The sequence below is a fragment of the Enterobacter cloacae complex sp. SYL003 genome (assembly GCF_049236925.1).
In the GTDB taxonomy this organism is placed as follows: domain Bacteria; phylum Pseudomonadota; class Gammaproteobacteria; order Enterobacterales; family Enterobacteriaceae; genus Enterobacter; species Enterobacter intestinihominis.
In genome coordinates, this window is record NZ_JBMKJK010000005.1 from 115,343 (window position 1) to 300,002 (window position 184,660).

Annotated in this window: 174 protein-coding genes, 4 tRNA genes, 2 pseudogenes and 1 other annotated feature (1 of these 181 only partly in view); of the genes and pseudogenes, 79 read left to right on the forward strand and 101 right to left on the reverse strand. The window is 54.7% G+C overall.

Annotated elements, in window-relative coordinates; translation table 11 throughout:
• Nucleotides 1–739: the 5' portion of a co-chaperone DjlA gene (gene djlA / locus ACOT1A_RS08310; protein ID WP_023299305.1), read on the reverse strand. It extends 77 nt beyond the left edge of the window; 739 of the gene's 816 nt are visible here — the first part of the coding sequence; it begins with the start codon at nt 737–739; its stop codon lies beyond the left edge, outside the window.
• 239 nt (nt 740–978) lie between these two features.
• Between djlA and lptD the strand changes: the two genes are divergently transcribed.
• From lptD to apaH, 6 genes are read left to right on the forward strand one after another with little or no spacing between them, the layout of a single operon-like run.
• A complete protein-coding gene (gene lptD, locus ACOT1A_RS08315; RefSeq protein ID WP_058645791.1) occupies nt 979–3,330 on the forward strand; it encodes an LPS assembly protein LptD in 2,352 nt (783 codons plus the stop codon).
• Nucleotides 3,331–3,383: 53 nt separating this feature from the next.
• Nucleotides 3,384–4,670 (forward strand): peptidylprolyl isomerase SurA, encoded by a 1,287-nt coding sequence (gene surA, locus ACOT1A_RS08320; RefSeq protein ID WP_003856417.1) that lies wholly within the window; start codon nt 3,384–3,386, stop codon nt 4,668–4,670.
• Complete coding sequence (gene pdxA / locus ACOT1A_RS08325) at nt 4,670–5,656, forward strand: 4-hydroxythreonine-4-phosphate dehydrogenase PdxA (RefSeq protein WP_022647019.1); 987 nt, start codon at nt 4,670–4,672, stop codon at nt 5,654–5,656. The genes surA and pdxA overlap by 1 nt, the downstream gene beginning before the upstream one ends.
• Nucleotides 5,653–6,474, forward strand: coding sequence for a 16S rRNA (adenine(1518)-N(6)/adenine(1519)-N(6))-dimethyltransferase RsmA (rsmA, locus tag ACOT1A_RS08330; protein WP_003856423.1), 822 nt, complete (start codon nt 5,653–5,655; stop codon nt 6,472–6,474). The genes pdxA and rsmA overlap by 4 nt, the downstream gene beginning before the upstream one ends.
• A gap of 3 nt (nt 6,475–6,477) precedes the next feature.
• Entirely contained in the window at nt 6,478–6,855 is a 378-nt protein-coding gene (gene apaG / locus ACOT1A_RS08335; RefSeq protein WP_276170071.1) for a Co2+/Mg2+ efflux protein ApaG, read from the forward strand.
• 4 nt (nt 6,856–6,859) lie between these two features.
• Nucleotides 6,860–7,708 carry a bis(5'-nucleosyl)-tetraphosphatase (symmetrical) ApaH gene (gene apaH, locus ACOT1A_RS08340; RefSeq protein ID WP_022647017.1) on the forward strand — a complete coding sequence of 283 codons (849 nt, stop codon included), beginning with the start codon at nt 6,860–6,862 and terminating at the stop codon, nt 7,706–7,708.
• A 39-nt stretch (nt 7,709–7,747) separates the two neighbouring features.
• On the opposite strand, the gene folA is transcribed toward apaH, so the two are convergent.
• The 3 genes from folA to kefF form a co-directional block, all read right to left on the reverse strand.
• Complete coding sequence (folA, locus tag ACOT1A_RS08345; RefSeq protein WP_003856431.1) at nt 7,748–8,227, reverse strand: type 3 dihydrofolate reductase; 480 nt, start codon at nt 8,225–8,227, stop codon at nt 7,748–7,750.
• A 114-nt stretch (nt 8,228–8,341) separates the two neighbouring features.
• Entirely contained in the window at nt 8,342–10,207 is a 1,866-nt protein-coding gene (kefC, locus tag ACOT1A_RS08350) for a glutathione-regulated potassium-efflux system protein KefC (RefSeq protein ID WP_022647016.1), read from the reverse strand.
• On the reverse strand, nt 10,200–10,730 hold the full coding sequence (gene kefF, locus ACOT1A_RS08355) for a glutathione-regulated potassium-efflux system oxidoreductase KefF (RefSeq protein ID WP_023305423.1): 531 nt from the start codon (nt 10,728–10,730) through the stop codon (nt 10,200–10,202). The genes kefC and kefF overlap by 8 nt, the downstream gene beginning before the upstream one ends.
• Before the next feature lie 362 nt (nt 10,731–11,092).
• On the opposite strand from kefF, the gene ACOT1A_RS08360 reads away from it, so the two are divergent.
• On the forward strand, nt 11,093–14,098 hold the full coding sequence (locus ACOT1A_RS08360) for an autotransporter outer membrane beta-barrel domain-containing protein (protein ID WP_400183975.1): 3,006 nt from the start codon (nt 11,093–11,095) through the stop codon (nt 14,096–14,098).
• A gap of 50 nt (nt 14,099–14,148) precedes the next feature.
• Here ACOT1A_RS08360 and ACOT1A_RS08365 read toward each other — a convergent pair whose 3' ends face one another.
• The 10 genes and pseudogenes from ACOT1A_RS08365 to ACOT1A_RS08410 all read right to left on the reverse strand — a co-directional run bounded on the left by ACOT1A_RS08365 (nt 14,149) and on the right by ACOT1A_RS08410 (nt 26,469).
• Nucleotides 14,149–14,382 carry a YgdI/YgdR family lipoprotein gene (locus tag ACOT1A_RS08365; RefSeq protein WP_003856439.1) on the reverse strand — a complete coding sequence of 78 codons (234 nt, stop codon included), beginning with the start codon at nt 14,380–14,382 and terminating at the stop codon, nt 14,149–14,151.
• 182 nt (nt 14,383–14,564) lie between these two features.
• Nucleotides 14,565–17,789 (reverse strand): carbamoyl-phosphate synthase large subunit, encoded by a 3,225-nt coding sequence (carB, locus tag ACOT1A_RS08370; RefSeq protein WP_421625513.1) that lies wholly within the window; start codon nt 17,787–17,789, stop codon nt 14,565–14,567.
• A gap of 18 nt (nt 17,790–17,807) precedes the next feature.
• Nucleotides 17,808–18,956 (reverse strand): glutamine-hydrolyzing carbamoyl-phosphate synthase small subunit, encoded by a 1,149-nt coding sequence (carA, locus tag ACOT1A_RS08375; protein ID WP_023299297.1) that lies wholly within the window; start codon nt 18,954–18,956, stop codon nt 17,808–17,810.
• A 454-nt stretch (nt 18,957–19,410) separates the two neighbouring features.
• Entirely contained in the window at nt 19,411–20,232 is an 822-nt protein-coding gene (dapB, locus tag ACOT1A_RS08380; RefSeq protein WP_022647011.1) for a 4-hydroxy-tetrahydrodipicolinate reductase, read from the reverse strand.
• A 205-nt stretch (nt 20,233–20,437) separates the two neighbouring features.
• Nucleotides 20,438–21,388 (reverse strand): 4-hydroxy-3-methylbut-2-enyl diphosphate reductase, encoded by a 951-nt coding sequence (ispH, locus tag ACOT1A_RS08385; RefSeq protein WP_022647010.1) that lies wholly within the window; start codon nt 21,386–21,388, stop codon nt 20,438–20,440.
• Between the two features lies 1 nt (nt 21,389).
• Nucleotides 21,390–21,839 (reverse strand): FKBP-type peptidyl-prolyl cis-trans isomerase, encoded by a 450-nt coding sequence (gene fkpB, locus ACOT1A_RS08390; RefSeq protein WP_022647009.1) that lies wholly within the window; start codon nt 21,837–21,839, stop codon nt 21,390–21,392.
• A 116-nt stretch (nt 21,840–21,955) separates the two neighbouring features.
• Nucleotides 21,956–22,456, reverse strand: coding sequence for a signal peptidase II (gene lspA / locus ACOT1A_RS08395; protein WP_023299295.1), 501 nt, complete (start codon nt 22,454–22,456; stop codon nt 21,956–21,958).
• A complete protein-coding gene (gene ileS / locus ACOT1A_RS08400; protein ID WP_063148248.1) occupies nt 22,456–25,272 on the reverse strand; it encodes an isoleucine--tRNA ligase in 2,817 nt (938 codons plus the stop codon). The genes lspA and ileS overlap by 1 nt, the downstream gene beginning before the upstream one ends.
• Before the next feature lie 45 nt (nt 25,273–25,317).
• A complete protein-coding gene (gene ribF / locus ACOT1A_RS08405; protein WP_023299293.1) occupies nt 25,318–26,244 on the reverse strand; it encodes a bifunctional riboflavin kinase/FAD synthetase in 927 nt (308 codons plus the stop codon).
• Nucleotides 26,245–26,251: 7 nt separating this feature from the next.
• A pseudogene (locus ACOT1A_RS08410) lies at nt 26,252–26,469 on the reverse strand (DUF2575 domain-containing protein).
• Nucleotides 26,470–26,570: 101 nt separating this feature from the next.
• On the opposite strand from ACOT1A_RS08410, the gene rpsT reads away from it, so the two are divergent.
• Nucleotides 26,571–26,834 carry a 30S ribosomal protein S20 gene (rpsT, locus tag ACOT1A_RS08415; RefSeq protein WP_003856458.1) on the forward strand — a complete coding sequence of 88 codons (264 nt, stop codon included), beginning with the start codon at nt 26,571–26,573 and terminating at the stop codon, nt 26,832–26,834.
• 58 nt (nt 26,835–26,892) lie between these two features.
• Here rpsT and nhaR read toward each other — a convergent pair whose 3' ends face one another.
• The 4 genes from nhaR to dnaK form a co-directional block, all read right to left on the reverse strand.
• On the reverse strand, nt 26,893–27,792 hold the full coding sequence (nhaR, locus tag ACOT1A_RS08420) for a transcriptional activator NhaR (protein WP_003856462.1): 900 nt from the start codon (nt 27,790–27,792) through the stop codon (nt 26,893–26,895).
• Between the two features lie 58 nt (nt 27,793–27,850).
• The gene (gene nhaA / locus ACOT1A_RS08425) at nt 27,851–29,026 is read right to left on the reverse strand and encodes a Na+/H+ antiporter NhaA (RefSeq protein WP_032625424.1); all 1,176 of its coding nucleotides are present in this window, start codon (nt 29,024–29,026) and stop codon (nt 27,851–27,853) included.
• A 173-nt stretch (nt 29,027–29,199) separates the two neighbouring features.
• Nucleotides 29,200–30,345, reverse strand: coding sequence for a molecular chaperone DnaJ (gene dnaJ / locus ACOT1A_RS08430; protein ID WP_008502040.1), 1,146 nt, complete (start codon nt 30,343–30,345; stop codon nt 29,200–29,202).
• A gap of 87 nt (nt 30,346–30,432) precedes the next feature.
• Nucleotides 30,433–32,346: a molecular chaperone DnaK gene (gene dnaK, locus ACOT1A_RS08435; protein ID WP_006810169.1), complete on the reverse strand. Its 1,914-nt coding sequence runs from the start codon at nt 32,344–32,346 to the stop codon at nt 30,433–30,435.
• Nucleotides 32,347–32,642: 296 nt separating this feature from the next.
• Between dnaK and satP the strand changes: the two genes are divergently transcribed.
• Entirely contained in the window at nt 32,643–33,209 is a 567-nt protein-coding gene (gene satP, locus ACOT1A_RS08440; RefSeq protein WP_022647004.1) for an acetate uptake transporter, read from the forward strand.
• Here satP and ACOT1A_RS08445 read toward each other — a convergent pair.
• The 3 genes from ACOT1A_RS08445 to tal all read right to left on the reverse strand — a co-directional run bounded on the left by ACOT1A_RS08445 (nt 33,186) and on the right by tal (nt 36,282).
• Nucleotides 33,186–34,508: an MFS transporter gene (locus ACOT1A_RS08445; RefSeq protein WP_023305417.1), complete on the reverse strand. Its 1,323-nt coding sequence runs from the start codon at nt 34,506–34,508 to the stop codon at nt 33,186–33,188. The genes satP and ACOT1A_RS08445 overlap by 24 nt on opposite strands.
• 122 nt (nt 34,509–34,630) lie before the next feature.
• On the reverse strand, nt 34,631–35,218 hold the full coding sequence (mog, locus tag ACOT1A_RS08450) for a molybdopterin adenylyltransferase (protein ID WP_022647002.1): 588 nt from the start codon (nt 35,216–35,218) through the stop codon (nt 34,631–34,633).
• A 110-nt stretch (nt 35,219–35,328) separates the two neighbouring features.
• Nucleotides 35,329–36,282, reverse strand: a complete 954-nt coding sequence (gene tal / locus ACOT1A_RS08455; protein ID WP_003856481.1) for a transaldolase — start codon at nt 36,280–36,282, stop codon at nt 35,329–35,331.
• Between the two features lie 262 nt (nt 36,283–36,544).
• Between tal and ACOT1A_RS08460 the strand changes: the two genes are divergently transcribed.
• Nucleotides 36,545–37,978: an alanine/glycine:cation symporter family protein gene (locus ACOT1A_RS08460; protein WP_023299289.1), complete on the forward strand. Its 1,434-nt coding sequence runs from the start codon at nt 36,545–36,547 to the stop codon at nt 37,976–37,978.
• Nucleotides 37,979–38,044: 66 nt separating this feature from the next.
• On the forward strand, nt 38,045–38,818 hold the full coding sequence (gene yaaA, locus ACOT1A_RS08465) for a peroxide stress protein YaaA (protein WP_022647000.1): 774 nt from the start codon (nt 38,045–38,047) through the stop codon (nt 38,816–38,818).
• 31 nt (nt 38,819–38,849) lie between these two features.
• Here the strand turns inward: yaaA and ACOT1A_RS08470 are convergent, their stop codons facing one another.
• The 7 genes from ACOT1A_RS08470 to yjjY all read right to left on the reverse strand — a co-directional run bounded on the left by ACOT1A_RS08470 (nt 38,850) and on the right by yjjY (nt 45,656).
• A complete protein-coding gene (locus ACOT1A_RS08470; protein WP_022646999.1) occupies nt 38,850–39,137 on the reverse strand; it encodes a DUF2502 domain-containing protein in 288 nt (95 codons plus the stop codon).
• A 248-nt stretch (nt 39,138–39,385) separates the two neighbouring features.
• Complete coding sequence (thrC, locus tag ACOT1A_RS08475) at nt 39,386–40,672, reverse strand: threonine synthase (protein WP_003856490.1); 1,287 nt, start codon at nt 40,670–40,672, stop codon at nt 39,386–39,388.
• A 3-nt stretch (nt 40,673–40,675) separates the two neighbouring features.
• Nucleotides 40,676–41,605 carry a homoserine kinase gene (gene thrB, locus ACOT1A_RS08480; protein WP_023299286.1) on the reverse strand — a complete coding sequence of 310 codons (930 nt, stop codon included), beginning with the start codon at nt 41,603–41,605 and terminating at the stop codon, nt 40,676–40,678.
• 1 nt (nt 41,606) lies between these two features.
• The gene (gene thrA, locus ACOT1A_RS08485; RefSeq protein ID WP_023305415.1) at nt 41,607–44,069 is read right to left on the reverse strand and encodes a bifunctional aspartate kinase/homoserine dehydrogenase I; all 2,463 of its coding nucleotides are present in this window, start codon (nt 44,067–44,069) and stop codon (nt 41,607–41,609) included.
• A gap of 24 nt (nt 44,070–44,093) precedes the next feature.
• Nucleotides 44,094–44,211, reverse strand: a sequence feature (Thr leader region).
• Nucleotides 44,150–44,218: a thr operon leader peptide gene (gene thrL / locus ACOT1A_RS08490; RefSeq protein ID WP_015572623.1), complete on the reverse strand. Its 69-nt coding sequence runs from the start codon at nt 44,216–44,218 to the stop codon at nt 44,150–44,152. It overlaps the preceding feature by 62 nt.
• A 211-nt stretch (nt 44,219–44,429) precedes the next feature.
• The gene (locus ACOT1A_RS08495; RefSeq protein ID WP_276170069.1) at nt 44,430–45,116 is read right to left on the reverse strand and encodes a tRNA/rRNA methyltransferase; all 687 of its coding nucleotides are present in this window, start codon (nt 45,114–45,116) and stop codon (nt 44,430–44,432) included.
• 399 nt (nt 45,117–45,515) lie between these two features.
• Nucleotides 45,516–45,656: a protein YjjY gene (gene yjjY / locus ACOT1A_RS08500; RefSeq protein WP_001541509.1), complete on the reverse strand. Its 141-nt coding sequence runs from the start codon at nt 45,654–45,656 to the stop codon at nt 45,516–45,518.
• A gap of 95 nt (nt 45,657–45,751) precedes the next feature.
• Between yjjY and arcA the strand changes: the two genes are divergently transcribed.
• Nucleotides 45,752–46,468, forward strand: a complete 717-nt coding sequence (gene arcA / locus ACOT1A_RS08505) for a two-component system response regulator ArcA (RefSeq protein WP_003856501.1) — start codon at nt 45,752–45,754, stop codon at nt 46,466–46,468.
• A gap of 48 nt (nt 46,469–46,516) precedes the next feature.
• Here arcA and creA read toward each other — a convergent pair whose 3' ends face one another.
• Nucleotides 46,517–46,987, reverse strand: a complete 471-nt coding sequence (gene creA, locus ACOT1A_RS08510; RefSeq protein ID WP_003856503.1) for a protein CreA — start codon at nt 46,985–46,987, stop codon at nt 46,517–46,519.
• 214 nt (nt 46,988–47,201) lie between these two features.
• On the opposite strand from creA, the gene robA reads away from it, so the two are divergent.
• Nucleotides 47,202–48,071, forward strand: coding sequence for an MDR efflux pump AcrAB transcriptional activator RobA (gene robA / locus ACOT1A_RS08515; RefSeq protein ID WP_022646995.1), 870 nt, complete (start codon nt 47,202–47,204; stop codon nt 48,069–48,071).
• On the opposite strand, the gene gpmB is transcribed toward robA, so the two are convergent.
• On the reverse strand, nt 48,068–48,715 hold the full coding sequence (gene gpmB, locus ACOT1A_RS08520; protein ID WP_006810187.1) for a 2,3-diphosphoglycerate-dependent phosphoglycerate mutase GpmB: 648 nt from the start codon (nt 48,713–48,715) through the stop codon (nt 48,068–48,070). The two genes, robA and gpmB, sit on opposite strands and share 4 nt — an antisense overlap.
• A 48-nt stretch (nt 48,716–48,763) precedes the next feature.
• On the opposite strand from gpmB, the gene yjjX reads away from it, so the two are divergent.
• Complete coding sequence (gene yjjX / locus ACOT1A_RS08525; RefSeq protein ID WP_022646994.1) at nt 48,764–49,279, forward strand: inosine/xanthosine triphosphatase; 516 nt, start codon at nt 48,764–48,766, stop codon at nt 49,277–49,279.
• A gap of 27 nt (nt 49,280–49,306) precedes the next feature.
• Here the strand turns inward: yjjX and trpR are convergent, their stop codons facing one another.
• On the reverse strand, nt 49,307–49,636 hold the full coding sequence (gene trpR / locus ACOT1A_RS08530) for a trp operon repressor (RefSeq protein WP_003856511.1): 330 nt from the start codon (nt 49,634–49,636) through the stop codon (nt 49,307–49,309).
• A 55-nt stretch (nt 49,637–49,691) separates the two neighbouring features.
• On the reverse strand, nt 49,692–51,629 hold the full coding sequence (gene sltY, locus ACOT1A_RS08535; RefSeq protein ID WP_276170068.1) for a murein transglycosylase: 1,938 nt from the start codon (nt 51,627–51,629) through the stop codon (nt 49,692–49,694).
• 226 nt (nt 51,630–51,855) lie between these two features.
• Here sltY and ettA point away from each other — a divergent pair, with 226 nt between their 5' ends.
• Nucleotides 51,856–53,523: an energy-dependent translational throttle protein EttA gene (gene ettA, locus ACOT1A_RS08540; RefSeq protein ID WP_014882470.1), complete on the forward strand. Its 1,668-nt coding sequence runs from the start codon at nt 51,856–51,858 to the stop codon at nt 53,521–53,523.
• A gap of 128 nt (nt 53,524–53,651) precedes the next feature.
• On the opposite strand, the gene ACOT1A_RS08545 is transcribed toward ettA, so the two are convergent.
• Nucleotides 53,652–54,551, reverse strand: coding sequence for a LysR family transcriptional regulator (locus tag ACOT1A_RS08545; RefSeq protein ID WP_022646992.1), 900 nt, complete (start codon nt 54,549–54,551; stop codon nt 53,652–53,654).
• A gap of 107 nt (nt 54,552–54,658) precedes the next feature.
• On the opposite strand from ACOT1A_RS08545, the gene ACOT1A_RS08550 reads away from it, so the two are divergent.
• Nucleotides 54,659–55,660 carry a zinc-binding alcohol dehydrogenase family protein gene (locus tag ACOT1A_RS08550; protein WP_032676682.1) on the forward strand — a complete coding sequence of 334 codons (1,002 nt, stop codon included), beginning with the start codon at nt 54,659–54,661 and terminating at the stop codon, nt 55,658–55,660.
• A gap of 111 nt (nt 55,661–55,771) precedes the next feature.
• Here the strand turns inward: ACOT1A_RS08550 and nadR are convergent, their stop codons facing one another.
• Genes nadR through serB form a run of 3 tightly spaced genes read right to left on the reverse strand, consistent with a single transcriptional unit; the run spans nt 55,772 to nt 59,405 of the window.
• On the reverse strand, nt 55,772–57,004 hold the full coding sequence (nadR, locus tag ACOT1A_RS08555; protein WP_003856522.1) for a multifunctional transcriptional regulator/nicotinamide-nucleotide adenylyltransferase/ribosylnicotinamide kinase NadR: 1,233 nt from the start codon (nt 57,002–57,004) through the stop codon (nt 55,772–55,774).
• A 35-nt stretch (nt 57,005–57,039) separates the two neighbouring features.
• Complete coding sequence (gene radA / locus ACOT1A_RS08560; RefSeq protein ID WP_047052516.1) at nt 57,040–58,425, reverse strand: DNA repair protein RadA; 1,386 nt, start codon at nt 58,423–58,425, stop codon at nt 57,040–57,042.
• A gap of 11 nt (nt 58,426–58,436) precedes the next feature.
• Complete coding sequence (gene serB / locus ACOT1A_RS08565; protein WP_028015444.1) at nt 58,437–59,405, reverse strand: phosphoserine phosphatase; 969 nt, start codon at nt 59,403–59,405, stop codon at nt 58,437–58,439.
• A gap of 117 nt (nt 59,406–59,522) precedes the next feature.
• Here serB and ACOT1A_RS08570 point away from each other — a divergent pair, with 117 nt between their 5' ends.
• Nucleotides 59,523–60,167 carry a YtjB family periplasmic protein gene (locus ACOT1A_RS08570; RefSeq protein WP_015572615.1) on the forward strand — a complete coding sequence of 215 codons (645 nt, stop codon included), beginning with the start codon at nt 59,523–59,525 and terminating at the stop codon, nt 60,165–60,167.
• Nucleotides 60,168–60,206: 39 nt separating this feature from the next.
• Nucleotides 60,207–61,223 carry a lipoate--protein ligase LplA gene (gene lplA, locus ACOT1A_RS08575; protein ID WP_276170067.1) on the forward strand — a complete coding sequence of 339 codons (1,017 nt, stop codon included), beginning with the start codon at nt 60,207–60,209 and terminating at the stop codon, nt 61,221–61,223.
• Between the two features lie 61 nt (nt 61,224–61,284).
• Here lplA and deoD read toward each other — a convergent pair whose 3' ends face one another.
• From deoD to deoC, 4 genes are all read right to left on the reverse strand, one after another.
• Nucleotides 61,285–62,004: a purine-nucleoside phosphorylase gene (deoD, locus tag ACOT1A_RS08580; protein WP_003856538.1), complete on the reverse strand. Its 720-nt coding sequence runs from the start codon at nt 62,002–62,004 to the stop codon at nt 61,285–61,287.
• Nucleotides 62,005–62,129: 125 nt separating this feature from the next.
• Complete coding sequence (gene deoB / locus ACOT1A_RS08585) at nt 62,130–63,353, reverse strand: phosphopentomutase (RefSeq protein WP_276170066.1); 1,224 nt, start codon at nt 63,351–63,353, stop codon at nt 62,130–62,132.
• 53 nt (nt 63,354–63,406) lie between these two features.
• The gene (gene deoA, locus ACOT1A_RS08590) at nt 63,407–64,729 is read right to left on the reverse strand and encodes a thymidine phosphorylase (RefSeq protein WP_206226953.1); all 1,323 of its coding nucleotides are present in this window, start codon (nt 64,727–64,729) and stop codon (nt 63,407–63,409) included.
• Nucleotides 64,730–64,829: 100 nt separating this feature from the next.
• Entirely contained in the window at nt 64,830–65,609 is a 780-nt protein-coding gene (gene deoC, locus ACOT1A_RS08595) for a deoxyribose-phosphate aldolase (RefSeq protein WP_003856543.1), read from the reverse strand.
• Between the two features lie 263 nt (nt 65,610–65,872).
• Here deoC and ACOT1A_RS08600 point away from each other — a divergent pair, with 263 nt between their 5' ends.
• The gene (locus tag ACOT1A_RS08600; protein ID WP_105323003.1) at nt 65,873–67,408 is read left to right on the forward strand and encodes a YjjI family glycine radical enzyme; all 1,536 of its coding nucleotides are present in this window, start codon (nt 65,873–65,875) and stop codon (nt 67,406–67,408) included.
• The gene (locus tag ACOT1A_RS08605) at nt 67,383–68,243 is read left to right on the forward strand and encodes a YjjW family glycine radical enzyme activase (protein WP_046619840.1); all 861 of its coding nucleotides are present in this window, start codon (nt 67,383–67,385) and stop codon (nt 68,241–68,243) included. Before ACOT1A_RS08600 ends, ACOT1A_RS08605 begins: the two co-directional genes overlap by 26 nt.
• Here ACOT1A_RS08605 and ACOT1A_RS08610 read toward each other — a convergent pair.
• The 8 genes from ACOT1A_RS08610 to ACOT1A_RS08645 form a co-directional block, all read right to left on the reverse strand.
• Complete coding sequence (locus ACOT1A_RS08610) at nt 68,238–69,020, reverse strand: TatD family hydrolase (protein ID WP_421625514.1); 783 nt, start codon at nt 69,018–69,020, stop codon at nt 68,238–68,240. The genes ACOT1A_RS08605 and ACOT1A_RS08610 overlap by 6 nt on opposite strands.
• The gene (locus ACOT1A_RS08615; protein WP_023299272.1) at nt 69,017–70,069 is read right to left on the reverse strand and encodes a patatin-like phospholipase family protein; all 1,053 of its coding nucleotides are present in this window, start codon (nt 70,067–70,069) and stop codon (nt 69,017–69,019) included. The genes ACOT1A_RS08610 and ACOT1A_RS08615 overlap by 4 nt, the downstream gene beginning before the upstream one ends.
• Before the next feature lie 122 nt (nt 70,070–70,191).
• Nucleotides 70,192–70,353 carry a DUF1328 domain-containing protein gene (locus tag ACOT1A_RS08620; RefSeq protein WP_003856556.1) on the reverse strand — a complete coding sequence of 54 codons (162 nt, stop codon included), beginning with the start codon at nt 70,351–70,353 and terminating at the stop codon, nt 70,192–70,194.
• A gap of 125 nt (nt 70,354–70,478) precedes the next feature.
• Nucleotides 70,479–71,096, reverse strand: coding sequence for a molecular chaperone OsmY (gene osmY, locus ACOT1A_RS08625; RefSeq protein ID WP_022646982.1), 618 nt, complete (start codon nt 71,094–71,096; stop codon nt 70,479–70,481).
• Nucleotides 71,097–71,400: 304 nt separating this feature from the next.
• Nucleotides 71,401–72,990, reverse strand: a complete 1,590-nt coding sequence (gene prfC, locus ACOT1A_RS08630; protein ID WP_022646981.1) for a peptide chain release factor 3 — start codon at nt 72,988–72,990, stop codon at nt 71,401–71,403.
• A 92-nt stretch (nt 72,991–73,082) separates the two neighbouring features.
• A complete protein-coding gene (gene yjjG / locus ACOT1A_RS08635; protein WP_058645776.1) occupies nt 73,083–73,760 on the reverse strand; it encodes a pyrimidine 5'-nucleotidase in 678 nt (225 codons plus the stop codon).
• A 19-nt stretch (nt 73,761–73,779) separates the two neighbouring features.
• Nucleotides 73,780–74,223, reverse strand: coding sequence for a ribosomal protein S18-alanine N-acetyltransferase (gene rimI, locus ACOT1A_RS08640; RefSeq protein WP_022646979.1), 444 nt, complete (start codon nt 74,221–74,223; stop codon nt 73,780–73,782).
• The gene (locus ACOT1A_RS08645; protein ID WP_022646978.1) at nt 74,192–74,605 is read right to left on the reverse strand and encodes a DNA polymerase III subunit psi; all 414 of its coding nucleotides are present in this window, start codon (nt 74,603–74,605) and stop codon (nt 74,192–74,194) included. Before ACOT1A_RS08645 ends, rimI begins: the two co-directional genes overlap by 32 nt.
• 102 nt (nt 74,606–74,707) lie before the next feature.
• On the opposite strand from ACOT1A_RS08645, the gene rsmC reads away from it, so the two are divergent.
• The 4 genes from rsmC to ACOT1A_RS08665 all read left to right on the forward strand — a co-directional run bounded on the left by rsmC (nt 74,708) and on the right by ACOT1A_RS08665 (nt 76,200).
• Nucleotides 74,708–75,736, forward strand: coding sequence for a 16S rRNA (guanine(1207)-N(2))-methyltransferase RsmC (gene rsmC, locus ACOT1A_RS08650; RefSeq protein ID WP_023299269.1), 1,029 nt, complete (start codon nt 74,708–74,710; stop codon nt 75,734–75,736).
• Between the two features lie 144 nt (nt 75,737–75,880).
• Nucleotides 75,881–75,967 (forward strand) — tRNA-Leu (locus ACOT1A_RS08655).
• 28 nt (nt 75,968–75,995) lie between these two features.
• Nucleotides 75,996–76,081: transfer RNA gene (locus ACOT1A_RS08660), tRNA-Leu, on the forward strand.
• Nucleotides 76,082–76,113: 32 nt separating this feature from the next.
• A tRNA-Leu gene (locus ACOT1A_RS08665) sits at nt 76,114–76,200 on the forward strand.
• A 42-nt stretch (nt 76,201–76,242) separates the two neighbouring features.
• Here ACOT1A_RS08665 and ACOT1A_RS08670 read toward each other — a convergent pair.
• Nucleotides 76,243–76,512: a DUF1435 domain-containing protein gene (locus tag ACOT1A_RS08670; protein ID WP_026080652.1), complete on the reverse strand. Its 270-nt coding sequence runs from the start codon at nt 76,510–76,512 to the stop codon at nt 76,243–76,245.
• 216 nt (nt 76,513–76,728) lie between these two features.
• On the opposite strand from ACOT1A_RS08670, the gene ACOT1A_RS08675 reads away from it, so the two are divergent.
• Nucleotides 76,729–77,793, forward strand: a complete 1,065-nt coding sequence (locus ACOT1A_RS08675; RefSeq protein ID WP_199159480.1) for a GGDEF domain-containing protein — start codon at nt 76,729–76,731, stop codon at nt 77,791–77,793.
• A 95-nt stretch (nt 77,794–77,888) separates the two neighbouring features.
• The gene (gene fhuF, locus ACOT1A_RS08680; RefSeq protein WP_022646974.1) at nt 77,889–78,677 is read left to right on the forward strand and encodes a siderophore-iron reductase FhuF; all 789 of its coding nucleotides are present in this window, start codon (nt 77,889–77,891) and stop codon (nt 78,675–78,677) included.
• Between the two features lie 77 nt (nt 78,678–78,754).
• Here the strand turns inward: fhuF and ACOT1A_RS08685 are convergent, their stop codons facing one another.
• Nucleotides 78,755–80,101: a PTS cellobiose transporter subunit IIC gene (locus ACOT1A_RS08685; RefSeq protein WP_006810218.1), complete on the reverse strand. Its 1,347-nt coding sequence runs from the start codon at nt 80,099–80,101 to the stop codon at nt 78,755–78,757.
• A gap of 328 nt (nt 80,102–80,429) precedes the next feature.
• On the opposite strand from ACOT1A_RS08685, the gene ACOT1A_RS08690 reads away from it, so the two are divergent.
• Nucleotides 80,430–80,888: a YbaK/EbsC family protein gene (locus ACOT1A_RS08690; protein WP_022646971.1), complete on the forward strand. Its 459-nt coding sequence runs from the start codon at nt 80,430–80,432 to the stop codon at nt 80,886–80,888.
• A gap of 37 nt (nt 80,889–80,925) precedes the next feature.
• On the opposite strand, the gene bglJ is transcribed toward ACOT1A_RS08690, so the two are convergent.
• Nucleotides 80,926–81,561 carry a DNA-binding transcriptional activator BglJ gene (gene bglJ / locus ACOT1A_RS08695; RefSeq protein WP_063849736.1) on the reverse strand — a complete coding sequence of 212 codons (636 nt, stop codon included), beginning with the start codon at nt 81,559–81,561 and terminating at the stop codon, nt 80,926–80,928.
• Entirely contained in the window at nt 81,558–82,295 is a 738-nt protein-coding gene (locus ACOT1A_RS08700) for a helix-turn-helix transcriptional regulator (protein WP_022646969.1), read from the reverse strand. Before ACOT1A_RS08700 ends, bglJ begins: the two co-directional genes overlap by 4 nt.
• Before the next feature lie 389 nt (nt 82,296–82,684).
• On the opposite strand from ACOT1A_RS08700, the gene ACOT1A_RS08705 reads away from it, so the two are divergent.
• The 9 genes from ACOT1A_RS08705 (at nt 82,685) to ACOT1A_RS08745 (ending at nt 89,978) form a co-directional block, all read left to right on the forward strand.
• On the forward strand, nt 82,685–83,461 hold the full coding sequence (locus ACOT1A_RS08705) for a threonine/serine ThrE exporter family protein (protein ID WP_032625377.1): 777 nt from the start codon (nt 82,685–82,687) through the stop codon (nt 83,459–83,461).
• Nucleotides 83,452–83,925: a threonine/serine exporter gene (locus tag ACOT1A_RS08710; protein WP_032621429.1), complete on the forward strand. Its 474-nt coding sequence runs from the start codon at nt 83,452–83,454 to the stop codon at nt 83,923–83,925. Before ACOT1A_RS08705 ends, ACOT1A_RS08710 begins: the two co-directional genes overlap by 10 nt.
• Before the next feature lie 44 nt (nt 83,926–83,969).
• The gene (locus ACOT1A_RS08715; protein ID WP_022646966.1) at nt 83,970–84,422 is read left to right on the forward strand and encodes a MarR family winged helix-turn-helix transcriptional regulator; all 453 of its coding nucleotides are present in this window, start codon (nt 83,970–83,972) and stop codon (nt 84,420–84,422) included.
• 84 nt (nt 84,423–84,506) lie between these two features.
• Nucleotides 84,507–84,935, forward strand: a complete 429-nt coding sequence (locus tag ACOT1A_RS08720; RefSeq protein ID WP_003856578.1) for an organic hydroperoxide resistance protein — start codon at nt 84,507–84,509, stop codon at nt 84,933–84,935.
• A 124-nt stretch (nt 84,936–85,059) separates the two neighbouring features.
• Nucleotides 85,060–85,605 (forward strand): primosomal protein DnaT, encoded by a 546-nt coding sequence (gene dnaT, locus ACOT1A_RS08725; RefSeq protein ID WP_063152285.1) that lies wholly within the window; start codon nt 85,060–85,062, stop codon nt 85,603–85,605.
• Complete coding sequence (gene dnaC / locus ACOT1A_RS08730) at nt 85,602–86,339, forward strand: DNA replication protein DnaC (protein ID WP_003856580.1); 738 nt, start codon at nt 85,602–85,604, stop codon at nt 86,337–86,339. The genes dnaT and dnaC overlap by 4 nt, the downstream gene beginning before the upstream one ends.
• Before the next feature lie 84 nt (nt 86,340–86,423).
• Nucleotides 86,424–86,906: a DUF2501 domain-containing protein gene (locus ACOT1A_RS08735; protein ID WP_022646964.1), complete on the forward strand. Its 483-nt coding sequence runs from the start codon at nt 86,424–86,426 to the stop codon at nt 86,904–86,906.
• A gap of 271 nt (nt 86,907–87,177) precedes the next feature.
• On the forward strand, nt 87,178–89,469 hold the full coding sequence (gene opgB, locus ACOT1A_RS08740; protein WP_123906507.1) for a phosphatidylglycerol--membrane-oligosaccharide glycerophosphotransferase: 2,292 nt from the start codon (nt 87,178–87,180) through the stop codon (nt 89,467–89,469).
• Nucleotides 89,469–89,978 (forward strand): GNAT family N-acetyltransferase, encoded by a 510-nt coding sequence (locus ACOT1A_RS08745; protein WP_105322999.1) that lies wholly within the window; start codon nt 89,469–89,471, stop codon nt 89,976–89,978. Before opgB ends, ACOT1A_RS08745 begins: the two co-directional genes overlap by 1 nt.
• 411 nt (nt 89,979–90,389) lie before the next feature.
• Here ACOT1A_RS08745 and tsr read toward each other — a convergent pair whose 3' ends face one another.
• Together tsr and hpaR are read right to left on the reverse strand one after the other, a co-directional pair.
• The gene (gene tsr, locus ACOT1A_RS08750; RefSeq protein WP_022646961.1) at nt 90,390–92,054 is read right to left on the reverse strand and encodes a methyl-accepting chemotaxis protein; all 1,665 of its coding nucleotides are present in this window, start codon (nt 92,052–92,054) and stop codon (nt 90,390–90,392) included.
• An 83-nt stretch (nt 92,055–92,137) separates the two neighbouring features.
• Nucleotides 92,138–92,578: a homoprotocatechuate degradation operon regulator HpaR gene (hpaR, locus tag ACOT1A_RS08755; RefSeq protein ID WP_006810239.1), complete on the reverse strand. Its 441-nt coding sequence runs from the start codon at nt 92,576–92,578 to the stop codon at nt 92,138–92,140.
• 268 nt (nt 92,579–92,846) lie between these two features.
• On the opposite strand from hpaR, the gene hpaG reads away from it, so the two are divergent.
• The 15 genes from hpaG to ACOT1A_RS08830 all read left to right on the forward strand — a co-directional run bounded on the left by hpaG (nt 92,847) and on the right by ACOT1A_RS08830 (nt 109,106).
• Nucleotides 92,847–94,124: a 4-hydroxyphenylacetate degradation bifunctional isomerase/decarboxylase gene (gene hpaG / locus ACOT1A_RS08760; RefSeq protein WP_123906505.1), complete on the forward strand. Its 1,278-nt coding sequence runs from the start codon at nt 92,847–92,849 to the stop codon at nt 94,122–94,124.
• Nucleotides 94,121–95,587 (forward strand): 5-carboxymethyl-2-hydroxymuconate semialdehyde dehydrogenase, encoded by a 1,467-nt coding sequence (hpaE, locus tag ACOT1A_RS08765; protein ID WP_105322997.1) that lies wholly within the window; start codon nt 94,121–94,123, stop codon nt 95,585–95,587. Before hpaG ends, hpaE begins: the two co-directional genes overlap by 4 nt.
• Nucleotides 95,588–95,589: 2 nt before the next feature.
• Nucleotides 95,590–96,441 carry a 3,4-dihydroxyphenylacetate 2,3-dioxygenase gene (gene hpaD, locus ACOT1A_RS08770; protein ID WP_022646958.1) on the forward strand — a complete coding sequence of 284 codons (852 nt, stop codon included), beginning with the start codon at nt 95,590–95,592 and terminating at the stop codon, nt 96,439–96,441.
• 9 nt (nt 96,442–96,450) lie between these two features.
• Nucleotides 96,451–96,831 (forward strand): 5-carboxymethyl-2-hydroxymuconate Delta-isomerase, encoded by a 381-nt coding sequence (locus tag ACOT1A_RS08775; protein WP_023299258.1) that lies wholly within the window; start codon nt 96,451–96,453, stop codon nt 96,829–96,831.
• A gap of 99 nt (nt 96,832–96,930) precedes the next feature.
• Complete coding sequence (gene hpaH, locus ACOT1A_RS08780; RefSeq protein ID WP_023305397.1) at nt 96,931–97,734, forward strand: 2-oxo-hept-4-ene-1,7-dioate hydratase; 804 nt, start codon at nt 96,931–96,933, stop codon at nt 97,732–97,734.
• Between the two features lie 10 nt (nt 97,735–97,744).
• Entirely contained in the window at nt 97,745–98,542 is a 798-nt protein-coding gene (hpaI, locus tag ACOT1A_RS08785; RefSeq protein ID WP_276170411.1) for a 4-hydroxy-2-oxoheptanedioate aldolase, read from the forward strand.
• A gap of 21 nt (nt 98,543–98,563) precedes the next feature.
• Nucleotides 98,564–99,910, forward strand: a complete 1,347-nt coding sequence (gene hpaX / locus ACOT1A_RS08790; protein ID WP_276170412.1) for a 4-hydroxyphenylacetate permease — start codon at nt 98,564–98,566, stop codon at nt 99,908–99,910.
• Nucleotides 99,882–100,772: a 4-hydroxyphenylacetate catabolism regulatory protein HpaA gene (gene hpaA, locus ACOT1A_RS08795; RefSeq protein ID WP_276170413.1), complete on the forward strand. Its 891-nt coding sequence runs from the start codon at nt 99,882–99,884 to the stop codon at nt 100,770–100,772. The genes hpaX and hpaA overlap by 29 nt, the downstream gene beginning before the upstream one ends.
• A gap of 195 nt (nt 100,773–100,967) precedes the next feature.
• On the forward strand, nt 100,968–102,530 hold the full coding sequence (hpaB, locus tag ACOT1A_RS08800; RefSeq protein WP_063146387.1) for a 4-hydroxyphenylacetate 3-monooxygenase, oxygenase component: 1,563 nt from the start codon (nt 100,968–100,970) through the stop codon (nt 102,528–102,530).
• Between the two features lie 17 nt (nt 102,531–102,547).
• Nucleotides 102,548–103,057: a 4-hydroxyphenylacetate 3-monooxygenase reductase subunit gene (locus tag ACOT1A_RS08805; protein ID WP_003856606.1), complete on the forward strand. Its 510-nt coding sequence runs from the start codon at nt 102,548–102,550 to the stop codon at nt 103,055–103,057.
• A 120-nt stretch (nt 103,058–103,177) separates the two neighbouring features.
• Entirely contained in the window at nt 103,178–103,435 is a 258-nt protein-coding gene (locus ACOT1A_RS08810) for an HTH domain-containing protein (RefSeq protein ID WP_022646951.1), read from the forward strand.
• A 219-nt stretch (nt 103,436–103,654) separates the two neighbouring features.
• Complete coding sequence (locus ACOT1A_RS08815; protein ID WP_022646950.1) at nt 103,655–105,808, forward strand: carbon starvation CstA family protein; 2,154 nt, start codon at nt 103,655–103,657, stop codon at nt 105,806–105,808.
• A gap of 96 nt (nt 105,809–105,904) precedes the next feature.
• The gene (locus tag ACOT1A_RS08820) at nt 105,905–106,108 is read left to right on the forward strand and encodes a YbdD/YjiX family protein (RefSeq protein ID WP_003856610.1); all 204 of its coding nucleotides are present in this window, start codon (nt 105,905–105,907) and stop codon (nt 106,106–106,108) included.
• A 10-nt stretch (nt 106,109–106,118) separates the two neighbouring features.
• On the forward strand, nt 106,119–107,072 hold the full coding sequence (gene yjiA / locus ACOT1A_RS08825; RefSeq protein WP_046619797.1) for a GTPase: 954 nt from the start codon (nt 106,119–106,121) through the stop codon (nt 107,070–107,072).
• Between the two features lie 186 nt (nt 107,073–107,258).
• Nucleotides 107,259–109,106: a 3'-5' exonuclease gene (locus ACOT1A_RS08830; protein WP_105322993.1), complete on the forward strand. Its 1,848-nt coding sequence runs from the start codon at nt 107,259–107,261 to the stop codon at nt 109,104–109,106.
• Between the two features lie 84 nt (nt 109,107–109,190).
• Here ACOT1A_RS08830 and ACOT1A_RS08835 read toward each other — a convergent pair whose 3' ends face one another.
• Nucleotides 109,191–110,549 carry an esterase-like activity of phytase family protein gene (locus tag ACOT1A_RS08835; RefSeq protein WP_123906503.1) on the reverse strand — a complete coding sequence of 453 codons (1,359 nt, stop codon included), beginning with the start codon at nt 110,547–110,549 and terminating at the stop codon, nt 109,191–109,193.
• 409 nt (nt 110,550–110,958) lie between these two features.
• Between ACOT1A_RS08835 and ACOT1A_RS08840 the strand changes: the two genes are divergently transcribed.
• Nucleotides 110,959–111,504, forward strand: a complete 546-nt coding sequence (locus tag ACOT1A_RS08840; protein ID WP_023299248.1) for a YfaZ family outer membrane protein — start codon at nt 110,959–110,961, stop codon at nt 111,502–111,504.
• A gap of 178 nt (nt 111,505–111,682) precedes the next feature.
• Here the strand turns inward: ACOT1A_RS08840 and ACOT1A_RS08845 are convergent, their stop codons facing one another.
• Nucleotides 111,683–113,053: an NAD-dependent succinate-semialdehyde dehydrogenase gene (locus ACOT1A_RS08845; protein ID WP_023305391.1), complete on the reverse strand. Its 1,371-nt coding sequence runs from the start codon at nt 113,051–113,053 to the stop codon at nt 111,683–111,685.
• A 150-nt stretch (nt 113,054–113,203) separates the two neighbouring features.
• Here ACOT1A_RS08845 and ACOT1A_RS08850 point away from each other — a divergent pair, with 150 nt between their 5' ends.
• Genes ACOT1A_RS08850 through ACOT1A_RS08860 form a run of 3 tightly spaced genes read left to right on the forward strand, consistent with a single transcriptional unit; the run spans nt 113,204 to nt 115,924 of the window.
• Nucleotides 113,204–113,947: a helix-turn-helix domain-containing protein gene (locus tag ACOT1A_RS08850; RefSeq protein ID WP_046619786.1), complete on the forward strand. Its 744-nt coding sequence runs from the start codon at nt 113,204–113,206 to the stop codon at nt 113,945–113,947.
• Between the two features lie 48 nt (nt 113,948–113,995).
• The gene (locus tag ACOT1A_RS08855) at nt 113,996–114,649 is read left to right on the forward strand and encodes a LysE family translocator (protein ID WP_058645753.1); all 654 of its coding nucleotides are present in this window, start codon (nt 113,996–113,998) and stop codon (nt 114,647–114,649) included.
• A gap of 3 nt (nt 114,650–114,652) precedes the next feature.
• Nucleotides 114,653–115,924 (forward strand): DUF445 domain-containing protein, encoded by a 1,272-nt coding sequence (locus ACOT1A_RS08860; RefSeq protein ID WP_032625349.1) that lies wholly within the window; start codon nt 114,653–114,655, stop codon nt 115,922–115,924.
• Here the strand turns inward: ACOT1A_RS08860 and ACOT1A_RS08865 are convergent.
• From ACOT1A_RS08865 to ACOT1A_RS08895, 7 genes and pseudogenes are all read right to left on the reverse strand, one after another.
• Nucleotides 115,921–116,997: a DUF2955 domain-containing protein gene (locus ACOT1A_RS08865; protein ID WP_058645750.1), complete on the reverse strand. Its 1,077-nt coding sequence runs from the start codon at nt 116,995–116,997 to the stop codon at nt 115,921–115,923. The genes ACOT1A_RS08860 and ACOT1A_RS08865 overlap by 4 nt on opposite strands.
• Entirely contained in the window at nt 116,987–118,054 is a 1,068-nt protein-coding gene (locus ACOT1A_RS08870; RefSeq protein WP_088581776.1) for an HlyD family secretion protein, read from the reverse strand. The genes ACOT1A_RS08865 and ACOT1A_RS08870 overlap by 11 nt, the downstream gene beginning before the upstream one ends.
• Nucleotides 118,051–118,521 carry a MarR family winged helix-turn-helix transcriptional regulator gene (locus ACOT1A_RS08875; RefSeq protein WP_022646938.1) on the reverse strand — a complete coding sequence of 157 codons (471 nt, stop codon included), beginning with the start codon at nt 118,519–118,521 and terminating at the stop codon, nt 118,051–118,053. The genes ACOT1A_RS08870 and ACOT1A_RS08875 overlap by 4 nt, the downstream gene beginning before the upstream one ends.
• Nucleotides 118,522–119,113: 592 nt before the next feature.
• Nucleotides 119,114–119,809, reverse strand: coding sequence for an ArsR/SmtB family transcription factor (locus ACOT1A_RS08880; RefSeq protein ID WP_058647023.1), 696 nt, complete (start codon nt 119,807–119,809; stop codon nt 119,114–119,116).
• Nucleotides 119,784–119,957: pseudogene (locus ACOT1A_RS08885) on the reverse strand (amino acid-binding protein); the annotation flags it as partial. The pseudogene ACOT1A_RS08885 and the gene ACOT1A_RS08880, both read right to left, overlap by 26 nt.
• Before the next feature lie 22 nt (nt 119,958–119,979).
• Nucleotides 119,980–120,303 carry an antibiotic biosynthesis monooxygenase family protein gene (locus ACOT1A_RS08890; RefSeq protein WP_038415232.1) on the reverse strand — a complete coding sequence of 108 codons (324 nt, stop codon included), beginning with the start codon at nt 120,301–120,303 and terminating at the stop codon, nt 119,980–119,982.
• A gap of 243 nt (nt 120,304–120,546) precedes the next feature.
• Nucleotides 120,547–121,026 carry a carboxymuconolactone decarboxylase family protein gene (locus tag ACOT1A_RS08895; protein ID WP_022646934.1) on the reverse strand — a complete coding sequence of 160 codons (480 nt, stop codon included), beginning with the start codon at nt 121,024–121,026 and terminating at the stop codon, nt 120,547–120,549.
• Nucleotides 121,027–121,127: 101 nt separating this feature from the next.
• On the opposite strand from ACOT1A_RS08895, the gene ACOT1A_RS08900 reads away from it, so the two are divergent.
• On the forward strand, nt 121,128–122,516 hold the full coding sequence (locus ACOT1A_RS08900; RefSeq protein WP_105322991.1) for a PLP-dependent aminotransferase family protein: 1,389 nt from the start codon (nt 121,128–121,130) through the stop codon (nt 122,514–122,516).
• Between the two features lie 85 nt (nt 122,517–122,601).
• Here the strand turns inward: ACOT1A_RS08900 and ACOT1A_RS08905 are convergent, their stop codons facing one another.
• Nucleotides 122,602–122,763 (reverse strand): DUF1127 domain-containing protein, encoded by a 162-nt coding sequence (locus ACOT1A_RS08905; RefSeq protein ID WP_003863073.1) that lies wholly within the window; start codon nt 122,761–122,763, stop codon nt 122,602–122,604.
• A 176-nt stretch (nt 122,764–122,939) separates the two neighbouring features.
• Here ACOT1A_RS08905 and ACOT1A_RS08910 point away from each other — a divergent pair, with 176 nt between their 5' ends.
• Nucleotides 122,940–124,355: a PLP-dependent aminotransferase family protein gene (locus ACOT1A_RS08910; RefSeq protein ID WP_022646932.1), complete on the forward strand. Its 1,416-nt coding sequence runs from the start codon at nt 122,940–122,942 to the stop codon at nt 124,353–124,355.
• 102 nt (nt 124,356–124,457) lie between these two features.
• On the opposite strand, the gene foxA is transcribed toward ACOT1A_RS08910, so the two are convergent.
• The 3 genes from foxA to ACOT1A_RS08925 form a co-directional block, all read right to left on the reverse strand.
• Nucleotides 124,458–126,566: a ferrioxamine B receptor FoxA gene (foxA, locus tag ACOT1A_RS08915; protein WP_105322990.1), complete on the reverse strand. Its 2,109-nt coding sequence runs from the start codon at nt 126,564–126,566 to the stop codon at nt 124,458–124,460.
• Between the two features lie 121 nt (nt 126,567–126,687).
• Nucleotides 126,688–127,641, reverse strand: coding sequence for a helix-turn-helix domain-containing protein (locus ACOT1A_RS08920; RefSeq protein ID WP_105322989.1), 954 nt, complete (start codon nt 127,639–127,641; stop codon nt 126,688–126,690).
• A 138-nt stretch (nt 127,642–127,779) separates the two neighbouring features.
• Nucleotides 127,780–128,013: a DUF2171 domain-containing protein gene (locus ACOT1A_RS08925; protein WP_003863067.1), complete on the reverse strand. Its 234-nt coding sequence runs from the start codon at nt 128,011–128,013 to the stop codon at nt 127,780–127,782.
• 219 nt (nt 128,014–128,232) lie between these two features.
• Between ACOT1A_RS08925 and ACOT1A_RS08930 the strand changes: the two genes are divergently transcribed.
• Nucleotides 128,233–128,418 carry a hypothetical protein gene (locus ACOT1A_RS08930; protein ID WP_010427252.1) on the forward strand — a complete coding sequence of 62 codons (186 nt, stop codon included), beginning with the start codon at nt 128,233–128,235 and terminating at the stop codon, nt 128,416–128,418.
• Between the two features lie 38 nt (nt 128,419–128,456).
• Here the strand turns inward: ACOT1A_RS08930 and ACOT1A_RS08935 are convergent, their stop codons facing one another.
• Nucleotides 128,457–129,578, reverse strand: coding sequence for a cupin domain-containing protein (locus tag ACOT1A_RS08935; protein WP_063152455.1), 1,122 nt, complete (start codon nt 129,576–129,578; stop codon nt 128,457–128,459).
• A gap of 134 nt (nt 129,579–129,712) precedes the next feature.
• Nucleotides 129,713–130,318, reverse strand: coding sequence for an ATP-dependent Clp protease proteolytic subunit (locus tag ACOT1A_RS08940; protein ID WP_022646928.1), 606 nt, complete (start codon nt 130,316–130,318; stop codon nt 129,713–129,715).
• A gap of 318 nt (nt 130,319–130,636) precedes the next feature.
• Here ACOT1A_RS08940 and ACOT1A_RS08945 point away from each other — a divergent pair, with 318 nt between their 5' ends.
• Nucleotides 130,637–131,254 carry a response regulator transcription factor gene (locus ACOT1A_RS08945; RefSeq protein WP_022646926.1) on the forward strand — a complete coding sequence of 206 codons (618 nt, stop codon included), beginning with the start codon at nt 130,637–130,639 and terminating at the stop codon, nt 131,252–131,254.
• 3 nt (nt 131,255–131,257) lie between these two features.
• On the opposite strand, the gene ACOT1A_RS08950 is transcribed toward ACOT1A_RS08945, so the two are convergent.
• From ACOT1A_RS08950 to ACOT1A_RS08970, 5 genes are all read right to left on the reverse strand, one after another.
• Nucleotides 131,258–136,843, reverse strand: a complete 5,586-nt coding sequence (locus ACOT1A_RS08950; RefSeq protein ID WP_105322988.1) for a trifunctional serine/threonine-protein kinase/ATP-binding protein/sensor histidine kinase — start codon at nt 136,841–136,843, stop codon at nt 131,258–131,260.
• A gap of 9 nt (nt 136,844–136,852) precedes the next feature.
• Nucleotides 136,853–137,233, reverse strand: a complete 381-nt coding sequence (locus ACOT1A_RS08955) for a response regulator transcription factor (protein WP_022646924.1) — start codon at nt 137,231–137,233, stop codon at nt 136,853–136,855.
• 23 nt (nt 137,234–137,256) lie between these two features.
• A complete protein-coding gene (locus ACOT1A_RS08960) occupies nt 137,257–137,517 on the reverse strand; it encodes a XapX domain-containing protein (RefSeq protein WP_006810276.1) in 261 nt (86 codons plus the stop codon).
• Nucleotides 137,514–137,735: a DUF1427 family protein gene (locus ACOT1A_RS08965; RefSeq protein WP_022646923.1), complete on the reverse strand. Its 222-nt coding sequence runs from the start codon at nt 137,733–137,735 to the stop codon at nt 137,514–137,516. The genes ACOT1A_RS08960 and ACOT1A_RS08965 overlap by 4 nt, the downstream gene beginning before the upstream one ends.
• 61 nt (nt 137,736–137,796) lie before the next feature.
• Nucleotides 137,797–138,483, reverse strand: a complete 687-nt coding sequence (locus ACOT1A_RS08970) for a hydrolase (protein WP_022646922.1) — start codon at nt 138,481–138,483, stop codon at nt 137,797–137,799.
• A gap of 220 nt (nt 138,484–138,703) precedes the next feature.
• Here ACOT1A_RS08970 and ACOT1A_RS08975 point away from each other — a divergent pair, with 220 nt between their 5' ends.
• The 4 genes from ACOT1A_RS08975 to ACOT1A_RS08990 are packed head-to-tail and all read left to right on the forward strand — an operon-like array spanning nt 138,704 to nt 143,450.
• The gene (locus tag ACOT1A_RS08975) at nt 138,704–140,575 is read left to right on the forward strand and encodes an amidohydrolase (RefSeq protein ID WP_023299235.1); all 1,872 of its coding nucleotides are present in this window, start codon (nt 138,704–138,706) and stop codon (nt 140,573–140,575) included.
• Nucleotides 140,575–140,982: a DoxX family protein gene (locus ACOT1A_RS08980; RefSeq protein WP_023299234.1), complete on the forward strand. Its 408-nt coding sequence runs from the start codon at nt 140,575–140,577 to the stop codon at nt 140,980–140,982. The genes ACOT1A_RS08975 and ACOT1A_RS08980 overlap by 1 nt, the downstream gene beginning before the upstream one ends.
• Entirely contained in the window at nt 140,979–142,598 is a 1,620-nt protein-coding gene (locus tag ACOT1A_RS08985; RefSeq protein WP_105322987.1) for an MFS transporter, read from the forward strand. The genes ACOT1A_RS08980 and ACOT1A_RS08985 overlap by 4 nt, the downstream gene beginning before the upstream one ends.
• A 30-nt stretch (nt 142,599–142,628) precedes the next feature.
• Entirely contained in the window at nt 142,629–143,450 is an 822-nt protein-coding gene (locus ACOT1A_RS08990; RefSeq protein ID WP_063146610.1) for an alpha/beta fold hydrolase, read from the forward strand.
• Nucleotides 143,451–143,489: 39 nt separating this feature from the next.
• On the opposite strand, the gene ACOT1A_RS08995 is transcribed toward ACOT1A_RS08990, so the two are convergent.
• Together ACOT1A_RS08995 and ACOT1A_RS09000 are read right to left on the reverse strand one after the other, a co-directional pair.
• Nucleotides 143,490–144,884 carry an MFS transporter gene (locus ACOT1A_RS08995; protein WP_048965575.1) on the reverse strand — a complete coding sequence of 465 codons (1,395 nt, stop codon included), beginning with the start codon at nt 144,882–144,884 and terminating at the stop codon, nt 143,490–143,492.
• A 45-nt stretch (nt 144,885–144,929) separates the two neighbouring features.
• Nucleotides 144,930–146,018: a cellulase family glycosylhydrolase gene (locus tag ACOT1A_RS09000; RefSeq protein ID WP_276170249.1), complete on the reverse strand. Its 1,089-nt coding sequence runs from the start codon at nt 146,016–146,018 to the stop codon at nt 144,930–144,932.
• A gap of 185 nt (nt 146,019–146,203) precedes the next feature.
• Here ACOT1A_RS09000 and ACOT1A_RS09005 point away from each other — a divergent pair, with 185 nt between their 5' ends.
• Nucleotides 146,204–147,211, forward strand: a complete 1,008-nt coding sequence (locus ACOT1A_RS09005; RefSeq protein WP_022646915.1) for a LacI family DNA-binding transcriptional regulator — start codon at nt 146,204–146,206, stop codon at nt 147,209–147,211.
• Here ACOT1A_RS09005 and fosA read toward each other — a convergent pair.
• Nucleotides 147,197–147,622 (reverse strand): FosA/FosA2 family fosfomycin resistance glutathione transferase, encoded by a 426-nt coding sequence (gene fosA, locus ACOT1A_RS09010; RefSeq protein WP_276170250.1) that lies wholly within the window; start codon nt 147,620–147,622, stop codon nt 147,197–147,199. The genes ACOT1A_RS09005 and fosA overlap by 15 nt on opposite strands.
• 199 nt (nt 147,623–147,821) lie before the next feature.
• Here fosA and trpS point away from each other — a divergent pair, with 199 nt between their 5' ends.
• Entirely contained in the window at nt 147,822–148,826 is a 1,005-nt protein-coding gene (trpS, locus tag ACOT1A_RS09015) for a tryptophan--tRNA ligase (RefSeq protein ID WP_276170251.1), read from the forward strand.
• Between the two features lie 75 nt (nt 148,827–148,901).
• Here the strand turns inward: trpS and ACOT1A_RS09020 are convergent, their stop codons facing one another.
• From ACOT1A_RS09020 to ACOT1A_RS09030, 3 genes are all read right to left on the reverse strand, one after another.
• On the reverse strand, nt 148,902–149,165 hold the full coding sequence (locus ACOT1A_RS09020; RefSeq protein WP_023305372.1) for a hypothetical protein: 264 nt from the start codon (nt 149,163–149,165) through the stop codon (nt 148,902–148,904).
• Nucleotides 149,140–149,670, reverse strand: a complete 531-nt coding sequence (locus ACOT1A_RS09025) for a DUF2778 domain-containing protein (protein ID WP_023305371.1) — start codon at nt 149,668–149,670, stop codon at nt 149,140–149,142. The genes ACOT1A_RS09020 and ACOT1A_RS09025 overlap by 26 nt, the downstream gene beginning before the upstream one ends.
• Nucleotides 149,671–149,837: 167 nt before the next feature.
• Nucleotides 149,838–150,305, reverse strand: coding sequence for a SymE family type I addiction module toxin (locus ACOT1A_RS09030; RefSeq protein WP_105322980.1), 468 nt, complete (start codon nt 150,303–150,305; stop codon nt 149,838–149,840).
• Nucleotides 150,306–150,606: 301 nt separating this feature from the next.
• On the opposite strand from ACOT1A_RS09030, the gene ACOT1A_RS09035 reads away from it, so the two are divergent.
• Nucleotides 150,607–151,476, forward strand: coding sequence for a phosphorothioated DNA-binding restriction endonuclease (locus ACOT1A_RS09035; protein WP_105322979.1), 870 nt, complete (start codon nt 150,607–150,609; stop codon nt 151,474–151,476).
• Nucleotides 151,477–151,656: 180 nt separating this feature from the next.
• Here the strand turns inward: ACOT1A_RS09035 and ACOT1A_RS09040 are convergent, their stop codons facing one another.
• The 13 genes from ACOT1A_RS09040 to ACOT1A_RS09100 all read right to left on the reverse strand — a co-directional run bounded on the left by ACOT1A_RS09040 (nt 151,657) and on the right by ACOT1A_RS09100 (nt 161,952).
• On the reverse strand, nt 151,657–152,664 hold the full coding sequence (locus tag ACOT1A_RS09040) for a restriction endonuclease (RefSeq protein WP_274416981.1): 1,008 nt from the start codon (nt 152,662–152,664) through the stop codon (nt 151,657–151,659).
• A gap of 258 nt (nt 152,665–152,922) precedes the next feature.
• Nucleotides 152,923–153,264 carry a TA system toxin CbtA family protein gene (locus ACOT1A_RS09045; protein WP_310864610.1) on the reverse strand — a complete coding sequence of 114 codons (342 nt, stop codon included), beginning with the start codon at nt 153,262–153,264 and terminating at the stop codon, nt 152,923–152,925.
• A gap of 20 nt (nt 153,265–153,284) precedes the next feature.
• Nucleotides 153,285–153,626 carry a type IV toxin-antitoxin system YeeU family antitoxin gene (locus ACOT1A_RS09050; protein ID WP_232926623.1) on the reverse strand — a complete coding sequence of 114 codons (342 nt, stop codon included), beginning with the start codon at nt 153,624–153,626 and terminating at the stop codon, nt 153,285–153,287.
• 10 nt (nt 153,627–153,636) lie between these two features.
• Nucleotides 153,637–154,179 carry a RadC family protein gene (radC, locus tag ACOT1A_RS09055; RefSeq protein ID WP_368958433.1) on the reverse strand — a complete coding sequence of 181 codons (543 nt, stop codon included), beginning with the start codon at nt 154,177–154,179 and terminating at the stop codon, nt 153,637–153,639.
• A 12-nt stretch (nt 154,180–154,191) separates the two neighbouring features.
• Nucleotides 154,192–154,635 (reverse strand): antirestriction protein, encoded by a 444-nt coding sequence (locus tag ACOT1A_RS09060; RefSeq protein ID WP_232926633.1) that lies wholly within the window; start codon nt 154,633–154,635, stop codon nt 154,192–154,194.
• A 30-nt stretch (nt 154,636–154,665) separates the two neighbouring features.
• Nucleotides 154,666–155,487: a DUF932 domain-containing protein gene (locus tag ACOT1A_RS09065; RefSeq protein ID WP_232926635.1), complete on the reverse strand. Its 822-nt coding sequence runs from the start codon at nt 155,485–155,487 to the stop codon at nt 154,666–154,668.
• A gap of 111 nt (nt 155,488–155,598) precedes the next feature.
• Nucleotides 155,599–155,832: a DUF905 family protein gene (locus ACOT1A_RS09070; protein WP_232926637.1), complete on the reverse strand. Its 234-nt coding sequence runs from the start codon at nt 155,830–155,832 to the stop codon at nt 155,599–155,601.
• Nucleotides 155,833–155,964: 132 nt separating this feature from the next.
• Nucleotides 155,965–156,429, reverse strand: a complete 465-nt coding sequence (locus tag ACOT1A_RS09075) for a hypothetical protein (protein WP_232926639.1) — start codon at nt 156,427–156,429, stop codon at nt 155,965–155,967.
• A gap of 64 nt (nt 156,430–156,493) precedes the next feature.
• Nucleotides 156,494–156,898, reverse strand: coding sequence for a hypothetical protein (locus ACOT1A_RS09080; RefSeq protein ID WP_232926641.1), 405 nt, complete (start codon nt 156,896–156,898; stop codon nt 156,494–156,496).
• A 198-nt stretch (nt 156,899–157,096) separates the two neighbouring features.
• On the reverse strand, nt 157,097–157,984 hold the full coding sequence (locus ACOT1A_RS09085; RefSeq protein WP_310864612.1) for a GTPase family protein: 888 nt from the start codon (nt 157,982–157,984) through the stop codon (nt 157,097–157,099).
• Between the two features lie 696 nt (nt 157,985–158,680).
• Entirely contained in the window at nt 158,681–159,643 is a 963-nt protein-coding gene (locus ACOT1A_RS09090; RefSeq protein ID WP_232926645.1) for a PIN domain-containing protein, read from the reverse strand.
• Nucleotides 159,644–159,907: 264 nt separating this feature from the next.
• Nucleotides 159,908–160,627, reverse strand: a complete 720-nt coding sequence (locus ACOT1A_RS09095) for an HNH endonuclease signature motif containing protein (protein WP_232926647.1) — start codon at nt 160,625–160,627, stop codon at nt 159,908–159,910.
• Nucleotides 160,628–160,737: 110 nt separating this feature from the next.
• On the reverse strand, nt 160,738–161,952 hold the full coding sequence (locus tag ACOT1A_RS09100) for a hypothetical protein (RefSeq protein ID WP_310864613.1): 1,215 nt from the start codon (nt 161,950–161,952) through the stop codon (nt 160,738–160,740).
• Between the two features lie 643 nt (nt 161,953–162,595).
• Between ACOT1A_RS09100 and ACOT1A_RS09105 the strand changes: the two genes are divergently transcribed.
• The 11 genes from ACOT1A_RS09105 (at nt 162,596) to ACOT1A_RS09155 (ending at nt 177,159) form a co-directional block, all read left to right on the forward strand.
• Complete coding sequence (locus ACOT1A_RS09105; RefSeq protein ID WP_232926651.1) at nt 162,596–163,183, forward strand: inovirus-type Gp2 protein; 588 nt, start codon at nt 162,596–162,598, stop codon at nt 163,181–163,183.
• Nucleotides 163,184–163,267: 84 nt separating this feature from the next.
• A complete protein-coding gene (locus ACOT1A_RS09110; RefSeq protein WP_048987443.1) occupies nt 163,268–163,474 on the forward strand; it encodes a helix-turn-helix transcriptional regulator in 207 nt (68 codons plus the stop codon).
• 118 nt (nt 163,475–163,592) lie between these two features.
• Nucleotides 163,593–163,979: a putative zinc ribbon protein gene (locus ACOT1A_RS09115; protein WP_069324157.1), complete on the forward strand. Its 387-nt coding sequence runs from the start codon at nt 163,593–163,595 to the stop codon at nt 163,977–163,979.
• A gap of 51 nt (nt 163,980–164,030) precedes the next feature.
• Nucleotides 164,031–164,465 (forward strand): putative zinc ribbon protein, encoded by a 435-nt coding sequence (locus ACOT1A_RS09120; RefSeq protein WP_368958432.1) that lies wholly within the window; start codon nt 164,031–164,033, stop codon nt 164,463–164,465.
• A 510-nt stretch (nt 164,466–164,975) separates the two neighbouring features.
• Nucleotides 164,976–165,914 carry a glycosyltransferase gene (locus ACOT1A_RS09125; RefSeq protein WP_349392717.1) on the forward strand — a complete coding sequence of 313 codons (939 nt, stop codon included), beginning with the start codon at nt 164,976–164,978 and terminating at the stop codon, nt 165,912–165,914.
• A gap of 199 nt (nt 165,915–166,113) precedes the next feature.
• The gene (locus ACOT1A_RS09130) at nt 166,114–168,576 is read left to right on the forward strand and encodes a type I restriction-modification system subunit M (RefSeq protein ID WP_310864615.1); all 2,463 of its coding nucleotides are present in this window, start codon (nt 166,114–166,116) and stop codon (nt 168,574–168,576) included.
• Nucleotides 168,573–169,901 carry a restriction endonuclease subunit S gene (locus tag ACOT1A_RS09135; protein WP_310864616.1) on the forward strand — a complete coding sequence of 443 codons (1,329 nt, stop codon included), beginning with the start codon at nt 168,573–168,575 and terminating at the stop codon, nt 169,899–169,901. The genes ACOT1A_RS09130 and ACOT1A_RS09135 overlap by 4 nt, the downstream gene beginning before the upstream one ends.
• Nucleotides 169,898–171,331, forward strand: coding sequence for a DUF262 domain-containing protein (locus ACOT1A_RS09140; RefSeq protein WP_349392715.1), 1,434 nt, complete (start codon nt 169,898–169,900; stop codon nt 171,329–171,331). The genes ACOT1A_RS09135 and ACOT1A_RS09140 overlap by 4 nt, the downstream gene beginning before the upstream one ends.
• Complete coding sequence (locus ACOT1A_RS09145) at nt 171,324–173,354, forward strand: DUF262 domain-containing protein (protein ID WP_349392714.1); 2,031 nt, start codon at nt 171,324–171,326, stop codon at nt 173,352–173,354. Before ACOT1A_RS09140 ends, ACOT1A_RS09145 begins: the two co-directional genes overlap by 8 nt.
• The gene (locus tag ACOT1A_RS09150) at nt 173,351–176,446 is read left to right on the forward strand and encodes a type I restriction endonuclease subunit R (protein ID WP_368958431.1); all 3,096 of its coding nucleotides are present in this window, start codon (nt 173,351–173,353) and stop codon (nt 176,444–176,446) included. Before ACOT1A_RS09145 ends, ACOT1A_RS09150 begins: the two co-directional genes overlap by 4 nt.
• The gene (locus ACOT1A_RS09155) at nt 176,446–177,159 is read left to right on the forward strand and encodes a M48 family metallopeptidase (RefSeq protein ID WP_310864620.1); all 714 of its coding nucleotides are present in this window, start codon (nt 176,446–176,448) and stop codon (nt 177,157–177,159) included. The genes ACOT1A_RS09150 and ACOT1A_RS09155 overlap by 1 nt, the downstream gene beginning before the upstream one ends.
• Nucleotides 177,160–177,220: 61 nt before the next feature.
• Here ACOT1A_RS09155 and ACOT1A_RS09160 read toward each other — a convergent pair whose 3' ends face one another.
• The 8 genes from ACOT1A_RS09160 to rraB form a co-directional block, all read right to left on the reverse strand.
• The gene (locus ACOT1A_RS09160) at nt 177,221–178,702 is read right to left on the reverse strand and encodes a type I restriction-modification system subunit M (RefSeq protein WP_232926669.1); all 1,482 of its coding nucleotides are present in this window, start codon (nt 178,700–178,702) and stop codon (nt 177,221–177,223) included.
• Nucleotides 178,703–178,704: 2 nt separating this feature from the next.
• Nucleotides 178,705–179,295: a restriction endonuclease subunit S gene (locus ACOT1A_RS09165; RefSeq protein WP_069324784.1), complete on the reverse strand. Its 591-nt coding sequence runs from the start codon at nt 179,293–179,295 to the stop codon at nt 178,705–178,707.
• A gap of 33 nt (nt 179,296–179,328) precedes the next feature.
• Nucleotides 179,329–179,502, reverse strand: coding sequence for a hypothetical protein (locus ACOT1A_RS09170; RefSeq protein WP_158698693.1), 174 nt, complete (start codon nt 179,500–179,502; stop codon nt 179,329–179,331).
• A 232-nt stretch (nt 179,503–179,734) separates the two neighbouring features.
• Nucleotides 179,735–180,985, reverse strand: coding sequence for a tyrosine-type recombinase/integrase (locus tag ACOT1A_RS09175; protein ID WP_232926673.1), 1,251 nt, complete (start codon nt 180,983–180,985; stop codon nt 179,735–179,737).
• A gap of 198 nt (nt 180,986–181,183) precedes the next feature.
• Nucleotides 181,184–181,268 (reverse strand) — tRNA-Leu (locus ACOT1A_RS09180).
• A gap of 106 nt (nt 181,269–181,374) precedes the next feature.
• A complete protein-coding gene (locus ACOT1A_RS09185; protein WP_105322952.1) occupies nt 181,375–182,097 on the reverse strand; it encodes a topoisomerase II in 723 nt (240 codons plus the stop codon).
• 30 nt (nt 182,098–182,127) lie between these two features.
• Nucleotides 182,128–182,886, reverse strand: a complete 759-nt coding sequence (gene miaE, locus ACOT1A_RS09190) for a tRNA isopentenyl-2-thiomethyl-A-37 hydroxylase MiaE (protein ID WP_023324078.1) — start codon at nt 182,884–182,886, stop codon at nt 182,128–182,130.
• A gap of 46 nt (nt 182,887–182,932) precedes the next feature.
• A complete protein-coding gene (gene rraB, locus ACOT1A_RS09195; RefSeq protein WP_017694625.1) occupies nt 182,933–183,358 on the reverse strand; it encodes a ribonuclease E inhibitor RraB in 426 nt (141 codons plus the stop codon).
• A gap of 99 nt (nt 183,359–183,457) precedes the next feature.
• Here rraB and argL point away from each other — a divergent pair, with 99 nt between their 5' ends.
• On the forward strand, nt 183,458–183,553 hold the full coding sequence (gene argL / locus ACOT1A_RS09200; RefSeq protein WP_214604162.1) for a putative translational regulatory protein ArgL: 96 nt from the start codon (nt 183,458–183,460) through the stop codon (nt 183,551–183,553).
• Entirely contained in the window at nt 183,523–184,527 is a 1,005-nt protein-coding gene (argF, locus tag ACOT1A_RS09205) for an ornithine carbamoyltransferase (RefSeq protein WP_105322951.1), read from the forward strand. The genes argL and argF overlap by 31 nt, the downstream gene beginning before the upstream one ends.
• Nucleotides 184,528–184,660 lie beyond the last annotated feature (133 nt).

Sequence of the window (184,660 nt, forward strand, 5' to 3'; positions counted from 1 at the left end):
TCATCTCAGGCGGCAGGCCTTTCGCCACCAGCTTATCCGGATGGTGCTCGCTCATCAGCTTACGATAGGCGCGTTTGATGGTCGTGACATCGTCAGAGGGCTTCACGCCGAGGACATTACAGGCATCTTCAAGCGTAGGGCCACGCTGCGCCTGCTGCCACCCGCCACCGGACGATTGCTGTTGATAACCGCCGCCAAAGTGCGCGCCGCCCTGCATCATGCGCAGGAACTGATCGAACTGCATGCGGGAAATGCCCAGCTCTTCAGCAATCACATACAGGACGTCCCGTTCATTCGGATGCAGAGAGCCATCCGCGAAGGCGGCCTGGATTTGAATTTCCAGAAACATCCGAATTAAATCAAAGCGCCCGAAGCAGATGCTACGGAACTGCCGCATTTTTTCACGCAGCGGGTAGTTATCCGCTTTACCAATCCGGAATGCATTCTGCGCCGCGACGCGGGATTCGCCGTGCAGATTCATGCGATCCATAAAGACGCTGGCAACCTGAATATCGGCTTCCGTTACGCGCCCTTTTGATTTGGTTAAGTGCCCCATCACCTCGAAGGTGGTGGAGAAAAAGAGTGACTGGCGCTCGCGCTGGTTGGCAAACCAGGCCATTTTGCGGCTGCGTGCTTTATCAAACATATGGCCGATAATGAGGCCAAGAACAACACCCCAGAATCCGGCACCCATAATAATTGCGAACGCAACGCCGATTATTTTACCCCAATACTGCATATACTCCCCGAATGGTCATGTTCCTGGCCGACGCAACGCCATCATTACAGTGGTCGCGCCACGGTCAATTGAGGGACATCGCCTATAATTTGCATTATCATACTCGTCATTCGATAGCGAGCCTAACACTCTGGCGCGCAAACGGGCAGGATTAACGCTGGTACTGCGCTGATGAGTAAGATAGTCTCTGAGCGTTTGTAAGCCGTAGCCACTGATGACGGAACAATAAAATACAACGTATGAAAAAACGTATCCCCACCCTTCTGGCCACAATGATTGGCACCGCCCTGTATAGCCAACAGGGGCTCGCAGCCGATCTCGCCTCGCAGTGTATGCTTGGCGTCCCAAGTTACAATCGCCCACTGGTGAAAGGCGATACGAATGACTTACCCGTCACCATTAATGCCGACAGCGCAAAAGGTAATTATCCTGACAATGCAACCTTTACGGGCAATGTCGATATTAACCAGGGTAACAGCCGTCTGCTGGCTGACGAAGTGCAATTGCACCAGAAGCAGCCGGAAGGTGCTCAGGCGCCTGTCCGTACGGTGGATGCGCTGGGTAATGTGCACTATGACGACAATCAGGTCATCCTGAAAGGTCCGAAAGCCTGGTCGAATCTGAATACCAAAGACACCAACGTCTGGGAAGGTGATTATCAGATGGTCGGTCGTCAGGGGCGCGGTACCGCAGACCTGATGAAGCAGCGCGGCGAGAACCGCTACACTATTCTCGAAAACGGCTCGTTTACGTCCTGTTTGCCAGGGTCAAATACCTGGAGCGTTGTGGGCAGCGAAGTGATCCACGACCGTGAAGAACAGGTTGCAGAGATCTGGAACGCCCGTTTTAAACTCGGCCCGGTGCCCATTTTCTATAGTCCTTACCTGCAACTGCCTGTGGGTGACAAACGTCGTTCAGGCTTCCTGATCCCGAACGCCAAGTACAGCACGTCGAACTACTTTGAGTTCTACCTGCCGTACTACTGGAACATTGCGCCCAACATGGACGCCACGATCACGCCGCACTACATCCATAAGCGCGGTAACATCATGTGGGAGAACGAATTCCGCTATCTGACCAAAGCGGGCGCGGGCCTGATGGAGTTTGATTATCTGCCATCAGATAAGGTGTTCCAGGACGAACATCCGAGCGAAGGTGATAAGCACCGCTGGATGTACTACTGGCAGCACGCCGGGGTAATGGATCAGGTTTGGCGCTTCAACATCGACTACACCAAAGTCAGCGATCCGTATTACTTCAACGACTTCGACTCTAAATACGGGTCCAGTACCGACGGTTACGCCACGCAGATATTCAGCGTGGGCTACGCCATTGAAAATTTTGACGCAACGGTGTCGACCAAGCAGTTCCAGGTGTTTGATACGCAAACAAACAGCACCTACGGTGCAGAGCCGCAGCTGGACGTGAACTGGTACCAGAACGATGTGGGTCCTTTCGACACGCACGTTTACGCTCAGGCGGTCCATTTCGTCAACACCAACTCGGATATGCCGGAATCAACGCGTCTGCATATCGAGCCGACGATCAATCTGCCGTGGTCAAACGACTGGGCAAGCCTGAATACCGAAGCCAAGCTGATGGCCACCCACTATCAGCAGAAAAATCTGGACTGGTATAACAAACGCTATGGCACCGATCTTGAAGAGTCGGTAAACCGTACGCTTCCGCAGTTCAAAATGGACGGGAAGCTGATTTTCGAACGTGACATGGCTCTTCTCGCGGATGGATACACCCAGACGCTTGAGCCACGTATGCAGTATCTGTACGTGCCTTATCGCGATCAGAGCAAAATTCAAAACTACGACTCGTCCTTCCTGCAATCAGACTACAGCGGCCTGTTCCGCGATCGTACCTACGGCGGCCTTGACCGTATTGCGTCTGCTAACCAGTTAACGACCGGCGTCACAACGCGCGTTTATGATGATGCTGCCGTTGAACGTTTTAACGTTTCTGTTGGTCAAATCTACTATTTCACCGAGTCTCGTACCGGTGATGACGACATTAACTGGGAGAAAGACAACAAAACGGGCTCACTGGTATGGGCGGGCGACACCTACTGGCGTATGACGGATCGTTGGGGTCTGCGCGGTGGTGTTCAGTACGATACACGACTGGACAATATCGCGACGGGCAGCGCTGCCATCGAATATCGTCGTGATGAAGATCGCATGTTGCAGTTGACGTACCGTTACGCCAGCCCGGAGTATATCCAGGCGACATTGCCAAACTATGCGAATACAGACCAATACAAAGACGGTATTTCACAGGTGGGTACCGCCGCGAGCTGGCCTATCGCCGATCGTTGGTCAGTCGTCGGAGCCTACTACTATGACACGAATACCCAAAAACCTGCTGACCAGATGCTGGGTCTGCAATATAACTCCTGCTGTTACGCAATACGTGTCGGTTACGAACGCAAACTTAACGGCTGGGATACGCAAAACAGTCAGGGCAAATACGATAACGTGATTGGCTTTAATATCGAGTTGCGCGGCCTGAGCTCTAACTACGGTCTGGGCACGCAGCAGATGCTGCGCTCGAACATTCTGCCGTATCGTAGTTCATTGTAATGTGCTTGATTTACAACGTAATCCGCTTTGCGGTTAATTGAAATGGAAAAAGTATGAAGAACTGGAAAACGCTGCTACTCGGTGTCGCTATGGTTGCGAATACCAGCTTCGCGGCCCCACAGGTTGTCGATAAAGTCGCGGCTGTGGTTAACAACGGCGTCGTGCTTGAAAGTGACGTTGACGGTTTGATGAAATCTGTAAAGCTCAACTCGGGCCAGGCAGGTCAACAACTTCCGGATGACGCTACGCTGCGCCACCAGATCCTGGAACGTCTGATCATGGATCAGATTGTCCTGCAAATGGGCCAGAAAATGGGTGTGAAGATCTCTGACGAGCAGCTCGATCAGGCGATCGCTAACATTGCAAAGCAGAACAACATTACCCCGGACCAGATGCGTAGCCGCCTGGCCTATGACGGCATCAGCTATGCCACCTACCGTAATCAGATCCGTAAAGAGATGCTGATTTCAGAAGTGCGTAACAATGAAGTCCGTCGCCGCGTCACCATCCTGCCTCAGGAAGTGGATGCCCTGGCGAAACAGGTGGGTAATCAGAATGATGCCAGCACTGAACTTAACCTGAGCCACATACTGATCCCACTGCCGGAAAACCCAACCTCCGATCAGGCGGCTGAGGCGGAAAGTCAGGCGCGCGCTATCGTTGAGCAGGCGCGTAATGGCGATGACTTCGGCAAACTGGCGATCACCTACTCTGCTGACCAGCAGGCGCTGAAAGGCGGCCAGATGGGCTGGGGCCGTATTCAGGAGCTGCCATCCCTGTTTGCCCAGGCGCTGAGCACGGCGAAGAAAGGCGACATCGTCGGTCCAATCCGTTCCGGTGTGGGCTTCCACATTCTGAAAGTGAACGACCTGCGCGGTCAGAGCCAGAACATTTCGGTTACCGAAGTGCATGCGCGCCATATCCTGCTCAAACCGTCTCCGATCATGACTGACGATCAGGCCCGTGCGAAGCTGGAACAGATCGCCGCAGACATCAAGAGCGGTAAAACCACCTTCGATAAAGCGGCAAAAGAGTTCTCTCAGGATCCTGGCTCTGCAAACCAGGGCGGTGACCTGGGTTGGGCGGCAGCGGATATTTACGATCCAGCTTTCCGCGATGCGTTAATGAAGCTGAATAAGGGTCAGATGAGCGCGCCAGTGCACTCCTCCTTCGGCTGGCATCTGATCCAGCTGATGGACACGCGCAACGTGGATAAAACCGACGCGGCGCAGAAAGATCGTGCGTATCGCATGCTGTTTAACCGTAAGTTCTCTGAAGAAGCCGCAACCTGGATGCAGGAACAACGCGCCAGCGCTTACGTGAAAGTGTTGAGCAACTAATGAAACCGCATCGTGTTGTGATCACTCCCGGCGAACCCGCCGGGATTGGGCCTGACCTTGTGGTTCAGCTCGCCCAGCGCAGCTGGCCGGTAGAGTTGGTTGTTTGCGCAGATGCAACACTGTTACAAGACCGGGCAGCCTTGCTCGGTCTGCCTTTAACGCTCCTCCCTTACGTTGAAGGCCAACAGCCCGCACCGCAGCAGGCTGGTACTCTCACCCTGCTTTCTGTTCCGCTTCGTGCACCTGTTGTCCCCGGTGAGTTACACATCGAAAACGGCCACTACGTTGTCGAGACGCTGGCGCGCGCCTGTGACGGTTGCCTTCAGGGCGAATTTGCAGCCCTGATCACCGGTCCGGTGCATAAAGGCGTAATCAACGACGCGGGCATTCCGTTTACCGGGCATACCGAATTTTTCGAAGAGCGTTCGCACAGCCCGAAAGTGGTGATGATGCTGGCAACCGAAGCAATGCGCGTTGCGCTGGTAACAACGCACCTGCCGATCAAAGCCATTCCGGATGCCATTACGCCTGAACTCCTGCGTGAGATCATTGGCATTTTGCATCACGATCTGCAAACCAAATTCGGTATTCCGCAGCCGCATGTGCTGGTTTGCGGCCTGAATCCGCACGCGGGTGAGGGCGGACATATGGGCACTGAAGAGATCGACACCATCATTCCGGTGCTTGAGGAGATGCGGGCGAAGGGGATGAACCTCAGCGGGCCACTGCCTGCCGACACCCTTTTCCAGCCCAAATACCTGGATAAAGCCGATGCCGTACTCGCGATGTACCACGATCAGGGTCTGCCCGTGCTAAAATACCAGGGATTTGGTCGCGGGGTGAATATCACCCTCGGCTTACCCTTTATTCGAACGTCCGTTGACCACGGTACTGCGCTGGATCTGGCAGGCCAGGGAAAAGCAGATGTCGGCAGTTTTATCACGGCGCTTAATCTCGCCATCAAAATGATTGTTAATACTCAATGACTAATCGAGTCCATCAGGGCCACTTAGCCCGTAAACGCTTCGGGCAAAACTTCCTCAACGATCAGTTTGTGATCGACAGTATCGTTTCTGCCATTAATCCGCAGAAAGGCCAGGCCATGGTCGAAATCGGCCCGGGTCTTGCCGCGCTGACCGAGCCGGTAGGCGAACGCCTTGACGAACTGACCGTTATCGAACTCGACCGCGATCTGGCCGCGCGTCTGCAAACGCACCCTTTCCTCGGGCCGAAGCTGACGATTTATCAGCAGGATGCGATGACCATGAACTTTGGCGAACTGTCAGAAAAAATGGGACAGCCGCTGCGCGTGTTCGGTAACCTGCCGTACAACATCTCCACCCCGCTGATGTTCCATCTGTTTAGCTATACTGATGCCATTGCCGACATGCACTTCATGTTGCAAAAAGAGGTCGTTAACCGTCTGGTTGCAGGGCCGAACAGTAAAGCGTATGGTCGTTTAAGCGTGATGGCGCAATATTACTGCAACGTGATCCCGGTATTAGAAGTGCCGCCTTCCGCGTTCACGCCACCACCAAAAGTGGATTCTGCGGTTGTGCGCCTGGTGCCACATAAAACGATGCCGTATCCGGTCAAAGACCTGCGCGTGCTGAGCCGTATCACGACAGAAGCCTTTAACCAGCGCCGTAAAACGATTCGTAACAGCCTTGGCAATCTGTTTACCGTTGACGTGTTAGCTGAGTTGGGCATCGACCCGGCAATGCGTGCGGAAAATATTTCCGTAGAGCAGTACTGCAAGCTGGCTAATTACATCAGCGACAATGCGCCGCCGAAGGAGAGCTAAGCCATGATTGATTCGCCCCGCGTCTGTGTTCAGGTTCAAAGCGTCTACATTGAGTCCCAATCCACACCGGATGAAGAACGTTTTGTCTTTGCTTATACCGTAACCATTCGCAATCTGGGGCGGATGCCTGTGCAACTGCTCGGGCGCTACTGGCTTATCACCAACGGCAATGGCCGCGAAATTGAAGTCCAGGGTGAAGGTGTGGTCGGTGAACAACCCCATATCGCCCCTGGCGAAGAGTATCAGTACACCAGCGGTGCGGTCATTGAAACGCCACTGGGTACCATGCAAGGCCATTACGAAATGGTCGATGCCAACGGTAATGCTTTCCGCATTGCTATTCCTGTGTTCCGTCTCGCCGTACCTACACTTATTCATTAATCTAATGTCTACATATCTGATTGGCGACGTTCACGGTTGCTACGATGAACTGATCGCATTATTAAAACAGGTCGATTTTACTCCCGGGCAGGACACGCTCTGGCTTACAGGCGATTTAGTGGCGCGCGGCCCTGGCTCCCTTGACGTCCTGCGTTACGTCAAATCTCTGGGCGACAGCGTGCGGCTGGTACTGGGCAACCACGATCTGCATCTGCTGGCCGTATACGCCGGGATCAGCCGTAATAAGCCGAAAGATCGCATTACCCCCCTGCTGGAAGCACCGGATGCCGATGAGTTGCTCAACTGGCTGCGTCGCCAGCCACTGCTACAGATTGACGAAGAGAAAAAGCTGGTGATGGCTCATGCCGGCATCACGCCTCAGTGGGATCTTGAGACGGCAAAAACCTGTGCGCGCGACGCCGAAGCGGTGCTGGCGAGCGACTCCTACCCGTTCTTCCTCGATGCGATGTACGGCGACATGCCGAATAACTGGAGTGATGACCTCAGCGGCCTGGCGCGGCTACGTTTTATCACCAATGCTTTTACGCGGATGCGCTACTGCTTCCCGAACGGGCAGCTGGATATGTATTGCAAAGATACGCCGGAAAATGCCCCTGCGCCGCTTAAGCCATGGTTTGCGATTCCGGGCCCCGTGACAAACGAATATAGCGTGGTATTTGGGCACTGGGCATCACTGGAAGGAAAAGGCACCCCGGAAAATATCTATGCGCTGGATACCGGATGCTGCTGGGGCGGGGATTTAACCTGCTTACGCTGGGAAGATAAAACCTACTTTGTCCAGCCATCCAACCGACAGCTGGATTTAGGCGAGGGAGAGGCGGTCGCCTCCTGAAGATGTTTATCCTCTCCCTTTGGGGAGAGGATAAAAACGTTAACGACGTTCCAGAATTTCGAAGCAGTAGCTGTGCGAGTTCTGCGCATCCGCATCGTGAAACTCACTGAATACGGACTCCCACTCGTCCGGATCGTAATCCGGAAAATGGGTATCCCCTTCCACTTCCGCATCAATGTGCGTCAGATACAGTTTCTGCGCTTTTGGCAGGAACTGCTCATACACGCGACCACCACCGATCACCATGATCTCTTCGGCATCGCCGCAGGCGGCAATCGCTTCATCAACGGATTTCACCCACTGCACGCGATCGTCAGTGCCCGGCTGGCTACTGATCACAATATTCTTACGACCCGGCAATGGACGACCAATCGACTCCCAGGTCAGGCGGCCCATCACTACCGGCTTGTTTAACGTAGTACGTTTAAACCATGCGAGATCGGCAGGCAGGTTCCACGGCATGGCGTTTTCCATGCCGATAACGCGGTCTACCGCCAGCGCTGCAATCAGACTGATCATTGAAAATTTCCCGGATGCAAAAAATTGCCGCCACTATACGGAAAGCTTAATCTTTCGTCGACTGGCGGCAGGGTAAAGAATTAGAAATTTTTTAATATTGCTGGCAACTCCACTTCACGCAGAGGGTTTACTCTCCGGTTCATCCGCAGGATCGCCGGTATGCTTGCCCTCTTCCGTCCCCTGCCAGCCGTGGCGCTGAACCAGCGACAGGTGATTACGATCCTCGTTGATGATTTCCGTCAGCATGGTGCTGGTGCGTTTAAACACCGCTGCGCGTTCGGTTGCCGTACTGCTCGCCATCGCCACCATCTCTTCCACCATCTCATGGTTAAAGCGGCGGAACAGATCGGCACGTTCACGCGCTTCATACGCACCAAGCCCCAGACTTTCCAGCGCCATGCGGCCAGATTTGAGCGCCCCTTCGAAGGTTTCACGTTCAGGGGCTGCCACCCCCGCCTGACGCAGCTGGATGTAGTGATCCACATCGCGCGCACGGGAGATAATGGTCAGATGCGGAAAATGCTCTTTAACCAGCTCAACCATCTGCATGCTGGTCTCAGGATCGTCGATGGCGTTAATCAGCACCTCGGCTTTCGCCGCCCCGGCGGATTCCAGCAGGTCCGCCCGGGTCGCATCACCGTAAAACACTTTCATATCGAATTTACGCAGCGTATCAACATGGTCAGGATCGTGATCGAGGATAACCATTTTCACACCGCTGGAGAGCAGTAAACGGCCTGCGATCTGCCCGAAGCGGCCAAATCCGGCGATGATCACGCGAGGCTGCTCCTCGTCGATCTCATCGGCTTCTCGCTCCTGTTCGCTTCCCGTTTTTTCCAGACGCGTCAGCAGCACCAGCAGAATTGGCGTTGCGGCCATCGACAGCGCGACCGCCAGCGTCAGCGCTTTTGCCCATTCCGGATCGAGTACATTTGCCATTTGCGCTGCGCCAAAGACCACGAAAGCAAACTCACTCCCCTGCCCCAGCAGCACGGCAAACCAACGGCGTTGCGGTTTTGGCACGTTTAACGGTCGGGCAATCAGCCACAGCATCGCCATTTTAATGACCAGGAAACCCACCAGCAGAATGATGATGCGCAGCGGGTGGGTTACCAGCGTCCCGAAGTCGATAGACATCCCGACGCCGATGAAAAACAGCCCAAGCAGCAATCCTTTAAACGGCTCGATATCGCTTTCCAACGCGTGACGATATTCGGAGCTTGCCAGTAAGACCCCTGCGAGGAAAGCGCCCATCGCCATCGACAGCCCAGCCTCTTCAAGCAGCAATCCAAAACCAAACACCAGGAATAACGCAACGGCGCTGAATACTTCGCGCAGGCCAGAGCGAGCCACAAAGCGCAGCAACGGACGCGTTACGTAGCGCCCCAGAAGAATTACCAGCGCCAGCGCACCGACAACCTTCAGCGCAGATAAGGCAAATGCCCCCAGCGTCGTTGATGCGCCGCTGGTTGCCAGCAGCGGGATCATCGCTACCAGCGGGATGGCGGCAATATCCTGGAACAGCAGTACGGAGAAGGTGCTGCGCCCCATTTGCGAGACCGTCAGGTTACGTTCGTTCATTGCCTGCATGGCAATCGCCGTCGAGGAGAGCGCCAGCGTCATGCCAATCAGCTCTGCGACTTTCCACTCCATCCCCAGCAAAATGCAGAACCCGCCCAACAGCAGACCGCAGGCCAGCATTTGCAAAGCGCCACCGCCAAACACCGAGGCGCGCAGTTTCCACAGCCGCTGCGGATCCAATTCCAGGCCAATCACAAACAGCATCAGCACCACGCCGATTTCCGCAAAATGCAGGATTGACTCGGCATCCGTCACCAGCCGAAAGCCCCAGGGGCCAATCACACACCCGGCAATCAGATAGCCGAGCACCGAGCCCAGCCCCAGACGGACCGCCACGGGCACAATTAATGCCGCCGCGCCGAGGTAAATCAGCGCCTGTATCATCGTATGGCTATCCATTGTGCCCCTCCTGCCACTCGAGTAAGCGTTGTTTGTAGTGACGAGCCTGCGCCTGCAAGGTTTCATCGTCGCAGACAAAGGTACAGTGCATTGCAAAAGGCGGAAGCCAGTTCAGGCCACAGTAAAGGGCGGTAGCCTGGAGCGGCTGCGCCAGCACGTCAAATCCGGGGAAAGCGCCAATCTCAAAGTGGCTTTCACCCCCACCGGTGGTTACAGCCCACATCAGGCTTTTTCCCTGAAGCGCTTTGCCGTTGTGTCCGTATGCCCAACCGTGCGACAAGACTTTATCGATCCACAATTTCAGCAGCGGAGGTGTGCTGTACCACTGCATCGGATGCTGCCAGACGATCAGATCGGCACGAGAGAGCGCCTCCTGTTCGGCGGCGACATCGATACTGAAATCAGGATAGAGTTGATAGAGGGAACGTATCTCAACGTTTTCGAGCGTCCTTGCCTGCTCAAGCATCCGTTTATTCGCATGCGAATGTTGCGGATAGGGATGCGCATAAATTATCAGAACCATGAATATGCCTGTCTTTTACTTTTCTTGTAGCATTGAGTGTAGACAGTTACCACCCCGACTTAAAGGGGCTATCTAACGGTTAAAAGTAAAACGCAAGTATTGGCAACCCATCCCACCTTACCAGCGACAGTGGCGCTAAACACGAAGAGCGATACGCGAGACAAATTCATCCTACAAAATAGTTATGGCCATTCATATTATCAACAGATATTTTTAGCGAAACTTAAGTCATTATTTAATAAATCAACCTGTACATAACCCATTGAAAAAATAATAATTTTATGCTTTTTTGTTTTAAGCTCACGCTTTAAGACGGACTAAATACGTTTTACGCACGTTATCTAATGTTCCTTCTCACTCAAATGGATGTGTACATGAGCAACAATTTCTTTAGATTAAATCATACAACCAAAACTCTTGGAAAGATATTTCCTGCCTTGTTGATATGCACCCCTGCGGTTGCATTTTCTGCAACGATTGACCAATCAACTTCTGTTCCTCAAGATTTCTCAGCCGATGCTGAATATATTATTAATAAAAACGTGACGATCTCCTCCGCTGGTAGTGAAGCGGCGGTATCGGTCTCTGGGTTTACTCTCACCAATGTCACTAACGAAGGGAATATTTCTGGCACGGGAAATGGCCTGAATATAAATACTGGTGTACAGCGCATTGTAATTAATAACGACATCGGCGCAACCATTTCCTCCACCACCGCGAATGCGGTGAATATTCAGTCACTACTCGGTGATTTTAATAACAGTGGAAACATTACTGGCTTGGAAAATGGCATTTTTGTCAGTGAAAACTCCTCCGCAGTAAATATTACCAATACCAGCACCGGAACGATAAAAGGAAAAACAGGTCTTAGTACTCAGGTTGGCATTGGCATTAATAACAGTGGCGAAATTATCGGTACAAACGGTGATGCTATTACGGCAAATGATGGCAACACTAAGATTTTTAACAGTGCCACTGTGCAGGGAACCCAGTACGGAATCAATGTAAAAGATACAGCAAAATTAGATATCAAAAATAGCGGAACGATTAGTGGTGAAACAAACGCTATTATGTTTGCCAGCGATAAAAATAACACGCTACTGCTCGACACTGGCTCCAACCTCATCGGTGACGTAATATCCACAAATTCCAGAGGAAATACCCTGACGTTGATCGGCACCGGTACGGAAGACAATAACTTCGTGGGTCTGAATGAAGGCGACGGTTTTGCCAGCGTAAAAATGGAGGGTGAAAGCTGGGCACTGTCGGGCGATCTCGACATTATTGGCTCTGGCGACTCCTTGCTGATAGAGACTGGCGCGTTAACCCTGTCGGGTGCGGTATCGAATAACGGTAATACGCGGGTGGCCAAAGACGCCTCGCTGCAACTGGGCGATGGCGAAAAAACTGCGACGCTCAGCGGTGGGCTCACCAACAATGGTACCGTCATTTTTAATCAGGGTAGCGATTTCACTTTCGCCACCGACATGACCGGTAGCGGTAACGTCGAAAAAGTTGATTCCAACACGCTGACCCTGACAGGCAAAAATAGCTATACAGGGAATACGGTTCTGCACGGTGGCACCACGCTGGTCTCCACCGGAGCAACGCTCGGCGTCAAGGGCAGTAACGCCACCGTTACCGTTGAAAACGGCGCGACCTTTGCCACCGCAGGCGAAGTGAACAACAACATCGCGATTCTTAGCGGCGGTACGCTGGCGGCATGGAATGCAGTCCAGGGTAACTCCACGCTCAGCGCTTCCGGTGTTGATACCATCAACGGCAACGTGGCTAATGGCGGCACGCTGTTGCTGAGTGCGGCTGATAATAGCGTTGGCAATAATTTTACGATTAATGGCGACTACACCGGCTCTGACGGTAGCCAGATTGTGATGAACAGCACTCTGGGTGAAGATAACTCACCAACTGACCACCTCACCATTACGGGCAGCAGCTTCGGTCAGTCCGGCGTCAGCATTACCAACATTGGCGGCGCAGGCGCGCAAACCATTAACGGTATGGAAATTGTCAGCATTGGCGGCAGTTCCGAAGCCCAGCTGACGCTGGCAAAACCGGTCGTCGCAGGCGCCTGGGAATATAACCTCTACCAGCACAGTGACGGAAACTGGTATCTGGAATCAAAGGCGACGCCTTCTGATGATCCTTCCGACGACACCGATGACGGTGGCAATAATGATGACGGCGGTAACACCGACGGCGGTGGCAACACCGATGACGGTGGCAATAATGATGACGGTGGTAACGCCGATGATGGTGGTAACACCGACAACGGCGGCAACACTGACAACGGCGGCAACACCGATAACGGTGGTAACACCGACAACGGCGGCAACACCGATAACGGCGGCAACACCGATAACGGCGGCAACACCGATAACGGCGGCAACACCGATAACGGCGGTAACAGTGCCCCGGAAGTTATGGCACCTGAAGTGGGTGCTTACTTAGGTAACTACCTTGCCGCGCAGAGCATGTTCCTGCATAAGCGCGACGATCGCGACCAGCTCACTTTCCGCAATGAAGACGATCTGAACACCTGGATGTACGTTAAGGGTCGCTATCATGAGAACGATGCGGGTGGCGATAAAGTCAGCTACGACACCACCACCACCGTTCTGCAAGTCGGCAGCGATTTCATGAGCAAGCCAATGGATAACGGCATCCTGCGTGCCGGTGGTATGTTCGGTGCAGGCCAGGCGAAGACCCACTCTGATGCGAAGCACAACGAGCGTGACGCACAGGGTAAGGTTGATGGCTTTAATGTTGGGCTGTACGCCACCTGGCAGGAAGATCAGAAATTACGTCTGGGCAGCTACGTTGATACCTGGGCCGCTTATAGCTGGTACAACAACAAAGTCACCAGCAATCGTAACGATGAAGATTACGATAGCGAAGGTTTCGCCGCGTCTGTTGAAGTCGGCCACGCGTGGGTTATCCAGTCTGAAAATGAACGTACATGGAAGATCGAGCCACAGGCGCAGGTGATCTACAGCTATCTCGATCAGGAAAATCACACCGATCGCGACGGCGTACGCGTAACCACGCTGGACAATGACAGCGTCTTTGGTCGTCTTGGCGTTAAAGCAAGCTACTTCCAGCAGAAGGACGTCAAGGCCTGGCAGCCATACGTCGCAGTTAACTGGTTGAAAGGTGCTGGTCAAAACGATCTGGCATTCAATGACGAAACCGTCAGCAACGATACGCCAGAAGATCGTGGTCAGTTAGAGCTGGGCGTAACCGGCAACCTGAACGAAACCACAACGATCTCCCTGCGTGCCAGCGGTGAGTGGGATGAAAACAGCTATGCCGCTTACGGCGGTCATATTTTGTTAAACCATCGCTGGTAATCGATCATTCTGACGCAAAAAAAGCAGTGGCATGTGCCACTGCTTTTTATTTAGTTATCCAGCTCACCCATTGATTTAACCTGGTCACGGTTAATCTGTTCAGTTTGACCGGTTTCGGCGTTTTTGTACGATACCAGACCGGTATCGTCATCCACCTGCGGTTTCCCGTCAGTAACGATAGTTTTACCATCGGTGGTTTTTACGGCCTGATTTGACGAACAGCCCGCCACGGTGAACATTGCAGTGGCAGCCAGAACGGAAGCGATCAGTAGTTTATTTTGCATGGTGTTTTCCCCTGCTCTCAGTTGAATTTTCGTTATCGACCTAACCATTTTAGGCTAACTGACTGAAAGCGGATGAAAAACCAGAAGGTTCTTAAGATGGGTAAAGAAAACCGTAGGGCGGGTAAGCGAAGCGCCACCCGCCACTTGCCCGGCGGCGCTAACGCTTGCCGGGCCTACGCAGATTACTTGCTAATCTGAGCGTGCATTTCCTGCACCGAAATCACCTTCTCGGTGGCATCCGCATTCAGCGCCATGGCCGTCGCGAAACCGCCGTTCAGGGTGGTGTCGTAATGCACTTTATACTGGAGCGCGCTGCGGCGAATCAGCTTGGAGTCTTCAATCGCCTGGCGACCTGCGGTGGTGTTGATGATGTAGGTGTACTCACCATTCTTGATACGGTCCTGAATGTGCGGACGACCTTCATGCACCTTGTTCACCAGACGCGGGTTGATCCCAGCTTCACCCAGCACAATTGCCGTGCCGTGGGTTGCATCCAGCTCGAAGCCCTGTTTAAGCAGCTTGGCGGCCAGGTCAACCACGCGCTCTTTATCGCCTTCGCGAACGGAGAGCAGCGCACGGCCCGATTTTCTCATGGTGGAGCTGCTGCCCAGCTGTGCCTTGGCAAACGCTTCTGCGAAGGTGCGGCCCACGCCCATCACTTCCCCGGTAGAGCGCATCTCTGGCCCTAACAGTGGGTCAACGCCCGGGAATTTGTTGAACGGCAGCACCACCTCTTTCACCGAGTAGTACGGCGGGATGATTTCTTTCGTGACGCCCTGCTGAGTCAGCGTCTGGCCAGCCATCACGCGCGCCGCCACTTTCGCCAGCGGAATACCGGTCGCTTTAGAGACGAACGGTACGGTACGTGCCGCACGCGGGTTGACTTCAATCAGATAAACTTCGTTGTCTTTCACTGCGAACTGAACGTTCATCAGGCCGCGAACCTGTAGCTCGAAGGCCAGCTTCTGCACCTGCTGACGCATCACATCCTGAATCTCCTGGCTCAGGGTGTACGCAGGAAGAGAACATGCGGAGTCACCGGAGTGCACGCCAGCCTGCTCGATGTGCTCCATGATGCCGCCAATCAGCACCATCTCGCCGTCGCAGATAGCGTCAACGTCGACTTCAACCGCGTCGTCGAGGAAGCGGTCGAGCAGCACTGGCGCATCGTTGGAGACGCTCACCGCCGTCTGGAAGTAGCGACGCAGGTCGGCTTCGTCATAGACGATTTCCATCGCACGGCCGCCCAGTACGTAGGATGGACGCACCACCAGCGGGTAACCAATCTCTTTCGCTTTCTCAACGGCCATTTCAATCGCGGTCACGGTGGCGTTCGCCGGCTGTTTCAGCTTGAGACGATCAACTGCCTGCTGGAAACGCTCGCGGTCTTCCGCACGGTCAATCGCGTCCGGGCTGGTGCCGATGACCGGCACACCTGCTGCTTCCAGCGCACGCGCCAGCTTCAGCGGAGTCTGGCCGCCATACTGCACGATCACGCCTTTCGGCTTCTCGATGCGCACGATTTCAAGCACGTCTTCCAGCGTAACCGGCTCGAAGTAGAGGCGGTCGGAAGTGTCGTAGTCGGTCGAGACGGTTTCCGGGTTACAGTTGACCATGATGGTCTCGTAACCGTCTTCGCGCAGCGCCAGCGAGGCATGCACGCAGCAGTAGTCGAACTCAATGCCCTGGCCGATACGGTTTGGACCGCCGCCCAGCACCATAATCTTGTCGCGGTCGACGGACGGGTTCGCCTCGCACTCGTCTTCATAGGTGGAGTACATGTACGCGGTATCGGTCGAGAACTCTGCCGCACAGGTGTCCACGCGCTTGTAAACCGGGTGCAGGTCATACTGGTCGCGCAGCTTGCGGATCTCCGCTTCACGTACGCCCGCCAGTTTAGCCAGACGCGCATCGGCGAAGCCTTTACGCTTCAGCATGCGCAGGAAGTCTGCGTCAAGGCCGTTGATGCCCAGCTCTGCCACTTTCTCTTCCAGACGCACCAGCTCTTCAATCTGCACCAGGAACCAGCGGTCGATGTTAGTCAGGTTCAATACGCCGTCGACGGAGAGGCCCGCACGGAAGGCATCGGCGATGTACCAGATACGCTCTGCGCCCGCGTCTTTCAGCTCGCGGCGGATTTTGGTCAGTGCTTCCGGGTCGTCCAGGCTGACTTTCGGGTCAAAGCCGGTCGCGCCCACTTCCAGGCCACGCAGCGCTTTTTGCAGGGATTCCTGCTGCGTGCGGCCAATCGCCATGACTTCACCAACGGATTTCATCTGGGTAGTCAGACGGTCGTTCGCGCCGGCGAATTTCTCGAAATTAAAGCGAGGAATTTTGGTCACAACGTAGTCGATGGACGGTTCGAAGGACGCTGGCGTGCGGCCACCGGTGATGTCGTTCATCAGCTCGTCAAGGGTGTAACCCACCGCCAGTTTCGCCGCCACTTTCGCAATCGGGAAGCCGGTGGCTTTGGAGGCCAGCGCGGAGGAACGGGACACGCGCGGGTTCATTTCGATAACAATCAGACGGCCGGTTTTCGGGTTCACCGAGAACTGCACGTTCGAGCCGCCGGTTTCCACGCCGATTTCACGCAGTACCGCCATCGAGGCGTTACGCATGATTTGGTACTCTTTGTCGGTCAGCGTCTGAGCTGGCGCAACGGTGATGGAGTCGCCGGTGTGGATCCCCATCGCGTCGAAGTTTTCGATGGAGCAGACGATGATGCAGTTGTCGTTTTTATCACGCACCACTTCCATCTCGTACTCTTTCCAGCCAATCAGCGATTCATCAATCAGCAGCTCTTTGGTTGGGGAGAGATCCAGACCGCGTTCGCAAATCTCTTCGAACTCTTCGCGGTTGTAGGCGATACCGCCGCCGGTGCCGCCCATGGTGAATGATGGACGGATGATGCACGGATAGCCCACGTCAGCCGCGACGGCCAGCGCTTCTTCCATGTTGTGTGCGATACCGGAACGCGCGGTGTCGAGGCCAATTTTTTTCATTGCCACGTCGAAGCGACGACGGTCTTCTGCTTTATCAATCGCGTCGGCGGTTGCCCCAATCATGGTCACGCCGAACTCTTCCAGCACACCCTGACGCTCCAGCTCCAGCGCGCAGTTCAGCGCCGTCTGGCCGCCCATGGTCGGCAGCACCGCGTCCGGACGCTCTTTCTCAATAATTTTGCGTACCACTTCCCAGTGAATTGGCTCGATGTAGGTCGCATCTGCCATTTCCGGGTCGGTCATGATGGTGGCCGGGTTAGAGTTGACCAGGATGACGCGGTAACCCTCTTCGCGCAGGGCTTTACACGCCTGCGCGCCGGAGTAGTCAAATTCACAGGCCTGGCCGATCACGATCGGGCCAGCGCCAAGGATCAGGATGCTTTTTATGTCTGTACGTTTTGGCATGGTCTTCTCAGCTCCTGATTATTTAGCAGTCTTACGGTATTGCTCGATAAGTTCGATGAAGTGATCGAACAGCGGCGCGGCATCGTGTGGGCCCGGGCTGGCTTCAGGGTGGCCCTGGAAGCTGAACGCAGGCTTATCGGTGCGATGGATACCCTGCAAGGTACCATCGAACAGTGACTTATGCGTCACGCGCAGGTTAGCTGGCATCGTCGCTTCATCCACAGCGAAGCCGTGGTTCTGCGCGGTGATCATTACCGTGTTGTTGTCGATATCTTTCACCGGGTGGTTACCACCATGGTGGCCGAACTTCATCTTGACGGTGTTCGCTCCGCTCGCCAGCGCCAGCAGCTGATGGCCGAGACAGATGCCGAATACCGGGATATCGGTTTCAAGGAAGGACTTAATGGCGTCGATAGCGTAGTCACACGGCGCCGGGTCGCCAGGACCGTTAGAGAGGAAGATGCCGTCCGGGTTCATCTTCAGAACATCTTCCGCAGACGTTTGTGCCGGGACGACCGTCAGGCGGCAGCCACGGTCAACCAGCATACGCAGGATGTTGCGCTTGGCACCAAAATCGTAGGCCACCACGTGGAACGGCAGCTCGCTTTCCGGTTTCGCTTCCGGCAGGTCGCCTTCCAGCGTCCAGCTTCCCTGCGTCCAGCTGTAGGCTTCTGTGGTAGTCACTTCTTTCGCCAGGTCCATACCGTTCAGGCCCGGGAAGGCTTTCGCTTTTTCCAGCGCCAGCGCCGCATCGAGGTTGTCCCCTGCGATGATGCAGCCATTTTGTGCACCCTTCTCGCGCAGCAGACGCGTCAGCTTACGGGTATCGATATCGGCAATCGCCACAATGTTATGGCGCTTCAGGTAAGAAGAGAGGTCTTCGGTGTTGCGGAAGTTGCTGGCAATCAGCGGCAGGTCGCGAATGACCAGGCCTTGTGCATGTACCTGAGAGGATTCTTCGTCAGCCGCATTGGTGCCGACATTGCCGATATGAGGATAAGTAAGAGTAACGATTTGGCGAGAATAGGAAGGATCAGTGAGGATTTCTTGATAACCGGTCATTGAAGTATTGAAAACGACTTCCCCAACCGCCGAACCCGTTGCCCCTATGGCCCGACCGATAAACTGGGTTCCGTCTTCCAGAACCAATAGCGCTGACTTAATCAAAACACCCTCCAGAGAATATTCACTCACTTTATTTGCATATTAATTCATAACCATGTCATGGATCAATGCAAATGTGTTGCCAGCGGATTTTTGGCAAACGGCGGCATTCTGGGGATTTGCCATGTAAAAGTCAACTTAAAACGGGGATTTTGTTTATTCTTTTGCAGGCCTGATGGCTTGATTTCAAATTAAGCGGCAAAAAGATCAACTAAATCACTGTGGAAATCGCTTGCGCAGGCAGTTTAAAAGAAACAATCGTCTTGCGGGAATAAAAAGTGGACCAGATGGTCAAAATTTACAGTACAGCAACATAAAATAGCATGAAAACACTTACTTTAAATGAGTTAAATGCAATAATCCTTTTAAATAGTCAAAATAAAAGGGCAATAAAATATTGCCCTATGCAATCAAACAGTTACGACTGCAATAACCACATCACGATGGGTAATAACGCTTACAAATTGTTGAGTTCGAGCACATCTCGCATATCAAAAAGACCATTTGGCTTACCTTTTAGCCACAGTGCGGAGCGTACCGCCCCGTTTGCAAACGTCATGCGGCTGGATGCTTTATGTGTGATTTCGACCCTTTCACCAATATCGGCGAACATAGCGGTATGTTCGCCGACGATATCACCCGCGCGAACGGTGGCAAAACCAATGGTGCCAGGCACGCGCTCGCCAGTGTGACCTTCGCGAGAATAGACCGCGATGTCTTTCAAATCTTTATCCATTGCATAAGCAATCGCTTCGCCCATCGCCAGCGCCGTGCCAGATGGGGCATCGACTTTATGGCGGTGGTGCGCTTCAATAATCTCAATGTCGGTATAGTCGCCCATCACCTTCGCTGCCTTTTCCAGCAGTTTCAGCATAACGTTAACGCCTACGCTAAAGTTCGCGGCGAAGACAATTGCAATGTCGGCGGCTGCTTCCTGAATGGCCTGTTTACCGGCATCATCGAAACCGGTGGTGCCAATCACCATCCCTTTACCGTGCTGGCGGCAAAACGCCAGGTGAGTCAAAGTGCCTTCCGGACGGGTAAAGTCGATGAACACGTCAAAGTCTTCTTTCACCGCCTCCAGGTTGCTCTGCACGGTAACGCCTGTCTTGCCCGCGCCTGCCAGTTCGCCCGCATCGGAGCCCAGCAGGGATGAACCTTCACGCTCCAGCGCCGCGCCAAGTGCCACGCCATCCATCTGTAGTGCCGCCTGAATCAGCTGGCGACCCATACGTCCACCCGCGCCCGCAATGGCGACACGGATCTGTGCATCATGCATAGTTATTCTCTTACGTTAAAATGATGTAAACCGTTTTCAGATTAACCAGCCTTCGCTAAGGCTGCCAACTGAAAACACCAATAATTAGAATTTAACGTGAAACCGACTCAGATATCAGTAAAAGACATGATTTTGTCGTCACGATAAGATACGAAGCAAAAAAAAGGCCAGCACAGAAGGTGCTGGCCTTTCATCAGAAAAGAAATTATTCCACTTCGCGGGCGTCGATTCGCAGCTCTTTCGGCACTTCAAAGACAATGTTCTCTTCACGGCCTTCCAGCGGCACCGCTTCGCCACCACCCAGCTCTTGCAGGCGGGCAATGACGTTTTGCACCAGAATATCCGGCGCTGAAGCACCTGCGGTAACACCGACGCAGGCCGCGTTTTTCACCCACGCTTCCTGAATGTCCGTTGCGTCGTCGATCAGAAACGCCGCTTTCCCCATACGCTGCGCCAGTTCGGCCAGACGGTTAGAGTTAGAGGAGTTTTTTGAACCGACCACCAGCACCACGTCCGCCTGTTCAGCCAACGCGCGCACGGCTTCCTGACGGTTGGTGGTTGCGTAGCAGATATCATCTTTGCGCGGCCCGACGATTTTTGGGAAGCGCTGGCGCAGGGCGTCAATCACGTCTGAGGTGTCGTCCACGGAAAGCGTCGTCTGGGTCATAAACGACAGACGCGCTTCGTTTTTCACATTCAGCGTAAAAACGTCTTCCGGCGACTCAACCAGATACATGCCCCCTTCCGGGTTGCTGTACTGACCCATGGTGCCTTCAACTTCCGGGTGACCGGCATGGCCAATCAGAATCGACTCTTCACCACGACGGCTTGCACGCGCCACTTCCATATGCACCTTGGTCACTAACGGACAGGTGGCATCGAATACGGTCAGATCGCGGCTTTTGGCTTCGTTACGTACGGCCTGGGATACGCCGTGCGCGGAGAAGATGAGGATTGCGCCGTCCGGCACTTCGCTGATCTGCTCGATAAAAATCGCACCGCGCTCGCGCAGGCTGTCGACCACGTAGCGGTTGTGCACCACTTCGTGACGCACGTAAATCGGCGCGCCGTAAATCTCCAGCGCATTTTCAACAATGCTGATAGCGCGGTCTACACCGGCGCAAAAACCGCGCGGGTTAGCCAACAGGATCTGCATTTCAGTCCTCCAGCGCCGGATCGATCTCCAGCACTTCTACATCAAAATGAACGGTACGCCCGGCAAGCGGATGGTTGAAGTCAACGGTGATGGAATCCCCGTTGATTTCGCGGATCACGCCAGGCATTTCACTGCCGTCCATAGCGGTAAAGAGCATAATCGCCCCGATCTCCGGTTCACCCGCATCCATAAACTCACGGCGCGAGAAGTACTGAATCAGATCCGGGCTTGGCACACCGAATGCCGCATCCGGCTCCAGTGAGAACGCTTTTTTCTCACCCTCTTTCAGCCCGAGAAGCTGTTGTTCGAGGCCTTCAGACAGGGAGGTGTCGCCCAGACGAAACAGCGCCGGTTTGCCATTGTTGCGGGTGGATTCGGCCGTGGAGCCGTCATCCAGCTTCAGCGTGAAATGAACGAGAACCGCGCTGTTGCTCTGTACGGATTTAGACATGCAAATTGCTCGCTTGTTTTGGGTCACCTGTTGCCCGGTGGCGCTACGCTTACCGGGCCTACGGGGGCCACAAATTCTGTAGGCCGGGATCGCTACGCGTCACCCGGCTGGTTTTGTTACACCTGCTCTTTCGCGGCCGGTTTAGGCAAGAAGCCTTCCAGCACGATTAACGCTGCACCAACGCATATTGCGCTATCGGCGAGGTTAAAGGTCGCAAAGTGCCAGTCGCCGACGTAGAAGTCGATCATATCGACTACAAAGCCGTGCCACAGGCGGTCAAACAGGTTACCCAGTGCGCCACCAATGATCAGCGCGTAGGCGATGTTATTCAGCTTTTGCGTGGCCTTCGAGCGGTACATCAGCACCGCGAGCACGACGCAGATACCCATTGCGATACCTGCGAAGAACCAACGCTGCCAGCCACCGCTGTCGGCAAGGAAACTAAACGCCGCGCCGTAGTTGCGGGCGTAGTGCAGGTTAAGCGACGGGAACAGCGGGACCGTATCCCCTAGAGCGAAATTCTGGAGGATCAGGAACTTGCTGCCCAAATCAATAATCAGCACCACTACCACCAGCCACAGCCAGCGCAGTCCTGTTGAACAGAGAGTTTTACTCATCAGGCAAACTTACGTTTTTCGCCGTCGCCGGCGACGTTGCTTACACAGCGTCCGCAGATGTCTGCGTGTTCCGCCACCTGGCCGACATCGGTAGTGTAATGCCAGCAACGCGGGCATTTTTCACCATCGGCTTTGCTCAGTGCGACCTTCAGTCCTTTGAGCAGTTCGCTCTGCTGAGCATCAGCAGATGCCTCGGCATAATCCGCAACTTTCGCACCGGAGGTCAACAGGACAAATCGTAATTCATCGCCCAGCGCGGTCAGCTTCGCGGCCAGCTCAGGCTCTGCGTACAGGGTCACCGTCGCTTCCAGAGAGCCACCGACTTTCTTGTCAGCGCGCGCCTGCTCGATAACCTTGTTCACTTCGCCACGCACTTTCAGCAGCTCGTCCCAGTAGGCGTCGTTCATTGCTTCAGTGCTGGAGAGGTCGAACAGACCTTCGTACCACTCGCCGGTGAAGACATACTTCTCACGGTCGCCCGGCAGGTAACCCCAGATTTCATCTGCGGTGAAGGACATGATCGGCGCCATCCAGCGTACCAGCGCCTCTGCGATGTGGAACAGCGCGGTCTGGCAGCTACGACGCGCCACGCTGTCCGCTTTCGCGGTGTACTGGCGGTCTTTGATGATGTCGAGATAGAACGACCCCATCTCAATGGAGCAGAAGCGCATCAGGCGCTGCACCACTTCGTGGAAGTCGTAAGACTCATAGGCTTTCAGAATATCTTCCTGTGCCGCTTTCGCGCAGCCTACCGCCCAGCGATCGAGCACCACCATCTCTTCCGGCTTCACCATGTCTTTTACCGGATCAAACCCGTTCAGGTTCGCCAGCAGGAAGCGCGCGGTGTTACGGATACGACGATAGCTGTCAGCAGCACGTTTCAGGATCTCGTCAGACACCGCCATTTCGCCCGTGTAGTCGGTGGATGCCACCCACAGACGCAGAATATCCGCGCCCAGCTTGTTCATCACGTCCTGCGGAGAAACGGTGTTACCGATGGATTTGGACATCTTACGGCCCTGACCATCCACGGTGAAGCCGTGGGTCAGTACCTGGCGGTAAGGTGCTTTGCCCTTCATGGCGGTGGAGATCATCAGGGATGACATGAACCAGCCGCGGTGTTGGTCGGAGCCTTCCAGATACATGTCGGCAGCGTGACCGGCGAACTCAGGGCGCACGTCAACCACGGAGGAGTGGGTAGACCCGGAGTCGAACCACACGTCCAGGGTATCCGGCACTTTCTCGTAGTTGTCCGCGTCAGCGCCCAGGATGTCACGGGAATCGAGATCCCACCACGCCTGAATGCCGTCAACTTCAACGCGCTTCGCCACCTCTTCCATCAGTTCCAGGGTGTTCGGGTGCAGTTCCTGCGTCTCTTTATGCACGAACAGCGACATCGGCACGCCCCAGGTGCGCTGACGGGAGATACACCAGTCAGGACGGTTAGCCACCATGGATTCGATACGCGCCTGGCCCCAGTCCGGGATCCACTGCACGCCTTTGATCTCTTTCAGAGACTGCTCGCGCAGGCCTTTCTGGTCCATGCTGACGAACCACTGCGGGGTCGCACGGAAGATAATCGGGGTCTTATGGCGCCAGCAGCACGGATAGCTGTGCTGCATTTTCTCAACGTGCAGCAGCGCGCCGCTGGTGCGAAGCATGTCAACGATGATGTCGTTGGCTTTAAAGACGTTGATACCGTCCAGCGCCGGGTAGGTGCCAGGCAGGTAAGAGCCATCCGGACCGACCGGGTTGGCGATTTCCAGACCGTATTTCAGGCTGATGTTGTAGTCGTCAGGACCGTGGCCGCCGGCGGTATGCACAGCACCGGTACCCGCGTCCAGCGTGACGTGGTCGCCCAGGATCGCCGGAACGTCGAAGTCCAGGAACGGGTGTTTGAAGCGCATCAGTTCCAGCGCGTCGCCTTTTACGGTGCCCAGCACGCTGTAATCGTTGATGTTCGCGCGTTTAAGCACGCTTTCAACCAGATCTTTTGCCAGGATAACCGCGCGACCATCAATCTGCACCAGGGCGTACTCAAACTCACCGGACAGGGAAATGGCACGGTTGGCTGGTAACGTCCACGGGGTGGTGGTCCAGATAACCAGCGAGACTGGACCGCTTACGCCTGGCAGGCCAAATTTAGCTTTGATCGCATCCTGATCGACCGCTTCGAACGCCACGTCGATAGAAGGCGAGGTTTTGTCGTAATACTCTACTTCCGCTTCTGCCAGCGCAGAACGGCAGTCCACGCACCAGTGCACCGGCTTAGCGCCTTTATGCAGGTGACCGTTGCCGATGATTTTACCCAGCGCACGGATAATGTTGGCTTCGGTTTTGAAGTCCATGGTCAGGTACGGGTGCGACCAGTCGCCCAGCACGCCCAGACGGATGAAGTCAGCGCGCTGACCGTCAACCTGGGTGGCAGCGTATTCGCGGCATTTCGCGCGGAACTCTGCGGCGGTGAACTTCTCACCCGGCTTACCGTACTCTTGCTCCACTTTCAGCTCGATTGGCAGACCATGGCAGTCCCAGCCCGGAACATAAGGCGAGTCATATCCCGCGAGTCCTTTGGACTTCACGATAATGTCTTTCAGAATCTTGTTTACAGAGTGACCAATATGAATGCTGCCATTCGCATAGGGAGGGCCATCATGCAGAATGAAGGTTTTTTTGCCTTTTTTGGCTGCACGAATGATGCCGTACAGGTCATCATCAGTCCAACGCGCCAGCATTCCCGGTTCGCGCTTGGCGAGATCGCCGCGCATCGGGAACCCTGTTTCCGGCAAATTCAGGGTTGATTTATAGTCACTCATCAGATTCTCGGTTCCGTATTTATCACGTAGGCAGTTAAGCCGGTTCTAAAGCCCAAAAAACTCGCGGGCCGTTAATTCATCTCGCGCGATTTGCGCCTTAAGTTCATCCAGCGAAGCGAATCGCTGTTCATTGCGTATTTTTTTACGCAGTATCACATCTATATGGCGACCGTAGAGGTCCATTACAACGTCCAGCAGGTGTACTTCTAACTGTTGACGCACACCGGAAACCGTTGGACGTGTACCAATGTTGGCAACACCGTAAAAAGGCTTCTCACCCAGTCCTGCCACTTCCACCGCATAGACCCCTTTAACCGGGGAGACCTGACGACGCAGCGGTATATTCGCCGTCGGAAAACCTATCGTGCGGCCCAGCGCATCGCCATGGACCACACGACCTGAAATTGTGAACGGATGACCCAGCAGCGTTTCTGCCGTGTCCAGTTCATCGTTCGCCAGCGCCTGACGTACCGCCGTGCTGCTGACGCGCACCCCGCCCTCACAGAAGGTCATCGTACTGGTGACGTCAAACCCGTACTCCAGGCCAGCCTTCTGTAATAACAAGAAATCGCCCTGACGACCAGCGCCAAAGCGGAAATCATCGCCCACGGCGAGAAACTGCACGCCAAGCTGCCTGACCAACAGATCGCTGACAAAGTTTTGTGCGGTCAGCGCGGCAAACCGACGGTCGAAGCGTACGCACAGGACGTAGTCAACGCCGGACTCCGCCAGGTAGCGTAACTTCTCACGCAGACGCGTCAGCCGCGCGGGGGATTTCTCGCCGGCAAACAGCTCCAGCGGCTGCGGTTCGAAAATCATCACCACAACGGGCAGGCCACGCGCCTCCCCTTCTTTACGCAATCCCTGCAACAGCGCCTGATGCCCACGATGCACGCCGTCAAAATTACCAATGGTCAGCACGCACCCGTGCGGGGCTTGACTGAGATTATGTATGCCGCGTATCAGCTTCATGACTGGCTCAAAACAGTGAAAATCGCCAAAGTATACCTTGTACGGCGGTTAAGGTTAACCGGCGATTGTTCACGCGAAACAGAAAGCCGTATGATTTCATCAGGCTGACCTTTCACAGCAAAAAAATCTGCCCGAGAACTGCGATTTTTATGCCGAAAGGCTGTATTCACGAAAGACAAGCTGGTAGAATCCTGCGCCATCACTACGTAACGTAGCGTCGCTCATTAACGGCGCTTATTTGCACAAATCCATTGACAAAAGAAGGCAAAGAGGGCATATTCCTCGGCCTTTGAATTGTCCACATAGAACATATTTGGGAGTTGGACTTGGCTAATATCAAATCAGCTAAGAAACGTGCCGTTCAGTCTGAAAAGGCTCGTAAGCACAACGCAAGCCGTCGCTCTATGATGCGTACTTTCATCAAGAAAGTATACGCAGCAATCGAAGCAGGCGACAAAGCTGCAGCGCAGAACGCATTTAACGAAATGCAACCAATCGTGGATCGTCAGGCTGCTAAAGGTCTGATCCACAAAAACAAAGCAGCGCGTCATAAAGCAAACCTGACCGCGCAGATCAACAAACTGGCTTAATCGCTACTTGTTGTTGCTTGTTTGAAAGAACCCGCTTAACGCGGGTTTTTTTATGTCTTCAGATTGCCGGCGGCGTAAACAGCGCCGAGTAGTCGCGGTTGCAGATTCGCTGCACCGCCGGGTGCTGAATCATCCTTTCGGCGAATATGGCGTGATACTCTTCCATCACGTTATCCACCCTGCCAATCTCGGTAATCTTGTCGTCTGAATAGAGATCGTGCGCGTACAGCGTCGGGGCAACGAAGATAGCGTTGTGCGCCTCGCCAAAAGCCTTCATCAAAGCCGCATCGTCGAACTCACCGAGGATCTCCACGTTCAGCCCCTGCGAGTTAAACCAGTTCAGCAGCTTACGTCCGAGCATAGACCGCCTACCCGGCACCAGCAGGCGGCGCTCTTCCAGGCAAGCAGGAAACGGTTTTTCCGGCGGCGGATTAATGCACCAGAAACTGACGCCGCATTCGCCAATTTTCACCGAGAACAAGCCTTCCTGCTGCGTGGAGTCGATTGGGCAATCCGAAATGATCATATCCAGCTTATGCTGGCTCAGCTGTTCCAGCAGCATCTCGTGAGTGGACTCAAAGCAGCGTAAATGAATCTGTTCATCTTCCACCACCGCCGCATCCAGCACACCGCTTACCAGCCGTTTGGACAACGCATCCGCCACGCCCACGTCAAAGAGCAGGTTCGACTCTTTGCGATAGTTAACGATATCCAGCATCTCCTGGCTCAGGGTGAACATCTTGTCCGCATAGCGGAACACCAGTTCGCCCAGCTCGCTCGGCTCAATGCCACGTCCTTTCCGCTTAAAAAGCTTGCCCTGTAAGCGCTCTTCCAGGGCTTTTATTTGCCCGGTAATAGTTTGTGGTGTCAGGTAGAGCGCCTCTGCCGCTCCCACGACCGAGCCCTGCTTGTAGACATGCCAGAAGTAATAGAGATGGTTATAGTTCAAATGAGACATCACGTTTTCACTCCCTGATAGTTTATCGGGAGAAGGCTTCCCTTCTCCCGGTTTCCTGTTATGCCTGGACAGCCTGTCCGGACAACTTCACCTTCAACAAGGTATAACCAATAACCGCGGCCAGTAACGACCCGATAAGAATGCCGAGTTTCGCCCAGACGATAAGCTCAGGCGCGCTGGTGCCAAACGCCAGCGTCGAGATAAAGATCGACATGGTGAATCCAATACCGCACAGCACGCCGATGGCCATAATCTGACTAAAGGTGGTTCCGTTTGGCAATGACGCCAGCTTCAGCTTCAGCGCCAGCCAGCAGAACAGGCTGATACCCAGCGGCTTACCGATAAACAAACCAGCGATGATACCCAGCGGCAGCACAGAGGTGAGTCCGTCCAGGGTAACACCGGCCAGGGAAACACCCGCGTTGGCAAATGCAAACAGCGGCAGGATCATAAAGCCCACCCACGGATGAAGCACATGCTCCAGCTGTCTGGCAGGCGATTTGCCGTCCTGCTCCTTCAGCGGAATAAAGAAGCCAACGATGACGCCCGCCAGCGTGGCATGCACGCCAGACTTCAGCACCGCCGTCCACAGCACCATCCCCACCAGAATATAAATACCCGTGCGTCGGACGTTGAAGACGTTCAGCAACGCCAGCACCGCAATAGCCACGGCCGCCACGCTCAGCGACAGAACCGACAGATCGCTGGTGTAGAACAGCGCGATAATCACGATAGCGCCCAGGTCATCGATAATCGCCAGCGCCATCAGGAAAATTTTCAGTGCTACCGGGACGCGGCTACCGAGCAAGGCTAAGACCCCGAGCGCAAACGCGATATCCGTTGCGGCCGGGATCGCCCAGCCGTCACGCGCAACCGGATCCTGCCACGCAAACGCGAGAAAGAGCAACGCGGGAACGATCATCCCGCCAATCGCCGCGATCACCGGAAACGCCGCGCGCTGACGGCTGGCAAGAGAACCGATCACCAGCTCACGTTTGACCTCCAGGCCTACCAGCAGGAAGAACACCGCCATCAGCGCATCGTTGATCCACAGCAGCATGTTCTTGTTAATTTCCAGCGCCCCGACCTTCAGCTCGACGGGGGTTTCCAGAAATGCGTGATAGAGATCGCGCGTCATGCCCATATTGGCGAGCAGCATGGCGGCTGCAGCAGCAATAATCAGGATGACGCCGCCGGATGCCTCACTGCTAAAGAAACGGTGTAGTAATTTCACGTTTAAACTCTCTTTTACAACAATACCTCGGTAAAACCATAATATCAGCGCAAACAGATCGGTAAAAACAGATTAATATTGGTTATAGATTCAGTTTAACCGAGGAATAACGCTATAAAGCAAAAAGCCCGGAATCGCTTCCGGGCTTTAAAGGATAGTAACCAGCTGGCAGGTTAGCGGGTTAAATCGTCGAAGAATTTTTTGACGCCATCGAAGAAGCTTTTGGAGCGCGGGCTGTTTTTCTCACCCGTCGGGCCACCAAAACTCTCCTGAAGCTCCTTCAGCAGCTGTTTCTGCTTGTCGTTCAGGCCGACCGGCGTTTCAACGACCACGCGGCATAACAGGTCACCCTGCGCGCCACCGCGAACGGATTTAACGCCTTTGCCGCGCATGCGGAACAGCTTCCCGGTCTGGGTTTCGCCAGGGATTTTCAGGTTAACGCGGCCGTCCAGCGTCGGCACTTCGATTTCGCCGCCCAGCGCCGCCATCGCAAAGTTGATCGGCACTTCACAGTACAGGTTGTTACCTTCACGCTCGAAGATGGCGTGCTGTTTAACCTGAACCTGAACGTACAGATCCCCTGCCGGTGCGCCGTGCTCGCCAGCTTCCCCCTCACCTGCCAGACGGATGCGGTCGCCCGTATCTACGCCTGCCGGGATCTTAACGGACAGCGTTTTGGTTTTCTCCACGCGACCGTGACCGTGGCATTTGGTGCACGGATCTTTAATCAGCGTACCGCGACCATGACAATGCGGACAGGCCTGCTGCACCGCGAAGAAGCCCTGGCGCATCTGCACCTGACCGGAACCGTGACAGGTTGGACAGGTCTGTGGCTGAGTCCCCGCTTTCGCGCCGCTGCCGTGGCAAACGTCACACTCTTCCAGCGTCGGGATACGGATCTCTTTGGTTACGCCACGAACCGCTTCTTCCAGCGTCAGGTCCATGTTATAGCGCAGATCTGCGCCGCGCGCCGCGCGCTGACGACCACGACCGCCGCCGAAGATATCGCCAAATACATCGCCAAAGATGTCGCTGAAATCAGCGCCGCCGCCGAAGCCGCCACCACCAAATCCACCGCCGCCCATGCCGCCCTGTTCAAAGGCCGCGTGACCATACTGGTCATAAGCCGCACGTTTTTGTGCATCGGTCAGGACTTCGTAGGCTTCTTTAATCTCTTTAAATTTGGCTTCAGCCTCTTTGTCACCCTGATTACGGTCAGGGTGGAATTTCATGGCCAGGCGCTTATATGCCTTTTTGATTTCACGCTCTTCCGCAGTTTTCGGAACGCCTAAAATCTCGTAATAGTCTTGCTTTGCCATTGGTTTTTTTAAGCCCCTTAACATGCGAGCACGGGCGTGGAGAATACTCCTACGCCCGTGCCGATTAATTACCCTGCATCAGGGCGATTATTTTTTATCTTTCACTTCTTCGAACTCAGCGTCGACAACATCGTCGTCTTTCGCGTTGTTCTGGGAAGCATCAGCGCCCGCCTGCTGCTGTGCGTGCTGCTGCTGAGCGATTTCCATGAGCTTCTGAGAAACCTGTGCCAGCTCCTGCATCTTCGCTTCAATGTCCGCTTTGTCTTCGCCTTTCAGAGACGTTTCCAGCGCGCTCAGTGCAGTTTCGATCGCAGTTTTGTCTTCCGCTGGCAGTTTATCGCCCGCTTCTTCAACCTGCTTACGGGTGCTGTGCAGCAGATGGTCACCCTGGTTACGGGTCTGAACCAGCTCTTCGAACTTACGGTCGGATTCCGCGTTAGCTTCGGCATCACGAACCATTTTTTCGATTTCCGCTTCGTTCAGGCCAGAAGATGCCTTGATGGTGATCTTCTGCTCTTTACCGCTGTTTTTGTCTTTCGCAGACACGTGCAGGATACCGTCAGCATCGATGTCGAAGGTGACTTCGATCTGTGGCATGCCGCGTGGTGCCGGGTTAATACCGTCCAGGTTGAACTGACCCAGAGATTTGTTATCCGCCGCACGCTTACGCTCACCCTGAATCACATGGATGGTTACCGCAGACTGGTTATCTTCAGCGGTAGAGAACACCTGGCTGTGTTTCGTCGGGATAGTAGTGTTTTTGTTGATGAGCGGAGTCATCACGCCACCCATGGTTTCGATACCCAGTGACAGCGGAGTAACGTCCAGCAGCAGTACGTCTTTCACTTCACCCGTCAGAACACCACCCTGAACCGCAGCACCGATAGCAACCGCTTCGTCCGGGTTCACGTCTTTACGTGGCTCTTTACCAAAGAATTCAGCAACTTTCTTCTGAACCATTGGCATACGAGTCTGACCACCTACCAGGATAACGTCCTGAATATCAGACACGGACAGGCCAGCGTCCTGCAATGCAACTTTCAGTGGCTCGATAGAACGGTTCACCAGGTCTTCTACCAGGCTTTCCAGTTTCGCACGGGTCACTTTGATGTTCATGTGTTTTGGACCGGTCGCGTCTGCGGTGATGTACGGCAGGTTCACGTCGGTCTGCTGAGCGGAAGACAGTTCGATCTTCGCTTTCTCAGCGGCTTCTTTCAGGCGCTGCATGGCCAGCGGGTCGTTACGCAGGTCAATGCCCTGATCTTTCTTAAACTCGTCAACGAGGTAGTTGATCAGACGGGTATCGAAGTCTTCACCACCCAGGTGGGTATCACCATTGGTTGCCAGAACTTCGAAGGTTTTTTCGCCGTCAACGTCGTCGATTTCGATAATAGAGATATCGAAGGTACCACCACCCAGGTCGTAAACCGCGATAGTACGGTTGCCAACTTCTTTATCCAGACCGTAAGCCAGCGCAGCTGCGGTTGGTTCGTTGATGATACGTTTTACTTCCAGACCTGCGATACGGCCAGCATCTTTGGTTGCCTGACGCTGAGCATCGTTGAAGTAAGCAGGTACGGTGATAACAGCTTCAGTTACCGGTTCACCCAGGTAATCTTCCGCGGTTTTCTTCATTTTCTTCAGCACTTCAGCAGAGATCTGCGGAGGTGCAGTTTTGGTGCCTTTCACATCAAGCCATGCATCGCCGTTATCGGCTGCGATGATTTTGTAAGGCATGATGGAAACGTCACGCTGAACTTCTTCGTCCTGGAAGCGGCGGCCAATCAGGCGTTTGATCGCAAACAGGGTGTTTTGCGGGTTTGTCACTGCCTGACGTTTAGCCGGCTGACCAACCAGAGTTTCACCATCCTGGGTATAAGCAATGATAGAAGGCGTGGTGCGATCGCCCTCGGCGTTCTCCAGCACACGTGCAGTAGTGCCATCCATAATCGCTACACAAGAGTTGGTAGTACCCAGGTCGATACCAATAATTTTACCCATCTAAACGTCTCCACTAAAAATTCAGTCAACATGTGGTTGTGTACCTGTAATAAGGGCAGAACGTGCTTTTTCAACTGCCCAGATTTGATTTTTTTCAGGTCCACACACTGCGGTTGCTTACAAGATGGGGTCACAACGGCATCCATCAAGGGGGAAAGATAAAAAATTTTTTAATTTCACCCCGATGAGATCATAGACGGCGCCGATGCCGCCCATTATGATGCCGCGCCCCGTCAGGGAGAACTGGCGCGGGTTTAACCATTTCACCATATTAATGATGATTTTTTTGAGGACTTATGGGCAACACTAAGTTGGCTAATCCGGCTCCGCTGGGCCTGATGGGTTTTGGCATGACCACCATTCTGCTGAACCTGCACAACATCGGGATGTTCCCGATGGACGGCGTAATCCTGGCGATGGGCATTTTTTACGGCGGTATCGCGCAAATTTTCGCGGGCCTGCTGGAATATAAGAAAGGCAATACCTTCGGCTTAACCGCCTTTACCTCTTACGGTTCGTTCTGGCTGACGCTGGTCGCCATTCTGCTGATGCCTAAAATGGGCCTGGCAGATGCTTCAAACGCCCATTTCCTGGGCGTGTACCTGGGACTGTGGGGCGTGTTCACCCTGTTCATGTTCTTCGGCACCCTGAAGGCGAACCGCGCGCTGCAATTCGTCTTCCTGAGCCTGACTGTGCTGTTCGCTCTGCTTGCCGCGGGTCACCTGGCGGATAACGAAGGCATCGTTCACGTTGCCGGCTGGGTCGGTCTGGTGTGCGGCGCAAGCGCTATCTACCTGGCAATGGGTGAAGTGCTGAACGAGCAGTTCGGCCGCACCGTATTACCGATTGGTGAAAAACACTGATCCCTCTGTCGTGCCCGCGTCGCGGGCACGACATCCCTCTGACTGGCGAAGCCACATCCCCAATACCAGCCCCATCAGCGATAACGCCAGCACGTACCATGCAGGTGCAAGGGGTGACAGCCCCATCAACACCGTGACCACAATCGGGGTCAGCCCACCGAAAATGGCATACGAGACGTTATAAGAGAAAGAGATGCCGGTGAAGCGTACCTCCGGCGGGAAGGCGCGGACCATTACGTACGGTACGGCGCCAACGACGCCCACGCACAGCCCGACGATGCCGTACAGCAGGAACAACTGTTCAGGATGGCTGCCCGCAAGATGGTAGAATGCCCAGCTCGACGCGGCCAGCAGCAGGCTGCCGACAATAAAGGTCACGCTGGCACCGAAACGATCCGCCGCCAGTCCCGCGGCCAGACAGCCAAAGCAGAGCATAATTGTCGCGATACTGTTCGCCTGTAACGTCACAGCAGGCGCAAAACCGTACTGTTTTTGCAGCCAGACCGGCGACATCAAAATGACCACCACGATACCCGCAGACAGCAGCCAGGTCAGAAGCATCGACACGACTACCGCTTTTTTATGCCGCACTACTACGGTTTTTACCGGCAATTCTTGCGCCAGCGCCTTCCGCTGCTGCATTTCCAGAAATACTGGCGTCTCCTGCAACCAGCGTCGCAGGTACATTGCCACTAGCCCAAACGCCCCGCCCAGCAGGAACGGGATACGCCAGCCCCAGTCGTGAACGGCCTGTTGCGTCATGCTGGTATTGATGATGGTTGCAACCACGGAGCCAAGCAGGATCCCAATCGTCAGTCCTGCGGTCAGCGTTCCGCACGCAATGCCGATGCGGCGCACCGGGACGTGCTCGGCGACAAACACCCACGCGCCCGGCACTTCCCCGCCGATGGCCGCGCCCTGGAGAATACGCATCAGCAGCAGCAATAACGGGGCGATAATGCCCATCGACTCATAGGTAGGCAAAAGGCCAATCGCCAGCGTCGGCACGGCCATCAGCAGGATGCTGAGGGTAAACATCTTCTTGCGCCCAACCAGATCGCCAAAGTGCGCCATAACAATGCCGCCCAGCGGACGCGCCAGATACCCGGCAGCGAAAATGCCGAAGGTTTGCACCTGACGCAGCCATTCAGGAATATCCGCCGGGAAAAACAGCGCCCCCACGACGGCGGCGAAGAAAACAAAGATGATGAAGTCGTAAAACTCCAGCGCGCCGCCCAGAGCAGCGAGCGTGAGGGTTTTGTAGTCCTGTCGATTCAGAGGTCGGGTGTTATGTGACATAGCGAACCATTGTGCATGTGTTGTGGATTATTTTTTACAGCAATCGTAAAGAAAAAATTACTATATCGTAAATCCATTTACACGCTACTGCGGCTGGCGCTAATGTCACATTTAAAGCATTTTCAGGAGATTGTTTCGCGGCGAGCGCTTTTAGGGCGAAATGCTGCTACCACATTGCCGTCAGTTTCCACGTACGGACCGTCAAGCAGTTGTATACAATACGGTACACTTGCAAAGATACCGTGGACGATAACGCTGCCGTCTTCGGCTTTTACTCCTTCCAGCGTTTCTTTTATCGACTTCGGCTGCCCCGGCAGGTTCAGGATCAGCGCCTGTTTGCGGATCACCCCGACCTGACGGGAAAGAATGGCCGTCGGGACAAAGTGTAGACTGATCTGGCGCATCTGTTCACCGAAGCCCGGCATTTCACGATCGGCGATAGCCAGCGTCGCGTCCGGCGTTACATCGCGGCGCGCGGGGCCGGTTCCGCCCGTCGTCAGCACAAGGTGGCAGCTCATCTCATCCACCAGTTCACACAGGGTTTGCTCGATGATCGGCTGCTCGTCCGGGATCAGGCGAGTCTGGATCTCAAACGGGGTAGTGAGCGCGCTGCCCAGCCACGCTTCCAGAGCAGGGATGCCTTTATCCTGATAAACACCGCTGGAGGCGCGGTCAGAAATCGACACTAAGCCGATGCGTAAGGTAGTCATATCCATTCCATTCAAAAAGTACTGATTAAAGGGAATGATACACGCAGAGAGAAAATTCAGACAGAGGCGGGGGAAAGAGGCGTGACCGGGAACCCGGTCACGCAGAATGATTACAGCAGGTCGCCGATCATTTTTTCCAGTTTTTCCTGGTCGATAGCAAACTTACGGATACCGTCCGCCAGTTTATCTACGGCCATTGGATCCTGGTTGTGCTGCCACAGGAACTCGGACTCGGTGATGCGCTCTGGGCGCGCTTTCACTTCACCGGTGTAGGACAGTTTACGCTCGATAGCTCCTTCGCTTTCTGCCAGCTCTTTCAGCAGCGCAGGGGCGATGGTCAGGCGGTCACAGCCAGCCAGCTCAATGATTTCACCGACGTTACGGAAGCTTGCGCCCATAACAACGGTCTCATAGCCGTGCTGTTTGTAATATTCGTAGATTTCCGTCACGGAAATCACGCCTGGATCTTCAGACGCCGCATACTCTTTCTTGTCGGTGTTGGCTTTGTACCAGTCCAGAATACGGCCCACAAACGGAGAAATCAGGTATACGCCAGCTTCGGCACATGCACGCGCCTGTGCGAAGGAGAACAGCAGAGTCAGGTTACAGTTGATCCCTTCTTTTTCCAGCTGTTCAGCGGCGCGAATGCCCTGCCAGGTAGAGGCCAGTTTGATCAGGATACGGTCGTTGCTGATGCCCGCATCGTTGTACAGTTTGATCAGGCGTTTTGCTTTGGCAATAGACGCTTCGGTGTCGTAGGACAGGCGAGCATCAACTTCAGTAGAGATACGGCCAGGAACGAGCTTCAGGATTTCCAGACCGATGTTTACTGCCAGTTTGTCAGTCGCATCCACAACCTGCTGCGCGCGGTCATTGCTCTGTGCTTTTGCCCAGGTCACCGCCTCGTCGATCAGTTTGCGATACTCAGGGATCTGCGCGGCGTTAAGGATCAGAGAAGGGTTGGTTGTAGCATCCTGCGGCTGGTACAGCTTCATTGCCGCAATATCTCCGGTGTCAGCGACGACAGTGGTGAACTGACGAAGGGAGGTCAATTTATCCGTCATGATAGTGTTTCTCTTTTAACGTTCCCTGGATAATTCACACTACCGACAGCCTGCCAGCAGCGGAAAAATGACAGGTTTACTTGTTAGGGGGATGTAACCGGTCTGCCCTGATGATAACACGAGTGAGAGGCAGCGCAACCGCAGACAGTGCGCTTAGGCAGAGTATGATAAACTCAGAATATTAACAGGCTGCTAAGTAACAGCATGCACAATCAGTGGTAGCGCTTACATATTCACGTTGGCATCAACAAGAGGGACGTTAGTGCCTGATTTCTTTTTCTTTATTAACGAAGTCCTCTGGGGTTCTATCATGATATACCTGCTTTCAGGAGCAGGTATCTGGTTTACGTGGCGCAGCGGACTGATTCAGTTTCGCTATATTCGCAAATTTGGCAGAAGTCTGAAAAACAGCGTCACGCCACAGCCGGGCGGCCTGACCTCATTTCAGGCGCTCTGTACCAGCCTGGCCGCGCGCGTCGGCAGCGGTAACCTGGCCGGTGTCGCGCTGGCAATCGGCGCGGGCGGTCCGGGCGCGGTATTCTGGATGTGGGTGACGGCGATTATCGGTATGGCCACCTCCTTTGCTGAATGCTCGCTTGCGCAGCTCTACAAAGAAAAAGACGGCAACGGTCAATTTCGCGGCGGCCCCGCCTGGTATATGGCTCGCGGACTGGGAATGCGCTGGATGGGCGTCCTGTTCTCAATCTTTTTACTGATGGCCTATGGTCTTATTTTCAATACCGTTCAGGCTAATTCCGTCGCCCACGCGCTGCGCTTTGCCTTCAATTGTCCGGAGTGGCTGACGGGCAGCGCGCTTGCCCTTCTCACCCTGCTGACCATTGTGACCGGGCTGAGAGGGGTAGCCCGCCTGATGCAGTGGCTGGTTCCGCTGATGGCGCTGCTGTGGGTGTCAACCAGCCTGTTGGTATGCGCGATACATATCGACGAAGTGCCGAACGTCATCGTCACCATTTTCCAAAGCGCGTTCGGCTGGCGCGAAGCGGCTTCCGGCGCGCTGGGTTACACCCTTAGCCAGGCGCTCACTGCGGGTTTTCAGCGAGGCATGTTCTCCAACGAGGCGGGAATGGGCTCCACGCCGAATGCCGCCGCAGCGGCCGCATCCTGGCCCCCGCATCCCGCCGCGCAGGGCATTGTACAGATGATTGGCGTCTTCACAGACACCATTGTTATCTGCTCCGCCAGTGCGATGATAATGTTGCTGTCCGGCGCCGTTGAACATCCATCCGGCAGTACAGCAGGCATTCACTGGGTACAACAGGCGCTGGTCTCCCTCGTCGGCGGTTGGGGCGCAGGCCTTGTCGCCCTTGTCGTGGGGCTTTTTGCCTTCAGTTCTATTGTGGTGAACTATATCTATGCCGAGAACAACCTTATTTTCCTGAAAGTTGACTCGCGTCTGGCCCGCAACATCCTTCGCGCGGGTGTGCTGGCCATGGTATTTGTCGGTTGCCTGCTCAGCATGCCGATGATCTGGCAACTGGCGGATGTCATTATGGCGCTGATGGCCATCACCAATTTGACGGCAATTTTGCTTCTTTCACCGGTTGTGGCGCTGATCGCGCGCGATTATCTGCGTCAGCGCAAGCTCGGCGTACAGCCCGTCTTTGACGCCTCACGCTATCCCGAAATCGAATCACAAATTGCTCCTGGCACCTGGGATGATTTGCCGCGGCAATAACAGCTATCGATCAATTCAGGGCGATTTTTTGTTAAAGTCGCTCTAAATTTCCTGCAAGGACTGGATATGCTGATTCTGATTTCACCTGCCAAAACGCTCGACTACCAGAGCCCGCTCGCCACTGAGCGTTATACCCAGCCGGAATTGCTGGACTACTCGCAACAGCTGATCCACGAGGCGCGTAAGCTTTCGGCTCCGCAAATCGCTTCGCTGATGAGCATCAGTGATAAACTCGCCGACCTGAACGCCACCCGTTTTCATGAGTGGCAGCCTGACTTCACGCCCGCCAACGCCCGCCAGGCGCTATTGGCCTTTAAAGGTGATGTCTACACTGGCCTGCAAGCAGAAACGTTTAGCGAAGCCGATTTCGATTTTGCCCAGCAGCATCTGCGCATGTTATCCGGCCTGTACGGGGTGCTGCGCCCGCTGGATCTGATGCAGCCGTATCGTCTGGAGATGGGTATCCGCCTGGAAAATGCTAAAGGCAAAGATCTGTACCAGTTCTGGGGCGATGTCATTACCGATAAGCTTAACGCGGCGCTGCAAGCCCAGGGGGACAACGTGGTGATCAACCTGGCCTCCGATGAGTACTTCAAATCGGTGAAGCCGAAAAAGCTGGATGCGGACATTATCAAGCCGGTGTTCCTCGACGAGAAAAACGGCAAATTTAAAGTGATCAGCTTCTACGCCAAAAAAGCGCGCGGTCTGATGAGCCGTTTCATCATTCAAAACCGCCTGACGAAGCCAGAGCAGCTCACTGGCTTTAACAGTGAAGGGTATTTCTTCGACGAGGCATCGTCAGTAAAAAACGAGCTGGTGTTTAAGCGTCACGAGCAATAAAAGACAACCCCGCCAGCTGGCGGGGTTTGTGTTAATGGTGCTTCCGGTCCGGCCCCGGGCGATGATCGTCATGACGGTGATGATCGTGACGATCGCGATGTTCATCGTGCGGACGCCAGTGGTTATCGCGCCAGTCATAGTGCGCTTTCCACCAGTCATGGTCGCGCCAGCGGCCGCCATCCCAGTAGTGTCCGTTATTATCCCGATCGCCAATTTGCAGTTTTACCGCAGGGACGAGGGTGATCTCAGCTGCCTGCACCGCCATGGGAGCGACCAGCATCAGTGAAAGCGCGATAAGTGCAGGTTTCAGTGTAGACATAGGTGACTCCTTATTCTTCTTGCCCAACGTGGGCCGATGTAAGGAGAATACGTGATGGGAACGGTGGATGTTATTCTCTGCAATCCTAAACCCTAAGTGACCGCATTTATTGGGAATTTCTGCTTTTTTCCTGCTGTTTTTCTCCTTATTTTCTCCATAAAAAAGCCGGGTGGCGGCTTCGCCTTACCCGGCCTACTTTCTGAAATGTTCCAGGCCCGGTAAGGCGTAGCCGCCACCGGGCAATAAACTCACGCTCGGGTCATCATCAGCTTACGCAGTGCGGCAAAGTCTGCGGGCAGCTCATGGGACAGCAACGGCAGGTCGGCGCGCTCGGCCAGCTCTTTTGGCAGCGGCAGCGTTTCACCCAGGATCGCTTCCACGCTCTCTTTGAACTTGGCCGGATGGGCGGTACCGAGGAACAGGCCATACTCACCCGGTTGAAGCTGATCGCGCAAGGCACGATAGGCAATCGCCGCGTGCGGCTCAGAGGTATAGCCCACCGCTTTCAGCTCGCGCATGGTGGCTTTCGTGGTTTCGTCCGTCACCGCTGCGTAGCCCAGGTCGCCCAGACGCCAGACCTTACGGCGGAACAGCTCTTCCACACGCGGCCAGTTGTTAGGCTGTGACACATCCATCGCATTGGAGAGCGTGGCCTGCGTCGCGTTCGGCGCCCATTTTCCGTCCTTCAGGAAACGCGGCACGGTGTCGTTGGCGTTGGTAGCGGCGATAAAGCGCTTCACCGGCAGGCCGAGTGATTTCGCCAGCAGGCCCGCCGTCAGATCGCCGAAGTTCCCGCTTGGCACAGAAACTACCAGCTGATTGCGCGCGTCCTGCGGCAGCTGGGCCACCGCTTCGAAGTAGTAGCAGATCTGCGCCAGCAGACGGCTGATGTTGATGGAGTTGGCAGAGTTCAGCCCCAGCGCCGCCTTCAGCTCTTCGTCATCAAAGGCCTGCTTCACCAGCGCCTGGCAGGCATCGAAATCGCCGTCGATCGCCACGGTTTCAATGTTGCCCCCAAGAGTGCAGAACAGTTTTTCCTGAAGCGGGCTGATTTTGCCTTTCGGATAGAGGATCACCACGCGGACGTTTTTCAGGCCGTAGAACGCATGAGCCACCGCCGCACCGGTATCACCTGAGGTCGCGGTCAGGATGGTCACCGGTTTGTCGCCGCTGATGTGGGTCAGCATCTGCGCCATAAAGCGACCGCCGAAATCTTTGAACGCCAGCGTCGGGCCGTGGAACAGCTCCAGACAGCCAACGTCAGGCTCCACCTGCTTCACCGGGGCCGGGAAAGCAAACGCCGCGCGCACGCGCTCTTCGAGCAGCTCCTGCGGGATTTCGTCGCCAATAAACGCAGACAGAATTTTGGTGCTGCGGGTGACAAAGTCCTGCTTAAGCAGTTCATCGATTTCAGTCAGTTGAAATTCCGGCAGGTCGTGGGGGAAGAACAGCCCCTGATTTTTGCCCAAACCCTGCGTTACCGCCTGCGCAAAGCTGACCTGCTCGTTATGATCTTTAAGGTTGTAGAGTTTCATTCGTTATCCCAGTACTCGTGCGCCAGCCGTGTCCAGACGGCAAATATGAACAAAGCCTTCCTGATTTTGCAGGTAGTGTTTAGAGAGCCAGTCCGCCACGCGCTGCGCGGTGTCTGGCTTGTCGCATAAGGCGAACAGCGTTGGGCCGGAGCCGGAGATGCCGCACGCCTGTGCGCCGATATCCATGGATGCCTGTCGCGCTTCGTTAAAGCCCGGCAGCAGCTTCGTGCGATACGGCTCGGCAATAACGTCTTTCATCAGTTTCGCCGCCAGCTGCGGCTGTCGGGTATAGCAGGCATGAATAAAGCCCGCCAGATGACGCCCGTGGGCGATACAGTCCTGACGACGATACTGCGCCGGCAGGATCGCACGCGCTTCGGCGGTAGAAACCTTAATGCCCGGATAGGCAAGCACCCACAGCCACTCATCAAACCCTGGCACCTGCTGGCTGATGATGCCATTTTCTTCAATCATCAGCTGCATGCCGCCAAGGAAGCACGGCGCCACGTTATCATAATGAATGCTGCCGGAGATGCGCCCTTCCAGCTCGCCCATCAGCGCCAGCAGGCGGCTGTTGTTCAGCGGCTTGCCGCAGTGCTCATTCATCGCCACCAGCGCGGCGACCACCGAGCAGGCGCTGGAGCCGAGTCCCGAACCAATCGGCATGCTCTTTTCCAGCGTCATGGCGACCGGCACGTTTTTACCGATCTCCTGACAGAAGCGTTCCCAGCACTGATAAACGATATTCTCACGCGGTTCAGGCGGCAGCTTGCTGGCAAAACGGCCGACGTTATTCAGGCTGAAGCGCTCTGCCGCCTCAACCGTTACCGTATCGCCCAGCAGCGAACCATCCACCGGCGTAACCGCCGCGCCCAGCACGTCAAATCCGACGCTCATATTGGCGCTGGAAGCCGGGGCATATACTTTAACCATCTTAAACTCCTAACTTCCATGACAGGGTACGCAGCAGATCGGCAAACACGCCCGCCGCCGTCACATCATTCCCTGCGCCATAGCCGCGAAGTACCAGCGGCAGTGGCTGATAATAATGGCTGTAGAACGCCAGGGCGTTCTCGCCGTTTTTCACCTTGTACAGCGGATCGTTGCCATCCACTTCGGCAATCTTCACGCGACAGACGCCGTCTTCTTCAATATTGCCAACATAGCGCAATACCTTACCTTCATCACGGGCTTTCGCAACGCGGGCGGCAAAGGCGTCGTCAAGCTGCGGCAACCTGGCCATAAAAGCGCTGACGTCGCCGCTGTCATCAAATTCTGCTGGCAGCACCGGCTCAATCACGATATCCGAAAGCTCCAGCTCGCGGCCGGTTTCGCGCACCAGGATCAGCAGCTTACGCGCCACATCCATACCGGAGAGGTCGTCGCGCGGATCCGGCTCGGTGTAGCCCAGCTCGCGCGCGGCGCGGGTGGCTTCCGACAGGCTCATCCCTTCGTCCAGCTTGCCGAAGATAAACGACAGGGAGCCGGAGAGGATGCCGGAGAAACGCTGTAGTTCGTCGCCCGCGTTCAGCAGGTTTTGCAGGTTCTCGATGACCGGCAGGCCTGCGCCCACGTTGGTGTCATACAGAAACTTGCGGCGCGACTTGCTCGCCGCCAGACGCAGCTGGTGATAGTAATCCATCGACGAGGTGTTGGCCTTTTTGTTCGGCGTCACCACATGGAAACCTTCGCGCAGGAAATCCGCGTACTGATCGGCCACAGCCTGGCTGGAGGTACAGTCGACGATCACCGGGTTAAGCAGGTGATACTCTTTCACCAGACGGATCAGACGACCCAGGTTGAACGGCTCTTTCGCCTCTTCCAGTTCCGCCTGCCAGTTTTCCAGGTTCAGACCGTGGACGTTAGTCAGCAACGCTTTCGAGTTCGCAATTCCGCAGACGCGCAAATCGATATGTTTCTTCTTAAGCCACTCCTGCTGGCGCTTTACCTGCTCCAGCAGCGCGCCGCCGACGCCGCCGACGCCCACCAGGAACAGCTCAATCACCTGGTCGGTGTTGAACAGCATCTGATGCACCACGCGCACGCCGGTAGTGGCGTCATCGTTATCCACGACAACGGAAATTGAACGCTCTGATGAGCCCTGGGCAATCGCCACGATATTGATATTGGCCCGCGCCAGGGCGGCAAAGAATTTGGCGGAGATTCCGCGCAGGGTGCGCATGCCGTCGCCTACCACGGAGATCACGGCCAGACGCTCCTGAATAGAGAGCGGCTCCAGCAGCTCTTCTTTCAGCTCCAGGTAGAACTCTTCTTCCAGCGCGCGACGGGCGCGCAGGCAATCGCCCTGCGGGACGCAGAAGCTGATGCTGTATTCGGAAGAAGACTGCGTGATCAGCACCACGGAGATCCCATTACGGGACATGGCCGCAAACACGCGTGCCGCCATGCCAACCATACCTTTCATACCCGGGCCAGAGACGCTGAACATCGCCATGTTATTAAGGTTCGAAATGCCTTTTACCGGCAGGTCATCTTCATCAGCGCTGGCGCCAATCAGCGTACCCGGCGCCTGCGGATTACCGGTATTTTTAATCAGGCAAGGGATCTGGAACTGGGCAATCGGGGAGATGGTACGTGGGTGAAGCACTTTGGCGCCGAAGTAGGAAAGCTCCATCGCTTCCTGGTACGACATCGACTTCAACAGCCTGGCGTCCGGCACCTGGCGCGGGTCGCAGGTATATACACCATCAACATCAGTCCAGATCTCACAACAGTCTGCACGTAAACAGGCCGCCAGCACGGCAGCGGAGTAGTCAGAGCCGTTACGCCCCAGCACCACCAGTTCGCCCTTCTCGTTACCGGCGGTAAAGCCTGCCATCAGGATCATGTGGTCAGACGGGATTTTGCTCGCCGCAATGCGGCGTGTCGACTCGGCAATGTCGACGGTGGATTCAAGGTAGTGCCCCACAGCCAGCAGTTTTTCAACCGGATCGATGACCGTCACGTGGTGACCGCGCGCTTCCAGCACGCCTGCCATGATGGCGATAGAGAGTTTTTCACCCCGGCAAATTAGCGCCGCGTTGATGCTGTCCGGGCATTGACCCAGCAGGCTGATACCGTGAAGGACGTGTTTAATCTGGGCAAATTCGAGTTCCACGGTGCTTTTCAGCTGCGCCAGCGGGAAGCCAGGCTGGGCGTCTGCCAGCCCCTGAAGCAGTTCAGCGAAGATACGTTCGGCGTCGCTGATGTTCGGAAGTGCATCCTGGCCACCGATGGTTTTTTCAATCATCGCCACCAGGTGGTTCGTGATTTTTGCCGGGGCAGAGAGCACGGTAGCAACCTGCCCCTGCCTGGCGTTACTTTCCAGGATATCGGCAACACGCAGAAAACGCTCTGCATTTGCCACTGATGTACCGCCGAACTTCAACACTCGCATGGTTCTACCTCATTTCCTTTAGCCGAAAAAAAAGCCCGCACTGTTCAGGTGCGGGCTTTTTTCTGTTTTTCCTGTACGCGTCAGCCCGCATCGTTACCTGTGGTAATGATGATGGTTGTAGTAATGGTGGTGATGCTGATGCGTTTCATGGATGTTGTGTACTCTGTCATTATTATCTGTCTGTGCTCTATTCTTTTAGGGTTAAAGGATCGGACACCTTAAGTCAATGAATTTTTAATTTGATCACAATTCGGGACATTCTCACGTCCCGCTGCGTGCAGAATTATTTTCATCGGAATACCCCAGATGCAACCCCAGACATTAGCAGGATCGGCCATAATAAAAACTTATGACACTATTTTACTCGGCTAATTTTTTTTCAATATCATGAATCAATCGGTGCAGCATTGCCGTGTCGCGCTGTTCAAGACGCCCCAGGCGCTGCTGTAACCAGTCCACCATTTTTTGATCGTCAGCGACGCCCAGTTGCTCGAGAAGCTTATCTGTACGAATACGCAGCGCCGCCAGCTGGTTTTCATCCGTTACTGACGCTGGCGGCTGAGAAATTTGTATTAAGGATGCTAATTGATAGCAGTACACCATCACCGCCTGCCCCAGATTGAGTGACGGATAATCCGCCACCATCGGCGCGCCCGTCAGGACGTCAGCCAGTTCCAGTTCTTCGTTAGTTAGCCCGGAATCTTCTCGCCCAAACACCAGCGCGGCTTTCTCCTGCCACTGGCTTTTCTCTTCCAGCATTGGCACCAGTTCAGCAGGCGTGGCGTAATAATGAAACTTCGCCCGGCTGCGCGCGGTCGTCGCGACGGTAAACGAAATATCGTGCAACGCCTCAGCGAGCGTAGCGTAAGTGGTTATATTATCGAGAATATCACCCGAACCGTGCGCCACCCATCGCGCAGCAGGCTCCAGATGCGCCGTGCTGTCTACGATACGCAAATCGGTAAAACCCATGGTCTTCATGGCACGCGCCGCAGCGCCAATATTTTCAGCTCTTGCTGGTGCCACCAGCACAATCGACAGATGCATTTATGCTCTCTTTTTAATCAGTTAGCAGGTAAAAATGTGATTCACTTCAACATATTACGCAGCACGAATTTACAATTTTGCAACACAAATCACCGAAATAGCGTTTCATAACAATTAAAAAAAGCTAAACTATTTTGTGGCTGAACAATCAGTTAGAATGTTAACAGAAGTCCATTATCCTTATGTTTTGTAATGATAATGACCTTATGAATACTCTTTTCCGATTGGATTCGTACCGTTTATCAATCAATGTCCGCAACTAGTTGGTTTATTGAAAAATTGTGACAAAGGCTAGCATTCAGCTACGATGATTTCATCAAACTGTTAACGTGCTACAATTGAACTTGATATATGTCAACGAAGCGTAGTTTTATTGGGTGTCCGGTGTCACTTAGCCTGTTATGTTGCTGTTAAAATGGTTAGGATGACAGCCGTTTTTGACACTGTCGGGTCCAAAGGGAAAGTACCCACGACCAAGCTAATGATGTTGTTGACGTTGATGGAAAGTGCATCAAGAACGCAATTACGTACTTTAGTCACGTTAAGCCGATCATGTTAATTTGCGACATGCATCAGGCAGGTCAGGGACTTTTGTACTTCCTGTTTCGATTTAGTTGGCAATTTAGGTAGCAAACATGCAGACCCCGCACATTCTTATCGTTGAAGACGAGTTGGTAACACGCAACACGTTAAAGAGCATTTTCGAAGCAGAAGGCTACGATGTCTTTGAAGCGACCGATGGCGCAGAGATGCATCAGATCCTTTCTGAAAATGATATCAACCTGGTGATTATGGATATCAATCTGCCGGGCAAAAACGGGCTTCTTCTGGCGCGCGAACTGCGTGAACAGGCGAACGTCGCGTTGATGTTCCTGACAGGCCGTGACAACGAGGTTGATAAAATTCTTGGTCTGGAAATCGGCGCGGATGACTACATCACCAAGCCGTTCAACCCTCGCGAGTTAACCATTCGTGCACGCAACCTGCTGTCCCGCACCATGAATCTGGGTACGGTCAGTGAAGAGCGTCGTAGCGTCGACAGCTACAAATTCAACGGCTGGGAACTTGATATCAATAGCCGTTCGCTGATTAGCCCGAACGGTGAGCAGTACAAACTGCCGCGCAGTGAATTCCGCGCGATGCTGCACTTCTGCGAAAACCCGGGCAAGATCCAGTCCCGTGCAGAACTGCTGAAGAAAATGACCGGTCGTGAGTTGAAGCCACACGATCGTACCGTTGACGTAACCATCCGTCGTATTCGTAAACATTTCGAATCTACACCTGATACGCCGGAAATCATCGCCACGATCCATGGTGAAGGCTATCGTTTCTGCGGTGATCTCCAGGAGTAATCCTCCCGTCACGCAGTAAAAAACGGCGCTTTTGCGCCGTTTTTTTTATCAATGCCACGGCATAATCGGCACCGCGCTAATCGCGTTTTTCGGTGAGCCTTCCACGACTTTGTCGGAATAAGCCAGATAAGCCAGTGTGTTGCGCTTCGCGTCATAAAAACGGACCACCTGTAGCTTTTTGAACACCAGCGAGGTCCGTTTCTGGAATACAACGTCGCCCTGCGCTTTGCCGTTTTTAATTTTGTCACTCAATTCCACCGGACCAACCTGCTGGCAGGAGATGGCCGCGTCAGACGTGTCTTCAGCCAGCCCCAGGCCGCCTTTAATCCCGCCGGTCTTCGCCCGGCTGACATAGCAGGTGACGTTTTTAACGTCCGGATCGTCAAAGGCCTCCACCACAATTTTGTGGTCCGGCCCAAACATTTTAAACACGGTGTCCACGGAGCCAATTTGCTCCGCCTGTGCCACGCGCCCTGCCATCAGCGCCAGTGCTGCAAAGACTAAAACCTTGTATTTCATATTGTTACCATTCATAAAAATTACGCTGAGCGATTATTCAACAGGTTAGATAAAAATGTAGCAAGATCACAGGATTAGAATATATCCGCACTTAAATCACCGCAAAAAGCATTTATGCGCAAAAAAAACACTGAATGCTAAAACGTCAAAAAATGCTATTATCCGCTAACCTGTAAACAGGCACCTGCGGCAGTTTTAAGGATGAGGATAGTATATGGATCAGGCTGGAATTATTCGCGACCTGCTCACCTGGCTGGAAGGTCATCTCGACCAGCCTTTGTCACTGGATAATGTGGCGGCAAAAGCAGGCTATTCCAAGTGGCATCTGCAAAGGATGTTCAAGGATGTCACCGGTCATGCTATCGGTGCCTATATTCGCGCACGTCGTTTATCAAAGTCTGCTGTCGCGTTGCGCCTGACCGCGCGACCAATCCTGGATATTGCCCTGCAATATCGCTTCGATTCACAGCAAACCTTCACTCGCGCCTTTAAAAAACAGTTCTCGTTAACGCCAGCGCTTTATCGCCGCTCGCCGGACTGGAGCTCCTTTGGTATGCGTCCGCCGCTGCGTCTGGGCGAGTTTGCGATGCCAAAATATGAAATCATCACCCTGCCGGAAACGCACCTGGTCGGCACCACGCAGAGCTACTCCTGTTCCCTGGAGCAGATCTCCGAGTTCCGCCATCAGATGCGCGTTCAGTTCTGGCGCGAATTTTTAAGCCACGCTCCGGCGATCCCGCCGATTCTGTATGGCCTGAACGAAACGTATCCAAGCCAGGAAAAAGACGACGAGCAGGAAGTGTTCTATACCACGGCGCTGACGCCTGACATGGCGAACGGTTACATTCATGGCTCGAAGCCTGTCGTGCTGGAAGGCGGCGAGTATGTGATGTTCTCATACGAAGGGTTAGGAACGGGCGTTCAGGAGTTCATCCTGACCGTTTACGGGACCTGCATGCCAATGCTGAATCTAAATCGCCGTAAAGGTCAGGACATTGAGCGCTACTATCCGGCGCAAGATGCAAAACCGGAAGAAGGCCCTATCAATCTGCGGATGGAATTCCTGATTCCGGTACGTCGTTAACGCTGCAACTCATCCAGTGCAGGGGCATCAAGATGCGAAATGTCCCCTGCCATCTCAACCACCCACCCCGATGCCAGCCAGGCACTTTCCTGATAGTCGATACGGGAAATGGAACAGTTGCGCAGACGCAAACGGCGCTCGGCGTAAGCTGGCAGCCCCAGAATGGTACTCACCAGGCAACCCAGCGCGATACCGTGGCTCACCAGCAGCGGTCGGCTACCTGCCGGGAGTTTCAGGCACTCGGCCAGCGCGGCATGCATGCGCACGCTCAGCTCCTGCATGGATTCCCCCTCAGGGATGCGACCATCTTCAGTGCCGTTCACCAGCGTGCGACGCCAGCCTTCTTCGGTTTCCGTCAGCGTATCGATAGGGCGTTTTTCCAGCACGCCCATATCCAGCTCGCGCAGGCGCGGTTCAAGGGTCACGTCGCAGCCACAGGCATCGGCGATGATGCGTGCCGTCTGCTGCGTGCGGCCTAAATCACTGGAGATGACGTGAGTGATACCCAGCGTTCTGGCGCGCTCCGCCACCTGCCACGCTTGCTGCACACCTTTGTCGGTGAGAGGACTGTCTGACTGGCCTTGAATACGTCGCTCGGCGTTCCACTGCGTTTCACCGTGGCGAACAAGGTATACCTGTAACATGCTTTTTTTCCGTTATACTGCGATGAATTTTTTAAATCGAGCTTAATTATGCACCATGTTGTCTCTGCTACCACCAATCCTGCCAAAATTCAGGCAATTCTAAGGGCATTTGAAGAGATCTTCGGCGAAGGATCCTGCCATATTGACGCCGTCGGCGTCGAGAGCGGTGTGCCGGAACAGCCGTTTGGCAGCGAGGAAACACGCGCTGGCGCACGAAATCGCGTGGCGAATGCAAAAGCCGCCGCGCCAGATGCTGACTTCTGGGTCGCGATTGAAGCAGGTATCGACGAAGGGGCGACCTTCAGCTGGGTTGTCATCGAAAGCCGCGAGCAGCGCGGCGAAGCGCGTTCAGCCACGCTGCCGCTGCCGGAGGTCATACTGGAGAAAGTCCGCGCGGGTGAGGCGCTGGGGCCGGTAATGTCGCACTACACCGGCATTGATGAGATTGGTCGTAAAGAGGGGGCGATTGGCGTCTTTACCGCGGGCAAGCTCACCCGTTCGAGCGTTTACCACCAGGCCGTTATTCTGGCGTTAAGTCCGTTCCATAACGCGATTTATCGTTAAGTTTGTAGGCCGGATTAGGCGAAGCCGTCATCCGGCGTTTTTAAGCAATACCGCTTCCAGCCACTGACGCAGTTCAACCGGCGCCGACTTCAGGCTGTTTGAACCCCGGGTAATCGTCGCGATGCCCGCGCCCAGCTCGTTTTTCAGTTCACGCTGGCTCATTTCGCCACGCAGCAGTTCCTCAATAATGCGTACCCGTGTACCCAGCGCTTCACGCTCGTCTGGCGTCAGCATCAGCTGTAGCAAGGGTAAATGCAGATCTTTGTCGTAAGACTGGCGGAGCAACTCCACAAAACGAAGCCACTCCTGATGACGCTGTTCGGCCATGGCCGAGGAATACGGGGAATGCTGGGTCATGTTATGCTGCCTCTTGTACTCATTAGCGAGTACAGCATAACACAACCCGCGCCGATCAGTAACGTCTCTGCCACTCGGCATCGCTCATCAGGGCATCTTTCTCCCCCATGAAGTGCCGATAGTAGGCGTCATACGCCAGCACGTTCTTCACATATCCGCGCGTTTCCGAGAACGGAATGCTCTCGACGAACGCCACGGCGTCGAGCCGCCCTGCGCTGTTGCCAAGCCATGTCCGCACGCGGCCTGGCCCGGCGTTGTACGCGGCTGACGCGAAGATGCGGTTATTACCGAACTGCTGATAGACGTACTGCAAGTAGCTGGTACCGATGTTGATGTTGGTCTCCGGATCCAGCAGCTGGGACGGGCTGCTGTAGCCTGGGATATTAAACATCTTCACCGTGTGCGTCGCGGTGCCCGGCATAATTTGCATCAGGCCGCTGGCCCCCACCGGCGAACGCACTTTCGGGTTCCAGGCGCTTTCCTGACGGGCAATGGCCATCGCGTAGCTTTGCGGAATATCTTTGCCGCTGGTGTAGCGATCGAACAGATCCTTATAAGCCAGCGGGAAACGCTCTTCGAGATGATCCCACAGCTTGCCGGCGATCGTCGCCTGCACGCTCAGATCCCACCAGCGATTATCAAACGCATAGCGGGCAAGCTGCGCCTTCTCGTCGGTGGTACGGCTGGTGACCAGGTTGGCCCATTCGCTGCGCGCGGTATTATCCAGATTCCAGTACATCAGCTCGCGCACGCGCGCCATTTCCGGACCCTGCGTCAGCGCCGGGTTCGCGTTGGCTGGCGCTTTGTCGATCTTCAGGGTGTACTCCTCGCCCAGACGTTGCGCCGCCGCCATCGGGTAGAAGCCGCGCTGCTGCATCAGGGAGTGGAGGATCGCTTTGGCTTCGTCTTCACGACCACGCTCCAGCAACAGGTCCGCCTGCCAGTAACGCCATTCATCTTTCTCTTTAGCATCCATCGGCAGGCGCGCCAGCCAGGTATTGAGGCCACGACGATCGCCCGTTCCCAGCGCCATGCGCACGCGACGCTCCACCAGCGAGACAGAGTTTGAACGCATTACCGCGTCGTCACGCCAGCGCGCCTGTTCGTCGGTGACATCTGTTCCCATCAGTCGCCATGCCACAATATCGCGCAGTTCCTGGGTTTGATCGTCATTAAGCTGCTGGGCCTGCACCAGCTGCGGGATCATCAGCCGGGCGTTTTCCACATCCTCACGCGCCACGCTGGCAAAGGCCACCGCCGCCATCTGGCGGGTAAAATCGGTCGCGCCGGTGGTACGCGCAAACGTCAGCACGGTATTGGGATCGTTTGCCAGACTGATAACGGCAGAGGCAATGGTCTGATAATCCGCGGGCATCTGGCCCGCCAGCACGGTGACCAGCCGGGTGTTACCGGCCTTCATCGCCAGGCGAATACGTTCCAGGTAAGAGAGCGGATCCTGCTTGCCCGAGGCGCGCCAGGCGCTGAACAGCGGGTCACAGGCGTTTGGCTGGCTTTTGCCCGTCAACCACAGCTCTTTCGCGCCGGTCCAGGCTTCCTCCTGCTGACCGGTAGCCCATTTCGCATAATAGTAATTACACTGCGCTTCCGTCGCGCCCGGCTTATCCGGGCTGAAAGCCAGCAGGCCGCGCCAGTCTTCGCGACGGGCCAGCTCGTTCACAAACCGGGACTTCAGGGTACGCGCAGGCGGCAGTGTCGGGTTCGCCTGAATGAAGTTATTTACGGTGACGGTCGGTTGATTCATGAGATCATCAGTGATCTGACGATACTCCAGATACGGATACAGCGGATAATCCTTCAGCGTCGGCATCAGCGCCTGCACGGTATCCATCTGCTTGTTGTCCCATGCCTGCTTAATCTGGGCATAGCGGTCACGTTGTTCATCCAGTGAATCGGCATGCACCGCCTGGCTTACCGCCATTACGCATACGCTGGCAGCCAGCAGACGCCAGACCACCCGTTTGGCTTTTTCCACAAGCTCTTCCTCATTGTTTTTCGTCAGTTGCAGCGTCTTGCCACGTTAAAGTTACCTCAACTTATGCTAACCAGGCATCCCACAACGCGCCACGTCATGGACACTTTTTTACCTTTCTTGCGCGTTTTAACACTCCCGACGTTCCTGGCTGGGATTAGGGCGTGAAAAAGGCTACACTTCGAGGCTGAAATTCATTCTCATCACGATAAAAGAGGCGAAGTCCAACGTGGCTCAATTCGTTTATACCATGCATCGTGTCGGCAAAGTTGTCCCGCCGAAACGTCATATTCTTAAAAATATCTCGCTGAGCTTTTTCCCGGGCGCAAAAATCGGTGTTCTGGGTCTCAACGGTGCCGGTAAGTCCACCCTGCTGCGCATCATGGCCGGCATCGATACAGACATCGAAGGTGAAGCCCGTCCGCAGCCTGGCATCAAGATCGGCTACCTGCCGCAGGAACCTCAGCTGAACCCGGAACACACCGTGCGTGAATCCGTTGAAGAAGCGGTATCCGAAGTGGTTAACGCCCTGAAAGGTCTGGATGAAGTGTATGCCAAATACGCCGAGCCGGATGCGGACTTCGACAAACTGGCCGCTCAGCAAGGCAAATTTGAAGAGATTATCCAGGCGCACGACGGTCACAACCTGAACGTGCAGCTGGAGCGCGCGGCAGATGCCCTGCGTCTGCCGGACTGGGATGCGAAAATCGCGAATCTCTCCGGTGGTGAACGCCGCCGCGTGGCGCTGTGCCGCCTGCTGCTGGAAAAACCAGACATGCTGCTGCTCGACGAACCGACCAACCACCTGGATGCGGAATCCGTGGCCTGGCTGGAACGCTTCCTGCACGACTTCGAAGGCACCGTGGTGGCAATTACCCACGACCGCTACTTCCTCGACAACGTGGCGGGCTGGATCCTGGAGCTGGACCGCGGTGAAGGGATTCCGTGGGAAGGCAACTACTCTTCCTGGCTGGAACAGAAAGATCAGCGTCTGGCGCAGGAAGCGTCTCAGGAAGCGGCGCGCCGTAAGTCTATTGAGAAAGAGCTGGAGTGGGTTCGTCAGGGCGCGAAAGGCCGTCAGTCCAAGGGCAAAGCCCGTCTGGCGCGCTTCGAAGAGCTGAACAACACCGAATACCAGAAGCGTAACGAAACCAACGAACTGTTTATCCCGCCTGGAGCACGTCTGGGGGATAAAGTGGTTGAAGTGACCAACCTGCGTAAGTCATACGGCGACCGCCTGCTGATCGACGATCTGACCTTCTCCGTACCGAAAGGTGCGATTGTGGGCATTATCGGTCCGAACGGCGCGGGTAAATCCACCCTGTTCCGCATGATGTCCGGTCAGGAACAACCTGACAGCGGCTCTATCACCCTGGGTGAGACCGTGAAGCTGGCCTCCGTTGACCAGTTCCGTGACGCGATGGACAACAGCAAAACCGTGTGGGAAGAAGTCTCCGGCGGTCTGGATATCATGCGTATCGGCAACACCGAGATGCCAAGCCGCGCCTATGTTGGCCGCTTTAACTTCAAGGGCACCGACCAGGGCAAACGCGTGGGCGAGCTGTCTGGCGGTGAGCGTGGTCGTCTGCACCTGGCGAAGCTGCTTCAGGTTGGCGGCAACGTTCTGCTGCTCGATGAACCTACCAACGACCTGGACATCGAAACCCTGCGCGCGCTGGAAAACGCCCTGCTGGAATTCCCGGGCTGCGCCATGGTTATCTCGCACGACCGCTGGTTCCTTGACCGTATCGCAACCCACATTCTGGACTACCAGGACGAAGGTAAAGTGGAGTTCTTCGAAGGTAACTTCACCGAATACGAAGAGTACAAGAAACGCACGCTGGGCGCAGACGCGCTGGAGCCGAAGCGTATTAAGTACAAGCGTATTGCGAAATAAAAGCAAAACGGCAACTTCGGTTGCCGTTTTTTATGTTTGTTCCCTCTCCGCGTGGGAGAGGGCCTGGGTGAGGGCATCAGGCCGCACAGTGTGTAGGCCGGGTAAGGCGAAGCCGCCACCCGGCTTTTTTATTTGCCCACGTAATACCGCTTCACCTCATCAAACTGCATCGCAAAGTCGATATAGCTCATCAGCGCAGGCGAATTGAGCTTACGGCTCGGATAGGCCAGCCAGAGATCGTTCCCCTCAACGCGCCACTCCGGTAGCACCTTTACCAGCGCGCCCTTTTCGATTTTATCTTCCAGCAGGAATGCGGGTAACAGCGTGATCCCCGCCCCGGCAATGGCGCATTCTCGGGCGTACACCAGGTTATCCGTCATGTGGGCGTTATCCGGCAGGTAGCGGTAATCCTCACTCTCGCTTCGCAGAAGCCACTCCGACCATGCCCGGTGCGTAATGCAGCGGTGATCCACCAGCTGTCGGGGATGGATTAACGGCGCCCGACGCGCCAGATAGTCAGGCGAGGCCAGCATGTAGCGCGGACAGTGCCCAATCATGCGACCAATCAGGGAAGAATCCTGCGGTTTGCCGGTGCGCAGCGCCACGTCAAAGCCCGACTCGACCAGATCCACCACATCGTCTGAAATTGATACATCCAGCGACACGTCAGGGTAGCGAAGCTGGAACTCGGCATTCATATGCGCCAGCAGCGTCGCGCCAATCCCTGCCGGACAGGTGATCCTCAGCCGTCCGCTGGGGTTTTCTCGCAGCCGCTGAATGGCATACTCCGCGCGCTCGCTGGCCGCCAGCATCTCGCGGCAGTGCACCAGATAGTGCTCGCCCGCAAACGTCAGGCTTATTCTGCGCGTCGTGCGGTTAAGCAGGCGGATCCCCACCTGCTGCTCCAGCTGGCTAATGCGCTGGCTGACGCTGGATTTCGGCAGTTCAGCCTTCTGCGCCGCCGCGGTAAAGCTGCCCATCTCAGCCACCAGCGCAAACAGCGCCATATCCTGTAGCTGTTTAAACATGATTGTTCACCCTGTACGAACGCTGAGTTCTTGATTGTCTATCTTATCATGCAGCTGACCACTTAATAGACTAGCCTCAACACAACGCATTCATTGAGGAGAACATCATGTCTGTTAAAGCCATTGCCGTTAACCCAGAAAATCCCTCCACCTTCGTTGAAATTACCCCGCCGATGCCGCAGCCCGGCGAGTACGATCTGCTGGTGGAGGTGAAAGCCGTCTCCGTAAACCCGGTGGATACCAAAGTACATGCAGGCATTGCCAAAAGCGGACTGAAGGAGCCGCGCATTCTCGGGTGGGATGCCAGCGGGATCGTCAAAGCCGTCGGGGCTGGCGTCACCGGATTCAAACCGGGTGACGAAGTATGGTACGCGGGGGATATCACCCGACCGGGCAGCAATACCACGCACCAGCTTATCGATGCGCGCATTGTCGGGCACAAGCCTGCAAACCTTGGCTGGGCCTCTGCGGCAGCACTGCCGCTGACGGCGCTCACCGCGTGGGAAGGCCTGTTTGAACGGCTGAAGATTCAGGATGCCGACGCAGATAAAACGCTGCTGATAATTGGCGGCGCGGGTGGAGTCGGATCGCTGGCGATCCCGTTTGCGAAGCACAACAGCAAGGTGAAGATCGTCGCAACCGCCTCACGAGAAGATTCCGCCCGATGGTGTCGCGATCGCGGGGCTGACGTTGTCGTAGATTACCGCGACCTGAAGGGTGAACTGGCGAAACAGGGGCTCACCTTTGTGGATTACATTTTTATCCTCAACGACACCGACGGGCACTGGGATGCGGTCAGCGATCTGATTGCCCCTCAGGGACACATTTGTTCCATCGTTGAAAATGCGCATCCGCTAAACCAGGACAAGCTGAAGTCCAAATCTGCCGCCCTGCACTGGGAATTTATGTACACCCGCAGCATGTACCAGACCGCGGATATGGCGCGCCAGGGCGAGATTTTAAATGAGGTGGCGAAGCTGGTGGATAACGGCGTGGTGGAAAGCTCGCTCAGCGAAACGCTGCACGGGCTGAGCGTGGAAAGCATTACCGAAGCGCACCGCATGGTGCTGGAGGGGCATATGCGTGGGAAAGTGGTGGTTGAGTTCTGAGTGGTTTGTTCCCCCTCACCCTGCCCTCTCCCCAGGGGGGAGAGGGTAAAGACAGCTCCGTGCGATCCCCTCTCCCCTTTGGGGAGAGGGTTAGGGTGAGGGGTAAGTTTTTTACCCCTGCTCACCCATCATCTCTTTCACCAGCTCGACGCAGCGCAGGAAACGGGTGTCGTAATCCGACTCTTCCACATGCACAAACTCAACGTTGTTCTCGTTAAGCATCTCCACCAGCATGGTCTGGAACTCACGCCTGTCTACCGAGCTGCCCAGGCTGCGCATGCCGTCGGCTACCCATGGGGTGTTGTTTTCCAGCAGGATAACCAGATCAAAGCGGTATTCATCAATCAGCGCCTGCACAAACGGGTGCTCACGTCCTTCGTACTTTTTACAGAACGCCTGCGTGGTGACGAAATCGGTATCAATAAAGGCGACTTTATTGGCGTATTTCACCGCGAAATCAATGTATTGGGCATGACCGAGCGCGATTTTATCGTAGTCGGAATACTGTAATGCCATCTCGTCACCACCGAGGTGTGAGAAGACGTAATCGCGGCCATACTCCCACGCACTGGTGGTATTGAAGATATTCGCCAGCTTATTCACCAGCGTCGATTTCCCGCTGGACTCGCCGCCGAGGATCGCCACCGTACGCACGAAGAATGGCTTCACCTCGGTCGGAATGTAGTCCCAGTAGCGGAACGGGTTCTCGCGGATCTGCGCCCCGCTGATGTTCATAAAGGTGCGTTTAGGATCGATCAGCACGGTTTCGATGCCCAGATGCTCACGGAACTGCGGCGCGTCGGACTCTTCAGAGGTGTAGATCCAGTTAGGTGCAATGCCCTTCTCTTCCATAAACGCTTTGATGCCGTTGCTCCACACGTCCCAGCCGTGCGGGTACGGCTCCATGCCCTCTTCGTTAAAGGCATGAATACGAATATTTTTCTGATACTTAAATGTCTGAAGTAGCCAGCGCAGGCGGTCCGGCACGGTGGGCTGCTGCGACATGGCGCTGTCTTCAAACAGCTGGCGATCGCGGGTTTCATCATAACCCATGATGATATGCAGCTCGTCGACCTGACTACAGGCGCGCTGGATCAGATAGATGTGGCCGGTATGCAGCGGGTAGAACTTACCGAACACCACGCCAATGTTCTTTTGCATCCGCGGAAATTCAAGCCCCAGAAAACGGTGCAGCGCTTCCAGCTTCTGCGCGCTGGGGCTTTTGATTTTGGCGTTCAGCAGTTGGCTCAGGTAGCCCTTGGTCATGCCGCTGGCGTCCGCTACCTGCTGTAACGTGCAGCCCTTCTGGCGGATAGCGGTCTTGATGTAGTCAAATGATGACATAAATTACGGTGCCTCCTGCAAAATCGAATACGTAATTATAAGTCGTCAAAGACATTTAACGCATCTGCGAGTTTTTTAACGCCAAAAACCTTCATCCCTTCCGGAATTTTTTTCGGCACGTTGGCGGCCGGAACAATCGCGCGGCGGAAGCCATGTTTTGCCGCTTCGGAGATACGCTCCTGACCGCTCGGCACCGGGCGAATTTCGCCCGCCAGCCCTACTTCGCCAAATACCACCAGATCCTGCGGCAACGGTCTGTCGCGCAGGCTGGAGACCATCGCCAGCAACAGCGCCAGATCCGCGCTGGTTTCCGTAACCTTCACCCCACCAACCACGTTGACGAACACGTCCTGATCCGCCATTTGCAGGCCGCCGTGACGGTGCAACACCGCCAGCAGGATCGCCAGGCGGTTCTGTTCCAGACCGACCGCCACGCGCCGCGGATTACCCATCATCGAGTGATCCACCAGCGCCTGAATTTCAACCAGCAGCGGACGCGTCCCCTCCCACAGCACCATCACCGAACTACCTGACGTAATCTCGTCGCCACGGCTCAGGAAGATGGCCGACGGGTTGCTGACTTCGCGCAGCCCCTGCTCGGTCATGGCAAACACGCCCAGTTCATTCACCGCGCCGAAGCGGTTTTTATGGCTGCGCAGGGTACGAAAACGGGAATCCGCATCGCCGTCGAGCATCACCGAGCAGTCGATACAGTGCTCAAGCACTTTCGGGCCGGCCAGCGAGCCGTCTTTGGTGACGTGGCCCACCATCACTATCGCTACGCCGCGCGTTTTGGCAAAGCGCGTTAAGTACGCAGCCGTTTCACGCACCTGCGCCACGCTCCCCGGTGACGACTGAATGTCCGCCATGTGCATCACCTGGATGGAGTCGATCACCATCAGTTTCGGCTGCTCTTCTTCGGCAATCATGCAGATCTGCTCGATGCTGGTTTCCGAGAGCATATTCAGATTGCCGGTCGGCAGACCGAGGCGGTGCGCGCGCATCGCCACCTGCTGGAGTGACTCTTCGCCCGTGACGTACAGGGTTTTCATCTGTTCGGCGAGCTTGCAGAGCGTTTGCAGCAGCAGGGTCGATTTACCCGCGCCCGGGTTACCGCCGATCAGAATAGCGCTGCCCGGCACTACGCCACCGCCGAGCACGCGGTCAAATTCTTTGAATCCGGTTGAGAAGCGCGGCAGCGCCTCAAGGCTGATATCCGAAAGTTTTTGTACCTTCGACACGCCTGCATTGCCCGCATAGCCGCTCAGCCGTTCATTGCGGGCCACGCTCGGCGAAGCCGCCACACCACGCACTTCGGTGATGGTGTTCCAGGCATGACAGGCGCTGCATTGCCCCTGCCAGCGCGGATAATCCGCACCACATTCATTACAGACAAATGCGCGTTTTGGAGCTTTCGCCACGGTTTACCTCGTTATTTCTGATTAAGGCTGCCGGAGAGAATGCAGAACACCCCCATCAGGTCAGCGTGACGGATAGTGACTTCCGTCTTTTCATTCACTTTTGGTTTGGCATGGTAGGCAATGCCAAGGCCAGCCACTTTGATCATTGGCAGATCGTTCGCGCCGTCGCCAATGCCGACGGTCTGCTCGACCGGAATCTCATACTTTTCCGCCAGGCGCGTCAGGGTATTGGCTTTGTACTGGGCATCCACGATATCGCCGATCACCTGGCCGGTCAGCTTGCCGTCCATGATTTCCAGCTCGTTAGCGACCACCGTGGTCAGATGCAGTTTCTCGCGTAGATAATCCGCAAAGAAGGTAAAGCCACCGGAGGCGATCGCCACTTTCCAGCCGAGGGACTGGAGCTTCAGCACCAGCTGCGTCAGCCCCGGCATCAGCGGCAGCACGTCGCGCACCTGGCGCAGGATGTTAGCATCGGCCCCCTTCAGGGTCGCCACGCGCTGGCGCAGGCTGGCGGTGAAGTCCAGCTCGCCGCGCATCGCACGCTCGGTGACTTCCGCCACCAGCTCGCCGCTGCCTGCCAGTTTAGCAATCTCGTCAATACATTCGATCTGAATAGCGGTGGAGTCCATGTCCATCACCAGCAGACCCGGCGTTTTCAGGTGCGGAATTTTGCCGAGAGGCGCTACGTCAAGCCCGGCGTCATGCGCCAGACGCGTGGCGCGCTGCGTCAGGGAACCCGCGAGGCGAATGACCTGGTAATCTTCCACGCACCAGGCGGCAACAATGACCATCGCCGCGCCCAGTTTGGTTTGATACTGGGTCAGGCGTTGCTTATCCAGACCGCGTCCATAGAGGAGCCAGCCGCTACGGCCAGCGTGGTAATCCAGAGGCATCACCTCATCGCCACTTAACGAGAGCGGCAATCCTGGCCATAAAGAGACATCCGTTGGCAGGTCGCACCAGGTAATGTTCGGCATTGAAGCTCCTGTAATTTCGTTCGCGCCGGAAGGTTCCAGAGGGAAAATAACGCATGAGGCTACCCTGTAACCATCACTTCTGGCAACATTAAGCCGTAAATTTTAAGCAGGTGGAATATGGCTCGCGCAAAACTGAAATTCCGGCTTCATCGCGCCGTGATTGTCCTGATCTGTCTCGCACTATTAGTGGCGCTTATGCAGGGGGCATCCTGGTTTAGCCAGAATCACCAACGACAGCGTAACCCGCAGTTTGAAGAACTGGCCCGTACGCTGGCGCGCCAGGTGACGCTCAACGTTGCGCCGTCTATGCGCACCGAAACGCCGGATGACAAGCGGATAGCCCAGGTATTGCGCCAGCTTACGGAAAACAGCCGCATTCTGGATGCGGGCGTGTACGATGAACAGGGCGACCTGATTGCCCGCGCGGGTGAGCATGTCGACGTGCGCGACAGGCTGGCGCTGGACGGCAAAAAAGCTGGCGGTTATTTCAATCAACAAATCGTTGAACCCATTCAGGGCAAGAATGGCCCACTCGGCTATTTACGTCTGACACTCGACACCCACACCCTGCCAACCGAAGCCAAACAGGTGGATAACACCACCAATATTTTGCGCCTGATGCTGCTGCTCTCGCTGGCGATTGGCGTGGTACTGGCGCGCACGCTGCTGCAAGGCAAGCGCACCCGCTGGCAGCAGTCGCCGTTCCTGTTAACCGCCAGCAAGTCAGTTCCCGAAGAGGAAGAGAGCGAGAAGAAAGAATAGTGATAAAGTAGGCGGATGATTCGGAAAAGGAACTCTGCCATGTCGACGTTACGCCTGCTTATCTCTGACTCTTACGATCCCTGGTTTAATCTCGCGGTGGAAGAGTGCATCTTCCGCCAGATGCCCGCCACCCAGCGCGTCCTGTTTCTCTGGCGCAACGCTGATACGGTCGTTATTGGCCGCGCGCAAAATCCGTGGAAAGAGTGTAACACCCGCCGTATGGAAGAGGACAACGTCCGCCTGGCGCGCCGCAGCAGCGGCGGCGGTGCGGTGTTCCACGATCTCGGCAACACCTGCTTTACCTTTATGGCGGGCAAGCCGGAATACGACAAAACCATCTCGACCTCCATTGTGCTCAACGCGCTCAATTCGCTCGGCGTGACGGCTGAAGCCTCGGGTCGTAACGATCTGGTAGTGAAAACACCTGAAGGCGACCGGAAAGTGTCAGGCTCAGCCTACCGCGAAACGATGGATCGCGGATTCCACCACGGCACATTATTGCTGAATGCCGATCTGAGCCGTCTGGCAAACTATCTGAACCCGGACAAGAAAAAGCTCCAGGCGAAAGGCATTACCTCCGTGCGTGGTCGCGTGGCGAATCTGGTGGATCTGCTGCCGGGGATTACTCATGAGCAGATTTGCGACGCGATCCGTGAAGCCTTCTTCGAACATTACGGTGAGCGGGTAGAAGCTGAAGTGATCTCCCCTGACAAAACACCGGACCTGCCCAACTTCGCGGAAACCTTTGCGCGCCAGAGCTGCTGGGAGTGGAACTTCGGTCAGGCACCGGCGTTTTCACACCTGCTGGATGAGCGATTTACATGGGGCGGCGTTGAGCTGCACTTTGACGTGGAGAAGGGCCATATTACCCGCACGCAGGTCTTTACGGATAGTCTCAATCCTGCACCGCTGGAGGCGCTGGCCGCACGTTTACAGGGCTGTCTGTATCGGGCGGATATGCTGCAGCAGGAGTGTGATGCATTAATTGGGGATTTTCCGGAGCAGGAAAAAGAGCTGCGGGATGTATCGGCGTGGATTGCTCAGGCCGTGCGCTAAGTGCAAACTGGTGCCCTCACCCCAACCCTCTCCCACAGGGAGAGGGAGGGAAGAGACAGAATTACTCTTTATCGCCCAGCAGAACGGATTCCAGCGCGATTTTGATCATGTCGTTGAAGGTGGTCTGACGCTCGGCAGCGGTGGTCTGCTCGTGAGTACGGATATGGTCAGACACGGTGCAGATGGTCAGCGCTTTCGCACCGAATTCAGCCGCCACGCCGTAAATACCGGCCGCTTCCATTTCTACGCCCAGAATGCCGTATTTTTCCATCACGTCGAACATATCGCCTTCTGGCGAGTAGAACAGATCGGCAGAGAACAGGTTGCCCACGCGCGCGTCAACGCCCAGCGCTTTTGCTGCGTCAACCGCGTTACGCACCATGTCAAAATCAGCGATGGCCGCAAAGTCATGATCTTTAAAGCGAATGCGGTTGACTTTAGAGTCGGTGCACGCGCCCATGCCGATCACCACGTCACGCAGCTTAACGTCCATGCGCACCGCGCCGCAGGAGCCGACACGGATGATTTTCTTCACACCGAAATCGGTGATCAGCTCTTTGGTGTAGATGGAGCAGGATGGGATACCCATGCCGTGACCCATCACGGAGATTTTGCGGCCTTTATAGGTACCGGTGAAGCCCAGCATGCCACGCACGTTGTTCACTTCACGCACGTCTTCCAGGAAGGTTTCTGCAATGTGTTTCGCGCGCAGCGGGTCGCCCGGCATCAATACGACGTCAGCGAAATCACCCATTTCTGCATTAATGTGAGGAGTTGCCATCTTCAGTTCCTTTTACATTGTTGTTTTTGCCGGGTGGCGGCTGCGCCTTACCCGGCCTACATTCTGTTCTCCCTCTCCCTGTGGGAGAGGGTCGGGGTGAGGGCATCAGACCTCACCCAATCCGTTTAGAACATAGCCTTGCCATATTCCATGTCAGACGTACCAAAGTATTTCGCAATCGTCTGGCCGATGTCCGCGAAGGTTTCACGGTGACCCAGCGAGCCCGGTTTGACTTTCGGGCCGTACACCAGCACCGGAATGTGCTCACGGGTGTGGTCGGTACCGGTCCAGGTCGGGTCACAGCCATGGTCAGCGGTCAGGATCAGAATGTCATCTTCCCCCACCAGCTCCATCAGCTCTGGCAGACGGCGGTCAAACAGCTCCAGACCCGCGGCATAACCGGCAACGTCGCGACGGTGACCCCAGGAGGAGTCGAAGTCCACGAAGTTGGTGAAGACAATGGTCTTGTCGCCCGCTTCTTTCATCTCTTTGATGGTGGCGTCGAACAGCGCATCCAGACCGGTCGCTTTGACCTTTTTGGTGATGCCGCAGTTAGCGTAGATGTCCGCGATTTTACCTACGGAAACGACCTGGCCGTCTTTCTCGTCGACGAGTTTTTGCAGCACGGTCGGCGCCGGTGGCTCCACGGCCAGATCGTGACGGTTGCCGGTACGCTGGAAGTTACCCGCTTTGTCGCCGATAAACGGACGCGCGATAACACGGCCAATGTTGTAGCCGCCTTCGGTCAGCTCTTCACGGGCGATCTCGCACAGCTCGTACAGTTTATCCAGGCCAAACGTCTCTTCGTGGCAGGCGATCTGGAATACAGAGTCAGCAGAGGTATAGAAAATCGGTTTGCCGGTTTTCATGTGCTCTTCGCCGAGCTGATCCAGAATCACGGTACCGGAAGAGTGGCAGTTGCCGAGGTAGCCCGGCAGGTTGGCGCGCTTCACCAGCTTATCGAGCAGCTCCTGCGGGAAGCTGTTCTCGTGATCGGAGAAGTAACCCCAGTCAAACAGCACCGGCACGCCAGCGATTTCCCAGTGACCGGACGGCGTATCTTTACCGGAAGAGAGCTCGTGCGCCCACGCGTAGGCGCCCACCACTTCCGCGTTTCCGTCCATACCGGCTGCGATTTTACCGGTAGAACCTTCATGCGCTTTTACCAGCCCGAGGCGGGTCAGGTTTGGCAGGTTCAGAGGGCCTTTACGACCGTTGTCCGCTTCGCCTTTTGCACAGGCTTCCGCGATGTGACCCAGGGTATCGGAACCCACGTCACCAAAACGTTCTGCATCTTCGGTTGCGCCGATGCCGAATGAGTCCAGCACCATAATTAATGCACGTTTCATAATTGTTCTCCGTACTTAGTGCTTCATAAAAATGCGATCAGATCAGTATACCGCTATTCAGTGATACGACGATAGACCGTCGGTGTGGTTTCCGGTGCTTTATCGTCAAGAGTTATTGCCGCCTTCACCGCTTTCGCCGCGTCCTGCCAGCTGGCTTCGTCTTTCGCGTGGATCACCGCCAGCGGACGTTGGCCGTCAACGCTGTCGCCCAGACGGGCCATATCGGTAAAGCCGACGCTGTAATCAATGGTGTCCGATGCCTGACGACGACCGCCGCCCATAGACACGACCGCCATGCCGAGCGCGCGGGTATCCATAGCCGAGACAAAGCCTTCACTGTCCGCATAGACCGCTTTGCTGAGCATCGCGGTGGGCAGGTATTTCGCGTATTTTTCCACGAAGTCGGTCGGGCCTTTCTGCGCCGCCACCATCCGACCAAAGATCTCCGCCGCTTTGCCGTTGTCCAGCACCGCCTGAAGCTTCGCGCGGGCTTCCGCGTCGTCTTTGGCCAGCTTGCCGGAGATGAGCATCTCAACGCACAACGCCATGGTGACATCGAACAGGCGCGGGTTACGGTATTCGCCTTTGAGGAACTGCACGGCCTCGCGGACTTCAACAGCGTTACCGGCGCTGGACGCCAGCACCTGGTTCATGTCCGTCAGCAGTGCGGTGGTGCGCACGCCCGCGCCGTTGGAAACGCCAACGATCGCTTCAGCCAGCGCCTCAGAGAGTTCATAGGTCGGCATAAACGCGCCGCTGCCCACTTTCACATCCATCACCAGCGCGTCCAGCCCTTCCGCCAGCTTTTTGGCGAGGATAGAGGCGGTGATCAGCGGGATGGAGTCTACGGTCGCGGTAATGTCACGCGTCGCGTAGAAACGCTTGTCTGCTGGCGCAAGAGAGCTGGTCTGGCCGATAATCGCCACGCCAACGTCTTTAATAATGTCGCGGAAGCGGTTGTCATCCGGGAAGATATCGAAGCCCGGAATGGCTTCCAGTTTGTCGAGCGTACCGCCGGTATGACCCAGGCCGCGCCCGGAAATCATCGGGATGTAACCGCCGCAGGCTGCCACCATCGGGCCAAGCATCAGGGAGGTCACGTCGCCCACGCCGCCGGTGGAGTGTTTGTCCACAATCGGGCCGTTGAGGTTGAGGCTTTTCCAGTCCAGAACGGTTCCTGAATCTCGCATCGCCATGGTCAGGGACACGCGCTCAGGCATCGACATATCGTGGAAGAAAATGGTCATCGCCAGAGCCGCAATCTGCCCTTCAGAGATGGTGTTATCACGAATGCCGTTGATAAAGAAGCGGATCTCTTCGTCGCTTAATGCATGACCATCACGTTTTTTACGAATAATTTCTTGTGCGAGAAACACGGTAACCTCCATGCGGAATCGGGTGAATGGCGGCGGGTATGTTGACCCGCCCTACGATCCTGTAGGCCGGGTTAGCGTAGCGCCACCCGGCAATTCAAACTTAGTAGCTGCTAGCGCTCTTACCGTCACCGTGACCCAGCGCTTTCAGCAGGCTGGCCAGCAGGCTGGACGCGCCGAAGCGGTAGTGGCGGGAGTCCGCCCAGTCGGCGCCGAACAGCTCGTCGGCAATCGCCAGGAACTGCTGCGCGTCTTCTGCGGTACGCACGCCGCCTGCCGGTTTGAAGCCAACGGTTTTGGACACGCCCATATCACGGATAACTTCCATCATGATGCGCGCGCTTTCCGGAGTCGCGTTGACCGGCACTTTACCGGTAGAGGTTTTAATGAAATCCGCGCCCGCTTTGATAGAGATTTCAGACGCTTTACGAATCAGCGCCTCTTCTTTCAGCTCGCCGGTTTCGATGATCACTTTAAGCAGCACGTTTGCCGCCGCACATGCGTCTTTACAGGCTTTCACCAGGTCAAAACCGACCTGCTCGTTGCCGGCGATCAGCGCGCGGTACGGGAAAACCACGTCAACTTCGTCTGCGCCGTACGCAATCGCCGCGCGGGTTTCCGCCAGCGCGATCTCGATGTCGTCATTACCGTGCGGGAAGTTAGTCACGGTCGCAATGCGCACGTCCGGCGTGCCCTGTTCTTTCAGCGTTTTGCGGGCAATCGGGATAAAGCGCGGGTAGATACAGACGGCGGCGGTATTACCCACTGGCGTTTTTGCCTGATGGCACAGGGCGATGACTTTTTCATTGGTGTCGTCATCATTCAGGGTGGTCAGGTCCATCAGTTTCAACGCGCGCAGGCTGCTTGCAGTTAAATCGGTCATAACATTCTCCAACGGCAGTGCCGTATAAATTTTACCTTGCGGGTCTGTGAGTATTCTAACATTCACCCGCATCCACACTTCGACATTCATCACAGTTAATGAAAACTGTGTGCAAATTTGCATTACTGTAATGAGATCTTCTTCAAACTTTCATGCGTCAACCGCCGACAAAAGCAGCGATACCCCCTGTCGGATCAAAAGCCCCGGCAGGCTGGCTTCTTACAATTCGTTCACCATCCGCAGAACCCTCAAGGAAGTTGAACATGCCCGACGCCCTGCAACAACGATGCCTGCACATTGTGACCAGCCCGGTGTTAACCCCGGAACAAAAACGTCATTTTCTGGCGCTGGAAGCGGAGAACAATCTGCTCTATCCCGCTCTGCCAGAGGCGGCCCGCGCCGCGCTGGACGAGGGATACATCTGCGACATGTTCGAAGGTCATGCGCCTTACAAACCGCGCTACGTGCTGCCGGACTACGCTAAATTTCTGGCTAACGGCTCAGAATGGCTGGAGCTGGAAGGGGCGAAAGATCTGGATGATGCCCTGTCACTGCTCACTATCCTTTATCACCATGTTCCGTCCGTCACATCGATGCCAGTCTATCTGGGTCAGCTCGATGAGATACTCAACCCATATGTTAAAATTCTAACACAGGATGAAATCGATAGCCGAATAAAACGTTTCTGGCGTTACCTGGACAGAACCCTGCCCGATGCCTTTATGCATGCCAATATCGGCCCGGCGGATACGCCCGTCACGCGTGCCATTTTGCGAGCGGACGCAGAGCTGAAGCAGGTCGCGCCGAACCTGACCTTTATTTACGACCCGGACGTCACCCCTGACGATCTGCTGCTGAGCGTGGCGAAAAACATTTGTGAGTGCAGTAAGCCGCATATTTCCAATGGCCCGGTGAATGATAAAATTTTCACAAAAGGTCGTTATGGCGTGGTGAGCTGTTACAACTCCCTGCCGCTGGCGGGCGGCGGCAGCACGCTGGTGCGCCTTAACCTGAAAGCGATTGCGGAGCACAGCCGCTCACCGGAAGACTTTTTCACCCGTACCCTTCCCCACTACTGCCAGCAACAAATCGCGATCATTAATGCGCGCTGCGATTTTTTATATGAACAATCCGGCTTCTTTGAGAATAGCTTCCTGGTGAAAGAGGGGCTGATTGATGCCGATCGTTTTGTACCGATGTTTGGCATGTACGGTCTGGCCGAAGCGGTAAACGTGCTGTGCGAGAAAGCAGGCATTACGGGACGGTACGGTAAAAACGAGCAGGCCAATGCGCTGGGTTACCGCATCAGTGAACAGCTGGCGGCGTTCGTTGAAAACACGCCGGTGAAACACGGCTGGCAGCACCGCGCGATGCTGCACGCGCAGTCAGGGATCAGTTCTGATTCAGGCACCACGCCGGGGGCGCGTCTGCCGTACGGTGACGAGCCAGATCTCATCAGCCACCTGCTGGCCGTAGCCCCGCACCATAAACACTATCATTCGGGGATCAGCGATATTCTCACCCTGGATGAGACGGTTAAACGCAATCCTCAGGCGGTGGTGCAGCTGTGCCTGGGAGCGTTCAACGCCGGTATGCGTGAGTTCACCGCGAATGTGGCCGGAAACGACCTGGTGCGCGTCACCGGGTATATGGTGCGGCTCTCCGACCTGGAGAAATATCGGGAGGCCGGCTCGCGCACCAACACCACCTGGCTCGGCGAGGAGGCCGCGCGCAATACCCGTATTCTGGAACGTCAGCCACGCGTGATAAGCCATGAACAGCAGATGCGCTTTAGTTAGTCAGGTTATTCCCTTCTCCTGCGTGGACGGGCCGGGCAGCCGCCTGGCGCTGTTCCTCCAGGGCTGTAACCTGCGCTGCAAAACCTGCCACAACCCGTGGACCATCGGGCGCTGCAACGACTGCGGCGACTGTGTTCCCCACTGTCCTCATGATGCGCTGACGATTCAGGCCGGGCGCGTCTGGTGGCAGGAGAGTCACTGTCAGCAGTGCGATACCTGCCTGCACCTGTGTCAGCAGCAGGCGACGCCGATGGCGCAGCGATACAGCGTCGAGGAGATCCTCTCACGGATCCGCACGTCCGCGCCGTTTATTGAGGGCGTGACCGTCAGCGGGGGTGAGGCCACCACGCAGCTGCCGTTTGTGGTTGCGCTGTTCACCGCGATCAAAGCCGATCCGTCCCTGCGCCATCTGACGTGCCTGGTGGACAGCAACGGCCTGTTAAGCGAAACCGGCTGGCAAAAGCTGTTACCGGTGTTTGACGGCGCGATGGTGGATCTGAAAGCCTGGGGCAATGAACATCACCGTTTTCTGACCGGGCGCGAAAACACGCTGATCAAGCAGAGCATCCGCTGGCTGGCCGATCGTCATCGCCTGACGGAGCTGCGCCTGCTGGTGATCCCCGATCGGTGTGATTATCTGCAACATCTGTCATCGCTGACCGCTTTTATCCACGCGTTGGGGAACGTTCCGGTGCGGATCAACGCGTTTCATGCCCATGGGGTTTACGGGGAGGCGGCGCGATGGCGGAGCGCCACGCCGGAGGACATCGAGCCGCTGGCGCAGGCCCTGGAACGACAGCAGATCACGGTGATCCGCCCGGCCCTTTATCTATAGCGTGATGCCGAAGACCGCGCGGGTATTTTCCAGCAGCGCGCTGGCAATCACATCTTCAGGCTCCTGACGCAGCTCGCACAACACATCAAAAACGCGCGCCGCCTGCTCCGGACGGTTGGGCTGGCCCAGAAAACCATTCAGCGGCATGTCAGGGGCATCCGTTTCCAGCAGGAGCGAAGACAGGGGGAGCTGCGCCATCACATCCCGGGTTTTGCTGGCACGCGGATAGGTGATAGTGCCACCGACACCAATTTTATAGCCCAGCTCGATAAAACGCTGCGCCTGCTGAAGGCTTCCAGCGAAACCATGGACCACGCCCCTGCGCGGCACGTCGATGCGCTTCAGGTGCATCGCCAGTTTGTCATGGGTGCGCCTGGAGTGGAGGATCACCGGCAGATCGTGGCGCTTTGCCAGCCGGAGCTGCGCATCCAGGATCGTCTGCTGGCGTTCAAACTGCGGATCTTCACGATAGAGATCGAGGCCGATCTCACCGATGGCAACCAGCTTCGTATCCGCGTTTTGCAGCGTGGCATCCAGCCTGTCGAGATGGTCATCAAGATGGTGCTCAATCACGATCGGATGCAGACCCAGCGCGGCATACAGCGCATCGTGACCCTGGGCAAGCGCCAGGACTTTCTCGAATCTCGCCGCTTCAATAGCGGGCACAATAATGGCTCTCACACCGGCCTCAGCCGCACGCGCAATACTTGATGTTTCCACCCCGCTAAACGGCGGGAAATCAAAGTGGCAATGGGTATCGATAAAAGAGTGCGTCACGCCAGGTCCTCGTTATCGAGTATGCCGTCGTTGGCCTGCGGCGCGTCCACCAGCGGCATCGCCACCGCGTCATTGGCCACACTAGCGGGTGGCAATATGATGCTTTTATGCCTATGAAGAGGCGGTTGCTCGGCCAGCATTTTCCCGACGGTCGCCAGGAAGTAACGCCCGCATAGCCGCCCCGTTTTGTAATCCATACGCAACGCAGGCAGCCGACTGCCCAGCGCCATGCTCAGCAGCGGCTTCGGCGGGTAAATTTCAAAGATGCGCAGCTTGCCCGGTGGTTTTTCAATAAAACGCTGCATCGCGCCGTAGGTGGTTTCATGCTGCTTCGCGATATTCACCAGCGGTTGCAGGCTGCTGTCGCCCAGCCAGCGTTCCATCCGCTTAAACCACTGTGGGGTGTAATACATCTGAGAAGGCACCGTGCGGATCACCACAATGGTTTTCGCCCCGCGCCGTGCGGCCTCCTGTACCGGCACCGCGTCGCTGATACCGCCGTCAAGATAGTTTATCCCCTCCAGCAGCGCGCCGGTACGGTAGAAACCCGGGATCGCGCTGGAAGCGCGAATGATATCCAGCCAGTTCTCTTTCTGCGGCGAAAAGTAACCCGGTGAATAGTCATCGCCACGGCTGGCGCACATCCAGAACGCTTTGCCGGTATCGAACAGTCGTGACGCGGTATCCATGGCCAGCGGCATCTGGCTGGAGGTGGCATCCAGTAACCAGTCGAGATCGATCAGGTTCCCGCCGCGCACGAAGCGTACCGGATTGAAGAATTCTTTGGAGGTGGTGTAGCGCATAATCACTTTGCGCGCATAGCCGGGCTGGTTGCAGACATAGGCGGAGAGGTTCTGCGCCCCGGCAGAGGTACCGAAGTAGAGATCGAACGGGTTGAATTGCGCGCGCATAAATTCGTCGAGCACGCCGGCGGTAAAAATACCGCGCTGCCCGCCCCCTTCACAGACCAGCGCAAGCTGGCCTGCATGAAACGGTTTTAACGTCAGCGGCGCAATATTGCCGAGCGTCACGGGAATTCGTTGCCCCACCTCTGCCTTCCTGTTTTCATTATTTTGATGAGACACAGTAACGCACATTCCCGATGGTTCTCAAACGAGAAAAAGCCAGTCACGAGGACTGGCTTGAGTTTGTTTAATAACTATTGCGTTTGCTACGGGCGACGTCGACCCGTAAACAGGCTGACCAGGAACAGAATAATACCGACGACGAAAACAATTTTCGCTGCCCATGCCGCGGTACCCGCCAGTCCACCAAAGCCCAATGCGGCGGCAATTAACGCGATAACCAGAAATATAATTCCCCAACGAAACATAAGCCTCTCCTTTACCATAGTTAATGTCGGCCGCTAAACGTGAGCGCTCAGGTCACTCACCGGCTTTTCCAGAGTCGTTTTTATTTCGCCCGCGGTTTTCAGCCAGACGGGCGAGTGGTACTGCTTTACTTCGTTTTCAGATCGTTTTTGACGCTTTTCACACCATCAATAGCTTTCGCAATTGACTCGGCACGATCGCTTTGTGCCTGGTTCTCAACCGTACCGGACAGCTGGACCACACCATCAGTGGTTTCAACTTTCACCATACGGGATGGCACGATGTCGTCAGCTAACAGTTTAGCTTTGATTTCGCTGGTAGTTGCTGCATCTCCGGCATAGCCCTTCACCGACGATTCTTTGCTGTCACGTACGTGCAGTTTGTCGCTTACAGAGCTTACGCCCTCAACGCCTTTCGCTACTTTAACGGCCTCTTCAGCCTGAGTCTGGCTTTCAACGAAACCGCTCAGAGTGACAACCTTGTTGTCGGTTTTAACAGAAATATCGGTGCTCTTAATGGATTCATGATCCACCAGTGCGGCTTTCACTTTTGCTGTGATAGAGCTGTCATCCATGAAATTACCGACTTTATTCATAGAGCTATCGATTTTTTCCCCTGCGGTATTAGCGGTATTTTGCGCTTTATCCATGGTGCTGGATTCCGCCAGAGCAGAACCGCTTACCAGGACACTACCCAACGTTACAGCCAGCAGAGTTTTAGAAATCTTCAGTCTTGTCATATTCATCGATTTATTCCTGTGTTTTGCCCGTTATTTGGGCGACATACTTCCCTAAATCTTGGTTTTATATATTGCGAATTAACACACGGGCGAAATGGAGAACCAGTGGACATGCATTGAACAGTTAATTCATCCACGCCCGGTGCTAAACACTGAGTTAAATATAGATCACAATCAGAGGGGTGCATTCAGAATTGGGGAAAAAACGAACGAATAGCGAAAAATTACGTTGAATTAAGAACATTCCGCAAGGGTTTAATAACACTGGAATTAAAGAAGAGCACGGCGGCTGCCGTGCTCTGTGAGGGAATTAATGCTCGCGCGTTTTGCGGAACTGAACGTCGGGATAACGTTCCTGCGTCAGGTTCAGGTTAACCATAGTCGGGGCGATATAGGTCAGATTATCGCCACCGTCCAGCGCCAGCTGAACTTCGTTCTTACGCTTAAACTCTTCGAATTTCTTCACGTCTGAACATTCAACCCAGCGCGCGGTCGCCACGTTCACCGATTCGTAAATCGCTTCCACGTTGTACTCGCTCTTAAGACGGGCAACTACCACGTCAAACTGGAGCACACCCACCGCGCCCACGATCAGATCGTTGTTGGCGATAGGGCGGAACACCTGTACAGCCCCCTCTTCCGAAAGCTGGACCAGGCCTTTCAGCAGCTGCTTCTGCTTAAGCGGATCGCGCAGGCGAATGCGGCGGAACAGTTCCGGCGCGAAGTTCGGGATACCGGTGAACTTCATCATTTCGCCCTGCGTGAAGGTATCGCCGATCTGAATGGTACCGTGGTTGTGTAAACCAATGATGTCACCCGGATAGGCTTCTTCCACGTGCGAACGGTCGCCCGCCATGAAGGTCAGCGCGTCGGAGATCACTACGTCTTTACCAATACGCACCTGACGCAGCTTCATGCCCTTTTCGTACTTACCGGAAACCACGCGCATAAAGGCGACGCGGTCGCGGTGTTTCGGGTCCATGTTGGCCTGAATTTTAAAGACGAAGCCGGAGAACTTCTCTTCCTTCGCTTCTACTTCGCGGGTGTCGGTTTTACGCGGCATCGGCTGCGGGGCCCACTCAACCAGACCGTCGAGCATATGGTCAACGCCGAAGTTGCCGAGTGCAGTACCGAAGAAGACCGGGGTAATGTCACCGCTCAGGAACAGCTCTCTGTCGAACTCGTGAGAGGCGCCTTTGACCAGCTCAAGCTCATCGCGCAGTTGCGCGGCCAGCTCTTCACCGACAGCGGCGTCCAGCTCCGGGTTGTCCAGCCCTTTCACGATGCGGACTTCCTGAATGGTGTGGCCCTTACCGGTCTGATACAGGTAGGTTTCGTCTTTATAGAGGTGGTAAACCCCTTTGAACAGCTTGCCGCAGCCAATCGGCCAGGTGATTGGCGCGCAGGCGATTTTCAGCTCGTTTTCCACTTCATCCATCAGCTCCATCGGATCACGGATGTCACGGTCGAGTTTGTTCATAAAGGTGAGGATCGGCGTATCGCGCAGACGAGTGACTTCCATCAGCTTGCGGGTACGATCTTCAACACCTTTCGCGGCGTCGATCACCATCAGGCAGCAGTCCACCGCCGTCAGGGTACGGTAGGTATCTTCGGAGAAGTCTTCGTGCCCCGGGGTGTCCAGCAGGTTCACCAGGCAGTCATGATACGGGAACTGCATCACGGAGGTGGTAATCGAAATACCACGCTGCTTTTCCATCTCCATCCAGTCGGATTTAGCATGCTGGCTGGAGCCACGGCCTTTAACGGTACCCGCGGTCTGGATCGCCTGTCCGAACAGCAACACCTTCTCGGTGATGGTCGTTTTACCGGCATCCGGGTGCGAGATAATGGCAAAAGTGCGGCGTTTGGCCACCTCTTGCAGATAAGGAGACAACGTCATAATCAATTCTTCTTAGGTAAGCGCGGCAGCAGGCCGCGCATCATGGAATACGAAAAATGCGGCTATTTTACCCATCAACAGGGGGCAGGCAATCATTGTTTACACAGGAGCTGCTCCAGTTCGTTCAATGACGTAACGGTCCAGGTCGGCTCGATGCCTTCCGGCAGCGTGCGGCCATGCGTATTCAGCCAGACGGTCGACAGGCCCGATCTCATACCTCCCAGAATATCAGATTCTGCCGTATCCCCCACCATCAGCACGCGATCGCGGTCAGGATTGCCCGCTTGCGCCAGCGCATAATCGAAAATACGCGGATCCGGCTTCGGCACGCCTACCTCTTCGGAGATCACCAGCGCGTCGAAATGATCGCGCAAGCCAGTGCGTTCAAGGCGGATCTGCTGAAGCGCGGTAAAGCCGTTGGTGATGATCCCAAGCTTCACCTTCCCTTTCAGCGAATCCAGCAGAGAAACGGCGCCGGGCAGCGGCGCGCAGATATCCGCCATCGCATTCAGGAAGGCCTCGTTCAGCACCCCAGGACTGATGTTTAACCGTTCAGCCCAGACGTCAAAACGCTGATGCTGAAGCTGTAACGCGGTGATGGCTCCGTTCTGGTAATCCACCCACAGCGGCTTGTTCACCGCCTGATAGTCCTGAAAATCTTCCGCGGTGAACGTCACGCTATAGTCGAGAAACATCCGCTGTAGGCCGCCGAACGAGTCAAACGTAAACAGCGTTTCGTCGGCATCAAAGAAAATCCAGTCCCATTTCATCGTTACAACCTTATTTTCGTTATCCAATCGGCAGAGCCATGATAATGGCGTCTTCACGTCCCTCTGCGGTGGGGTAGTAGTTACGGCGGATAGTCGCCTCGTTGAAGCCTAAGCTTTCATAGAGCGCGATGGCGGCGACATTGGACGCGCGCACCTCCAGCCACAGGGTGAAAACGTCACGGGTTTCCAGCTCACGAATGAGGTGCTCAAGCAGATCCCTGCCCAGCCCGCGGCGCTGGTAAGCGGGATCGACCGCGATATTAAACAGCGTCGCCTCGTCCAGAACGACCTGCGTGATGGCGAACGCGGCCATCGCACCGTCAACGTCCAGGCGGAGATTTAAATAGCGTTCGCCCTGATTGCTGGCAAACGTCTTTTCGCTCCACGGAAAGGCATGGGCGCGTGTTTCAATCGCGAACGCGGTGGCCAGGTCAGCCGTCGTGAGGGAAGAAATCGTGTTCATATTCGCAAATTTGTTGCCATAGCGCGCTACGCGCTTTTGGGTTGGCTTTCAGTTCGTCCAGCGCTGGCGAGCTGATCTGGCTTCCTTCAAGAGGTAGCTCATCCACCGCCCCGATTCGCCAGCTGTTACAGCGGCTGTCAGGGGGAAGCATCGCGACGCTTTCGGGCGCCAGCTGTAATACCTGATCGTTTGTCACCTTCAGGGTGCGAAGGACATCCTCAATCAGGGGTTCGTTCAGGGCAGGCGGCGCTTCTGCCACCATCACCAGGCGGACATGCGCAGGGATGGAGATGGCTATTTCGCCCCGCAACGCCGTCGGGCGACGCAAAGCCCACTGGGTGATGCCCAGCTGCTGCAACTGCCAGTCTCGTCGGGATGTCATAGCTAAAACTCCTGTCTCTCAGGCGCGCAAATATAGCAAATGTGTCGAAACTGCGCCATCTACCTACTATAATCCCCGCCTGAGTTTATTGAGGAACAATTCATGTCTGCATTTACCCCGGCAAGTGAAGTCTTGCTGCGTCACAGTGATGATTTCGAAGAAAGCCGTATTCTGTTTGCCGGAGATATGCAGGATGACCTGCCCGCACGTTTCGACTGTGCTGAAAGCCGTGCCCACACCCAATACTACCACCACTGGCAGGTGCTGAGCCGCCAGATGGGCGAGCGCGCACGCTTTAGCCTGGTGGCGGAGCAGAGCGATATTGCTGACTGCGATACGCTCATTTACTACTGGCCGAAGAACAAACCGGAAGCCCAGTTCCAGCTGATGAACCTGCTTTCTCTGCTGCCGATCGGCTGCGATATTTTTGTCGTCGGTGAGAACCGCAGCGGGGTGCGAAGCGCAGAGCAGATGCTCGAAGGCTACGCGCCGTTGACGAAAATCGACAGCGCCCGACGCTGCGGCCTGTATCATGGCCGTCTGGAAAAACAGACCACTTTTGATGCCAACACCTTCTGGGACGAGTACCAGCTTGACGGACTGACCATTAAAACCCTGCCGGGTGTGTTTAGCCGTGACGCGCTTGATACGGGCAGCAAGCTGCTGCTGTCCACCCTGACGCCGCACACCAAGGGCAAGGTGCTGGATGTCGGCTGTGGCGCGGGCGTGCTGTCAACGGTTCTCGCCAGCCACTCACCAAAAGTGCGTTTAACCCTGTGTGACGTGAGCGCCCCGGCGGTAGAAGCCAGCCGCGCCACGCTTGCTGCGAACGGCATTGAAGGCGAAGTGATTGCCAGTAACGTCTTCTCCGACGTGACCGGTCGCTTTGACATGATCATCTCTAACCCGCCGTTCCACGACGGGATGGAGACCAGCCTTGAAGCGGCGCAAACGCTGATCCGTGGCGCAACCCGTCACCTTAACAGCGGCGGTGAGCTACGTATTGTGGCGAATGCCTTCCTGGCGTATCCGAAAGTGCTGGATGAAACCTTCGGCTTCCACGAAGTGATCGCCCAGACAGGCCGCTTTAAGGTGTATCGCACCGTGATGACGCGCCAGGCGAAAAAGTAATTCCCCTGCCCGGCGATGGCTGACGCTGCCATCGCCCATTTTTGCAGCAATCAAAACAACGTGCGCAATTTTCTGTTGACGTAAAGCTGAAAACATCTAGAATGCGCCTCCGTGGTTACGATACTTTTACAGTGTCGATGGTATGCGAAGGTGGCGGAATTGGTAGACGCGCTAGCTTCAGGTGTTAGTGTCCTTACGGACGTGGGGGTTCAAGTCCCCCCCCTCGCACCATAAATCACGTTGATATTGCTCGCACTGGGCGAAGGTGGCGGAATTGGTAGACGCGCTAGCTTCAGGTGTTAGTGTCCTTAGGATGTGGGGGTTCGAGTCCCCCCCCTCGCACCAACGAGGCGATATCAAACCAGTAAGATGACTGTGCGAAGGTGGCGGAATTGGTAGACGCGCTAGCTTCAGGTGTTAGTGTCCTTACGGACGTGGGGGTTCAAGTCCCCCCCCTCGCACCAATTATCTTACATCCCTTCAGCAGTACCTCTTTTTTTTCCCTTTTATTTCAAACTCATCAGAATCACCAGCAGTCCACTGATTAGCGCAACGCATGATGGCAACAGCACGTAATGCCGTAACTGTTTGTGCCAGATCATCGCGGATGTCACCAGCAAGCCCGAAACAATCATTGCTTTCCAGACATCAATGGGAAGATCGGCAAACATCAGCCCACCGATAATGGAACCAGGCAGCAATATTCCCCACCCACTTCCCAGCGCTTTGCTCAACATGGTTTCACCTCTCGCACTGATAATGATAACCAGTATCATATGATAGTAATTATCACTTGTCAGCATGCGACGTAAGAAATTGCGCCAGCAATTGCTTTCCCATAATGACAGAGAATGTGTAAGGTGATAAATTGCCCACCTGTTAACTTCCGATAACGTTTTTCTGATAATAAAAATTCAATTTTGTAGCGACCAATAATACATAACAACACCTTGCTCATTGTTTTAATTGAGTTTTAATAAAAACGCACGCATATGACATCACAATCCTGGCTGTCCTTAGTCAACAAGAAATATCAGCTTTCTTTACGTTTATTTTTATTTCTGAACGCTGCATCAGCATTGTTCTCGGTAACAAACCCTCTCTATTCCGTTCGTGTGTTATCAGTCCCCCTGTTTGCCGTATTGACTGCCAGCACTGGCTTACTTATCTGGCACTGGAAAAATAGCGCGCGAAAAATAAATATCCCTGCTGTTTCAGCTATTTTTGGGTTTTTATGGGCATGGCAGATCGTCTCAAAATTTCTGTTAATAACGCACGATCACGCAACCTATTTAATGATGGCGCTATTAACAGTGCTTTTTATAGGGTCTCTGGCTTTCGCCAGTAATATTAAAGCCTTTACGTTACATTCATTTCCCGCTTTTATATCCTGCCTGTGGCTTAGCCCGTCCGAAAACTGGCTGAGAATGGCCTATTTTTTCGCGCTGCCGGTGGTCGCCATTGGTATCCATCATGTTCTTCAGCGGCGTAATGACCGTTTCGCCCAGGAGCTGCTTTCCGAACTGCTCGAAGAGCGTGAAACTCTGACCGATCTCAGCATGATGGACCCGCTCACCGGCCTATATAACCGTCGCGGGCTGCAAAGCCGGCTTGAGAACCTCCCCAGGCCTGACGCTGGCGAGCACTTTGTGCTGCTGATGGATATCGACCATTTCAAAGCCTACAACGATCATTACGGCCATATGATGGGCGATCAGGCCTTGATCAGGGTCTCGGCTGCGATCCGCGACGCCGTGCGCTCACGCGATGTTGTCGCCCGGTTTGGCGGGGAAGAATTTATGGTGCTGTTAAGTAACATCCCACTGGAGCAAGCGCGCCAGACAGCTGAACGCATACGTCAGAAGGTTTACGATCTCAAAATCCCCCACATGTTTAACGAAAGCGTCGCCACTAACGTGACCATCAGCATTGGCATAGCCATGTTCGAAGGTGAAGACGTTGATGGCGCACTGGCGAAAGCCGATAAAGCCCTCTATGAAGCCAAGCATATGGGACGCAACAGCATTCTGCTGAGCGACGAGCTTCATATCGCCTGAAACCGCCTTCACAGCGCCAGGATAAAACGCTTGCGCTCGGTTTTATCTATAGTTAGGATTGGCAATCATTATCATTTAGATTTGTAATCCACACTATGGCGACTCGTACCGCACACATCGTTGAGCCACTGCTCTGGCGAGCTCCACTCTCCGCCGGAGAAACGACGCTTGCGGATGCCATTCGGGAAAAAATCGCCGTAACACGCGCCCATCTGCTGGATTTCATCAAACTGGATGAAGCACCGCCGCATCATGCTCTGACGCTGACTCAGTGGCAACGACCTGCCGAGCTGCGGTCACTGCTGGCAACCTATTCCGACCATATTTATCGTAACCAACCGACGCTGGCGCGGGAAAATAAACCGCTGCTTTCCCTCTGGGCACAATGGTATATCGGGCTGATGGTGCCGCCTGTCATGCTGGCCCTGTTGACCCAGGAAACGATGCTCGATCTCTCGTCGGAACATTTCCACGTCGAATTCCATGAGACCGGACGCGCCGCCTGTTTCTGGATTGATGTACACGAAGATCCGAGCGCGAGTCACCTGTCAGCGCAGGCGCGTATGGAACGGTTGATTACAAGAGCGCTGGTTCCGGTCATTGATGCGCTGGAAGCGACGGGGGAGATCAACGGCAAACTGATCTGGAGTAATACCGGGTATCTTATCCACTGGTATTTAACGGAGATGAAGCCGCTGCTCGGCGACGAGAAAGTGGATGCGCTGCGTCAGAGCTGTTTCTTTGCCAGACAGCTGTCGGATGGGCGGGATAACCCTCTTTACCGCACCGTGGTTCCGCGTGAGGGACTTCTGGTGCGTCGTACCTGCTGTCAGCGCTACCGTCTGCCGGATGTCCAGCAGTGCGGCGATTGCACGCTTAAGTAGTCTGGCCCTGCCTGAAACCCGCAGAGAGAGGGAACAAACACTAAAAACGGCAACCTGCGTTGCCGTTTTGCTTTTATCTAGGCTACCTGCTGATTTTCCTCTTCCCCATTACGCTGTGCTTCTTCCGCTTCCTGCTGAAGCAACTGTTTCTCGTACACCTTGAAGAACGGGAAATAGATAATGGCGGAAACGCAGGCCAAAACCAGCACCAGAATGGCTGCACGGAAATCCCAGCCCAGCGCCCAGGCGGCACCAACCGGAGCCGGTGCCGTCCACGGCACAACGGAAATCACGCGGCCAATCAGATCAAACTTCATCGCTGCCCATGCCAGCACGGCATTGACCATCGGCGCCAGCAGGAAAGGAATAAAGAACACCGGGTTCATCACAATCGGCGTACCAAAAATCACCGGTTCATTGATATTGAAAATGCTTGGCACCACGCTCAGACGTCCAATGGAGCGCAGGTGCGCGGAGCGGCTACGCAGGTAACAGAACACCAGCCCCATCGTCGCTCCTGACCCACCGATCACAATAAAGAACGTCCAGAAGGCTTCCATAAAGATGTGTGGTAAAGGCAGGCTCGCCGCCAGCGCGGTCTGGTTCGCCCCCAGGTTCGTCAGCCAGAACATTTGCAGCATACCCGAGACAATCGCTGCGCCGTGGATCCCGGCAAACCACAGCAGGTGGCCAATCAGCACCGCCAGCAGGATCGCTGGCAGCGAGTCCGCCGCAGAGACCAGCGGTTTGAATATCGACATGATGGCCTGTGGGATCAGCATACCGAACTGCGACTGGATCAACAGACTCAGCGGATAAAGCGTCAGCACCACCACCAGCACCGGGATCAGCAGGTCAAACGAGTTTTTGATCATCGGCGGAACCTGGTCTGGCAGGCGGATCCCGATATTGTGTGCTTTCAGGAAACGCATCATCTCAACGCAGTAAATCGCCACCAGGATCGCGGTGAAAATCCCGGTGCCTCCAAGGCTATCAACCGGTAAGGCGCCTTTGGTTTTAGGGGCGGCGACCAGCAGGAACGCCATCAGCGACAGCATCGCGCACATGAACGGATCCAACTGATGGGTTTTAACGTAATGTTTGCCCAGGTTGTAGGCGATAGCCGCACAGATATAGAGGGACATCACCCCCATCGTCATATCAAACGGCGTCAGAATTTGACCTTCAAACTGCTTCGCCATATCCAGCCAGGCGCGAGCAAAGCCCCAGGTGGTATCTGGCGAAAAAGGTGGGTAAGCGAACACTAATAAAAATGACCCGACAATCATAAACGGCATTGCCGAGATGAACCCGTCACGAATCGCCATAACGTGACGCTGGGAAGAGATGCGCCCGGCAATAGGGCTGACATAATTTTCAACGAAGCGGAAAATCAGATTAAATGCAGCATGGTTGGCAGACATAGCAGATCTCCTGTCAGACGTTCGTTTCGGACGTTCTCACGTCACACGTTGTTCCATACATCAGCGTCACAACCTTGCCGGATCGTGTACCTGCGGTACTGCTCAAACGGAATGGTTTCATAATTAGCTCTTATTATTAGATACAGGGGAAGTTACACACTCAGTATTAATCTCTGCATCACGCTCTGCAACCGGTTACTGTAACCGGTTTCTGTGAATGTGAAGGCGATCCAGAAATCGCCCCTGACGGATATTTGTTACTTAAGGGATATTTACAGCGACTAAATTCTTATGACAGATTACGGAAGATATTTGTCAGGAGGAATCAATGAGTTTGCAGTCTGTACAGCAGTTTTTCGCCGAACACGCTCCGGATATAGAAATCATCGAGCTTAACCAAAGCACAGCGACTGTTGCCCTTGCTGCTGCCGCGCACAACGTTGAACCCGGCCAAATTGCCAAAACGCTGTCACTGAAAATTAAAAATGATGTGATTCTGGTGGTTGCAAAAGGCGATGCGCGTCTGGATAACAAAAAGCTCAAAGAGACATTCGGCGCAAAAGCCCGCATGCTCAGCTGCGATGAGGTAGTAACCCTGACGGGTCATCCTGTTGGCGGGGTCTGCCCTTTTGGACTGGAAAATCCGCTCTCTGTTTACTGTGACATCACTTTAAAACAGTACGCCGAAGTGTTACCCGCAGCGGGCGCCATCCACAGTGCGGTGCGTATATCGCCCGACAGAATGGCGGAACTGACCGCAGCAAAATGGGTTGATGTCTGTATTTGAACGTTGCGCCAGAAAAATTCTGGCGCATCACTTAACACTACGAGAAAGAAGGAACGGTGAGAGCGGAACGGCGTATTTCCCTGACCGGGAGATGCGCCAGGATATCTGCCGCATCCAGTAATCCCACATCAGAATTGACGCCCAGTTTTACCATTGCGTTAAACTTATGCGCCCGGATGGTTTTGATATTGCGTTCAAGCTGTGCCGCAATTTCAGGGATCGAAAAACCCGATGACATATATCGCAGAATCGCCCTTTCAGTTGGGCTTAGCATACGATGCTGGCTCACACACCAGTGATTGTACACGTTGTCGTTCACGTGATGCGTTTCGCTGAGTAATGTCTCCAGCCCCTCCATTAACTGCTTCAGCGGAACCGATTTACTGATAATTCCATGTAAGCGAGAAGGCGAAAGATGGCTGACCAGTCTCGCCTCCATTTCATCAGAGGCCAGCACGATACGCTTGACGTCGCTGTGGGTGAAGGTGAGATCCCGCAAACAGGCCAGACAGTTTCGCCGCTCCTCACGCTCATCGGACAATGAATAAATTACGGCAAAGAATGAGATTTCCGAGAGCGCCGCTTTGAAGCTGTCAAATCTGGCAAACAGGTGCACCTGGTAATGGCTCAGGGCGGGCATCGCAAAAAGATGCTTCAGCCCCATAGCGCTCATTGAGCAGCTTTCGATGACGGCGATATGTTTTGTTGCAGTGGTCTTTTCCATTCCTCAAACTCTCCATAAGCCGACATTAAACTGAGTTCTCGCATTCCCTGGGTACTGCTTATCCACGCGTACATATCGGCATTACTGCGAAGTGATAAGCGACGCATTGCACTGTTTTTCTGTGCACTGATCGTTTTATTACTTTTATTAAGTAGCGTGGCTATTTGGTTGATTCCCCAACCTTTACCTAACAAACGCAACACCTTGCGTTCAGAGTGGGTAAGCGCAATCATTTGCTCACTCTCCTCTTCAATATCAGGATTTTCCGGTATCAATAACGTCTGGCTTATTCGCTCGGCGCGTTCACTCCCCGCGCGAATAGCGTTAATTACGCCTTCAATGGGTTCCATATCCGAAAGCAGCGTGCTTTCCGGACGCATAAGAAGCTCTACTGCAAGTGGATAAAGGGGGCGCGAAACGAGGAATATCCAGTGAATATCCCGGTACTGATTCATTAACCCATAATATTGCTCAAGCGTGCCGCGTGGATTACGATACTCACCCGAAATATCGGCAATAACGACCCCAGCGCGACGCAATTGTAATAACGTCAACTCCTGCATCGAACGGCAGTACGTTATCTCAAAATCGGGAAAATGACGCGACATGACGCCACCTAACCCATTTTGCATAACCGGTACTCTGCTGATCACCACTCCGTGTTTACCATTCAATGGCAACATAGACCCTCCCTGTCATGAATTCTTTATTTAAGAACGAACTAACCCTGCAAGGTTAAACACGTTTGCATTCCGAAGTACAAACGGGTTAATACTCGCAAAATAGAACAAATATCACATGGGTTAAGAAACGCCCAATACAGGCCTAATATCGCATAAAGACCATTTAAATTTAATTCAAATTGCGTGAAAAGATCGAAAATATGAAATTAGAAATACTTAATATATTGTTTTTATAAATCCTAATTTCACATTCATTAAATAAATAACAATGCTGTCTTTCTTCCGCCCCCATCGCGCCACTGATCGCACAAATGTTGATCTGGCCCAGCGCAAAGGGCCCTGCACTTTGTGTTAAAAGTAAGCAATCTCTCTTCTCTTCAGGGCGTTTCATGCAGGCAGATCGGTCTACGCAACGTGCCACCACGCGGCTATGTATTCAGTGCGGGCTTTTTCTCTTACAGCACGGCGCAGAAAGCGCCCTCGTCGAAGAGCTCTCCACACGCCTTGGGCTGGCGCTGGGGATGGACAGCGTTGAGAGTTCCATCTCGTCAAATGCCATTGTGCTGACCACCATTAAAGACGGACAGTGCCTGACCTCCACCCGTAAAAATCATGACCGCGGCATTAACATGCACGTCGTGACGGAAGTGCAGCACATCGTGATCCTTGCTGAACACAAGCTGCTCGATCTCCGGGAGATAGAAAAACGTTTCAATCAAATCAAACCCCTCCGGTATCCGCGCTGGCTGGTTGTGCTGATGGTGGGACTGTCCTGCGCCTGCTTCTGCAAGCTCAACGCGGGCGGCTGGGACGGCGCTGTCGTGACCTTCTTTGCCAGCAGCATCGCAATGTATGTCCGCCAGCTGTTGACGCACAGACAGCTACATCCGCAAATTAACTTCTGCATCACGGCATTTGTGGCGACAACCGTATCCGGCCTGCTTTTGCGCCAGCCCTACTTCGCCAGCACGCCTACTATTGCGATGGCCGCCAGCGTATTGCTGCTGGTGCCAGGTTTTCCCTTAATTAATGCCGTCGCTGATATGTTCAAAGGCCATATCAACACCGGTCTGGCGCGCTGGGCGATAGCCAGCCTGCTGACGCTGGCGACCTGTATCGGGGTGGTAATGGCCATGACACTCTGGGGGTTACGCGGATGGGCGTGATGGATTTTATGCTCGCACTGGCACAGGACATGCTCTTGTCTGCCCTTCCCGCCGTTGGTTTTGCGATGGTGTTTAACGTCCCACAGCGTGCATTACCCTGGTGTGCGCTGCTGGGTGCCATTGGCCACGGCTCTCGTATGATCATGATGACAGCGGGCTTTAATATTGAATGGTCGACGTTTATCGCCTCCATGCTGGTTGGCAGCATCGGTATTCAGTGGTCCCGCTGGTATCTGGCGCACCCGAAGGTATTCACCGTGGCGGCAGTGATTCCTATGTTCCCGGGCATTTCAGCCTATACGGCGATGATCTCCGCCGTCAAAATCAGCCATTTTGGCTACAGCGAACCCCAGATGATCCTGCTCCTGAGCAACTTCCTTAAAGCCTCGTCGATCGTGGGTGCGCTCTCCATCGGCCTGTCGATCCCCGGCTTATGGCTTTACCGCAAACGTCCACGCGTATAATAAAATCGCTTGCAATTGTATCGCGCACTATCTATATTCATTTCATGGACGCAAAAACGAACGACACCACCAACGCGCTTCTGCTGGATAACCAGCTCTGTTTTGCCCTCTATTCGGCAAATCTGGCGCTTAACAAGCTGTACCGGCAACTGCTGGCGCCGCTTAATCTGACCTACCCGCAATACCTGGTGATGCTGGTGCTGTGGGAACAGGATGATATTACGGTGTCAGACATTGGCGAGCGGCTGTTCCTGGATTCCGCCACGCTGACTCCCCTGCTGAAACGCCTGGAAAGCGCAGGATTGATCCTCCGCCAGCGTTCCCGTCAGGATGAGCGTCAGGTCGCCGTCACCCTGAGCGACGCGGGTCGGGCGCTGCAACAGCAGGCCGTGACGATACCCCACGCCGTGGGCTGTGCAGCGCAGTGTGATACCGACACCATGCTGGCGCTCAAGCAACAGCTCGAAAGTTTGCGCCAACAGCTGCATCGCGCGTAAGGCTGTACTTTACGCGTCTAATTTTAACTTAAAACATCGCGCGCTATTTAATAGCGCATATAAACGTAAGATGAGGAACCTGCCATGTCTTTAGAAAAAGTTGTCTACACTGCCAAAGCCAAAGCAACCGGAGGCCGTGATGGCCGCGCCACGTCTTCCGATGGCGTTCTGGATGTCAAACTGGGTGTGCCAAAAGAGATGGGCGGCATGGGGGGTGAAGTAACCAACCCTGAACAGCTGTTCGCTGCGGGCTACTCCGCCTGCTTCCTGGGCGCAATGAAGTTCGTTGCGGCACGCGATAAATTCGCTCTGCCAAAAGACGCCTTTATTGAAGGCGAAGTAGGGATCGGCCCGCTGCCAACCGGTTTTGGTATCGAAGCGAAGCTGAACATCCACGTTGAAGGGATGGACGCAGCGGAAGCCAAAAAACTGGTGGATGCGGCGCACATCGTCTGTCCGTACTCTAACGCGACGCGCGGCAATATCGACGTGACGCTGAACATCATCGCGTAACCAGCCCCTGTGATTTTAGCCCCGGTAAGCGTAACGCCACCGGGGAAATCCTCTCCTTTCCTCCCCTCTCTCTGTGCTACCATAACCCTCAATCACGCCCGTAGTAATCAGTTGAGAAAGTGTTATGTCCTCCAGAATTCTGACCACCAGCATTGCTGGCATTGATGCCTTTATGCGCGATCCTCGCGGTGTGTTGACGCACGCCGAAGGCGGCACGCTCGCGGTATTTGCCGACAACGCCCCGGCGTTTTATGCGGTCACGCCGGAGCGTCTGGCGCAGCTTCTGGAAATTGAAGAGAAGCTGTCGCGCCCGGCGAGCGATGTCATGCTGGATAATCAGTTTTTTGACGAACCCGCCAGCGCCCCGTTGGCCGTTCCAATGGGGAAATTTCCCATGTACGCCGGTTGGCAGCCGGACGCCGATTTTCAGCGGCAGGCGGCCTTATGGGGAATAGCCCTCTCGCAGCCCGCAACACCGGAAGAGCTGGCAGCCTTTACCGCATACTGGCAAGCTGAAGGAAAAGTCTTCCACCATGTTCAGTGGCAGCAAAAATTCGCGCGCAGTCTGCAAATCAACCGCGCCAGCAACAACGGCCAGCCAAAACGTGATATCAATGCTTTTTCAGAACCGGACAAAAAAATCCCTGATGGATTCCGAGGTGCGAAATGAAAAACGTCGGCGACCTGATGAAACGTTTGCAGAAGATGATGCCTGCCAACGTGAAGCCCGCCTTCACCACCGGTGAAGAGCTGCTGGCATGGCAAAAAGAGCAGGGTAAAATTCGCGCGGCTGCCCTCGCCCGCGAAAACCGCGCGATGAAAATGCAGCGCACCTTTAACCGCTCGGGCATTCGCCCTCTGCACCAGAACTGCTCCTTCGAGAATTATAAGGTCGAGTCTCAGGGGCAGATGAACGCCCTTAACCAGGCGCGCCAGTACGTGGATGAATTTGACGGCAACATCGCCAGCTTCATCTTTAGCGGAAAACCCGGCACCGGGAAAAATCACCTCGCCGCCGCTATCTGCAACGAGCTGCTGCTGCGCGGGAAGTCAGTGCTGATTATCACCGTGGCCGATATTATGTCCGCCATGAAAGACACCTTCAGTAATCGCGAAACCAGCGAAGAACAGTTGCTAAATGATTTAAGTAACGTGGATTTGCTGGTCATCGACGAGATCGGTGTCCAGACGGAGTCCCGCTACGAAAAAGTGATCATCAACCAGATTGTCGATCGCCGTTCGTCGTCAAAACGCCCAACCGGTATGTTGACGAACCACAATATCGACGAGATGACCCGACTTCTTGGCGAGCGGGTGATGGATCGCATGAAGCTGGGTAACAGCCTGTACGTCATCTTCGACTGGGACAGCTACCGCAGCCGCGTCACCGGCAAAGAGTATTAAGATATTTCCAGGGAGCGCCGGAAGAGCAGAGGTATATACTGAACCCACTTCTGGCCCAAAACGGACCTTGTTGAGTAAATCATTATGAAAAAACAATTTCTTATCAGCATCCTTACTGGCGCCCTGCTGGTGACTGGCGCAGCGCAGGCCGCATCATGGCAGGAGTCGCTCTCCAGCGCAGCAAGTGAGTTAACCAAAGAGAGCGGCACGTCCCAGGGCGGGCTGTCAGCCTCGTCCCTCACCGGCCTGCTGGGCAACAGCTCCCAAAGCCTGAGTGCCGGAACGATGAACAACGCCGCGGGTATTCTGGAATACTGCGCGAAGCAGAAACTGGCTTCCGTCACCGATACCGAAAACATCAAAAACCAAGTGTTGGGTAAACTGGGACTGGACACCCAGGAGCAGAAAGCGGACACCAACTATATGGACGGTATTCAGGGCCTGCTGAACGCGCAAAATGGTCAGCAGCTGAACCTCAGCACCCTTGGAAATTCATCTCTGGCGAAACAGGTGAAAACGAAAGCCTGCGATCTGGTGCTGAAACAAGGCGTTAATTTCCTCTCCTGATTGTCCCCCTTTTTCTGCCACAACACGCCGCGTTTATTACATTAGTCTTATACCGCGGCGTGAAGTGCGTTTTTTTACCCCCTGCCACCACCTCAGCCTCCGTATGCCACGATGCGACTTTATTCAAAAATCCGATTTTATAAACCAAATCCTAACAACAGCACACTTTCGTGACACTAAAATTGCAGCTAAGCGACATCGCAATTACATTGTATTACCCAAAAAATAAGCAATTAGCCGGCTAAGCGTCCGGCATGATGAGGATCTGCTGTTGTCAGAGTTAATGTCCCTTGTCCTTTTCCTGGCTTCCATCGGCGTTTATGCCTGGAAAGCCGGTCGTCACACCTGGTGGTTTGTGGCCACCCTGGTGGTGCTCGGTATTTTTATTGTTTTAAACATTACGTTATATGCCAGCGATTACTTTACCGGCGACGGTATTAACGACGCGGTGCTCTACACATTGACCAACAGTCTGACCGGCGCAGGTGTGGGTAAGTACATCCTTCCGGGTCTGGGGCTGGTGGTCGCCCTGGTGGGCATCTTCGCCGCGCTGGCCTGGGTTCTGCGCCGTCGCCGTCACCGTCCGCATCATCATGGCTACAGCCTGCTGGCGCTGTGCCTGGCGCTGGCCTCCGTGGATGCCAGCCCGGCCTTCCATCAAATTACCGAGCTGGTAAAATCCCAGTCGCGCGATGGCGATCCGGACTTTGTGGCCTATTACAAAGAACCCTCGAAGAAAATCGATAACCCCAAACTCAACCTGGTCTATATCTACGGCGAAAGTCTGGAACGCACCTGGTTTGACAACGATGCTTTCCCGAACCTGACGCCAGAGCTCGGCGCGCTGAAAAACCAGGGCCTCGACTTCAGCCACACCATGCAACTGCCTGGCACGGATTACACCATCGCCGGGATGGTGGCATCCCAGTGCGGCATTCCCCTGTTCGCCCCGTTTGAAGGCAACGCCTCTGCCTCGATGTCGAGCTTCTTCCCGCAGAACATTTGCCTCGGCGATATCCTGAAAAACTCAGGCTATGAAAACTACTTTATGCAGGGCGCTAACCTGCGCTTTGCCGGGAAAGATGTGTTCCTGAGATCCCACGGTTTCGATCACTTATATGGTTCCGAAGAGCTGAAAACCACGGTCGCCGATCCGGCCTACCGCAACGACTGGGGCTTTTACGACGATACCGTTCTGGATGAAACCTGGAAGAAATTCGAGGAGCTTTCCCGCGCCGGTAAACGCTTCTCGCTGTTTGCGTTGACCGTCGACACGCATCATCCGGATGGTTTCGTCTCACGCACCTGTAAACGTCAGGGCTACGACATTGACGGTAAAAACAACAAGTCGTTCAGCGCTGTGACCTGTAGCCAGGAACATATCGCGGCGTTAATCGAGAAAATCAAAGCGTCGCCGTATTTCAAAAATACGGTCATCGTCGTCTCATCTGACCATCTGGCGATGAAAAACAGCGCCTGGGATGAGCTGAATAAGCTGGATCGCAGCAACCTGTTCTTTGTGCTGCGCGGCGATAAACCGCAGCAGGAGATCATTGCCGCTAAACGTAACTCGATGGATAACGGCGCCACCGTGCTGGATATTCTGGGTGGCGATAACTTCATTGGCCTGGGCCGCAGTACGTTGTCGGGCCAGTCCCTGTCGGAAATCTTCCTCAACATTAAGGAAAAAATCCTCGCCTGGAAGCCGGATATCATTCGCCTGTGGAACTTCCCGAAAGAGATAAACGACTTCACCATCGATCAGGATAAAAAAATGATCGCGTTCTCCGGCAGCCATTTCCGCCTGCCTCTGCTGCTGCGCGTATCGGATAACCGCGTCGAGCCGCTACCGGAAAGCGAATACTCCGCGCCACTGCGCTTCCAGCTGGCGGAATTCGCCCCGCGCGATAATTTCGTCTGGGTCGATAAATGCTACAAAATGGGCCAGCTCTGGTCACAAGAGCTGTCACTGTCCACCGACTGGTGCGTCTCTCAGGGGCAACTCGGTGGCGAGCAGACCGTGCAACACGTTGATAAACCACAGTGGCAGGGGAAAACCGCGTTTAAAGATACGGTCATTGATACCGCACGCTATCAGCGCAACGTTGACCTGCTGAAAATCGTCGACAACGACATTCGTTATAAAGCTGACAGCTTTATCTTTAACGTTGCTGGCGCGCCTGAAGAGGTGAAGCAGTTCAGCGGTATTTCACGTCCCGAATCCTGGGGGCGCTGGTCTAACGCGCAGTTAGGTGATGAGGTGAAAATTGAGTATACCCATCCGCTGCCGGAGAAATTCGATCTGGTGATCACCGCCAGGGCATTTGGTCCCAACGCAAACCGTCCTGTGCCGGTGCGCGTCGGCGATAAAGAACAGATGCTGACGCTGAGCAATGATGTCACCACCAGCACGCTGCATTTCGATAACCCCACGCGCAGCAATACGCTGGTCATTGTGCCGCCCGAGCCGCAGTCCACTAACGAAGGGAATATTCTCGGTCACGCTCCGCGCAAGCTGGGGATCGGCATGGTGGAGATTAAAATTGTGAGCAGCGCTGGCTGATGACGGCGTTCACCCTTCGCCCGACGTGCATCGACGACGTCGCTGCCCTGCCCGCCATCGAACGCGCGGCGGGGCAGCGATTTCGCGACGTTCCTGAGCTGGCCTGGCTGGCAGACAGCGAGGTTATTTCCGTTGAAGATCACCTCGGTTACGCCGGACGCGGATTAAGCTGGCTGGCGCTGGCTGATGACAGGCCCGTGGGCTTTATTCTCGCCGAAGCCCAGCCATCTTCGCTGTTTATTGTGGAACTTTCGGTTCATCTGGACTGGCAGGGACGAGGTCTCGGACGCCGGTTGATTAACCGTGTCGCAGAGCATGCCCGCACGCTGGGGCTAACCTCGCTGACGTTAACGACGTTTCGTGATGTCCCGTGGAACGCGCCCTACTACAGGCGATTAGGGTTTGAAATGATGACGACGCTGACGCCGGAAATGCGCCAGAAACGTGAAGAAGAGACAGCGCACGGTTTAGCGTATGGTTCCCGCTGCGCCATGTGCCTGCCTCTGTAAAATCGCCCGGTGGCGCTGCGCTTACCGGGCCTACAAAACCCAATTCCGCAGGCCAGGTCAGACGCAGCCACCCGGCAAATTGCACAATCCGTAGGCCGGGTAAGGCGCAGCCGCCACCCGGCAAATTGCACAATCCGTAGGCCGGGTAAGGCGCAGCCGCCACCCGGCAAAACCCACAATCCGTAGGCCGGGTAAGGCGCAGCCGTCACCCGGCAAAACCCACAATCCGTAGGCCGGGTAAGGCGCAGCCGCCACCCGGCAAAACACACATCCCGTAGGCCGGGTAAGACGCAGCCGCCACCCGGCAAAACGCACATCCCGTAGGCCGGGTAAGGCGCAGCCGCCACCCGGCAAAACCCACAATCCGTAGGCCGGGTAAGGCGTAGCCGCCACCCGGCGAAACGCACAACGTCAGAACGTTTCCCAGTTATCGCCCGCATCTGCGGTCGCCGGTTTACGCGCCACTACCGGTGCGACAACGCTTTTCGCGGAGGCGAACTCGCGCGCCTTCATCTGTTCCTGCTGAATACGGAACACCGCAACGGCCTGCGTCAGACGGCTCGCCTGCTCTTCCAGTGCCGCCGCGGCCGCCGCAGACTCTTCCACCAGCGAGGCGTTCTGCTGGGTCACGCGATCCATCTCCGCCACCGCCAGCCCCACCTGGTCGATACCGCGGCTCTGCTCATCAGACGCAGACGCGATTTCGCCCATGATGTCCGTCACGCGCGTTACCGCATTCACGATCTCACCCATGGTTTCACCGGCGCTTTCTACCAGCGTTGAACCCAACTCCACGCGCCCCACGGAGTCTTCAATCAGGCTCTTGATCTCGCGAGCCGCCTGGGCGCTGCGCTGCGCCAGGTTTCGTACTTCACCTGCAACCACCGCAAAGCCGCGGCCCTGCTCGCCCGCACGTGCCGCTTCTACCGCCGCGTTCAGCGCCAGAATATTGGTCTGGAAAGCAATCCCGTCGATCACGCTGATAATATCGGCGATTTTCTGCGAACTGCCGGCGATGTCGCGCATGGTCTGCACCACGTTATCCACCACTTTCCCGCCTTTCTGCGCGGTTTCAGACGCGCTCAGGGCCAGGTTGCTCGCCTGACGGGCATTCTCGGCGTTTTGCTTCACGGTGGCGGTCAGCTGTTCCATACTGGCGGCGGTCTCTTCCAGAGAGGCAGCCTGCTGCTCGGTACGGGATGAGAGATCGTTATTGCCCATCGAGATTTCGCTCGCACCGCTGTAAATGGCGTTTGCGCCGTTACGCACGTCACCCACGGTACGCACCAGCTCGCCCTGCATATGGCGCAGGGAGTCAGCCAGTTCACCCATCTCGTTGGAGCCTTCCACGTCGATGCGCTTCACCAGGTCGCCGCTGGCGATATGACGAATGCTGTCAATCAGACGGTTCAGCGGCGAAATCAGCGCCTGACGAATACCCAGCCAGACGGCAACAATCACCACCAGCACCGCAGCCAGCACGCTAATCAGCACCCAGATAGCCTGGCGGTAAGAGCTGTTGCTGTCTTCAACCGCGGTCTGATAGAGCGCGTCGTTTTGTTGCAGATAGCTGACGTACTGCTTCTCAAAGCCATCCTGATAGCTCTGGGTCGGCTGGTCGAAGAACTCGTTGATCTTGCCCGCCCCCAGCAGCTGGATCAGCTCGGCCAGCGCGCCGTGGTAGATATCGTAATTACGTTTGATTTCCAGTGCCGCAGCGTCGCTCTGACGCGGGTCACGCGGAAGTGCTTCGTAATCCGCCCAGTTTTTTTCCGCCTGTTTCAGAGACGCAGAGGCAATCTGCATCAGCTCGGCGACGGTTGAGCCGCTGCCGATATTGTTCTGATCCATCATGTAGCGGATACCCGCGCGGTTCAGGGTGTTACGGGTTTGCAGCAGCGCCACCCAGCTACCGTTCAGGGTGGATTGTTGCTGGCGAATGGTTTGCAGGATGGTGAAATTCTCTTTGTCATGCTTCAGGGCATTGAAGAAAAGACCACCGGATGTGAGTTGTAAAAGGCCAAATATCGCTAAAACCAGCAGTAAGCTGGTGACAATCTTGATACGATTTAACATGTTTTCTCTTTCCTCAGACAGATACAGAATTTTCGGCCTGAAAAGGGAAAACTTTACGAAAATCATCCTGGATTTTAGGGTTTTTACTCTTCGTCCCGCGCGGCAATATGTCGGTTTCCGAGTTCAATAAACTCTTCCAGCAGCGCCGTGAGCTGCTTCATCTTCTCCGGGGTATATTCCGCCTCAATCTGCTGGTACGCCTCTTCCACCTGAGCCTGAGCACGCTGGTAAAGCGCGTTGCCTTCTTTCGTCAGCGATACGTACAGCTTGCGCTGGTCATTCACCGGCTTTAAGCGCAGCACCAGACCGTCGCGCTCCATCCGCGTCAGAATGCCGGTCAGGCTTGGGCGCAAAATGCAGGTGCGGAACGCCAGATCATGAAAATCCATGGAGGGATGCTCGGCCAGCACGCGGACGATACGCCATTGCTGCTCGGTCAGATTATGCCGTTTCACTATCGGGCGGAAGTAGCCCATCGCCGCTTCACGCGCCTGCAACAGCGCGATGGTTAATGAGTCATGCATCACCTTCCCCTTACATCATTAACAAGTAAACAATTTAAAACAGATGCTTTTATAGACAATACGTTGTAACCCAAAAAGTCTAACAGAAACAACGTCATTTTCTTAAGCAATTGATTTAAATAATAATTAACCCATTAGTGTAAATTTATTGTTATTCATATCACAAATTATTCACTTCTGATTGCGAAACGAACAGCAAAAGCATAAAACCAGATCATTAACATATTAATGAAATCAAAACCGGACAGTCGGTTTGAGGAGTATGGGAATGAAAGGTACTGTTTTTGCCGTAGCGCTAAACCACCAAAGCCAGCGTGCGGCCTGGGCTGAGGCGTTTGAAAAAGCCCCCTATAACGCGCCGCCAAAAACGGCGGTGTGGTTTATCAAGCCACATAACACCGTTATTCGCGCAGGCGAGCCGATTCCCTTCCCGCAGGGAGAAACCGTGTTAAGCGGCGCAACGGTGGCGCTGGTGGTGGGCAAAACCGCCAGCAAAGTACGCGTTGAAGAGGCGGCGGCGTACATCGCTGGCTACGCGCTGGCCAACGAAATCAGCCTGCCGGAAGAGAGCTTCTACCGCCCGGCTATTAAAGCCAAATGCCGGGATGGATTTTGCCCGCTCGGCGAACCTGTCGCCGTTGATAACGTGGACAACCTGACCATCATCACCGAGATCAACGGTCGCGAAGCGGACCACTGGAACACGGCCGATCTGCACCGCAACGCCGCCGAACTGCTGAGCGCCCTGAGCGAATTTGCCACCCTGAACCCCGGCGATGCGATATTGCTCGGTACCCCGCAAAGCCGCGTCGAAATTCGCCCGGGCGATCGGGTACGCATTCTGGCAGAGGGATTTCCGCCGCTGGAAAACCCGGTGGTGGAGGAACGCGACGTTACCATCGCTTCGCGCACGCCGCCGCACGCCACGCTGTTCGCCCTCGGCCTGAACTACGCCGATCACGCCAGCGAGCTGGACTTCAAACCGCCCACCGAGCCGCTGGTGTTTATCAAAGCGCCGAACACCTTTAACGGCGACAACCAGACCTCGGTGCGCCCAAACAACATTGAATACATGCATTACGAAGCCGAGCTGGTGGTGGTCATCGGTAAAACCACGCGTAAGGTCAGCGAAGCCGAGGCGATGGACTATGTTGCGGGCTACACGGTGTGCAACGACTACGCCATCCGCGATTATCTCGAAAACTACTATCGCCCGAACCTGCGGGTGAAAAGCCGCGACGGGCTGACCCCCATCAGCCCGAACGTAGTGCCAAAAGAAGCCATCCCTGACCCGCACAACCTTCGTCTTCGCACCTACGTCAACGGTGAACTGCGTCAGGAAGGCACCACCGCCGATCTCATTTTCAGCATCCCATTCCTGATTGCGTATCTGAGCGATTTCATGACCCTGGAACCGGGCGACATGATTGCCACCGGCACGCCGAAGGGGCTGTCCGACGTGGTGCCGGGCGATGAGGTGGTAGTGGAAGTGGAAGGCGTAGGCCGCCTGGTAAACCGAATTGTCAGTGAGGATACTGCAAAATGAAAAAGATTAACCACTGGATCAACGGGAAAAACGTCGACGGAAGTGAGTACTTCCAAACCACTAACCCGGCCTCCGGCGAGGTGCTGGCAGAAGTGGCCTCCGGCGGCGAAGCCGAAATCCATCAGGCCGTTGCCGCCGCCAAAGAGGCGTTCCCGAAATGGGCCAACCTGCCGATGAAGGAGCGTGCGCGCCTGATGCGTCGCCTGGGGGATCTGATTGACCAGAACGTGCCGGACATTGCCGCGATGGAGACCGCCGACACCGGCCTGCCGATCCACCAGACCAAAAACGTGCTCATTCCACGCGCCTCGCACAACTTTGAGTTCTTCGCCGAGGTGTGCCAGCAGATGAACGGCAAAACCTACCCGGTCGATGACAAGATGCTCAACTACACCCTCGTGCAGCCGGTAGGCGTTTGTGCGCTGGTGTCGCCGTGGAACGTGCCGTTTATGACCGCCACCTGGAAGGTCGCGCCGTGCCTGGCGCTGGGTAACACCGCGGTGCTGAAGATGTCCGAGCTCTCCCCGCTGACCGCTGACCGTCTGGGCGAGCTGGCGCTGGAGGCGGGCATTCCGGCGGGCGTGCTGAACGTAGTGCAGGGCTATGGCGCCACGGCGGGCGACGCGCTGGTGCGTCATCATGACGTGCGCGCCGTCTCCTTCACCGGCGGCACCGCCACCGGGCGTAACATCATGAAAAACGCCGGGCTGAAGAAGTATTCCATGGAGCTGGGCGGCAAATCTCCGGTGCTGATATTTGAAGACGCCGACATCGAGCGCGCGCTGGACGCCGCCCTGTTCACCATCTTCTCCATCAACGGCGAACGCTGCACCGCTGGCTCGCGCATCTTCATCCAGCAGAGCATCTACCCGGAGTTCGTCAAACGCTTTGCCGAGCGCGCCAGCCGCCTGCGCGTGGGCGACCCGACCGATCCGAACACCCAGATTGGCGCGCTGATTAGCAAGCAGCACTGGGAGAAGGTCTCCGGCTACATCCGCCTCGGCATTGAAGAGGGGGCAACCCTGCTGGCGGGCGGCCCGGACAAACCGACCAATCTGCCTGCGCACCTGAAAGGCGGCAATTTCCTGCGCCCGACGGTGCTGGCGGATGTCGATAACCGCATGCGCGTGGCGCAGGAGGAGATCTTCGGGCCGGTGGCCTGCCTGCTGCCGTTTAAGGATGAAGCGGAAGGCCTGCGCCTGGCAAACGACGTGGAGTATGGCCTGGCGTCGTACATCTGGACGCAGGACGTCAGCAAAGTGCTGCGTCTGGCGCGCAACATTGAAGCCGGCATGGTGTTCGTTAACACCCAGAACGTGCGCGACCTGCGCCAGCCGTTTGGCGGCGTGAAGGCCTCCGGCACCGGGCGTGAGGGCGGCGAGTACAGCTTTGAGGTCTTCGCGGAGATGAAAAACGTCTGTATCTCCATGGGCGACCATCCGATTCCAAAATGGGGGATCTGATCATGGGAAAATTAGCGTTAGCGGCAAAAATCACCCACGTGCCGTCAATGTATCTCTCTGAACTGCCGGGCAAAAACCACGGCTGCCGCCAGTCAGCCATCGACGGGCATAAAGAGATCAGCAAGCGCTGCCGCGAGCTGGGCGTCGATACCATTATCGTCTTTGACACCCACTGGCTGGTGAACAGCGCGTATCACATCAACTGTGCGGACCATTTTTCAGGCGTCTACACCAGCAACGAGCTGCCGCATTTTATTCGCGACATGACCTACGACTACGACGGCAACCCGGAACTCGGCCAGCTGATCGCCGACGAAGCGGTGAAGCTTGGCGTGCGCGCCAAGGCGCACAACATCCCGAGCCTGAAGCTGGAGTACGGCACGCTGGTGCCGATGCGCTACATGAACGCAGATAAGCACTTCAAAGTGGTCTCCATCTCGGCGTTCTGCACGGTTCACGACTTCGCCGACAGCCGCAGGCTGGGCGAGGCCATCGTCAGCGCCATCGAAAAATACGACGGCACCGTGGCGGTGCTCGCCAGCGGCTCGCTGTCGCACCGCTTTATCGACGACCAGCGCGCGGAGGAAGGGATGAACAGCTACACCCGCGAGTTTGACCGCCAGATGGATGAGCGAGTAGTGAAGCTGTGGCGCGAGGGGCAGTTCAAAGAGTTTTGCAGCATGCTGCCGGAGTACGCCGACTACTGCTACGGCGAGGGCAACATGCACGACACGGTGATGCTGCTGGGGATGCTCGGCTGGGACAACTACGACGGTAAGGTGGAGTTTCTCACCGAGCTGTTCGCCAGCTCCGGCACCGGCCAGGTCAACGCCGTTTTCCCGCTGCCCGCGTAAGGAGCCACCATGCCGCACTTTATTGCTGAATGTACCGACAACATCCGCGAGCAGGCCGACCTGCCGGGGCTGTTTGCCAAAGTGAACGAGGCGCTCGCCGCCACGGGTATTTTCCCGCTCGGCGGTATCCGCAGCCGCGCCCACTGGCTGGACACCTGGCAGATGGCCGACGGCAAGCACGATTACGCCTTTGTGCATATGACGCTCAAAATCGGCGCCGGGCGCAGTCTGGAGAGCCGGGAAGAGGTCGGTGAAATGCTGTTTGCGCTGATCAAAACGCATTTTGCAGAGCTGATGGCCGCCCGCTATCTGGCGCTGTCTTTCGAGCTCGACGAGCTGCACCCGACGCTCAATTACAAGCAGAACAACGTGCACGCGTTGTTTAAGTAGCCGTCTGCTCGCCCGGTGGCGCTTCGCTTACCGGGCCTACAACGGCTCGAACGTAGGCCGGGATCGCTACGCGCCACCTGGCAACAACAGGATATCGCCATGCTCGACAAACACACCCATACCCTGATCGCCCACCGCCTGCATCAGGCGGAACAATCCCGGGAGCAGATCCGCGCGATCTCGCTTGAGTATCCGGAGATCACCATTGAAGACGCCTACGCCGTCCAGCGCGAATGGGTGAGCCTGAAAATTGCCGAAGGCCGCGTGCTGAAAGGCCACAAGATCGGCCTCACCTCCAAAGCGATGCAGGCCAGCTCGCAGATCAGCGAGCCAGACTACGGCGCGCTGCTGGACGATATGTTCTTCCACGACGGCAGCGACATTCCCGTGGATCGCTTTATCGTCCCGCGCATCGAAGTGGAGCTGGCCTTCGTGCTGGCAAAACCGCTGCGCGGCCCGAACTGCACGATCTTCGACGTTTACAACGCCACGGATTACGTCATCCCTGCCCTGGAGCTGATCGACGCCCGCTGCCACAACGTTGACCCGGAAACCCAGCGCCCGCGCAAGGTATTCGACACTATCTCCGATAACGCCGCCAACGCGGGCGTGATCCTCGGCGGCCGCCCGATTAAACCCGACGAGCTGGATCTGCGCTGGATCTCCGCCCTGCTCTACCGCAACGGCGTGATCGAAGAGACCGGCGTGGCCGCAGGCGTCCTTAATCATCCGGCGAACGGCGTGGCGTGGCTGGCGAACAAACTCGCGCCATACGACGTGCAGCTTGAGCCAGGCCAGATCATCCTCGGCGGCTCGTTTACCCGCCCGGTGCCCGCCAGCAGAGGCGACACCTTCCACGTCGACTACGGCAACATGGGCTCCATCAGCTGCCGCTTTGTGTAAGGAGATGATCATGCAAAACGCATTCAAAGCGGCGCTGAAAGCGGGCCGACCGCAAATCGGGTTATGGCTGGGGCTAACCAGCAGCTACAGCGCTGAGCTACTGGCCGGGGCCGGTTTTGACTGGCTGCTGATCGACGGGGAGCACGCGCCGAACAGCGTGCAGACCATTCTGACTCAGCTACAGGCCATCGCCCCTTATCCCAGCCAGCCGGTGGTGCGCCCGTCGTGGAACGATCCGGTGCAGATCAAGCAACTGCTGGACGTGGGGGTGCAAACCCTGCTGGTGCCGATGGTGCAAAACGCCGACGAAGCGCGGCTGGCGGTCAGCGCCACCCGCTATCCGCCCGCGGGCATTCGCGGCGTCGGCAGCGCGCTGGCGCGGGCGTCGCGCTGGAACCGTATCCCGGACTACCTGCATCAGGCTAACGACGCCATGTGCGTGCTGGTGCAGATCGAAACCCTAAGAGCGCTGAAAAACCTGCCGCAGATCCTGGACGTGGACGGCGTCGACGGCGTGTTTATCGGCCCGGCGGATCTGAGCGCCGACATGGGCTTTGCCGGTAATCCGCAGCACCCGGAGGTGCAGGCCGCCATTGAGCAGGCGATCGCGCAGATACGCGCTGCCGGTAAAGCCCCCGGCATCCTGATGGCCAACGAGGCGCTGGCGAAACGTTACCTTGCACTCGGCGCGCTGTTTGTCGCCGTCGGCGTCGACACCACCCTGCTCGCCCGCGGCGCGGAAGCGCTGGCGGCACGCTTTATCGAACAACCGGTTACGTCAGTTAATAACAATAAATCCGTCTACTAAACGTAAGATCTGGAGCGCAGCATGACGACCTCTACCCTGCAAGATAAGAAAGCTATAGAACATCGCGTTATCAACAAGCTGTTCCGTCGTTTGATCGTGTTTCTCTTTATCCTGTTTGTCTTTTCGTTTCTCGATCGCATCAACATCGGCTTTGCCGGGCTAACGATGGGCAAAGATCTAGGCCTCACGTCGACCATGTTTGGCCTGGCCGCGACCCTGTTTTACGTCACCTACGTGCTGTGCGGGATCCCCAGCAACATCATGCTGGCGAAAATCGGCGCGCGGCGCTGGATCGCCGGGATCATGGTGGTGTGGGGCATCGCCTCTACCTGCACCATGTTCGCCACCAGCCCCGAAACGCTCTACGTCCTGCGCATGCTGGTGGGCATTGCCGAAGCCGGTTTCCTGCCGGGGATCCTGGTCTACCTCACCTGGTGGTTCCCGGCGTATCACCGCGCCCGCGCCAACGCGTTGTTTATGATCGCCATGCCGGTGACCATGATGCTCGGCTCGATCCTCTCCGGGTACATTCTGGCGATGGACGGGCTGTGGAACCTGAAGGGCTGGCAGTGGCTGTTCCTGTTGGAGGGGCTGCCGTCGGTGGTGCTCGGCGTGGTGACCTGGTTCTACCTTAACGACACCCCGGATCAGGCCACCTGGCTGGATGATGATGAAAAGCAGGCACTCAAAACGATGATCGCCCGCGAGCAGGAACTGGCCATTGCGCACGTCGCCACGCCGCGATCGACGCTGCGCGAGGTGCTGACGCCCGCCGTACTGCTCTACACGCTGGCCTACTTCTGCCTGACGAATACGCTGAGCGCGATCAACATCTGGACGCCGCAGATCCTGCAAAGCTTCAACACCGGCAGCAGCAATATCGTGATTGGCCTGCTGGCGGCGATCCCGCAGTTTTGCACCATCCTCGGGATGATCTGGTGGAGCCGCCGCTCCGACAGGCTGAAAGAGCGAAAAAAGCACACCATCCTGCCGTATCTGTTTGCGGCGGCGGGATGGATGCTGGCCTCGGCGACCGATCACAGCCTGATCCAGCTGCTTGGCATCATCATGGCCTCAACCGGATCGTTTACCGCCATGGCGATATTCTGGACCACGCCGGACCAGGTGATTAGCCTGCAATCCCGCGCGGTGGCGCTGGCGGTGATCAACGCCATCGGCAACGTCGGATCTGCCGTCAGCCCATTGCTGATTGGTATTCTGCGCGACGCGACCGGCAGCTTCAGCTCGGGGCTGTGGTTCGTGACGGGTCTGCTGGTAGTGGGCGCGCTGGTGCTGACGCGCATTCCGATGACGCAGCGGGTTCAAAAGAGGAACGATCATGTGCCAGAGCCCTATCGCCAACATTGATATCAGCAAGGAGTACGACGAAAGTCTGGGCACCGACGATGTGCACTACCAGTCGTTCGCCCGCATGGCGGCCTTTTTTGGCCGCGACATGCAGGCGCACCGCCACGACCAGTATTTTCAGATGCATTTTCTCGACACCGGGCAGATTGAGCTGCAGCTCGACGATCATCGCTACTCGGTGCAGGCGCCGCTGTTTGTGCTGACGCCGCCGTCGGTGCCGCACGCGTTTATCACTGAATCCGACAGCGACGGCCACGTGCTGACGGTGCGCGAGGATCTTATCTGGCCGTTGTTAGAAGTGCTCTACCCCGGCACGCGGGAGGCGTTCGGCCTGCCGGGGATCTGCCTGTCGCTTGCCGACAGGCCTGACGAGCTGGCGGCGCTGAAGCATTACTGGCAGCTCATTGCCCGGGAATCCACGGAACAGCTGCCGGGCCGTGAGCATACGCTGGTCCTGCTGGCGCAGGCCGTATTTACCCTGCTGCTGCGCAACGCGAAGCTCGACGACCACGCTTCAGGCGGCATGCGCGGCGAGCTGAAGCTGTTTCAGCGCTTTAACCAGCTGACAGATGCGCATTACCACGAGCACTGGACGGTGCCGGAATACGCCAGCGAACTGCATCTTACCGAATCCCGCCTGACCGATATCTGCCGCCGCTTTGCCAACCGCTCGCCGAAACGGTTGATCTTCGACCGCCAGCTGCGGGAAGCCAGGCGCTTGCTGCTGTTTTCCGACAGCACAGTGAGCGAAATTGCCTGGCAACTGGGGTTTAAAGATCCGGCCTATTTCTCCCGTTTTTTCAACCGACTGACGGGGTGCTCACCCAGCGCATACCGGGCGCAGAAAGTACCGGTTTCCTGAACGCATCACGGTTCGTAGGGCGGGTAAGCGCAGCGCCACCCGCCGAAAAGCCGCACAGATCACAAAACAACATCCCACCCGAAAAGTACCTGCCGTTGTCCCAATCGTCCCTTCACGTTCCGACCCTCTCACGCTTCAATTAAACAACAAAAACAAAACATAAATTTAACAACCATCTTCCGATACGAGGTCCCTATGAAGCCTGAAGATTTCCGCGCTAATGCCAAACGTCCGTTAACCGGTGAAGAGTATTTAAAAAGCCTGCAAGATGGCCGTGAGATTTATATCTACGGCGAGCGCGTTAAGGACGTTACTACCCACCCGGCATTTCGCAATGCGGCGGCGTCCATCGCCCAGATGTACGATGCCCTGCACAAGCCAGACATGCAGGATACACTCTGCTGGGGCACCGACACCGGCAGCGGCGGCTACACCCATAAATTCTTCCGCGTGGCGAAAAGCGCCGACGATCTGCGCCAGCAGCGCGACGCCATCGCCGAGTGGTCGCGCCTGAGCTACGGCTGGATGGGCCGCACGCCAGACTACAAAGCCGCGTTCGGCTGCGCGCTGGGGGCTAACCCTGCCTTCTACGGTCAGTTCGAGCAGAACGCCCGCAACTGGTACACCCGTATTCAGGAAACCGGCCTGTACTTTAACCACGCCATCGTCAACCCGCCTATCGACCGCCACAAACCGGCGGACGAGGTGAAAGACGTTTACATCAAGCTGGAGAAAGAGACCGACGCCGGGATCATCGTCAGCGGCGCGAAAGTGGTGGCCACCAACTCGGCGCTGACCCACTACAACATGATTGGTTTTGGCTCTGCGCAGGTGATGGGCGAAAACCCGGACTTCGCGCTAATGTTCGTCGCGCCGATGGATGCCGAAGGGGTGAAGCTGATCTCCCGCGCCTCTTACGAGATGGTGGCAGGGGCGACAGGCTCTCCATACGACTACCCGCTCTCCAGCCGCTTTGACGAGAACGACGCCATTCTGGTGATGGATCATGTGCTGATCCCGTGGGAAAACGTGCTGATCTACCGCGATTTCGACCGCTGCCGTCGCTGGACGATGGAAGGTGGCTTCGCCCGCATGTACCCGCTTCAGGCCTGCGTGCGTCTGGCAGTGAAGCTCGACTTCATCACCGCTCTGCTGAAGAAGTCACTGGAGTGTACCGGCACCCTCGAGTTCCGCGGCGTGCAGGCGGATCTCGGCGAAGTGGTGGCGTGGCGCAACATGTTCTGGGCGCTGAGCGACTCCATGTGCTCCGAAGCCACGCCTTGGGTAAACGGCGCGTACCTGCCTGACCACGCGGCGTTACAGACCTACCGCGTGATGGCGCCAATGGCCTACGCGAAAATCAAGAACATTATCGAACGCAACGTGACCTCCGGGCTGATCTACCTGCCGTCCAGCGCGCGGGACCTGAACAACCCGCAGATCGACCAGTATCTGGCGAAGTATGTGCGCGGCTCCAACGGGATGGATCACGTCGAACGCATCAAGATTCTGAAACTGATGTGGGATGCCATCGGTAGCGAGTTTGGCGGACGTCACGAGCTGTACGAAATCAACTACTCCGGTAGCCAGGATGAGATCCGCCTGCAATGCCTGCGTCAGGCGCAAAGCTCCGGCAACATGGACAAGATGATGGCGATGGTTGACCGCTGCATGTCCGAGTACGACCAGCACGGCTGGACTGTACCGCACCTGCACAACAACACTGATATCAACATGCTGGATAAGCTGCTGAAATAACGCAGCGGGAGGTTTCAATGCAATCTGAAGAACGCCTGCGTTTTCGCGACGCGATGGCCAGCCTGTCGGCGGCGGTGAATGTGGTCACCACCGAGGGCGATGCGGGCCGCTGCGGCATTACCGCCACCGCCGTCTGTTCGGTCACGGATACCCCGCCCTCGGTCATGGTCTGCATCAACGCCAACAGCGCCATGAACCCGGTCTTCCAGGGCAACGGCAAACTGTGCGTCAACGTGCTGAACCACGAGCAGGAGATCATGGCCCGCCACTTTGCCGGGATGACCGGCATGGCCATGGAGGAGCGCTTTGCTCTCTCCTGCTGGCAGAAAGGACCGCTGGCGCAGCCGGTGCTGAAAGGCGCTCTGGCAAGCCTGGAAGGTGAGATAACCCAGGTGCAAACCATCGGTACCCATCTGGTCTACCTGGTGGAGATTAAGAACATCATCCTCAGCAGCGAGGGGCACGGCCTGATCTACTTCAAACGCCGTTTCCACCCGGTGATGATGGAGATGGAAGCCGCGGTTTGATCCCGTTGCACAAAAAAACGCTAAGGTTTCCGCAAAGGTGCGCCGTTAACTATCCATAAGATAAATTTTCCGGGGCGGCTGGCGACGTCGTCAGCCGCCCCCTTAACGCTGGAAAGTCTTATGGCCCCTTCACCCCGAAGCCGCTCGGCTGAGCGTCTGGTTGACATCATTATTGCTCTGCACCGCAACGGAAGCGTTAATCGCCGCGATCTGATGCAAAAATTTGGCATTACCGAACGTACGGTGTACCGCGATCTACAGGCCCTTTCCCCAATTATCGAACACGACGGCAAAGGACGCTATCAGCTGCTGCCCGCATATCAGCCCTGCCGCTGCACGCAATGCCCTGATGCGAACGACGAAACCCCGCAGGGCTAGATTATTCTCAGTGATCTCAATCACATATTTTCTCCCGCCGGGGGTGAGCCTTAACCACTCACCCTCGCTTTTGACCGCTCACGCATCGCTTTCAACCACTCACCCATTTACCGTGCTTTACACGCGCGAGGATCTGGCACGATCGCTCCAGCATTAATCAATACCTCCTCACAACGAACCCTGACCCTTTTTTCTTTACATAAAAAACCAGGTCTTACTATGGATACTAAAAAACTACTTAAGCACGTGCCCTGGGCCATCCTCGGGATCATCGGCGCTTTCTGTCTGGCGGTTGTCGCATTACGCCGGGGCGAGCACGTCAGCGCCCTGTGGATCGTGGTCGCGTCGGTTTCCGTCTATCTTGTGGCTTATCGCTACTACAGCTTGTACATCGCGCAGAAGGTCATGAAGCTCGACCCGACGCGCGCCACCCCGGCGGTCATTAACAATGACGGCCTGAACTATGTGCCAACCAACCGTTACGTGCTGTTTGGTCACCACTTCGCCGCCATTGCAGGCGCGGGTCCGCTGGTCGGTCCGGTGCTGGCTGCGCAGATGGGCTACCTGCCGGGTACGCTCTGGCTGCTCGCGGGCGTGGTGCTGGCGGGAGCGGTGCAGGACTTTATGGTGCTGTTTATCTCCTCGCGCCGTAATGGTTCGTCGCTGGGCGAGATGATCAAAGAGGAGATGGGCCGCGTGCCGGGCACGATCGCCCTCTTCGGCTGCTTCCTGATCATGATCATCATCCTGGCAGTGCTGGCCCTGATCGTGGTGAAAGCGCTGGCCGAAAGTCCGTGGGGCGTCTTCACCGTCTGCTCTACCGTGCCGATTGCGCTGTTCATGGGCATCTACATGCGCTTCCTGCGCCCTGGCCGCGTTGGCGAGGTGTCGGTCATCGGTATCGTGCTGCTGGTCGCCTCCATCTACTTCGGCGGCGTGATTGCCCACGACCCGTACTGGGGCCCGGCGCTGACCTTTAAAGACACCACCATCACCTTCGCGCTGATCGGTTACGCGTTCATCTCAGCGCTGCTGCCGGTGTGGCTGATTCTGGCTCCGCGTGACTACCTGGCGACCTTCCTGAAAATCGGCGTGATCGTCGGGCTGGCAATCGGGATTGTGATCATCAACCCGGAGCTGAAAATGCCGGCGGTGACGCAGTACATTGACGGTACCGGTCCGCTGTGGAAAGGCGCCCTGTTCCCGTTCCTGTTTATCACCATTGCCTGCGGTGCCGTGTCTGGCTTCCACGCGCTGATCGCCTCCGGCACCACGCCGAAGCTGATGGCCAACGAAACCGACGCGCGCTTCATCGGTTACGGCGCGATGCTGATGGAATCCTTCGTGGCGATCATGGCGCTGGTAGCGGCGTCGATTATCGAGCCTGGCCTGTACTTCGCGATGAACACCCCACCAGCGGGTCTCGGCATCACCATGCCAAACCTGCATGAGATGGGCGGCGAAAATACCGCGCTGATTATGGCGCAGCTGAAAGATGCCAGCGCACACGCGGCGGCGACCGTCAGCTCCTGGGGCTTCGTGATTTCGCCTGAGCAGATTATGCAGACCGCGAAAGACATCGGCGAACCATCCGTGCTGAACCGCGCAGGTGGCGCACCGACGCTGGCGGTGGGTATCGCACACGTGTTCCACAAAGTGCTGCCGTGGGCGGACATGGGCTTCTGGTACCACTTCGGTATTCTGTTTGAAGCGCTGTTCATCCTCACCGCGCTGGATGCCGGTACGCGTGCAGGCCGCTTCATGTTGCAGGATCTGCTGGGTAACTTCGTGCCGTTCCTGAAGAAAACCGACTCTCTGGTAGCAGGTGTTCTGGGTACTGCGGGCTGCGTAGGTCTGTGGGGTTATCTGCTGTATCAGGGCGTTGTAGACCCGCTGGGCGGTGTGAAGAGCCTGTGGCCGCTGTTCGGCATCTCTAACCAGATGCTGGCGGCTGTGGCCCTGGTGCTGGGCACCGTTGTCCTGGTGAAGATGAAACGCACCAAATACATCTGGGTAACCGTGGTGCCTGCGCTGTGGCTGCTGCTCTGCACTACCTGGGCGCTGGGTCTGAAACTGTTCAGCACCAACCCGCAGCTGGAAGGCTTCTTCTTCATGGCTAACCAGTACAAAGAGAAGATTGCCGCAGGCGGCGCGGATCTGACCGCGCAGCAGATTGCCAACATGAACCATATCGTGGTGAACAACTACACCAACGCGGGTCTGAGCATTCTGTTCCTGGTGGTGGTGTACAGCATTATCTTCTACGGCATTAAAACCTGGATGAAAGTGCGTAATGCCGATGGCCGTACGGACAAAGAAACCCCGTACGTGCCGGTGCCGGAAGGCGGCGTGAAGACGTCTTCACACCATTAATAAAATGGCGGGTGGCGCTGCGCTGACCCGCCCTACAACGTTACTGTAGGCCCGGTAAGCGTAGCGTCACCGGGCTTTTTCTTATCAGGACACGTTATGTTTGGTAACTTAGGCGAAGCAAAAAAATACCTCGGTCAGGCGGCGAAAATGCTGATTGGCATTCCGGACTATGACAACTACGTTGAGCATATGAAGACCAACCATCCGGATAAGCCGTACATGACCTACACTGAATTCTTCCGCGAGCGTCAGGAAGCGCGCTACGGCGGAAGTGGAGAAGGCGGCGTCCGCTGCTGCTAAAGGAGAAACCATGACCCCGATTGCCGTTACCCTGCTGACCGGTTTTCTCGGCGCCGGTAAAACCACCCTGCTGCGCCACATCCTGAATGAACAGCACGGCTTCAAAATCGCCGTCATTGAAAACGAATTTGGCGAAGTCTCCGTTGACGATCAGCTGATTGGCGACCGCGCCACGCAGATCAAAACCCTGACCAACGGCTGCATCTGCTGCACCCGCTCCAGTGAATTAGAAGACGCCCTGCTGGACCTGCTCGACAGCCGCGATCGCGGTGACATCCACTTCGACCGTCTGGTGATCGAGTGCACCGGCATGGCCGACCCCGGCCCAATTATTCAGACCTTTTTCTCCCACGATATTCTGTGCCAGCGCTACCTGCTGGACGGCGTCGTCGCGCTGGTGGATGCGGTACACGCCGACGAGCAGATGAACCAGTTCACCATCGCCCAGTCTCAGATTGGCTACGCCGACCGCATTCTGCTGACCAAAACCGACGTGGCGGGTGAAAGCGAAAAACTGCGTGAGCGCCTGACGCGCATCAACTCGCGCGCACCCATTTATACCGTGACGCACGGCGATATCGACCTGTCTCAGCTGTTCAACACCAACGGCTTTATGCTGGAGGAGAACGTCACCGCGAAACCGCGCTTCCACTTTATGGCAGACAAGCAAAACGACGTAGCGTCGATTGTGGTGGAGCTGGACTACCCGGTGGACATCAGCGAGGTCTCGCGCGTGATGGAGAACCTGCTGCTGTCGTTTGCCGACAAGCTGCTGCGCTATAAAGGAATGCTGTGGATCGACGGCGAGCCGAACCGCCTGCTGTTCCAGGGCGTACAGCGCCTGTACAGCGCCGACTGGGATCGTCCGTGGGGCGATGAACCGCCGCACAGCGTGATGGTGTTTATTGGAATACAGCTGCCGGAAGAGGAAATTCGGGCAGCGTTTGCGGGACTGAAAAAGTAAATCGTCGCTCCCCTTTAAACAGTAAAGGGGGCGTATTTCATTAGGGCAAAATGCGGGTTTCGCCCTTTCTGTTTGCAATATTGTCTGTTAATGTTCTTATCATGAATGAAATCATGCTTTGATTAATATTGGTTACAATATTAATTAATTGGATTCATATAATTTTCATGAATTGGTAGGCGTAATATGGCAATCATTATTCCCACGGTTAGCAGCTGTAGCGAGAAAATTACGGCAGGAGAAAAAAGACTGGCAAGGCTTCTGGAGGGTGGGCTCAGCGAACAATGTACCTGCTGGTATGATACCCGAATGGGAGACAAAGACGATCATCCTGATTTTGTGATTCTGGCCCCCGATAAAGGGCTGCTGTTTATAGAAGTGAAAGACTGGTATATCACAAAAATAAAATCGGCTAATAAAACCCATATTAATTATGAAACCAAAAACGGCATAGAGCCGTTGAAGAACCCACTCGAACAAGTTCGGCAATATACCTTTCATATCATCAATAGCCTGAAAAAAGATCCCCTGCTTCGCCAGAAACAGGGAGAGCATGAGGGCGGTTTTATTATGCCGTATGGATACGGTGTTTATTTTAGCAACATCACTCGGGCACAGCTGGAAAAGAGTTTTACACCTGAGGAGTTGAATGAAATATTGCCCGCCAGCCAGGTGATATGCAAAGACGAACTCAACGAGTTTATGACTCGAGAACAAATCTCTGGCCGGCTCGAATCCCTTCTCAAACATCACTTTGTTCATAACACAACACCACAGCAGCTCGACCGCATCCGGTGGCATCTTTATCCCGATGTCCGCATTAACCCATCCGTTACGCGGGTTGACCTGGATAATTTTACTTTCCACACCCCTGATGTGGTATGCATGATGGACAGGAACCAGGAACAACTCGCCAGAAGTATGGGGGCGGGACACAGGGTAATTCATGGCGTGGCAGGTTCGGGCAAAACGCTCATTTTGCACCACCGATGTATTGAGCTTGCCAACAACATTGAAAACACCAAACCGATACTGGTGATTTGCTACAACATTACGCTGGCTAAAAAACTCAAAGCGCAGCTCGAACAGCATAGCCTCAGACTTCCCGTCGAAGTTATCCATTTCCACGCCTGGTGTTATCAGCAATTAAACGCGCATCGGCGTCTTCCCCCCAGGAGCAAAAACTTTATTGAGCTGATGGAGAATGCGCTGACGGTGGCATTTGAAGAGGGAGCAATCAAACCGGAGCAGTACAGCGCCGTTTTGATAGATGAAGGACACGATTTTAAACCGGAATGGCTAAGAATCCTCGCCAAAATGCCGGACAATAAAGATAGCTCCCTGCTGTTTCTGTACGATGACGCTCAGTCAATTTATCAGAAAAAGAAAGCTCTCGATTTTACTCTGTCCAGCGTCGATATAAAGGCTCAGGGCCGTACAACTATTTTGGATACCAATTATCGCAACACCCGGCAAATACTCCATTTTGCCAGCAGCGTAGCATTTAATTATCTCAATAATCATATAGAAGCTTCTCTCAAATACCAGCAGCCTGCCGCAGGTGGCCTGTCCGGGAAGTATCCCGCGCTGGCCAGCTTTGATAATCAGGACGAGGAGATTACGCGCGTCCTCGATTGGGTCACAGAGCAGCGACAGGAAGGTGTTGCGTGGTCAGAAATCGCCATACTGTGCCCCTCAACCTACAGCATTTCAGGCATGCTCGCGCCAAGGCTTGAAGCCCGCAAGATCCCATACCAGATGATTGTCTCCAGCGATGATAAAAAGCACTGGTCCCCGCAGAATGATTACCTCTGCGTCATGCCGCTGCCCAGCAGCAAGGGGCTTGAGTTTAATTCGGTCGCCATTATGGATGCGGCAAAGGAAAGGGACAGTGAAGATCTGAGTGACGATATCAAGCGCCTTTACGTCGGCATTACCCGCGCACGACAGAATCTTCTGGTGACAATGCACGGAACCGGAAGCCTGCGAGATCATCTGGTCGAGACCTGGGAAAAGAGCGTTAAGTCGATCTAACTATTCCGCGTTGAAAAGTATCTGCACCGAACAATCCCCTCTCCCCTGTGGGGAGAGGGCCAGGGTGAGGGGTAAAGCCCAATATTATTTCAACGCCTCCGGCAGCGTCACAATCCACAGCTCGCTGTCGGACTCCGGCTTCTTCAGCGGCTTGACGCTGAGGGTAGTTTCAACCGCTTTGTCATCCAGCGTCAGCTTGCCTTCCGCGTTCACCCGATAATCCTTGAGCTTCTTGCCCTCGGCCGGGTTGTGCATCGCCACCTTCACGCCAAAGTCGTTATCGTTCGCCACCGCCAGCGTTTTGTCGTCAATCAGCGCCAGCCCTTCGGCCTTTTCCTGCTGCCAGCCCAGCGCACGCAGATCGACCACCTGCGTTTTTTCCGCAAGTGTAATGCCGCGCTGCGCCAGCGTTTTCTCATCGTCAAATTCCGGGTATTCGCCCGGCTTGTCGAAGGCGGCCAGATCGCTCGCCTTGCTCAGATCCACCCTGTAGATGAGGTTACGCATTACGTCGTTTTTATCTTCGCCCTGTTCAATCAGCAGGATAGTGTGGTTATCCAGCGCCACGATATCGCCGATTTTGGCGTCGCTGTTTTTGCTGTAGGCCGCGCTGTCGACAGGGTAGCCGTACATCGCGGTTTTTCCGGTCGCCGGATCGAAGCTAACCAGTCGCGTAAACAGCGCCTGCTTTTTGCTCTTCCCGTCGATATCCAACGTACTCTGGACAGCGGCGATAATACGTCCGTCCGGCATGCGGGTCAGGCCTTCAAATCCCCGGTTTGCCTGGCGCCATTTGATAACATTTGGCAGACCGCCGGCGATGGATTTCTCCCCTTCCGCCGCCTGTGGGCCGTGGATCGCGAGGATTTTCCCTTTACTGTCAATATTAATCAGGAACGGGCCATACTCATCGCACAGCCAGTAGCCGCCCTTCCCGTCCGGCGTGATGCCTTCCGTATCCAGCCCGCGGTTATCGCCTTTCAGCACTTTTAAGGTGTCGCTTAGCGCGATTTCATTGGTGGAACCAATCACGCCACTTTGCAGCGGCAGACCGTTGATTTCGCCTTTATCGTCATGCAAAGGACGCGCGTCCACGGCCTCCGCTTTACCGTTTTGCACGCGGATCGTCATTAGCAGCGGGGCGAAATCCGGGGTAACAAAGATTTTAGCGTCATTTTTCCCCATTTTTGGCGAATCCGCGTTAGGACCGCGATCGGTCACGGTCGTAAACGTCAAGGCATCGCCCTGCTTGCCCGTAAACAGCAGGCCAGAGCCAATCCCCACAGGCAGCCCGTTCGGAAACGCGCTGGCAAACGCACCGCTGTATTTGACATGCGCGCCTTCGGGAAAACTGACGACGTAACGCTCCGCGGTTGGCTGTGCCGCCAGGCCAGAGAAAGAGAGCGCACAACCAATTAGCACAGGAATGATTTTTCTTTTCATAGTGTTAGCACCCAGTAAGTGAAGCCAACAACGTAATGAAGAAACGTGTCAGAAAAATGACATGGTGAAAGCGGTTCGGCACGACGGGGCGTATAGCCACCTCCAGAAATGTAAACCTGTGTCTTTATCTGTGACAACTGAAACACTTTTGGAAATTATTAGAAGCTCAATTAATTCATCCTGAACTAATTTTTCCGACCCGTTCAGCGTACGTTTAATGAGAATCCTGAACCCTTCCTAAACGCGAATGCATTACGTATTGACTCCTTGCCGGGTCAACATTCGAACAACATTTAAAATTCAAAAACCAAACAAAAACAGCATAAAAACGTGACAAGCATCGCATTTGCAGAGATAAACAGCTCTTGTTAAGGTGCCCTCAGATTAATTTGATGACGAGGAAAAACTCATGAAAAAGCTCAACGTTCTCCTTCTTTCCGCTCTGACTGCCGTATCGGGCTCCGCACTGGCCATGGGCGGCAGCATTGAGCAGGGTAAAAACTTTACCAACCTGAATGTGGAAATGGGGAAATCAACCTCCGGTCTGTACACCGAAGGTAGCTGGCTGAAAAACACAGATGACGGCACCACAACCGGTGGCGTAGGAGCAGGCTACAACTTTGAAGTCGGCCCGGTGATGCTGAACGCAGGCGCTAAGGCCCTCTACGTTGGCCCGAAAAAAGGCGATAACGGCGTGGCGTTCCCGGTCGGCGGCGGTGTGAACGTTGCCCTGACCGACAGCATCAGGGTATTCGGTGAAGGCTACGTTGCGCCAGACGGCCTGAACAACAGCGTGAAAAACTACGTTGAAGCGAACGGTGGCGTAAGCTGGACGCCAGTGAAGCCGGTGACGCTGAAGGTGGGTTATCGTCACGTGAGCGTTGATGGTAAAGACGGTCGTCCTAACCACACGCTGATTGACGGCGCATATGTTGGCGGTGGCGTGTCCTTCTAAGCCTGTTTGCCCGTTTCGCCCGGCGGCGCTACGCTTGCACGGGCCTACAATGAAGGGTGCAATTTATGAATATTATTGCACCTTGTAGGCCGGGTAAGCGCAGCGCCACACGGCAAAAAAGGCGATGAGACTGTTAATAAAAAAACCTGCCGGATGGCAGGTTTTTTTATGTCCGACATTACTTGCGAACGACCACCAGCTTCTGGTTCACAAACTCTTTGATCCCCAGGTCCGACAGCTCGCGTCCGTAACCCGAACGTTTTACGCCGCCGAACGGCAGTTCTGCCGCCGTATCGGTGAGCCAGTTGATGTACACCATCCCGGTCTCAATACGCGATGCCATCTTCTTCGCGCGCTCAATATCCTGGCTGAACACCGCTCCGCCCAGGCCGTAGTGGGAGTCGTTCGCCAGCGCGACCGCCTCGTCGTCGTTTTTCACCACGTAAATCTGCGCTACCGGGCCAAAGAACTCTTCGAAGTACGCCGGGTTGTCGCGTGAGATGTTGGTCAGGATGGTCGGCTCAAAGAAGCTCCCGTCTCGCTGCACAGGTTTGCCTCCATAGTGCAGCGTAGCGCCGTTTTTCACCGCCTCGTTAACCTGTTTGGTCAACGTGTCGAGCGCGTCTTTAGAGGACAGCGGCCCCAGCGTGGTGCTTTCGTCCAGCGGATCGCCAATCTTCACCTGCTTAAATGCCTCGGTGAATTTGCTCAGGAAGGCATCGGCAATCTTTTCATGCAGGATAAAGCGCTTCGCCGCGGTACAGACCTGCCCGGCGTTGTTGAGCCGCGCGTTAACGCCGATCTTCACCGCTTTATCCAGGTCCGCATCGTCGAGCACCACGAATACGTCGTTACCGCCAAGCTCCAGCGTGGATTTCTTAATGTGCTTCGCCGCCTGGGCCGCTACCACGCTGCCCGCTTTTTCTGAACCGGTTAGCGCCGCGCCCTGTACGCGATCGTCAGCGATGATGTTCGCCACCTGATCGGACGAGATAAACAGGTTGGTCCACGCCCCTTCCGGCGCGCCCGCCTCACGCACCAGATGGGCGAAGGTTTCCGCACAGTGCGGCACAATGCTGGCGTGTTTAGCGATGACAGGGTTACCCGCCGCCAGGTTTGGCGCCAGAACGCGCATCAACTGATAGTATGGGAAGTTCCATGGTTCGACGGCCATCAGCACGCCGATGGGGTGATGTTCAACCCATGCTTCCCCGAGTTCAGAGTCATACTTCACCGGGGCCAGGAACTGCTTCGCGTTGTCCGCATAGTAGCGGGCGATTTGCGCGCACAGCTTCACCTCGCCGCGGCTCTGTTCGATGAGCTTACCCATCTCCTGGCTGGCGATTTTCGCCAGCTCCTCCACGCGTTCGTCGATCAGGTCCGCCAGCTTATGCAGTACCGGCAGGCGCTGGCTTATGTCGCCTTTCGCCCAGTCGGAGTGATAGAGCGCATCGGCTGCCTTCAGCGCCGCTTCAACATCTGCGTCAGTGTGGGAGGGATATTCTTTGATGAGCTGGTTAGTGGCAGGATTTACTGTCTGATAAGCCATATCGAATCTCCATGTTTTACCGCTTAGGGTATTAAGGGTAGTCAACATGACTGGCTATGGACGTAAAGTTGGGTATATCCGGAAGGTTCTGAGTAAAGCGATGCCATACCGTGGCTGGCGTGGTATAAAAAACCTTCATAAGGAGTTGCTATGACCGATACCCGCCACATCCGTCAGACCTTTCACCGCGCCTCGGGCCTTGAACTACGCAGCACGTGGCAGAGCATGCAGGCGTACAAACGCCATTGCCACCCTCAGCTCTCCATCGGCGCAATTGTGGAAGGCCAGACATGCTGCGTGTGTAATGGCAGAGAATACATCCTCCAGCCCGGGGACCTGATTGTGATCCCGGCTTATGTCCCACACAGCTGCAACCCTGTTGCCGGGCAGCCGCGTAGTTATCATATGCTTTATATCGATACGGATCTTCCCCTTGCGGTTCAGGTGATTCGCAACGTTACGCTGTTTATGTATTACCGGGAAGTTGTTGAGAGGATGTCCCCTGCGTCCGTGGACAAGCTGCTTGCTGCCCTTCCCCATTGCATGGATGAGGCAGAAAAGCCTGGATCAACCAGCCAGCAGGTTCAGCAGGCATTTCTTTCCAGTCTTTCCAGCCCGCCTTCCCTCGACGCACTTGCGCAACGATTCTCGCTGCGAAAGGAGACGCTGATCCGTACCTTCAAGAAGGACACGGGCCTGACGCCTGGCAGCTTCCTCAATATCTTCCGCGTAGAGTACGCCAAAGCGCGGCTGCGTGCCGGGGATGATATCGCCGATGTCGGCTACCAGAGCGGGTTTGCCGACCAGAGCCATTTTCATAAGACCTTTGTGCGCTACACCGCCGCCACACCGCGCCAGTACGCTACGGGCCGATCAATATCAGACAATAAATAAGTTCTGTGTTTCCGTAATCTGGCCCCAGTTTTGCATTCTGAGGTCGCTATGGAACTGTTCTTCCCTTCCGCTTTTCTCGCCCTGGCGCTGGCGCATTTTGTTGCCCTGTTAAGCCCGGGCCCGGATTTTTTCCTGCTGATGGGCTACGCCGCCCGCTACCGACTGCGCGGCAGCGCCGGATTGTGCATCGGGATAGCGGCAGGAAACGGGCTTTACATTTTGCTGGTCATTATGGGATGGAGCGCGCTGCGTCAGTTCGCGTGGCTGTTCACGTTGATTGAATTATCCGGCGCACTGTATTTGCTCTGGATCGGCTCGCATCTTGTACGCAGCCGACCGCAGACGCTGACGCTAAATGAAACACATGAGCGCTGCCCCTCGCTGCGTAAGCAGATCCTGCTGGGGCTGGGTTCGGCGCTGTTGAATCCCAAAAACGCGTTGTTCTACCTGGCGCTGATGACGGCGTTACTCGGGCCGGACGTCACGCTGCTTCAGCAGGCGACCTGCGGCGTCTGGATGGTGATGGTAGTACTGGTATGGGATTTTGCGCTGGTGTCGCTGATGGGGTTACCGGCGGTTCAGCGAAAGCTCAGCCGTTCGCTCTGGCTGATAGAGCGCACGGCGGGGGTGGTATTGATGGGGTTTGGTGGGTGGGTGCTGTGGCGGTTTTTGCACTTTTCCCCCGTATCCCTCTATCCTTAACCCATGGAAAAACATACCGAACTCAAACGCGCCAAGCTTCTCGCGCTGTCGCTGCTGCTGATTGCCGCTGCGGCCTTTATCACTACCCTGTTCCTGCCGCAAACCTTCTGGGTACGCGGCGCAAAAGCTATTGCCGAGGCGGCGATGGTCGGCGCGCTGGCGGACTGGTTTGCCGTTGTCGCGCTGTTCCGCCGGGTGCCAATTCCCTTTATCTCGCGCCATACGGCGATTATCCCGCGCAATAAGGACCGCATCGGCGACAATCTTGGCCAGTTCGTGCAGGAAAAGTTTCTGGATACCCAGTCGCTGGTCGCATTAATTCGCCGCTACGAGCCGGCCCAGATGATTGGTGCCTGGTTCAGCAAGCCCGACAACGCCCAGCGCGTCGGGCTGCATCTGATGCAGGTGATGAGCGGTTTTCTTGAGCTGACTGACGACGGGCGCATTCAGCGCCTGCTCAAACGCGCGGTGCATAAGGCTATCGACAAGGTCGATTTAACCGAGACCAGCGCCGTCATGCTGGAAAGCATGACCAAAAACAACCGTCACCAGGTGCTGCTGGACGCCATCATCAACCGTCTGATTACCCTGATTCAGCGCGAGAGCACGCGGGAATTTATCTCTGACCAGATCGTCCACTGGCTGAAGACCGAGCATCCGCGCAAGGCGATGGTGCTGCCCACCGAGTGGCTGGGCGATCAGAGCGCAGAGATGGTGTCGAACGCGGTGAACACGCTGCTGGATGATATCAGCCACGACCGCACGCACCAGATCCGTCGGGCATTTGACCGCGCCACGCTGAAGTTCATCGACAACCTGAAAAACGACCCGGAGATGACGGCCAAAGCCGACAACATCAAGCACTATCTGAAGAATGATGAAGCATTTAACCGCTACCTGGGTGAAATGTGGGCTGACCTGCGCCAGTGGCTGAAAAATGACATGCAGAGCGACGATTCCCGCGTGAAGCAACGTATCGCCAACGCCGGGCTGTGGTTTGGTGAGACGCTGTCGAATGATGCCAGCCTGCGTGCGTCGCTGAACGAGCATCTGGAGCAGGCCGCGCACCGCGTCGCGCCGGATTTTGCGGCATTCCTGACGCGCCATATCAGCGACACGGTGAAAAGCTGGGACGCCAAAGATATGTCACGCCAGATAGAACTCAATATCGGTAAAGATCTTCAGTTCATTCGCGTAAACGGTACCCTGGTAGGCGGAACGATTGGCCTGATCCTGTTTTTACTTTCTCAGTTGCCCGCCGTGGTGGGGCATTAATCCGCTTTTGGCGGCGCGATAACGTAGCGCGTCGCCTCGAAACGGTTCAGGATCAGGTGCATCAGAAAGACCATCGTCAGCGTGACCACCAGCGCGAAGGTAACGGAGGTGATACGGTACAGATCGCTGAACACCAGATCGCTGTCCGGATGCATGTTTTGCCCGAACATAATGCCGATGGTGGTAATGCTGGAAAATCCCACCCCGGCCCCGACCTTCTCCATCACGTGCAGGCGCGCGCCAAATGCCAGCCCGAGGCCGATCAGCGGCATCATCAGCAGCATATGGCTGCTGTGATCGTACAGAATAAGCTGAACGACGAGGATATAGAGACAGCCCAGCACCACGCCGACCACGCGCCAGATGGAGCTCATGACCGCGCCGCGGTAGTGCATCGGGAACAGGATCAGAATGCCCGCCATCAGCGCCGAGAGCGAATCGCTTAAGTCGCTCATCTGAAATACCACGAAAATCAGCGTCGCCACGGTGCCGGAGAGCAGCGACTCGTGGCGCACGCGGGCATCGTCTTTCTCTATCAGCGGCGGCGGCTTACGTGGCTCCACGTCCGGCAGCAGGTAATTCATCAGCGCGCTCAGACACACCGCCATCACGCTCGCTTCAATGTTGGAGAACAAAAGCGTGTGCCAGTTGGTGGTGGGGTAGCTCATAAAGTTGAGCATTACGCTCTGGCACACCACGCCCATCGAACCGAACAGAAATAGCGGCCCCTTGCTCATAAAGCGAAAGCGCATCACGTACAGGGCAAAGACCACCAGCGTCATAATGACCGGCCATTGCGACAGAAAGCCGATGATGATCACCATTTCGACGCAGTTGAGCGATGCGCTGAAGATAAACTGCTTCGCCACGTGGCGGTTAAACACCGGCACCAGCGACAGCAGCATGATCGGGTAGACCACAAAAAACACGCCGTAGCTGGTGTTGTAGAAGCTCGAAATACTGAGCGCAATCATCCCGGCAAAGACAATGCGCAGGGTCTGGCGGAAGTCGTTTGCCGTGTAGACGATGTTGCCGTGCGGGGTAAATACCCGCGCCAGAGTGCTAATAGACATAGTGAAGCAGGCTCACCAGATGGATTTGCATCCCGGAGAAGAAGCGCGCAAAGGGCCCTTCGCTGTTGTAGAGCTGTACGGTGGCGCGCGCGCCGGTCGGCAGCGACTTCGGTAAGGCTTCGTCCAGCGCCACGTGAATGCGCATTCGCTGGGCATCGCGCACCCAGCGGTTAGAGGTTTCCGGTTCAGAAAGTTGACCGTTAACGGCTTCCTGACCGGCGAGGATCCCCGCGTCACTGCTGGTCACGTGGGCGCGGAAAACCCGTCCCGGAAAGGCGTCAAACACCACGGCGGCGTCGGTCCCCTGGTGGGTATGACGCAAGCTCTTCTCGCGGAAATCCGCCACAATATCCGTCTGCGTATTCACCAGCGCCAGCGCTGCCGAACCGGACGAGGCGTAAAAACCGGGGCTTAATTGCAGATTACTCACCGTGCCGTCCGCCTCGGCGTAGACCTTCGTCCAGCCAAGATTCAGCTCCGCTTCATCCAGCGCGTTACGGTATTTTTGCAGCGTCACGTTACGGTGTTCATTCCGCTCGCCGCGCTGAATGCGCAGGTTATGAATATTCGCCTGAATCGAGCTGACGGACTGCTCGCTGCTCTGCCAGGTAGTGCGAACCTTATCCAGATCCGCCTGCGACACGTTCTGCAGGGTGCTCAGTTTCTGGTAGCGGTCGAAAGTCACTTTGTCGTTACGCGCGGTCAGCACGGCGGTCTTCAGGCTGGCCTGCGCGGCGGCGATCTGCGCGTCCAGTTGTTCGTTGGAAAGGCGAGCCTGCTCAAGCGCGATCTGCGCCGCTTCCACTTTATTGCGAAACGGGGTGTCGTCGAGCTCAAACAGCAGATCGCCTTTCTTCACCTGACTATTGTTGTGGACATGGACCGCCGCCACATAGCCGGAGACACGGGCAGACACCGGCGTCACCACGCGCATCACGGTGGAATCCGGCGTCAGCGGGATCCAGATATCCGCGACGATAAAGTAGACAAACATCAGCAGGAAAGAGGCAATACTTACCCTTACCCAGCGGGCAAACTTTTGTTCAGGAGTCATTATTTTTCGGTCTTGTTATCTTCTTCGCGGATTGTCCGCAAATTGCAGGCGATTTGATTCAGGGTGGCGCTGAAAATGTCGAGATGTTCAGGCGCGATGTTTTGCGATACGCGCGTCTGAAGCGTCTCAATTACCTGGGTGAGCCTGTTAAGTACAGCTTTTCCCTCAGGCGTCAGCGTCAGAAGCCGGATGCGCTTGTCATACGGCGAGACGGTGCGCAGCAGGTAACCCTGTTTTTCCAGCTGTGTCAGGGTGCGCATTAGCGGCGGCAGTTCAATGCCCTGCACCTCCGCCAGCTCACTCACCGAGACGTTATCCCCGAGCTGATGCAGCTGCATCATCACCGTCCAGCTCGACTGGGTTAACCCGGTATCGAGAATGGCGTCGTCAATGACGGCACGCCACTGGCGCACGATCATCGCCATCCGCATGCCCATCGGCCTGCGGCTAAACAGTTCTTCTTCACTCATGGGGAAACCTCTCGTCACACGCGGTCACGATAATAGTTATCAGGGTAAGTATCAAGAAACGAGAAGTTAAAGCGCAGGAATTGCGAAATGAGATTCTCCCTCTCCCTGTGGGCTGAGGGTTCCCCACAAATTAATGCGAGCACTGAGCAATCCCCTCGCCCCTCGCCCCTCCGGGGAGAGGGTTAGGGTGAGGGGAACATACGGCTGTGGTGGTCATTCCGTTCACTTTATGTTCCTTGCTACTCTGTAACGACATGACCGGTGAACGTGCCAGGGTGGCTCAGTCGCCACCACCCTGGCGACCCGGGCTCCCGGCGGTAAATCGCCGCTTCGCGGTGCCCTCGGCTTATTCCTTCCGGCTTATCGGGTACGGGCGGAGGCAACGTCCCTGTAAAGCCGCCCTCTCGGCGCATCCCTGCGCCTCGCCCCGGCCTGCAGGAAACGCCTCAGCGATTTACAGCCGGACCAGGGCATCGCTGACAGCCCTCAGTCATTTAGAAAGCAACTTTATTGCTTCTGCATAAAAAAATTACTGGGGATCCCTCAGCCCACAGGGAGAGGGGCAGAGTGAGGGCACAGCCCGCAGCGGAGTTTAGCGGCTAAAATGTCTGGTGATGGCGCCCTGTCCTGAAGCCGTCACAACCACCTCCCTGTACCCCGCCACCCGCTGGATCCACCCTTTGCTTTCCAGATAAAGAAGCAGCGCTGCGCCGGCTTCGCCTCCGAGATGAAACCGCCGCTCGCTCCAGTCCAGGCAGGCGCAGCACGCTTTTCGGCGCGGATGAGCGCTTAACGAAACGCCGAGCTTCAGAAACTGCTCCCGACCATACGGCGTGAGCGCTGAACCGTCTGCCTCCAGCCAGCCTGCTGCCTGCATGAAATCGTAGATCTGCACCGCCACCGCGCCCGCCAGATGGTCATAGCAGGTCCGCGCCTCCCGCATGGCTTTCGGCGCGGTAGTTTCCGGCGGGGTAATGCGGCGCCAGGAGAGCCCCATCATCTGTTCCACCAGCGCCGCCACGTCGTGCCCGGCAAGACGATAATAACGATGCCGCCCTTGCGACAGGCAGGTAATTAGCTGCCCTTCAACCAGCCGGGCGAGATGCCCGCTGGCGGTCGACGGCGCAACGTCTGCCGCCGCACTCAGTTCGGTGGCCGTCCACGCCCGGCCGTCCATTAGTGCACAGAGCATTTTCACGCGCGACGGATCGGCCATTGCAGCCGCTACAGCGGCAATGGCCTTTTCCAGCATCGCGCTGTTATCAGAGGGTAAGCTCGTCTTTAACATTTGTCGCCCAGGGTGTGGTGATCTCAGCGGCCAGCTTATCATCATCCGTCAGCAGAATAAGGTGATTCGCGTGGTCGCTGTACTGAGTCAGGATAGACACGCCCTTTGCGGCCAGCGCCGCCGCTATCTCGCCCAGCTCGCCGGGCCTGTTGTCGAAAATTACATGAACGTCATACATCCGCGTGCCCTCCCGTTTCGGAGCTGTACTCCCGCACCAGCTGCGCCACGCGAATACGGTAGAAAGAAAAAATCGACTCCCGGCCTTCGGCCTGCGCGGCCTGATGGAAGACATTCTGCTTCCAGCGGCGGACGGCCTCTTCATCCCGCCACCAGGAAAGGGACAGGATTTTGCCGTCGATGCTCAGGCTCTGAAAACGTTCTATATCAATAAAGCCGTCGATGTCCGCCAGCAAAGGCTTGAGTTCAGCGGCAAGCTGCAGATAGCGCGCCTGATGATGAGGCTCCGCTTTGGCTTCAAAAAGGACTGCGATCATGGGTGTCTCTCCGTTGTGAGGGTGTGGAGAGAATGCAGGAGGAAAAACCACAATGCTTCGGTATGGAGCGAAGTGTTTGCCGGATGGCGCTGCGCTTATCCGGCCTACGGGCTCATGTAGGCCCGGTAAGCGTAGCGCCACCGGGCAGGGTTTAACCCACCATCGACTTCGACTCCATAAACGCCCCAATCCCCCACTCGCCTGGATTACGGGCGCTGGTGGCGATGATCCGCGAGCGCGGAATTATTCCAGGTTAGCCTTGTTCAGACCGTAAGCCGCATCCAGCGCGCCCGGTTCCATGCGGGAGGTAATGCCCAGGCGGTTCCAGGCGTTGATCGCTACGATGGCGAAGTTTAGCTCTGAAATCTCGACATCCGAGAAGTGCTCCGCCACGCTGCGGTACAGCGCATCGCTCACGCCATGTACGCCAATCTGGGTCAGCGCTTCGGTGAAGGCCAGCGCCGCTTTTTCACGGGCGCTAAACAGCGGGGACTCGCGCCAGGCCGCCAGATGGTACAGGCGCAGCTCGCGCTCACCGGCGATTTTAGCCTCTTTCGAGTGCATATCCAGACAGAAGGTGCAGCCGTTCAGCTGCGATACGCGAATGTCGATAAGGTGCTTAAGCGCCGGGTCGATGGAGGTTTTCGCCACCTCCATGCTCAGGGCAGAAAGCGCGTTGGCAAGTGCAGGTGTGGCTTTGTGGTGGTTTACGCGGGTGCTCATTGTCTTTCCTCTTTTTGTGCCGTTTTTTTCATGTGATAAGGCAAATCTACGCCGTTAATGACATAGTAAAAAGACACAAAAAGCGTGAAATGAGGTAGGACATGAAGCCGGGCTATCATGAGATTTATTCCCGCTATCGCGACAACATCACGCGCGGCGTGCTGAAGCCGGGCGACAAGGTACCTGCCATCCGCGTGCTGGCTGAAGAGCTTAAGGTCGCGCGAAAAACCGTTGAAACAGCCTATGCCATTCTGACAGGCGAAGGGTATCTGGTAAGCCAGGGCGCGCGCGGGACGCGGGTGAACCCGGATCTTCTGCTGCCCGCGCAACACGCCCCCACAGAACAAGCGACCGGCACGCTGCCGGCGTCGTTGATTAGCCAGCGCGAACGGGCCGGTTTTCTGCGCCCCGGCATTCCGGCGCTCGACAGCTTCCCCTATAAAAAATGGCTGCTGCTGGCGGGCCAGGCGACGCGCGCCATGCGTCAGGATGAAATGCTCAACCCGCCGGTGCTGGGCTGGTATCCGCTGCGCGAGGCGATTGCCCGCTATCTCAATATCTCGCGCGGGTTATCCTGCACCGCCGAACAGGTACTGATCACCAGCGGCTACAGCGGCAGCCTGCGCCTGATCCTCGACACGCTTGCCAGCCGCAGCGACAAAGTGGTGTTTGAGGATCCGGGCTATTTTATGGGCCAGCAGCTGCTCAAGCGGATCGTGCCCCGCCTGCACACCGTGCCGGTTGATCGCTGCGGCATCGATACGGACTACCTGCTCCGTCATCATCGCGACGCGCGTTTTGCCATCGTGACCCCGTCGCATCAGAGCCCGCTGGCGGTGACGCTCTCACTGCCGCGCAAGCAGCAGCTGCTCGACTGGGCGTCACAAAACGAGGCGTGGATTATCGAAGACGATTACGACGGGGAATTTCACTACACCCGCAAAGTGCTGCCGTCGATGAAAAGCCTCGACCAGCATGACAGGGTGATCTTTATGGGCACCTTCAGCAAAACCATCATGCCTTCACTGCGCATGGGCTACGTGGTGATGCCCGCCAGCACCGTCGGGACCTTTACCGACTGCGCGGACATTACCACCAGCGGCCAGCCGGTGCTGACGCAAAAAATCCTCACCGCATTTCTCAACGAAGGGCATTTTTTTCGTCATCTGAAAAAGATGCGCGCCCTGTATCAGATCCGCCGCGACTGGATGATTGCCGCCCTGCGTGAGGTCTATGGTGACCTGTTCTTCACCGAGCAAAACGACGGTGGAATGCATATTGTCGCGTTCCTCGCAAAGGGAAGCGCTGACCGGGAGATCGCCCGCTGCTGGCAGGAACAGCAACTACAGGTTAATGCGCTGTCGGAGTGGTATCGCGGATCGGGCAAACGCTACGGGCTGGTGATGGGCTATAACAACGTGCGGTCATATCAGGAGGCGGTTGAGCTGCTGGAAAGGCCGAAACGGCAGACGCTTGCGCTGTTGAGTTGAAAACCGCCGGGTGGCGGCTGCGCCTTACCCGGCCTACGGTCTCCTGTAGGCCCGGTAAGCGTAGCGCCACCGGGCAACCCTATGCTTACACATCATATCGCGATAACCCAACGTCCTTGAGCTGCTCGTCGCTCATCTGGCTCAGAATGCGGCGGGTACGGTTGATGCGATACCAGTTACGCAGCGTTTTCGCTACCCAGACAAACGCGATAAACGGACGTTTTGAACGATTCTCGTAGAATTCCATGATGCTCTCCTCGCTGTGCCAGTGGGGTTATCATCATGGAAAACGGCCAATACAATACAGATTCAAAAACTGCTTTTGTTTACCATACAGATCCGCTAAAACGGTATCTGCATGGCGTTTTACCCACCAATCTGTACTGGTTTAATAATCTGTATGGTGAAAACAAAGGATACAGCATGACGCGCTATCAACATCTGGCCAACCTACTGGCGGAACGTATCGAACAAGGGCTGTATCGCAGCGGCGAACGTCTGCCGTCGGTACGCACGCTGAGCCAGGAACACGGCGTGAGTATCAGCACCATACAGCAGGCCTACCAGATCCTCGAAAATCTCCAGCTGATCACGCCCCAGCCGCGCTCCGGCTATTTTGTCTCGAAACGCAAAGCGCAGCCGCCCGTACCGGCGATGACGCGCCCGGTGCAGCGCCCCGTGGACGTCACCCAGTGGGATGAGGTGATGATGCTGCTGGACGCCCGCGCCGACAAAGAGATGATCTCCTTTGGCGGCGGCTCGCCGGACATCAACCAGCCGAGCCTGAAGCCGCTGTGGCGCGAGATGAGCCGCATTGCGCAGCATAACCCTGGCGAAATGCTGAGCTATGACGTGCTCGATGGTCGTCTGGAGCTGCGCGAGCAGATCGCCCGCCTGATGCTGGACGGCGGCTCCACCGTGGCGGCAAACGAGATTGTGATCACCAACGGCTGCCACGGCGCGCTGTCGATCGCCCTGCTCTCGGTGTGCAAACCGGGGGACATCGTGGCGGTCGAGTCGCCGTCGTTTCACGGCACCATGCAGATGCTGCGCGGCTTCGACATCAAGGCGATTGAAATACCTACCGATCCCGAGACCGGGATCAGCATCGAGGCGTTAGAGCTGGCGCTGGAGCAGTGGCCGATCAAAGCGGTGATCCTGGTCCCCAACTGCAATAACCCGCTCGGGTTTATCATGCCGGAAGCACGTAAAAAGCAGGTGCTGGCGCTCGCCCAGCGGCACGATATTGTGATTGTGGAGGATGATATCTACGGCGAGCTGGCCGCAGAGTACCCGCGCCCGCGCACCATTCACTCTATGGACATTGATGGCCGCGTGATCCTCTGCAGCTCCTTTACCAAAACCGTGGCGCCCGGGCTGCGCGTCGGCTGGATTGTGCCGGGGCGCTATTACGACCGGGTGATGCACATGAAATACGCCGCGGGCGGGTTTAACGTGCCGGGCACGCAGATGGCGGTGGCGGCGTTTATTCGCGACGGCCATTACCATCGCCACGTGCGGCGCATGCGCCAGATTTATCAGCAGAATATGGAGACCTACACCTGCTGGGTGCGGCAGTATTTTCCGGCAGAAATATGCGTTACCCGCCCGCAGGGCAGCTTCCTGCTGTGGGTCGAGCTGCCGGAGACGGTCGACATGGTGTGCGTCAGCAAGCAGCTGTGCCGTCTGAAGATCCAGGCTGCGGCGGGGTCGCTGTTTTCCGCCTCCGGTAAGTACCGCAACTGTCTGCGGATCAACGTGGCGCTGCCGCCGACGGATAAACATCGCGAGGCGTTGAAAAAGATGGGTGAGGCGATTGTGATTGCGATGGAGGGGTAGTGCGGCCTGTTGCCCTCACCCCGGCCCTCTCCCACAGGGAGAGGGTGAAAACCGATCCCGTAGGCCCGGTAAGCGCAGCGCCACCGGGCATTGGCTAACGACTCAGAACGTCCACGAAACGCTGCCTACAATGCTGCGCTCTGCACCGAAGTAGCAGTAAGAGAGCGAATTACACGCCGCAACGTAGCTTTTGTCCGTCAGGTTATTGACGTTCAACTGCGCGCTCACGCCCGTGAGACCCACTTTCGACAGGTCATACCCCACGACCATATCCACCAGGGTGTATGACGGTAGCGTATGGGTGTTCTGACGATCGCTGGCGATCCCGTTGACATAGCGCACGCCGGAGCCGACGGTCAGACCGTCCAGCGGGCCGCTTTTGACGTCGTAGCTCAGCCAGGCGCTGGCCATGTTACGCGGGGCATAGACGGCGCGCTTGCCCTCCTCTTCCGGGCTGCTCTTCTTGTAGCGAATATCCGTATAGGTGTAGGCCGCCTGCATGCGCAGGCTGTCGGTCAGCTGTCCAATCGCCTCCAGCTCAACGCCTTCGGATTCGATTTCACCGATGGAACGGTACGGATCGGTCGGCTCCTCTTTAGTGGCAATGTTCTTCTGGTTGATGCGGAACACCGAGGCGCTGAACTGGCTGTTCATCCCCTCCGGCTCATACTTCACGCCCGCTTCCCACTGCTTGCCCTTCATCGGATCCAGGATATTCCCCTGCTCGTCGGCAAAGCTGGTCGGCGTAAAGGCGGTGGAGTAACTGACGTACGGCGCGACGCCGTTATCAAACAGATACAGCAGCGCCGCGCGGCTGCTGAAGTTGTTTTTATCCAGATCGCTGCGGGTATGGTTGAAGTTGTCGACGTTCGACACGCTTACCTGGTCGTAACGCCCACCCAGCGTGAGGCGCCAGCGGTCAATGGACATCTGATCCTGCAGGTAGTAGCCGGTCTGGCGCAGCTTATGCTTTTCCCTGCTGTACTGGGTGATATAGTCCGGCTTCGCGCCATAAGCAGGATGGAAAGCGTCAATCGGCGGGAAGCCGCCGTAGTAGCCGGTGACGTTGTTGGTGCGGTCCTGGTAGTCCATGCCGATCAGCACGCGGTGGTTCACCTCGCCGGTATCGAAGCTGCCGTCGACCTGGTTATCAAGGGTGATGGCGTTCATCTTCTCGTCGGAGCCGGAATAGCCGCGGTTCAGCTCGGTGTCGTTCAGCCAGCCTGCGGCATACACCTGGTTCAGCTCGACTTTGGTGTGCAGGTAGCGCAGCCTCTGACGCACGGCCCAGCCGCTGTCAAACAAGTGCTCGATGTTATAACCGACCATGTTTTCCCGACGATCGTACTTGTCGTAATCGTCTTCACCTTCAAAAAAGGTGTTGGAGATTTTCTTACCGCTGTGCGGCACGACGGTGCCCTCATACGGCAGGCCGGAGTGGCTGCCGCCTTCCGGATCGCGGTGCAGGTAGGCCATCAGATCCAGACGGGTATTATCGGTGATACGCCAGGTCAGGCTCGGCATCAGCGCGTAACGCTCTTCTTTGAGCGGATCGAACTGGGAATCGGCATAGCGGGTCATCCCGCTGAGGCGCACCGCCACGCGGTCGTTATCATCAACCGGGCCGGTGACGTCGAACATCGCCCCGCGCTGGTTATTGTTACCGGCGAAGAGCTTGATCTCCCCGCCCGGATCGAACGATGGCTTACGGGAGGTGAGCGCCACGATGCCGCCCGGCGATGAGCGACCGTACAGCACGGAGGCCGGGCCGCGCACGACTTCGATACTGTCCAGGAACCACGGATCAACCACCAGCGAGCTGTGGGAATTGGTGTCGCCCATCATCTTCAGGCCGTCGAGGTAGACGTTGTCCAGGCTGCCGTCCGAGAAGCCGCGCAGCACCATGTAGTCGAAGCGGTTTGATGCCCCAATCTGGTTGCTGTAGACCCCCGGCGTGTAGCTCACGGCCTGACGCACGCTGGTTGCGCCCTGCTCTTCGAACTGCTCGCGGGTGACGATAGAGACCGATTGCGGGGTTTCAATATCCGGCGTTTCAAGCTTGGTGGCCGCAGACTGCATCTGCGAGGTCACCACCACGGTGTCAGTTTTTTGGGCATCCTGCGCCAGTAAAGGAAAAGCGACGCTACCGGTAACCCATCCCACCAGCAGTGCCAGACGCGATTTAGCAAACATAACCCTCTCCAGAGATATTTCTTATTGTTAATAAGAATTATTACCTTTTTGAGGGTGCAAACAGCTATGCGCGCCGCCAGGTTATGTATGCGCGATGCTAAACCGCACGGGATACGTTCGCGCGATGGACAAAATTACGTTAGCGGATTTTGCGCACGTCACCCGGTGAAATCCCGTAATGACGACGAAACGCGGTGGCGAAGTTGGTGGCATGCTGATACCCGCACATCCAGGCCGCCTGCTGTACGCTATGGCCTTCCAGCAGATAGCGACGCGCCAGCGCAAGGCGACAGTCGCGGAGATAATCGAAGAGTGTGCAGCCGTAGCGTTGACGGAACTTGCTGCGCAGGCTGCTTGGGCTCATGGCAGCAAGGGCTGCCAGCTGCGCGAGTGTATGGTCACGTTCAGGAGACTGTTCCAGCAGGCACCGGACGCGTTCCAGACGCGCATGCTCAGGGCGGCTCGGACAGGGCAGCTGGCACTGGTTCAGGCCGTGGCCGAGCAGCTGGTACATGAGCCCCTCCAGCAACAGCTTACGCGAGAGCACGCTTCCCCCCTGCCGCTGTACATGCTGAATGCCTGACATCACAAACTCGGGAACGTGCCAGACAAACGCGGGGGTATTCAGGCTTTGCCATTCCAGCAGCAGCGACTCAAGCAGGGCTTCACGTCCGGCATCGTGCGGGTACACGCCAAACGAGAGCGTTTTCAGCGTGCTGTCAGCATCGTGACGCGCGCTCATCACCTGATCTTCACTCAGACGCGAGCTGAACGCCATGCCCGGGCGGACGGGATAATCGATACCATTGAGCGTGAGCGTCACGCACCCTTCCAGCACCACCAGCATATAAAGCGGGCTGCTGTGGCGAGAGGTGGTTTCATAGGGCTGTAATACACGTACGTCGGAATGGGTCAGTGAAATGCCGGACGAGAGCGTCATCTCTTCAACATTCCCCTGCAACACGGGGCTGCCGCTGACCTGCTCATCTTTTAGCTGCGGGAAACGGTAGTCGATGCCGTAGCGCTCGCCGAATATTTGAAAATCCTCAACAAAAAATATGCGCTTCGCTGATGTATTTTCACTCTGGAGCATAATTCGGAGCCTGCATCGGGGAAAGGACAGGCAAAACAGTACCATTCATTTGCCATGGCAGCAATCACCGGGCGCAGACACTATTACGCTCCGGACGAAGCCGGAGCGAAGGCGTATATTTCTTTACGAGAAATATATTTATGCTTCCTGCCACTCAGCAAAAACCTCTTTATGGTTTTTGGTCAGGACAACTTTATTATCTTCGACCTTATCGACCCAGCCGAGAGGAATAAAGTGGTGCTTGCCGCCTGATTCCGGGTCGCTCTTCGCAAGCTTGATACGCTCACCATCAAGATGGTCTACAACCCCGACATGCGTTCCGCAGCTGGCGACAACCTGAGTGTGATCCTTAATTGCGCTTTTATCTACCATATTCATTCTCCTGTTTCGGTTATTTGCCTGTTGCACGAAATTAACTGTAGCGCATAAATTCGGACCTGAAATGCGTATTAGCATTTTGAAACATCATTGACAGAACCGAATATTATGTCTATTTAGCGCCGAATTGAAAAAATAAGAATAAGATTAATTATTAGCGACTGATTATTTCCCGTTCATAATTTAAGTATCGCAACCAACGAGGAGGTATTTATGACGATTCGCAACAATCGGACAGAAATTTCGCTGGCTCTTGGTGAAGCGGTCTTAGACATCGTGCAAAAAGGCCATGAGGTATCGCGAGAAAATCTCGCCCAGGCGATGAAAATTAAAGCGGAAAAAGAGCGCGACGATGAGCGGCTTCTGAACTACTGGAAGGCCTGTAATATGCTGGTTTAAACGTAGCGGCGTTTAGTCTGACTAAACGCCGCTGTCTGTTACTCGTCGAAGTACCAGTATCCCTGGTTAATCAATCCGGTCAACTCTTCCACAAACGCCGGATTATTCAGCGCATTGCCCAGCTCGGCCTGGCCGAGCTGGGTGTAGCGGGACAGCGCGTCCGCCCCGTTCACATCCGCCGTCTCCAGCTGTTCGCTGTTAATAAAGAAGCTGCCGTTGACGTTCAGCACGCGCAGCCCGCTCAGGCGTGAAAGCGTTTCGCCCCCTTGCAGCGCGTCGAGCACCTCGTCTGCGGAATACGGCGGCTCGGCGGCGGCAATATCCAGCTCGTGACGCGGCGTGGAGACGAAGCTGCCGAACCATTTTGTAAAATCATCCGGCTTGCTAATCATGTCGATCATCATCTGGCGAATGCGATCGAGCTCGTACTGCTCCACGCGGCCCGGGTGTTCGCGGCAGGTCAGATCCGGATCGCTGTAGTGCTCGCCACCCAGATCGTTTTCCAGCGCGTAATCGGCAAAGCTGCTAATCAGATCGCGACCGTTCGGCCCGCGGAAACCGACAGAGTAGTTGAGCGCGGTTTCATGGGTGAAGCCGTCATGCGGGAATCCAGGCGGAATATAGAGGATATCGCCCGGGGCCAGATCTTCGTCAATGATTGGCTCAAACGGATCGACGTGCAGCAGGGCCGGATGCGGACAGAACTGACGCATCGGCAGCTTGTCACCCACGCGCCAGCGACGGCTACCCATCCCCTGAATAATAAACACATCGTACTGATCGATATGCGGCCCAACGCCGCCGCCCGGGACGGAGAAGGAGATCATCAGGTCATCGAGACGCCAGTCCGGCAGGACGCGGAACGGACGCACCAGCTCTGCGGCGGGCATATGCCAGTGGTTCACCGCCTGCGCCAGCAGAGACCAGCCGGTTTCACCGAGGTTATCGAAATGCTCAAACGGGCCATTGCTCGCCTGCCACTTGCCGTTAGCATGGCTTACCAGGCGGCTATCGACTTCCGGCTCCATCGCCAGACCCGCCAGTTCATCAGGGGTAATGGGGTCGACAAAATTCGGGAAGGCATTTTTCAGCACAACGGGTTGTTTTTGCCAGTATTTCTCAAGAAATTCCGGCCAGTCGAGGTTCAGTTGATACGCCATGGTTAGCACCAGTGAGAGGGGAGACAGGCGCGATTATAGAAGAGACAGCCAGGGAGGAACTTGTCATGGGTCAATCGAGCGCGCGTAGGTCGGGTAAGGCGAAGCCGTCACCCGACGCACGCGCGGGCTAAAACTTAATCCAGGTTCAGCTCGTCATAATGGGTGATCAGTTTGCCCACGATGCCGTAGTCCAGCGCTTCCGCCGGTGACATCCAGAAGTTACGGTCGGTGTCCTTCTTCACTTTCTCCAGCGGCTGGCCGGTGGCGTCAGCAATCAGTTTGTTCACGCGTTCCAGCATGCGGATAATCTCGCGCGCTTCGATTTCGATATCCGTTGCCTGACCGCGCACGCCGCCCAGCGGCTGGTGGATCATAAAGCGGGTATTCGGCAGCGAGTAGCGGTGCTCTTTTTTCGCCGCCAGGAAGATGGTGATCCCGGCGCTTGCCACCCAGCCGGTGCCAATGACGTGCACTTCCGGTCGGATAAACTTAATGAAGTCGTGGATGGTGTCGCCCGCTTCCACGTGGCCGCCCTGGCTGTTGATGTACAGCTTGATCGGATCGTTGCTGACGCTTTGCAGCAGGATCATCTGAGTGATGACTTTCTGGGCCAGCTCCTGGTTGATCTCACCGGAGATGACAATCGAACGGGATTCCAGCAGTTTTTGCTGTAGAGCGCCCGCGCCGCTTGTTCCTTCCGCTTTTTCTTTATCGTCACTGCTTTTCAGTGTGTAGTGCATCGTTATGTCCTCAGCTTGTCGCGCTCAAAATCAGAGTGTAGCCTGTTTTACCCGTCGGCGTCCTCACACAAAACATCGTGGCTCAGGATGAATATCGCCTGTGTCACGCTCTGGCTTCGCAGCAGGAAAGGTCTCTAAAAACAGCGTTCCGATCCTAACCAATTCGCCACATTTTTATTACACTTTCATATCATCTTCATATTGCCGAATGATAATAATTATTAATGTGTTAGTATGAATGAGGATAGCAAACAGTCGCTTACGTTCAAAAAGGCGCATTTTATTCTCGATGGTTTACTGATCACACCGGGGCGGTGAATGGAACACATTGTTTATGTGGTTGATGACGATGACGCAGTCAGGCAGTCCGTTGTTGGGCTGCTGGAATCAGCGGATATACACGCCCTTGGCTTTTCCTCAGCAGAAGCCTTTCTCAGCCATCCCTTTGAGGATCTGCCCTCCTGCGTGATCCTCGATATGCAAATGCCCACGATCACCGGGTTTGATGTCGCAGATGCGCTGAAAGCCAACGGGCGAGAAATACCGATCATTTTTCTCACCGGTCACGGCACCATCCCTATGTCCGTCCGGGCGATCAAAGGCGGGGCCTACGAATTTCTCACTAAACCCGTTGAATCCAGCGCCCTCATTGGCTCTATCGAATCCGCGCTCAGGCTGGCACAGCACAACGCCGCCCGCGTCAAAGAGCACTACGCCCTGAAACAGCGCCACATGTCCCTCACGCCGCGCGAACATGAAGTGCTTGAGCTTGCCATCAGCGGCAAGCTCAACAAGCAGATCGCCGCCGAGCTGGGCGTCAGTGAGATTACGGTGAAAGTACACCGCCGCCGGGTGATGGAGAAAATGCAGGTCCGCTCCGTGGCCGAGCTGGTCAGGGCCGTCGAGCGCCTGACAAAACATCAGCCAGCGGAATAACCGTTACGCCTCCTGTCCGGCAAGCGGCAACGCGAAGGTAAACACCGTGCCGTACGGCTCTCTGCGGCGCGCGCTCAGTTTTCCCCGATGCCGTTCAATGATGCTGGCGCTGATGGTCAGCCCCATCCCCATTCCCTGCGCTTTGGTCGAATAGAACGAGTCAAAGATCCGCTCGGTGAGCTCCGGCTCAATGCCGCTGCCGGTATCGGCGATCTCAAAGATCACCTTCCCTTCGGCGCAGTTCGCGGTGGCGATCGTGATGCTGCACGGGCGATCCGTCACTTCCGCCATCGCTTCCATCGCATTCATCACCAGGTTAAGCAGCACCTGCTGGATCTGCACGCTGTCGCCGATGATAAAGCTGTCGTCAGCGTTCAGGAGATAATCAACGCTTATGTGTCGCAGCTCAAGTTCGCTGCGAGAGAGCATAATGATGTGGTGGATCAGGAAGTGCAGATCGATTCGCGTAAACGTGGGGTCCTGTTTGCGCGTCAGAGATTGAATGCTGCGGATGATCTCCCCTGCCCGCTCGCCCTCGGCGGCGATCTCCTCCAGCCCCTCGCGCACTTTGTCCAGCCGCGCCGGATCGCGGTTGAGCCAGCGCAGGCTCGCGCCGGCGTTCGAGACAATCGACATCAGCGGCTGGTTGATCTCGTGCGCGATCGAGGAGGTCAGTTGCCCGACGGTGGTGGCCCGTGAGACTCGCGCCAGATCCGCCTGCGCCACCCGCATCGCATCTTCCGCCGCCCGCTGGCTGGTGATGTCGGTAATGATGCCGTAATACTCATTCACCTCGCTGCCCACGCCCACCGGATCGCCAATCCCGAGGATGTAGCGAACGGAGCCGTCGGTGCGGATAATGCGAAACTCCGCGCGCATCGACAGCCCGTCACGCACGCTCTGATTAACGAGGTTACCGATCCGGCCATAATCATCCTCATGCACGAAGGTCAAAAACTCCGCCATTGAGATCATCTTTTGCTGCTCCGGCAGGCCAAGAATACGGGCGTACTCTTCGGACATAAACATCAGATCCTGCACCAGCTCCCAGCGCCAGCTGCCGGTATGGCTGATCTGCTCACCCAGCATCAGCGAGGTCTGGCTGGCGCGCAGCTCTTTCTCCACCCGTCGGCGGTGGATGTTTTCCGCCAGCAGCTCGGCGTAGAGCCGTGCCGTCTCCAGCGAAACCGCCGCCTGCGCGCCCAGCAGGCTGACCACGCGCGAATGTTCGGCGGTAAACACTTCCGGCATCAGGCGGTTTTCCAGATACAGAACCCCCACCAGTCGCGCCTGTTTGAACATCGGGACACACATCACGGCGGCGCCGGACGTCACCAGATAAGGATCCTGGCTGAACGGGTGAAATTCCTCCGGTTTGCCGGTGCGGATCTCCTGCCCGGTGCGGATCACCGCGGCCAGCACCGACAGCGGCATGTCCGTCGCCATCGGTGTCTCTTTCAGGATGCGAACCCGCACCCCGTCGGTGCTGGTCCAGGCGCTGGCTTCGATCTCCGGGATGTGATTATCGCTGACGCGAAGCAGCAGGCCACGCTGCGCCCCGGCCCGTTCAAGCAGCAGCGTCATCAGGTTTTCAATTAAACGCTCGAGGTTGATTTCTTCGGACAAGGCGCGTGAGGCTTTGATGACGCTCTGTAAATCGCGGATCACCTCGTTCTGGGCAAATGCCACGGTGTCGTACGCGCGGCTCTGCCCGGAGGCCAGCAGATGCGGGAAATCCTGCTCCATCTGACGCACCTTGGCCTGCGCCCCGGCGCGGCCCCAGGCGGCAATCGAACCGCGGAAATGGGCGTCGGAGGCGGTCGGGTAGCCGCAGGCCAGCGAGAAACGCCCTGCCAGCTCGTGGGCCAGGGCATTGATCGGGTTAAACCCGCCCTCCCGCGAGAGCCGCACCGCCTTTTCATACTGCTCCAGCGCGATGCTGTTCATGCCGTCCAGACGGACGATTTCGGCATAAATCAGCGCCTCTTTATCGGCAAACGTGCCCGGATTGATCCGCGCCCAGAGGGCAATTTTGTCGTAATGGTGATGAATACTGCGGCGATAATCCGCCGAGAAGGTCTCCGGCGTAAGCTGGCGGGAGAGCGCCAGCGCGCTGTAAAAATGGTAATCCAGCAGATGGATATGGCCCGGTGCGGACCACGCATACCAGCCCGCCCTCTCTAAATCCGCCTGCGCGTCGGCGTATTCGCCGCAGGTAAAGTGCGCCATCCCGCGATAGAGCCAGTACCAGAACAGCATGGTCGAGGTCTGCTCGGGCGCCTGCTCCGGCGGTGCGGGCAGCAGATCGTCAGGCAGCGCCTGGGCGGCGCTCCATGTGCCCGTCACCGGCGTGCGTAAAAACTCCACGTAGCGGCGCTGAATGTGCAGAACGGTTTCAATGTCCTGATAATCCGTTTTACGCACAAAGGCCAGACCGCGATCGATGCTGGTCAACACGCCGTCCAGATGATCGCCCCGGGAGAGGAAGTTAATGATCTGATGACAGGCCGCGAAGCAGGCCATCGTCATGTCGCCGTGGGTCACCGCCGAGGTAAAGCAGGCCTTGGCGCACTCGATAGTGTACGACAGCGGCTGGGTCCAGACGCTGAGCTGGTCGAGCGGCAGCAGAGTTTTAGCTTCATAGGCATCATAGCCGTGGCGGTTCACCAGCTCGCGAGCCAGCGTGCCGTACTCAAACCCGAGACGGTATTCGGCGTAGCGGTGGCCAATCAGCACGCCAAACCAGGCCATCGCCGTGGTGGATGCGCCGGTTATGCCGCGATCGAGCGTGAGGTGCATCATCCGGCACAGGAGTAAAAAGTGCAGGCGCGGGCAGGTAAAGCTGGCGAAAATACTGGCGCTGTAAAGCAGGTTCATTACCGCTTCGGTCTCCGCGCTCTCCATCAGCTTAAGCTGAGTAAACGGGTTCTGCGGCGCGTCGGCGGTGCGTTGACAGAACTGCTGCCAGGCCTCGTCACATTCGGCATTTTCCGGGTAGCGGCTGATCTGGATCCCGAACACGCCCAGCCAGCATAACGACGCCTCCAGCGCCAGGCGGATCTCCGACTGGCGCATATAGACTTCCGCCAGCAGGTTAGCGGCCAGCGCTTTCTCCGTCAGCCCGCCCGGTGAGCCGAGGATCGTATCGCACAGCGCGCGCGTGCGCTCCAGGTGCCCGAGCGCGAACTCACAGCCCGCCTCTTCGATATCCAGCATAAAGTCCGAGACCGGACCCGCGTTCCCCAGCGCTCTGGCGGTCTGGATGTAACTTAAGGCGGAAAGGTAATCGCCGGTACGCTTCGCACGCCGCGCGGCCTGGAGGCTCAGCTCACGGAATCTCTGGCGCTGCGGCGCAGGCTGGATGCAGTCCAGCGCGGCGCTGACGTGGTGAACCGCGCGGAACAGTAGTTCGTTACCCGCCGTCTGCCGCGCGGCATCCGCCAGCAGGCTGGCGGTGGTCAGGTGCAGATGGCTTTTCTCGCCCTCATCCAGCAGGGCAAAGGCGGCTTCCTGCACCCGATCGTGGGTAAAAGCGTACTCTTTCTCCGTCAGCACTATCAGCTGAGCGGTAACCGCCGGATGAAGGGCGTAGCGGATTTCCGCCGCCGACTGCCCCACCACGCGGCACAGCATCTCCAGCTCGCCCGTGCAGCCGAGGCAGGCGATGCTGCCCAGCAGGCGGCGCGTCTCGTCGGGCATCTCTTTGAGCTGTTCAAGCACCAGCGTCACCACGTTCTCGGTGTAATGCCGGGCGCGGATGGCCTGGAGATCGTAATGCCATTTCCCCTGATATTTGTTGTGCACCACCAGTCCGTCATCGACGATGCGGCGGAAAAATTCCTGAACGAACAGCGGGTTGCCGCCGGTTTTTTCATGGATCAGCGTGGCAAGATCGGAGGTGCCGGTACTGCGGGCATGAAAAATCCCCCCGAGCCAGCGTGCCACGGCCTTCACCGACAGCGGCTGCGGCACGATCGTCATGGCATGCTGCGCCGCCTCCGGCAGGCTCGCCAGCGCGGCCTGCAAGCTGGGATCAGAAAGCGAACTGAGATCGCGGTGCGCCACCACCACCAGCAGCGGGATGGCGCCGCAGGCGCGCAGCAGGTAATCGAGCGTTTGCAGGCTGGCGGCGTCGATCCACTGCACATCATCCAGCAGCAGCACCAGCGGCGCGCCCTGGGTGGCGAAGGTTTTCACCAGCGCCAGCACCATATGGCTGAAGCGCGCCCGCGCGTCGATGGAAAATGTATCCGCAGAGAAACGCGGTTTATTCTCAAGAAATAAATTCAGCTCCGGCACCAGGCTGACAGCCAGCTCCTCGAAGCCTTCCAGCGCGCGCGACAGGCGGGTTTTCCACGTCGCCACCTCCCCGGCTGGCAGCCCGAGCAGGTGCAGCGTGAGCGTCCGAAACGCCGAACTCAGCACGCCGTAGGGCAGCGTGGGAGAGTATTGATCGACCTTGCCCACCGCCAGCAGCACCTTGCGCTGTTGCAGCGATTTCAGCGTGGTGGCGATCACGGAAGATTTGCCGATCCCCGACGGACCGCCAATCGTCACCAGTTCCGGCGCACCGCTCTGGCTGACCCGCTCAAACGCGGCGATGACGTCGCTGGCCTGCGGATGCGCAGAGAAAAGCGAATCGGCAAGATGGATCGCCGGAGAGCGATCCTGCTGGCCGGGAATAAAGTCGACGATCTCACCTTCGGCGGTCAGCGTCGCCTGGCAGCGCCTGAGGTCGGCAATCAGCCCGTCGACGGTCTGATAGCGATTCTCCGGATTCTTCTCCAGCAACTTAAGGATAATGGTCGAGAGCATGCCGGGTACGTCCGGACGCACCCGGCCCGGCGCAAGCGGCTCAGAGGCAATGTGGTAATGCGCCCAGTTAGTCTGGTCATCAGCGCTCAGTTCAAACGGCAATCGCCCGGTCAGAAGTTCATAAAGCACGATACCCAGACTGTAGAGATCGCTCCGGCTGTCGACGGCGCGCCGGGTACGCGTGGTGTGTTCCGGTGACATGTAGGCGGGCGTGCCGCCAGACGCGGCAAGCCGGGACTGGGAGAATGCGTCGGAGGTGGCGCAGGAAAGACCAAAGCTGCACAGACGGCTGGTGGCGTCGTGATGAACGAAGATCGACCCGGGTTTGATATCGCCGTGGATCAGGTTGTGCAGATGCATCTGGCGCAGGGGACCGCAGATGCGGATCGCCATCTCGATAAAGCGGGCGATCCCGGAAATCGCCTTACCTGCCCGGCACGCCAGCAGTTCAAAGCAGAACGGCGCGTAGACCAGCGCAAAACGTCCGCGGTACTGGGTTGAAGCGACGGGCCGGATAGCCCAGCCGTCATGAAGTCGATCGCGCAGGGCAAACTCGTTTTTAAGCAGCCGCGTTGCCCGCTCCTCTTCTTCATCGCTGACCGCGGTGGCAATAATAAACGAACCGCCGGACTGGGGATGCCGCCCGTTCATCCAGGAGATGCCGCCCTCCTGCGCCAGCACGGTAAAAATAACATCCTCTTTCAGAACAAAAGCCCGCCCTTCATGGAGACTTCCCCGGGCGGGCCAAAATGCAGGCGACGTTTGTTCGTTCATCCGCGATCCTTATTGTCGGCGGGTCAGCTCCCGCTGAATATGATCCAGCAGAATATCGATGTTAATCGGCTTACGCAAAAATGCAGCGGCGCCCAGGCTGAGTGCATACCGCTGCATATTTTCATCCGCATGGCCGGAGATAAACAGTATTGGCGGCGGCGGCGAGGCCAGCAACCGCAGCTTCTCAAACAGCTCGATCCCGTTCATGCCGCGCAGCTTGATGTCGGTGATCACCAGCGACGCGCCTGACAGGGCGAGAGGGTGGCTCAAAAACACCTCTGCCGAATCGAAGGTATCGGTAGCATACCCTTCCGATTGCAGCAGGTTACTGAGCCCGCTGCGAACAGAGCGTTCGTCATCAATGATGGCAATGCGCCACGGCAGCGTCATGCTGTCTTTCCTCAAACAATTCGTTACGCGTCGCGGCTTTCCTTCGCGGGCGCTGGGGGCGCGGTACCGCTGATTTTCGGTACGCATTCATGACGAAACCAGGCCAGGGTCAGCGGTTCGCGGCTCACCAGACGCCGTCCGATGGGGATCAGTTGTTCACCCACCAGCATGCCGAACAGGCCAAGCAGCGCGACGACCGGCGGCGCCGGGGAATGCACGTCGAGCAGGGCGTAAATTACCCCAGCCGCGACCCCGCACACCAGCGAAATAATCCAGGCCTTCATGATGACGCTCCGGTCAGGTGCTGAACGTGGGGAACCGTCACCTGCACGCCAGCGGGATTATCGCGGGATAAAAGATGACGCATCGCCTGTTCCCCTGCCAGCATGCCCAGCAGGCCAATCAGCGCCAGCGCGGGCGGTGCGGGGGAACGCACCTTCAGCACGGCATACATCAGGCCAATCAGCACGCCTGCCGCGAGGGATATCAACCCTGTACTCATTGTGAACTCCAGAGAAAAAGGCAGTGACGAGCCGGATGAGGGACCAGCCCGCCGCCGGGATTTAGCGTGCCGGAACCGGCGCTAAGGTACGGTGCTCGCTCTTCTGGCGAGACGGCGCTTTGTGCACCATGGTGTAGGCATAATCCACGCCCATGCCGTACGCACCGGAGTGCTCGCGCACGATATCCATCACCGCGGTGTAGGTCTCTTTATGCGCCCAGTCACGCTGCCACTCCAGCATCACCTGCTGCCAGGTCACCGGGATCACGCCCGCCTGGATCATGCGCTGCATCGCGAAGTCGTGGGCTTCTTTGGAGGTGCCGCCGGACGCGTCCGCCACCATATAAATTTCGTAGTCCCCTTCCAGCATCGCGCACAGGGCAAAGCTGTTGTTGCACACTTCGGTCCACAGGCCCGCGACAACCACCTTCTTCTTGCCGTTAGCCTTCAGCGCGTCACGCACTTTCTGGTCGTCCCATGAGTTCATGGAGGTACGCTCTAGGATGTCCTGGCCCGGGAACACGTCCAGCAGCTCCGGATAGGTGTTACCGGAGAAGCTTTCGGTTTCAACGGTGGTGATGATGGTCGGGATGTTGAACACTTTTGCCGCTTTCGCCAGCGCCACGGTGTTGTTTTTCAGCACCTGGCGGTCAATAGACTGCACGCCAAACGCCATCTGCGGCTGGTGGTCGATGAAGATGATCTGACAGTTGGCTGGGGTTAAGACTTCGAGTTTTGTAGTGGTCATAAGATTATCCAGTGAGGTTAAAGGTTAAAATCGCCGCGAACAGCACGCCGATAAAATCGCATTCATCCTATGACCCACGCCGCTGGCGCGTAATTATCTCTTCGTATAGTTAACCTTAGGTATAGTTATACTTTGGTATACCTATCCTATTGTATAACTGGATCTTTCCCGAAACCGGTTCCCATAATCCTGACCATTCCCCTCTCAGTCTGGAGCAGTTATGGTTACCCTCGGTAAAGCCGATCTCATTCTGGTTAACGGCCAGTTTCACACCGTCGATCGCGAGAACCCTCTCGCGGAAGCCGTTGCCGTGCGCGACGGCAAATTCCTGGAAGTGGGCACCGTCGCCGAGGTGATGCAACACCACTGCGACGGCACTAAGGTGGTCGACTTAAAAGGCCACACCGCCATCCCCGGCCTGAACGACTCGCACCTGCACCTGATCCGCGGCGGGCTGAACTACAACCTCGAGCTGCGCTGGGAAGGCGTACCGTCCCTGGCAGATGCCCTGCGGATGCTGAAAGAGCAGGCCCTGCGCACGCCATCGCCCCAGTGGGTGCGCGTGGTGGGGGGCTGGAGCGAGTTCCAGTTTGCCGAGCGCCGTATGCCGACGCTTGATGAGATCAACGACGCCGCGCCGGATACCCCGGTGTTTATCCTTCACCTGTACGACCGCGCCCTGCTCAACCGCGCCGCGCTGAAGGTGGTCGGCTACACCAGGGACACGCCGAACCCGCCGGGCGGCGAGATCCAGCGCGACGCCAACGGCAACCCGACCGGGATGCTGATCGCCCGTCCTAACGCCATGATCCTGTACTCAACCCTCGCCAAAGGGCCGAAGTTGCCGCTGGAGCAGCAGGTCAACTCCACGCGCCAGTTCATGCGCGAGCTAAACCGCCTGGGGCTGACCAGTGCCATCGACGCGGGCGGCGGCTTCCAGAACTACCCGGAAGATTACGAGGTAATTGCCGAGCTGCACGAGAAAAAGCAGATGACCATCCGCATCGCCTACAACCTGTTTACCCAGCGTCCGGGCCACGAGCTGGAAGACTTTGAAAAATGGACCGACATGCTCACGCCGGGCCAGGGCAGCGACTTCTTCCGCCACAACGGCGCGGGCGAGATGCTGGTCTTCTCCGCCGCCGATTTTGAAGACTTCCTCGAGCCGCGCCCGGACCTCGCGCCGGGCATGGAGGACGAGCTGGAGCGCGTGGTGCGCCATCTGGTCGAACACCGCTGGCCATTCCGCCTGCACGCTACCTATAACGAATCCATCAGCCGCATGCTGGATGTGTTCGAGAAGGTGAACCGCGACATTCCGTTCAACGGGCTGCACTGGTTCTTCGACCACGCCGAAACCGTGTCACAGGCCAACATCGACCGCATCAAAGAACTGGGCGGCGGCATTGCCGTGCAGCACCGCATGGCCTTCCAGGGGGAATACTTCGCCGAGCGCTACGGCATCGAAGCCACCCGCCACACGCCGCCGGTGGCGAAAATGCTGGAGACCGGCGTGCCGGTGGGCTTAGGCACCGACGCCACCCGCGTGGCGAGCTATAACCCGTGGACCGCGCTCTACTGGCTGGTCTCCGGCCGCACCGTTGGCGGGATGCAGATGTACGATCACAGCGCCCGTCTGGATCGCGATACCGCCCTGATGCTCTGGACCCAGGGCAGCGCGTGGTTCTCCAGCGAGCAGAACCAGAAGGGGCAGATCAAAACGGGCCAGCTCGCGGATCTGGCGGTGCTCAGCAAAGATTACTTCCGCGTGCCGGAAGAGGAGATCAAGGGCATCGAGTCCGTCCTCACCGTGGTCAACGGCGATATCGTCTACGCCGCTGGCAGCTTTGGCCCGCTCGCGCCGCCCGCCATTCCGGTCCTGCCCGAGTGGTCCCCGGTGGTGAAGGTGCCGGGCCACTACCGCAGCGCGCCGCCGCAGGCCGCACGCGTCGGCATGAGCGCCGTCCACCACTGCAGCGGCCCGTGCGGGGTTCATAGCCACCAGCATGATTTCGCCCGCACGTCAGAGATGCCGGTGTCCGACGATAACGCTTTCTGGGGGGCGCTGGGCTGCAGCTGCTTTGCATTCTGATGAAACAAAATGACGCTTCGCCCCGGATCGATCCGGGGCTGTTCTTCCTGCGCCTGACCGGCAGCCTGCTGCTGCTGTACGTGCACGGCCTGCCTAAGGTGCTCCACTTCAGCGAAGAGCTGACGCGCATCGAAGATCCGTTTGGTTTCGGACCTTACGCGAGCCTGATCCCGGCGATCGTCGCCGAGGTCATCTGCCCGCTGTTTATCATTGCAGGGGTTTACACCCGCCTGGCGTGCCTGCCGATTATCGCCGTACTGCTGGTGGCGATGCTGGCGGTGCACCCGGACTGGTCGATTGCCGAAGGGCAGTTTGGCTGGCTGCTGCTGATTATCTTCACCACCCTCGCCCTCACCGGACCGGGCCAGTGGCGGCTGCAGCGTAAGACGACGGAGAGGTTCGCATGACCCAGGTTAACGACGTTCGCGACGCACACGTCGAGACGACGCCCGCATCGGCGGCTTCGCCCTGGCAGCCGCTGAGCCAGCCGGTGTTCCGCATGCTTTGGATCGCCACGGTGGTCTCTAACGTCGGCTCATGGATGAGCGACGTCGGTATCAACTGGAGCATGCTGACGCTCAGCGCCGATCCGCTGGATATCGCGCTGGTGCAGGCGGCCAGCAGCCTGCCGATGTTCCTCTTCGCCCTGCCGTCCGGGGTGATGGCGGACATCGTTGACCGACGTAAATACCTGCTCTTCTCTCAGCTATGGGTATTCATCGCCGCTGCCGGGCTGACGCTGCTCTCTTTTACCGGACACGTCACCCCCACCGTTCTGCTGGCGGCAACGTTTCTGCTGAGCGTGGGCGCGGCCATGAGCTCGCCGCCGTTTCAGGCGATTGTGCCTGACCTGGTGAGCAAGCCCGAGCTGGGTTCCGCCGTGGCGCTTAACTCGCTCGGGGTCAACATCAGCCGGGCGATTGGCCCGGCGCTGGGCGGTTTCCTGCTGTCGCTGGCCGGGCCGTGGATGGTGTTTGCGCTTAACGCGCTATCCGTGGTCGGCGTGGCGTGGGTGCTGTGGCGCTGGCGTCCGGCGCCTTCCGTGCAGCGGCTGCCGCCGGAGCACTTCTTCTCGGCGGTGCGGTCCGGCATTCGCTACGTGCACGCCGCCCCGGTGCTGCGCAACGTGCTGGTGCGTACCGTGGCGTTCTTCGTTTTCGGCAGCGCGGGCTGGGCGTTACTGCCGCTAGTGGCGCGCCGCGAGCTGGGCTTAGGCCCGGCGGGCTACGGCGTGATGCTGGCGTGTATCGGCCTGGGGGCGATTGCCGGGGCGATCCTGCTGCCGCGCCTGCGCCAGCGGCTGAATGCCGATCGGCTGATGTTGGCCGCCAGCCTGACGTTTGCCCTCACCATGCTGGCGCTGGCGTTCGTGCGCCACGTCTGGCTGCTGAACCTGTTTGAGTTTTTTACCGGCTTCGCGTGGATTGCGGTGCTCTCCACCCTCAACCTTGGCGCACAGCGCAGCGCCGCCCGCTGGGTGAAGGCCCGCGCGCTGGCGGTGTACCTGACGGTGTTCTTCGGCTCGATGACCGCAGGCAGCGCCGTCTGGGGGCAGATCGCCTCGCAGTTCGGCACCCCGACCTCGCTGGTGGTCGCCACGCTGGGGATGGTGCTGGCAAGCGCGACGGCGTTCCGCTGGAAGCTGGAGAAAGATCCGAATTTAAATCTCGACCTGAGCGGGCAACCGCTGGACGGCGTGGAGATTGAACTCCCGAACGAGCGCGGCCCGGTGCTGGTGTCGCACGAGTACATCATCGACCCACAGAACGAGAAAGCGTTTTTGCAGGCCGTGCACGAGCTACGCCGGGTGCGCCGCCGCGCCGGAGCGATGAGCTGGGCGGTGTACGAGGATATCGAACGTCCAGGGCTGTTTATCGAGACCTTCCTGATGGGTTCCTGGATTGAGCATTTGCGCCAGCAGGAACGCCACACCATGAATGACCTCCTGTTGCAGAGCCGCGTTCTGGCTTTTCATCAGGGCACAACATCACCGGCAATTCGCTATCTGGTCGCGCCGGTATAACCATAACAATCACCTGCACAGGAACACACTATGGCACTGTTTAAGGCAAAAGACGGCACGCAGATTTACTACAAAGACTGCGGCGCGGGCAAACCGATCCTCTTCAGCCACGGCTGGCCGTTGGACGGCGACATGTGGGACAGCCAGCTGAACTACCTGGCCGAGCGCGGCTTCCGCGCCATCGCCTTTGACCGTCGCGGCTTTGGGCGTTCGGATCAGCCGTGGAACGGCTATGACTACAACACCTTTGCGTCCGACATTAACGACCTGATTACTACCCTGGATCTGCGCGACGTAACGCTGGTGGGCTTCTCCATGGGCGGCGGCGACGTGACCCGCTACATCAACAACTACGGCAGCGAACGCGTGGCTGGTCTGGCGCTGCTGGGCGCGGTCACTCCAATCTTCGGTAAATCGGATACCTTCCCGCAGGGTGTGGATCAGAGCGTGTTCGACGGCATCCGTGACGGACTGCGTAAAGATCGCGCCCAGTTCATCAGCGACTTCGCCACCCCGTTCTACGGCACCAACGCCGGGCAGACCGTTTCCGCGGGTGCCCTGACGCAGACGCTGAACATCGCCCTGCTGGCGTCCCTGAAGGGCACCATCGATTGCGTGACCGCCTTCGCCGAAACCGACTTCCGTCCGGATATGGCGAAAATCGACGTGCCGACGCTGGTGATCCACGGCAGCAACGACCAGATCGTGCCGTTTGAAAGCACCGGCAAGCTGGCGGCGGAGATGATCAAAAACGCCACGCTGAAGGTGTACGACAACGCGCCGCACGGCTTCGCGCTGACCCACCAGGATCAGCTCAACGAAGATCTGCTGGCGTTTGTGAAGTCGCTGTAAGTCATTACGCGAAGCCTGATGGCGCTTCGCTTATCAGGCCTACAAGGGCTGGTCCTGTAGGCCGGGTAAGGCGCAACCGCCACCCGGCGCTTTCGCAGACGCATTCCGCTCCGCCAGCAGCCGACAAATCTCCGCATGCTTCTCCTCGGTAAAGGTAAAGCGCGACATAAAGCCCATGCGGATCAGCGACCCAATCGCCGGCAGCAGGCAAATCCCGAAGAACAGCCCCGACAGCACGCTGTCGCTCTGTGACTGCGCCTGCGGCACATAGTCGATCATCGTCAGAAACACGCCGATTAACCCGCCGCCCACCGCCACCGACATCTTGCCGGTAAAGGTCTGCCCGGAGAAGGTGATCGCTGCGCAGCGCTTGTTAGTGTGGTACTCCGCGTACTCGATGGTGTCGGCAATCATCGACGAGGTGAGGATGTTGGTCATCATCACGAACAGCGTGCTCAGGCCGAGCAGGATAAACAGCAGCGCCGTGTGCTGATAGCCCGTGAACCACATCACCACGCGCACCGCCACGTCCAGCCCGCAGAGGATCATAAACAGCTTCCGCTTCTGCATCCGGCGCGTCAGCAGCGGGGCGACCAGGCACAGCACCGCCGCCACTATCCCCATCACGCCAATTGCCATTTGCAGGCTGCCGTCGCCCATGTTGTTGATAAAGAAGTAGATATAGAGTCCGCCCGCCACGTTATGGAACACGCAGAAAAAGAACGACAGCAGGACGATAAACAGCGGCTTGTTCTGGCGCAGGTTGTGGAAGGTGTCGCGCATCGTCACCTTTTCCGGGCTGGGCGGGACGCGCTCTTTGATCTGCATAAAGCCGTTGAGCATCAGCGGCAGCCCCACCAGCATCATCACCAGCGCCGCCATAAAGTAGCCTTTATCGTTGCTGTACTGGGCAAAGAACGCCGCCAGCTTCGGGAAGAAGATATTGGCGCAGGCAATCCCGGCGTTCACCCCGAGCATCGCCGCCGTTACCGCGCGGGTGCGCTGGCCGGAGTCGTTGGTCATCACCGACGACATCGACCAGAACGGGATATCGGAGATGGCGTACAGCGTCCCCCACAGGATATACGTCACCCCGGCGTAGAGGATTTTGGTGGTCATGTCCGCTTCGATTTTATAGAACGCCAGCAGGGTGACGCCGGTAATCAGCAGCGGCGCAATCAGTAAAAAGTGGCGAAACTTGCCAAACCGGCTGTTAATGGTGTCCATAATGCTGGCAAACAGCGGATCGTGAACCGCGTCCCACGCGCGGGCAATCAGGAAGATGGTACTTGCCGCCAGCGCCGAGATCCCCAGCACGTCGGTGTAAAAATAGTTTATAAACGAACCCACTAAACCAAAGCTAAAACACTGACCTAAACCATAGCCAAAGTAGGACCACAACTCGCGAGACGGTATTTTCATTGTCATTGCCATAGTGCGTACCTGGTTGCCCGGCGACAGCGCGCCGGGTCGTTATTATTAGCCCTGCGGATCCGGGGCGATATTGCGCAGCTTCTTCATCAGCGCGATTTCAGCGCGTGAAAACGGGATACCGTTCTCCTCGAACACGTCGTGGAACCACAGGCGGCAGTAGTCCGTGGACTCCTTCATCACCACCGGCCACGGCAGCCACGTCTGGGTTTTGCCGCGCACCAGCCCCCACTGATACGGCGCAACCTTTGCCATGTACATCAGCGGGAGCTGCTCTTCGATGGTGCCGCCCACGTGACGCGCCAGCCATTCGGTGCAGAAGATTGGGCGGCCCAGCGCCTGAAGCTGCTGGATAATCGCCGTCATGCGCCCGGTATTGGTATAGGCGTGGTAGCTCACCACATCTGACAGCGCCAGCGCGGTCTGGTCCAGCGGGTGCTGGTAAAACGTCTCGCCCTCTTCTTCCGCCGGCAGACGCCACGCGCAGACGGTGAGCGGCTGGGTCGGGTCTTCCTCACGCACCCAGCGGAACGCCTGCTTCATCAACTCGTGCGCGCAGGTTTCCAGCTTCTCGTCGTACAACACCTCTTCGGTGCCCGTCGCGAAAATGCCGCGGTTGCCCGGCTCGTTATACAGATCCCAGAGCAATACGCGCTTATCCTCGCGGAACTGGCGCACAACGTCGCGGATATAGCGCTCAATCTGTGGCCAGCAGTCGCGATCGCACACCTTATCGCGCCCCGGGCTCGCCGCCGCCTGGCTGTTGTGTTTGCCCGGTACGGGCGGCTTTTGCGGGCCGAGGTACGGCTCGTCGCCGGAGAAACCGCAGTCGTCCATCAGGGTCAGCATGGTGCTGAACCCGTTGTCGTCGGCAATCGTCAAAAAGCGGTCGATGCGCGCCATCAGCCCGTCGCGGTCGTGCTCCCAGACGATGAACGGCAGGTTGATGCGCAGGGTGTTATAGCCCGCGTCCGCCGCCCAGCCCAGCTCGCGGTCGATAGTGGCGGGATCGAAGGTCTCTTCCTGCCAGATATCGGTCCAGTTCACCGCTGTCGACGGCAGATAGTTGAACCCGCACAGCCAGCCTTTTTGCTGATACCACGCCTGTGCCTGTTCTTTACTCCACTGCTCTTTCATTACGCATCCTCTTGCTGATAATGTTTAGCTAATAAATATTAGCTGCGGGATAAATGCGCAAATCGCGGTGCAAAGAAAAGCGACGCCTCTCACAAAGTTCACGCTTCTATGAATGAGAAACGTGATCGGCGGCGCTAAAGCGTGCGGTTAGGGTATGATGCGAATTCGCGAAAGGGAGAGGACGGATGAAGCGAAAAACGAAAGTGACGATGAACGATATTGCGCGGGCGGCGGGCGTGTCGCAGGCGACGGTATCGCTGGTGCTTAACCAGTCCCGCAACATCAAGCTCAGCGACGACACCCGTCAGCGGGTGATCAACGTCGCTACCGAGCTCGGCTACGACCGCCTCCCCGCCATTCACGCTCCGCGCAACCAGGAGGAGATCGCCCTGCTGGTCAGCTCGTTGCAGAGCTTCGACCCGTTTATCGACGCCATCAGCCAGGCGCGGGAAGCGGCGTGGCGCAACGAAACGTTGCTCACCGTCTACGACTACGGCGACGACGTGGAGCTGGCCCTGAACATCATCCGCCAGCTGGACAAGCGCAACTGCATCGGGATTATCCTTGCCTCTCCGGTCACGAACGTCGTCGATATGACGCCATTTCAGGACTGTACCCGCATCCCGCTGGTGCTGCTCAACCAGCGCGACCCCGGCTCCCCGCTGCTGCCGTCGTTTATCCCGGACGACTACGCCAACGCTTTTCAGGTGACTAAACACCTCATCGCCTGCGGCGCCAGCCGTATCGCCCACATCACCGGCGAGAGCTGGATGGAGGCCTCGCGCCAGCGTCTGGCGGGCTACCAGGCGGCATTGAAGCAGGCCGGTTTAACGTGTGACGAGAGCCTGGTGCGCCAGACCAACTGGCAGTTCAGCGAGTCCTTTACCGCCACCACGTCCCTGCTGGAACTGACCGAACGCCCGGACGCCATTTTCTGTGCCAGCGACTGGCTGGCGATTGGCTGCTACCAGGCGCTGGCGGTGAATGGCGTGCGTATCCCACAGGACATGCTGCTGGCGGGCTACGACGACCAGAAGATTTCCGAACAGCTCACCCCACCGCTGACCAGTATCCAGTTGCCCTACAGCGAGCTGGGACGGCTGGCGGTGGAGTACCTGTGCAATCAGGAAGATGCCGCCACGCACGTGACGCTGGCGGGCAGGCTGAAGGTGCGCGCCTCAAGCCTCGTCTGAGGTAAACACCATGCCCGCATAGAGCTTCTCGCGACACGCCGCCAGCCGCGCGGCGAGGCTGCCCACGTGCAGCTCCAGCTTGTGTCCGTCCGGGTCGAGAAAATAGAACGACGCCCCCTCGCTTTTGTTCTGCTTCCAGACGGTGACGCCCGCCTGCTCAAGCCTTTGCGAGAGCGGTTCAAAATCCTCTTCCGCCACGGTAAACGCGTAGTGGGTGTAGTCACTCTCCTGCGGCGGCACGTACTGGCGCGCCTCGTCGTACGACAGGCAGACCCACAGTTCGCCGCAGGTGAGATAGGCCCCGGTATTCCAGCGGGCGTGCAGCGCAAGCCCCAGTAGCTCGTGCCAGAAGGTGACGCTTTTTTGCAGGTCGCTGACCGCGAGGGTCAGATGGTTGAGAGATTGCAGCATGACGTGCCCTTTTGTTTTTCGCGCCGGACGTGGTACGGTAAAGAGATGAACATAAACCACGCCGTGCTCACCGTAAACCGCTGGTGGCTGCCTTCTTAAAGGCGGCACGGAGTAGTTTTCCCCATTTTCAGATAGCCGCCGAAAGGCGGCTTTCACATTTCTAAGACCCCTTTCGGCATTACAACATTAAGGAGTCTTTATGAACGCACCAACCATCCTCACCGGCGACCGCCCAACCGGCCCGCTGCATCTCGGCCACTTCGTCGGATCGCTGCGCCAGCGCGTGGCGCTTCAGCAGACGCACAACCAGTTTGTGCTGATTGCTGACCTTCAGGGGCTGACCGACAACGGCAGCAACCCGCAGAAGATCCGCGACAACATCCCCGAAGTGCTGGCCGACTACCTCGCCGCGGGCATCGACCCGAATCTGACCACGATCTGCCTGCAGTCCGCCCTGCCCGCCCTCGCCGAGCTGACGATGCTGTATATGAACATCGTCACCGTTGCCCGCGTGGAGCGTAACCCGACGGTGAAAAACGAGATTGCGCAGAAGGGCTTCGCCCGCTCGCTGCCGGTCGGGTTTATGGCCTACCCCATCAGCCAGGCAGCGGACATCACCGCGTTTAAGGCCGAGTGCGTGCCCGTCGGCGACGACCAGTTGCCGATGATTGAGCAGACCAACGAGATTGTGCACAAGATGAACAGCCTGCTGCCCGCCCCGGTGCTGCGCCACTGCAAGGCGATGCTGAGCGACACCAGCCGCCTGCCCGGCATCGACGGCAGCGCCAAGATGTCGAAATCGCTGGGCAACACGCTGCATCTTTCGGCCAGCGAAGAGACGATCCACCGTGCGGTCAGCGCCATGTACACCGACCCGAACCACCTGAAGGTGAGCGACCCGGGGCAGATTGAGGGGAACGTGGTGTTTACGTACCTCGACGCGTTTCATCCGGACAAGGAGAAAGTGGCGGCGATGAAGGCGCACTATCAGGCGGGCGGGCTGGGTGACCGGGCGTGTAAGAACGAGCTGGAGGGGTGTTTGCAGGAGCTGATTGCGCCGATGCGGAAGCGGAGGGCGATGTATATGCAGGACAGGGGGGAGCTGATGGCGATGCTGAAGCGCGGGACAGAACGGGCGCAGGGGGTGACGCAGGAGACGTTGAGGGAGGTGAAGGTGGGGTTGGGGGTACCGGTGTTTAGTTAAAGTAGGTTTAGCGGTGGAGTGCGGGGGATTGGCATGAAGCCGCTTAATTGTTTTAGAAAGCAGCTATGAAATATTTCATCCCTGCTTCAGGTTGCATATCTTTCGGATGATAATCATCAGTAGCGCGGTAACGACGGCCATCATCCCACCCAACACCCACAGGAATGATGGGTCTGCTTCACCATCAGCAAACCCCAGACCGGTACGATTTAAAAAATCATTGCTGGCTTGAGACAAGTAATCGAGCAAGCCTCCCAGAGGAAACAGGACGATAAAGAAGGAAGCAATGAGGCATGCCAGACCAATCAGGATATTATTTTTTAACTTTGCATGAAGCATAATCAGCCCTTCCTGTCACATCAATACGTCCATATGCCATCAACCCTTTACCACCAGGAACACGAATCTTCTTACGTGCAAGCAAAGATTGTCTGACCAGTTGAAAATCAGGGATATTATAGAACGTTATGCATCCCCACGACTCTCCCTCACCATTCGGCCTCAATGGATGAAGTCGAAATGAGCCTCTGTCGACCCCATTCACAAATACGTTATCAGCCATGGTAGTAGCATTAAACAAACCGAACCATTCAGAATGTTTGGTACCGTTCTTGAAGTCTTTTACAAACCGCTCGACCCGATTAGCAATACTGCCTTCCGGTGCATCAACGATCCAGTACGTACCCACAGGTAATGCTGCATTCCTGATAAAGGCGCACTCTGCAATATTGGTTACGGGTTCTATTCCTGAAAAAACGGGAAACGTCCCAACGCCATAAACGTGTAGTTTCAGCCTTCGTCCATCGGCTGAGACATCGTTGTAATCCATCCTACAAATCTGCATAGCAATCCTCCCTGTCGCTTTGCGGAGAATGTTACAACCGATTTATTGAGTGCACCAGCGGTGTTAGATAATTCATTTAAAAAAGGAAAAATACGGGCATGCATATTCAAGCCCGTATTAACTTATCCTTTTACATGATTAATGAAGGGATATTTTAGATATTATTCTTACTTTGCCAGACCATTTCCGCGCTTCACCATAGGTATATCTCCCGTATCATTCAGCGCTCCCGGAAACGTTTTTAACCACTGCACGACTTTCTGCTTATTTATATTCACCACACTCATACCTTCCAGACATCCCCATAATTCTCTTGTATGCTGTGGCGTAATCACGATGCAGTCTTTCATGGCGCGGATTTTCACAGGCATACCGTTGATAAAGCCTGCACGGGTTAACCAGTCGCCGCCTAGGAGAAGGTATTTCATGTCTATGCGTGCATACAGTTCGCAGCAAGCGGCACTGTCCTGCGGCGTTTCCGCGCGAGGGTGGACGGGCGCCGCGTTGGGCGGGTTGCCGTGCAGACGGCGGGCGCTGTTTTTGCGTACCAGCTCGCGGTTTTCAATCATGCTGGTGAAAGCGTCTGATTCTGTTTTGCAAACAGTAAACTCTGGCTTAAAATTCGTCGCAGCCATTTTCAACTCCTCAGTAGTTGTTAGTGGTTAGCGGTATGGGGGTGTTGCAGCACCTTCATATCGCGAATTCTCTCTTTAAATATTCCTTGATACTTCCTTTGCCGTTCGGCGTAATTTCTGGTGCCTATTATACAGGGCTGAATATAAATACAGCGGTTTTGGGTGGGGTAAATTTGGAATTTGCGAAGGGTATTCAGGAAGTAGAGTTATGTGCGGTAAGGTCATGTTTTTGTTAGTTGCGGGTTGATTGGTCTGGGTTTTGCGAGCATCATCGCAATTATTTACCTTCTTCCGTAACGCGATGGCTTCCAGCAAAACTCTCGAACAGGCAATTGCCGACATCACCATCTGGCGCAAAGGCGAACAGCGTGCGCCGCATAAGCCCTTATTGCTTCTGTACGTGCTGGCGAACTATCAGCAGGGGCATGTGAGACTGTTTGATTACGGAACCGAGGTCCACGAGCAACTGCTTAGCCTGTTAGAACGCTTTGGCCCACAGCGGCAGGCGCATTACCCGAATATGCCCTTCTGGCGGCTCAAGAGGGACGGATTTTGGGATCTTCAGAACACTGAGTTCTGTTCGACCACCAGCAGTAAGCAACCGCCCGTCAAAGAACTTGTGGAACATAATGTCGCAGGTGGGTTTGATGAAGAACACTTTGCATTGCTGAGTAAGAACAAAAACCTGATCGGCTCGCTGGCGCAGCAGATCCTTGAAGCGCACTTTCCTGAAAGCATTCAGGAGGAGATCGCGGATGAGATGGGTTTTGATATTCAACAGATCCGTAAGGTTCGCGATCCGCTGTTCCGTCAGCAGGTGCTGCGTGCATATAATTATGAATGTGCCATCTGCGGATTTAACATGCGGCATGATAACGCCTCTGTTGGACTTGAAGCCGCACATATCAAGTGGAAGCAGTTTGGCGGACCTTGTGAGATCCCGAACGGACTGGCGTTGTGTGCGATTCATCATAAGGCATTTGATAAGGGATCGATTGGGCTAGATGACAGTATGCGGGTGCTGGTGTCCGAGGCGGTGAATGGGAATAGGATCGTTGGGCGGTTGTTCTGGGATTTTGCTGGGAAGCAAATTGCGCTGCCGATGGTAAAAGGGAATTATCCAAGGGAGGGGTTTGTGGAGTGGCATAGGAAGGAGGTGTTTAAAGAATGAGTGCGAAGGCCGGACTCGAATTTCACACCTAATAGACTGATATCAATGTTGTTTATAAGCAGGAATAAATAGCTATACCCGCACTTGTACCCACAAGTTGAAATCCATATAAAAAATAGACATTGTGAGTGGGTATAAAGCTATACCAGTAGAACACCGATATGGCTATCAAAGCAAGATTCAGGCAGGTAGGAAAGTTTTCTTCAGAGGAACCAAAAGTTTGGTTTCGATATCGACTTGCTCGTAGTTCTCAATAAGAGCACGGACGAGATCATCAAGCGTCCAGAGCGTCAGTGGTATCGTCGAACGGTCGGCTTCATATCGAGCATCTTTCGTAAAACCCCCTGTACTGACATAAAGCCCGCGATCGTCTTTATGGCGACCGCCGATAAAGCTGCGTATCTGTTGGCTTCCCATCTGCTCCCTGCGGTGCTTTACTTCAACGATGATACGCGGATTTTCAAAACCGAACCCATCAGGTGAAGCAATGATGTCTTTACCCCGATCAGCTCCCGCAGGTGAGACCTGCGTTTTATAGCCCATACTGCGTAAAACTCCGGCAACAAGATTTTGCATCTCATCCCAGTCAAGAGAGTTGATACGATCTTTGATACCCTCAAACGCCAGCATTTCCATATCGCGAAGCGGATCAGAAACAACCTCATCTTCATCCATCGCAACTGGATTCTGAGTAATCACATCTATAGTGGGTTTCTTATCCTGTAAAAGCTCTTCTAGCGCATATTCTGGAAGCTGGAAAACCGTCAGCGTAGAGCCCAATGTGTTTTTGGTAGCAACAGACAATCGATCGCGATCGATTTCTTCAGTATTCCATTTTACCTGTCGAGCGATTCCCATCCCCTCTTCCACCCATTCAGGGTGGTACTGGAAATCAGATGTAACTTTACCTAGCAGATAAGTACGGTTGGCTGGCGAATAGGTAATAACCCAATCACCCTTTTGGATTTCGTTCACAAAACGCCAGACCTGCGATGCACCAGAACGCGCAGTTCCCAGCTTTGTTAATGGATCTGCCTCCTGGTATAAGGCGAGTAACTGGGCTCGGGACAGGCCGGGTTTGACTAATGGAGCAAGCTGGGACCAACCGATGCCTACAATTTGCTTATCGCGAAAATCGTCATAGAGCTTGCCGCCGTCACCACGGATCATCCACATTCTGTTGCCCATAGCCGTCCCTTCATGAGGAAAAGAAATTAAGCTGGATCATAAGCTTGTTCGCCGCATGCGTCAAAACCATCAACAACGACGGCCCAGCATTCCCGGATTGTACGTGTGGTGATGTGCCCAGTTAAAATTACAGCTTCTATTTGCATGATATTTCGTCCATATAAGTAAAAGCACCAACCAGCATCGGCAGGTGCTTTTTGGAATGAGTAAATAAGTAAGGAAAGCTGCAGTGTGAATCAGGAAGGCTATTCCCAATGTTCACTGTGCCGCGCTAATGCGATTTCTTTTCAATAAACCAGTTGCCTGCCGCGCCCGCAGAATATCGACTGCCCGCAGATATGGGGATTGTTCTTGCCAGTTGAATCCCCTACGATCAATACGAACCAGTTCGTACTTTTCCACCAGAAAATTAACGGCATCGGCCAAAGATATACCGGCATCGATATGTTCCTGAATTACCGTTTCATCACTGAATGGTGTGCCGTTGAGTGTCAGGCCATAATGTTGTTCAAGCAGGCGTGCAAGCAGCATTTGCCACACTGCCACGGGCGACAGACATAGCGTCGCCGCCTGCGGAGTTGTTGCAGGTAGAGTTTTCATATTTGCTCTTGTGAAGGTAGTTAACGATGAGTGGGGTAAACGGCGATGTATACGTAGCCGTAACTGCCAAGGGTATCGGCTTCGCAGGTGAAACCATTGTGGTACAGGGTGACACAGTGGTCATGGCAAGGATTCATTTCACCAGTAGTCAACATCGACTCCATCTGGCTGATAAAATGTGGGAATACTTCATCCAACTTCAAAGATTCTGCGTTACTGAATTCACCGGTAATGCTGGCCCGGTCAACCAGATAGTGCAGCCGGTTTCCCTCCTGTACCAGACGAGCGCCAAAGCAAGGCGTCACATTACGATTCAGCCCCCACTGGAGAAATGAATCGTTCTCTGAGTCAGTAGATTTCATTGAAGTACCCTCATATCCAGCCTCGCTCTGCAAACGACACAATGCAATATGAACCGACAACCAAATGATCGAGTATGTTCACATCAACCAGTGCCAGGGCTTCTTTAAGCCTGCCCGTAATGTTGCAATCGCATTGGCTGGGCTCCGGATCACCGGATGGATGGTTATGCGCCAGCACGACAGCTGCAGCATTGAAGCGAAGCGCTGACTTCACTACCTCTCGAGGATGGACCTGGACATGGTTAATCGAACCGGCAAACAGCGTTTCACTCCCCAGTAAACGGTGCTGGTTATCGAGATAGAGCACCATAAACACTTCCCGTTCGTGTCCTGCCAGATGTAACCGAAGCCAGTCACGGGCAGCAATACTAGAGGTAAAGGATATACCGGGCTGGCGCAGATATTTATCCAGCAGGTTGATGGCACGACGAATGGTGCGTTGGGCATAGGGGGTTAATCCGGAGGTCGCGGGGAGCAAACAACCATGCTGGGCCATAATCGCCAGTGGAAAGAGTTCAGGCTGAGATGACAGCGGGGAAAATACGGTATTCATGTTCGGTACCCCTCAGTCGATGAGATGCATAATGGCGCTGCACTCTGGATGGTTCAGCGCGTAGTCGCGTAAGCGATAATAGTGCTCAGTCATCGCATCACACTCGGTGCGACAGGCGTGGTGGTTGTAAGCCATCAGACAGGCGACCATCCCTGCAGCTTCACTGGTAAGCTCTGCGCCATTGCCGTTCATGCTGTTGAACAATGCCCACTTCTCATCGTGATCTGACTCGGGAGCCATAAAAGCGCCGCCGTTGCTGAGTGTCGAAAAGCGCCAGATACCACCGTGGTAATCGGCACACAGCCGATCCATCCAGGCGAAAATGCGAGGTTCAAGGGTTATCCATTGTGGGATGGAGCCAAAGTGCTGCGGCCAGAAGCCGATGCGTAACTCGTCCGGGACCACTGAGGCTGTAATTGTGGTATGCTCCGCGAACTGATGATTTTGTGTATTCATTAAACTATCTCCTTATGCCGGAACTGTTGCTTAACGCCCGAAAAAATCGAGCATGTTTTCTGCCATTACCCACAGGGCGCGATTGAGCTTCACATCGCCATCAATACCGGTAACAGCACGGGTGCGGCTGCTTTTCCCCTGAGCGGTTCGCCCTGACAATCCACCTTTCATCAGGTTCTCCTGCACGCGCTGGTATACGGTCCACAGGTCATCGCTGTAGTCCTCCCGGCGACGTGAGGTCAGCAACTGCGATACCGTGACCGGCTGGTGGTCCTCACCAAAGCGATATTTCAGCGCGGCATTCGCCAGAGCGTGCTGTGCTGGTGGCGGAAGTAAAAGTGACGCCATGGCATCACGCTTTTCATCCACCCGGTCAAATACCCCGAGCACTTCATAAGCCCCTTCAATTACCTTCTCAACGACATTACCTTTATGTGGCACCCGCACCTCTCCGAATGACTGACCGCAGACCAGACCGTTAGTACAGACGCCACGAAACAGCCCCGGCAGCATCTGGTAGCTTGATGAGCCGTCATGGCTGTTGAGTAAAATGATTTCCGGTACCTGATGACCGTTTAGCTGTCCGGCGCGACGCAGGCGAAGCATGTGTTTGGTGTGCTCCCGCTTGCTCTGGTCCCGAACCTTTGTCTGGCAGGCAAAGAACGGCTGAAAACCCTCGCGCTGCAGGCTTTCGAGGATGGTGATGGTCGGAATGTAGGTGTAACGGTCTGAACGCGATTCATGTTTGTCACTCCCGAACACGCTGGGGACATGACTCATCAGTTCTTCATGGGTCAGAGGCCGATCACGGCGTATCTGGTTTATACGGCCAAAGCGGCTGGCTAGTCTCATTGTTAGTACCTCTGCAGTTAATGAAACGGCATAAACAAAAAAAGCCATGTGCCCCGAAGGGAACATGGCCTGTTGGTGATGTGGCAACTATTCGCTGTGAAACGTGATGAGTCAGTCCCGGGGGATAGCGTGGCTGAGCAGATAGCGGTTAAGCCATTCCCCGGCATTTGCTTCAAAATTCCAGGCTCGCCAGATCAACTGACTACCGCTGTCGCGAATGACCAGCCGAAAATGCGTACTCTGATCGTCTTCAATTGCGATATTGCGGTAAAGCGCCACTAAGGCTTCAGCCTGTCGGCGGATGAAAGTACCGGGTGGTAATGGCTTGTCATCAATGTTTTGCACGGTGAATTCCTTATATATCCGGCACAAAAATAAGCGCTCCACTTTTTGAGCGGAGCGCTAGTCTGGTGCTGACGAAAAAACCAGAAAGGTATTGTGGCGGAGGTGTTGTTATCGCGGTGGATACAAAAGGCATCACGGGATATCAAACTTCGCCACGCAGCCGTTGTCGCCGAAGGGGGGGATCACCCCGGCTGCACCCGCAAGCGTAAACACCGCCTGTTTTGCACCGGAGCCAGAGACGACCACACGCTTACCGATACGGAGCTTGTTCCACGCCCACATCAGATTGTTTTCCCCTACGTGAGAGTCACTTTCGCTGATATCGGCTTCTTCAGCGTTATCGATTTTCATGATCAGGGTCTGGCCGCTGTCCATGCTGACCTGATGGCCGTTCACGTCAGTGAAGATGATAGTCGCCGCCTGTGAACCAGAACTGTCGCAAGCGAGATACAGTTGTGACTGCCCCTTGCCGAGGATGGTGTATTCCGCCGTCCCCTGCGCGAAGCCGCTTGTCCAGGTCTCGTGGTTACCGAAAGCCAGCGCCTGAGCAGAAAAACAAAGTGCGAGGGTAAGCGGCACAATGGGTCTGAATGACATGATAATTTCCCTTTAATAAACAATAAAAAGCACGGAAGAGTTAAGGTTTGATCCGGTAGCTGGATTATTCGGTAACCGTGAAAATGCCCTGGTCGGTGAATACCCTGGCTTCAAGGAAGCTGCAGACTACGCCCGCCGGTGGCTGAAGGTAGGTATGGCCGAAATGCCAAGTCAGGCCGTCAGAAAAATGCATCGTTGCGGGCGTGAAGGTCGCGCCCTGTGCTACCCAGCCCTCAAGCCTTTTTCCCTGGTACGTGACGGTTCCTTTCGTCAGAAGCGGGCATTTACCCCGGTTGACGTCAATATTTTTAATCAGAACAGTGTCAGTTTTAGCCGTAACGGTGACATTGATACCCTGAATATTCTTCTGAATATCGACCTTAATGATGTCATTTTCAGCCGCTCCGGAGATTGAGGACAGGGCTGCCATCAGCGTCATGGCTGCAACAGTAGTATAATATTTATTCATGCGGGTTCCTTAATGCGTGACAACCCCTGCGATGCATCGCATTGATTTTGATGATTAAAATTATGTAATAACATGATGCTCTGTGGATTATGTGGTTGCGGGATTAATCATGTACAACGATTAATATCGATCGGGTAGATCGACAAAATCGATCGTGATAAAACAAAAATACTTATCGGCAACGACGACGATGTTTATCTAACTGAAGAAAAATCCCCACAGGGAGCGTGCCGCGCGGGCGACAGTGTGTGTTACAGCCTGCAGCGCACTGCGAGCCACCTGCGGCAACGGAGCCAGGTCAATAATCTTATCGATAACGTCCACCACGGCATCACCAAAGCTGCTGCTTGCGGTGCTGATGACGCTGGTGGTGCGGTATCCGTTCTGCAGGTGGGAAACCAGCGGGCTGCGGGCCTGCTTTGGGAGGCGGGTAATCATAGCCTCCACCAGACGTGACAGGCGATAACGCCCCCGTACCGAGACCGGTAGAATATCCTGCTCAGCAATCCCTAACTGACGCGCCACAATCTGCTGCTTCTGCGCAATACGTTCCGCCTGTAACGCCGAGGGCTGAGCGGACGACCAGTTCCACCGTTCTGCTGGTTCGGTTTTGTCCACCTGGTTGAGTACCCACAACACCGGCGGCAGCGTTCCGCAGTACCGCGCAAAAACATCCTCATAAAAATGCTCTTCTACCGCATAAGCCCGGTCATCGGCCTTGAGCACCCACAGCACCATATCGAGCTGTGGCATGAGTTCGCGGTATAGCTCACAGTATTCACCGTCACGGGTAACACTTTCACCCACGCCGGGTAAATCAACGAGCGTCAGAAAGTGATTACCGAAACGTAGCCGTACGCGCTGTGGCTGGCGGGTACAGGCTTCGACCGCATTCACAGCGCAGACTTCGCTGCGGAATAGTGCGTTGCACAGCGAGGATTTGCCGACGCCAGTTTTCCCCATAATGCCAATCACAGGTTCATAGGTGACCAACCGGTTGAGCTCGCTTAATAGAGAGTGGCGTAGTGAACGTGGGTAACGACGCAGGTGACGCCGAATAAGGGCATAGCCCGAGAGATGTTTCATGCTGGCCTCTGAATAAAAAAAGCCATCCGGAATGGATGGCCTGATTTAAGTAAACAGGAAGGAATTCAGTAAAATGATATATAACTGACAAAATTTTAGACCTCATATCTTGCGTTCAGTTTAAGCGTCCACTGGATGAAGGCAATGAATTAGTTATACGGGTCTCCTTCGTGCCAGAAGCAGACGTTGCGGACGCCATCATTTTCTAACTCCTTGAAAATGTAATTTGCAAAACAACATAAATTTTGGTAATTGTAAACACCAAGAGGTCAGAGGAGTGAGCGGGAGGGGTCAACTGGCATCAGTGTTTCAATTAATGTAAGCATAAATGTGAGCATTAATAGCACTACTAAAGTTAGCCGTCTTGGGGGTTCAAATCCCCCTGGTAAGAAGAAAAAACCATCCAAATCCACTACTACTCATAAAGGAGACCGTAACAATGCAAAAATATGTCGCTAAAGTGAAAGTCAAATTCAAAGTATATGGTGCCGGATTGATCTTCCTGCTACTGGGTGGGACAGGTGTCCACTTCGCTCAACCCTGTGACCTCTGATAAACCGATAAAAAAGCCTCTTTTTGAGGCTTTTTTATTTATTACTAATCCACAGGGAGCAGGTCATTTACTCAATGGCATTATTTTTGAAACAAAAATATAGAAGGACTCCAAAGAGTCCTCTCAGTATGGCTTAACCTGTTTTAATTATCTTTTATGAACTGGTTAAAGGATTCAGCAAATTTATCATTGTCTTCGTTCTTACCTGCCACATATTCTTCAAGAATTTTCTTGCCAAAATCAAGAACATCCTGATCATGTCTTATATATCCTACTTGAGCATTATCAAAGTAGATTTTCATTAATTTAAGGATCTGGTTCTGGTTTAAGTCTTTGTATTTAGAAAGTTTCTCAATTACTCTATGAGTTGTATAGAAATTAGGAGATTCTTCGAGATCCTTGATTGTGAGTTCTACTTCAAGGCCGGCAAGATTTGTTGCTTGTGGGAAGTGGTCTTTGATGAACTCAGACAAACGAGCATACATGCGCGGCTCAGACTTTTTCTTTGTCTTCCATTCATGCTTCATGTACTCATTCATATCACCTTCAATGAAGGGACTTTTATAGTCAGAGTCTTCGGTGATCAGGTAAAGATCCTCACCTTCTGGAATCTCTCTCAGCAAGCATTCCCAGTTAACCGCGTCGCCGTAAGATTTGTTCTTACCCGGTGGATTGCCGAGATCATAGCGCAGCATACCTTTCTTGAGCGTTTCTTCATCTGCCTCAATTATCGTAGCTACTTCAAAAATCCTTTTAATGACAATATCCGCAGCTAAAGTTTCAGTCCTGAAGTGTTCCTGAATATCACTAAAGATTTTGTTCTTAATTTTGTTTGATTCAGCGACAGCCTTGTTAAACTCTTTAATATCATCATGCTGCCTGAAGATGTGAGGAAGACCGGGTTTGTAGTCCTTCTCAATATCTCTGATGTTGTCAGCTACAACTTTAGAGCGATTGCGCCAGAACTCATTCTTTAAAAGTGCTGGAAGCCAAAGTTTAAGGCGTCCGTACTTGTGTAATGCAAAAACCTTGTCCAGCTCGTCTAACTTGTCCTTACCCATACGGTAAAAGTCTAGGAATAGATTGGTATCAATGAAGACGTTCATCAGATTTCCTTTCCATAAACATGATAAAAAATACACTACCAGACAATTCTTCACCACGCATCAGATATCAGATAGTTTTCATAAAATGCTCACTACCTCTGCCTATAGGTGATCCACTCCCTATGGATTCATACATAATGCTGTTAACATAGCTAACTCTTCGCTCACAGCAGACGTTGAACTATCCAGTAGCATGACTGGAATGATTGTCGTCTAATACATTGTCATATTCTGAAAAGTGCCAAAAACACTATCCACCAGCAACTACAATTTCCGACAAAACACTTCCCATCTTGGTTCCAGATAGTCTGTGTTGACCGGCTTCTTAGTTGCCAATAACTGTTTCCCTTCAAGTTCGCTCAGATCTTTATCTTCCTTAAGGACCCCAGGAGAAAAATGAATACGCAACGTCTCAGGGTCAACCGCACACATACCCGAGTCAAAAAGTCGGTGGATGTCAGCACGAAGCCACAAACCATTACTCCAGTGGTCAAAACCAGCCTTGCAGTGCTCAATGAGGTGGGCTGCTTCTCCCCTACATTTAGTGCGTACGCCGGTAACAACACATCTATTCAGACAGTTTTGACGAACAGTATTGCTAAACTTCATCTGATCTGGCCGGGATGCTGAGCCATAGTAGCGATTCCCAAAACGTTTGGCTGATACGGTCTCATCCAGAACGTCACTGAGAGAAGACAAATGTTCAGCCCGTAGCACCTTCAGACGAACCTCCCAACGAATGCCATCTCTTGCATGTTGAGTTGTAACTCGAGGGTCATCATCGGGCCATATTGCAATACCCTTTCGCTTCACTGCGAGCCTTAACTGGCGGGCGTCTGCATTGGTCCCCGTTCCTTTTGTCTGCATAAAGTGGTGGACGCTATTAAATTCCTCATAGGCTTCTGATCCACCCACAGGGCGAACTAGAACTTTGTCCTTAATATCACGGGGCAATTTATCCATCGTGTTTGTATCCGTCGCCATAATGAGATACCCATAGTTGGTTGATTTTGCAACTATGTACCGCATTTTCCTGCGAAACCATAGCCACTAGTTTATTTTTTGACGTCGATCATCCACCACAAAAAGGATCGCTACGGCTTCTCCTCTTTTAAAATCCCGTACATATGTTCTTCTAAGTTTGAAGGCAGGACATCATTAAATTCGTCGAACATGTGAGGCAACTCGGGAGAGTCCTCTTTATCATGGAGATCATCTCCGGGCATAGCTGAAGGTTCATCGATAGGTAATGCTGTTTTGGATTTCTTCTTCAAGTCTGCTTTTTTGGCTTTTCTACGTTTCTTCTCGGCTGCGTTGATGTAAGTGAAATCGTCAGAACAAGTCAGGGTGCGAGCTCCAGGAATAACATTGTAAATTTGAGCCTGAAGGCGAAAGAAAGCCAGATAACCTTTGCGGTTGTTTTCGAATCTTGATTCTTCTGATGAAACCAACGTGATCGGGTCTGAAAATTGACCAACATCAGTTACTCGGTCTGGCCTGCGGATCAGTAGCCCACTTTCATCTGGAACATATGGCCGGGATGCATCCTTCAGGCAATAGTACTCAACCAGCTCGCCTGATTTATTTTCTTTGTTACCTGATTGCAGCCACTTCTTGTAAATATTTGATGAGACTAAGCCGTCGATCCGACTGTCTGGATGCTTTTTGAACAAGAAATTCACCAGATAGAATGGCTCGAATCTCGCATTTATCAGTATTACACGCGAATAACCACAGGCGGCTTTATAAAGCGGATCGGCAATTATTCTTTTCCTCAACAAGGAAAAGCGTCGTTCGAGTTCAGTCAGTTGCAGTCTGAAACGAGAGTCATCCTTTTCACGAGAAATATTCTGTGACAGCTGACCATCACGCTCATCGAAAGGTAAATGGAAACTGAGAGTCAACATTTCGACCTGCCTGTGCTTTTTTAATATCCTAATGAAGCTCTCACTCAGGTAAGACAATGCCTTTTCCTTTTCAGATATTGCTTTCTCCAGTTTGTCTTTCCATTTTTTTTCTATCAACTCACTTTCTATTGGCCGAGAATCTCGAAGCTTCACTTTTGGCCTTCTGAACTCTCGTCCATCACTGGTAGCCTGATTTAGGTATAGCTTGTCCAGTAGATCAAACATTCTGAAACGAGACAGGCGCTTTTCGTTCTTACTGGACTGTCCATCACCCTCCATACGCTCGAATCCAACGAAGAAATATTGATGGCTGATATCCCCCCATTTTTGATTGGATCTCTCGTAGGCCAAGTCTTCCCGGCGTAAGTCAAACACTCTAAAATCATCCTTTAGGCCTGCCATCCCTCGCTCCTCCCAACTCGCTGCAACATTGAAATTGTCACTCGACCCAACACAAAATTCACACTTCAACTGTACGAGTTTTGACGTTTATCATGGTTGTTTTTTAGTATGAAACCGTTCCATTTTAATACAATAAATCGCCGTTTTTTATGATGTATATCGTCGTTTTTTAATTATTTACTTCACTTGCAGATGCCGTTTCCACTGGGTTTATTGCCCTAAATGCTTTGTATACAGCCAGCGCCGTCTCTTTCTGGCCTATTTGTTACAGCAATATAGCGGAAAGTGGCTTAGAAACGACTCTTTTATGCTGCTGAGTTAGGTCCTGGGGGAGGGCCTATAAATGGTAAGATTTTTAAAAATCATCTGGTCAAGATGGGCGAAGGTATCCACAAGGTTAACGCCATGAGATGAGCAAATGCTCCTGCCTCGAAATACATGAATCTCGAGGCCGAAATCATTTAATTAAGGAATAAAATGATATTTTATAGAGAAGCACTTTCGTAACCCTCCACACCCAGGAGCGATGCCCGAGCACGGCAATCTGCAGGGTACCGCGATATTTACCGCTCTCCTGCACCCATTTCAAAACTGATTCCAATGTCCATTCCCATGACGATTACACTCACATGGAGAACAAGACATGAGCTACCACGACACGACCGATATCAATCTCAGCTACGTTCAGCACACAGCCCTGAACCGAAAACTACGACGACATCAGGACCAGTTATTCGAACGCTATTCCAAGCTACTGATGCTACGGGTGGACTTCTCGTACCTCCAGGACAGTGATTCTCATGGGCAGGGAGATATTCATTCAACAGTAGCGGATATCACGTTACTGATTCAACGCAGTGGGGATATCAACGGGCTGGTAGGTTACGCATGGGTACTGGAACAAACCGAACAGCACGGTTATCACATCCACGCCGTGTTTTATCTCGACGGTCAGAAGCATCGCCAGGTCTGGACTGTCTTTGAAGCACTCAGGGACACCTGGAAGTATGTGACGTGGGGAGAAGGACACACACACCGTTGTGAGCCTAAAGAGCATTATCGCGTGAGAGGAGAATGGGTGACCTCTTATGACGACGCCAGGGGCCGCAGAGGTATGCAGTATATCCTGAGCTACCTCAGCAAGCAGGCACAGAAAAGCTTGGGGGTTATCTGCCAGTTGAGTGCCATCCCTGCCCCACGAGCAGCAGGCAGGCGGCGGAAAGCCAGTTAAAAATTACGCCGATGCCACATCGTTTGAAGGAGTCTGCGTTCACCTTACCTGGCTCCTTCTCCCATTCACTTAAGGAGAAAAACGATGACCACACCTGCCAGCCTTCTTAACGACAAGTTCGTCGATATGGCATTTATTACGCAACTCACTGGCTTAACCGATAAATGGTTCTACAAACTGATTAAAGACGGGGCGTTCCCAAAGCCCATTAAGCTAGGTAGAAGCTCCCGCTGGCTTGAAAGCGAAGTGGAGGCCTGGCTACAGCAACGCATTGCAAAATCCCGTCCGTAATCTATCGAACGCAATAACATTCCCCACCTGATTTAAACTCCACCAGTCGTATGGCCTGCACTGCTGCCCTTCCCGGGACGGCTTAGCCCTGAGCGTCATCCGGCAAAGGACCAATACTATGTACGCAAAATCTTTTATCGCCACTGATGGTAATCAACGCCTCACGGGCGCGGTCACTGCACAGCTTAACCCTTACAACCGCTACTCCTGCCACCTTTGCGGCAGCGCTCTGATATTCCACCCGGAATGGGGTAATAACCGTCCGTGGTTTGAACACACATGGGAAGACCTGACCGAGAACGGACGTCACCACTGCCCGTATGTGAACCCGGAGCCGAAAGAAGCGCGGCGGATACGCATGCTGCGTCGCTATGTGCCGGATGTCTTACCGCTTGTGCGCAAGGCCGAATGGCACTGTTCTGGCTGCGACTGCGATTATCACGGTGAGCGCTATTGTCTGACCTGCCGTACCGGTGACCACAGTACCGAACGTTACGCAGAATGAGCCTGCGTTATCTGCCACTTGCTATCGGGATCCCATGACAGGATTTACACCATGCAATTTAGAACCATTCGTACCGCCCTTGACCACGAGGGCGAAGTCACTTACATCCGGGACCTGACTCCGCGTTCAAGGGGGCTCTGGTTCTGCCGTTCCTGCAACAATCCCCTGCGTCTGCACTGGACGCATGACAGCGGCGGTTATTTCGAACATGACCTGGAAGACGCTGACGAACGCTGGTTAAGGCATTGTGCGTACCGGATCATTGCCCGGGATAAACCGGTATCCGCTTTTGACCAGGCCGTGAATGCACTGATGGAACGTGATGATGTGTCAATAACAGCACCTTCAGACAGAGATTACTTCTGCATACTCTGCCAGCGTGAATATTATGGTATCCGCTGCTGCCCGGCGTGCGGGCAGCATATCTACAGCACGGAAATGAAAGACCTGGATACCCTGACGATACCAGTTAAATTTGCGACATAAGGGGGGTGTTCTCGCCGTAGGTTATGCAGAGAGAAAGCCTGACATACCGGCATTTCTACAACAGGCGATGGCGCATTATCCACGGCTGGCAGAACTCAGCTTTACAGTACTGTAAACGCACAGTGTCGCATAACTACACCTTTTATCGATCGGCACCAACGATCAATATCTGAAAACTGATCTATCAAAACGATTATCTTTCATGCCCCCTGCCTGGTTATCCTTGTCTTACATTGCACGCAGAAAAGCCTTTTATTACGGTTAGTTATCTAGCCGAGGCTTGCTGCATCCATTTTCCTGGTAACCCAAATCATGAGGTCACAAAGGCGCGGAAAGATGAAGAAATGTGCACGTTGCAACAAAAAAAGAAGCGTCCTTGAGCGGTGGCTCTCACTCGATAAAGAATTCTGCGACGAGTGCTTATTTGATATCGCCCAAGAAATCAGGGAAAGGCGGATTATCCCAATCAGACACCTCAAAGATAGCAACGAAGAGAAGTCGTAACTCGATATGAAGAATAAAATCGATGTCAGCGTCATCATCCCTGCTTACAACGCCGCAACGACTATTGGTTGTCTGGTCAATAAAATCCTCAGTGAAACCCGCGTGGCTATTGAGCTTATCGTTGTGGATGACGGTTCTACCGATGGTACCGCGAACGTTATACGCCAAATCAAAGATGAGCGGCTCGCTCTTATTGAGCAGGCCAATCAGGGGGTCTACGCCGCCCGAAATGCTGCTCTAGCCTTGCACCAAGGAGAATGGGTTATATTTCTTGATGCGGACGACGATATAGCAGATGGGTTCATTGAAAAACGATGGCAAGCAGCTACTGCGTCACAAGCCGACGTCATGATCTTTAATGGCTGGCATTCTGGTGCTGACCACCATCGAAGAGCAGTCCACCGAAAGCAGCAATATGGGGCGACCCTGTCAGGTCATGAGTGGATTAGACAGTGCGTTACGCGCCGTGAATGGCCGCATTATCTTTGGCTGCAGATGATCAGAGCATCTTATATCAGACAACACTCACTGCGCTTCCAGTCCGGCAGGAGCCATAAAGACATTCTGTGGACAGTTCATCTTGCGGCGAGCAACGGTCGGTTCTGCGTATTGGATGTTAAGGACTATATCTATATCAGCAATAAGACCTCTATCACGCACCGGCCGGATTACTACGATGTTCGTGCGTTGAGCTATATCGAGGTGATTGCGGAAGTCATCCGACTGGCGAGCCTTGACCAAAACAAAAAAATAAAGGTGTTTTTGTACCGGCACGCACTGGTGGAAGCGCGTCATTTTTTGGGGTTGTATCGCAATCGCGTCCGGGATAAATCGAGTGTGAAGTATAGCTTTGAGGCAAAGATCACACTCGGCAGTTTATTCCGAGGCATCAACAGTTTTAGCGATGTTTTTTTCTTTATCAAATTGGTAAGCAAGCTGTTCTAAAATTACTATCAAGCATAAGCTTCCACTCGTAATTCCCTGCTTCAGGGTTGTTACTTTACCTATCAAACCACCGGCATGGTCTCAACGCTTCCAACTTGGTAAACTCTTACCCAATTTCTCACGCGACAGGCAGCATTTCAGCACTGGTGCTTGTTACCCACCCTGTCGCGTTCTCAGTATTGTTTTCACCGGACACCATATGGCTATCAAGAAGAACGAACTTTACTCCTCCCTTTGGGCGAGCTGCGACGAGTTGCGTGGCGGAATGGATGCTTCACAGTACAAAGACTATGTGTTGACCCTACTGTTTATGAAGTACGTCTCTGACAAAGCTAAGGGCAACCCTTACGCGATGATTGAAGTGCCGGAAGGTGCAAGTTTCGACGATATGGTTGCTCTCAAAGGCAACAAAGAAATTGGCGAAAAAATTAACAAAACCATCAGATTACTGGCTGAGGCTAATGACCTGAAAGGTGTTATTGACATTGCCGACTTCAATGATGAAGACAAGCTGGGTAAAGGCAAGGAGATGATCGACCGCCTTTCCAAGCTGGTGGCAATATTCGAGGGGTTGGATCTATCAGCCAACCGCGTTGATGGAGACGATCTGCTGGGTGATGCCTACGAATATTTAATGCGTCACTTTGCTACAGAGTCAGGTAAATCAAAGGGGCAGTTTTACACCCCGGCAGAGGTGTCACGCATTCTGGCGAAAGTGATTGGCATCAGTAAGCAGACACCACAGGATGCTACCGTTTATGACCCTACCTGTGGTTCAGGGTCACTATTATTGAAAGCCAGTGACGAAGCCGGTCCGAAAGGACTGACCATTTATGGCCAAGAGATGGATTATGCGACCAGCGCACTGGCACGTATGAACATGATCCTGCATGACAACGCCACCGCTAAAATCTGGAAAGGTAACACCCTGGCCGATCCACACTGGAAAGATGGCAACGATAATCTGAAAACCTTCGACTTTGCTGTAGCTAACCCCCCTTTCTCCAACAAAAACTGGACCAGCGGGCTAGATGCTGCGAATGATACTTTTGACCGTTTTGTCTGGGGGACTCCACCTGAAAAGAACGGCGACTACGCTTTCCTGCTGCACATCATCAAGAGTCTCAAGAGCACAGGTAAAGGCGCAGTGATCCTGCCTCACGGCGTATTGTTCCGGGGCAATGCCGAAGCACGTATTCGTGAAAATCTGCTCAAGCAGGGTTACATCAAAGGCATCATTGGCCTGCCCGCTAACTTGTTCTACGGCACGGGTATCCCGGCATGCATTATCGTCATCGATAAAGAAGATGCTCGACTCAGAGCGTTCAATGCTAATGGCGAGAGTCAGCAAGGCATCTTCATGATCGATGCCAGTAAGGGCTTTATTAAAGACGGCAATAAAAATCGCCTACGCGCCCAAGACATCCATAAAATAGTCGATGCATTTAATCGTGAACAGGAACTCTCTCGCTTCAGTCGCATGGTACCGCTGTCAGAAATTGCAGCCAACGACTTCAACCTCAATATCCCTCGCTATATCGACAGCAGTGATCCTGAAGATCTACACGACCTTTCTGGTCATTTGGTTGGAGGCATCCCCGATCGCGATATTGATGCTCTCAGTGCTTACTGGAAAATTTTCCCAACTTTACGACAGTATCTGTTCGAACCATCCCGGCCTGGCTACAACAATGCTCGAGTCGAAGCGGGTAAAGTGAAGAGCTCTATTCTGGCACACCCGGAATTTACTGCTTTCAGAGCAGGGGCACTGATACCATTTGAGAAGTGGTTTGTGGGTTGCCAGCTTGAGGAAATTGCTCGTGGTGATTCTCCAAAACAGTTAATAGAAGAGATTGGCGAGCGACTCCTCGCTGCCTATGCTTCTGAGTCCACAACCGGTGCCCCGCTACTAGAGAATTACACCATCTATCAATTACTAATGGACTATTGGATGGACGTCATGCAAGACGACGTTTATGTGCTGAGCCAGGATGGCTGGCAGGCAGGAAAGGTATTGCGTGAGCTAATTGTGGAAAAAGGCGAAAAACTCAAAGAAACACCAGATCTGGTGATTGGTAAGAAAAAGTATAAGGCTGAACTATTACCACCAGCCCTTGTAGTGGCTCGCTATTTTGCTACCGAGCAGCAAGAGCTCGATCAACTACAAGTCGCTTATGACGAAGCTGTTCAAGCGCTGGAAAACTTCCTTGGAGAGAACAGCGGCGAAGATGGGTTACTTGCTGATGCAATGAACGACAAAGAAAAAGTGACCGCTGCCAGCATTAAAGCACGACTTAAGGTCGCCACGGATAAAGAAGAAAAAGCAGTACTGAAAACTGCTCAGACGTTGTTTGATGCTGAAACCAAAGCCAAAAAAGCGCATAAGGAAGCACAGGAAAAACTGGATCTTGCGGTTTTTGCTCATTATCCAAAGATCACTGATAACGACATTAAAATTCTGCTGGTACAGCATAAATGGAAGGCTAGACTAGCCAGTGCTCTGGAAGCGGAGATTGAGCGTGTTACACAGCGACTGGCTAATCGAGTGAAAGAACTGGAAGAACGATATAGCGCTACTCTGCCTGATCTCACTCAAAGTGTTGCTGAGTTAGAAACCAAAGTTGCGGCTCACCTTAAAGCAATGGGGCTGGAATGGGCATGATTCTGGAGCTGTGTGAAAAAATGGAAGTGAACGGAACATCTAGACTACAAATATCGGTTCCGGAGGGTTGGGAGTTAAGATTACTTGGAGAGCTTGCCACCATTTTTTCAGGGGGAACTCCTAACCGAAAAAATCCCGAATACTGGGATGGTGATATTCCATGGGTTACTACAACTCTAATAGATGGTGGTGAGATATTTGAAGCCAATGAACTCATCACACAAAAGGGATTAGAAGGATCGTCTGCTAAGTGGTGTAAAGCTGGTACCATTTTAATGGCGATGTATGGTCAAGGAAAAACTCGCGGTAAGGTTGCGCTTCTAGGGATTGATGCAACGATAAACCAAGCATGTGCCGCGATCGAATTAAGCGAATCGTGCTCTAGGGAATATGTTTTACATCTCTTGATTTCAAAATATGAACACATTCGAGAGTTGAGTAACTCTGGGGGGCAAGAAAACCTAAGTAGTGGAATTATAAAACATTTAGAGATTCTTCTCCCTCCTCAAAAAGAACAAATAATCATCGCTAATGTGCTCTCCGATACCAATGCGCTGATTACCGCACTTGAGAAATTAATCACTAAAAAGCAGGCCATCAAATCCGCAACCATGCAGCATTTACTGACTGGCCGCACCCGCCTGCCTCAATTTGCTCAATATCCAAATGGTACCCTTAAGAACTATAAGTCCAGTGAGTTAGGACTAATTCCTGAGGATTGGGAAGTCGCTCGTCTAGCACAGGTGGCAAAAGTTATAGATCCACATCCTAGCCACAGAGCTCCACCAGAGGAGTCTTATGGTGTTCCTTTCGTAGGCATTGGTGATTTGAATGAATCAGGTGAACTAATCAATTCTGAAGTAAGAAGAGTTAATCAAAGTATTCTTCAAGAACATTCAGAAAGATATAGCTTACATAACCGGCCGATCGGTCTTGGTAGAGTTGCTTCGATTGGTAAAGTCATCCGTTTGCTTATAGGTAAAGAGCCTTATGCCATTTCACCAACATTAGGTGTAATTGATGGTTTCGCCTGTACGAATGATTTTTTATTTTATTATTTGAAATCAGAGTCTGTAACAGAGCAGTTTGGCCAGGTGATGAGTGGTTCCACTAGATCCTCAGTTGGCATGAACGTCCTAAAAGAGATATTAGTCGTAAAAATATCCAGTGAAGAACAAATCTCCATCGCTGGCATTCTCTCAGATATGGATGCTGAAATCGGGAGGCTGAAACAGAAACTGTCTAAGATCCGCGATATAAAGCAAGGAATGATGCAACAACTGCTGACCGGTCGTATTCGTTTACCAGTGGATCATCAACCATGAAACATACCCTTGATAAGACAGTTCTGTCGGTCAAGGGTCTATTGAGCCTGCCTGACGTAACCATTCCGGCCTATCAGCGTCCTTATAAATGGACGGTCAAAAATATAAGCGAGCTGTTTGCCGATATTAACAGTCATCTCGATAAATCGGCTTATCGGCTGGGCTCAGTAGTGTTTCATCAGCCTGAGAGCAATGAAGAACATAGACTGGATATCGTCGATGGTCAGCAACGAACTTTAACATTAATGCTGGCAGTATGGGCCATTATCGAAACCCGACTTGCTGAGTTGGAACGTCAGGATTTGCAGGAAGCGTTAACCCAGCTAAAGCCCTCCGTTGAAGGTTTTATGGGACGGCAACGCTTTGCCAGTCAGGTATCGGAATACAATCTATACCAGAATTATCAGGAGCTAAAACGTAGGGTTAGTCATCGAGAATTCAGCGAGCAACATATTGATTTTCTCCTCAACCGCTGCCAGGTGGTGGTCTTTGTGCTGGCTGACTTGTCTGAAGCCTTTCAGTTTTTCGACTCACAAAATGCCCGTGGTCGAGATTTGGATCCCCACGATCTACTTAAGGCCTTCCATCTACGTGAATTCGCCCCCCATGAGGTTGAACTGAAAGCTGCATCCGTTGCTCACTGGGAAGGATTAGCTAGTGATGATTTATCTAATCTTTTCGCATCCTATCTCTACAGAGTACGTCAGTGGTCACAGGGGAATTCAGCTCGTTTCTTTGGTAAGGATGAGGTCGGCTTATTCAAAGGGATTAATCTTGACCAGATTGGTCAGTTCCCTTATGTGGAATCTTTGCGCATGGCTCACCATTTTGTGGATGACTATAACAATCAGTATCAGCGCAAGATTGATGGCCAGAAAATGCGTTTCCCTTTCCATCTTGATCAGATGATTATCAATGGAAGACGCTTTTTCGAAATGGCGGAACACTACCAGCAACAGGTATCGGCAATTATCACCAGTGAGCATATCAGCACTCACACTCAAAAGTCGTTAATGATGCAGGGCACAGTCCTTGGTGAAATGGCAACCCGGATACTAAGAACGTTAAATAGCTATAGGAATCGCTATCGAACAGGGGATCAATATATACGCACTATGTTTGATTGTGCTCTGATCTTTTATATCGACAAATTTGGTGGGCAGTCCTTATCTGCAGCGATTGAAAAAAGCTTTATCTGGGCTTACAGATGCCGAATCCGACAGCAGGTGGTACAGCTAGCGACTATGGATAAGTACGTGCTGGAAAATAATCTGTTCCGGGTAATCAAAGAAGCCAGAGTACCTGGTGATGTGCTATCTATACCATTACTCACAATTCGGGCTTCAGAAAATAATAATAACCGCCGTACCGGTAACCATGAGCAAGACGAGCTGGTGAGGTTGTTCAAGGAGATGAACTACTATGAGTAATGCACAGGTAACATCCTTTACGGTCAGATCATTGCTGGGCGATGCATCTCGTTATCTTATCCCCATGTACCAGCGTAACTATGCCTGGGGAGAAGGTGAGATCACTCAACTTGTGCAAGACATACTCGACTATCAGCAAAAAAGCCTGCATAGCCCTCTCCCTCAAACTTACTACATCGGTACGTTGGTCGTGTTCACTCGTCCTGATGGGCAGTCAGAGATAATCGACGGACAGCAGCGTTTCACTACTCTATCCCTTCTTGCTAACTGGTTAAAAAAACATGCCGAGTCCACGTTAGATATGAGCTGGTACCAAGGGATTAACTTAGGGTTTGAGAGCAGACCTAAGTCTGGCGAAACCTTTGCTCGACTCTGGCAAGGCGTGGAACCGCATAAACTGCGGAGCAAAGAATTTAATGACGGGCTGATCAACGGCTATGAACTTATTGGCAAGGTACTACGCGACTTGAAGCTGATTGGTGAGTCATTAAATCATTTCTGTACCTACCTTTTCGACCATGTACAAATTGCCCGAATAGAAGTGCCTGCCGATACTGACCTCAATCATTTTTTTGAGGTGATGAATAACCGTGGCGAGCAACTTGAAAAACATGAAGTGGTGAAAGCGCAACTGATGGCTGTGCTCAACGAGATAACGGACCAGCAAGCTCGGCAGAGCAGCCTGAACACCCTCTCACGAGTTTGGGATGCTTGCTCCAACATGGAACGTTATGTCCAGTACGGTTTTACACCAGCCGAACGTCATCAATTATTTGGGCAGGAACATTGGGGGCAATTTGTGCCCACTGATTTTAATTCCCTGGCTGACATGCTTATCCCATCGGCTTCAGAGCTTGGCACAAGAGAAAACCAAACAAACCGCACACTGGCTAACATTATCAAGTCATCTTCAACCTTCAGTAGTGATAGAGGTGAAGAAGATGAAGGTAGCTCAGAGCGTTTTAATAGTGTTATCAATTTCTCCAACTTCCTGCTCCATGTTTTGCGTGTCTGCAGCAACATAGGCAAGAACAGAGTAGATATTCCGCTTGACGATAAACAATTAATCGAACAGTTCGAACGTCGGCTGTTAAAGCAGAATGACCCGGTTAAAGCAGTACAGGATTTTGTCTTTGCACTTCTCAAATGCAAATATCTTTTTGATCAGTTCGTGATAAAACGAGAGTACGCCAAAGGTAGCGATGGCTGGAGTTTGAAGCGCCTGCGTTGGTATTCGGAGAAGAGTACCAGTTATACCAATACGTTTAATGAAGATGAGGGTAACAATACCAGCATCAACCGACAGATTTTGATGCTGCTTTCCGCATTCCACGTTTCAACCCCTACTCTGGTTTATAAACACTGGTTGAATGGAGCTTTGTACTATCTGTTTAATGCCCATTCCGCTGAAAACCAGATAGATGCAAGGAAGTACCTCGGGTATCTGGAGCATCTCGCCTCCGCGTTTGTCTTTCAAAACTTCCTGGCAGAACAAGAACCAAAATCATATTTTGAGATTATCTACGGTAAAGAGCTACATCTCCAACCTGCGGTACTGTCGGACAAGATTAAGAAGAAGATGCGCTTTGGGATGATAGCAAACAACCTGGTATTCAATTACCTGGACTACTTACTCTGGTGTCGTGACAGAAATAAAGCTGAAGTAGTCAAACGTTTTGAATTTACCTTCCGGAGTTCAGTAGAGCATTTCTATCCCCAGCACCCCATGGATGGCTATAGGACATTACCAGATACATCGTTGCATACCTTCGGTAATCTCAGCCTGATTAGCCACAGCAAGAATTCGCGACTGAGTAATTTCCAGCCAAAACAAAAGCAAGAGCACTTCGAAGCGAGTCTTGAACGGAATGAAATTGATAGTCTGAAACTGCTCGCCATGATCGAGCTGATGAAGAAGAACAATCAGTGGGGGGAAGAAGAAATCGCCACTCACGAAGCGGAAATGCTGGCAGTGTTAACCAGTGCAGGTGGTAGTGATAGCGAATTTAGGGAGATGTTATGAACAGTGTTGGTCAACGTGAACGCATAACACAAAAACGTGTTATCCAGTTATTCACCGATCATCTCGGTTATCACTTTCTTGGTAACTGGCACAAAAGAGAAGACAACCGCAACATCGAGCCAGGCTTAGTTTCGGCCTGGCTAACAAAACGCGGTGTTTCAGAAGTCCTAATCGCCCGAGCATTACGGCAGCTGGATCGAGCCGCAAGCCTCGGTGAAGGTCGTATCCTCTATGATGCAAACAAAGAGGTGTATCGCCTGCTACGCTACGGCGTAAAGGATAAAGAAGGTGCAGGTGAGCAAAATCAAACAGTGTGGTTGGTCGACTGGAAAAATCCAGAAGCCAATGATTTTGCTATAGCTGAAGAAGTGACCTACAACGGCGAAAATAAAAAACGCCCGGATTTGGTACTATATGTTAACGGTATTGCGCTTGGTGTCATTGAGCTTAAACGTTCTACAGTGTCAGTCTCAGAGGGCATCCGCCAAAACCTCGATAATCAGCAAAAAGCCTTCATCCGCAACTTCTTCACTACCATCCAATTGGTGATGGCTGGTAATGATTTAGAAGGGCTTCGCTATGGTGTAATCGAAACGCCGGAGAAATATTACCTTCAATGGAAAGAAGCCGCTGAATCATCTCACACCAACATGCTTGATCGTCACCTGGCTCAGATATGCAATAAACAGCGCCTGCTGGAATTAATCCACGACTTTATCGTTTTCGATGCTGGAGTGAAAAAAACCTGCCGTCATAACCAATATTTTGGAGTCACTGCAACGAAACCGTTTATTCAACGCAATGAAGGCGGGATTATCTGGCATACCCAGGGCAGCGGTAAAAGTCTGACTATGGTTTGGCTGGCAAAATGGATCAGAGAAAATATTACTGACAGCCGAGTTTTGATCATTACCGACCGTACAGAACTTGATGAACAGATCGAGAAAGTGTTTAACGGTGTGGAAGAAGAGATCCTTCGCACCAGAAGCGGCGCAGATCTGGTGACTCGCCTGAATCAAACCAAACCCTGGCTTATATGCTCGCTCGTGCATAAATTTGGTCGCCAAGAGGGGGAAGACAAAGATGCAGACACTGACGATTTCATTGAACAGATACAACGTAACATCCCTGCCGATTTTAGTCCGAAGGGAAAATTATTCGTGTTTGTGGATGAGTGCCACCGAACCCAATCCGGCAAATTGCATTCGGCAATGACAAGTATTTTGCCAGATGCACAATTTATCGGTTTCACCGGTACCCCACTGATGAAGAAGGATAAGAAAAAGTCAGTGGAGGTCTTCGGTCCTTATATCCACACTTATAAATTTGATGAAGCAGTCAATGATGGGGTTGTACTGGACTTGCGCTACGAAGCTCGTGACATCGATCAGCGGGTCAAATCTCAGAAAAAAGTCGACCAGTGGTTTGATGCTAAGACATCTAAACTTTCTCGCCTTGGCCAGCAGCAACTCAAGCAGAAATGGGCATCAATGCAGAAGCTATTGTCGAGCCGCTCGCGACTAGAACAGATTGTCGCGGACATCCTTCTCGATTTCGAACAAAAACCACGACTCGCCGACGGCCGTGGTAACGCCATGCTGGTTTGTTCCAGCGTTTATCAGGCCTGCAAATGCTATGAGATGTTTAGTGAAGCTGGTTTTGCCGGTAAATGTGCGATTGTGACGAGCTACCAGCCAAATGCCAGTGAGATTAAAGGCGAGGAGAGCGGCGAAGGACTGACTGAGAAACTGGCCAAGTACAACATCTATCGCAAAATGCTTGCGGAGTATTTTGAACAACCTGAGGCTGAAGCAGCCAAACGTGTGAGTGATTTCGAAAAAGAGGTCAAACAACGATTCATCAAAGAACCGGGTCAGATGCGCCTTCTGATAGTCGTTGATAAGTTATTGACTGGCTTTGATGCTCCGTCTGCCACATACCTCTATATCGACAAGAAAATGGCCGATCACAACCTCTTCCAGGCGATATGTCGCGTTAACCGGTTGGATGGTGAAGATAAAGAATACGGCTATATTGTCGACTATAAAGACCTTTTCCGCTCATTGGAAAAAACAGTTCAGGACTACACTGCAGAAGCCTTCGACGGCTACGACAAAGAAGATGTAGCCGGTTTACTGAAGGATCGATTGCAACAGGCAAAAATCGATCTGGATGGTGCTCTGGATGCCGTTCGCACCCTTTGCGAGCCAGTTAAAATGCCACGTAATCAACTTGATTATCAGCATTATTTCTGTGGAGAATCAGGGGCGTCAATAGAGCAGATATCTGAGAAAGAAGCTTTACGTCTGACATTGTATCAATCCGTGGCGAAGCTTATCCGTGCTTTTACCAATCTGGCAGGTGAGCTAACAGATGCTGGTTATAGCGAGCAGCAGGCAAATCAAATCCGCATCGATGTTGAGTTTTATACAAAAGTCCGCGACGAAATAAAAATAGCCAGTGGCGATTTCGTGGACATGAAGCAGTTCGAGCCAGGTATGCGGCAGATGCTGGATCTTTGGGTGGATGCCGATCCAAGTGAAACCCTTATGGATTTTGAAGAACTAGGACTGCTTGAGTTGATTATTGAACGCGGAGAAGAAGCACTGGATGGGCTTCCAGCCGACATGCGTGGCAACCAAGAGGCGATGGCTGAAGCGATTGAAAATAACGTTCGCAGAACCATTGTTGATGAAAACCCAGTCAACCCGAAATACTACGAAAAAATGTCGGTGTTGCTTGATGAACTGATCGCACTTCGTCGTCAACAGGCTATCTCCTATCAAGATTATCTAGAGCGTGTACGTGAACTAGCGAAGCAGGTTAAACATCCGCAATCCGGAAGTAAAAGTACTTATCCAGCAAGCATTGATACCCTTGCCAAGAAAGCGTTGTATGACAACCTCGGGCAGGATGAAGTGTTAGTTATAAAGATAGATACTGCAGTACGTCACACTAAAAAGGCCGACTGGTATGGGGATCGTTTTAAAGAGCGCGAGATCAGCTTTGCTATCGCGGAAGAAATTAAAGGTTATTCAGTGACGGTCGCGGATGTTATGGCTCTGGTGAAGGCACAGAAGGAGTACCGCTGATGCCGTTGGTTACCTTTGGTGAACTCACTCTTGATTTGCAGCGTAAGCCAATCAAAAACTTGCATATCAGCGTACTTCCTCCGGATGGCCGAGTAAGAGTATCAGCTCCCATCTCTCTGTCAGACACAGCTATCAGGATGGCTGTTGTCAGAAGGCTAGTATGGATCCGACAGCAGCAAGCACAATTTCAGGCTCAGCCGCGCCAGAGTGAACGAGAAATGTGTAGTGGCGAAACACATTACCTTTGGGGAAGAGGATATCGGCTGGATGTAGTTTTAGTAGATAAGCCCGTTGAAGTGAAACTTCAGGGTGGTTGGATACGTATGAAAGTACCTCCACATTATGATACGGCCCAGCGGGAAGCTGTTCTCAACCAGTGGTATCGCGGTATTTTAAAACAAAGACTGCCTAAGTTAATGGCAAAATGGCAGCAGGAAATTAAAGTTGAAGCCAGTTATGTTGGCATCAAGCGAATGAAGACTAAATGGGGTAGCTGTAACCCCCAAACCGCACGTATCTGGATCAATCTCGAACTGGTGAAAAAACCTCCTGAATGCCTTGAATTCATTGTGGTTCACGAGCTAGTTCATCTACACGAACGCAAGCACAATGAGCGTTTTATCGGCCTGATGAGTATTCATTTGCCAAACTGGCGTGAACACAGAGCTAAGTTGAATAAAATGCCCTTGGCTTATAATCATTGGTCATATTAAAGCCAATATATTTAATTAATAATATTAAAAAAGCTAGTACCGATAGGTACTAGCCAAACACTTAAAAATGGATATACAATTTCATATCTTTTTCTAAAGAACGAAGTTCTTCTTGTAATTTTTCTTGTTCATAGATTAAAGAGTATAGATCAATATCTTGAGTTTGCTCTTCACGCTTTACATATCTGGTAATATTGAGATTATAGTCATTATCCTTAATTTCACTAAAGCTGACAACGCGTGAAAGATTTTCCACATCATGTCTTTTATGATAAATATCAGATATTTGTTCAATATTTTCGACGGTTAAATAATTCCGTCCCTTTGATTTTAAGAAAAACATAGTTGAGTCAATAAACAATACATTTGAATCATTTCTATTTTTTTTGAAAATCAAAATCACCGTTGGTATATTAGTTGACAAAAATAAACGTTCAGGAAGACCAATAACAGCATCCAACAGATTCTCTTTAATTAAATTCTCTCTAATCAAAGCTTCACTTGCACCTCGAAATAAAACCCCATGCGGGGCAACAAGTGCCATCCGCCCTGTCTTATCTTTCATAGATGCAATCATATGCAAAATAAATGCATAATCCGCTTTGGATTGTGGTGGAATTCCTAGACCAAACCGACCAAATCTGTCTTTTAATGCCTCTTCATATCCCCAATTGGATACTGAAAATGGTGGGTTTGAAAGTACAACGTCAAACTTTTCTAGTTCGCCTTTAGAGTCATGAAATTTAGGATCCAGCAGGACGTCGCCCCATTTTATGCTACAGGAGTACACACCATGTAAAAACATATTAATACAAGCAACATTCCATGATGACTTCAATATCTCTTGGCCATATAATTTATAATCCTGAAACTGATTACGATATGCTATTTCTTGCATAGCTCTTAATAAAAGTGAGCCAGTGCCGCATGCTGGATCATAAATCGAATCACCTGGAACGGGTGTAACCAACTTAGATAACAATACCGAGACGCCATATGGCGTATAAAAACCACCACCTCTTAGACCTGCATCAGATGCAACTTTCTCAAATAAAAAACCACATATTGCCTTTATTCTATCATGGCCATTATTGTAACTATTAAATTGAAAGACTTTAGAATTGAGGGCATGCATTAACTCACTTAAAAAAGCCTCTCTCTCTTTACGAGGTCCAAGCTTGTCAGATGTAAAGTCTATATCTCTAAAGACATCTCTTTCACATTTGTAAAATTTCTGAAAAATAACTTCATCATAATAGCTGAGTGCCGTATTAACCCTTTCACCTATCCCTCTATCATTAACACCTGAATATATATAATTGAAACTCATATCCTCAGGGGTATTAGACAACAGCACCTTTAATTTCAAGTCATCATCAACCACTCTATCTTCATGGATATCACATATTAAATCAGATACATACTTTAGAAATAACAAAGAAAGCATGTAATCAAGAAACTGTATAGAATCCAAACTTCCTTTGTAAACACTGAATATGTCCCAAACTACATTTTTAATTTCTTTATCATCAACTGTTGACATAGTTAATTACCTTCTTTAAGCAGTTTGAAGCAAATATTGAGGTAGAGTAAGTTACCATTATTGATAATCTTCCTATGAATATCCCTTTGCTTTTCCCAGTTATTTTTTATTCTAACGACATTATTTTGAACCTCTATAGGAGGCAATTTAATCTCCATATCAGAAAGGGTTTTCAAGCTAACTTTAGTGATGTTAGTCCCCTCACTCATCCTGTTAAAATAATCCTGACCTAAAGGTGAATTAATGTACCATTGTAAATAATCAGGTAAAACATCATTCTCTTTGCATTTAATTATTGCGTTTTGATTACTTGTAACACTAGGTAGTTTTTTTGAACCCGTAAACATTCCAGCTGCAAAAACTGGCCCCCTCAAGCGTAAAAGAATGTCCCCGGCCTGGAGATAGTGTTTTTTAGGGTCAACCGGAGGAGATACTCTGGCAAGTTCATCCATACGCAAAAGCCCTTCTGTATCAATATCTTTCGTCTGTATTAAATAACACTTACCATCATCGCCAAGGTCTTTTATAGCCGTTTTAAACGGCATCCCTAAACGGATGTCTGCAATTTCTTCCAATCTAACGATAACGCTCATAGGCTTTTAGGGGAGAAGCCTCTCCCCTCTCCATTAGTTAGTTTTTAAAGTGATTGATTGCTTGATGTTCGTATCACCCGAGTGAACTTCCAAGTCCATTTGAAATGATAAGGCAGGCACAACGTATAAAAGTATTGCTAAAGGTGCCATACGGAGTCTTTTTGCAGTTGCATTTAACAGAGTAGGCTGGTATTTTTTAGTATTCATATTTTTCATTCCTCTTCGATTAGCGATTTCTATCAGAGTAATGAGAGTGAACTGTAGCCCCACTACATGGACACTCCCCTATCGTCGTAGGTAGCGTACTACCTAGCGATAGGGTAAATATACGCACGTGCACACAATATTGCAAGAAGTACATAGTCTACTACGTGAGTAATTGTTCCAGTTACATACCGAAACACGAGTAAAGTCACTGTTTTAATTGAACAATTTTTTTTTACTTTTTCCGAAAATTAAACGGTTCTTCTCTGCTTTCTCGATTGGCATCCAAAAAATCAGCCCACCACTGCAACATCAACCTTCTTTCTCCCAGATGTTCAGCCTTATGGATATAAGCCGCCCGCACAGAGTTACGTTCCTGGTGGCTCATTTGCCGCTCCACTGCATCCCTCGACCACAATCCTGATTCAATCAGAGAACTGCAAGCCATCGTCCTGAAACCATGCCCACACACTTCCATTTTCGTGTCATAACCCATCACTCGCAAAGCCTTGTTCACCGTATTCTCACTCATGGGTTTACGCGGATCGTGATCACCTACAAAAATAAGCTCTCGGTTCCCATTCATGCTTTTGATCTTTTCCAGAATAGCTAAGGCCTGACTCGATAAGGGAACAAGATGGGGCGTCCGCATCTTTGAACCACGTTGAGAATGTTTAACACCTTCCAGTGGTTCACGCTCACCAGGAATCGTCCACATGGCCGTTTCAAAGTCTACTTCTGACCAACGGGCAAAACGCAGCTCGCTTGAACGGATAAAAACTAACAAGGTAAGTTCGACAGCAAGTCGGGTTAATGGCCTTCCGGAATAGTGATCAATGCGATGAAGTAATTCAGGTATGCGGTTAAGCTCCAAAGCCGCACGATGCTGTCTTTTCGCCGTAGCAACCGCACCGGCAATCTCTTGCGCGGGGTTGTAATCGATTAAGCCACTCTGCACGGCAAAGCGCATAATCGCGGTAGTACGCTGTTGTAAACGGGCGGCGACTTCAAGGCGTCCGGATGACTCGACTGCTTTGATGGGTACAAGTAGGTCTCGCGTTTTCAGTTCTGCAATGTTCCGCTTACCAATGGCAGCAAAGAGATTATCTTCGAGACTTTTTAATACACGAGCGCTATGCGATGCAGACCACTTTTGATTGCTGGCGTGCCAGTCTCTGGCAACCACTTCAAACGTTATTGCCTCTTGCTCCTGCTCTACCTTAACGACTTTCTTATTCTCACTGGGATCGACACCATTAGCTAACAGCTTACGGGCTTCATCCCTGCGTGCTCTGGCATCCGCCAGCGAAACCTCAGGGTATTTCCCCAGCGCCAGCATCTTCTCCTTACCGCCAAAGCGATAACGAAGCCGCCAATATTTGGAACCGTTAGGGTGAACCAGCAAAACCATGCCTTCACCGTCAGTCAGTTTATAGGCTTTTGCTTCAGGCTTAGCCGAACGAACCTTCACATCACTCAGAGCCATAGTGAGTATCCTTTCAAGGGTTCTGTGTGGGTACAAACATTATCGAACCGGGAAATACCCGCAGTTGTACCCGCATCAGTAAGTTGATGTAGATTGAATCAGGTTGACTTAGGTTGAGTGAAAAAGCGAGGAAAGCCTTGCAGATACTGGATTTCAGGCACAAAAAAAGACGTCCGTTGACGTCTATTGATGTTCCGATGGTGCCGAAGGCCGGACTCGAACCGGCACGTATTTCTACGGTTGATTTTGAATCAACTGCGTCTACCGATTTCGCCACTTCGGCACTGAAGGGGATGCGGAAACGTTGTGGATTATACCTGTCGCGCGCCGCCATGCAAGCGACGACGCGCTAAACCCGCGCTAAGTGCCCAAAAAACCAGCGCCCTTCGTCACTCCAGCTCAGTCACCGCCAGCCGAATCACCCTCGCAGCCTTCTGCTCCGGCAGCGCCAGCACCTTCGCCCACATCTCCTGCACCATATCGCAGGAGAGCTTCTCTTTGCCCGCCGCCTTCTCCGGCATCTGCAGCAGCTGGATGTCCTCGCCGTACTTATCGGCAAGCGCCTTCATAATCGGCCGGACATCCTCGACAGCCGCCTCACGTTCGGCCTGCGTCACGGTGTGGCGGTTTTTTCCGTAGGCCGCGCGCATCATGTCGGCGTCGGCCTGCATGCGTCGGTTCATCAGGTCTTTATCCAGCATGCGCATCGGGTTCACGCCTCCCTTCACCCTCGGGTAGAGGAAACGGAAACAGGCGTCGTCGCTCACTTTCTGGATGGCGGCAGTCTGCTCCATGTTGATGGTCATGTAGTTCACCACGTTGGCGTCCGGGGCGTTTTGCAGGCGCGACATCTGCAGATGCAGGATCTGCGGCTGGATGGTGTCGATAATCTGCTGCTCCGGCTCGCCCGCTTTTTGCAGGGCGGCCATCTGGTCGAGGATGCGCTGATGCAGCGCGGGCTCCTGCTCCTTAATCACCTGCCAGGCGGGCATCGCGTTGAGGGCGTTATCCATCTGCCGTTCCGGGGCGCGCTGCCTGTCGAAAAACACCCAGAACGCCACGGCGGCAGCCGCAAAGACGACAATCACAATACGGGTCCACGTTTTATTCATCTCGCATCCTTATCCTTGAGTTATGCCGGTTTACACCGGCACGCCGCTGTGGAAGCGAAACTCGTTGTCCGGTGTCGAGATAAGTGTGGCTTCAATTTCGCCAAAAAGCTGTATGCGCGGTGAGATATCGTCGTCGCTCACCTGCTGGGCCAGCGTCAGGTAGTCCTGATAGTGGCGTGCTTCCGAGCGCAGCAGCGAGAGATAGAACTTCTGCAGGTCGTCGTCGAGGAACGGGGCCAGCGCGGCGAAGCGTTCGCAGGAGCGGGCTTCGATGTAGGCGCCGCAGATGAGCTTGTCGATCAGCGTTAGCGGCTCGTGGGTGCGCACTTCCTTCAGCATCCCTTTGGCGTAGCGGCTGGCGGTGATTTTGACGTACGGAATGTCGCGGGCCAGCATCGCCTCGCGCACCTGCCAGAAGTGGTGCAGCTCCTCTTTAATCAGCAGCACCATGCTGTCGATGAGCGCCTGGCCCCACGGGTCGTCGGTTTTAGGCATCACGCTTTTGCCAATCTGCCTGTGCAGGGCGATGAAGTCCGGCTCCGGGCCGTCGCGGAAGGTGAACTGTTCGTAGGGTTTGAGCCAGTCGAGCAGCGCGTCGGCACCGCTTTCGTCGGCGACGTATTTACGCACGAGTAATAGCGCGGTCTGGGCGGCCTTGAGCTCGCACACCATGTGGTCGGTGAGCAGCAGCGGCAGGTTCGCCGGGTCGCGGGCTTTATCAATCCATGCTTGCGGGGTCGGGCACTGGAGGAAGTTGAGTACGGGGGCGAGTATCTGCGGGTAATCCATGGTTCTGCCTTGAAAAAGCGGTGGCGCGCGCCACCGCCTGAAACGCTTAGTGACGCACGCCGTCGTCGTCTTCGTCGACGTAATCTTCGTCGTCGCCTTCTTCGCCGTCTTCACCGTTCGGATCTTCGAAGTAGGTTCCCCAGCCGTCGTATTCCACTTCAAACTTCTCGGCCAGGTTCATCAGCTGTTCGACCTGCGCGTCGATCAGCTCCGCCTTCAGCGCGCCTTCGCTCAGGATATCGCAGCAGATGACGGTGTCGCCCTCTTCCACTTCCAGCTCTTCCGGCTCGGTCACTTCGTAACCCAGCTTGAAGGCTTCCACGGCCATTTTTTCCAGCGCTTCAAAGTCGTCTGCAGAGAAATGGTGTTCGATGGTGTACAGCGCGTCCGGATCGCTACCGTCTTCCAGCAGTTCTTCAATAATCAGACGCGTCTCTTCGCGTTGCTCTTCCAGTAATTCCGGGTTTGCCATGGGTCAATCCTCTTTAAAGTGCGGCAGATACTTCTATTTTCACACACGGACGGGTTTGCCTCCACCTTTGTTGGAAAGATTTGTGAAACGGGGTTGCAAATGAATAATTACACATATAAAGTGAATTTTAATTCAATAAGTGGCGTCCACCATGCGAGGATAAAATGTCTGATCTGCACAAGAAACACTTTCTGAAATTGCTCGACTTTACCCCTGCACAGTTCACTTCTCTGCTAACTCTTGCCGCACAGCTCAAAGCCGATAAAAAAAATGGCAAGGAAGTACAAAAGCTTACCGGTAAAAACATCGCGCTCATCTTCGAAAAAGACTCAACCCGTACACGATGCTCTTTCGAAGTTGCCGCATTTGACCAGGGCGCGCGCGTTACCTGGTTAGGGCCGAGCGGCAGCCAGATTGGGCATAAAGAGTCAATTAAGGACACCGCGCGGGTGCTCGGGCGGATGTACGATGGCATTCAGTATCGCGGTCACGGCCAGGAAGTCGTCGAAACGCTGGCGCAGTACGCGGGCGTGCCGGTGTGGAACGGGTTGACCAACGAGTTCCATCCGACGCAGCTGCTGGCGGACCTGCTGACCATGCAGGAGCACCTGCCGGGCAAGGCGTTTAACGAGATGACGCTGGTCTACGCGGGCGACGCGCGCAACAACATGGGCAACTCGATGCTGGAAGCGGCGGCACTGACCGGGCTGGATCTGCGTCTGGTGGCACCGAAAGCCTGCTGGCCGGAAGAGAGCCTGGTGGCGGAGTGCAGCGCGCTGGCGGAAAAGCACGGCGGGAAAATCACCCTGACGGAAGACGTGGCGGCGGGCGTGAAGGGCGCGGACTTTATCTATACCGACGTCTGGGTGTCGATGGGTGAAGCCAAAGAGAAGTGGGCGGAGCGGATAGCGCTGCTGCGCGGGTATCAGGTGAACGCGCAGATGATGGCGCTCACCGGCAACCCGAACGTGAAGTTCCTGCACTGTCTGCCCGCGTTCCATGACGACCAGACCACGCTTGGCAAGCAGATGGCGAAGGAGTTCGACCTGCACGGCGGGATGGAAGTGACGGACGAGGTGTTTGAGTCGGCGGCGAGTATCGTCTTCGACCAGGCGGAAAACCGGATGCATACGATTAAGGCGGTGATGGTGGCGACGCTTGGGGAGTGATTGACTCCTCTGCGGTCTGGTGCCCTCACCCCGGCCCTCTCCCACGGGGAGAGGGTTCCCCACAAATTAATGCGAGCACTGAGCAATCCCCTCGCCCCTCCGGGGAGAGGGTTAGGGTGAGGGGAACATACGG

Coding starts and splice junctions, on each gene's coding strand:
- surA (WP_003856417.1), top strand. CDS start 3,384: ATGAAGAACTGGAAAACGCTGCTACTCGGTGTCGCTATGGTTGCGAAT.
- bglJ (WP_063849736.1), bottom strand. CDS start 81,561: ATGAGCGCTATGGGGCTGAAGCATCTTTTTGCGATGCCCGCCCTGAGC.
- dnaT (WP_063152285.1), top strand. CDS start 85,060: ATGTCCTCCAGAATTCTGACCACCAGCATTGCTGGCATTGATGCCTTT.
- ACOT1A_RS08980 (WP_023299234.1), top strand. CDS start 140,575: ATGAAACAAAATGACGCTTCGCCCCGGATCGATCCGGGGCTGTTCTTC.
- ACOT1A_RS08700 (WP_022646969.1), bottom strand. CDS start 82,295: ATGTTGCCATTGAATGGTAAACACGGAGTGGTGATCAGCAGAGTACCG.
- ACOT1A_RS09075 (WP_232926639.1), bottom strand. CDS start 156,429: ATGTCATTCAGACCCATTGTGCCGCTTACCCTCGCACTTTGTTTTTCT.
- ACOT1A_RS09170 (WP_158698693.1), bottom strand. CDS start 179,502: ATGAATACTAAAAAATACCAGCCTACTCTGTTAAATGCAACTGCAAAA.
- ACOT1A_RS08875 (WP_022646938.1), bottom strand. CDS start 118,521: ATGAGTGAAGAAGAACTGTTTAGCCGCAGGCCGATGGGCATGCGGATG.
- dapB (WP_022647011.1), bottom strand. CDS start 20,232: ATGCATGATGCACAGATCCGTGTCGCCATTGCGGGCGCGGGTGGACGT.
- ACOT1A_RS09030 (WP_105322980.1), bottom strand. CDS start 150,305: ATGGCTGCGACGAATTTTAAGCCAGAGTTTACTGTTTGCAAAACAGAA.
- ileS (WP_063148248.1), bottom strand. CDS start 25,272: ATGAGTGACTATAAATCAACCCTGAATTTGCCGGAAACAGGGTTCCCG.
- ACOT1A_RS08840 (WP_023299248.1), top strand. CDS start 110,959: ATGAAAAAGCTCAACGTTCTCCTTCTTTCCGCTCTGACTGCCGTATCG.
- ACOT1A_RS08735 (WP_022646964.1), top strand. CDS start 86,424: ATGAAAAAACAATTTCTTATCAGCATCCTTACTGGCGCCCTGCTGGTG.
- ACOT1A_RS09005 (WP_022646915.1), top strand. CDS start 146,204: ATGAAGCGAAAAACGAAAGTGACGATGAACGATATTGCGCGGGCGGCG.
- ACOT1A_RS09020 (WP_023305372.1), bottom strand. CDS start 149,165: ATGCTTCATGCAAAGTTAAAAAATAATATCCTGATTGGTCTGGCATGC.
- lptD (WP_058645791.1), top strand. CDS start 979: ATGAAAAAACGTATCCCCACCCTTCTGGCCACAATGATTGGCACCGCC.
- ACOT1A_RS09120 (WP_368958432.1), top strand. CDS start 164,031: ATGCAATTTAGAACCATTCGTACCGCCCTTGACCACGAGGGCGAAGTC.
- ACOT1A_RS08920 (WP_105322989.1), bottom strand. CDS start 127,641: ATGCTCCAGAGTGAAAATACATCAGCGAAGCGCATATTTTTTGTTGAG.
- ACOT1A_RS08995 (WP_048965575.1), bottom strand. CDS start 144,884: ATGGCAATGACAATGAAAATACCGTCTCGCGAGTTGTGGTCCTACTTT.
- mog (WP_022647002.1), bottom strand. CDS start 35,218: ATGACTACCTTACGCATCGGCTTAGTGTCGATTTCTGACCGCGCCTCC.
- creA (WP_003856503.1), bottom strand. CDS start 46,987: ATGAAATACAAGGTTTTAGTCTTTGCAGCACTGGCGCTGATGGCAGGG.
- dnaJ (WP_008502040.1), bottom strand. CDS start 30,345: ATGGCAAAGCAAGACTATTACGAGATTTTAGGCGTTCCGAAAACTGCG.
- arcA (WP_003856501.1), top strand. CDS start 45,752: ATGCAGACCCCGCACATTCTTATCGTTGAAGACGAGTTGGTAACACGC.
- ACOT1A_RS08360 (WP_400183975.1), top strand. CDS start 11,093: ATGGATGTGTACATGAGCAACAATTTCTTTAGATTAAATCATACAACC.
- ACOT1A_RS08835 (WP_123906503.1), bottom strand. CDS start 110,549: ATGAAAAGAAAAATCATTCCTGTGCTAATTGGTTGTGCGCTCTCTTTC.
- ACOT1A_RS08685 (WP_006810218.1), bottom strand. CDS start 80,101: ATGTCTGCCAACCATGCTGCATTTAATCTGATTTTCCGCTTCGTTGAA.
- yaaA (WP_022647000.1), top strand. CDS start 38,045: ATGCTGATTCTGATTTCACCTGCCAAAACGCTCGACTACCAGAGCCCG.
- ACOT1A_RS09150 (WP_368958431.1), top strand. CDS start 173,351: ATGAACAGTGTTGGTCAACGTGAACGCATAACACAAAAACGTGTTATC.
- ACOT1A_RS09175 (WP_232926673.1), bottom strand. CDS start 180,985: ATGGCTCTGAGTGATGTGAAGGTTCGTTCGGCTAAGCCTGAAGCAAAA.
- apaH (WP_022647017.1), top strand. CDS start 6,860: ATGTCTACATATCTGATTGGCGACGTTCACGGTTGCTACGATGAACTG.
- folA (WP_003856431.1), bottom strand. CDS start 8,227: ATGATCAGTCTGATTGCAGCGCTGGCGGTAGACCGCGTTATCGGCATG.
- ACOT1A_RS08715 (WP_022646966.1), top strand. CDS start 83,970: ATGGACGCAAAAACGAACGACACCACCAACGCGCTTCTGCTGGATAAC.
- argL (WP_214604162.1), top strand. CDS start 183,458: ATGAATAATTACACATATAAAGTGAATTTTAATTCAATAAGTGGCGTC.
- ACOT1A_RS08545 (WP_022646992.1), bottom strand. CDS start 54,551: ATGTTTAAACAGCTACAGGATATGGCGCTGTTTGCGCTGGTGGCTGAG.
- trpS (WP_276170251.1), top strand. CDS start 147,822: ATGAACGCACCAACCATCCTCACCGGCGACCGCCCAACCGGCCCGCTG.
- ACOT1A_RS09135 (WP_310864616.1), top strand. CDS start 168,573: ATGATTCTGGAGCTGTGTGAAAAAATGGAAGTGAACGGAACATCTAGA.
- hpaH (WP_023305397.1), top strand. CDS start 96,931: ATGCTCGACAAACACACCCATACCCTGATCGCCCACCGCCTGCATCAG.
- ACOT1A_RS09130 (WP_310864615.1), top strand. CDS start 166,114: ATGGCTATCAAGAAGAACGAACTTTACTCCTCCCTTTGGGCGAGCTGC.
- radC (WP_368958433.1), bottom strand. CDS start 154,179: ATGAATACCGTATTTTCCCCGCTGTCATCTCAGCCTGAACTCTTTCCA.
- lplA (WP_276170067.1), top strand. CDS start 60,207: ATGTCGACGTTACGCCTGCTTATCTCTGACTCTTACGATCCCTGGTTT.
- ACOT1A_RS08985 (WP_105322987.1), top strand. CDS start 140,979: ATGACCCAGGTTAACGACGTTCGCGACGCACACGTCGAGACGACGCCC.
- deoB (WP_276170066.1), bottom strand. CDS start 63,353: ATGAAACGTGCATTAATTATGGTGCTGGACTCATTCGGCATCGGCGCA.
- nhaR (WP_003856462.1), bottom strand. CDS start 27,792: ATGTCTCATTTGAACTATAACCATCTCTATTACTTCTGGCATGTCTAC.
- deoD (WP_003856538.1), bottom strand. CDS start 62,004: ATGGCAACTCCTCACATTAATGCAGAAATGGGTGATTTCGCTGACGTC.
- thrA (WP_023305415.1), bottom strand. CDS start 44,069: ATGCGAGTGTTGAAGTTCGGCGGTACATCAGTGGCAAATGCAGAGCGT.
- robA (WP_022646995.1), top strand. CDS start 47,202: ATGGATCAGGCTGGAATTATTCGCGACCTGCTCACCTGGCTGGAAGGT.
- ACOT1A_RS08710 (WP_032621429.1), top strand. CDS start 83,452: ATGGGCGTGATGGATTTTATGCTCGCACTGGCACAGGACATGCTCTTG.
- ACOT1A_RS08365 (WP_003856439.1), bottom strand. CDS start 14,382: ATGCAAAATAAACTACTGATCGCTTCCGTTCTGGCTGCCACTGCAATG.
- ACOT1A_RS08925 (WP_003863067.1), bottom strand. CDS start 128,013: ATGGTAGATAAAAGCGCAATTAAGGATCACACTCAGGTTGTCGCCAGC.
- ACOT1A_RS08805 (WP_003856606.1), top strand. CDS start 102,548: ATGCAATCTGAAGAACGCCTGCGTTTTCGCGACGCGATGGCCAGCCTG.
- ACOT1A_RS08845 (WP_023305391.1), bottom strand. CDS start 113,053: ATGGCTTATCAGACAGTAAATCCTGCCACTAACCAGCTCATCAAAGAA.
- ACOT1A_RS09050 (WP_232926623.1), bottom strand. CDS start 153,626: ATGAAATCTACTGACTCAGAGAACGATTCATTTCTCCAGTGGGGGCTG.
- ACOT1A_RS09185 (WP_105322952.1), bottom strand. CDS start 182,097: ATGAATAAAACGTGGACCCGTATTGTGATTGTCGTCTTTGCGGCTGCC.
- kefF (WP_023305423.1), bottom strand. CDS start 10,730: ATGGTTCTGATAATTTATGCGCATCCCTATCCGCAACATTCGCATGCG.
- ACOT1A_RS08675 (WP_199159480.1), top strand. CDS start 76,729: ATGACATCACAATCCTGGCTGTCCTTAGTCAACAAGAAATATCAGCTT.
- ACOT1A_RS08865 (WP_058645750.1), bottom strand. CDS start 116,997: ATGTCTATTAGCACTCTGGCGCGGGTATTTACCCCGCACGGCAACATC.
- ribF (WP_023299293.1), bottom strand. CDS start 26,244: ATGAAGCTGATACGCGGCATACATAATCTCAGTCAAGCCCCGCACGGG.
- ACOT1A_RS09090 (WP_232926645.1), bottom strand. CDS start 159,643: ATGAACGTCTTCATTGATACCAATCTATTCCTAGACTTTTACCGTATG.
- satP (WP_022647004.1), top strand. CDS start 32,643: ATGGGCAACACTAAGTTGGCTAATCCGGCTCCGCTGGGCCTGATGGGT.
- ACOT1A_RS09160 (WP_232926669.1), bottom strand. CDS start 178,702: ATGTCAACAGTTGATGATAAAGAAATTAAAAATGTAGTTTGGGACATA.
- ACOT1A_RS08890 (WP_038415232.1), bottom strand. CDS start 120,303: ATGATCGCAGTCCTTTTTGAAGCCAAAGCGGAGCCTCATCATCAGGCG.
- fhuF (WP_022646974.1), top strand. CDS start 77,889: ATGGCGACTCGTACCGCACACATCGTTGAGCCACTGCTCTGGCGAGCT.
- ACOT1A_RS08570 (WP_015572615.1), top strand. CDS start 59,523: ATGGCTCGCGCAAAACTGAAATTCCGGCTTCATCGCGCCGTGATTGTC.
- hpaD (WP_022646958.1), top strand. CDS start 95,590: ATGGGAAAATTAGCGTTAGCGGCAAAAATCACCCACGTGCCGTCAATG.
- hpaX (WP_276170412.1), top strand. CDS start 98,564: ATGACGACCTCTACCCTGCAAGATAAGAAAGCTATAGAACATCGCGTT.
- ACOT1A_RS08855 (WP_058645753.1), top strand. CDS start 113,996: ATGGAACTGTTCTTCCCTTCCGCTTTTCTCGCCCTGGCGCTGGCGCAT.
- ispH (WP_022647010.1), bottom strand. CDS start 21,388: ATGCAGATCCTGTTGGCTAACCCGCGCGGTTTTTGCGCCGGTGTAGAC.
- rimI (WP_022646979.1), bottom strand. CDS start 74,223: ATGAACACGATTTCTTCCCTCACGACGGCTGACCTGGCCACCGCGTTC.
- serB (WP_028015444.1), bottom strand. CDS start 59,405: ATGCCGAACATTACCTGGTGCGACCTGCCAACGGATGTCTCTTTATGG.
- ACOT1A_RS08470 (WP_022646999.1), bottom strand. CDS start 39,137: ATGTCTACACTGAAACCTGCACTTATCGCGCTTTCACTGATGCTGGTC.
- yjiA (WP_046619797.1), top strand. CDS start 106,119: ATGACCCCGATTGCCGTTACCCTGCTGACCGGTTTTCTCGGCGCCGGT.
- ACOT1A_RS08495 (WP_276170069.1), bottom strand. CDS start 45,116: ATGCATCTGTCGATTGTGCTGGTGGCACCAGCAAGAGCTGAAAATATT.
- ACOT1A_RS08935 (WP_063152455.1), bottom strand. CDS start 129,578: ATGGCGTATCAACTGAACCTCGACTGGCCGGAATTTCTTGAGAAATAC.
- hpaI (WP_276170411.1), top strand. CDS start 97,745: ATGCAAAACGCATTCAAAGCGGCGCTGAAAGCGGGCCGACCGCAAATC.
- ACOT1A_RS08990 (WP_063146610.1), top strand. CDS start 142,629: ATGGCACTGTTTAAGGCAAAAGACGGCACGCAGATTTACTACAAAGAC.
- ACOT1A_RS08950 (WP_105322988.1), bottom strand. CDS start 136,843: ATGAACGAACAAACGTCGCCTGCATTTTGGCCCGCCCGGGGAAGTCTC.
- ACOT1A_RS08550 (WP_032676682.1), top strand. CDS start 54,659: ATGTCTGTTAAAGCCATTGCCGTTAACCCAGAAAATCCCTCCACCTTC.
- yjjG (WP_058645776.1), bottom strand. CDS start 73,760: ATGAAATGGGACTGGATTTTCTTTGATGCCGACGAAACGCTGTTTACG.
- ACOT1A_RS08670 (WP_026080652.1), bottom strand. CDS start 76,512: ATGATACTGGTTATCATTATCAGTGCGAGAGGTGAAACCATGTTGAGC.
- ACOT1A_RS08745 (WP_105322999.1), top strand. CDS start 89,469: ATGACGGCGTTCACCCTTCGCCCGACGTGCATCGACGACGTCGCTGCC.
- ACOT1A_RS08860 (WP_032625349.1), top strand. CDS start 114,653: ATGGAAAAACATACCGAACTCAAACGCGCCAAGCTTCTCGCGCTGTCG.
- ACOT1A_RS09095 (WP_232926647.1), bottom strand. CDS start 160,627: ATGGCGACGGATACAAACACGATGGATAAATTGCCCCGTGATATTAAG.
- thrB (WP_023299286.1), bottom strand. CDS start 41,605: ATGGTTAAAGTATATGCCCCGGCTTCCAGCGCCAATATGAGCGTCGGA.
- ACOT1A_RS08850 (WP_046619786.1), top strand. CDS start 113,204: ATGACCGATACCCGCCACATCCGTCAGACCTTTCACCGCGCCTCGGGC.
- ACOT1A_RS08600 (WP_105323003.1), top strand. CDS start 65,873: ATGCCCGACGCCCTGCAACAACGATGCCTGCACATTGTGACCAGCCCG.
- ACOT1A_RS08820 (WP_003856610.1), top strand. CDS start 105,905: ATGTTTGGTAACTTAGGCGAAGCAAAAAAATACCTCGGTCAGGCGGCG.
- rsmC (WP_023299269.1), top strand. CDS start 74,708: ATGTCTGCATTTACCCCGGCAAGTGAAGTCTTGCTGCGTCACAGTGAT.
- ACOT1A_RS09105 (WP_232926651.1), top strand. CDS start 162,596: ATGAGCTACCACGACACGACCGATATCAATCTCAGCTACGTTCAGCAC.
- ACOT1A_RS09155 (WP_310864620.1), top strand. CDS start 176,446: ATGCCGTTGGTTACCTTTGGTGAACTCACTCTTGATTTGCAGCGTAAG.
- ACOT1A_RS08895 (WP_022646934.1), bottom strand. CDS start 121,026: ATGAGCACCCGCGTAAACCACCACAAAGCCACACCTGCACTTGCCAAC.
- ACOT1A_RS08445 (WP_023305417.1), bottom strand. CDS start 34,508: ATGTCACATAACACCCGACCTCTGAATCGACAGGACTACAAAACCCTC.
- carB (WP_421625513.1), bottom strand. CDS start 17,789: ATGCCAAAACGTACAGACATAAAAAGCATCCTGATCCTTGGCGCTGGC.
- ACOT1A_RS08605 (WP_046619840.1), top strand. CDS start 67,383: ATGAACAGCAGATGCGCTTTAGTTAGTCAGGTTATTCCCTTCTCCTGC.
- dnaC (WP_003856580.1), top strand. CDS start 85,602: ATGAAAAACGTCGGCGACCTGATGAAACGTTTGCAGAAGATGATGCCT.
- deoC (WP_003856543.1), bottom strand. CDS start 65,609: ATGACCGATTTAACTGCAAGCAGCCTGCGCGCGTTGAAACTGATGGAC.
- ACOT1A_RS08705 (WP_032625377.1), top strand. CDS start 82,685: ATGCAGGCAGATCGGTCTACGCAACGTGCCACCACGCGGCTATGTATT.
- ACOT1A_RS09165 (WP_069324784.1), bottom strand. CDS start 179,295: ATGAGCGTTATCGTTAGATTGGAAGAAATTGCAGACATCCGTTTAGGG.
- ACOT1A_RS08880 (WP_058647023.1), bottom strand. CDS start 119,809: ATGTTAAAGACGAGCTTACCCTCTGATAACAGCGCGATGCTGGAAAAG.
- tal (WP_003856481.1), bottom strand. CDS start 36,282: ATGACGGATAAATTGACCTCCCTTCGTCAGTTCACCACTGTCGTCGCT.
- ACOT1A_RS09085 (WP_310864612.1), bottom strand. CDS start 157,984: ATGAAACATCTCTCGGGCTATGCCCTTATTCGGCGTCACCTGCGTCGT.
- hpaA (WP_276170413.1), top strand. CDS start 99,882: ATGTGCCAGAGCCCTATCGCCAACATTGATATCAGCAAGGAGTACGAC.
- dnaK (WP_006810169.1), bottom strand. CDS start 32,346: ATGGGTAAAATTATTGGTATCGACCTGGGTACTACCAACTCTTGTGTA.
- hpaB (WP_063146387.1), top strand. CDS start 100,968: ATGAAGCCTGAAGATTTCCGCGCTAATGCCAAACGTCCGTTAACCGGT.
- ACOT1A_RS09080 (WP_232926641.1), bottom strand. CDS start 156,898: ATGAATAAATATTATACTACTGTTGCAGCCATGACGCTGATGGCAGCC.
- thrC (WP_003856490.1), bottom strand. CDS start 40,672: ATGAAACTCTACAACCTTAAAGATCATAACGAGCAGGTCAGCTTTGCG.
- rraB (WP_017694625.1), bottom strand. CDS start 183,358: ATGGCAAACCCGGAATTACTGGAAGAGCAACGCGAAGAGACGCGTCTG.
- ACOT1A_RS09115 (WP_069324157.1), top strand. CDS start 163,593: ATGTACGCAAAATCTTTTATCGCCACTGATGGTAATCAACGCCTCACG.
- ACOT1A_RS09045 (WP_310864610.1), bottom strand. CDS start 153,264: ATGAAAACTCTACCTGCAACAACTCCGCAGGCGGCGACGCTATGTCTG.
- gpmB (WP_006810187.1), bottom strand. CDS start 48,715: ATGTTACAGGTATACCTTGTTCGCCACGGTGAAACGCAGTGGAACGCC.
- ACOT1A_RS08945 (WP_022646926.1), top strand. CDS start 130,637: ATGGAACACATTGTTTATGTGGTTGATGACGATGACGCAGTCAGGCAG.
- pdxA (WP_022647019.1), top strand. CDS start 4,670: ATGAAACCGCATCGTGTTGTGATCACTCCCGGCGAACCCGCCGGGATT.
- ACOT1A_RS08810 (WP_022646951.1), top strand. CDS start 103,178: ATGGCCCCTTCACCCCGAAGCCGCTCGGCTGAGCGTCTGGTTGACATC.
- ACOT1A_RS08955 (WP_022646924.1), bottom strand. CDS start 137,233: ATGACGCTGCCGTGGCGCATTGCCATCATTGATGACGAACGCTCTGTT.
- ACOT1A_RS08930 (WP_010427252.1), top strand. CDS start 128,233: ATGACGATTCGCAACAATCGGACAGAAATTTCGCTGGCTCTTGGTGAA.
- ACOT1A_RS08960 (WP_006810276.1), bottom strand. CDS start 137,517: ATGAAGGCCTGGATTATTTCGCTGGTGTGCGGGGTCGCGGCTGGGGTA.
- yjjX (WP_022646994.1), top strand. CDS start 48,764: ATGCACCATGTTGTCTCTGCTACCACCAATCCTGCCAAAATTCAGGCA.
- ACOT1A_RS08975 (WP_023299235.1), top strand. CDS start 138,704: ATGGTTACCCTCGGTAAAGCCGATCTCATTCTGGTTAACGGCCAGTTT.
- ACOT1A_RS08690 (WP_022646971.1), top strand. CDS start 80,430: ATGAGTTTGCAGTCTGTACAGCAGTTTTTCGCCGAACACGCTCCGGAT.
- hpaR (WP_006810239.1), bottom strand. CDS start 92,578: ATGCATGACTCATTAACCATCGCGCTGTTGCAGGCGCGTGAAGCGGCG.
- ACOT1A_RS09145 (WP_349392714.1), top strand. CDS start 171,324: ATGAGTAATGCACAGGTAACATCCTTTACGGTCAGATCATTGCTGGGC.
- apaG (WP_276170071.1), top strand. CDS start 6,478: ATGATTGATTCGCCCCGCGTCTGTGTTCAGGTTCAAAGCGTCTACATT.
- ACOT1A_RS08965 (WP_022646923.1), bottom strand. CDS start 137,735: ATGAGTACAGGGTTGATATCCCTCGCGGCAGGCGTGCTGATTGGCCTG.
- ACOT1A_RS09025 (WP_023305371.1), bottom strand. CDS start 149,670: ATGCAGATTTGTAGGATGGATTACAACGATGTCTCAGCCGATGGACGA.
- ACOT1A_RS09100 (WP_310864613.1), bottom strand. CDS start 161,952: ATGGCAGGCCTAAAGGATGATTTTAGAGTGTTTGACTTACGCCGGGAA.
- osmY (WP_022646982.1), bottom strand. CDS start 71,096: ATGAATATGACAAGACTGAAGATTTCTAAAACTCTGCTGGCTGTAACG.
- ACOT1A_RS09065 (WP_232926635.1), bottom strand. CDS start 155,487: ATGAGACTAGCCAGCCGCTTTGGCCGTATAAACCAGATACGCCGTGAT.
- prfC (WP_022646981.1), bottom strand. CDS start 72,990: ATGACGTTGTCTCCTTATCTGCAAGAGGTGGCCAAACGCCGCACTTTT.
- ACOT1A_RS08905 (WP_003863073.1), bottom strand. CDS start 122,763: ATGGAATTCTACGAGAATCGTTCAAAACGTCCGTTTATCGCGTTTGTC.
- ACOT1A_RS08620 (WP_003856556.1), bottom strand. CDS start 70,353: ATGTTTCGTTGGGGAATTATATTTCTGGTTATCGCGTTAATTGCCGCC.
- ACOT1A_RS09110 (WP_048987443.1), top strand. CDS start 163,268: ATGACCACACCTGCCAGCCTTCTTAACGACAAGTTCGTCGATATGGCA.
- ACOT1A_RS09035 (WP_105322979.1), top strand. CDS start 150,607: ATGGCTTCCAGCAAAACTCTCGAACAGGCAATTGCCGACATCACCATC.
- rsmA (WP_003856423.1), top strand. CDS start 5,653: ATGACTAATCGAGTCCATCAGGGCCACTTAGCCCGTAAACGCTTCGGG.
- ACOT1A_RS08720 (WP_003856578.1), top strand. CDS start 84,507: ATGTCTTTAGAAAAAGTTGTCTACACTGCCAAAGCCAAAGCAACCGGA.
- ACOT1A_RS09140 (WP_349392715.1), top strand. CDS start 169,898: ATGAAACATACCCTTGATAAGACAGTTCTGTCGGTCAAGGGTCTATTG.
- ACOT1A_RS08910 (WP_022646932.1), top strand. CDS start 122,940: ATGACGCGCTATCAACATCTGGCCAACCTACTGGCGGAACGTATCGAA.
- ACOT1A_RS08775 (WP_023299258.1), top strand. CDS start 96,451: ATGCCGCACTTTATTGCTGAATGTACCGACAACATCCGCGAGCAGGCC.
- ACOT1A_RS08830 (WP_105322993.1), top strand. CDS start 107,259: ATGGCAATCATTATTCCCACGGTTAGCAGCTGTAGCGAGAAAATTACG.
- ACOT1A_RS09060 (WP_232926633.1), bottom strand. CDS start 154,635: ATGAATACACAAAATCATCAGTTCGCGGAGCATACCACAATTACAGCC.
- lspA (WP_023299295.1), bottom strand. CDS start 22,456: ATGAGTAAAACTCTCTGTTCAACAGGACTGCGCTGGCTGTGGCTGGTG.
- argF (WP_105322951.1), top strand. CDS start 183,523: ATGTCTGATCTGCACAAGAAACACTTTCTGAAATTGCTCGACTTTACC.
- ACOT1A_RS08970 (WP_022646922.1), bottom strand. CDS start 138,483: ATGACCACTACAAAACTCGAAGTCTTAACCCCAGCCAACTGTCAGATC.
- ACOT1A_RS09000 (WP_276170249.1), bottom strand. CDS start 146,018: ATGAAAGAGCAGTGGAGTAAAGAACAGGCACAGGCGTGGTATCAGCAA.
- ACOT1A_RS08815 (WP_022646950.1), top strand. CDS start 103,655: ATGGATACTAAAAAACTACTTAAGCACGTGCCCTGGGCCATCCTCGGG.
- ACOT1A_RS08900 (WP_105322991.1), top strand. CDS start 121,128: ATGAAGCCGGGCTATCATGAGATTTATTCCCGCTATCGCGACAACATC.
- fosA (WP_276170250.1), bottom strand. CDS start 147,622: ATGCTGCAATCTCTCAACCATCTGACCCTCGCGGTCAGCGACCTGCAA.
- ACOT1A_RS09125 (WP_349392717.1), top strand. CDS start 164,976: ATGAAGAATAAAATCGATGTCAGCGTCATCATCCCTGCTTACAACGCC.
- hpaG (WP_123906505.1), top strand. CDS start 92,847: ATGAAAGGTACTGTTTTTGCCGTAGCGCTAAACCACCAAAGCCAGCGT.
- ACOT1A_RS08940 (WP_022646928.1), bottom strand. CDS start 130,318: ATGCACTACACACTGAAAAGCAGTGACGATAAAGAAAAAGCGGAAGGA.
- hpaE (WP_105322997.1), top strand. CDS start 94,121: ATGAAAAAGATTAACCACTGGATCAACGGGAAAAACGTCGACGGAAGT.
- ACOT1A_RS09040 (WP_274416981.1), bottom strand. CDS start 152,664: ATGGGCAACAGAATGTGGATGATCCGTGGTGACGGCGGCAAGCTCTAT.
- miaE (WP_023324078.1), bottom strand. CDS start 182,886: ATGGATTACCCGCAGATACTCGCCCCCGTACTCAACTTCCTCCAGTGC.
- ACOT1A_RS08645 (WP_022646978.1), bottom strand. CDS start 74,605: ATGACATCCCGACGAGACTGGCAGTTGCAGCAGCTGGGCATCACCCAG.
- kefC (WP_022647016.1), bottom strand. CDS start 10,207: ATGGATAGCCATACGATGATACAGGCGCTGATTTACCTCGGCGCGGCG.
- trpR (WP_003856511.1), bottom strand. CDS start 49,636: ATGACCCAGCATTCCCCGTATTCCTCGGCCATGGCCGAACAGCGTCAT.
- tsr (WP_022646961.1), bottom strand. CDS start 92,054: ATGTTAAATCGTATCAAGATTGTCACCAGCTTACTGCTGGTTTTAGCG.
- fkpB (WP_022647009.1), bottom strand. CDS start 21,839: ATGTCTAAATCCGTACAGAGCAACAGCGCGGTTCTCGTTCATTTCACG.
- nadR (WP_003856522.1), bottom strand. CDS start 57,004: ATGTCATCATTTGACTACATCAAGACCGCTATCCGCCAGAAGGGCTGC.